Here is a 230,686-nt window from a genome sequence, read left to right on the forward strand (position 1 = left end):
CCTTTACGGTCTTTCGGGCCAAGGCCCCGGCGACTACTACCTGTCCGCCACTATCGACTCCCGGTTGTACGTCGGTACCACTCAGTTCCAGATCGCCGGGTCTGCGGAGTCGGCTGGGTCTGCTGGTTCGGCTGGTAGCTCCGCTTCGGAGTCGTCCTCGGAGGCGGCTGCGAGCCCGAGCTCAGAGCCCACTGCAGCGGAGCCGCCCCATAATCCTGAGCCCACTGAGCCCGCTGAGCCCATAGGGTCTGCTGACTCCGCCGCCCCCACAGAATCCACGAGGACTACTGAGGCTGCGGGCTCTGCTGGGTCTGCTGGTTCGGCTGGTAGCTCCGCTTCGGAGTCGTCCTCGGAGGCGGCTGCGAGCCCGAGCTCAGAGCCCAGCGCGGCGGAGCCGCCCCATGATCCTCAGCCCACTGGGCCTGCTGAGCCCATAGGGTCTGCTGACTCCGCCGCCCCCACAGAATCTCCAGAATCCTCAGAATCTGCAGGGTCCACTGGATCCACGGGGTCCACCGGATCCACGGCAACAGGGCCTGTCACTGTGCCGTCCCCGTCGGCCACGTCGCCCGAGCCCGATCCGAGCGGTTCTCCAGAGGAGCCGAGTTCGGAGCCGACACCGCCGACATCCGGTACGAGTCCCACCGCGACTCCTCGACCTAGAGAGTACAAGCCGGGCGACGACGAGGTTCCGCCGCCCGGACCTGGCGAAGATCCGGCCGACCCGGCCGACCCGGCCGACCCGGCCACCCCAGCCGACCCGACTGAAGCTCCTGCTCCTGAGCCGCCCGCTCCAGATCCTGACATCGTGCCTGAGCCGGATGGGGAAGCGGGGCGGGGACGGCCGGCGATGGAGCCCGCCGTACCGGTCAAAGATGCGAGTGAGCTCGACGCGTCCAATGCCGGCTCGTTGTCAGGAACCCGGCGCGGCAATGTGGTGTCGCTGATCCTTCCGTCTGACAAGGCCAAGAAGGGCGACTGGGTGGCGATCTTCCTCTTCCCCGAAGAATCTACTCCGGGCTGGACGCAGGTCGATGCCGACAACTCCGTGTCGATCGATGTCTCCAACCTCAGCGAGGGCTCCTACCAACTCGCTGTCGGCGATAGGGAGTCCCGCCTGCTCGGTTGGGCGCAGCTGGAGATCACCACAGCCGCTGCGAATACCTCCGAACCCGCTCAAATGACGGTCGAGACAACGACACCTCATGAATCGCGGGCCCCGGAGCGACACGACTGGATGCTCGCATCCGCAGGAGGCCTCCTTCTCGTGGGGGCCGGCTCTCTCCTGATTCTTGCGCGTCCGGCACTGATCGGTCTTAAGCGATGAGAGTGCGCGAGGTAGTGATGACTCGATGATGATCCGATGACGCGTCAGTGAACAGGACGCGTGTACGGCCCCGACCGGTGGACAGGCCTCTCGTCAGGGAGGCCTCAAGCCGTTCGCGGTTCCGCAGGCTTCTAAGACGCGGGGCCGTACTGGTGATCGCCACGGTCGTAACAGCGATAGCCGTCTGCGCACTGGCGCTCGATACGGTGCGGCCGCCGGCATCCGCGGCGGAGGCCGGCGAATCGACCACGGGCACGGCGTCGACCATCAGCCCCTCGACCGTCGCGGTCGGAGGAACCCTGACCTACACCTTGTCCGGATTCCCTCCTGGAGCCACCATCCAGATCTCGGTTGACGATGACACACTCGGCGCTCAGGGCCCAGGGCAGAGCGTCATCGGTACCGCCACTGTCGATGATCACGGCATCACCTCTGGAGCCGTGGAGTTGCCCATCTACCTTGCCAAGGGCTCCCACTGGCTTCGATTCGGCGTCTCCGCCGGTCGCGACATTCCAACCAGTGAAGTCCGGACCATGGACTACACGAACAAAAGCCCTTATTTCACTGTCGGTGACGTGACGATCATCGGCGGCTCCGACAAGCCTTCACCGACGGATGCGCCGACGGATTCTCCGACACAGGCCGCTTCTTCCCCTTCGCCCATCATCGCCTTCCCGACCGCTGCGGAGCCGGAGTCGGCGAGTCCCGCCGCCTCCACCAGCCCCAGCACGACCCAGGTCGATATCAGGCCCGATGGAGGAGGTGCTCAGCCGCCTGCCGTTGAGGTCGAGACACCCGCTTTTCCATTGTTCGGTGCCTCGCTCTTCCTGCTGACGCTTCTGCTGGTTCTGCTTACCACTATCGTCGTGGTCAGCCACCGCAGGCTTACGGCGGGAGAGACAGCGGTTCCTCCGTAGGCGCGCCTTAGGCATGTTGGTCTGATCACCTTGGCAGAAGCCTCGACGAGCGGAGAGCGCACCCGGCATAGGATCGAAGACGGCGTCCGCCCGTCTCGCGGTGCGCCCCGACGGGCACCGGCTCAGTGCCCCACACGGAAGGAACCCAGCACCGTGCTGCGAACCCGCACCGCAGGCTCCCTGCGCGCCTCCGACATCGGCCAGGTCGTCACCCTCACAGGTTGGGTGGACCGCCGCCGCGACCATGGGGGCGTGGCCTTCATCGACCTGCGCGACGCCTCGGGCATCGCCCAGGTGGTGATCCGCGAGGAGGTCGCCCACGACCTGCGCGCCGAGTACGTCCTGGCCGTCACCGGCGAGGTCACGGCCCGGCCCGAGGGCAACGCGAACCCCAATCTGCCCACGGGCGAGATTGAGGTCGTGGTCTCCGACGTCGAGATCCTCAACGTGGCCGCCCCGCTGCCCTTCCAGGTCTCCGACCACGCCGAGGACGCCGGCCAGGTGGGGGAGGAGGCCCGCCTGCGCTACCGCTACCTGGACCTGCGCCGCAGCCCCATGCAGCGCGCCATCCGCCTGCGCTCCAAGGTCAGCCAGGCCGCGCGCCGGGTCCTGGACTCTCACGACTTCGTCGAGATCGAGACCCCGACCCTGACCCGCTCCACGCCCGAGGGGGCGAGGGACTTCCTGGTGCCCGCACGGCTGGCGCCCGGCTCCTGGTACGCCCTGCCCCAGAGCCCCCAGCTCTTCAAGCAGCTGCTCATGGTCGCCGGAATGGAGCGCTACTACCAGATCGCCCGCTGCTACCGCGACGAGGACTTCCGGGCCGACCGCCAGCCCGAGTTCACCCAGCTGGACGTGGAGATGAGCTTCGTCGAGCAGGATGACGTCATCGCCGTCGCCGAGGACGTTCTGCGCGAGGTATGGGCCCTCATCGGCTACGAGCTGCCCACCCCCATCCCGCGGATGACCTACCGCGACGCCATGGAGAAGTACGGCTCGGACAAGCCCGACCTGCGCTTCGGCCTGGAGCTGGTGGATCTGACCGACTACTTCAAGGGAACTTCCTTCCGGGTCTTCCAGAACCCCTACGTCGGCGCCGTGGTCATGCCCGGCGGCGCCTCCCAGTCGCGCCGGACCTTCGACGCCTGGCAGGAGTGGGCCAAGCAGCGCGGCGCCAAGGGCCTGGCCTACGTCACTGTGGGTGAGGACGAGACGCTGGGCGGGCCCGTCGCCAAGAACATCTCCGAGGCCGAGCGCGAAGGCCTGGCCGAGGCCGTAGGCGCTGAGCCCGGAGACTGCATCTTCTTCGCCGCGGGCACCGTGGACGCTTCCCGAGCCCTGCTGGGTGCCGCTCGCCTGGAGGTGGGGCGGCGCTGCGGTCTCATCGACGACGACGCGTGGTCCTTCGTATGGGTGGTGGATGCACCCCTGTTCAAGCCGTCCGCCGAGGCGCGCGCCGAAGGCGACGTGGCCCTGGGCAAGTCGGCCTGGACGGCCGTGCACCACGCCTTCACCTCGCCCAAGCCCGAGTGCCTGGACACCTTCGATGATGACCCGGGCAGCGCCCTGGCCTACGCCTACGACATCGTGTGCAACGGAAACGAGATTGGCGGTGGGTCCATCCGTATCCACCGCAGCGATGTCCAGGAGCGCGTCTTCACAGTCATGGGCATCAGCGAGGCCGAGGCCCAGGAGAAGTTCGGCTTCCTGCTGGACGCCTTCAAGTTCGGCGCCCCGCCGCACGGGGGCATCGCCTTCGGGTGGGACCGCATCGTCTCCCTGCTGACCAAGGCCGAATCGATCCGCGACGTCATCGCCTTCCCCAAGTCCGGGGGCGGCTACGACCCGCTGACCGAGGCGCCGGCTCCGATCACTCCCGAGCAGCGCAAGGAGGCAGGAGTCGACGCCGAGCCCGGGAATTCGGAGTAAACACATAGAGCCTGACTGATCGAGTCGTGGGGGAGCGTCCCTTGAGGATGCTCCCCCACAATGCTGTTAATTGCTAATGATGCGCTGGCAATGTGGTTTTTTAAAAGCTTTATGTTAGACAGTACTAAAAATTTTTACCAGGATGATCAACAATGTGTGTTATATATTCGTAACCTGTGACTGCTGGCACGTGCTGTATTCTTTCGGCCATGCCTGACCACAGTGGGCGGCGAGCGAGTTCTGAAAGCAGGAAGATTATGGACGATCTGGATGTAGATCCGAGCGAATCGAATGAGCCGGTTATGCCCCCTGTTGTGTATGTCCCATGTGCTGTTGACGACCATGATGAACGGCATGCGGTGCTGCGTTATACCAATGATGGGCGTATAGCACTGCCGGTCTACACCGCTTTGGATAGGCTTCACACGTGTGCGGGGGACGTCCCCTGGGCGCTGATGGACTGGGCCGGCTTGGAGCGGATTCAAGAAGAAGAATCATTTGATCTGATTATTCAAGATATTTATATTCCGGAGGATATTCGATGAATGGATCGGTCACTAAAGTTTCTTCGAGTGCATCCGATTCCGCTGTCAGTCGACTGCAGGGCGCTCGTGATGGTATTACGGGGCTCGGGGAAGCGGTGCCCGCATCGGTCGATGCGGGAGAAGTGCAGGAAGACATCTCTGGCGCAGTATATTATATTTTTTCCAAAATGAGCCTCATCTCTACATCGATAGAGCAAGCGTCGACAGGTCTTCAGAACGCGAATTCGAATTTTGAGGCACAGGACTCCGCAACAGCTGAAGCGACTCCGGGGAGGGCTGCGCGATGACGATCGAGACCGATATTCCTGGTGATGCGGCGGGAATTATGTCCCTGGGGTCGTGGCTCACCGCGAATCCGGGTGGCGCGGTGACAGGCGCGGGCGATGCCTTCGCTGATGCGAAGTCGTTGATCGGATCTGAATGGGAGGGCGCCACTGCCGATGCTTTCATCTCCTCAGCCGGCCGATCGGTACAAGACTGTGACGATCTCGGTGAGTTGATTACGTCCACATCCTCAGCTATCACCGATTATGGTTGCGCCTTGAAATCTGTACAGGAAAAAATGTCAGGTATACGGGCGCAGGCAGCGGCTCAAGGTCTAACAGTTTCTGGGACGACGATATCCATGCCGACTGATGTAAATGCCTCTGACCAAAGTAAATTAAATTCCGCGTATGAAGACGCTTCTGTTCAGGCTGCTGACGCTCGTCGGGCTTACACTGAGGCGAAATCTACATTGCAATCACTGCTGCCCCAGGGTCAAGGAGGTGATAAGAGTGGTTTTGGTGCTGAAGATGCCGGTAATATTTATAAATTGTTCAGCATCGCCTTTGAAGGAGGTTCAAAGGCCTTGGTGGGCACCGCTTCAATTATAATCGGACGGTCAGTGTTGCAGCAAGGTGGAAAGCTTATCTCTGATGCGGCAAGACTTTCTGATGCGGTGCTAAAGGATCCAATAGGGTTTGGTGGTGCCAAATTTGCTAACGAGGCGCTCAATCATGCTGGTGCAATGAAAAATGAGGGTAATAATATAGTAGCCAAAATGGCGAAGGAAGGTGCGAAATTCAAAGTAGAAGCACCTTCATTCCTTGCGAAAGCCGGCAAAAGACTCCCGCTCGTCGGGCTGGCTGTTGGAACAGGCGTTGATCTCGCGAATGGTGAAAGCCCGTTGCAGGCAGGTGTTTCCAACACTGCTGCCACGGTAGTTGGAGTCGGGGCGGGAGGGATCGCCGAGGCGGGCTCAACCATTTTAGCATCAGCGGCGTTGGGCGCTGCAGGCGGCTCCGTTGTTCCTGGCGTTGGTACTGCTGTTGGCTTGGCGGCGGGATTTGTTGCCGGTACCGCAGCGGCGATCTTCACCGATAAGACGGTCGATTCCATGATGGAGGATCATCAGGGTGTTGGTCATGCTATGAGGGAGGGTGGCGAGGCTGTTAAGGATACAGCTTGCGATATTGGAAAATCAGTATGGAAAGGAGCAAAATGGCTGGCAGGTGCAGGATGATGGACAATGAATAATCCTGAAGTTACGCCGATCGCGGTTGCTGGAATCGTCTTTCTGGCAGTCTTCGGAGTCTTGATCGCGTATATGGGGGTCAATGAAGATCTGCCAAACTTTACGCTTATGGGAACATCATTGTTCATCTTGTCTGTATCGGGATCTGTCTCCCTATTAATTGACCGCTTTGCTTCGCGAGCCATGCCGAAATCACGCATCGCTAGAATAGAAGATGGTGTGGCTATGCGGCCACATCGAGTATCCACTGTGCGCCTCGCGTTAAATGCATTGGGTGCTTCTTCATCCGTAACATTTCTGGCATCTTTTGTTCCCATCGTGAGGGTCTTCCCGGGTTCGCTCTTCACCATGGTAATCGATGTGCCCATTTTTGTTGGTCTTCTTCTCTTCGTATTTTTTATGCTGCGGAGGCGCTATTCTGTGGGTCCAATATTTTTTGGTTTTCATGGTTTCGCCTGGTCCGTATATGGGTGGTCTTTCTCCGTGGGATGGAATGATCTTCTCTGGATTAATTCGTTTGGAGATTGGCGACAATCTCCCCATTATGTCACGATCGCTACGTATCCCGGAGCCATCGTTGCGAGGCCTAAGGTTCCCCGTTTCGTCTATCACCGCCGTGTACCATGGGAAAATGTGGCTCCTGGAATGCAAGCTCTTGACATTCAGTGTGGACCTCAGTTTTTGGACGTCCCTCCGATGTATGTGGAGAACCTGATCAGGTTCTTCATTGAGCATCCCGAAGACCGCGTCAGGCTCTCCCAACAAGAAGGGTTGGAATTGGTCCAGAGTTTTTTCATGGACGGAGCTCAGGACGACGCCACGCACAACCTGACCGCAAGCAGAGAAGAGGACATGTGGGGAGGTGTGCTGTAATATCTTACGTGCCTGAAAAGCGGAATTATCAGGATCACTCCTATCGTCGGAAAATTGGTAAGGGTGACCGGTTTGGTAGCTGGGCTGCCATCCTCTGCATGCCTGCGGTGTCGGTTTTTATAGTGACAGCATTTTTTTTCTGGGATTCGAGAGCGACGCTTAATAATTTCGCTCTTGCGGCGGGTGCCTTGATCCTGTTCGGTAGTATTTTGCACGCTAATGGTGAGTGGCAAGAATACTTCGTGGTCGAGTCTTATTTAACCTGGTATCCTCTCGTCGAAAAGAATGTTGAAGGGGTTTTCCTAAAAGGGGGGGCAGGGCCGGACAATCTACTCCCGCCATTGCTCAGAAGCGCTGGATTATCAATCGGAGTGCTGGGATTTTCTGTCTTGCTCGAGTCTGGGGAAGAGTATATTCCTGTGGAGATCACCATCGGCTTCTTTCTTGCTGTCGCAGGGCTTACTATCTGGGCCATAAGCCTATGGTCGAAGCGTCGCCAGCGCTCCCTGTATCCAGGTGACATTGTCGTCAATGAAAAGGGGCTGAGCCAACAGTACGGTAGGCGCAAGGCTGCGGCCAGGTGGGAAGACCTTAATGGCAGATTTACGCTGGTCAAGACTCGTCGAAATGAAATAATTTTAAAGCTTGCGTTGCGCCCGGCCCCGGGGTGGAAGTCGTCAATAGATCTGTGGGTCTCACCAGTAACATCCAATGCATCTATTCTGGTCGATCTGGTCCGTTTGTGCTACCGAGATCCATCAATGCGGGATACGGCGGCCCTCTACTCGAGGTTCTCTGGATTCCTGTTGCCCTAGGTGGCGATTTGGATGAACATCCTACGTTCTGAGAGAGCGCACGATTGGAGCCGCCCTGCACGGCTCAATAAAATGGCTGAGGCCATCGCCGACCGGGCGTCCTGCGCCGGTGCTTCTGACGTCCCTTGAGAAGGCTTATCTGCCGTCCAGGTCCCCATCCGTTCGGCTGGGCGGCGGGCATAGAAAAGGCCCAGGACCATTCGGGTCCTGGGCCTTTCCACTGAAGCGCGGCGCCTCTTGAAGCGCGACGCCTCTCAGGCCGCGTGGTGGCAGGTGGCGCAGCTGCAGTCCTCGCAGGTGCAGGAGGAGCAGGAGTCCGAGCAGTGCTCACAGCTGCAGGTGTTGTGGTTGCAGGTGGGGCAGCTGCAGTCCGTGCACTCGCACACGGCGCAGGAGTCCGAGCAGTGCTCACAGGAACAGGTGTCGCACTCGTCGTAGTGGCCGTTGTCCTCGCGGTGGGCGTGGCCGTCGTGGATGTAGTCGACGTGGTCGTTGTGGATGACGGCGAGGTGACCGCAGTCCGGACCGTGCGTGTGGTGGTGGGCCTCAGCGGGGCGGTGCTCAGTGGTGGCAGTCATGATCGTGCTCCTTGGTATGTCTGAGTGCGTCGAGGAAGATCGACGTGACGTGGTCATCGATGAGGGAGTAGCTGTTCCTCCTGCCGTCACGGACGGCCTCCACCAGGTGGGCTTCCCTCAGTACCCGCAAATGATGCGAGACCAGCGGTTGAGAGGCCTCTAGAAGCTCGACGAGCTCGGTAACGTCCGCGGGTGATTCGGTCAGTCGGTAGACGATGCTTGCCCTCATCGGGTGTGCGAGTGCCTTGAACAGGTGAACGACTGGGGAGTCGTTCCTCAGGAGCGCCCCAGATGGCGTCTCGGCATCTCGCATAAGACTATTTTTATATCAAAGAATCTTGATGTCAAGTGGGCGTGCGCTTCCCGACGCCTCCGGTGCTGGGCTCCGGTAGCTGAGGCAGTGTGTGTGGTCGAGTGCTCGGATGGTCGCCTGCCAAGGGTTGAGGTGTCCGGATTCGAGGGCATGAGCCTCTGGCGAGCCTACGTCAAGCTCGCCTTCAGGCTCGACGGGGCCGGTGCCTGCGCCGGAAGCCGATCAGGGCAACGGTCAAAGCAATCGGCCACAGCAGCATGGGGGAGTAGCACAGGGCAAAGATGATGGTCTGCGTGGTGCTCATGCCCTGGGCGGGGGTCCATCCCGGCGGCTGTTGGAGCAGCGCTATTGGGAACAGGGTCGCTACGCTGAAGATGATGATGTATAGAAGTGCATTCCCCAGTGCGCCTGCCATGAGGGGCAGCTTGGGGTTAATGCCCCTGCTGCCCAGGACCGGCACCCACCTCGGCACTTCTTCGCCCCATCGGCGGCACAGTCCGAGGCAGAGCAGAGCTGAGCCGATTTGGACCAGCTCCAGGACCACGACGTAAGCGATCGCCCCTGCGCTCTCGCGGTAGCGGTAGGCCTGGCCGAACCCCACATCCGCTCCTACCATCATCGCCACCCGCCAGGCCGCGGAGGGTAACGCGCTCAGAAAGGCCAGCCAGCAGGCGGCCCTTGCCCAGGGCTGGACCGGTGGCGAGGGGGAAGGGGTAATCAACGGAAATAGACTAGAAATTCTAGAACGCATATTCAAAAATTAACTTGTACCCTCCCCCTATGGCAAGACCCGCGAAGTTCAGCCTTGATGACCTGCTCGACGCTGCCGGTCGCGTCCTCCTGGAGAAGGGGCGCGATATCACCATGGCTCAGATCGCCGATGCCGCGGGCGCCCCGACCGGTTCGGTCTACCACCGCTTCGCATCTCGCGAGGAGCTCCTCATCCGCTTGTGGTTGCGATCCATCAAACGATTCCAAGTCGGCTTCATCCGTGCTGGGGAGCGGGAGGAGGCGCGGCGCGCCGTGATCGAGATGGCGCTGTGCGTGCCGCGGTTCTGCCGCAAGCATCCGGCCGATGCCAAGGCGACGACGCTCTACCGGCAGGAGGACTTGCTCGCCACCACCAGCGGCGACTTGCGCAACGAGGTCGAGTCCCTCAACGAGGACATTGATGCCGTTACCGAAAACCTGGGGGTGCGGCGCTATGGGACGATCAACGAGCGCCGTCGGGCGCTGCTGTACGTTGCGACGCGGATAAGCCCCTACGGCCTCGTGCGTCCCTTCATCGGTGCGGAGATCCCCTCCTGGATCGACGATGCCGTTGCGGCCAGCGCTGGAGCGATCGCCGACTTGGGCGATGAGTCATAGCCGGAGCTGTGTGAGCGCAGTCACCAGAGGTAGGCTGAAGGCATGTCACGTTATATCGAGTTGCACCCGGTCAACCCACAGGCACGTCTGGTCGAGAAGGTGGTGGACAAGCTGCGTGAGGGCGGCTTGATCGCCTATCCCACCGACTCGGGCTACGCCCTGGCCTGTGCTCCTGGGAATAAGGAGGGGCTGGACCGCATCCGCGCTATTCGTCAGCTCGACAGCAAACACAATTTCACGTTCGTGTGTGCCAGCTTCGCCCAAGTCGGTCCGGTGGCGATCGTCGGGAACAACGCCTTCCGCCTCATCAAGCGCCTGACCCCCGGGCCGTGGACCTTCATCCTCAAGGGCACCAAGGACGTGCCCAGGATGACGCTCAATCCGAAGAAGCACACGCTGGGCGTGCGCATCCCGAACCATGCGATCACCCAGGCCCTCGTCGCCGGCTTCGACGCCCCCATCCTGTCGTCGACCCTCATCCGCCCCGGGCAGACCGAGCCGGAGAGCTCGGGGTGGGAGGTTGAAGATGCTCTCGGGCACCTGATCGACATCGTCATCGAGGGCCCTGTGACGTCCACTGAGTCCACCACCGTCGTCGATCTCACCGATGACGCCCCCGAGGTCGTGCGCGAGGGGGCGGGGGACATCTCTCTGCTGTGAGCCGGTACCGGGGCCGGTCGGGAGAACTGACAGCTCCGGATCGGCCCCGGTCAAGACCTCGGTGCCGGAGGGAGGGCCGGGCGCGCCCGTAACTCGGGCTGCTGATTCAGTCGACTCAGTGGACTCGGCGCTGAACCTACTGCTGACTCATTGCCGACTCAGACTGCGGCCGAGGGCCTCGTGCTCATCCCCAGGTCCGCTGCCTCCTCCGCTTCTTCCGTGTAGCGATCGCGCATGTTCTGCAGGAAGCCCGGCGCCCACCAGTTCCAACGTCCGAGCAGGCTCATGATCGCGGGCACCAGGAGCATTCGCACCACGGTGGCGTCCAGCGCCACCATGACCGCAAGGGCCAGGCCGATCTCCTTGACGATGAGCAAGTCGCCCGATACGAAACCGAGGAAGACGATCATCATGATGAGGGCTGCTGAGGTCACGACTCCCCCTGACCGCTGCAGCCCCCTCTCGACCGCAGTGTTGTTGTCGTCTCCGCCGTCCCAGTACTCCTTGATCCTGGCCAGGATGAAGACCTCGTAGTCCATCGCCAGGCCGAAGCCCACGCCGACCGCTGTCACGATCACATACGCCTCGACTCCGCCGATCGGGGTGAAGCCGAGCAGCCCACTGAGGTGGCCGTCTTGGAACACCCACACCAGGACGCCGAGTGACGCCGCCAATGAGATCGTGTTGATCAGCAGCGCCTTGAACGGCACGAGCACGGAGCCGGTCATGAGGAACAGGAGCACGAAGGACGCCGCCACCAGCAGCCCGACCGCCCAGGGCAGCCCATGAATAATGATCTGATGGAAGTCGTACTGGCTGGCGGCCTGGCCCGTGACCCAGGCGTCGGCAGGCGCGTCGAGAGCCAGGATCCCGGCGACGGCGTGCTCGGCGGTGACTGAGGAGGCGTCGCCTTCGAGATCGAGGTACACCACGGTGTAGTCGCCGGCCGTCGCCAATCGGAGCACCTGAACAACACCGTCCGTTGAAGCCACCTGGTCGTTGATGTACGACGTGACCCGTTCTCCGGTCGCGGCCACAATGAGTGTGGCGTCCTCCTCCGCGGCCGTCGAATAATCGGTCTGCAGAGCCGTCAAGTACGTTCGCTGATCGGATTGGGGCGGTAGAAGCTCGGTGGTGGAGGTCAGCATGTGCAGCCCGCGCAACGGTGAGGCCAGCACCACCAGCAGTGCCACGCAGGCGACGAGGACTACCCAGGGCATTCGGTGGACCTGTCGGGCGACCCAGGAGAACATCCCGGATTCGGGGGTGATGCCGCCTGTTGGCCGCCGGCGCGCGGTCGATCTCAGGAGTCGCTGGGGAAGGGATGGGTGCAGGAGCCTTCGCCCCAGAAGCACCAGCAGAGCTGGAACCAGCGTCAGGGCCGCGGCGATGGCGATCAGAACGACGGCCATGCCCGCTACACCGATGGACCACAGGATGTTGGTTCCCATGAGCACCAGGCCCAGCAGCGCCACGGCCACTGTCAGTCCGGAGAACAGCACAGTGCGCCCGGCTGTGGCCAGCGTCGTCGTCATGCACTGGGCGATGAGCGGATCGCGCCGACCGGTGCGTCGTCGACGCAGGCGTCCGTCCCACGTGGATTCGATGTCATCGCGGTTGCGGGCGAGCTCCTCGCGGTAGCGAGAGGTCAATAACAGCCCGTAGTCGATGGACAGCCCCAGGCCGATGACCGAGATGATGATCACGACGAAGGACTGCAGATCGGTGAAGAAACTCAGCGCGTACAGCACGCCCAGGGAGCCGGCGATCGACGCCAGCGCGCCGATCAGGGGCATGCCCGCCACGAGAAAGCCTCCGAAGACCAGCACCATGACCAGCAGCGCCAGGGGCAGGGCGATGATCTCTCCCCGGATCAGGTCCTTCTCGACCTGGTCGTTGACCGTCTGCGACATGAGCGCCTTGTCGGAGACGACGCCGGTCGCATCCGGACTGATGGAGTGCAGCTCATCGGGGATCGCGCGCAGTCGCTCCTCGACCTTGTGCGTCACGGCGGCGACTTCCTCCGCATAGGCCTTGTCGCTGGCAGAGGCGACCTTGTCACCGTTGGGGTTGACGGTCACGATCATGAGGAAGCCGTCCAGCTCTGTGGACGCCAGGGCCTGTGCCGCGGGCTCGGAGAGCATGCCGGGAACGACGAAGGGATCCAGGACATTCTGCTCGCCCACCAGGGCCCGCAGATCCGTGTGCGCTCCAGTCAGGGCGGAAGCGACCTCCTTCTGGACCCCCGTGTCCGAGATGTCGATGCCGGTGACCAGCAGGCTCACGGTTTGCGAGTCGCCGGCCAGAGTACGCAGGATCTGCTCGCCTTGGGCGCTCTGAGTGCCCGAAGCCGACGAGTTGCCCGCCTCGAGCCGTCCGAACAGGCCGGTTCCGCCCGGACCGCCCAGCGAAAGAGCGAGAAGCGTGACAGCGAGCACCGCCCATGTACCGACGACGTACCAGGCGTCCTTGACGACGCGACGGGAGAGCCAGACGAGCATGACTGCATTGTCGCAGACCCATGCCCCCATGTTGTTGAAGGATCGCCCGCTGATCCGAGGCTCGTGTCCGGCTTCCGGCGCCGATGCGGCCCTGAACGCTCTCGATGCTGGGGATGCTGGGGATGCTGGGGGATGTTGTGAATACTGCGACGCTGCGGGCGCTGCGGAGGGTTTAGGGTCTGCGGGTATGGACCTGTTCGAGAGCGCCGGAACAGACGATGCCGGACTTCCGATGGACGCCCGCGCTCCGCTGGCCGTGCGCATGCGTCCGCGCTCCTTGGATGAGGTCGTCGGTCAGGATCATCTGCTCGCACCCGGGTCGCCTCTGCGCCGCCTCGTCGACGTGCCCCAAGGTCAGGAGCGCGGCGCGGGTGTGTCGAGCATTGTCCTGTGGGGGCCTCCGGGTACGGGGAAGACGACCTTGGCCTATCTCGTCGCCAGGGGCAGCGGGCGCCGCTTCGTCGAACTGTCGGCGGTGAGCGCAGGGGTCAAGGACATCCGCCAGGTCGTGACGGATGCCAGGCGCAGGCTCGCCGGCGGCGAGGAGACCGTGCTCTTCGTCGATGAGGTTCACCGCTTCTCGCGCTCCCAGCAGGATGCCCTGTTGCCCAGCGTCGAGAATCGCTGGGTCACCCTCGTCGCCGCCACCACGGAGAACCCGAGTTTCACCGTGGTCTCGCCGCTCCTGTCCCGATCCCTGCTGCTCACTCTTCAGCCGCTGGGCGCCGAGGCGGTCCGCGCATTGGTGGATCGTGCAGTCATCGACGAGCGCGGACTGCGCGGCGAGGTCGTCGTCGATGATGATGCTCGTGAGCAGATCGTGCGCATGGCCGGATCGGATGCGCGCAAGTCGTTGACCATTCTCGAGGCCGCGGCCGGTGCGGTCCTGACGGAGGACGCATCGGCCCAGGAGCCGGCGTCGGTCGCAACGGATCGGGGTGACGATCGGCCCCTGCCCCGTGTCTCCCTGGAGGATGTCGAGCGCGCCGTCGATGTTGCCGCCGTGCGTTATGACCGGCAGGGGGATCAGCACTACGACGTCGTGAGCGCATTCATCAAATCCATGCGCGGTTCTGATCCCGATGCCACCCTTCACTACCTGGCGCGAATGGTGGCGGCCGGCGAGGATCCCCGCTACATCGCGCGGCGCATCACGATCCAAGCGGCCGAGGATGTGGGCCTGGCCGATCCCACCGTGCTGTCCACCGCGGTGGCCGCCCAGCAGGCGGTCGCCCTCATCGGGATGCCCGAGGCGCAACTGGTCCTGGCCGAGGCCGCCCTGGCGGTCGCCACCGCGCCGAAGTCGAATGCGGTCACGGTCGGCATCGGCCAGGCTCTGGCGGATGTGCGCGCGGGCGAGGGCACTCATGTCCCGCTCCACCTCCGTGACGCCCACTACGCGGGTGCCGAGCGCATGGGGCATGGCCAGGGCTACCTGTATCCGCACGACTTCCCGCACGGCGTCGTCGCTCAGCGCTACCTGCCCGATGAGCTGGCCGGACGCCGCTACTACGAGCCGACCGGCAACGGCTTCGAGAAGCAACTCGCCTCCCGGGTCGAGGCTGTGCGCCGCATCCTGGATCAGCGATGAGCGAGGCGGCCGCATCACCCTCCTCCAGGGGCGGCGCCATGCGCAGGACCGGTCTGGTTCTGGCCACGGGAGTGTGCGCCGGGTTCCTGTCCGGCCTGTTCGGCGTGGGCGGGGGATTGGTGATCGTTCCCGCGCTCATGAGCGTGCTCGGCATGAGCCAGCGCAGGGCTGCGGCCACCTCTCTGGCCGCCATCGTGCTGACCGCCGTCACCGGTTCGGCCTCCTACGGCATCCGCGGCGAGGTCTCGCTCCCCGCTGCGGGTCTCCTCGTCGTGGGCGCGCTCGTCGGCGCGCAGGGCGGTGTTCTGGCGCTGCGACGCCTGCCCGAACGCGTGCTGCCCTGGATCTTCATCGGCTTCGCAGTCCTCGTGGCCGTCTCCATGCGACTGCGCGTGCCCGTTCGCGAGGCGGCGCTCACGCTTGACGGGCCGCGCGCCATCGCGCTGATCGCCGTCGGAGCAGTCGCCGGCATCCTGTCGGGACTCGTCGGTGTGGGCGGGGGCAGTGTCATTGTGCCCGGTCTCGAGCTCGTCATCGGTGTGGGCGACCTTCTCGCCCGGGGCACTTCGCTGCTCGTCATGATCCCGACCGCGGTCACTGGAACATGGACCAATCTCAAGCACGGCATCGTGGACCTGACGTCCGGATTGCTCGTCGGAATCGGAGCGGTGATCGCCGCCCCGGTCGGAGTCGCGGTGGCCGCCCGCATCAGTCCGGCAACGGGATCCGTCCTGTTCGACCTCTTCCTCGTGAGCGTCGTCATCAACATGCTGCGCAAGGAGCGTGCTCGTCAGCGCGCCCGAGCCGCAGCGGTGAGCACGAGCTTGAGGCCTCATGACTGAGGATCAGCTCACAACCCGGGATTGTGAGATGCGGTTCGCGGCCAACGGTCGGTAGAGTTCCCGCGCTGCCGCTGTGCGCGGCTGCTGTCCTGGGGTCTCGGCCGAACACGGCTACCACAGCGAATACAGGCTGACCCCGTGCCGCGGGCGCCCGTCCGTGACATGCGATCCATTCCGACAGGAAGAAGAACTCATGAGCTCCTCCCGCTCCCGCCGCCAGGTGCGTCTGTCCCGCGCTCTCGGCATTCCGCTCACCCCCAAGGCCGTGCGCTACTTCGAGAAGCGCCCCTACGGTCCGGGCGAGCACGGTCGCGCCCGTCGTCGCGCCGAATCCGACTACGCCGTCCGTCTGAAGGAGAAGCAGCGCCTGCGCGCTCAGTACGGCATCCGGGAGGCGCAGCTGCAGCGCGTCTTCAAGGAGGCCAGGCGTGAGAAGGGACTGACCGGTGAGTCCCTGGTTGAGCTGCTCGAGATGCGCCTGGACGCCCTGGTGCTTCGCTCGGGCTTCGCCCGGACCATCGCCCAGGCTCGCCAGGTTGTGGTTCACCGTCACATCCTTGTCGACGGAAGGGTTGTCGACCGCCCCTCCTTCCGCGTCAAGCCGGGGCAGACCATCCAGGTGCGCCCGCGCTCCCAGGTGATGACGCCTTTCCAGATCGCCGCCGCCGGCACCCACCGCGACGTCCTTCCCCCCGTGCCCGATTACCTCAAGGTCGAGCTGGAGAAGCTGTCCGCCACGCTCGTGCGCCGGCCCAAGCGCGATGAGGTCCCCGTGACCTGTGACGTCCAGATGGTCGTTGAGTACTACTCTCGCTGATCTCCGCGTCATCAGATGTGATGCCCCGGACCGTTCGCCGGTTCGGGGCATCGCTGCATTTCGCGGTACTCTCACTTCGGCTCTCTCCCGCTCGGCTCTCGACGGCCCCTGGATGCAGTTGCCGCTCATACACGACACACACTGCGAGGAACTCCATGCGCACCTCTGAGATCCGTACTCGCTGGCTCGATTACTTCGCCGCGAACGACCACGAGATCCGTCCCTCCGTGCCCCTGGTCTCCCCGGAGCCCTCGATCCTGTTCACCGTGGCGGGCATGGTTCCGTTCATCCCCTACATCCTGGGCACCGAACCCGCGCCGTGGCCCCGGGCCGCCAGTGTGCAGAAGTGCATCCGCACCAACGACATCGACAATGTCGGCAAGACCACTCGGCACGGAACGTTCTTCCAGATGAACGGCAACTTCTCCTTCGGCGATTACTTCAAGGAGGGGGCGATCGACTACGCCTGGAATCTGCTGACCGGTTCCACGGACGAGGGCGGCTACGGTCTGGACGGCGACCGCCTGTGGATGACGATCTGGGAGAAGGATCAGGTCTCCTTCGATCACTGGACCCGGGTCATCGGGGTCCCGGCCGAACGCGTCCAGAAGCTCCCGTTCGAGGAGATCTCCTGGTCCACGGGGCAGCCGGGACCGGCCGGCTCCTGCTGCGAAATCCACTACGACCGCGGCTCCGCCTACGGCCCGGACGGGGGCCCGGAGGTCGACGTGCAGGGAGACCGCTTCCTGGAGATCTGGAACCTCGTCTTCGACGAGTTCGTGCGCGGCGAGGGCAAGGGGCACGACTTCGAGCTGGTGGGCAAGCTCGACCGGACCGCGATCGATACCGGTGCCGGTCTGGAGCGCCTCGCCTTCCTCCTGCAGGACAAGCCCAACATGTATGAGATCGATGAGGTGTATCCGGTCATCGCTGCCGCTCAGGAGATGTCCGGGAGAACCTACGGTCTCGGCGCGGCCGGCCCTGAGGCGGGCGATGCCTACCATGACGATGTGCGCATGCGGGTGGTTGCCGACCACGTGCGCTCTTCGCTCATGCTCATCGGCGACGGCGTGCGCCCGGGCAATGACGGGCGCGGTTACGTGCTCCGCCGTCTTATCCGCCGCGCGGTGCGCTCGATGCGGCTGCTGGGTGTGGATTCCGCCTCATTGCCAACACTTCTGACCGTGTCGAAGGAGGCGATGAAGGCCTCCTACCCGGAGCTCGACACCAACTGGTCCACTATCTCCGAGGTCGCTTACGCCGAGGAGGACGCCTTCCGCCGGACCCTGACCGCGGGTACGACCATTCTGGACACAGCGGTGGCCGAGGCCAAGAATCGATCCGGCAGGCCCGTACTGGCCGGCGACCGCGCCTTCGCCCTCCACGACACCTATGGTTTCCCCATCGACTTGACTCTGGAGATGGCCGCCGAGCAGGGCGTGGAAGTCGATGAGGACGGATTCCGCGTCCTCATGGAGGAGCAGAGGGAGCGCGCCCGCGCTGACTCCCGCGCCAAGAAGACCGGCTTGAGCGACGTGCGCGTCTTCCACGAGATTCAGAAGTCCATGGGGGGGCCTTCGATTTTCCTGGGTTACACCGAGTCGGCGGCCGACGCCGTCGTCACCGGTCTACTCGTCGATGGCGGGCCCCAGCCCGTCGCCACCGCTCCGGCCGAGGTCGAGGTCGTGCTGGACCGAACCCCGTTCTACGCCGAAATGGGCGGCCAGCTCGCCGATCACGGCACCATCCGCCTGGCCGACGGGGGCGTCATCGAGGTTCTCGACGTCCAGGCGCCAGTCAAGGGGCTGTTCGTCCATCGCGGCACTCTCACCGAGGGCACGGCGGCCGTGGGGGAGCGCGCCTACGCAGAGATCGATGCTGTGCGTCGCCTGGCCATCGCGCGGGCGCACACCTCCACGCACATGGTCTATGCAGGCCTGCGCCACGTGGTCTCCCCGGACGCCCCGCAGGCCGGCTCCGAGAACTCGCCGGCACGACTCCGCTTCGACTTCCGCCACTCCTCGGCAGTCAGCGGCACTCAGATGGACGACATCGAGTCACTGGTCAACGACAAGGTGGCCGAGGACCTCGTGGTGGCCACTGAGGTGATGCCACTGGAGGAGGCCCGCCGGCAGGGCGCCATCGCCCTATTCGGTGAGAAGTACGGCAAGGACGTGCGCGTGGTCACCATCGGTGAGAACTTCGATAAGGAGCTGTGCGGCGGAACCCACGTGCCCTCCACCGGTCATATCGGTCGGATCGCGCTGCTCTCCGAAGGCTCCATCGGCTCGGGCGTGCGGCGCATCGACGCCCTCGTGGCGGACTCGGCCTATCGCTTCCAGCACAAGGAGCACGCGCTGGTCTCCCAGTTGTCCACCCTGGTGGGAGGGCGACCCGAGGAGTTGCCGGGGCGTGTGGAATCCCTCATGAGCCGCCTGAAGGAGGCCGAGAAGAAGCTCGCCGCCGCCCAGCAGGCCGCACTGGCCTCGCGCGCTGCGGAGATCGCGGCCTCGGCCACCCGTGAGGGCGACTTCCTTCTGGTGACCGCAGACGTGGGCGCCGTTGGCTCGGCTGACGCGTTGCGCAGCCTGGCTCTGGACGTGCGCGGGCGCTTGGCCGACTCCGAGCCCGTGGTCGTCGCGGTGGCGGGCACGGCCGGCGACCGGCCCCTCGTGGTGGCCACCACCAACGCCGCCGCCCGCGCCGTCGGGGCCAAGGCGGGAGCGCTCGTGCGCACCGCCGCAGCTGTTCTCGGCGGCGGCGGCGGGGGCAAGGACGATCTCGCGCAGGGAGGCGGACAGGACGTTCGCAAGATCGACGCCGCCCTGGCGGCGATCGCCGGCGAGCTCGTGTGAGCGCGGGGCGACGTGCGCTCTGGGGCTCGGCTGGCTTTCGACGTCGGCAAGGTGCGAATCGGTGTGGCCCGGTGCGATGCGCAGGCCATTCTCTCGGTACCGGTAATGACACTGAAACGTGACCGTTTCGGGGCTGAGCTTGAGGAGGCTGCCGATCTGATCGAGGAGTACGATGCCATTGAGGCGATCGTCGGTCTGCCACGTCGTATGAATGGCGGTTCGTCGGCCTCGACCGAGGACGCCCGGAGGTGGGCACACGAGTTGGCACAGGTCACATCAATGAGCGTGCGTCTGGTAGACGAGCGGTTGTCCACTGTGACGGCCCACCGAGAGCTTCACGAATCCGGTCGAACGGAGGCGAGTTTTCGGAAGGTCGTTGATCAGGCTGCGGCTGTGGTTATCCTCGATCAAGCCCTTGATATAGAGCGAATGACGAACGCCCCGGCGGGCGAGCTCGTCCCCCCGATCCGGAGAGACAGATAGTGAGCCAGGACGACGATTTCTTCACTCAGCTGGGTATTGAGCCGCGTGAACCCAACCAGGCCGCGGGCGGTCGTCTCGATGCGACTCGTACTCAGCGTCGGGAGGAGCGTGTTCGGCGCCGCAAGAAGCGCAGGCGCCGGCTGATCACCGTCCTCATCCTGGTGCTCGTTCTCTCAGTTGCGGGCGGGGTCGGCTTTATGGCCTACTGGAATAGCGGAATCGCCTCCCTTATAACCGGACCCCAGGACTACGAGGGCGCCGGCGAGGGGGAGGTCGTCGTTGAGATCCCCGATGGCTCCTCTGGCAAGGACATTGCCCAGATCCTCGCGGACGCCGGTGTCGTGAAGACCGCCGGCGCCTTCGCGAACGCCTATGCGAAGAACGCCAACTCCGGGAACATCCAGCCGGGCACCTACACGCTGCGCAGTGGCATGTCGGCGGATAACGCCGTGGCCATGCTGCTGGACCCGGCATCGAAGTCCGATCACACCATGAACATCTCCGAGGGGGCGACGAAGGCTCAGGTCAAGGAGCGCCTCAAGAGTGTCGGCCACTACACGGACGCGCAGGTCGAGGAGGCCTTCGGCGCCACCGATGCCATCGGCCTGCCCGAAGCGGCCAACGGCAACGTCGAGGGATGGCTCGCGCCTGGAACCTACGATATTGCCGATGACGCCTCGGCGACCGACATTGTCGCCTCAATGGTCTCCACCACCATCGAAGGCTTGAAGGATCTGGGCGTGGCGAAGGCGGACTATGAGTCCGTGCTGACCAAGGCCTCGATTGTGGAGCGCGAGGCCACCCCTGAGTACTACGGGAAAGTCGCCCGGGTCATCGACAACCGTTTGCGGGACACCGATGGGCCGACCCGCGGTTATCTTCAGATGGATTCCACTGTTCTGTACGGAGTGGGACGTTCGGGTGGAATCCCAACGGCCGATCAGATCGCCGATGCCTCCAACGCCTACAACACCTATGCCCACGAGGGTCTGCCTCCCAGCCCGATCGGCAACCCCGGCAAAGAGACCATCAAGTCGGTGCTCAACCCCGAGGCGGGCGACTGGCTGTACTTCGTCACGGTCGATCTCGACACCGGGGAGACGCTCTTCGCCACCACCCATGAGGAGCAGGAGGAGAACAAGAAGAAATTCGACGCCTACTGCGAGGCGCACAACGACACGTGTTACGGCAGCAGCTCCAGTCCGGGGCCGAAGCCCTCGGCCACGCCCAAGCCTCCGGAGGCCTCGGCCGGGACGGACGGCTGACCGCCGTGACCACTCCAGGGTCCGGCGACTCGGCGCGCCGTGCGGCCGTCATCGGTCTGCCCGTCGCGCACTCTCTGTCTCCGGTGCTGCACCGAGCCGCATACAGAATGCTCGGACTGGAGGGGTGGATGTACGACCTGTGGGAAGTGAACCCGGAGCATCTGCCCGCGATACTGGCTGAGGTCGCTGCTCCGAGCACCACTGAGCCCGCTTGGGCGGGCTTGAGCGTGACTATGCCGCACAAGCAGACAGTGCTTCCCATGCTCGACGCCGTCGACCCGCTGGCCACTGTGGCCGGTGCGGTCAACACCGTCGTCGCCCAGCGTGCGGGAACCGGGAGGGCGCTGCTGACCGGTTTCAATACCGACGTCGCCGGGATCGTCGGTGCTCTGCGGGAAGCGGCGCCGGCGGATGCGGATGACGGCACCGCTGCCGGCGGTGGAGCGCGGGCCCTGGTGCTCGGGTCGGGAGCGACCGCATGCTCGGCACTCGCAGCCCTGGCCGAGATCGGCGCCACGGATCTGGTCGTGGCCGCTCGCCGGCATGCGGGTCCTGGACGTGCCGCGGCAGCAGCGCATCGCATGGGCCTGGATGTCACCCTTCTGACCTGGAATCCCGGAGACGCCAAGTCCGATCAGACTGTCGCCGAGGCCTGCGCACGTGCCGACATCGTCGTGTCGACGCTGCCTGCGGGCGCCGCCGACATGCTCGTCGAGCCGTTGGCGGCGGCCCTCGACCCCAGGGGAGCGGCTCGCGCCATCATGCTCGACGTCGTGTACGCGTCGTGGCCCACACCGCTGGCCGCCACCTGGATGGCCACCGGCAGGCATGCGGTGCCCGGCTGGCTCATGCTGCTCCACCAGGCCGTGCCGCAAGTCGCGCTCATGACCGGGCTCACCCCGCCGATTGCGCCCATGCGAGAGGCCCTCGAGAACGCTGTGGCTGATCGCTGAGTCTCGCCAGGCCTTGCAGAGGCGAATCCTGCGTGATCTGGCGCCCAGCGGTGCCACGATGCACAGCCTCGTCGGCGAGAGCGGCATGGTGTGCGATGATCATCCTCATGCTTCGATGGATGACCGCTGGCGAGTCCCACGGGGAAGCCCTCACTGCGCTTATCGAAGGTGTGCCCGCCGGCGTGGAGATCACGAGCGAGCGGATCGAGCAGGTTCTGGCTCGGCGCAGGCTCGGCCATGGACGGGGCGCTCGCCAGGCCTTCGAACAGGACCGCCTGACGATTCTGGGCGGCATTCGGCATGGACGCTCGATCGGCAGCCCCATTGTTCTGCAGATCGGGAATTCCGAGTGGCCGAAATGGTCCACCGTGATGAGCGCGGATCCCGTCGACCCCGCAGAGCTTCTCCGCGATGCCGGTACCGGGGATGCGCGTGAGATCGCCCGCAACCGGCCTCTGACTAGGCCGCGCCCCGGTCATGCGGATCTGCCCGGGCTGCTCAAGTTCGATTTCGCCGATGCCCGTCCAGTTCTCGAGCGCGCCTCCGCGCGCGAGACCGCTGCTCGCGTTGCGCTCGGCGCGGTGGCGACTGCCATCATCGAGCAGGTGGCCGGCATTCGACTGGTCAGCCACGTTGTGCGCATTGGCGGAGCGGCGCTGCCCGATGAGGCGGCTCGCCCCACGCCGGATGATGAGGAACGGCTGACCGCTGATCCCGTGCGGTGCATCGACCCGGCCGTGTCGGCCGCCATGATCGCCGAGATCGACGCCGCCAAGAAGGCGGGCGACACCCTCGGCGGCGTGGTGGAGGTCATCGCCTCGGGCGTGCCCATAGGGCTGGGGACGCATGTCGAGGCGGACCGGCGCCTCGACGCCCGTCTGGCCGCGGCTGTCATGAGCATTCAGGCGGTCAAAGGAGTCGAGATCGGTGATGGCTTCTCCGAGGCCGCGTGCCGGGGCAGCCGTGCCCACGACGAGATCCTGGATGTCGCAGCCGGCAGCATCGTGCGCGGATCGAATCGGGCCGGCGGCATTGAGGGGGGCATGTCCAATGGCGCCCCGATCCGCGTGCGCGCCGCCTACAAGCCGATCTCCACTGTTCCCAGGGCGCTGCGCACCGTGGACATGAACACGGGCGAAGCGGCCAGCGGGTTGCACCAGCGCTCCGATACCACTGCGGTCGTGCCCGGAGCCGTTATCGCGGAGGCAATGGTCGCGCTCGTCCTGGCGGACGCGCTGCTGGTCAAGACCGGCGGGGACAGCGTGGTCGAGGCCAGACGCAACCTGGAGGGCTATCTCGCTCGCATCGCTGAGCGCACCCGATGGGAGGGAGAAGAGCGATGAGTCGCCGTCCCGTTCCTCATGTCACTCTCGACCCGGAGCATCTCCCGCTGGTCCTGGTGGGGCTGCCCGGTGCCGGCAAGACCACAGTGGCGCGGCTGCTCGCCTCGGCTCTGGGATTGCAGGTCACTGATACCGATGCTGAGATCCGCCGACGCGCCCGCATGACCGTCCCGCAGATCTTCGCCGCTGAGGGAGAAGAGGGCTTCCGGAGGCGAGAGACGCGTGCACTGCATGCGGTTCTCGACTCCCCGGCGTCGGCTCAGGGCGTGGTCGCACTGGGAGGGGGCGCCATCCTGCGGGACGAGAATCGCTCCCTGCTGCGCGGTCGCACAGTGGTGCACCTCATGGCCTCGCCCGAGACGGCTGCCGCACATGTCGGTGACGGGACTGGCCGACCGCTGGTGGCGCCCGAAGCGGATTCCGATACCACCGAGGACGCGCTGCATGTCGCGCGGGGGGCGACGCGTGCGAATCCCGACACGTCCGGTAGGTATTCTGCGGTTCTGGCGCGGATGCAGGCTCTCCACGACCAGCGTGCGCCCCTGTATGCCGATGTCGCCACATTGACGGTTCCCACTGATGGCTTGACCCCCCAGCAGGTGGCGGCGCTCATCCTGGTGGGACTCGGCGCCCAGGCACCCCATACCGCGCGGGCGCTGGCAGGTTTGAAGACCTCTACGTCGCGCGCAGGTGCAGGCTCGGACAAGCCGAGGGCGGCCGGTGCCGGTATGCCTCTTGTACCTCCGTCTCAGCCCCTGCGGGCCGGGACTGACGGGCGTTTGCGTCTGACAGTGCCCACTGCACATCCCTACCGGGTCATCATCGGTCGGGATCTGGCCGATGAAGTGGTCAGGGGGGTCGCCGGGGCGCCTGGAGGGGGAGGCGGGGGTGTCGCTCTTGTGCATGCCCCCGAACTCGCTGCTCGCGTCGGCCGGTACGAGGAGAGTCTGCGCGACGCAGGTCTGACAACTGAGCGGATCACCGTTCCCAGTGGCGAGGCGGCCAAGTCCAGCGCAGTGGTGGACATGCTCTGGGAACGGCTGGGCCGGATGCGCATGGGGCGCGACGGCTGTGTCGTCGCCGTGGGCGGGGGCGCGACCACTGACCTGGCCGGTTTCGCAGCGGCGACCTGGCTTCGAGGCGTGCCGGTCGTCCAGGTCCCCACGACTCTGCTGGCCATGGTCGATGCCGCTGTGGGCGGAAAGACCGGTATCGATACCGCAGCCGGCAAGAATCTAGTGGGCGCCTTCCATTCGCCGTCCGCCGTCGTGTGCGATGTGGCCGCTCTGGAGACACTGCCTGTCGAGGAGCTGCGAGCGGGATTGGGCGAGGTCGTCAAATGCGGGCTCATCGCCGATCCCGTCATCCTCGATCGTGTGATGGCCGATCCCGCCGAAGCCATTCGGTGGGATTCGCCCGTGCTCGCCGAATTGGTCGCCCGTTCGGTGGCCGTCAAGGCAGCCGTCGTCGGCAAGGACCTCGCTGAGACGGGGCTGCGGGAGATCCTCAACTACGGACATACGTATGCTCACGCCGTGGAGACTGCCACCGGCTATCACTGGCGCCATGGTGAGGCGGTTGCGGTCGGCTGTGTCTTCGCCGCCGAGGTCGCCCATCGCATGAAGCGCCTGGGCAGTGACGCTCTGGCCCTGCACCGCCAGGCGTTCACGGCGGCGGGGCTGCCGGTGTCCTTCCCCGAGGGCGCAGGGCATTTCGAGGAGCTTCTGAAGATCATGCGCTCTGACAAGAAGGTACGCGCTGGAGCGATCCGCATGGTTGTCCTCGACGGTATCGGCCTGCCCGCCCGCGGCGTCACCCCCGACCTCGCTGTGCTGCGCGAGGCCCATGAGGCGGTGACCGGAGCGGGGCCGGGGGACGAGGCGTGATCACCGACTCGGGCGGCGCGAGTAGCGGTGCCTCCATGGGGACGGCCGCGGGCTCGACCGTCTTCATCGGTCCGCCGGGCGCCGGATGCAGCGCTGTTGGGCGTACTTTGGCCGCCTCCTGGGGAGTGCCGATGTTGGATCTCGCCGAGGTGGTCGCGCAGGAGCTGGGCACGCGTCCGGAGCTGGCTCTCGTGGCGATCCCCGAGGCCCGGTACCGAGTGGTCGAGTCCACAGCGGCCCTCAGGCTTCTCGCCGAGGCCGAGCACTACCGACGCGTGGTGGCGCTCGGATCGGGATGTGTCACGGATGAACGGGTTCGTCAAGAACTGCGAGCCGCGGAGGGCAGAGGCGATCGGGTCGTGGCTCTGACGGCGACTGTGCGATGCCTGGCCTCGCGAAACGGCCTGAATGCGCCGCGGTCGATGGCGCTGGGCAATGTTCATCATGAGTTCGTCCAGATGCTGCATGCTCGTGAAGCCACATGCCGCGAGCTCGCATCGATGCGGGTGGACACCACGGACATATCACCGCGGCAGGCCGCCGCTGCGATCACAGCGTCCAGTCCGGGACGCTGATCCGCAGTCGCGCTTCGGGCTGTATCAGGTCCCGAATCGCGCCATCTGCGGCTTGAGTCGCGGTCCGCAGGGTGATGGCCGATTCCGAGATCGAGCGCACGTATGACGAGCTCGAAGGTAGGATCAACGCGAGGAGCACCGCCAGGCGACCCTTTCCCTACTGCGTGAGCGGACTTGTGAGGAGACCGTTCGCCGGCCATCACTGTTTCAATGGAGAAAGAATGTCCGATTCTACGACGTCCACGAGCTCCAAGACCTTCACCACTGATAGTGCTGATAGTGCGGATCCTGGCCCCAAGGGATTTCATATACGAGTTCCTTCTGCGTTCACTATTCTTTTCTTCCTGACCATTATCGCAGTCGCGGCGACCTGGCTGGTGCCTGCGGGATCTTATTCGAAGCTCGCTTACGATTCTGGATCGGAAGAATTTCAGATCACCTCGCCTGCCGGGAACGTCGAGACTATGCCGGCCACTCAGGAGAATCTTGACGATCTGGGCGTCAAGATCGAGGTTGAGAAGTTCACATCCGGTTCTATCGATAAACCTGTGTCTATTCCGGGCACATATGAGCGCATGCCGCAGAAGCCGCAGGGGGTCGAGGATATCACTGGCTCGATGGTCAAAGGCACCATTGAGGCGATCGACATCATCGTCTTCATTCTCGTCCTGGGAGGCCTGATCGGTGTGGTCAAGGCCACCGGCGCATTCGAGTCCGGTCTGGTCGCCCTGACGCAGAAGACGAAGGGGCGCGAGTTCCTGCTCGTCCTGGCTGTGTCTGTTCTCATGCTCCTGGGAGGCACCGCATGCGGGCTGGAGGAGGAGGCCGTTGCCTTCTATCCGATTCTGGTACCGATATTCCTCGCAATGGGGTACGACTCGATCATCTGCGTCGGCGCGATCTTCCTCGCCGGTTCGATGGGGACCACGATGTCGACCATCAATCCCTTCTCGGTCGTCATCGCGTCGAACGCTGCGGGTGTCGTGTTCACCGAAGGGCTGTGGTGGCGCGTCGCCGGGTGCATCATCGGCGGCATTGCCGTGTGCGCCTACCTGTACCGCTATGCCAAGATGATCAGGCGCGACCCGTCGAGTTCCTACACCTGGGAGGATCGGGATTCCTTCCGCGAACGCTGGGCAATGGGCTCTCAGAACTCCCAGGGCGAGCAGAACGAATTCTCCTGGCGGAAGAGAATCATCCTCATCCTGTTCGTATCGGCCTTCGTTCTGATGGTTTGGGGGGTAATGACGCAGGGCTGGTGGTTCCCGACCATGGCCTCCTCCTTCCTGGCGATCTGCATTATCATCATGTTCATTGCAATGACGGGGAAGGATCGTCTCGCCGAGAAGCAGCTCGTGGACGCTTTCTCCGAGGGGTCGTCGGCTCTTGTGGCGGTATCACTGATTATCGGTCTTGCCCGAGGAATCAATCTGGTGATGAACGAGGGTCTGATCTCCGATACGCTGCTCAACGCGTCATCGCATGTCGTGGAGGGGACCAGCGGTCCCCTGTTCATTCTGGTCATGCTGCTGATCTTCTTCGTCCTGGGATTCGTGGTTCCATCGTCATCGGGACTCGCCGTCCTGGCGATGCCGATCTTCGCCCCGCTGGCCGACACGGTCGGGATTCCGAGGTTCATCATCGTGTGCGCCTACCAGTGGGGGCAGTACGCGATGCTGTTCCTCGCTCCGACCGGGCTTGTCATGGCCACGCTGCAGATGCTTGACATGAAGTACCAGCATTGGCTGAGGTTCGTGTGGCCGATGGTCGTGTTCGTCCTGGGATTCGGAGGTGCGATGCTCGTCGCGCAGGTGCTCGTCTACTCGTGAACGCCTGGGGGGGGGCGCCTGGTTCTCTGAATTCCTCTCTGATTCGCCGAGGCGATCCTGCTCGAGATCGGTTCGCCTCCATCCGGCCGGTTGTGGCTCGCCCCGGTGAAGTTGCGCTGTTCCACCGCCTCAGTGCGGGCTAGGCTCTGCGCATGTACGTCCCGCGACATTTCTCGCTGCCCGAGGACTACACGCGCAAGCTGTTGGCCCAACCGAGAGTCGGAAACCTCGTGACTGTCCATGCCGCGGGCCCGGAGGCCACGATGGCGCCCTTCTACGTCGATGAGGGGGCGAACGCCCTGGTCACCCATCTCGTCAAGAACAATCCTCAGGTCGCCGAGCCCATCATCGGTCCGGGACTCGTTATTCTGGATGATGTCGATGCCTATGTGTCGCCGCGCTGGTACGCCACCAATGCGGTCAAACCGAATGTGCCCACGTGGGACTACATCACGATCCACGTGCGCGGTGCGGTGCGCATCGATTCCACTTCCGAGGCCGCTTTGACGGCGGCTCGCAGACTCACCGAGGTGATGGAGGACGACGACGTGCTGACGCCTGTCGGCCAGGAGAAGCTCCGCCGCATGGCCCGGGCCATTGTGGCTGTGGAGGTGAGTATGGACGACGTGCGGGGGAAGGCCAAGATGAGCCAGAATCGTCACCCCGAGGACATTCGCGGTCTCGCTGACGAGTTCGAACGGCAGGGGGAGAACCGAATGGCGGAGTTCCTCCGGACGGTGTCTCTGCCATACGCTGAACAGCGCTTCTCCACCTTGGCCCGTTTGCGGGAGGCCAAGGCTCTCGGTGAGGACATGGGCAGTTTCCATTGAGGCATTTGGAACGTTTGAGGCATTGAGGCATTGAGGTACTGAGTGAGGTTTTGAGGCGCGACCATCCGAGGGCGCTCGATCGGCTGCCGTGACCGGCCTCGCAGAAGCGCGCCGGGGAGAGCCCCCGCGTCCGCGGTAGACTCGCGCCGTCTCCGTGTACTCGTGTACTGCGGCACTCGTACTCTCAGTACTCTCGATACTCTCAGTACTCAATGTGCTTCGCACACGTCCCCCAACAGTGAGGAATCCGCCCGTGGCAACGACGAACGACCTGAAGAACGGCCTGGTGCTCAATCTCGAAGGCCAGTTGTGGCAGGTGGTCGAGTTCCAGCACGTCAAGCCGGGTAAGGGGCCCGCCTTCGTGCGCACCAAGATCAAGAACGTCTTGTCCGGCAAAACTGTCGATAAGACCTTCAACGCCGGTCTCAAGGTGGAGACCGCCACCGTTGACCGTCGTGATATGCAGTACTCGTACAAGGACGGCGAGGGCTATGTCTTCATGGACCTCAAGACCTATGAGCAGACCTACGTGACGGCGGAGACCGTTGGCGAGGCGGCTGATCTCATGCTCGAGGGCCAGGACGTCATCGTTGCCTTCCATGAGAACGATGTCCTGTTCATCGAGTTGCCCGCTGCCGTCGTCTTGACGGTTGCGCACACCGAGCCGGGCCTGCAGGGCGACCGCTCCTCGGCCGGGACCAAGCCCGCCACGCTCGAGACCGGTGCCGAGATTCAGGTTCCGCTGTTCCTCAACACCGGTGACAAGGTGAAGGTTGACACCCGGTCGCGCTCCTACATCAACCGCGTCACTGACTGACGTCCATGGCCACCGAGATGGCTGACGACACGGGTGATGTTGAGGGCGACGTCGATCAGGACGAGTCCGTCGATGTCGATGCAGATGCAGTGAACGGGGACAGCCCTTCGAAGAGTGCGAGCAAGCATGCCGTCACTGCTCGCACCAAGGCCCGTCGCCGTGCTGTCGAGATCCTCTTCGAAGCGGACCAGCGCGGCCTGCTGGGCTCCGCCGGCCGCGAGCCCGATGATGGGGAAGAGCTCGACGCCGATTCCAGCGGAGCTGGAGATCGTCTGCGGCGATTCGCGGCCGAGCGGGCTGTGAATTCAGCCAACCACACCGAAGCGCCCATTTACACCCGAGAGATCCTGTCCGGGGTGGCGGACCACCTGGGTGAGGTCGATGAGATCATCGAGACTTATTCCCAGGGATGGGTGCTGGCCCGCATGCCGGCGGTCGATCGTGCGATTGCGCGGGTGGCCACGTGGGAGATCGTGTGGAATGACGACGTCGACGTTCCCGTGGCCGTCGATGAGGCCATGACGCTGGGGCGTATGCTCTCGACTGATGACTCTCCTCGTTTCCTGAACGGATTGCTCGGTCGCATCGGAGATCTCGCCGACACTCTGCGCTGACAGCCGGACGAGGGGCTCTTCGTCGATACGCTCTTCTCTTTTCTTCGCGCCGCCATTTAGCGCCGTGGTCCTGGTGGATATCGTTCTCCTCCGGAAGGGAGACTACGGTCTTGGTGAGTCTTGAGTCGGTCTTGGCCAGTGACGGTCAGTGCTGTCCGCTGTTGGTCTGTGCTGATCACTGCTGGTCACTGCTCCCCATCGACACCGCTGGATCAGCGTCTAGGCTGTACTCGTCTTCCTGCTCTCTCAGGGCGGTCGTCTTGGCGATCGTTCCATGAACGTTCCATGCACCGTGCGGGTGCACCGAAAACCGATCCCCGACCTTCGTGGACCTTCGCTCGGCGCCTGGGACTCCAGGGCCTCAGGCCCCATGCCCCTAGGGGCATGGTGAAGACGGATAAGCACATACCAGTTTCAGGCGGATGCTCGCAGTGGGGCTGTCGCCGTCATGACGCACTTGAAGGAATCGAACATGGGGCAGTATCCACCACCGTACGACTCCGGCCCTTACGCAGTGGATTCTCAAGCTTCTCATGGAAACCCGTATCGTGCTGACGGACCGGTTTACACTCCCCCTGCGACGCCGCCGCACAATGGGCCGTACAGCGGCGGGCCGGTGCCCAACAACGGCATTCAGGTTCCGCCTCACGCCTCCGGTGGGCCGGTTATGCCGGTTTACGGTCCGGCTGCCGGGATGCCAGTCGCATACGTGCCGGCAGTGCCCGCACCCATGGTCATAGTCCCGCCGCCCAATCCCGAAGAAGTTGCGGAGAAGGGCAGGCGGGTTACCCGGGGCCTGGGACTGGGTGCGGCGATCACCGGGCTCATTTCCGTGGCATTCCAGGTCCTGACAGCATTGGGCATCATCTGGGCGATCAGTACCAGCGGCTCCTGGACTGAGGAGGCCACGGTGGCCGCGGTGCGGTTCGTCATGCTGGGCATTTTCGTCTTGCCCTGGCTGGTCGCGCTGGCCTGGGCCACGGCGTTCGGACTGTCCTTGGCAGCATGTATCAGGGCGAACATGCGTGGATCGGGCTCGCAATCCGAGCAGTCGGCCGGTAGTGGAGGCGTCATGGGTGCTCTTCTCACCGCGTCTGTTCTGCAGGGCATTCCATCCGTCATGCTTTTCTTCGCAGCTGTCGCCTCTGCGGATCGATACGATCCCTCCGGCTGGAGTTCTATATTAGTACTGGCGGCGGTTCTCGGGCTGGCACTCCTCTTCGCCCATATCGCTCTCGTCATCAAAATCCGGAATCTGGACAATTCGATCGAGAAGCAGGTTCCCTACGCATGAGCGCCTGCGTAGAACCCGTACCACAAGAGCTGTGAGCTTCGTCCTGCTCCCGGGGGACTGGTTGATGTGCCCAGGTGCGGGAAGAAGCGCTAAGATCAGTCGCGTCAGACATCCTTGAAGCCCGTCCAGTGAGGCGGAGAAGGAGGTCCACTTATCGTGGCCGAAGATCAGTCCACCGGGAAGCGGATACTCGGCGCAGCCGAGGTCAAGCGCTCCCTTGTTCGCATCGCTCACGAGGTCGTTGAGCGCAATCGCGGCGTTGACGATGTCATTCTCCTCGGGATTCCCTCCGGAGGTGTTCCACTGGCTCGCCGACTCGGCGAGGCCCTGAGCATCGCGCTGGCGGAGGACGCCGCCTTGACCGGCTCTCAGCCGGCCAACGCGGCTGTTCCGGTCGGAACATTGGATATCACGATGTTCCGCGATGATCTGGGGCGTCACCCGATCCGTGTTCCGCAACCCACATTCATCCCCGGGGATACCTTGGAGGGGCGCACCGTCATCCTGGTCGATGACGTCCTCTACTCTGGGCGCACCATCCGCGCCGCTCTTGACGCCCTGGGCTCGATCGGGCGCGCGCGAGCCGTCCAGCTCGCCGTCCTGGTGGATCGGGGGCATCGCGAACTACCGATCCGCGCCGACTACGTCGGTAAGAACCTGCCGACCTCCCGTACCGAGAAGGTCGTCGTCTCGCTGACCGAGCTGGGCGCCGCCGAGGACGCCGTCACCATTCACAACGTGGCCTCCGAGGAGAACGCCCGATGAAGCACCTGCTGAGCGCCAAGGACCTGGCTCACGACGAGGCCGTGATGGTTCTCGACACCGCTGAGGCGATGGCCGCCACACAGCGCCATGCCGTCAAGAAGCTGCCCACCCTGCGGGGCAAGACCATTGTCAACCTCTTCTTCGAGGACTCCACCCGCACGCGTCTGTCCTTCGAGGCGGCCGCCAAGCGGCTGAGCGCGGATGTCATCAACTTCTCCGCCAAGGGGTCGTCGGTATCCAAGGGCGAGTCCCTCAAGGACACCGCCCAGACGATCATGGCCATGGGCGCCGATGCGGTCGTCATCCGCCACTCCGCGTGCGGAGCCGCCCATCTGCTGGCACATGCCGGTTGGATCGACGTGCCCGTGCTCAATGCGGGCGACGGCACCCACCAGCACCCTACGCAGGCACTCCTGGATGCGATGACTCTGCGCCGCTGGTACGCGCCCGACGGTACCGCCGCAGACGGCTCTCCAGCCCCGCGGGGACGGGACCTGGGCGGGGCGAAGGTCATTATCGTCGGTGATGTCCTCCACTCCCGGGTGGCCCGCTCCAATGTCGATCTGATGACCGCCCTGGGCGCTCATGTCACCCTCGTGGCCCCTCCCACCCTGCTGCCCGTCGGCATGGACGACTGGACCTGTGATGTCTCCTTCGATCTGGACGAGGCCCTCGAGACTGTCCAGCCGGATGCCGTCATGATGCTGCGCGTTCAGCGTGAGCGCATGAGTGCCGCCGGCGGCGGTTTCTTTCCCAGTCCTGCTGAGTACTCGCAGGCATACGGCCTGAACCTCGCTCGGCGCGCGGTCATGCCCGAGCATGCCATCGTCATGCACCCCGGCCCGATGAACCGGGGCCTCGAGATCACCGCGGAGGCCGCTGACGACCCTCGCTCGCGCGTGATCGAACAAGTCGGCAATGGCGTGTCCGTGCGCATGGCCGCCCTCTATCTCCTCCTCGCCGACGAAGGGAACCAGCTGTGACCTCCCATCTTCTGACCGGTGTCCGCCCCTACGGTGAGGATGCCACCGACATTCTCCTGGCCGATGGAGTCATCGCTGCAATCGGGCCCGACGCCGCCGCTCAGGCTCCAGCCGATGCCGTGCGCCACGACCTGGACGGCCTGGTGACTCTTCCCGGCCTCGTGGATATTCACACTCATCTGCGCGAGCCCGGCGGTGAATCCGCGGAGACCGTCTTCACCGGCACCCGTGCAGCCGCCGTGGGCGGGTACACCTCTGTCTTCGCCATGGCGAATACCACCCCCGTGCAGGACAGCGCCGGCGTCGTCGAGCAGGTATTGCGCCTGGGGCGCGAGGCCGGCTGGGTGGACGTCCATCCTGTTGGCGCCGTGAGCGCGGGACTGGAGGGCAAGCACCTGTCCGAGATGAGTGCCATGGCGCATTCGGCGGCCCGTGTGAGGGTCTTCTCCGATGATGGCAAGTGCGTCGCCGATCCCGTTCTCATGCGCCGTGCGCTCGAGTACGTCAAGTCTTTCGACGGAGTCATCGCCCAGCACGCTCAGGATCCTCGCTTGACGGAGAACTCTCAGATGCACGAGGGCGTCGTCTCCGCCGAGCTGGGCCTGCGCGGTTGGCCGGCCGTGGCCGAGGAGTCGATCATCGCCCGCGATGTCCTGCTCGCACAGCATGTGGGAAGTCGCCTGCACGTGTGCCATCTGTCGACTGCCGGGAGTGTCGATATCATCCGCTGGGCCAAGGCCCGCGGCATCGACGTGACCGCTGAGGTCACTCCTCACCACCTGCTGCTCACCGACGAGATGGCGCGCACGTACTCGCCCCTGTACAAGGTCAATCCGCCGCTGCGCACGGCCGAGGACGTCGAGGCGGTGCGGGAGGCCCTGGCTGACGGCACCATCGACGTGGTCGGCACCGATCACGCCCCCCACCCGCTGGAGGACAAGGACTGTGAATGGCAGGCCGGCGCCTTCGGCATGACGGGGCTGGAGACGGCACTGCCGATCCTGATCGAGACCATGGTGTCTTCCGGACGCATGAGCTGGCGCGACCTGGCTCGGGTGATGTCCAGCGCACCGGCTGCGATCGGGCGGTTGGCCAACCAGGGACAGGGACTCGAAGTGGGTGCGCCCGCGAATGTCACCGTGGTCAACCCGGAGACGCGGCGCATCGTCGATGGCGGAGCGCAGTGGACGCATTCGGCGAACACCCCTTATGCCGGCATGGAACTGCCCGGTCAGGTCCGGGCCACCTTCCTGCACGGGCGGGCGACCGTGCTCGACGGGGCTCCGGTTCCCACGCAAGCAGCCTGAGGGCTGCCCGCAGTGCCCGTCACATCCGCGTCGCCGCGTGCCGGCGTCCGTGAGAACGCCCTGCTCGTCCTGGAGGACGGCTATGTCCTGCGCGGCAGCTCCTATGGGGCCACGGGCAGGACGGTCGGGGAGATCGTCTTCAACACCGGCATGACCGGCTACCAGGAGACGCTCACCGATCCCTCCTATCACCGTCAGATCGTTGTCATGACGGCACCGCACATCGGCAACACCGGTGTCAACGACGAGGATGCGGAGTCTGCGGGAATCCGGGTCGCCGGCTTCGTCGTGCGCGATCCCGCGCGGCGCGCCTCGAGCTGGCGGTGCCGCCGCGAGCTCGAGGACGAGCTGGCGGACGCGGGCGTGGTGGGCATCTGCCGGATCGACACGCGGGCGCTGACCCGGCATCTGCGCGACCGCGGCGCCATGCGGGCGGGCATCTTCTCCTCGGATGCCCTGCCCGCGGGCGCCGCCGACGCGGCTGGCCCGTCCCGGACCGCCGTGGACATCTGCCTGGAGGCCGTGCGCGCTGCGCCTCCCATGGCCGGCAGGGCCCTGGCCGCCGAGGTGAGCGCTCGGCAGCGCTATGTCGTCGAGCCTTCCGGGCGCTTCGAGGGATGCGAGCCGGTCGCCGTCGTCGCCGCTATCGACTTGGGGATCAAGGCCCGTACTCCGTGGCAGCTCGCCGAGCGGGGCGTGCGCGTCCACGTCCTGCCGCAGACGACGACATTCGAGGAGGTACTCGCCCTCCATCCGGATGGTGTTTTCTTCTCCAACGGGCCGGGTGATCCGGGTACTGCGCACAGCGAGGTCGAGCTGCTGCGGGGGGTTCTGGACGCCCGTATTCCCTTCTTCGGCATCTGCCTGGGCAATCAGATATTCGGGCGGGCCCTGGGCTATGGCACGTACAAGCTGAGCTACGGCCACCGGGGCATCAACCAGCCCGTCCTGGACCGCGCCGCCGGACGAGTGGAGATCACCGCCCATAACCACGGCTTCGCGGTTGACGCCCCGATCGGTGAGCCGAGCCTGGCGCCCTACGACGGCGGCCGCTACGGACGCGTTGAAGTCTCCCATGTGGGACTGAACGACCATGTCGTTGAAGGGCTGCGCGCCCTCGACGTGCCGGCCTTCTCCGTCCAGTTCCACCCCGAGGCGGCCGCCGGCCCGCACGATGGGGAGCATCTGTTCGACCGATTCGTGCGTTTGATGGCCGACCACCGTCACCGCCGTGACGGGGCTGCTGCCCGGACGATCCAGGAGGAGCGCTGAGATGCCGCTTCGTTCCGACCTCCGTTCCGTCCTGGTCATCGGCTCCGGGCCGATCGTCATCGGTCAGGCCTGCGAGTTCGACTACTCGGGCACTCAGGCCTGTCGCGTGCTGCGGGATGAGGGCATCCGGGTGATCCTGGTCAATTCCAATCCGGCGACGATCATGACCGATCCGGATATCGCCGACGCCACCTACGTCGAGCCCATCACCACCGAGGTCCTCACCGCCATCATCGACAAGGAGCGTCCCGACGCGCTTCTGCCCACCCTTGGGGGGCAGACCGCGCTCAACGCCGCCATGGGGCTGGTCGAGACCGGCGTTCTGGACGACTACGACGTCGAGCTCATCGGTGCCGATGCGGCGGCCATCAACGCGGGTGAGGATCGCGAGGAGTTCAAGAGGATCGTCGAGCGATGCGGTGCTGAGGTCGCTCGATCCGCCATCGCCCGCACCATGGCCGAGTGCTATGAGGCCGTCGAGGCTCTGGGCGGTTATCCCGTGGTGGTGCGGCCGTCCTTCACCATGGGAGGCCTGGGGTCCGGTATCGCCTACGACGCCGAGGATCTGGGGCGCATCTGCGGGCAGGGGCTGGCGGCCTCTCGGACTGCCGAAGTGCTCCTGGAGGAGTCCATCCTGGGCTGGAAGGAGTACGAGCTGGAGCTCATGCGCGACAAGGCGGACAACGCGGTGGTCGTGTGCTCTATTGAGAACATAGACCCCGTCGGCGTCCACACCGGCGATTCGGTCACTGTCGCACCGGCCCTGACTCTGACCGACCGGGAGATGCAGCGCCTGCGCGACATCGGCATCGCCGTCATCCGCGAGGTCGGCGTGGATACGGGCGGTTGCAATATCCAGTTCGCCGTCGACCCGGCGACCGGGCGCATCATCGTTATCGAGATGAACCCGCGGGTGTCGCGCTCCTCGGCCCTGGCGTCCAAGGCGACCGGTTTCCCGATCGCCAAGATCGCCGCCCGCCTGGCCGTGGGCTACACCCTCGACGAGATCCCCAATGACATCACCGGCTCGACTCCCGCCTCGTTCGAACCGACTCTCGATTATGTCGTCGTCAAGGTGCCGCGCTTCGCCTTCGAGAAGTTCCGCGGAGCCGATCCGAGACTCACCACCACCATGAAGTCGGTCGGAGAGGCCATGGCCATCGGCCGCTCCTTCACCGAGGCCCTCCAGAAGGCCATGCGTTCCATCGACAAGACGGGCATGGTCTTCCACTGGGACGGCCCAGCACCCGACGCCGCGGCCACCACCACCCTGATCGAGTCGGTCCGGGTGCCCACTGAGCACCGTCTTGTCGATCTCCAACAGGCGGTCCGTGGTGGTGCCTCTGTTGAGGAGCTCTTCGCCGCCACGAAGATCGACCCCTGGTTCTTGGACCAGATACTGCTGCTCCAAGAGATCGCCGACGAGGTCGCCGAAGCCCCTGCGCTGACCCCGCAGGTCCTCGCCGAGGCCAAGCGTCACGGCTTCTCGGACTGTCAGCTAGCTGCTCTGCGGGGCGTCGGCGAGGACACGATCCGCGAAATTCGCCACGCCTATGGCCTGCGTCCTGTCTACAAGACCGTTGATACCTGCGCGGCGGAGTTCGCGGCCCGCACTCCCTACCACTACTCCTCCTACGATCTGGAGACCGAGGTCGTGCCGCGCCGGCGCGAGGCCGTCATCATCCTGGGCAGCGGCCCCAATCGCATCGGCCAGGGCATCGAGTTCGACTACTCCTGCGTGCACGCCGCCATAGCGCTCGCCGATCGCTACGAGACCGTCATGGTCAACTGCAATCCCGAGACCGTGTCCACCGACTACGACGTCTCCGACCGCCTCTACTTCGAGCCGCTGACCTATGAGGACGTCATGGAGGTTTACGAGGCGGAGAGAGCGGCCGGTCCTGTGGCCGGAATGATCGTCCAGCTCGGCGGCCAGACCCCGCTGTCCCTGGCTGCTCGGCTCGAGGACGCCGGAGTGCCGATCCTGGGGACGAGCCCGGAGGCCATTGACGCGGCCGAGGATCGGCAGCTCTTCGGCATCGTGCTGGACGAGGCGGGCCTGCCCGCCCCCGCCCACAGCACCGCTCGCTCGGACGAGCAGGCCATGGCCGCGGCCGCGGAGATCGGCTTCCCCGTGCTGGTCCGTCCCAGCTACGTATTGGGCGGACGCGGCATGGAGATCGTCTACCAGCCCGGCGGTCTGGTCGATTATCTGCATCGTGCGGGCGCTGAGTCCGGCGGGGCATATGCGAATGGGCCGTTGCTGATCGACAGATTCCTCGACGATGCCATCGAGATCGATGTCGATGCTCTCTACGACGGCTCCGAGCTCTTCCTGGGCGGCGTCATGGAGCACATCGAGGAAGCCGGCATCCATTCCGGCGACTCCGCCTGCGTGCTTCCTCCGATGACCCTGTCGGACGCCGAGATCGCGCGTGTTCGCCGTTGCACGCAGATGCTTGCCGACGGCGTGGGCGTGCGGGGCCTGATCAATGTGCAGTTCGCCCTCATGAGCGACACCCTCTACGTCATCGAGGCCAATCCTCGCGCGAGCCGCACCGTTCCCTTCGTCTCCAAGGCCACGGGCGTTCAGCTCGCCAAGGCCGCGGCCCTGATCATGGCGGGGGAGTCCATCGCCTCCCTCAAGTCGTCCGGTCATCTGCCGCAAGAAGACGCGGGCGTGACCGATCCTTACGATCCGATCGCGGTCAAGGAGGCTGTTCTTCCGTTCAAGCGCTTCCGCACGCCGGACGGACGCATCGTGGACACCGTGCTGGGGCCGGAGATGCGCTCGACCGGTGAGGTCATGGGCTACGACGTCGACTTTCCGCGTGCCTTCGCCAAGTCGCAGGCGAGCGCCTACGGCGGTCTGCCCGGCGAGGGGACGCTGTTCGTCTCGGTGACCGATCGGGACAAGCGCGCCATCATTCTGCCGGTGGCTCGTCTGGCCGAGCTCGGGTTCACGATCCTGGCCACCACGGGTACGGCCCAGGTCCTGCGACGCAACGGTATTCCCGCTATCCCGGTGCGCAAACTCAGCGAGGGGCGGGGCGAGCACGGCGAGCGGACGATCGTCGAACTCATTGAATCCGATACGATCGACATGGTCGTCAACACTCCGAAGGGTCAGGGCGCGCGTGCCGACGGCTACGCGATACGGGCGGCTGCCACGAGCGCGGGTCGGCCGATCATCACCACCGTCCAGGAACTCCAGGCAGTTGTCCAAGCCCTGGAGGCGCAGCTGCGCGGGCCCTTCCGCGTCCGCAGTCTTCAGGAGCACGGCACCGACAGGATCGCCCGATTGCAGGGCGCAGCGAAACGGGAGGTTCGACTATGAGTGCTTCCACTCCTTCTGCCGGCGGACCTGCGCCCCAGGGCACTGAGGGCGTTCGGGGTCGATCGGCCTTCGGCGCTGCGCTTGCCGAGGCCATGGATGCCCATGGCCCGCTGTGCGTGGGCATCGACCCGCATCAGGCCCTGCTGGCCTCCTGGGATCTTCCGGATACGCCTCGGGGGCTGCGGGACTTCGCTCTGCGCATCGTGGACGCCGTTGGAGGAAGAATCGCCGCGGTCAAGCCGCAATCCGCCTTCTTCGAGAGGCATGGCAGTGCGGGTATCGCTGTTCTGGAGGAGACCCTTGCTGCGCTGCGCGCTGTCGGCACCTTGTCCATCTTGGATGTCAAGCGTGGCGATATCGGCTCGACCATGAGCGGCTATGCCCAGGCCTACCTCGTTGAGGGTGCTCCTCTGGCCGCCGATGCCATGACGCTCTCGCCCTACCTCGGATATGACTCCCTATCACCCGCTCTGGAGCTGGCGAACGCCTCCGGGCGCGGCGTGTTCGTTCTGGCTCTCACCTCGAATCCAGAGGGCGCGAGCGTTCAGCACGCGTCCACGGGACAGGGGTCGCGATCGAGTTCCGTGGCGGCCGATGTCGTCGCGGGTGCGGCCCGGTCTAATGCCGCGGCCCGCGATGCCAACACCCTCGGCAGCGTCGGTCTGGTGGTCGGGGCGACCACCGGCCGGGCCGTGGCCGAGCTGGGGATCGACCTGCTCGGCGCCAATGCGCCGCTGCTGGCCCCGGGGGTGGGGGCTCAGGGTGCGGGTGCCGCCGAGCTGGAGGCCGTTTTCGGGGCTGCGCGTCGCCATGTGCTGGCCTCGACTTCCCGCGGCGTACTCAGCGCAGGGCCCGACCTGGTCGCTTTGCGCGCAGCCGCGCAGGCTGCCGCTGCGGAGGCGCTCTCGGCATTGCGGGCCTGAATCCGGGCGATCTCGTGCGGCATCATAGGCGCATGACGCATTCCTCGCTCTCGTCCGCTCCCGCGCGCCTGACCGTTCTGGCCGGCCCCACCGCGGTGGGCAAGGGGACCATCGTCGCCGAACTGCGCCGGCGTCACCCCGAGTTGTTCGTCTCGGTCTCGGCGACCACTCGGGGGCCGAGACCGGGCGAGATCGACGGCGTGCATTATCTGTTCGTGTCCGACGGCGAGTTCGACAGACTCATTGACAGCGGCCAGATGCTGGAGTGGGCACTGGTTCACGGCGCCCATCGCTATGGGACGCCCCGTGGTCCTGTTCAGGCCGAGCTCGACGCCGGTCGTCCTGCCCTGCTCGAGATCGATCTGGCCGGCGCTCGGCAGGTTCGCGCGTCCATGCCGACCGCACAACTGGTCTTCATCATGCCTCCGAGCTGGGATGAGCTCGTGGCCCGGCTTGCCGGGCGAGGCACCGAGGATGCCCGAGAGCGGGAGCGCCGCCTGGCCACCGCACGCACGGAGATGGAAGCGGCACAGGAGTTCGACCACGTCATTGTCAATGACACCGTGGCGCATGCCACGGACGAGCTCGAAAAACTATTGGGAATCAAGGGCTAAACTGTCCCGGTTACCATCAGGTATTTCCGACGTCCACCACACGGGAAGAAGCTCATGCTCGGAACCTCCGCACAGCCCGAGGGCATCACCAACCCGCCGATCGACGACCTGCTCGAGAAGGTCGACTCCAAGTACGGGCTCGTTGTGGAAGCCGCCAAGCGCGCTCGTCAGATCAATACCTATACCCGGCAGCTCGAGGAGAACCAGCTCGACTACTTCGGTCCTCTCGTTGAGGCCGAGCCTGATGAGAAGCCCCTGACCATCGCTCTGCGCGAGGTGGTCGAGGACAAGCTTCAGGTCATCCCGGGTGATGAGGCTCGGGCGCGGCGTGCTGAGAATGAGAAGGCTCGTCGCGCCGCGGAAGAAGACATGTTCTCCGATATCCCGCTTGATGCTGTATCCGCCCCGGCGGAGGGTGAGGACGCCCCGGCGTCCACCAACCTCGACGAGATCGAGTTCTGAGCGCGCGTCGGTGACGCGGGTGGCTCCGTCCGTTAAGGGCGGTATGTGAGGACATGAGGGTTCGGTCATGATCATGACGCCTGACGTCCCAACCGGTCCGTGGCGTGTTGTCGTCGGGGTGTCCGGTTCCATCGCCGCCTACAAGGCCCCTTTCGTGGTCCGTCGTCTGCGACAGGCGGGGCACGAGGTTCGCGTGGTCGCAACGGATGCAGCATTGCGCTTCATCGGCGCGCCGGCTCTGGCAGCGGTCGCAGGGCGGCCGGTGAGCAGCGGTATTTTCGACGACCCGGCTGCCGTCGAGCATGTCGCGGTGGGAGAGTGGGCGGACCTTGTTGTGGTGGCCCCGGCCTCTGCCGACCTGCTGGCACGGGTCGCGTCCGGTCGTGCCGACGATCTGCTGACCGCCACGATTCTGACGACGACGGCCCCCGTGGTCCTTGCCCCCGCCATGCATACCCAGATGTGGGCCAATCCTGCGACCCGGGAGAACGTGGCCACGCTGCAACGCCGTGGCCTGAGCATCATCCACCCGGATTCCGGACGCTTGACGGGCGCCGACTCGGGGGAGGGGCGGCTGCCCGATCCTGAGCGCATTGTCGCCGAGGCGCTGGCCGTGCTCGCTGATCGACGGGCGCGCAGGGCGGGGGCGTCCGGGAGCGGAGCACTGTCGGGCCGGCATGTGGTCGTTTCGGCCGGTGGCACCCGTGAGCCTATCGATCCGGTGCGGTATGTGGGCAACAGCTCTTCGGGACGCCAGGGGGTCGCTGCGGCGTGCGCCGCCGCAGAGCGCGGTGCGCGAGTGACTCTCGTGGCGGCCAATGTGGCTGACGATGTTCTCGCGGTTCTTGCGACCCTGCCTCGTGAGGTGGAGGTCGTCGCGGTCGGTACTGCCGTGGAGCTGCACGACGCCGTCCGACGGGCCGCTCGGGATGCCGACGCCGTCATTATGGCCGCGGCCGTTGCCGACTACCGTCCTGTTGAGGTGTCCGCATCCAAGATCAAGAAGCATGGCCTGCAACGCGGTTCTGCCGCGGACGGGAGTGCTCGTCTGACCATTGAGCTCGTGGAGAACCCCGATATCCTCGCGAGTCTTGTCGCCGATCCGCCGCGCCGTGATGGCGAGCGGATGCTCACCGTCGGTTTCGCCGCGGAGACCGGTGATGCTGAGGGGGATGTGCTCGCTCACGGTGCTGCCAAGGCGCGTCGCAAGGGTGCGGATCTTCTCGCCGTCAACGCTGTGGGGGAGCGCCTCGGCTTCGGAGACGTCCCCAATTCCATCGTGATCCTTGATAACCGCGGCTATGAAGTCGCCCGAGTCGAGGGCTCCAAGATTGATGTCGCCCGCGTCCTCATTGATCTGGTCGCGTCCAGGCTCTCCGATTGACCGTGAGGCGTGCGGGAGGGGGCAGCAGGATCAGAGGGCCGAGAAGGCCATGAGAGGGCCCTGGCGTGTCCGCTGAATCTGATGAATCTGAATCCCAGGACGTCTGAATAATCACGGAGCAGGCATGATGTCGCCCTTCAGGCATCTTGTTGCGCGGGCCTACGATTGGGGTGTTAGGACAGCGCAGAGCCTCGTCGTCATGAAGCTGCGCATGACAAATACGCACCCATACCTCGCAAGGGACATCACATGCCATTGAGTTCTCTCCGCCTGTTCACCTCGGAGTCAGTGACCGAAGGGCATCCCGATAAGGTCTGCGATCGGATCTCGGACTCCATTCTTGACGCCATTCTGGCCCAGGATCCTGCCGCGCATGTCGCCGTCGAGACAATGGCGACAACAGGACTGGTCCATGTCGCCGGCGAGGTGACCACCAACGCTTATGTTGAGATCCCCGAGATCGTGCGCTCCGAAATCGTATCGATCGGCTACACCTCATCCGAGGTCTGCTTCGACGGCGCCTCCTGCGGTGTGTCGATTTCGATCGGCCAGCAGTCTCCGGATATCGCGGCCGGTGTGCACAAGGCTCTTGAGGTGCGAGGCGATTCCGGGGACCTCGATCCTCTCGACTTCCAGGGCGCGGGGGATCAGGGCCTCATGTTCGGTTACGCCTGTACGGACACGGCTGAGCTCATGCCGCTGCCGATCCACTTGGCGCATCGTCTCGCCGAGCGTCTGACGTTGGTGCGCAAGCAGGGTCTCATGACGGGCCTGCGTCCCGATGGCAAAACCCAGGTCACCATTGGCTACGACGGGGATCGTGCGGTGAGCCTGAGAAGCGTGGTGGTCTCGACACAGCACGACCCCGGTCGCACTCGCGCCTGGCTGACCGACGCCATCACCTCCGAGGTGATCCGGCCGGTGCTTCAGGCCGAAGAGGACAAGGGCCTCCAGCTGGCCACAGCCAATGCCGAGGTCCTGGTCAATCCGTCTGGCCAGTTCGTCATCGGCGGTCCCGCTGGAGACGCCGGCCTGACCGGCCGCAAGATCATCGTGGACACCTATGGCGGGATGGCTCGTCATGGCGGAGGCGCTTTCTCCGGCAAGGATCCGTCCAAGGTCGATCGATCCGGCTCCTACGCCATGCGCTGGGTCGCCAAGAACGTCGTCGCAGCGGGTCTTGCTCGGCGCTGCGAGATTCAGGTTGCCTATGCCATCGGCTCCGCTCATCCCGTGGGCCTGTACATTGAGACCTTCGGTACCGAGACAGTCCCCGTCGCGCGGATCGCCGCCGCCATCGAGGCGGTCTTCGACCTGCGCCCGGCCGCAATCGTGCGCGATCTCGATCTGCTTCGTCCGATCTACCGCGCTACCAGCGCCTACGGACACTTCGGCCGTCCTGGTTTCTCCTGGGAGGAGACCGGCCGCGCCGAGGCCCTGCGCGCCGCGGTCTAAGCCGCATCTGTCTTGCGGGGCGGTGCGATGAGCCGGATGAGCCGTGGGGGAAGACCCGCCCAAGGCGCGTTACTGGCTGCACCGGCGCCGTCTGAGCATGGTGTGGACGGCAATGGTGTTGCCGCGCCCGTGGCCAGAGTGCTGCTCGATTCTCCCTTGCCGCATCTGGACCGCCTTTTCGACTACCTCGTCCCACCGGATCTTGATGCCTCGGCCGCCGTGGGCACGAGCGTGATCGTCCGCTTCGGTGGGCAGGATATGCGCGGATGGGTCTGGGAGCGCGGCGCGACGACGACCCACGCCGGTCGACTGACCCCGATTCGCCGGGTCGTCTCGGACCTGCCGGTGCTCACCGGTGCCACGAAGGCGCTGATCGAGGCGGTCGCGACGAGAAACGCCGGGGTGCGTTCGGACATCATCCGCCTTGCGGTACCGCCGCGTCATGCGTCTACCGAGCATTCTGAGCGTGGTCGTGGCGCACCGTCGCCGTCTCAGTGGCAGGCGCCGTCCGGAGAGGGATGGGACGCATATGGCGGAGCCGGATTCGTGGATGCGCTCGCCGACGGCGGCGCGCCACGTGCCGTGTGGACTGCTCTCCCAGGACGGGCCGGCCTGGTACGCCGGTGGACTGCGCTGCTCGGCGATGCCATCAGGGCCGCCCTGGCGTCGGGCCGAGGCGCTCTCGTCATAGTCGCGACTGCGGCACAGGCCGAGGCCGTGGCGACGGCGCTGAAGGAGGAGCTGCTCCCCGCGCTTGACGAACCGATTGTCGTGCTGACCGCAGAGGGGGGCCCTGCTCGTCGCTACCGAGCCTTCCTGCGTGTGCTGCTCGGAACCGCGCGCATTGTGGTGGGTACACGCGCTGCCGCCTTCGCCCCGGTGCGTGGCCTGGGCCTGGCGGTCATCTGGGATGACGGCGACAACCGCCTCGATGAGCGTCATGCTCCCTACACGCACGCTCGCACTGTTCTGGCGCTGCGCTCCGGCCTGGAAGGGGCGGGTTTGCTGGTGGCCGGCTACGCCCGCAGCATCGAGGCCCAGAGCTTCGTGGAGCAGGGGTGGGCTGAGGAGCTCAGTGCTCCTCGGTCATTGCGGCGTGCCGCCGTTGCGCGGGTGCACGCCCCCAATGCGACTCGATTGGAAGCCGAGGGCTCCTCCGGAATCGCCCGAATTCCGTCACTTGCGCACCGAGCGGTGCGTGATGCCCTGGCCGATGGGCCCGTTCTGGTTCAGGTCTCACGCTCCGGCTATGCCCCGGTGGTGGCGTGCCGGCGATGCGGACAGGCCGCTCGCTGCCCCCATTGCGGGGGCCCGCTGGCCATGGAGACGGCCGGGGTCACCACCTGCCGGTGGTGCGCGCGCGGACTGGCGGGTTGGCTCTGTCCCGCATGCGGTGGTGATCAGGTGCGTATGCGCGGCTCGGGCAGTGCGCGCACCGGCGAGGAACTGGGCCGTGCCTTTCCGGGCACGCCGGTGGCGATCTCCGGTGCGCGCGAGTCGCACGGCGTCATTGAATCCGTGGACGCCTCGCCCCGCCTGGTAGTCGCCACACCCGGTGCCGAGCCGGTCGCCGACGGCGGGTACTGCGCGGTTCTGCTCCTTGATGGCGCCCTTCTGTCAGCCCGCCCTGAACTCGGGGCGGGCGCGGAGGCGCTGCGACGATGGACCAACGCGGTGGTCTTGGCACGTGCAGATGCGCGGGTCATTCTTCTGGGCGGTCCGGATCCGTCAGCCGCGCAGGCGTTAGTGCGGTGGGATCATGCCGGTTACGCTCGTGAGGATCTGCTCGAGCGCGTTGACCTGCACCTCCCCCCAGCCTGGCGCACGGCGCGGTTGGACGGATCATGGGATGGCGTGGAGGCACTGCTTGCTCAGGCGCAGTCGGAGAATTTCGAGACCTTGGGCCCTGCACCGACGCCTGTTGCTGGTACAGCGCAGCAGGACCGGTCCGCCCCGGGCGGTGGCTCCACCGCACGGGCTTTGATCCGGGTGCCTGCCGACCGCGGGCGGGAGCTGGCGATCATGCTGCGGGTGCGCCAGCGCGAGCGCTCGGCGCATCGGGAGGAGACGGTCCGCGTTGAGCTCGATCCGACCGTGCTGTGGTGAGACGGCGGGGAATGTGATGGAGCCTGCCTGACAGGCCGGATGACGGCTCCGCCTAAGATCTCACGGATATGTCGAAGACCCTGAATCTTTGTCAATCTCTGTCATCGGGTGGGCCATCACCCTCAGGACTGTTCTCGTCCTGATCGGGGTCCTGATCGGCCTGCGCCCAGAATGCAGTGATCTTTCCAAGAAGATCAGCAGCAGTGGCGTGCACGTCACGACCCTCGCTCAAAGCGGTCACCGCGGCCCCGTCGACGACTGCGATCACCAGGTCGGGGTCGACGACAGCCCCCAATCGTTCCAGCAGACGACCGACGGCGGCGTTGAGGCGCTGACGACCCTGGTGATAGGCCTGCTCAACGGGCGCGACGGCGCCCGCGGAGATGAGTTGGATATAGTGCCCGAGATACGGGCCCTCCGGCGGGAGCGTTGCCTGAAGCACCAGATCCAGTCGTCCGGATAGAGGAGGGATCTGCTCCAGGGCCTCCACTTTGTCCGCCACGTGCTCCGCCCGCGACGCCCAGATGGCGATATTGATCAGGCCGGCCTGATAAAGCAGGTCGTCCAGGCCCTTGAAGTAGTAGGTCGTCGCTGACAATGAGCAGCCGGCGCGCCTGGCAACGGCGCGATGACTCACCTCGGCCGGCCCCTCCTCGCGAATGATCGCAGCGGCCGCTTCGATGATCGTCTGTCGTCGTCCCTCTCCGCGCGAAGTCGGGCGTACGCCGCTCCGAGCCTGGCGAGACGGTTGAAAGGCGGCAGACAAGGGATCAGCCATGTCTTCGTAGGGTAGCAAAGTGCGGGACGCCGTGCGTCGCGCAGTCGTCCGGCCAGGACGGGACGCCTTATGCCTCAGGGCGTCTCAGAATGATCGAGCTCAGTCAGCTCCGAGTTGCGGATGCCCCGCGACATGAGGATCGCCACCATGGCGATCAATGCCACCACGGTGAGGTAGACGGCTGGAGCCAGTGACGAGCCGGTTGTTTTAATGAGCCATGTCACAATGACGGGCGTTGTCCCGCCTAGGAGCGCATTGGCTCCGTTGAAGGAGAGAGCGAACCCGGAGTAGCGGACGTTGGTCGGGAAGGACTCGGCCAGGAATGTGGCCAGGGTGCCGTCATTGGCGGTCAGAACGATCGCGAAGATGATCTGGCACAGGATCACCACTGAGAGCATTCCAGTCGCTTTGGTCATTGCGATGAACAGCGGGATGGACAGCACGATGAAGGCGATGCATGCGGCAATGAGCATCCGGCGCCTTCCGAAAGAATCGGAGAGGTGGCCCATGGCGAAGATCGAGACGATATAGACCACGAGCATGATGGAGGTCGCCAGGGTGGCAGTCTCCTCCTTGAAGTGAAGCTCTTCCTTGACGTAGGTGGGCATGTAGCTGAGGAGCATGTAGAAGGCCACGGCGTTGAGGCAGGAGACGCCGAAGGTAATGAGCGTCTCGCGCCAGTGGTAGCGGAATAGCAGGATAAGCGGTTCGATCCAGCTCGTTGCTCTGGGATCCTGGGGCATTTCCGCGCGCATCGCCTGGTAGGCGGGAGAGTCTTCCAAATGGACTCGGATGTAGCGGCCGATCAGTCCCAACGGCCCGGCCAGGAGGAACGGGATGCGCCAGCCCCACTGGCTCATTGCGTTGGATTCCTCGCCGCCCAGAACGAAGAGCATGCCCGAGACCATGAGCGACCCAGCAAGGAGACCGCAGGCCGTGGAGGCCGGGACGAGGCAGGTATAGATGCCTCTCCGCGCGGGAGGTGCGTATTCAGCCAGGAAGGTGCCGGCGCCGGCGTACTCGCCGGAGGCCGAGAAGCCCTGGATCATGCGCAGAATAAGTAAACCGATAGCGCTCCACATCCCAATCTGGGCGTAGGGCGGAAGAAAGCCGATGAAACAAGTCGATCCCGACATGATCAGGATAGACCATGACAGTGCCCATCGGCGCCCAAGACGGTCTCCCAATAGGCCCCAGACCACGGCGCCGATGGGCCGCAGAATGAAGGACATGGCGAATACCAGGAAGGAATATAGAAGCTGAGCGTATCTATCGGATTCAGGAAAGAATACGCTGCCGATCACACCTGCAAGATAACCGTAGGAAGCATAATCGAACCACTCGATGAAATTGCCGATGAAACTCGCCGTGGCAGCACGCCTCAGTGCCTGTGTCCGCTCAGGATCCTTATGATGCTCGGTTGTGCTTCCGTAATGGACGGTGTTCATTGCCTTCAACTCCGGACGTGAGTGTTGAGGTTCTGCGAGTGCTTCTGGTTTATGCAGTCGATGGTGCTGCCTGCCTGCGGATGCAGAACGGATCAACCGCAGGCAGGCGGATCGGTCTTCAATCGGGCGGTGAGGGTCCTTGGTTGCGAGTTCCAGGATAGTTGTTGCCAGCCCGCCCCGCCTCCGATCACGAGCATCCCTCCGAGGATCCCAAGCTGAGCGGCTCGTGCTACAGTCGGGTGCGTTGGAACAGCCCGACCATTCGAGTTGCGACCACGATGATGACAAAACCGATCATGGTGACGGACATGCGCCCGAAGACCAGGAAAGCTCCGATAAACCAGCTTGCCGGCTTCGCCAAGCCCGTTGGTGGAATGAGGCATCCTTATCGGAGCCTCGCTACATCGTGAATCTGCCTCGAATGGCATCAGTTATCCCGGACACGATGGAATCGGCGAGTATAGCCCCTTTCTCCGCGCTTGCAGCCTTTGCGGATGAGAGGCAGCCCGACTCTGGAGTGAGGGTCGGGTCCACTGGCAGCAGGTCATAAGGGGGCAGGGCGGCGGCCGGCAGGTCCATGACGCGGTCCATGTGCACCAGGTCTGGGAAGTACTCGAGCATCAGTGAGGTTTCCATGACTCCGCCGTGCTCGACATCCCATCCTGGAAAGCCATCGGGGTAGAGACCGGAGATGACTTCCTCGGTCACGAAGTCCCAGTAGGACAGGAGCATGACGTCGGGGATGCTCTGACCCCTCAAGTCGCGCAGAGCCAGATCCACGCCCTCGTAAATGAATTGGTAGTTCTCATAGTGGCCGTTGATGAACGCGATTCGCTTGAGCCCATGCCGTGCGAACTCCCGCACGAAGGTGCGGCAGATGCCGATGACGGTGGCGGCGTCGAAGCCGAAAGAACCGATGATGTGATTGCCTCCGCCGGAGCGCTGCTGCGACTTGTATCCGGTAGTGATGGTCGGCCCCACCAGAGCATTAATATTCTCGGCGACGAGTTCGGCCATCTTCGTTGACAGCATCATGTCCACGCCCAGGGGCATGTGCGGGCCGTGCTGCTCAATGGCGCCCACCGGAATGAGCATGACCGGATCGTCCTGTATAATCTTGCGGTAGGTGAAGGCGTCCAGGCGGGTGATATTGCGCTCATGAGTCATTGGTGGTGTCCTTCGTTATTGTGTTTCTGCATGCTGCCCGTCTGATTATGATGTAACTATCAGATTCTCTGCCTTCTCCTTTTCCGGATCTGGTTCTCCTTCCTTGGGCGTGTGAACCGGTTTCTCCCTGGTTGAGAAGTACACCTGAGAAACACCGCCGCTGATGATGAGTACGCCACCCAGCATCTGCATGCCGGAGAGGGGCTCGTGGAAGAAGGCGAGACCCAACAGTGAGGCCATGATGGTCTCCTGATAAGAGATAGTCGCCAGTTCCCCAGCAAGGAGGATCTTGCTCGCCAGAGTGAGGAAGTAGAAGGCGCCGAATCCGGTCACCAGGGCCGCGATGATAAGTACCGTCCAGGTTCGGGCGTCCATGCTGAAAAGGTCCCAATCGGCGGTCACCGTGTTTCCGGATTTATCGACCTTCGTAGTCGGCACTCCGTCAACCTTCTCGCGGACCACGTAGGTGAGCTTCGACCAACGGGTGGCGACCATGATCCCGATGGTCATCACGGCGAAGAGGAAGTTGTACCAGGCCCGTACGTTGGAGTCGCAGTCCGTACGGTAGCGTGAAGCGAAGAGATAGAGGCCGTAGGCCACGCCCGAGGCCAGTCCGATCATGTTTCCGAAGGCGTACTTGGGATCGAGATCGAGCTTGAACCCCTCATCCGAGATGATCTGAACGATCAGCAGAGTTCCTACCACGACTGCTGCCAGGGAGCCGATCATGGCCGGCTTGAACGGCTCTTTGAGGAATATTGTGGCCAGGATGGTCGAGTACACCGGGCCGGTGTAGATGAGGAAGGATGCGTTGGCGAGGGTGGTGTACTGGGTGGAGATGACATAGAGGGCCGAGAGAAGCCCCAAGAATAGTCCTGAGAAGAAGATGGAGGGAGTGAACTTAGTGGATTTTACTTTCGCAAACCCTCCGACGAAGAGGAAGAAAAGTGTCATGCCGATCAAGCCGCTGAAGCTGCGGAAGAAGGAGATGAAATCGCCGGGAGCATCGATATAGCGCGCAAAAGCCCCAATCCCGCCCATGAGGCTCGACGATAGAAACATAAGCCCAAATCCTTTGAGCTTCACGCGACCTGATGTATCCAACTTCCGCTCCTTTGCGGTAGGTTCATTTTCTATGTGGGGTGATTCTCATGCGGATCACGAGAATCATGCATGACAGATGTGATAGGCGCGCTCGCACTGAAAGCGAGGCGGCGGCTGTGCGCAGAGAATCAAAAAATGTGAGGGGATGCCGTGCGTCATTCCGGCACCATCCGAGTCGCGTTCGACGCGAAAAAATTTAGTGAGATTGAAACTAGGTGGGGGCGGTGGCCCGGTTATGGAGCCGCCGCCCCCACCAGCTCTCTGAGAATTAGACCTCAGACAAGTGTCGGGTCGTCAACCTGGTTGGGGAAGTAATCCTCACAGGTGCCCTCGCGGAAGACATCTGCGGTGGCGCAGTGCAGGCCTCCGCCGAAGGCATAGGCGTCGCGGAAGGGCACAGGAATGACGTTCATTCCCAGCTTGTCCATCTGCTCCATCTGGTGGACCTCACTGGCCTCGACGCATACGGTCTTGTGGTCGATCACCAGACAGTTCATGGACAGCCACACCGAGGAGTAGCACAGCGGCGGCGGTGTGGTGTGGGCCGGAGGCGCAGCGTCAACGATCTGCCAGTCGTTGGCCTCGAAGATCTTGCGCTGCTCCTCGGGCAGGCGGCGGTGCGGGTTGTTGATGATCAGACCCGGACGCAGCGGCACGAAGGTCGCATCGATGTGGATCGGATAGGGGTCGCCCGGGAAGTTCACGGCGTGGACGCGGAACTCGGGGTAGTACCGCTTGAACCACTCCATGGCCTTCCGGTTGGTGGTCAGACCGTGCTGGATGAACAGGTCCTTGCCGACGCGCATGACGTCGGCGGCATCCCACATGGGCTCAACCTCGGTGGTCACGAAGTCCTTGGCCGCAGTCCGCTCCAGGCGCTCCTCAATGGAGATTCTCTCGTCGTAGTAGTTGTGCTTGTACGACTTGTCGGTCAGGCGCGGGCGCGGGGCCTGCGTCCACTTGAACTCCGGGTCCTCTTCGAAGTACTCGTTCATGAGCGGCCAGTAGGCGAGGTACTCGAAGTAGCGGCAGCGGAAGGAGTTTGCCGATGACATGATCTCGTCACCGATGGTCAGCAGGATGTCTCGCGGAGGCATCTGGGTGAATCCGGACTCCGTGCGGAAGTCAGGGGTCTGGATCGCCTGGTTCCACTGCAGCGGTGTGGGCCGGTCGACCTTGACGCCCAGACCCTCAAGAATCTTGACGTAGTTGTCGAGCTGCTCGTTGGCCGCCTCTACGGTGGCGGTGGGGCGTGGGCCCCACATGCCGCGCATTTCGGAGTCGATCGGCACCTTCTCCGAGGTGGCGGGCTCCTCGGGCGGGATCACCGAGAAGTCTGCGCGTCCTACGATGACGTGCTTGAGCGGGTCGAAGTCGTTCCATGAGTTGACGATCTTCGTCATGTGTGTGTCACTCCCTTGTGCGTTGTGAGTAGCCCGGTATGGGCGATGGATGTGCTGATGAAGCAGTGGAGGCGGCATGACTGCGCCGCCATGACATGGTGTGGTTGAACCACCTCCTAGAACGGGGCCGGCGCAGCCGTTCAGGCGCGCTTGAGTCTGTCGTCCACCGGTTCGGGTGATGATTGGGTGTTGTGAGGGTAGGTGCCGGTGGGGGTGATGATGGTTCCAGTGGTGCCGTTGAGGATGTCGGCGGCGTGGTGGAGGGGGCCGATGGCGGCGGTGTCGCCGGTGAGCTCGACGAAGCGGCAGGCGGCTTCGACTTTGGGGCCCATGGATCCGGAGGGTAGGTTGAGTTTGCGGAGAGTGGTGGGGGTGGCGCGGGAGATGTGTTGTTGTTGGGGGGTGTTGTAGTCGGTGTAGACGCCGTTGGTATCGGTCAGGATGAGCAGGGCGTCGGCTTCGAGGTGTTCGGCGAGGACGGCTGCGGTGAGGTCTTTGTCGATGACTGCTTCGATGCCTTGGAGTTTGCCGGTGTGGTTGCGGATGACGGGGATGCCGCCGCCGCCGGCGCAGATGACGATGGCTCCGGTCTGGAGCAGGGTGCGGATGAGTCGGGTTTCGATGACGCGTTGGGGGGTGGGTGAGCCGATGACGCGGCGGTAGTAGTCGCCGTCGGGTTTGACGGTCCAGCCGTATTGGGCGGCTAGGGTCTGGGCCTGGTCCTTGGAGTAGACCTCGCCGATGAATTTGGTGGGGTCGGTCAGGGCGGGGTCGCCGGCCAGGACCAGGGTTTGGTTGATCATGGAGGCGACGTGGCGTCCGGGGAGCGCGTTCTGCATGGCTTGGAGGAGCCAATAGCCGATCATGCCCTGGGTTTGAGCACCGAGGGTGTCGAAGGGGTAGGGGGTGGTCAGGCGTTCGTCGTTGGCCGATTGCAGGGCGAGGACTCCGATTTGGGGCCCGTTGCCGTGGGTGATGACCAGTTCGTGGTGCTCGGCCAGGGCGGCGAGCTGGATCGCGGCGGAGTGGACGTTGGCGATCTGGGTGGAGGCGTTGGGGGTTTGGTTGCGTTCGAGGAGGGCGTTGCCTCCGAGGGCGACGACGATTCTCATGGCTGGTTCGCCTCCTTGGTTTCGTTGGTGGTGGGGGTGGCGAGGGTGGCGACCATGACGGCTTTGATGGTGTGCATGCGGTTTTCGGCTTGGTCGAAGGCGGCGTTGAGGGGGGATTCGAAGACGTCGTCGGTGACTTCCAGGCCGTCCATGCCGGTTTTGGTGTAGATGTCTTGGCCTACGGTGGTGTTGCGGTCGTGGAAGGCGGGTAGGCAGTGCAGGAATTTCACGTTCGGGTTGCCGGTGGCGTGGACCAGGGCTTGGTTGATCTGGTAGGGGCGCAGCAGGTTGATGCGTTCGTCCCAGACTTCTTTGGGTTCGCCCATGGAGACCCAGACATCGGTGTACAGGAAATCGACGCCGGCCACGCCGGTGGTGGGGTCGTCGGTGATGGTGATGCGCGCTCCGCTGGTGGCGGCCAGGTCGTGGGCGGCGTCGATGATCTCGGTCTCGGGTTGTAGTTGGGTGGGGGCGACCATGCGCACGTCCATGCCCATCAGCGCCGCTGAGATCAGCAGTGAGTTGGCGACGTTGTTGCGGGCGTCTCCCAGGTAGGCGAAGGCGATCTGCTGGATCGGTTTGCCCGAGTGCTCGATCATGGTGAGTTGATCGGCCAGCATCTGGGTGGGGTGCCATTGATCGGTCAGGCCGTTCCATACTGGGACTCCGGACAGCTCGGCCAGGGTCTCGACATGTGCTTGTTCTTTGCCGCGGAACTCGATCCCGTCGTAGAACCGGCCCAGGACCCGGGCGGTGTCGGCTACTGATTCCTTATGGCCCATCTGCGAGCCTGACGGGTCCAGATACGTCACCCGTGCGCCTTGATCGTAGGCCGCGACTTCGAACGAGCACCGCGTGCGCGTGGAGGTCTTCTCAAAGATCAACGCGATGTTCTTGCCTACCAGCCGCTGCTCCTCACGACCAGCCTTCTTCGCCGCTTTCAACTCCGCCGCCAACTCAAGCAACGAACCCCACTCCACAGCAGTGAAATCCAACTCCTTAAGAAAATGACGCCCAAACAACAAAGAACCCATAACAACTCCTAAATAGTGGATCTGGTGCGGTGGATGACAGAGACGAATAGATGAGGTTGACGGTCACATGGTGAACATAGTGATCGCTTCTTGAAGAATGCGGTGATCTCTGAGGCACATGACCCTTCAGCCGCCGCCGAAGAGAATGCTCTCGTTGCGCTCGGGCGCCTCCCGGGTGAGCTTCGAGTGGAAGTCGTTGCTGAACAAAGATCGATCTTCGCCCTGATGTGCAAGTCGAAGAGCGTCGGCGCCAGCGCGGCGCAGGGCGGCCTGCTGGAGTTCCTCGATCGTGAAATCGATGGACATTGCCATGGCTCCCTTTCTGGCACAGCTCTGTGCCGTGAAATATGGAGGACAAGAGCGGTGCTGCGGATCACATCGCGCCTGACTGGTACGAGCGTACTACTTGAAGACAGTGCGGGGAAGCGGCTCTTGCGAACCCGGACAGCTTTGTTGTGATCCTCAGCCCCTGCGTGCAGTGAGGTGGTGAGGCGATCTTTGCTTTCTATTGGAATAATGCTGTTCCGGTGTGGTCGCATGAGGGCGGTGGGTAGTGGGATTATGTTCTATGGTTGTGCGATCTGACGACGCTGGCCCTGCTGGAGATGGTTGAGGTGGTACTGAGCGCTGGTGAGATCGAGCGGCTGTCGGCCGGGCCCCTCAACTAGATCTCCTAGGTCCTGCCGTATACCCGCAATGCACATCACGCGTTCGACATGGACGCCTGGAAGCTTGTTCATGGGCTCTCTTGTGTTTCTGCAAGTTATGTCTGTTGTGCGAGGGGCGGTCTTCAAGAGTCGTAGGGCGGGATACGCGGTTGGGCGCCCCCGGGGGTGCCTCGCAGTGAAGGCTGGAATTGGTGAGGGTTCTGGCCGTCAGCGGGGGCTGCTGCCTTCAAGGCCGGCTTCGTCCCTGATGATGAGGCCCTGACCCTCGTGATCGGTCTCGAACCCGCGTTGGCGGTGCAAGCCCTCGTCCATGACAAGGCCCAGACACCCTCGAGTGCCCCGCCCCAGCCCGGCCCCCCGGATGGCCCTGCTCTGGTGTCGGGACGGCGCATTGAGGGGGCCAGGTGTCCAAAACGGAGGAGATCAGCCCGGGCACCATGCAGCGCGACACCGAAAGCACACCGGAAACACAACGAAAACACCGGGTCATCGCACGGTTTCTTGAAGATACCCCAGGCCACCGAGACTTTAATCCCCTCCGTTTTGGACACATCCGGCCTGACAACCCCATCAACCGATCCCACCAGCACGCCGCCCCACCGAAACAACCGACACCTCACACGTAGAGGCCCACGAATAAGCCTCCTGATGTACGCCTGCTGATGCGGGCGGTAGGGAGGCGGCAATCCGATTGCACCAATGCGCTTTTGACGCGCCGCCGGTCCCAGCTCCGTGTATTTGTGTATTTATCTTGGATGACCGGTCGCCGAGTGCGGTACCGGCGGCCCTCGATCGTGTACATGCTTGTCGCCCTTGACGGACCTCGCTTTCCTCACCGGAACTCGCATCGAGAGAAGCTGAGCGAAGCCGAGAGAAGTATTCCGCAGCCGCGAGGGCTGCGGCCGTGCCCGTAGTCTGCCCGTAGACTGACGTCATGCGCGTTCTCTTCGCCGGCACTCCCGAGGTGGCCCTGCCGACTCTTCAGGCCCTCATGAATCATCCCGAGCACGAGCTCGTCGGCATCCTCACCCGCGCCGACGCCCGCAAGGGGCGCGGCCGCGCTCTCCACGCCTCGCCTGTGGCGGCCCTCGCTCGAGAGGCCGGTCTCGATGTGCATACGCCCGCCACCCTTAGAGATGAAAGCGCTCGTATCTGGGTGCGGACCTTGGATGCCGATGTCGCCGTCGTCGTCGCCTATGGGCGTCTCATTCCTGCCGCACTTCTAGATATTCCCAAGCACGGCTGGCTCAATCTCCATTTCTCGCTCCTGCCCGCATGGCGCGGTGCCGCCCCTGTTCAGCGCGCTCTTATCGCCGGCGATACCACCACGGGTGCCAGCGTTTTCCGCCTTGAGGAGGGAATGGACACCGGCCCGGTCTATGCGCGGCTGACCGAGGCGATCCGTCCCACTGATACGTCGGGCGAGCTTCTGACACGTCTTGCTGAAGCCGGTGCGCCTCTGGTTCTCGACGTTCTACGCACTTTGAATCGCGGCACGGCGGCTCCCGAGCCGCAAGCTGAAGAGGGCGTTACGGTAGCGCCCATGCTCACGTCCGCCGATGGTGAGATCCGCTGGTCTGATCCCGCGCCCGCCATCGACTGCCGTGTGCGCGGGGTGACTCCCGCCCCGGGCGCCCACACCTTCTACGACGGCGCCCGTCTGCGGCTCGGACCGGTCGCAGTTGTTCCCGAGGTCGCTGACCTTCTGCCGGGACGACTCAGGGTGAACAAGCATGACGTGCTCGTCGGTACTGGTGCCTGCGCTGTGCGACTGGGGCAGGTCGCTCCTGCGGGAAAGAAATGGATGGCCGCAGAGGCCTGGGCACGCGGCGCCCGCCTACCGGTCGGGGCTGTCCTGGGCGTGCAGGGGAGGGAACTGTGACGGGGCATGCGGAGCGCCGCGGGAGCGCGCGCCACGGAGGCGATGGGCGCTCCGACGGATCGGGCAACCGTTCCGGGGGTCATCGCGGACGACGAGGAGATGCCCACCGTCGGAATCGGCGGGGCGATGACCGCCGTCGTTTCCGAGAGCCCAAGGTCGATGACGCTCGGCTCATCAGCCTTCAGGTCCTCACAAAGGTGCGCGAGGACGACGCCTATGCCAACCTCGTGCTGCCCGGCCTTCTGGACAGGGCCGACCTGGGTCGGCGCGATGCCGGCTTCGCCACGACTCTGACCTACGGCACCCTGCGGCTGCAGGGTCGCTATGACGCGATCATCGCCCACTGCGTGGACCGGCCGCTGCGTCAGGTCGATGACGTCGTGCTCGACATCCTGAGGCTGGGAGCCCATCAGTTGCTCGGCATGCGTGTGCCGAGTCATGCCGCAGTCTCGTCGACGGTCGATCTGGCCGCCTGTGCTGCTGGGCGGGGCGCCGCAAACTTCGTCAATGCAGTCCTGCGACGCGTATCAGAACGCGACCTCGATGGCTGGCTGGCCATACTTCGGGCTGAGGCTCCCGATGCGACGACGGCGCTGGCCGCCATCGAGTCCCACCCGATATGGGTGGTCAAGGCCATGCGCCAGGCGCTGCTCGCCAACAACCGTTCCGAGGACGAACTGGGCCCACTGCTCCAGGCCGACAATGCTGAGCCCGAGGTCGTGCTGTGCGCCCGCCCCGGGATGGCCAGCCCCGAAGGCCTCGCGAAGGAGGCGGAGGCCGCCACTCGCCGAGAGCCGCGACCCGGGAATCTGAGTCCTTGTGCCGTCGTTCTGACCGGGGGAGACCCCGGTCGGATCCGTGCGGTGAGGGAGGCGCGCGCCGGGGTCGAGGATGAGGGCAGTCAGCTGGTCGCTCTCATGCTCGCCGATGCTCCCATCGAGGGGCGGGACGAGCGCTGGCTCGATCTGTGCGCCGGGCCGGGTGGTAAGGCCGCACTGCTCGGCGCTCGGGCGGTTCAGCGCGGTGCGCGACTGGTGGCCAATGAAGTCGCTCCGCATCGCGCTCGTCTGGTCGAGGCCTCGGTGCACGCCCTGCCCCCGGGGGCGGTTGAGGTCACCTGCAATGACGGTCGGGTCGTCGGCCGGGATGAACCGGGGCGCTATGACCGGATTCTCGTGGACGCCCCTTGCTCGGGACTCGGGTCATTGCGCCGTCGTCCCGAGGCCCGGTGGCGGCGCGAGCCCAAGGACGTCACCGAGCTCGCCGCTTTGCAGCGCGAGTTGCTGGCCAGCGCATTGGCTGCTGTACGTCCCGGAGGGGTAGTGGCGTACACGACCTGCTCGCCGCACGTGCTGGAGACCGAGTACGTTGTGCGCGACGTGATCAAGAGGCTCCAAGGGGACGGCGGACGGATTGAGATTCTTCATGCGGGTGATGTCGCCACCCGCATTGCGCCGCATCCACCCGCTGGGGCCGATCGGGAAATGCTTCAGCTGTGGCCGCACCTGGAATGCGCGGATGCCATGTTCTGCGCGCTGCTGAGACGGATCTCCTGAGTCCTGGGGCATAGCGAATGTCCTGCTAATCATGAGGAGAACAACATGACCAGTCCCGCCATCCACCCCTCCATCCTCAACGCCGATCAGGCGCACTTGGCCGAAGAGCTCGCACGTATCGCGGGGGCGGATGGCCTGCACGTCGATGTCATGGACAATCATTTTGTGCCCAACCAGTTCGGCGGGCCTTCTCTGGTCCAGACCGTTCTGGCGCATACAGAACTTCCAGTGGACGCCCACCTCATGATCGAACAGGCCGACCGCTGGGCGCCTCAATACGCTGAAATGGGGTGCGCGATCGTAACTGCCCATGTGGAGGCGACGGCAGCTCCCTTCCGTCTTGTCAATGAGCTGCACCGGCTCGGGGCCGGGGCCGGCCTTGCTCTGCGCCCGGCCACTCCGCTGTCGACGATCACCTCTGTCCTGGGACAGATCGACTTGCTGCTGCTCATGACCGTCGAGCCCGGCTTCGGCGGCCAGTCCTTCATCGAGGCGATGCTGCCCAAGATCGCCGAGGCGCGGCATCTTGTCAGTTCAGCGGGATTGGAGCTGCGCATCCAGGTCGATGGCGGGGTCACCGCGCAGACCATCGAGCGGGCTGCTGAGGCCGGAGCCGATGTCTTCGTCGCGGGTTCCGCCGTGTACAGGGCCGACGAGGCCCTGACCGCGATCACCGAACTGCGCGCGCGGGCCACTGCGGCCACTGCGCTCTCCTGCTGACCGCTGCCCAGCGCGGCGCGGGTCACGAGCGGTGGGGGTTCCGTGTCGCCCTCGGTCAGCCCCGGTCGGCCTCGGTCACCCGTGAGAGGATGCTGACGGAGACGGCGATGGTGACGGATTCGCTGGGTTCAGAAGCGCCTCGGCCTCGTCGTCGGTGAGGTCATAGCGGTAGAACAAGGTGTAGAAATCCTTGGTCTTGGCAACCATGTCGTAGTCGAAGGTCTCTGGGTAGAGGACGCTGCCGAGCCATTGAACGCCCAATAGCCGGTTGAGCCCCGGCGGGCGTCCGATCCAGTTGTAGGGGTCGCCGGCAACCGTGTAGTAGCGGTTGTTCTTCACAGCATCCAGTGAGGCCCACGAGGAGTCCTCCGCGACCGTCGAGCCGATCGAGTCCGGGCCGAAGATGATGGCATCCGGGTTCTTATCGAGCACGGTCGTCAACGAGACCGTGCCGCCGTCCTTCTGCTTCCTCTCAATGGAGTCCTCGCCCACGACCAGTCTGGCCCCGACCATGTCGAAGGTCTCGGCGTGAATGGAGCCGGCAACGATGGTGCTCAAGCCGTCCTTCTCCTCGCCGTAGTAGACATTCAGCTGCTGGTCCTCGGAGATGGTGGCGGCCTTGGTCTGCACGTCGCTGATCAGGTCGTCGGCGTAGGCGCCCAGTTGTTCGCCCAGGTCGGTCTTGCCGAGAGCCTGGCCGAGAAGGCGGAAGGCGTCGCCGGAGGTGCTCAGTGCGCCATCGATGAGGATGACCGGAATGCCGAGATCCTCCTGGAGAGAATCGAGCTTGCCCTTGTACTCCTCGTCCCATGGGCCGATGTCGACGATCACCTGGGGATTGGACGCCAGTACGGCCTCCTTGTCGAAATCGCCGGAATCCCCGTAGAGATTCCCGTACTCCGGCAGATCGCGGTACCCCGGGTCGATGTACTTGGTGGTGTCGTTGTCGGGCTTGGACGACCAGCCCACCAACTCGTCGGGCGCCATGGCGTACAGCATCATGTTGGCCAGCTGCCCTGCCGAGGCGACGCGGGTGATCTTCCGGGGCAGCTCGACCTGGCGACCGGTGGAGTCGGTGAAACTGACGGGGGCGGACTCAATCGATGTCGCCGTGCCGGTGGCTTCGGGGTCGACGTTTGCGGACTGGGCGCAGCCGGCCAGGGCCATCGCGACCACCGCCATCAGTGCGAGCAGCTTCCCCAACTTCTTCCGCAGCCTTGTGACAGTCGATGCGATCAATGCGGTGGTCGATCGATACGGTCCGGAATGCGGCGAATGCAGCGGCATGCTCACTCCTTCGTGTGTGGACGATGGGGCGCGGTCTCGATGGCCGGTACGGCGCTGGCCCTGTGCGATTGTGTGCGGCATCGGACACCTTCGAAGGCGGTGAGGAGACGAGAACGATCCCTGTGATCGCAGACATGCAGACACGTGATCCGTACCGTAGCAGGAGCTCGACGGTGGAATCGAACCCGGCTCGGGGCGGGCGAAAGAGGTCCTCAACAGTCCTCATCGCTCCCGGATGGTCCTGACGCGGTGGGGCGGTGCGGTCCGAGACCACGAGATGACGAGATGATCCGGGCGGCCCGGGATGACCTCCGTCTCTTCCCTGGAATGCGAGACGCGTGATGTCGGCACTCCTGAGCGTTGATGCTCGTCGTTTCCAATGTAACTGCTTGTCTTTGTGAGATCTTCACAATGCTGCAATGGTGCTTCGGCGTCATAACGTGACTCCGTGGGTTGTTCAGACCGATTCTATTGTAGGAACAGGGTGATCCGCCCCAACGGGAGACCGCTTCTCCCACCCAAGACACATGAGCAAGTCGTCTCAGTACGAGCCCTTGGCGTCCCAGCTGTTCCGCAGGGTCCCGCGTCTCGTGCAGACGGCCGCCTGACGCGAGGAGCACATAGGTGACCATCCGGACACTCAACCGCATCCTTATCGCCAATCGTGGTGAGATCGCCCTGCGCGTGGTGCGCACAGTCCGGGACCTGGGAGGCGCATCCATCCTCCCGTACACCCCCGAGGACCTTATGAGCCCGGCCGCCGAGCTCGCTGACGAGGCCCATGCTCTGCCGGAGGGCTCGTCGTACACCGACGCCGATGCGATCCTGTCCATGGCCCGCGCCACCGGTGCCGATGCGGTGCATCCGGGTTACGGATTCCTGTCCGAGAACGACGCCTTCGCTCAAGCGGTCGCCGACGCCGGTATCGTCTGGGTGGGCCCTTCGCCGTCGGCCATGCGGGCACTGGGCGACAAGATGAGCGCTCGGGCCACTGCCGAGCGCGCTGGAGTCGCCCCTGTTCCCGGAATCACCGAATCGGTCACGGACGCCGAGACGGTCATGGCATTCGCAGCCGCCCACGGTTATCCCGTCGCCCTGAAGCGAACTGACGGCGGTGGGGGACGCGGCATCACCGTGCTGGGCTCGGACGAGGAGGTTCGTGCCACGCCGGCTTTCGACTCTGCGGCCGCCGGAGGCGGCACGCTGATTCTCGAGAAGTTCGTGACGGCCGCACGACACGTGGAGACCCAGTGCGCTCGCGACAGCCACGATGCCTTCGCCGTCGTGTCAACCCGCGACTGCACTCTGCAGCGCCGCAACCAGAAGCTTCTCGAGGAGGCCCCGGCTCCCTGCTTGCCCGCGGGCGTGCATGATCGGCTCGTGGAGGCCTCCCGCCGTCTGCTGGAGACCGTCGATTACGTCGGAGTCGCCACGTGCGAATTCCTGCTCACCCCTGCCGGGGACCTGTGGTTCCTCGAAGTCAATCCTCGCCTGCAGGTCGAGCACTGCGTCTCGGAGGAAGTCACCGGCGTCGATCTGGTGGAACTGCAGCTGCGTATAGCCGCCGGCGGACATGTGGGGCCGATCCCCGAGCCCCGCGGTCACTCCATCGAGCTGCGCATCACCTGTGAGGACCCGGCTCGTGGCCTGGCCCCGTCCACGGGCGCCATCACCCGCCTGCGCTGGCCCGCCGGACCCGGTATCCGCATCGAGTCCGGCGTCGTCGAAGGCGACGTCGTCACCCCCATGTTCGACCCCATGCTCGCCAAGATCGTCGTCACCGGCGCTACCCGCGACCAGGCCATCCGCCGTGCACGGCGCGCCCTGAGCGAGATGATCGTCGAAGGCGTCACCGTGTGCACGGCGCTGCATGAGCACGTTCTGACCCGCCCTGAGCTGACCGAGCCCTCTGCTGACGGTGCTGACGGATCGCTCAGCGTGACCACGCGCTGGCTTGAGAACGATGTCCTGCCTGAGCTCGCCGATCCCGCGTCCGTCGCCACTGGGGCAGAGCCGGCACCGGAGAATCGTCGCACCCGGTCCTCTTACGTCATCGAGCTCAATGGCCAGCGCGTGCAGCTCACAATCCCAGACGGCATTCTGGGCGGACACGGGCCTCGTTTGGGCGTGGGATACCCCGGCGCACCGAGCCAGCGCCTGACACAGCAGCCGCTCCGCGGACGCGCGAGCGCCCGATCGGGAGCGCGTGAGGCAGCGGAGCCGGCCGCCGCCGATCCCTCCGTCATCCCCGCCCCCATGCAGGCGATCGTCACGCGCATCTGCGTCGAGCCGGGCCAACAGGTTCATGCCGGTGAACTTCTCGTCGTTCTGGAGTCGATGAAGATGGAGAACTACGTTCACGCCCCCAACGACGCCACGGTGGAGGAGATCCCCGTCAGCGCCGGACGCACCGTCTCCGCGGGTGAAGTTCTTGTACGCATGAAGAGCGATGCTGAGACCCCATCCGAGTCAACAGCCTCGCCCCAGCAGTCGATACAGCAGGAGGCCTGAGCCGTGACCGATACCTTCCCCAGGAGCAGTACGCCTGCAGCCGGTGCGGCTTCCGATACCGGCTCAGCTGGCTCACAGGCCCGTACTATTGCGGACTCGGAGGCCACAACGGCCTTCCGCGAGCACATCGCACGGGTCAACACCAATGCTGAGGACCGCGCCATCGCGCGTCAGCACGCCAAAGGCAAGCAGACCGCTCGCGAGCGCATTGAAGGGCTGCTGGATGCCGGCACCTTCCTCGAGATCGGCCGCTACACGGGCTCCGGCGCCGGATCGGGGGCCCGGCCCTCGGGCGTCGTCACCGGGTTCGGTCAGATAGACGGGCGCCAGGTGGCCGTCTACTCCCAGGACTTCTCCGTTTCCGGCGGAGCGCTTGGCACGATCGAGGGCGACAAGATCGTCCGTCTGCTCAACGACGCTCTGCGTCTGCGCATCCCCGTGATCGGCTTGATCGACTCCGGTGGCGCCAAGATCCAGGAGGGCGTGGGAGCGCTGCGCCAGTACGGGCGCATCTTCAACCGTACCTGCGCGGCCTCCGGACTGGTGCCCCAGATCAGTGTCATCCTCGGCCCTTGCGCGGGCGGTGCGGTCTACAGTCCCGCTTTGACGGACTTCGTCATCGCCACCCGGGAAGCCTCCCACATGTTCGTCACCGGTCCTGATGTCGTGCGCGCCGTCACGGGGGAGAGCATCAGTGCCGAGGAGCTCGGCGGGGCTCGGATCCACGGCATGGTCTCAGGCGTCGTGCATTACGTCGCCGAGGACGAGACGGATGCCCTGGAGCAGGTTCGCACGTTCCTGGCCTACCTGCCCTCCTCCGCCGATCAGGAGGCCCCGCGCTACGACTACGATGCGAGCGCTCGTACGTCAGATGCCTCCCCGGCCTCCCGGGTGGGTTCTCTCGTGCCCGCCTCATCCCGCCAGGCCTATGACGTCGCCGAGGTGGTCGCGGCTCTGGTGGACCATGGCGAGCTCGTGCAGGTCCAGGAGGTCTTCGCGCCCAATGTCGTCATCGGCTTCGCCTGCTTCGAGGGCCGCCCGGTCGGCATCGTGGCCAATCAACCGCTTCACGACGCCGGCACCCTGGACGTGGACGCCTCGGAGAAACTCGCCCGCTTCGTACGGTTCTGCGACGCCTTCGGGCTGCCGGTCGTCACGTTCGTCGACGTGCCCGGATACCGTCCGGGGGCCGAGCAGGAGCACGCCGGCATCATTCGGCGCGGAGCCAAGGTCATCAACGCCTACGCCACCGCCACTGTCCCCCTGGTGACCATTATCCTGAGGAAGGCCTATGGCGGCGCCTACATCGTCATGGGCTCCAAGGCCATCGGGGCGGATCTCAACTTCTGCTGGCCCGGTGCGGAGATCGCTGTTCTGGGTGCCGCCGGCGCAGTGGGGATCATCCACCGCCGAGACCTGCAGACTGTGCGCGACGAGCGCGGTGAGCAGGCCGAGACGGCCGAACGGGAGCGGCTCGTCGAGGAGTACACCCGGGCGGTCATCAATCCCGACAAGGCCGTGGCCATCGGTGAGATCGACGCGGTGATAGCCCCGGAGGACACTCGTACAGTCATTGTGGACTCCTTGGCCGCTCTGGCCGACAAGCGCGACTCACGCAACACGCCCATCAAGAAGCACGACAACATCCCCCTGTGAGGCCCCGGATGACCGATAGCACCGATAACACCGATAGTTCTGTTAGTTCTGTCTCGCCGGCGCCGCCCCGCACCACTGTTCCAACCATCGACCTGCCCACCACGACTGAGGACCGCATGAGCACCCAGCCCACCACCTCCACCACTGTCGAGGCCGCTGCCCCGACCTCCGCCGAGCGCTTGAGCGGGGACGAGCCCTACGTTCTCGCCTTCGGCGGACAGGCCACGCCCTGGCGCGCCACTCTCGACGAGCTCGTCGGCCTGGACCAGGAGCTGGCGGGCGCGCTCGTCAAGCTGGATGCCGCGGTCGCTGCGCGCCTGGCTCCTGTGGCCACCGATCTGCTGACCATCACTCCTCGCGGTGCGCGTTTCCTGACCGATGACGCCGCACCGGTGACCCCGGCCATTGCCGCTGCGGGCGGTACTGCGGCCGACACCGCCGACATCTCCGTGCCGGGAATCCTGTTCGCTCAGCACGCGGCCATCGCGTCTTTGCCCGCCGCGGGCGTCGACATCACGGGGGCAGCGGCTCCCGCCGCCGCTATTGGCCACTCTCAAGGAGTGCTCGGGGTCGCTCTGCTCCAGGCGCTGACCCGGGCCGACACCATTGATGAGGAGCAGGTCGTCGAGGTTCACGCCATCGCCCGCCTGATCGGTGCCGCCGCCGCCCGCGATACTCGTCGTCTCGACCTGGGCACCGTGGGGGAGTCCACCCCGATGCTCTCAGTGCGCGGTGTGACCCGTCAGGTCTTGGATACCGTGCTCTCCCGGGTTCCCGGGGCGGAGAGTCTCAGCATCGGAGTGACCAACGGCCGTCAGGCCCACATCCTGTCGGGCCGTCCCGCCGAACTGGAGGCCGTGGTCAGCGCCCTGGAGGCTGCTGCTCGTCGAAGTGCCAATGACCGCAAGGAGCGCCGCCGCGGAGGGGCGGTCCTGAATCCGGTCACCGAGTTCCTCGTCACCTCTGTGCCCTTCCACACCCCTCTGCTGGCTCCGGCGGTGGAGGACGTCGTCGCTTGGGCCGAGCGCGCTGGACTGAACACCACCTTGGCCCGCGAGCTCGCCGTCGCCGTTCTCATCGACCCGGTCGACTGGCCTGCGCTGGTCGACCAGGCGCTCGCCTCGACCGGATCCCGTCTCGTCGTCGATCTCGGGCCCGGCACCGTGCTCACGCGTCTGACCGAGGCCATCGTTGCCGGTACCGGTACAACCGTCATCCCGGCCGGTACGGCCCGCAGCATCGACGACCTGGATCGTCCTGGCGCCACGCCTGTTGCCGCAGTGGATCGCGCTCGCTTCGCCCCACGCCTGACCCGCCTGCCTGATGGACGTTTGACCCTCGACACCGCTTTCACCCGCCTTACCGGGCGCTCTGCCGTGCTCCTGTCCGGTATGACCCCCACCACTGTCGATCCCGAGATCGTTGCGGCCGCCGCTAACGCCGGCTACTGGGCCGAGCTCGCCGGTGGTGGCCAGACCACCGCCACGGTCCTGACTGAGAACCTGGCCGGGCTGGAGGCCGCCCTGGAGCCGGGGCGCACGGCCGCCTTCAACGCCATGTTCATGGATCGGTACCTGTGGAACCTCCACCTGGGCACCCAGCGTCTGCTGTCCAAGGCTCGCGGTGCCGGTTCTCCGGTGGACGGCGTCGTCATCTCCGCCGGCATCCCCGAGCTCGATGAGGCGGTCGCTCTGCTGGCCCGTCTGCATGCCGAGGGCTTCCCCTACGTGGCCTTCAAGCCCGGCACCGTGGATCAGATCCGTCAGGTCATCGCCATCGCCAAGGCCGTGCCCGACAGCCCGGTCATCATGCAGATCGAGGACGGGCACGCCGGTGGCCATCACTCGTGGGAGGACCTGGACACCATGCTCCTGGCCACCTACGACGCCATTCGGGCATGTGACAACCTCGTGCTGTGCGTCGGCGGAGGCATCGGCACTCCGGAGCGGGCCGCCGACTACCTCACCGGGCGCTGGGCCGAGACCTATGGCGTTGCGGCGGCTCCTGTGGACGGCGTGATGGTCGGCACCGCCGCCATGACCTGTCTGGAGGCCAAGACCAACGAGGATGTCAAGCAGCTTCTCGTCGATACTCCTGGAATCGATCCCGCGCATGAGGGCGGTTGGGTCGCCTCGGGGGCGTCGGTGGGCGGCATGACCTCCGGCCTGTCTCACCTGCGTGCCGACCTGTACGAGATCGACAACTCCTCGGCGCGCGCCTCCCGCCTCATCCAGGAGATCGCCGGCAACGACGAGGCGATGAATGCTCGACGCGACGAGATGATCGCCGCCTTGTCGAAGACCGCCAAGCCCTATTTCGGCGACGTCGAGGAGATGACCTACTTGGCGTGGGCCACTCGTTATGCCGAGCTGTGCGTCGCTCCCCACGACGGTCGATCCGCTGTGCGTGCGGACTGGGCCGATGAGGGCTGGTACGACCGGTTCCTCGATCTGCTCAACCGCATCGAGGCGCGTCTGAACTCCGCCGACCACGGCGAGATAGAGACTCTGTTCGCCTCCGAGGAGGATGTCCTCGACGCCGATGGCGCCCTGGCGGCGCTCGCCGACCGCTATCCGTCCGCCGCCCAGACTCTCGTCGAGCCGGTCGATGCCGCCTGGTTCGTCGATCTGTGCCGCAAGCACCCCAAGCCGGTGCCCTTCGTGCCGGTCCTGGACGCCGACATCCTGCGCTGGTGGGGCACCGACTCCCTGTGGCAGTCCCAGGACCCGCGCTACACCGCCGACCAGGTGCGCATCATTCCCGGTCCGGTTGCGGTGGCGGGCATCACCACGATCAATGAGCCCGTCGGTCACCTGCTGGGTCGTTTCGAGACTGCGGCCGTTCAGGCCCTTCAGGACGCGGGCGTATCTGAGCAGGTCGCCGCCGGTCGCCTCGGCACTGAGGTGACCGCTAGCACGCTCGGCGCCCCAGTCACTGACGCCACCGAGCTGGTCCGCACCACGCCGCACGTGCTGTGGAACGGGCATCTGACCATCAATCCGGCTCGCGTGCTGCCGCAGGACGCCTACAAGGTCGTCGCTCGTCCGGATGTTGCAGAGGACGCCTACGACCTGGACATCCGCCTCGACACTCATTGGGACTCGACTCCCGGTGGGGAGTCCGTGCACGCCGTGCGCCGTCTCGTGGTTCCCCTGCGCCTGGCCCGCGCCTGGGACGGGGCCGCACCGCTTGTCGATCCCGAGCGCATCAGTGAGACCATGAACGATCTCCTGCGCGCCACCGCAGGAGTCGGGGCCGTCTCCATCACCGGGGATCTCGTCGAGCACTTGCCGCAGGTGATCCCCGCCGTCCAGGGAGCCACCGACGCGCTCGATCGCCCCGTCACTCAGCCTTTCGGCACCGTCCACGCCCGTTTCACGCTGGCGGACACCCTGGGAGCCGACCACGCCGCGGTGACCGCGAACGCCCTGCCGACGTCCTTGTCGGCCGCCCCGCTGGTCCCCGACGCCCTGCTCGGCCCGTGCTGGCCCGTGGTCTATGCGGCTCTGGGCAGCGTCGTCGAGGACGGCATGCCGCTCATTGAGGGACTGCTGGGGGCCGTCCACCTCGACCACACCATCGATCTGCGCCGTTCGCTGGCCGAGCTGCATGCGCAGGCCGGACCCGAGACCGTCATTCAGGTCGACGGGTGGGTCGCCGCCCTGGAGGAGTCCAGCGCGGGACGGGTCGTGGATGTGCGCTTGGAACTGACCGACGCCTCCGACGGCTCGTTGGTCGCCCTCATGCGCGAACGCTTCGCCATCCGCGGGCGGGCCTCGGGCACCGCCGTGCCCTCCAGCCCCGAGCTGGCCGGGGGGACGGGGCGCGACACCGCGCCTGCCGCGCGTCGTCTGCTGCGCCGCGTCACCGTGACGGCCCCGGCCGACATGACCGCCTTCGCTCGTGTGACCGGCGATTTCAACCCCATCCACACCAGTTACCATGCGGCCAAGGTCGCCGGCATGAAAGCGCCGCTGGTCCACGGCATGTGGCTGTCGGCGACCGCTGAGCAGGTGGCGGCCTCCACCGCTGCTGACGGCACCCGCAACGTCCTGGCGGGGTGGACCTATGTCATGCTGGGTACGGTCGAGCTTGGCGATCGCGTGGAGATCAGCGTTGAGCGCACCGGGCTCGTTCGCGGCGGCGGCCTCGTCCTGGAGGTCACCTGCCGCATTGGCGATGAGGTCGTCTCCCGCGGCACTGCCGTGACCGAGCCCGAGCCGACCGCCTACATCTATCCCGGTCAGGGCATCCAGTCCCGCGGTATGGGTCTGGACGAGATGAACAGCTCCAAGGCCGCACGCGAGGTCTGGGAGCGCGCCGACGCCCACACTCGCGCAGAGCTCGGCTTCTCCGTCATCGCCCTGGTGCGCGACAACCCCACCGAGATGACCGCTCGCGGTGTGACCTATCGCCACCCTGAGGGGCTGCTCAATCTCACCCAGTTCACCCAGGTCGCTTTGGCGACCGTTGCCATAGCCACCACCGCGCGCTTGGCCGAGGCCGGTGCTCTGGTTGAGGGCGCCGCCTTCGCCGGGCACTCGCTGGGGGAGTACACCGCCCTGAGCGCCTATGGGCGTGTCATGCCCGTGGAGACGACGATCTCCATCGTCTTCCAGCGCGGCTCCACCATGCACACCCTGGTCGAGCGCGACGAGCACGGCGCCTCGAACTACCGCATGGGGGCTCTGCGCCCCAACCAGGCCGGCATCAAGGCGGCTGAGGTCGAGGACTACGTTGCTCGGATCGCTCAGCAGACCGGCGAGTTCCTTCAGATCGTCAACTACAACCTCGCAGGTGTGCAGTACGCCGTGGCGGGCACCATTAAGGGCTTGGAGGCCCTGGCAGCCGATTCCCGCGCCAAGGCCAAGGCTCACGGCGGCAAGAACCCCTTCATGTTCGTGCCGGGCATTGATGTGCCTTTCCACTCCGAGGTACTCCGCCCCGGCGTTCCCGAGTTCCGCGAGCGCCTCGCAGCCCTCGTGCCGACCGATCTTGATGCGGATCGTCTCGTGGGGCGCTATGTGCCCAACCTCGTGGCGCGCCCCTTCGAACTGACTCCCGAATTCGCCCGGGCGATCCTCGATGTCGTCCCCTCCGAGCCGGTCAAGTCCATCGTCGAGAACTGGGGCGCTTGGGAGAACCGGCCTGTCGAGTTGGCTCGTCAACTGCTCATCGAGCTGCTCGCCTGGCAGTTCGCCTCTCCGGTCCGCTGGATCGAGACCCAGGATGTCCTCCTGTCCTCGCCCAATCAGGGTGGTCTGGGCGTCGAGCACATCATCGAGGTCGGCCTGGCCGCTTCCCCCACACTGGCGAACCTGGCCTCCAGGACGCTGCTGCTGCCTCAGCACCACGGGCTCCACGTGACAGTCCACAATGCCCGGCGTGATGAGGCCCGCGTGCTGGCCACCGACACCGACCCGGCTGTGAGCCTGGAGGAGGAGAGCTTCGAGCTGCCGTCCACCGAACAGACCACTGATCAGGCCGCCGACCAGCCTGCTGCGCAGGCCGAGGCTCCCGCAGCCGGGCCCGCAGAGACGCCTGCCGCAGCTGCTCCGGTAGAGGCTCCGGCCGCGACGCCGGTCTCCTCGGGACCTGTTGACGATCTGCCCTTCACGGCTACGGACGCGCTCACTGTTCTCTTGGCGCACGCCGCGCGCATCCGTCCCGAGCAGATCGGGGCGACCGACACCACCGAGACCCTGACCAACGGTGTGTCCTCACGACGCAACCAGTTGCTCATGGATATGGGCACTGAGCTCCAGCTCGCCAGCATCGATGGTGCCGCGGATGCCGACATGACGGCGCTCGCCGCCACTGTCGCCAAGGGCGCCCCCGGCTACAAGGCTTACGGACCGGTTCTCACCGATGCCATTCGCACTGGCCTGGGCAGGCTCCTGGGCCCCTCAGGCGTGCGCCCCACGCGCGTCGCCGAGCGCGTGACGGGTACGTGGGGCCTGGGAGAGGGGTGGGTCTCCCATGTCACCGCCGAGCTGTTCCTGGGTACTCGCGAGGGCGCTTCCATGCGGGGCGAGGACCTGGCCTCCCTGGGGTCCTCCTCGCCTGTGAGCAGTGCTGGCGCCGTTGACGCCCTGATCGACAAGGCCGTGCAGGATGTGGCCTCGGCTCATGGCGTCGCCGTGGCCAAGCCCAGCGCCGCCGGCGGCGCCGGAGGTGCGGTGGTGGACTCCGCCGCCCTGGATGCTTTCGCCGCCACCGTGACTGGTGAGAATGGCGTGCTGGCCACTACTGCGCGAACCGTCCTGTCCGCTCTGGGCCTGTCGGATCGGGTCACGATTCCCGCTGATGCAGGCGATGAGGCCGCGGCTGCGCGCGCCCTGGTGGAGGCCGTCGATGCCGAGCTGGGCACCGGCTGGCTCCGCTCGGTGACGCCGGCATTCGACGCCGATCGGGCCGTCCTGATCGACGACCGCTGGGCCACGGCACGCGAGGACCTCGCCCGCCTGGGCAACGGCGAGACCTCGTTGGACCAGGCGCGCGCACTTCTCACCCCGGAGAGGTTCACCGGTCTGGGATCTGCTGTTGCCGACCAGGCCGCCTGGTGGGCCCGGAACCTGCGTGAGGCCGACACGCGAGAGGCCGCTGAGCGTGCGGAGATCGCCGAGGCGATCGCGGCCGTGGCTGCCAACCGGCCTGTGGCGGGGGATGAGTCGGTCCGGTGGGCCGACGACGTGGCCGTCGTCACCGGAGTCGCCCCTCGTTCCATCGCCGCAGCGGTCGTCGGCGAGCTGTTGGCCGGCGGCGCCACCGTGGTGGCGACCAGCTCGCGCTTGACCCACGAGCGCTTGGCCTTCGCCGAAGAGCTCTACCGCGAGCACGCCGCTGCTGGCGCCCGTCTGTGGATGGTGCCGGCGAACCTCGCCTCCTACCGGGATGTTGACGCCCTTGCCGACTGGATCGGCCATGACCAGGTCATCACCTCCGGCGGCTCCAGCAAGCTGGTCAAGGAGGCGCTCGTCCCGACCCTCTTGTTCCCCTTCGCCGCGCCGCGCGTATCCGGAACCCTTGCCGACGCCGGTCCGGAGGCGGAATCGCAGACTCGTCTGCTCCTGTGGAGCGTGGAGCGCACCATCGCCGTGCTGAGCGCTATCGGTACCGACACCCATGTCGACCATCGTCTCCATGTCGTGCTGCCCGGTTCTCCCAACCGCGGCACTTTCGGCGGGGACGGAGCCTATGGCGAGGTCAAGTCCGCGCTGGACGCCATCGTCAACCGGTGGCGCGCCGAGCGGACCTGGGCCCAGCGCGTGACGCTCGCCCACCCGCGCATCGGCTGGGTCAGGGGCACTGGTCTCATGGGCGGCAACGACCCGCTCGTAGCTGCCGTTGAGAGCGCCGGTGTACGAACCTGGACGACTCAGGAGATCGCGACCGAGCTAGTTGGTCTGTGCGCTGCCGACGTGCGCGATCGGGCCGTCACCGCTCCGGTCCCGGCGGACCTGACCGGGGGGCTGGACGAGAGCGTCGATCTGGTGGCTCTGCGCGAGCAGGCCATCGCACGGGCGGCCGAGAGCACGGATGCCGCAGCGGGCACCCCGGCTCCCGCCACCATCAAGGCTCTGCCGACCCCGGTGGTGCCGACCCAGCCGTCCGCGCCAAACTGGGGGGCGGTAGACGTCTCCTTGGACGACATGATCGTCGTGGTCTCCTCCGGCGAGGTCTCCACGTGGGGGTCGGGTCGCACACGTCGCGAGGCCGAGTTGGGCATGAGCAGCGGCGACGACGTCGAGTTGACCGCAGCGGGGGTGCTGGAGCTGGCCTGGGGCATGGGGCTGCTGACCTGGCACGACTCCCCGAAGGCCGGCTGGTACGACGCCGACGGCGAACTGGTGGAAGAGACCGATGTTCTCGAGCGCTACCGCGATGAGGTCGTGGCGCGCTGCGGCATCCGCGAGTTCGTCGATGACGGGGTCATCGCTCCTGATGCCGAGGAGGACGTCACCGTCTACCTCGACCAGGACATCACTCTGACTGTGGCGGACGAGGCCACTGCCCGCACCCTGGAGGCCACTGATCCTGAGCACACGCTGGTGGCGCCCGATTCCGAGACGGGGGAGTGGACCGTCACCCGCCTGGCGGGCTCGCTCGCTCGTGTGCCGAGGCGCGCGGCTCTGTCACGCACGGTCGGTGGCCAGTTCCCGCTCGACTTCGACCCGCAGCGGTGGGGCATCCCGGCGGCGATGGCCGAAGGCATGGATCCGATCGCCTCGTGGAATCTCGTCACGGCGGTCGACGCCTTCCTGTCGGCAGGATTCTCCCCGGCCGAGCTCCTCGCGGCCGTCCACCCCAGCGATGTGGCCTCCACTCAGGGCACCGGTTTCGGAGGCATGGAATCCATGCGCAAGATGTTCGTGGGCCGTCTTCTCGGTGAGGAGCGCCCCAGTGACATCCTGCAGGAGGCCCTGCCCAACGTCGTGGCTGCGCATGTCATGCAGTCCTATGTCGGTGGCTATGGTTCCATGGTTCAGCCGGTGAGCGCCTGCGCCACCGCCGCGGTGTCAATCGAGGAGGGCTGGGACAAGATCGCGCTGGGCAAGGCCGATGTTGTCGTCGCGGGTGCTATCGACGACATCTCGGTGGAGTCCGTGGTCGGCTTCGGCAATATGAATGCCACGGCGGAAGCGGCGGCCATGTACGCCAAGGGCATCTCAGCCCGTCACTTTTCCCGGGCGAATGATCGCCGACGCGGTGGCTTCGTGGAGGCCGAGGGCGGTGGCACCGTGATCCTGGCGCGCGCCTCCGTGGCTGCTCGGCTGGGATTGCCGGTCGCCGGCGTGATCGGTTTCGTCTCCTCCTATGCAGACGGCGCCCACACCTCTATTCCGGCACCCGGGCTGGGCGCCCTGGGGGCGGGCCGCGGTGGTGAGAACTCGCGCCTGGCGCGGGCCCTGCGCGCCCTGGGCGTCGAGGCCGATGACATCGCCGTGGTCTCCAAGCACGACACGTCCACGAGTGCCAACGACCCCAATGAGTCCGAGCTGCACACCCGCCTGGCGCGTGCACTGGGCCGTGCGGAGGGAAACCCGTTGGTGGCGGTCTCGCAGAAGACGATCACCGGTCACGCCAAGGGCGGTGCCGCGCTGTTCCAGGTGGCGGGCCTGACCGAGATCCTCGCCAGCGGCGTGGCCCCCGGCAACGCCAGCCTTGACGTGGTTGATGCGCCCCTGGCCAAAGACGCCTTCTGGGTCTGGCCGCGCACGCCCATCCGCATGGCCGGCCGTGGCGGAGAGTCCGGTCGTGTCCCGGGGGCCGGCCCGGTGCGCGCGGGTCTGCTGACCTCTCTCGGCTTCGGGCACGTCAGCGGCCTGATCGCCCTGGTGCACCCCGGCGCCTTCGAGTCCGCCCTGCGTCAGGCCGGCGGCCAGGAGGCCGTGGACGCCTGGCTGGCCAGTGCGAATGCTCGTCTGGCCGCGGGCACGCGCCGTCGCCGGGCCGGCATGATCGGCCGGGCACCGCTGTTCGAGCAGGTCGATGGCCGACGTCTCGGTCAGGAGACCAAGCACCGCGACCCGCATGAGGTTGAGGCCGCCATGCTCCTCGATCCCGAGGCGCGGCTGGGAGCCGACGGTGTCTACCACGCCGGTGAGCAGGCATGACTGTAGAAGACTGACGCGCTCTTCCCGGTCGCCGGCCGTCGCATCGGATCACCCGCCCTCGGAGGTTCGCCTCTGACGGCTGCGGATCTGCTGCGGCGGCCGGCGGTCTGAGGCCGGCTCGGCACGGGGCTGCTCCAATACGTCCAATACAACGATGGATGACTATGGATACTGACGACGCCCGACGGCATCTGGGCGGGTCCGGCAACCTACCGCCCCTCCCCGAGACTCCCGAGGCGCCCGCGGGTTCGCGCGTTCTCGGGGTGGGTCTGGACCTCGTCCACATCCCCGGCCTCGCTCAGCAGCTGACTCAGCCCGGCACCGTCTTCGCAGAACGTGCCTTCACCGTCCGCGAGCGCCGTGAGGCGCGACGTCGCGCCGAGAGCACCCACTCGGCCGAGGTCGAGCATCTGGCCGCCCGCTGGGCCGCCAAGGAGGCATTCATCAAGGCCTGGTCGACGGGTGCCAATGCGCATGCGGGTCATGCTCTACCCCCGGCCCTGGCGCCCGATGACGTCGATTGGCGCGACATCGAGATCGTCACCGACCGCTGGGGGCGGCCCTCGCTGCGCTTCGCCGACGTGATTGCCGGCGCGCTCGGGATGAGTCTGGGGGAGGGGGCTCGACGATCCGGTCTGTGGCCGGTCTCCCTCACTCACGACGCCACCTGGGCGGCTGCCGTCGTTCTGGCCCTCGCCGACTGAGAGTCGTGACCATTCTCTTCATGCCGGAGTGCCGGGGTGCCCGCCAGACCCGCGTGAGGACTCACTGTGATTGAGGAATCATTAAACGTAGCATTGACGCATGAAGAAGCTCATCAATGCCGCTGATGCCGTCGTCACGGAATCCCTGGCCGGCATGGCCGCGGCACATCCGAATGCGCTTCGAGTCAATATCGATCGGCGCATCGTCTACCGCGCTACTCCCAAGGAGGACGGCAAGGTCGCCATCGTCTCCGGAGGCGGCAGCGGGCACGAGCCCCTTCACGGCGGCTTCGTCGGCGCAGGCATGCTGGACGCTGCCTGCGCGGGCGAGATCTTCACCTCGCCCGTTCCCGACCAGATCGCTGCCGCCACCACCGCCGTCGATTGCGGGGCCGGCGTCCTCCACATCGTGAAGAATTACACCGGCGACGTCATGAATTTCGAGATGGCCGCCGAACTCATTGAAATGGACGCCGGTATCCCAGTTGTCGCTGTCGTCGTCGAGGATGACGTGGCTGTTGAGGATTCTCTCTACACCACCGGCCGTCGCGGCGTGGGTGTGACGGTCATCGTGGAGAAGGTGGCCGGGGCCGCCGCCGAGGAGGGAAGAAGCCTTGCCGAGGTCGCCGCCCTCGCCGAACGGGTTTGCCGGAATGGCCGCTCCATGGGGATGGCGCTGAACTCCTGCACTGTTCCCACTCACGGCCGCCCCTCCTTCGATCTGCCGGACGACGAGATGGAGATAGGCATCGGCATCCACGGCGAGCCCGGCCATCACCGTGAGAAGGCGGCTGCAGCTGGTGAGATCGCCGAGCGCCTCGTTGAGCCGATCCTCGCCGAACTGCCGCCCGGTGACGGAAGCGGTGTTATCGCTCTCCTCAACGGCATGGGCGCCAGTCCGCTCATTGAGCTCTATATCATGTACGCGGAAGTAGCCAGACTGCTCGAGTCCGCTGGCGTCGTCGTAGAGCGCAGCCTCGTCGGCAACTATGTGACCAGTCTCGATATGGCGGGCTGCTCCTTGACCCTCGTGCGCACCGACCAGGAGGTCCTGCGCCTGTGGGATGCCCCGGTGCGCACTCCCGGTCTGTGTTGGGGGGACTGAACGCGATGAACGCAGCAAGCGCGACGAACGCGACGAGCATGGCACCGGCTGAGCTGAATGCGGCAGACCTGGCGGCCTGGATCCGCCGCAGTAATGAGCTCGTGGCCGAACACGCCGACGAACTCACCCGGCTGGATTCCGCCATCGGCGACGCCGACCACGGTGTCAATATGAAGCGGGGCCTGGCGTCCGCCGTCGAGGTCCTGGACCCTGTCCCCGACTCCCCGGAGGTCGTCTTGAAGAAGGTCGCGATGACCCTCATTGCGAGGGTCGGCGGTGCGTCGGGTCCCTTGTACGGCACATTCTTCCTGCGCATGGCCGCCGTGTCCGCAGGCCGTCGTGGTCTCGATCTGGACGCCCTGGTGGCCGCGGTCGAGGCCGGCGTCGGCGGCATTGTGCAGCGAGGTCGGGCCGAGGCCGGAGACAAGACGATGCTCGACGCCTGGTTCCCGGCCCTCGATTCCCTGCGCTCGGGTGCTGATCTGCGAGCCGCGCTTCAGGCGGCGGCTGCGGCCGCCGATGCGGGCCGGGCGGCAACCGAATCGATGCGGGCCATGAAAGGGCGCGCCTCCTATCTCGGAGAGCGCTCCATCGGGCACATCGACCCCGGCGCCTCCTCGACCGCTCTTGTTGTTCGCGCTCTGGCCGATGTCGTCGATGGATGCGCCTCGTGACCGGCCTCGTCCTCGTCTCGCACTCTCTGGAGCTCGCGCAGGCGGCGCTCGGACTCGCCACCGGGCTCATCCCTGATCTGGATGTTCGTGTTGAGCTTGCCGCGGGACTGCCCGGGGGCGGACTGGGCACCGACACCACCGAGGTGGGGGCCGCCATTGAAAGGGCCGACGACGGTGAAGGCGTTCTCGTCCTGGCCGATCTCGGCAGCGGGATCATGAGTGCCGAGACGGCACTTGAACTGATTGATCCCAGTCTCGCCTCTCGGGTGCATCTGAGTTCGGCGCCGGTCGTGGAGGGCCTTATCGGCGCCTATGCGGCCGCCGGTGTCGGCAAAGCGCTTGATGCCGTTGTCATCGAGGCCGAAGCCTCCGTGGAGGCCAAGCGCATGCAGATGGCCCGCTAAGCAGGAGTCTCAGGATACTCGCCATCGTTCTCAGTACCGCCGGACGTGCAGGCCGGCCCGTATCCCCTATCCTGTATCCCCTGTGGCGAAGAAAAGCAGAAAGAACCGACCTCGGTTAGCATAGGACGAACGTCCCCTATTAGGAGAATTGACCAGAACCATGTCTCCTGCGACTTTCTCAGCCATCTCGATGATCGTTTATTTCGTCGGAATGGTTGTCATCGGCTGGTGGGCTTACGGCCGCAATGACTCGCTCGACGATTACATGCTGGCCGATCGCGGCTTGGGGCCGGCGGTGACGGCGCTGTCCGCCGGAGCCGCGGACATGTCTGGCTGGCTGCTCATGGGTTTGCCCGGAGCCCTGTACGCCGGCGGCTTGGTCGAGTCATGGATCGCCGTCGGCCTGACCGTGGGAGCCTGGCTCAACTGGCGCTTCGTGGCGCCGCGCCTGCGCACCTACACCGAGGTCGCCTCCAACTCGATCACCATCCCGAGTTTCCTCGACAATCGTCTCCATGATTCGCTGCATCTGCTGCGCTGGGCCAGTGGTGCGATCATCCTGGTGTTCTTCACCTTCTACGTCTCCTCCGGCATGGTCTCGGGCGGTACCTTCTTCGAGTCCTCCTTCGGCATGGACTATCGGCTGGGTCTGACGCTCGTCGCGGGCGTCACCGTCATGTACACGCTTGTGGGCGGATTCCTGGCCGTGTCCTACACGGACCTCGTCCAGGGCCTCATGATGGTGACGGCGCTCATCGCCGTCCCTGTCGTCGGTGTCATCCATCTCGGCGGCATCACTGCGACTGTTGATGCTGTCAGTGCGGTTGACTCGAACTACTGGGCAATGGTCGGATCGACAACCTCGATCATCGGCATTATCAGTTCGCTGGCCTGGGGCCTGGGGTATTTCGGACAGCCGCACATCATTGTGCGCTTCATGGCGATCCGTTCTCCGCGGGAGGCCGTCGCCGGGCGACGCATCGGCATCGGGTGGATGCTCTTCGCGGTCGCCGGAGCCGCTGCGACCGCCATTGTCGGCGTGGCCGTGTATCAGCGTGACAGCGGCCGCCTGGACAATCCCGAAGCCGTATTCATCACTCTGGGACAGCTTCTCTTCCACCCCTTGGTCGCGGGGTTCATGCTGGCCGCGATCCTGGCCGCCATCATGTCGACCGTCTCCAGCCAGCTCCTGGTGACCTCCTCCGCTCTCATTGAGGACCTCTACAAGCAGGTCGGCAACAGGGAGCTCTCGCAGGCCCGTCTGGTCATGTACTCCCGGTTCGCGGTTCTGGGCATCGCTGTCGTGGCAGCCGCCATGGCGTGGAATCCCAGTGACACGATTCTGGCCCTGGTGGCCTTCGCCTGGGCCGGTTTCGGCGCGTCCTTCGGTCCGACCGTCCTGCTGTGCCTCTACTGGCAACGTTTGACGGCCCTGGGCGCAGTCGCCGGTATGGTGACCGGGGCCGTTGTGGTCATGATCTGGGGCAATATAGATGGCGGCCCTGGCGGGCTCTTCGACCTGTACGAGCTCGCCCCGGGCTTCGCCGCCAACCTGCTCGTCGCCTGTGCCGTGTCCTATGCCGGCCGTCCCGACCCCAGGGTCAAGGCCGAGTTCGAGGCCGCGATCACCGCAGCCCGTTGAGTCCGGTGGACCGGACGGCCCCGGTGGACTTGGCGGGCGCACCCGGTGGACGGCCCATTGCCGTGTTTGTCGTGTTTACAGTGTTTGTCGTATATGCGCGTGCTTGTCGTGCATGCGGCAGTCGGCTAAAGTCACTGCCAGCAACGTGCTCCGGGGTCGGTGAAAATCCGAGCCGGCGGTAATAGTCCGCGACCCGGTTGTACCAGCCCGTCGGGTTGGCACAACCGGCTGAGCCGGTGGAATTCCGGCGCCGACGGTGAAAGTCCGGATGGGAGGATGCACGAGGCGCCCGGGCCGGGGGATTACCCGGACGGTTTCGGCTCGCACATGCGAGCTGTTATCGGTCCCCGAGTGCCGCGGCGCGAGCCGCTCGCCGACCGTCACCCCGGAGCCTTGCCCGGGGCGCCCGCTCCGGGCAACCGGAGAGGACCGCAGTGAGCACCGCCATCGCCGAACGCCCCGTGTCTGCGCTGCCCGAAAGCCCTGAAAGCACGGTCGAGAGCCGGAGCGGTGGAGCTGTACTGCTGCGCTCAGAGCGTTCCGCTGTCCGGCCTCCCCGAACTCGTCGGCTCCCTGGCCCCGCACTCTTACTGGGGGCGACGGTTCTGGCCCTCTGGTGGGCTGTGACCCGCGCAGGTCTCATACTCCCCGTCTTCCTGCCCGGTCCCTTTGATGTTGCTCGCCGCTTGTGGTTGGGAGTGAGCCGAGGCGGCCTGCTCGGCTATGCGCAGGTGACTCTGACCGAGGCCGTTCTGGGCTGCCTCGCTGCCGCGGCACTATCCCTTCCCCTGGCATGGGGCTTGTTCCATTGGCGCCCGTTCGCTCGCGCTGTCCTGCCTTACATCGCGGCCTCCCAGGCGGTTCCGGCCATCGCTGTCGCCCCGCTGCTGGTGGTGTGGATCGGCTACGGCACCGTGCCGACCGTCGTGCTGTGCGTCCTCATGGTCTTCTTCCCGATTACGGTGTCCGTCCTGCTCGGCCTGCGCAGCCTGGACACCGACATCATCGATGCCGCTCGGCTGGACGGCGCCCACGGCCCGTCCATGGTGGCGTATATGGAGCTGCCGCTGGCTCTGCCCGCCATCCTGTCCGGGTTGCGCACCGGTTTCACCTTGTCGGTGACCGGTGCGGTCATCGGGGAGATGACCATGGGCGGCAAGGGACTGGGCATGGTCTTGGCCTCTCAGCGCCAGAGCGTCGATACCGCCGGGCTGTTCTCCACCATCGCCGTTCTCTGCATCATGGCGACGAGCATCCACTGGTGCCTGCAGGAGCTCGAGCGCCGCAGTCGCGTCGTCGATTCTCTGCGCGGGCGTCGAGCGACCTGAGGGCGCGTCCCGACTGTCGTCCATCAGCAGTTCTCATCCTCCATCCACCCCTGACCGGAAAGACACATCATGAGCCTCCTGTCACGTCGGCACTTCCTGTCCACCGCTTCCGCCACTGCGCTGGCGGGCATCCTCACCGCATGCGGCTCCGGCACCGGCGCCCAGAAGGCGTCAGCCGACGCCGCTGGCGGCATGGTCATCGGACTGACCTACACGCCCAATATTCAATTCGCCCCCTTCTATCTGGCGCTGTCCAGCGGGCAGTACTCCTCGGGCGTCTCCCTGCGCCATCATGGCGACCAGGAGGGCCTGTTCGATGCCCTGCTGGCCGGTACGGAGCAGGTCGTGGTCGCCGGCGCGGACGAGGCGGTCGTTGCCGCCTCCAACGGGAACGGTCTGGTTGTCATCGGCGGCTTCTACCAGCGCTACCCCGGTTGCATCATTGTGCCCGAGGACTCCGACATCACTGACCTGGCGGCGCTCAAGGGCCGGATCATCGGCACGCCCGGTAAGACGGGGGAGACCTGGTACTCCGTCCTGGTGGCGCTGTCCACGGCCGGGCTCAGTCCGGACGACGTCGATGTCCAGGAGATCGGCTACACCCAGCAGGCCGCTCTCGCATCGGGCAAGGTCGACGCGGTCGCGGGGTTCTCCAACAACGACGCCGTGCAACTCGAGCAGAACGGGACGCCGGTGCGCATTCTGAACATAGGCGAGGACGTGCCGTTGCTGGGAGTCTCCTTGATCACCACGCCTGATGTCCTGGCGGCCCGCCGTGACGAGCTCACCGACGCCGTGACGGCATCGGTCACCGGCATGACAACGTTCGTTGAGGACCCGGACGCCGCCGTCGAGGCCACCAAGGAGTACGTGCCCGATCTGACCGACGCAACTCAGGCTGCGCATGCCCGCGAGGTGGCGGTGGCCACCGGGGAGCTCATCAAGGGGAAGGACGGCCAGGCCATCGGCTCAGTGAGGGTTGACGACTTTCCCCCCATGATCGACTTCCTGAAAGACCATGAGCTCATGGGCGAGCAGGTACCGCAGGCCTCTGACGTGTGCGTTCCCCTAGGGCAGTAGTTTCGACACGTCCATCTCTCAGCTCTCTCGGCCCGTTACAAACGGCAGGCCAGGAGCGAGGACACGAGGATGGCCCGGGCGCCCACCTCGTAGAGCTCGTCCATGATCCGATTCATGTCCGCACGCGGCACCATGGCGCGCACCGCCACCCAGTCGGGATTCTGCAGGGGTGAGACCGTCGGCGACTCGATTCCCGGGGTGAGCGCTGCCGCCTCCTGCAGCTTGTTCATGGGCACGTCGTAGTCCACCAGGACGTAGGAGCGGGCTCGCAGCACACCCTCCAGGCGTCGCACGAGTGTGGCCAGGCCGGGCGCATCCTGGTACTGCTCGGTCGTGATGAGGACGGCCTCGCTGGACAGGATCGGATCGCCGCAGGTCTCCAGTCCCGCGGCGCGCAGTGTCGTGCCGGTCTCGACAACGTCTGCGATCAGATCGGCGACTCCCAGTTGGACCGAGGACTCCACTGCTCCGTCCAAGTGAACGGTCTGCGCCTCCACGCCCTGGCCGGCGAGGTAGTCGCGCACGAGCACGTCGTAGGAAGTGGCCACACGACGACCCGCCACATCAGCCAGGGAGGACATCGTGCCCGCCGGAGCGGCGAAGCGGAAAGTTGAGCGGGCGAACCCCAGGGGCAAATGCTCTATGGCAGCCACACCGGAGTCAAGGAGCAGGTCGCGGCCGGTGATGCCGGCGTGGACGGTGCCCTGGCCCACATAGACGGCGATGTCTCGAGGGCGCAGGAAGAACAGCTCGACTCCGTTGGCCTCGTCGAGGAGAACGAGCTCGCGTCCAGTGCGGCGGGTGCGGTACCCGGCCTCGGTGAGCATGGTGATGGCGGGCTCGGACAGAGACCCCTTGTTGGGCACGGCGATGCGCAGCACGGTAATCCTTAGATCCTTAATCCTTGCAGGCGGTGACGATGTGGAGAGCAATCCGGCTCAGAGATATTAGAGATATCAGGGATATCAGGGATATCAGAGGTGCTTGTAGATGTCGGCGAGCGTGTAGCCCTTGGCGATCATCATGACCTGTGCGTGGTAGAGCAGTTGACTGAGCTCTTCGCAGGCCGCCTCATCGGACTCGTGCTCGCAGGCCATCCAGGACTCGGCGGCCTCCTCGACCAGCTTCTTGCCGATGAAATGGACGCCGCGATCCAGCTCGGCCACGGTCCCGGAGTCCGCGGGGCGAGCGGCCGCCTTGTCCTGAAGTTCGGCGAACAGGTCCTCAAAGGTCTTCATGCCGCCAAGGGTAGCGTCAGAGGCGATGGCGCGAAGTGCGCGTCTCATAGAGATCGTCGGCTACCTGTCCGGGGCGCTGCTCCTGCGCGCCTGCACGAGGCGAGCCGCATGTCGCCCGGCGGCAGCGGCCGCGAGGAAGGCTGCTGCGTCTTCGTGCAGGCCGCGGCCCATGGTGGACAGCCGTACTCCCGTGATCCGTTCGGACATCTCCAGTGCCTCGAGGAGACCGTCGATGCCCACCTCCACGTATTGGTGCCGGGCTCCCAGCGGTCGTGGGCTGCACAGCCGGCGCGCCTGGGCGGCGATCTGCTCGCCCAGGGCTCCCGGTAGTTGGGGGACGACGACATCGGCTGCGGCCAAGGCCACTTTTCCATAGGCCGTCAGTGAGTGGTGCGAGACGCCTTGATGGCGCGGCCGCGCATCGGCCTGCGAGATTCGCAGGCAGGCGACGGCCCTCCCGCCCAGAGCAGCCACCGCATTGACGGCATCACCGCAGGCCACACCGGAGAAGCCCCACGGGGTGTCGGTTCCCAGATTTCCGGGTCCTTGAATGAGAACAATGAGGTCGGCTCCGAGTACATGTCTGGCTGCGAGCAGCGCGTTGTGCACGGAAACGGCCTCGACGTCGCCGCCCCACGCCTGCCCTGCAGTCACCGTGCCGGCCAGCCGACCCGTCTCGCGCAGTGCTGCCGCGGTGCGCGAGTACGGCAGGGGCAGGGCGCCGCCGTCGGTCATGACGTAGACGGCGCGCATGTCCTCAGATGCGTCTGCTGCGCGAGTACCGGCGAGAATGGCCGGCAGGCTCGAGTGCAAGTCCGCGATGATCACCGGGGTCCCCTCGAGCATGAGCTCGCCGACGGGGGAGGAGAGCAGGCCGTGATGAATCGTGCCCTGCTCATCCACTCCGGTGACCATGACCTGGTCGGGCATGTAGCGGGCCTTGACGAGATGCCCCTCGTGGTTGGTGTCTGCGGGCAGGACGTCGAACCGGGCGCACACCATGGCGTGTCCGCCCGTGCCGAGAGTGCGGTCGAGGGCGGAGACCTCCAAACGCACCCGCTCACCGGGATCGGGAACCCCGGTGAGGGTTTCGTAGGCGACGGCGCGCAGCTCCGTGCCGGCCGGCAATGCGAAAGCGCCCGCCGGCGCCCCGGTCACGCGCACGTCCAACTCGGCGCACTGCCTGCCCGTCGGCCCCCACCTGCGCCTTGCTGCCAGAACCTCGCCATCGCGCCACATCATGGACGAACCGTACCGGTTGACGGTATTGCTGGTGGTGCGGACGGCCGTTGGGGTGAGTGACGAGCCCCCTGCGCGCCTACGCTGTGATCGTGACACGCGCACCCAGCCAGACGATTCCCGCCGAAGAGCGGCAGGTCAACCTGCTGCTGGCCCTGCGCAACACCGCCGCGGGCATGACGGCGGCGGAGGTGGTGTCCACCGTGAGCGGTTATGACTGGCGCGGAGGCGAGGCCGCTCGCCGCATGTTCGAAAGGGACAAGGGAGTTCTGCGCGATCTCGGCATTACGATCACTACTGCCGGCCAGGGCGAGGAGAGCCGCTATTCCATCGCCGAAGACGATTACGCCCTGCCCGACGTCACCCTGACCGCCCAGGAGGCGGCGGCCGTCGCCCTGGCGGCCTCCGCCTGGCGCTCGGGGGAGCTGACCGCCACCGCCCGGCACGCCCTGACCAAGATCCGTGCCGTTATCGACGATGACCCCCGTCAGGATGCCCTGGTGGACCTCACGGCCGATCTCGCCGGCGAGGAGATCTCGACTTTGTTGGCCACTGCCGTCGATGAGCGCCGCGTTGTGTCCTTCGACTACGCATCGGCCTCCTCCGGCACGACCCGCGCCCGCATCGTCGAGCCCCACCGGCTGCGGATGTCCGGGGGCGCCTGGTACCTCGACGCTCTGGATCGTAGTGCCGATGCCCTCCGCACATTCCGCTTGGCGCGGGTCGCAGGGGGAGTATCCCTGGTGTCCGGTCCCGACGCCTTCACGCCGCCCGAGTACGGCGAGCCCGATGCGCATGAGGCGGTCCTTGCCGTCGCCCCGGGCAGGGCTCTGCACCTGAGAAACCAGGCGCAGGCGATCACCGCGGGTGATGGCCCTCGCCGGGCTGGGCCCGAGGGATGGGACGTGCTCACTGTTCTCTACACCGACCGTTTCGCCTTCGCGGGCTCGCTGGCCGCGCTGGCCGATGCTGTGAAGGTCTTGGGACCGCAGCAGTTGCGCGGTGATGTCGTGGCTCACCTCACCGGGGCCGCAGCGCTCGATCCTCATGAAACAGAGGGGCGGTGACATGGCTCGACGCAGTTCTGTCGACCGGCTTGTCCGACTCCTGGCACTGCCCGCCTGGGTCGCCGACAACGACGGTGCGACCTTCCAGGAGGCCGCCGCTCACTTCGGCGTCACCCCTGAGGCCATCCGCCGCGATGTGGAGACCCTGTGGGTCTCAGGCCTGCCCGGGGGGATGCCGGGGGATCTTGTCGACTTCTCGGCCACCGCGTTCGAAGCAGAGCGTCTGAGCCTGACCGAGCCCCTGGGGCTGGATCTGCCGGTGCGGTTATCGCGCCAGGAGGCGATCGCTCTGCTCCTGTCCCTGCGCGTGCTTGGTCAGGCCCTCGCGGGAGACCCTGCTTCTTCAGCCGCTCTGCAGGGTGCGCAGGCGGCGCTCACCAGGGCCGTCAGTGGCGATGCATCTGGTACAGCAGCTGCAACGGCTGCCGCAGAGGTCCATGGCGGCACTGCGTCAGCCGCGCGATCGACGGATCCGATGGCTCCGGCAGCCACTAACTCCACCATGAGCTCTGACCCCCTGGTGCTCCGGACTGTGAGATGCGCCCTGGCCGAACAGCGGCGGCTGCGCCTCACCTACGTCTCAGCCACTGATTCCCGGTCGGTGCGGGAGGTTGATCCTCTCGGACTCACCACCGATGGTGCGCACCTGACTTTACGAGCCTGGTGCCTCAAGTCCCGAGGCGAACGTTCCTTCCGACTCGACCGTATTCTGGACATCGCCTGCATGGATGCTCCTGCGACCTCTCACCGCAGGCCGCGCCGACGCGGTGAGCCCGAGGCTCCGCAGCAGACGGCTGTTCTCACCCTGGCCCCCGGCGGTCGGTGGCTGATCGAGCAGTTGCGCTGTGAGCACGTCATCGAGCACCCCGACGGCGCCATGACGGTCACCGTGCGCGGCCGCGACCGCCCGTGGCTCGTCAGTCTGGTGCTGTCCGCGGGCAGGCACCTGGTCGCCGTCGAGCCGGTCGACCTGGCTCAGGAGGCGGCGGCCGCGGCGAAACGGGCACTAGCCCACTACCGGGGAGCGGCTGATCCGCTACCGGGGCCTGCCGCTTCACAGTGACCGCTGCGGAGCGATCGCGGAGCCAACGCCTCAGGCCCTCGTTCGGGGACGGGTCTGCCGGAGGTTAGACTCAGTCTGTATCGACACAAGCCCGCCTACCAGAGGAGTAGCGCCGTGAGAATTCAAGCCTGGCACATTATCGTCCTGGTCATCGTCATCGTGCTCGTCTTCGGCTCCAACCGACTTCCCGACATGGCCAAGAGCGTGGGGCAGTCCATGAAGGTCTTCAAGAAGGAGATCAAGGACCTGCGCGAGGATGATGAGGACAAGCAGTCCCCCGCTCAGATTCAGCAGCCCCAGGAGGGCACGTACTACACCCAGCCCACTCAGCCTGGCCAGAGCGCTGCGCAGAGCTCCGAGGGCTCAGCGCAGAAATGACTTTCACGCGCCCGAATCCGATGCTGCCGTATGAGACATACTCGGTCTATTCGGCCATATTCGGCCCTATTTCGAATAGATGCAAAGGAACGGGCGCGTGATCGAGGTGACGAGGATGACGGAGTGCATCCTCAGTTGTTCCGAGCGGTTCTGAAACCGGTTAAGGAGGCTCCGGTGCCCAAGCTCCCTAAGATCAAACGATCGAGGCGCAGGGACAACCCCGAGGCGCGCATGTCCATCGGGGACCACTTGCGCGAGCTGCGCAACCGGATCTTCATCTCGGCCCTGGGCGTCCTGGTCATGTCGGTCGTGGGATACATGATCTATGACTGGGCTTTCGCCCTCATCACACGCCCTATCGAGGCCGCCAACGCCAAGGGCGCCAATCTGACGCTGAACTTCGACACGATTCTGGCCTCCTTCGACATGAAGCTCACGGTCTCGATCTGGCTCGGCGTCCTGCTCTCCGCGCCCTTATGGATGTATGAGTTCTGGGCCTTCGTGGGGCCGGGAATGACACGCAGGGAGAAGGCATATACCTGGGCCTACGGCCTCGCCGGGCTCATCCTGTTCTCCTCCGGAGTCGCTCTGGGCATGTGGATCATGCCGCATGCGGTAGTTATTCTCACCGGCTTCATTCCCGACGGTCCTACGGCGGGAGTCATTGGGGCCAACCTGTACCTGTCATTCGTCATGCGACTCGTGCTGGTCTTCGGGATCGCCTTCCTCCTGCCCGAGCTGCTCGTGGCCCTCAACATGCTCGGGCTCATGAAGGGCAGAACCATGATCAAGGGCTGGCGCTGGGCCGTGGTGGGCATCTTCACCTTCATGGCCTTCGCCAACCCACTGCCTGATCCGTGGTCCATGATCTTCATGGCCCTGCCCATCACCGGCCTGTATTTCCTGGCCTGTTTCATCTCGATCAAGCATGACGATCGTGTGGAGAAGAGACGCGCCAAGCTCGATGCCGAGCTCGACGCCGCTCTGGCCAGACCCGCGGTCCCGACCTCCCAGTCCGCTGAGATGTCCAAGAGCGCCGACACGGCCTGAGCCGTTCGCCCCCCGGCTCGGTCTCCTCACCCCTAATCTGTCATTTCCGTTATTGCCGCCCCATCACCACTATGCGCATTGCCTTGGTCGCCAATCCGACGTCCGGACGGGGACGCCACGGAGGCGCTGCGCACGCCGCCATCACCGCGCTGCTCACCGCCGGGCATGATGTCATCGTCGTCCAGGGGTCCTCTTATGAGGAGTCACGTGCCAATGCCACGGCGCTTCTGGAGCACGACGGCGGCGTGGACGCTCTGGTTGTGGTCGGCGGGGACGGCACCGTCCACCTCGGCCTTGACGTCGTGGCCACCACGGATGTGCCGTTGGGCATTATCGCGGTGGGGACCGGCAATGACATCGCTCGTCATCTCCGCCTGCCCAGCCGCGACGTGGCCGCCGCCGCCAGGATCATCGACTCCGCTCTGCGCGGTGCAGGACGCATCGCTCGCCTGGACGCCATCCATGCTACCCGTCCCAATGGATCGCCCGTGCCCGATGAGCACACGTGGTCCTTGGCCGTCGTCTCCGCCGGGCTGGACGCCGCTGTCAATGCCCGTGCCAACACGCTGTCCTGGCCCTCGGGAGAGGGACGCTATCTGCGTGCAGTCCTGGGAGAATTGACCGGTCTTGCACCTTATGGCTATCGCCTCACCACCGATTCCGGAACCTGGGAGGGAGCGGCTCTGCTGGTCGCAGCCGCCAATACTCGTTACATCGGCGGCGGTATGGACTTGGCGCCCGATGCGGACGCCGCCGATGGTCTGCTCGACGTACTCCGACTGGAGCCGGTGAGACGAGTCAGACTCCTCGGCCTGCTGACACGGATCTTCTCCGGTTCGCATCTAGATGACCCTGCCGTCCATCTCGAGCGTTCTCGCGTTCTCACGATTGAGGCTTTACCTTCCAGGCCCGGGTTGCGCACGCCTCCGCACCCCATGGCGGACGGCGAAGCCATCGCCGGTCTGCCGCTGCGCCTGGAAGCGGTGCGCAATGTGGTCTCAGTACTGCTCCCGGGCTGAGAATCGAATCGTGAAGAGGTCGTCGGCCGAGCTGAGAGGCTGCGAGGCGCGGTCCCGGAGCCGGGCAGTGGCACCCGTAGGCTGATCTCATGAGCTCGCCCGCCGAACGCTATGCCGCTGCCCGACGCCGACAGGCCTCCTCCCGCAGTGAGCTCACCCGCTTCGCCGATTCCTACGACTTCCCGCTCGACGATTTCCAGGTGCGCGGGTGCGAAGCGCTCGAACGCGGCGAGGGCGTGCTGGTCGCCGCGCCCACGGGCGCGGGCAAGACCGTTGTCGGCGAATTCGCCATCCACCTGGCATTGGCCAAGGGTCTCAAGGCCTTCTACACCACCCCCATCAAGGCCCTGTCCAACCAGAAGTATCTCGATCTGCTGGCGCACTACGGCACGCAACAGGTCGGCCTGCTGACCGGGGACACTTCAGTCAACCCTCATGCGGACATCATCGTCATGACCACCGAGGTCCTGCGCAACATGCTCTACTCGGGTTCTCGTGATCTGGATCGCCTCGGTTTCGTGGTCATGGATGAGGTCCACTACCTCGCGGACCGATTTCGCGGTCCGGTATGGGAGGAGGTCATCATCCACCTGGCGCCGGAGGTGCAGGTGGTGTCCTTGTCAGCGACCGTCTCGAACGCCGAGGAGTTCGGCGACTGGCTCGGACAGGTGCGAGGCCGGACCGCCGTCGTCGTCTCCGAGCACCGGCCGGTGCCCCTGACCCAGCACATGATGGTCGGCCGACGTCTGCTCCGCCTTCACACCATGTCTTCGTCGCCCTTGTCGCCCTCATCGCGGGCAGCCGCCTCCGACGTCTCCGACAGCGGTGAGGCGAGTGAGACGGCGGCAGAACTTCCGCTCAATCCCGACCTGCTCAAGGCCCTGGCCAGGGCTCGTCGTGCGGCAGCCGGTGAGGCGGGCGCCTCCAAGTCCGGCAGGGGCTCGGTCGGTTCGCGAACTCGACCGTGGCGACGAGGCCGGAGTCGGCCCGACTACCCAGCGCGGCGCCGAGGCGATGGCGGTGCTCGCATGGCGCGCTTGCGCCCGCCGTCACGGGTCACCGTCATCACAGCACTCGAGCAGGCCGATCTCCTCCCGGCAATCGTATTCGTCTTCTCCCGTGCCGGCTGCCAGCAGGCTGTCGACCAGGCCGTGGATGCCGGAATCGATCTGACAACCGAGTCCGAAGCGGCTCGGATTTGCGAGGTCATTGAGCGGCACACGGCCGAGATTCCTACGAGAGACCTGGGAGTGCTGGGCTTCCGCAACTGGGTGCACGCCCTGGAGCGAGGCGTGGCCGCCCACCACGCCGGCCTCCTCCCCGTCTTCAAGGAGACCGTTGAGGAGCTGTTCAGCGCCGGACTGGTCAAGGTTGTCTACGCGACTGAGACCCTGGCGCTCGGCATCAACATGCCTGCACGTACTGTCGTCCTGGAATCCCTGCGCAAGTGGAACGGGTCGGCCCATGTGACTCTCAGCCCTGGGGAGTACACCCAGCTGACAGGACGAGCCGGGCGCCGCGGCATCGACATCGAGGGTCATGCCGTCGTCCTGGCAGCTGACGACATCGAACCGGCCTTCGTCTCCTCATTGGCGTCACGACGCACTTACCCGCTCGTCTCGGCCTTCCGCCCCACCTACAACATGGCCGTCAATCTGCTCGGACGCACCTCACGCGCTCGGGCCCGGGAGGTGCTGGAGTCCTCTTTCGCCCAGTACCAGGCCGATCGCAGCGTCGTCGAGCTCGCTGCTCAAGTTCGTAGGAAGCGCCGGAAGCTCTCTTCGCTGGAGGAGCGGATGACCTGTCATCTTGGTGATTTCCGCGAGTACGCGCGTCTGCGTCAGAGCATCGCCGACGCCGAGGCCGACCAGTCGCGACGCGGGCGCGCTGAACAGCGCGACGAGACTGTGCGGGCTATGAGCTCTTTGAACCGGGGCGATATCGTCATCCATCGCAAAGGCCGCCGTCACAAGCACGCCGTCGTCCTGGACCACGGCACAGATCGCACCGGCGCACCCATCCTGACGGTTCTGGGGGAGGACACCCGGGTTCTGACCCTGTCGCCGGACACCTCTCCCGAGGGCGTTGTCAGGGTCGGGTCTCTGAAGATCGCCTCCAGTGCGGACGTGCACAGACCTCGTGACCGCGAGCACTTGGCGGAGCGTCTTCTGGACGCCCTGCGGTCAGGAGATGTGGACCAGGCCCGGATCAAGCGTCGTCGTCGTCAAGGAGCTGACAGCGAGCAGACCGCCATGCATCTGGAGGAGCTGCGTCACCAGATGCGCGCGCATCCCTGCCATGCGTGCCCCGAACGGGAGGAGCATGCCCGTGTGGGACGCAAGTGGATGCGCGCATCCATTGATGTCGACCGTCTCCAGGCTCGAGTGGAGAACCGAACCGGCACCATCGCCCGTCTTTTCGACTCCGTGTGCGAGGTGCTTACCGAGTTGGGGTATCTCGAGCCCGTCGATCGCGGGCATCCCGAGCGTGAACTGCGGGTCACCGATGCCGGCCGGATGCTGGCGCGCATCTATGCCGAACGCGATCTGCTCATCTCCGAGTGCCTGCGGCATGGCCTATGGCAGGGGCTTGATCCTGCCGATCTGGCTGCCGCGGTATCGGCCTGCGTGTACGAGCCGCGACTGGCGACGCAATCGCTCGGATTGCCCATAGCGCCGGGCTCACGCCTAGGAGCGGTGCTGCGTGAGGAGATCCGCCTGTCGCGCTCGATCAACGACCTGGAGGCGCTGGCGCGGATCGAGTTCTCCAGCGGTGCGGAGCCCGCATTGGCGGGAGCAGTGCGGGCATGGGGCGAGGGCGCCGATCTGGCTGAGGTTCTGGAGGCCTGCGAGCTGACGGCGGGCGACTTCGTGCGTTGCTCCAAGCAGCTTCTCGACGTGCTCAGACAACTGGCCTGCCTCGTGCCTTCCGACAAGGCCGCCTCCGATCGACAGCGTGCGCTCGAGGCTCTGTCGGCCAATGCGGCTCGAGCGGGCCTGGATCTCAACAGGGGAGTGGTGGGCTGGTCCGCGATATGACCGGACCGGGCAGTTCTGCCCGTAGGCCGGCTGTTCGCGTGCCGAACGCTGCGGGTAGTCTCATTTCGGCCGGGCTTCCGCCCGGAGCCGCCTCACCACGACAGGACACCCCCGCCCCCATGTCAGGCTTCTTCGCTCTTCTCGATGACATTGCCACTCTCGCCAAGATGACGTTGTCGACCATTGATGACACGGCTTCCATGGCCGTCAAGGCCTCTGCGAAGGTTTCGGCCGCCACCGTGGACGATGTCGCGGCGACACCGCAGTACGTCACCGGCATCACTCCTGACCGAGAACTGCCCATCATCAAGAAGATCGCACTCGGATCCCTGCGCAACAAGCTCCTCATCATTCTGCCCATCGGGCTGCTGCTGACTGCGGTGGCGCCCGCCCTCCTGCCCGTTGCGCTTGTCATCGGCGGGGCATATCTGTGCTTCGAGGGCGGGGAGAAGCTCTTGGAGCGCTTCCTCCACCGCGGTCACGCCTCTGAGGAGGCAGACCCGGCAGACGAGGCCTCCATCATCAAGCGCGCCATCACCACTGATTTCGTCCTGTCTACAGAGATCATGCTGCTCGCCCTCGCCGAGGTGCAGGGGGAGTCGTCCACCAGACGCATCGTCGCCCTGGTCATGGTCGCTCTGCTCATCACCTTCGCCGTCTACGGACTGGTCGGAGTGCTCATCAAACTCGACGACGCGGGTGCGCACCTGGCCGACAAGGGACGTACAGGGATCTTGCAGTCGTTCGGACGCACCGTGGTGTCGATTGCTCCATCGGTCTTCGCAGGCATAGGGGTCATTGGCGTTGTGGCGATGCTGTGGGTGGGCGGGCACATCCTGGCCACTAATCTGGCGAAGGTCGGATTCAGTCCGCTGCACCACGCCATTGAGCGGGCCGAAGAGCTCAGCCACAATCCGGTGCTGTCGTGGATCACCGGCACCGCGATGTCGTGTCTTATCGGGACCGTGGTGGGGACGGTGCTGGCGCTGATGTGGCACGGCATCCAGATCGTGCATCGCCGTCATCGCGCGTGACGATCCGTGATGATCACAGGGCTTCCCCGATCTTCCCGGCACTCGCAGACGTCTCCTAACCTTCCATACGCTCTATGCTTCAGCCCGTGATGTCGCCCAAGCGCGCGAGCGCCAGATCATCGACGGATCGCTCCGTCACGAGTGATACGCCTGACCGCTTCCGGGTACCGCGCGGGTTGGTGCCTGTCATCGCCGTGCTCGCGGGGGGCCTGGCGGTTGCTGCCGCCTTTCCGCCGCTGGGCCTGTGGTGGACGGCCCCGTTAGGTCTCTCCTTGCTCATGGGTACTCTTCAGGGACGCGGCCCGTGGATGAGCGCCGGGTTGGGACTGGTTTTCGGGCTCGCCTTCTTCGCTCCGCTACTGCGCTTCATCGCCGTGGCCATGGGAAATCCGATCGGGTGGGTGGCGCTTGCGCTCTTCGAAGCCCTCTATATGGCGGTGCTGGGAATCTCGTGGAGCCTGGTCAGCCGCATGCCTGTTCTCACCGCCGATGGGCCTGGGGCGGGCCGTGCGGCGGGGCGAGTGGTCTCCTTCGCGGTGCTGTGGTGCGGCGTTGAGGAGCTGCGTTCGAGTTGGCCGTGGGGAGGCTTCCCCTTCGGACGACTTGCTTTCGCCATGGCCGACGCCCCGATGCTCTCCTTCGCCGCCTACGGCGGCTCTATCGGCCTGACGCTTGTCGTGGCGCTCATCGGCGCCTGCGTACTCGAGACCGTCTGTGCTCTGCGCGCCCGAGCGCTCATGCTAGCTCTGGCGACGACCGCCTGTGCGGGTCTCGCTGTAGCCGCGCCGCTCGTCCTGCCTGTCGACAGCGCTGCTGAGGACGGGACGCTGAGAGTGGGCGCCGTCCAGGGCAATGTCGCCAAGGACTTCGAGGACGCCTTCAACCGCGCTTTAGAGGTCACCGACAACCACGCCCAGGCCACCGATCGGCTCGCTGCCGACGTAGGAAGCGGAAACCTTGATGTCGTCATCTGGCCGGAGAATGCTGCAGATCTCGATCCGCGCACGCACCGATCATCCGCCACCCTCATCGATTCGGCCGCGCAGGCCGCAGGAGCCCCCATCATGGTGGGCGCCGTCCTGTTCGAGGGGGACGTGCGCTACAACGACATGGTGGTGTGGACGCCGGGGGAGGGGGCGGGCTCCTACTACCGCAAGCATCGTCCGGCGCCCTTCGCCGAATACGTTCCTCTGCGCAGTCTCATCAGAGGACTGACTACCCAGGTCGACCGTATCGGCACAGACATGGCTCCCGGAACCGGGCCCCAGACGCTCGCCATCCATGCCGCTTCCCAGAACCGTGATGTCACCCTGGCCATGGGCATCTGCTTCGAGGTCGCCTACGACGACACGCTGCGCAATGGCGTGCGGCAGGGAGGCGAGTTGATCGTCATCCCCACCAACAACGCGAGCTTCTTGTCCTCCTCCGAGGCTGCTCAGCAGCTCGCCCAGGGCAGGGTCCAAGCCGTCGTTCACGGCCGTAGCGTCGTGCAGGTCTCCACCGTGGGCATCACCGCGATCATCAACCCGAAGGGTGAGGTGGAACAGGAGACCCGGCCCTACACGCAGGCCAGTCTTGTGGCCGATGCCGGTCTGCGCACCTCCATGACGCCCGCGGACACCATGGGCAGTTGGCCGGGACATGTCCTGTGCGGGTGCGCGGCCATGCTGGTGATAGCCGGTATTGTGTCCAGCAGTGTGCGCCGTCTTGTCCCTGGTGTCGATCACCGCCGGCGCTAAGACCTTGTCCGCCATGATCGGAGAACAACTGTGAAGGCCCTCGTCGTCATTCCCACCTATAACGAGATCGACTCCTTGCCGGGGGCTCTCGACCGCGTGCGTGGTGGTGCGCCAGAGGCTCACATCCTGGTGGTCGATGACAACTCTCCCGATGGCACGGGTGATCTCGCGGATGCGCGGGCACAGACTGATGACCACATCCATGTTCTGCACCGTACGGAGAAGAACGGCCTAGGACCCGCCTACCTCGCGAGCTTCTCCTGGGGGCTCGCTTCCGGCTATGAGCTGATCTGCGAGATGGATGCTGACGGCTCCCACCGCGCTGAGGATCTTGCTCTACTGATTCAGCGCGCGGAGATGGCCGACGAGCCCGATCTCGTCATCGGCTCTCGCTGGGTCTCCGGCGGCGCCACCCAGGGCTGGGATGCCAAACGAGTAGCCCTGTCTCGTGGGGGCAACCTTTACATCAACGCCATGCTGGGGCTGCGGGTCAAAGATGCGACGGCCGGCTTCCGCGTCTATCGAGCCTCGATCCTGCGCCGCCTGGATCTGGGCAAGGTGGAGGCGCTGGGCTACGGCTTCCAGGTCAATATGACCAAACTCGTCTCCGATATCGGAGGGCGCATCGTCGAGATGCCGATCACTTTCCTAGAACGCGAGGCCGGCCAGTCCAAGCTATCCGGCGGGATCTTCACCGAGGAACTGAGCCTGGTGACGAAGTGGGGTCTGGCCAAGAGAGGCGGACAGTTGGCGGCGGCTGCGCAGAAACTGGGCGATCGAATCGGGCAGCCTCAGGCCGGTCGGCGCCGGCAGCGGTCTGCACAACGACGCTGACGCCCCCTGGTCCCACCCGCTGCAATATGGCCGAGGGTCGCGAGACCAGTAACTAGAAGCGTTCGCGGTAGATCTCACCGGAGCGCAGCATCTCGAGTCGCTCATCGAGGAGGACCTTGAGCTCATCGACCTCGCGGCGCTCAAGCAGCATGTCCCAATGGGTGCGAGGAGCTTTCTTCGGTTCCTCATTCTCGGGCTCTTCCTCGCCACGGAGGGCGGCCACCTGACCGCACTCCGGGCACTCCCAGGCCTGGGGAATCTCGGCCTCCAGGGACATGGGGATGATCACGACATGGGCGAGCGGGCACTCATAGCTGATCATCTGCCGTTCGGCGAACTCGACGCCATCCTCGGACTCCATCGATTTCGCTCCGATGGTCATGCCTCGCAGCGCACGATCTGCCATGCTGGTTGCCCCTCTCGTGGCTCAATACTCACTCGACTCACTGGTGCCGGAACACTACAGGCTCCGACGGCGCACCGGGCTCAACACCTACAGGGGTCCCGAACATTCCCGCGATCGGGAGCCGGTTCCGTGTACATCTCGGTGCATCTCGAGTGCACCCCGAGACGGCAGTCTAGCGGTATGCACATGCTGCAGCTCCGCGAACCGCTGCGCCCGTGTGCGGCACAGCGCGTGACGGCAGGGTAGTTCTCATTTCTCATATCGGCCTGTGGGGATTTCAACGCGGCGACACTGCTCGTACCGCTCTCAGGCGGCATACTGGGGCCATGGCTACCAAGCGCATCGGAATCCTGACCGCCGGCGGAGACGCCCCTGGACTCAACGCCGCGATCCGTGGCTTCGGAAAGGCGGCTATCCAAGAGCACGGCTGGAAGCTCATCGGCTTCAGGGACGGCATGCGCGGACTGGCGGAGAACCGATTCATGGAGCTCGATGGAGCATCGCTGTCAGGCATCCTGACCACTGGCGGTACCATGCTCGGCACGAGTCGGGACAAAGTCCACCGAATGGTCGTCGACGGCGAGACCCGCGACATGATTCCGACCATTGTCGAGAACTGCGAGAAAAACAAACTTGATGCGCTCGTATGCCTGGGCGGCGGGGGCACGGCGAAGAACGCCAGGCGGCTCATGGAGGCAGGTCTCAACGTCCTCCACCTGCCCAAGACCATTGACAACGACATCGTCGAGACGGAGACGTCCTTCGGCTTCGCCACCGCCCTGGAGATCGCCACTGAGGCAGTGGATCGACTTCACTCCACGGCGCATTCGCACCATCGCATCATTCTGACTGAGATCATGGGGCATCGAGCCGGCTGGCTAGCCCTGGGCGCTGGTATCGCGGGTGGGGCGGACGTCATTCTGCTGCCCGAGATTCCGTACTCGGTGGACGCGATCGCGGACAAGATCGAACGACGCCGCTCCCACGGGTCGTCCTTCTCAGTGGTGGCCGTGGCCGAGGGGGCACTGTCGGTGACGGATCACGCCGAGCTGGAGCACGCCCGCGCCCTGGTCAAGGACGCCTCCAGTCCTGAGCGCAAGGCGATGGCCAAGCGGGGCGTCAAACGTCTGGAGGCATCCCACCGCGCCAACACCTTCACCTTGGCCGAGCAGCTGGAGAGCCTGACCGGACTGGAGGCGCGTGTCTCCATCCTGGGATACGTCCAGCGCGGTGGTTCACCCTGCGGAGCGGATCGTCTCCTGGGCACGCGTCTGGGCGTGGCCGGTGCCGATGCGATCGCTGAGGGCCATTACGGCGTCATGGTGGCCGACCGCGGTCACGGCACGGAGCTGGTGCCGCTCAAGGATGTGGCCGGTCACACCAAGTTCGTTCCGGCCGACCACGAGTGGATCCAGGCCGCTCGCGCCGTGGGGACGGCGCTGGGGGACTGAGAGCCCAGCCTGAGCGGCGGGCGGCTGTGCGCCTCAGCGGGGGAGGAGTGGCCCCGGAGTCCAGGCGACCTCTCCCGGCTCCACGCCGGCCGGGGCGTCTCCGGAGACGATGACGTCTGCGCGCTGCCAGGGGCGGTCCTTGGCGAAGAAGATGCGCTCGCCGGCCATCCACCAGTGCCAGAAGCGCACCGACTCCTCGGCGTTGCCGTTGACGCCCTCTGCGATGTCGCGGCTGATGCCGCGGCGCTCGGCCACATCGTCTCCGGTCTGGACCCAGACGTGCGCGTCAATGAGGTTGCTGACCGCGCGCAGACCGGCTCCGGTTCCCTCGACGACGACCAGGGGGGAGCCGGCCGGGACGCGGATGGAGCCCTCTCGGCCGTGCTCCCGCCATTTGTCCGGGACGAGGTCGAGGCAGCCGGCCTCACGCAACTGGGTCAAGGTGTCGACGAGCAGCTGGTCCCAGTCGTAGAGCGGCTCGTTCCAGATGAGGTCGTCAAGGTGGAAGGCCTGCGCGCCGGGGACGGCCGCCGTTAGTGCCGTGGTAAGCGTCGTCTTGCCGGATCCGCCTCGTCCGTCGACGGCGATGATCGCCGGCCGTCCCTCTGGGGCTCCGACAAGGCCCAGCAGATGCGCAACGAGCTCATCGGTACCGCTGACCTGCCACTGAGCGACAGCGGGCTCCTCCGGCTGAAGCTGGATGGACTCAGCCCCACTCACGCGCCGGAAACGATTGTCGTCGGTGGGGTTTTGACAATTACTCATGAGATATTTCTCCCTGGATACCAATCAAGTGCTACCATACCATCATGGCTCACTTATTTGTTCTCGATATTATATACACGCAGGGTACTGAAGCCGTCGACCCCCACCTGGAGGCCCATCGCCAGTACCTCACCCGCAACTACAAAAACGGCAGGTTCCTAGCCAGCGGGCGCAAGGATCCCAGAACAGGCGGTATCATCATTGCTGTTGGTGCGCGCAACGAGATTTCAGAAGTTGTGACTGAAGACCCGTTCGTAGTGAACGGTGTCGCAGAGTACACCATTACCGAATTTATTCCAACAATGACGTCACCTCATCTCGAGAATTATCGCGAAAACCTGTAAATAGTGAACATAAGTCTCCAATCAATGTAAAGAACGGCTCATGAGGGTCAGATCGAGGAGCTGTCCGAGCTTCTCGCCTGCCTGCGGGACGGTGCCGACTATGGTGAAACCATAGCGTTCGTGCAGACGTACCGAGGTCACGTTGCCGGCCTCGACGAGAGCGATCATGGTACGGTCCCCAGCCGCCCGGGAGGCTTCGATCAGGGCAGCCAGAAGCCTGGAACCAAGACCATGACCTTGAGCGGCCGGGGACAGGTAGATCGAGTCCTCGACGGTACGGGCATAGCCCTCATAGGAGTGCCATGCACCGGCGACCGCGAAGCCGACGATCTTCTGAGGCCTACCGTCCACGTGGGCAACGAGAGCCGTTCCGCGCTGCACCATGGGCGCCAGCCAGGCCTCAGCCTGGACAGGGTCCTGCTCAACGCTCGTCCAGATCGCCAGAGACTCCCGCACGGCCGCATTGCGGAGACGCCGGATACCGGGGGAGTCCTTCATGGTCGCTGGACGGATCCGATAGAGCCCTGCCGTCGTCATGAGCCGCCTTTCTCAACGTACCGGGCCAGGTATCGGCCCGTCAGAGTCCTCCGGTCCGCCACCATCTGCGCCGGCGTTCCGGTGAACACGACGCGACCGCCGTCATGGCCTGCGCCGGGGCCCATGTCGATGACCCAGTCTGCGTGCGCCATGACCGCCTGATGGTGCTCGATGACGACGACGGTGCGACCGGAGTCCACAATCCTGTCCAGCAGCGCGAGCATGGCCTCAATATCGGCCGGGTGGAGCCCAACGGTCGGCTCGTCAAGGACGACGACGCGCCCTTCCTGGCCCAGGTGGACGGCAAGCTTGAGCCGCTGGCGCTCGCCTCCGGACAGGGTGGTCAGCGCCTGACCGAGTCTGAGATAACCGAGGCCAACGTCCGTCAACCTCGCCAGGATTCTGGATGCGGCCAGTAGACGCGTCTCACCCCGGGAGAAGAACTCCAGTGCCTCGGTGACGCTCATGTCCAGGACGTCTGCGATACTTCGTCCGCGGAGCCGGTAGGCCAGTACCTCATCGTTGAAACGGCGCCCCTGGCATGCCTCACAGCAGGACTCCACGGTCTCCATGAAGCCCAGCTGTGTCTCAATGACACCGGAGCCACCGCACACGGGACAGGCTCCTTCTGAGTTGGCCGAGAAGTACGCCGGCTTGGCGCCCTTGTCCTTATTGGCTTTGGCGAAGGCCTTGCGAATATGATCGAGCAGGCCGGTATAGGTCGCCGGATTCGAGCGCCGAGACCCCTTGATCGGGCTCTGGTCGATCGTCACCACGTCATCCATGGGGGAGAGGTGGCCGTGGATGAGACTCGATTTACCGGAACCGGCAACGCCCGTGACAACAGTGAGAACGCCTGTGGGTATATCGACATCGACGTGGCGAAGATTGTTCGTGCTGGCGCCACGAATCTGGATTCTTCCCGCGGGGGAGCGAGGGGTGTTCTTGATCTGCAGATGGTCGGTCAGGTGGCGCCCGGTGAGAGTATCGGAGTCACGCAGCTGCTCAACGGTTCCTTCGAAGCAGATCCGACCGCCCTGATCGCCGGCTCCCGGTCCCAGGTCCACCACGTGATCGGCGATCTCGATCGTCTCAGGCTTGTGCTCGATGACGAGCACTGTGTTTCCCTTGTCCCGCAAGGACAGCAGGAGCTCATTCAGAAGGTGGAGGTCGTGCGGGTGCAGACCGATACTGGGCTCATCGAAGACGTAAGTGACATCGGTGAGGGCAGAACCCAGGTGACGTACGAGCTTGGTGCGCTGGGCCTCACCACCTGAAAGTGTCGCAGCGGGGCGATCCAGTGAGAGGTATCCCAGTCCGATGGATACGAAGGCATCCAGCATTTCCTTCACGTTGGCAAGCAGGGGAGCAGCGTCGGCAAGAACACTCTGAAGATGAGTGATCCACTGCGCCAGATCGGAGATCTGCATGGCGCAGGCGTCGGCAATCGACTTCTCATCGATCAGACAGGTGCGGGCCGGCTCGGACAGGCGGGTCCCGTCGCACTGCGGGCAGGTCCCGAAGACGACAGCCTGTTGCACAAAGGCGCGAACATGGGGTTGCAGCGTCTCTGGCTCCTTGGAGAGCATTGACCTGCGAATTCTGGAGACGAGTCCCTCGTAGGTGACGTTGATTCCGCCGACCTTGATCTTGGTCGGATCCTTGTAAAGCAGGTCGTTTCGCTGCCTAGGCGTGAAGGTGGACACCGGCTTGTCCGCCGGAAAGAGGCCGGACTCGGTGAAACTGCGCACCTGCCAACCGCCCACTGCGTAACCGGGGACGGTGATCGCACCGTCTTTCAGGGAGAGCGTCTCATCGAGCACCTGCGTCAGATCGATGTCGGAGACCTTGCCCATACCTTCACAGGTCGGGCACATCCCGCCCTGAACGCTGAATCTCTTGCGCTCAACGACCTTGCGGCCGCCGCGCTGCGTGGTGACCGCGCCGCCACCGGTAACGGACGGAACGTTGAAGGCGAAGGCCTGGGATGAGCCGATGTACGGCTCGCCCATGGTGGAGAACAGAACCCTCAGCAAAGCCCCGACGTCGCTGACGGTTCCGAGCGTGGAGCGCGGATTGGATCCCATACGCTCCTGGTCCACGACGATCGCCGGTGTCAGCCCTTCCAGGTGGTCGACGTCGGGACGCGCGCTGGCGTCCATGAATCCCTGGACGAAGGCCGGGTAGGTCTCGTTGATGAGACGGCGCGACTCGGCTGCGATCGTGGCGAAGACCAGCGAGCTCTTGCCGGAGCCCGACACTCCGGTGAACACAGTGAGCCTGCGCTTGGGGATGACGACGTCGACGCCTCGCAGGTTGTTCTCACGAGCTCCGACGACGCGGATGACATCGTGCTTGTCAGCAGCGGTCTGTGCAGCAGCCCTTCCACCAGTCACAGGAGCAATTGTGCCGGATGTCGCCGCATGCCGGCGATACCGCCCAGTCCCAGTCAATGCCGATAATGTACATTATGTCATTCTGGGTTCTTGACGTCCTCCGGCAGAGATTCAGAGATTCCTCCCGACCGATCGCCGATCGGCCTATGGTCGAAGCGTGTTCTCCGTACCGCGCCCGCAGTCCTTCCCCACCGCCGTCTTTCTGGGCGACTCCGTCACTACCGGATGGCGGGCTGTCACTCATCCGCGCAATCGGTGGACCTCCCTGGTCTGCGAGCGCCTGAGATGGCGCGAGGTGAACCTCGCTGCGGACGGCATGGGCTTCTTCTCCTGTCGTGGCGGACATCTGCCCGGCGGCGGTCGCTCGCCATCCTGCCGTGACACCACATGGCTCGAAACGGTTCTGCGTGCGGAGCCCGATGTCGTCACCGTCTGCCTGGGCCTGAACGATGCCGCATTCCTGCCCTCCCAGCTCGATCTCGTGAGGCAGGCCGTCGATCACGACCTGTCATTCCTCGCTGCGCGTCTGCGAAGCACGCCCATCACCATCGCCCCTTACTTCCCAGCGCTCGGCGTCGGACCGCGCTTCGGCGTTGTCAGGCGCCTGGTGCATGAGCGGGCCACGGAACTCGGACTGACCTCAACCGACATCATGAGCACGACGATCGACGGCGACGAGAGCAAGCTCTCTGCGGACGGCATCCACCCCGATGACGCCGGGCATGCCGTGATCGCACGCGCCATGATCGGCTACTATGAATGCTTTGTACCCGCATTGTACCATACGCAGTCCGGTGATCTTCGCTGATCTCGCCGTTGCTCTGCCAGGCGGCACCAGGTGCTGCGGCACTGGCATAGGCTTGTGCCGTAGTTGTCTGATGACTCGAGGAGATGATGAATGAGCGCACGCCGAGAGCCGACTCTCGCTGATGTCGCACAGGTCGCAGGCGTGTCCCTGACGACGGTTTCACGCGTGCTCAATAATCGCGGTTACCTCAGCCAGGAGACGAAGGACCGCGTTGCCAAGGCGATCGCTGAACTCAACTACAGGCCCAACCAGGTCGCGCGGGCGCTTCACGGTAAATCGACCCATACGATCGGCGTCATCGTTCCTACGGTGGCTCTGCCCTTCTTCGGCGAGCTGGCGGCCGAGATCGAGAACGCCCTTGCGGACCACGGCTATCGGATCCTTGTATGCAATTCCATGGGCCGGGCGGACCGTGAGCGCGACTACCTCGATCTGCTCGTCTCCCATCGTGTCGACGGCATCATCTCTGGAGGCCACAATGAGAGCCTGCCCGAGTACCACACGGTGCGCATGCCGCTGGTGACCATCGATCGCCTCCTGTCCCCCACGATCCCCAATATAACCTGCGACAACGAGGCGGGCGGACGTACGGCGACCGAGCATCTACTGGCGCGCGGAGCGCGCCGGCCCGCACTGCTGACCTCGCGGTCGGGGCCCCATAATCGTCGTGAAGCCGGCTATCGTGCCGTGCTGCGCAGAGCTGGAATTGAGCCGGTGGTGCGCACGGTCGATTTCCATACTCCGGATTCCGAACGGGCTGAGCTCACCGAGGCCGCATTGGACTCCATGCCCGTCAATGTCGATGCCGTCTTCGCCACCGATGATCTGACAGCGGCCGCGGTGCTGGAGTGGGCCCGGAAACGGGGACGCAAGGTGCCCGAAGAGTTCAAAGTCGTCGGTTTCGATGCCACGGCGGCAGTGCGACGGGCGTTGCCGGGACTCACCACAATTGCGCAACCGATCGCCGACCTGGCTGTGCACGCCGTTGATGTCCTGCTTGATCAGGTGCATGCTCGCGCGGAAGGTATAGAGCCGCATTCCTCTGAGAGCCCCTCCCCCGCTCTCCTGCCGATTCGCCTCCTGAATGGAATCACAAGCTAGGGGGCAACCATCCCCATCGGGGACTGCAGTGGGGTGGGGCGCTGCTCAGATAGCGGATCAGTTCACGAGGAACGGGCTCTCGCGGTGATCGCTATTGGAGCCTCTTCAGCTGACGATTCCACGCTGTAGAGAGCGTCGCCACGTTCGACGTCACCGGTAAGCATTTCCGAGACGCTGATGAAAGCGGCGGCATTGGATACGACAATCGGCGTCATCGTCTCATAACCGGCTTTCGCGACTTCGATCCAGTCGACATCAACTAGGACTTGACCGCGCCTGATCGTCTCGCCGGCTTTGACCCTGGGTCTGAAGTACTTGCCGCCCAGCTCGATGGTGTCCATGCCGACATGGATGAGCAGCTCAACCCCGCTTGCCGATCGCAGCCCGTATGCATGGCCGGTCGGGAAGGCGACAAGCACTTCACCGTCGATCGGCGAGACCACGGGGCCTTCAGTCGGAGCGATGGCGCCGCCCGGGCCGAGCATTCCCGAGGAGAAGGTCTGGTCCTTGACCTCGGATAACGTCACAGCGCGACCCTGGACCGGGGAGGTGATGACGAAATCCTCATTGGCCCCTTTCGGCAGCTCGACGGCGACCCGTCCCGCCGGAACCTCGGTTTCAAGGGTGGATTCGTTCTCGCCATCGGCAGCGCTGGCCAATGATGCTCTACCGCGAGTGGAACCGTAGGCGAAGGTGGCGGAGAAGGCCAGGACGAAGACCGTCGCCTCAAGAAAGAGGTACTTGGGAATGTCCTGGGGAACGATGGAGGCGAAGCCCATGAAGCCGGCGGCCCCTAGCGCCTGGGAGTGGATGTGGAGCAGAGCGACTGCGGCGCCGCCCAGAGAAGCGACGCCGATGCCGATGAAGAAGGGCCAGCGCAGGCGAAGGTTGACGCCGAAGATGGCGGGCTCGGTGATGCCCACGACTGCCGAGGCTCCCCCGGCGCCCGCCAGGGCCTTCATCTTGGCATCCCGAGTTTTGAAGGATACAGCGAGTGCGGCAGCGCCCTGCGCGACATTCGCCATGGAGGCTATGGGGAATATGAAGGATCCGGGTCCGCCATTGTTCATTTCTGCGATCAGTGGAAGCTCTACGGCCGGAAAAGACTGATGGAGGCCGGTCACCACGATCGGTGAGTAAGTCATGCCGAGGAATGCTCCGCCGATCGCGCCCAGGGTGTTGTAAGTCCAGGCCAGGCCGTCGGTGATCCAATTCGACATTTCGCGGGTGATGGGACCGATGACAACAAAAGCGAGGAACCCCGTCAGAAGCAATGTGGTGAGCGGAGTCAGAAGAAAATCTGTGGTTCCGGATAGTCTCTTGTGAAGCCACTTCTCAATGACCGACAGGATCCAGGTCACGCAGAGGACAGGGATGACCATGGACTGGTAGCCGATTTTGTCGATGTGCATGCCGAAAAGAGTCCAGTGGTCCGCCGAATTGGAGATCGTTGCCTGGTAGTTCCAGAAATTCACGCGTGCCGTTTCGTCGCTCATGGAGGAGGCTGGAAGCAGTGACGTAGATACCATGGCGGCTCCCATGGCGGCTCCCAGGTAGACATTGCCGCCGAAACGCTTGGCGGAAGAGTAGCCGACTAATATGGGCAAGAACGCAAATGCGCCCGACGAGATCATATTGATCAAATTGGCGTAGTCGCCCAAGCGGGGCCAGCGCTGGACCAAGGATTGGCTTCCGAACAGGCCCTCCGCCGTCAAGACGTTATTGAGGGCCATCATCATCCCGCCGGCAATCAGTGCCGGTAGGATCGGGACGAAGATGTCTGCGATCGTCTTGATGAGTATGGATGCTGGATTCCCCTTCTTGGCGCCCGCCTCTCTCGCTTCATCCTTTGAGACCTCTTTGACGTCGCCTTTAGCGACCATCTCAGAGAAAACGAAATCCACATCGCCGGGGCCGACAATGATCTGAAACATGCCACCCGCGGTGAAAGTCCCTTTGAGATCGGGATCCTTGTCAAGAGCCTTCTGGTCAACCCTTCTCACGTCGTTCAGGACGAGGCGCAGCCTGGTGGCGCAGTGCGCTGCGGCATCGATGTTCCCCGGCCCACCGACATATGTCAGGATATCTTTCGCCACTCGGGAGTGATCCATGACCACCCGGACGTCCTTTCTCCGGGGCCTGGGCGCTCGACGATGAGCTCAGAGGAGGCGACACGCGTGGGAGACAATCGTGAGTTCCGGGCGGCCAGACCTTGCGTCAGACGGTTTGCACGCTACCGCCGGCGAGATCGTCCCGCAACCGCGAGCTGAGGTACCCAAGTTTCAGTCAACTACGCGTACTCCGACTTGTCGCTGCCTCTGCAGACCGTGCGGATCGGGGAAGCGCACTCTCCCTCGGAGCGCCATGACATGCCATGACATTCCAAGACATCCTCCACCGTGAGCGGCAGAGGCCGGAGTGTCGGGCTCTGAGGGCGGTGGTCGATCCTCAGTGGTAGGGGATCATGAGCCACAGGCCGAACAGCATGATTCCCAGGGCCAGCGCCAGGAAGAAACCGGCTGCTGCCTCGGCGGCGTGCAGGCCCTTGACCTCTCCGGCAAGCCGCTTGAGATGAGCTTCGTCGAGCATGCGAGCCGCCGAGGAGACGATGGCCAGGATGAAGCTGGTTCCGAGTACGGTCACGACCGTGACCAGCGCGAGGGAGGCCCAGTCAATGCTCATCAGATGCTCTCCTTCTGCGGCGAGGCCTGGGCGGCCGCAGTCGTGCCAACGACAAGCTCGTTCTTGACCTCGCTCAGGGTCTTGGGGGCGCGTCCGAGTTCGGGGTCGGCCTGCTTGGCCACGACGACTGAGTCCGCATCGTTGACGTTGGAGAAGTCGACTCGGTTATGGCCGGCCTGTCGAATGATGAGCCAGGCTCCGACCAGGAGAAGGACGATGACGGCGATCGTGCCGAGCACGCCGCCCTTGACGGCGATCAGAGAGGTCACTGCGCCCACCACCGCGGCGCAGGGCAGCGTGACGAGCCAGGCGATGCCCATCCTTCCAAACGTCCCCCAGGACACCTTCGTTCCTCGTCCGACTCCGGTGCCGAGGATTGAACCGGTGCAGATATGCGTGGTCGACAGGGCGAAGCCAAGATGAGAAGAGGCGAGGATGGCTACTGTCGAGGTCGTTTCAGAGGCAAAGCCCTGCGGCGGGTCGATGTGGACCAGTCCTTTGCCCATCGTCCGCATGATTCGCCAGCCTCCGGAGTAGGTTCCCAGACCGATGGCCAGCCCCGCCGCGCCGATCACCCACCAGTGGGGGCCGGTTCCCGCTTCCTGGTATCCGGCGGCGATCAGGACCAGAGTGATGACGCCCATGGTTTTCTGACCGTCCGATGTGCCATGGGCCAGAGCCACCATTGATGCGGAGATCCGCTGACCATTGCGGAAAATCTTTTGACTGAAGCGATCCGTGGGGCGTGCGATGCGATAGGCGATCCAGGTGGCAAGAGCAGATGCCGTTCCGGCCACGCACGGGGCGATGAGTGCGGGCAGGATGATCTTCGAAATCACCGTGCCCCAATGGACGCCCTGGATGCCGGCGGCCATGATGACGGCGCCGATCAGTCCGCCGAAAAGCGCGTGCGATGAGGACGACGGCAGTCCGAAGAGCCATGTTGCCAGATTCCACAGGATTGCTCCGGCGAGGCCGGCGAAGACCATCGCGGGCGCGGCCTCGATGAGTGCATCGTTGAACATGCCATGAGAAATCGTCTTGGCGACCTCTGTGGAGAGCAGGGCGCCGATGACGTTCAGGACGGCCGCGACCAGAACAGCGCGCTTGGGGGTGAAGGCCCCGGTGGCGACGGAGGTCGCCATGGCGTTGGAGGAGTCGTGGAATCCGTTGGTGAAGTCGAAGACCAGCGCCGTAATGACGACGACCACCACGACGAAGAGGGTTGTACTCATATCATTTCTCGGCCAGGTAGCGGATCGGGGTCCCGGGGCGGCTGATGCCGCCGATCGAGTTGCGAGATCCGGGCCGCATGAATGCGGCCCGCCCACATTGTTACCAGCGGCCGACCGCGCCTGACAGCGAGATTCTGACTGTTCACCAACTGTTCACCTGCTGCCCCGCAGAGCCGTGCAGTACCCGCTCGCCATCGGCGAAGCAACATGAGGCCGATCCTCAGCGTGCCCTGAGTGTTATATCGAGGCAGCAACGATATGGTCGGTCCATGGCAGCCCGAAGTGGAAGCAAGCGTTCTTCCAAGCCCCGGAAAGGCCGTACTACGCGTACTACGGCCCCTTCTCACCTGGACCTCGGCATCGACCTGGGCACGACCAGAACGGTCGTCGCCCGCGCCGACCGAGGTAACTATCCTGTCCTGTCCTTCACCGACACGAACGGTGACTCCCATGACTACTACCCGTCTTTGACCGCGCTGACCGAGGATGGTCTGGTGCACGGTTTCCGCGCGCGTCAGGCCGCTCGGCAGGGTGCACCGCTTCTGCGCAGCCTCAAACGCGCTCTGGCGGCGCCATCGGTGAGCGCGTCGAGCACGGTGGTGCTCGGTGATCGTACGCTGAGCATCGGCGACGTGCTCATCTCCTTTCTCACCGATCTGCGTGAGCAGTTGGCCAATTCCGGAGTGCTGGACGGCGCCGACCCGGGTAGCGAGGATGCAAATGTCGTGGTCGCGGTGCCCGCGCACGCGTACGGAGCGCAGCGCCTGCTCACGCTCGACGCCTTCCGGGCTGCGGGTTTCCACGTGACCGCTATGCTCAATGAGCCCAGCGCCGCCGGTTTCGAATACACGCACCGCAAGGCGTCCACCGTGTCGTCTCGGCGCACGCGCGTCTTGGTTTATGACCTGGGGGGCGGGACTTTCGACACCTCTCTGGTGGATGTCAACGGCGCTGCGCACGAGGTGCTGGCCTCGCGCGGGCTGGGCGATCTCGGAGGCGACGACGTCGATCTCCTTCTGGCTCAGCTGGCACTGTCGCACGCGTCTGTGGACGAAACCGCTTTGAGCGCGACCCAGCTCGGCGATCTGCTCGATCAGTGCCGTGGAGTCAAGGAGGCATTGGCGCCGCAGTCGCGACGCATGGTCATCCCTGTGCTCGATCATGATGTTGTACTGCCCGTAGCCGACCTCTATGAAGCAACGACGCCTTTGATCCAGCGCAGTGTGGACGTGATGGCGCCCTTGGTCGGCAGACTTGAGGACGGCGGCCCGGATCTCACCGAGATCGCCGGCATCTATCTCGTGGGGGGTGCCTCAGGCCTGCCGCTGGTGCCGAGGATGCTGCGCGAGCAATTCGGTCGCCGTGTTCACCGCTCCCCCTATCCGGGGGCCTCTACCGCGATCGGTCTGGCTATCGCCGCCGACCGTGATGCCGATGTCCGGCTGACGGATCGGCTCTCGCGCGGCTTCGGGGTTTTCCGAGAGGCTGATGGCGGTACCCGCACTTCCTTCGACGCGATCCTGACCGAGGATTCTGTACAGAAAGGCGGCGGAGTCAGCGCCACTGTGGCGACGCGCCGGTATCAAGCGGTCCACAACATCGGTCGCTACCGTTTCGTGGAGTGCGCAGGCGTTGATGACGACGGCGAGCCACGCGGTGAGCTCGCGCCCTATGAGGATGTCCTGTTCCCCTTCGATGCCTCCTTGCGCGATATCGAGGACCTTTCCTCAGTACCCGTGAGACGTACGGGCGGCGGTCCGCAGATGGAGGAGCGCTACGAGGCGGACGAATCCGGCTTAGTGCGAGTGACGCTCACTGATCTCAGCGATGGTCACAGCCGCACCTACGTTCTCGGGCATCGAACCGCCTGAATCGTCCTGGCGCTGCATGTCGGCGCATGTGGGTGCGGGTGGTGCAGACGTCGTCAGTACGTCTGCACCACCCGCACCCACATGCGCCGAGCTATGTTCTATGTATGCATGCTGCTGCAGACCCGCAGTCACCCGAGCCGGCGCTTGGCGGCACGTCGCTTGGCCAGCTCGTCCTCAACCATGGGATTCTCATTCGCGTGATCGACCGGCAGTTCGGCAAGAGAGCCTTCGACCTCATGCCAGACACGGCCGACAGCGATGCCGAAAACGCCTTGGCCTCCCTGAACGAGGTCGATGACCTCGTCGGTGCTGGTGCACTCGTATACGGATGCCCCATCGCTCATCAGCGTCATTGATGTCAGGTCTTCCACTCCGCGTTGATGAAGCGCATTGACGGCGGTGCGGATCTGCTGCAGGGAGACGCCAGTGTCGAGCAACCGCTTCACGATCTTGAGCAGCAGAATGTCGCGAAAAGCGTACAGACGCTGGGATCCGGAACCCTTGGCGCCCCGGATGGAGGGCTCGACCAATCCGGTGCGGGCCCAGTAGTCCAACTGACGGTAGGTGATGCCGGCGGCTCGGCAGGCGATCGGCCCTCGGTATCCGGCATTGATGTCGAGCTCGGGGAGCGGGTCGCCGAAGAGCATCCCTTGACCACGTTGGGGTACCGGGGCGTGAAGACTGGCTTCGTTGGCGCTCAACTGACCTGCTCCTGTCGGAATGGGGGCGTACGTAGTGACACATACACCCCGTGCTGCTGGGATTCGGGCGGGTCCGCCCGACCAGGAACCACGATAAGGCCGGTGCCCCCGGGGCTCAATGAAGGGCACGCCGCATCTGCCTGTCGACGATGTCTCAATCTCAAGATGAGGTCAAGATTCCCCTGGACTCGACGGTGGTTTGCGGCCCGATGCCAAGGAAACCTCATGGCAGGTCGAGAATCAAATAGTGTGGCACGTCACATAGAACTGCGCGCATGACTCTCTTCCCGTGCATCGCGGGCTCAGGTGGAGGGTGCCGCCTCATCGGCCGCCATCGTGGCCAATTCCTCCCTCCACCGCGCGAATCGCAGGCTGAGCTCCTGCGCATCCAGCGCCAGCCCGCGCAGCTGCAGGAGTTTGTCACTTGCTGCGATGGGGCGCTCGAGGCACTGTGCAATAACCAGTGCCTCTGCAGGGGCACACGGTACCTGGTGCGCCGTTCCGCCCTGAGAGAGCAGCACACGAGCGCACAGCGCGGCATCGGCATCAACATCGAGCTCAACAGCGTCGATCTCACCCCCCAGGGTTCGACAGACCTGGTCCACTAGAGCGGTCCAGGTAGGAGTACGGGCCGATTCGCCGGCACTGAGCAGCAGGCCCTCACGGGGGTTGACCGGAACGGCGACCACCGCGGGGCCGCCATCCTCCACGAGGATGGCGACCAAACCCTTCTGAGATGTTGTGGAGCGGACGCTCATCAGTGTCATGGTGCTCACGGACCCAAATCTACGGGGACGCAGACGCCGTGTCCGGGAAACGAAAGCCGAACCTCGAGCAGCTCAATTCCGCACCCTGGCGCAGGCGTCAGCCCAGCGCCGAGACCGCCTGATGCAGCAGCGCCCCGTGCAACTCGGCAAGTACGCCGGCAAGCTCAGAGGCGGCATCCTCCGCGGCCGTGCTTGAACGCACTCGCTTGTATCGAACAGCCGAGTCGACAACGTCGGCCTCGCGCTCAGCCGCGGTCCGCACCGCACGAAGGTTGCGCAACGGGATGCCGAGCCGGTGCGCGCGCAGTGCGAGCGATACCGTGCCCAGGGCCCGTGCATCGAAACGACCGTGGGCGTCGGGCGCCACGACGCCGATGACCACCAGCTCCTCGAGCTGGGCCATGGATGCGCCGGCATGGTGGGCGAGTGATTCAGCATCCAGACTGGTGCCTATCACCGCATGACCGCCTGCCGCCACCACGCGCGGGATTGGAGCGGGCTCAGGAGCTTGGGGCGAGGCATCCAGTTCGGCCAGTCGCTGCCGAATGACCGACAACGGTAGGTATTCGTCGCGCTGAGCCGTGAGCGCATAGCGCAGACGCTCCACATCGGCCTTGGAATAACGACGATAACCGTTGCCCACCCGGTAAGGGGAGATGAGCCCCTCCCCCTCGAGGTAGCGCACCTTCGACAGGGACAAGGCAGGGAACTCCGTCTTGAGCCGGTCAACGACCTCGGAGATCTTCATCTCCGGCTCACGGGAGACATCCCGAGGCCAGGGACCGACCTCGGCGTCGTCGGCCTCTTCGCGCTTAGCGGGACGACGGCGTGCAGGGACAGCGCTCACTGCGCCGCCGCACCTGCAACAGGACCTGGGTGGTAGGTCATACGGTATTTACCGATCTGGACCTCGTCACCGCGACGCAGAGCAGCCTGCTCGACGCGCTGCCGATTGACGTAAGTGCCGTTGAGAGAGCCCGAATCGCGCACGGCGAAGCCGCCCTCCGGCAGCGCGAGGAAGATCGCGTGCTTGCGCGAGACCGTGACATCGTCCAGGAAGATATCCGCGCGCGGATGGCGTCCCACGGTCGTCTCGGAGGCATCGAGCAGAAAACGAGCACCGGTGGTCGGGCCCTGCTGTACTAACAGCAAGGCCGTTCCAGCAGGCAGGGCTGAAATCGCAGAACGATCCTGCTGGGACAGCCCCATAAGCGGTGCGGCCGGATCAGCACTGAAATCCATGGCACCGAAGGACTGGGTCGTGCTGGGATCCGGCTCGATCGGCGTGCTCGGCATCTGTTCCCCTCGGGTCGGGCGGCGCGGGTCGCGCCGGTGTGGTCACACCATACCGGTGTGACGCCTACTAATGGCAACGGAAACGCGCTTTCGTACGCTCAGGGCGCGTATCAGGTCATCACGACACATCATAGCGCTGACGGCCGGCAATGAGTGAGTTGGCATGACCGGCCAACCATGAGAGGCATGGCAGAACTACCTGTGTCTGACCCAGTGCATGATAATTCATTGAGTGATGGGACGCCGCTGCAAGTCTGCATACGGCCCTCGAAACCGCCTTGCAGGGTCTGCTGCAGACGAAGCCATATAAGCATATAAGAGAGCCGTATAGTCATATAGCCGTGTAGACGTATAGCCGTATATCTGCTCAGCCGGAATTGCTTGTGGTCTCCACACGAGCTCGTGCGTGGAGACCACAAGCAATTCCCGCGCTGAGTCGAAGCGTCAGTTCCACTTCTCCTCGGTGCGCTCGGGCGCGGCCCACAATGTGTGGTAGATGCCCTCGGGATCGTCGACCCGGTGATACGTGTGGGAGCCGAAGAAGTCCCGCTGGCCCTGGATGAGCGCTGCGGGCAGTCGGTCGGCCCGCAGTTGATCGACGTAGGCCAGCGAGGAGGCGAAGGCCGGGGCGGGCACGCCGGTCAGGGCCGAGATGGCCACGACCTGGCGCCAGGCGGGCAGGGCCTGGACCAGCGCGGAGGCGAAGACCGGCGCGGTCAGCAGGCTGGCCAGATGCGCGTCCTCGTTGTCAGCATTGCTGGCATTATCAGCGCTGCCAGTGCTGTTGTAGGCGCGAGTGATGTCGTCCAGGAAGCGGGCGCGGATGATGCAACCGCCTCGCCAGATCCGGGCCATGGCACCCAGGTCGATGTTCCAGCCGAACTGCGCCGAGGCGGTGGCGATCTCGTCGAAGCCCTGGGCGTAGGCGGCGATCTTGGAGCCGTAGAGGGCCTGTTTGACGGCGTCGATGAACGCTTCCCGGTCCTGGCCGGACAGGGTGGATTCGGAGGTGCCGGGAGCGAGGTCGGCGGCGCGAACAGCCGCGCGCGCGGCCGCGGCGGAGGAGACCGCCCGGGCGAAGGTGGCCTCGGCGATGGCGGGGACCGCGACCCCGAGCTCGAGGGCGGTCTGCGTGGTCCACACGCCGGTACCCTTCTGCCCGGCGGCGTCGACCACGACATCCACGAAGGGCCGGCCGGTGACCGGATCGGTGCGGGAGAGCACCTCGGTGGTGATGTCGATGAGGTAGGAGTCGAGCTCGGAGTCCTTCCATGACCGGAAGACCTCCGCGATCTCGGGCACGCTGAGCCCGGCGACGTACCGCAGCAGGGAGTATGCCTCGGCGATGAGCTGCATGTCGGCGTACTCGATGCCGTTGTGCACCATCTTGACGAAATGGCCGGCGCCGTCGGGGCCCACATGAGTGCAGCAGGGCTCGCCGTCGACGTGGGCGGAGATGGACTCCAGCATGGGACCCAGACGGTTGTAGGACTCGGCGGTCCCCCCGGGCATGATCGAGGGGCCGAGCAGGGCGCCCTCCTCTCCCCCGGAGACGCCCATGCCCACGAAGTGCAGGCCGCGCTCGCGCAGGGCCTCCTCCCGGCGGCGGGTGTCGGTGTAGAGGGTGTTGCCGGCATCGACGATGATGTCGCCCGGCTCCATGAGGGCGGAGAGCTCCTCGATCACGGCCTCAGTGGCGGCTCCGGCCTGCACCATGATGATGGCCACGCGTGGGGTGCGCAGGGAGGCGACGAAGTCCTTCAGGTCGCTGGCGGGTACGAAGTCGCCCTCGGAGCCGTAGCGCTCCATGAGCCGCTCGGTACGGGCCAGGGTGCGGTTGAACACCGCCACCGAGTGCCCGTGGCGGGCGAGGTTGCGCGCCAGGTTGGCCCCCATCACCCCCAATCCGAACACGCCGAGGTCTGCCGAGGCCGGTGCGGGGGTGAAGTCGCTCATATGCTGCCTTTCCTGCTCGCCAAGACCGGCGGGCGACATGGGTGTGCGCAAATGCGCCTTGTAGAAAACCTTACCGCGACTGCCATTCGTCGTGCGGCACGCGTGTTGGGGCCGCGCTGTTCGATAACTGGTCGATAGCAGCTCGCCCACACGCGTCGCCTCAGAGCCTTCATTCCGAGTCCCGGGTCCTCGGGTGTTCTCGAAGCCTTCGCACTACAGTGGTACTAGTACTCGCCAAGTTCGCGTCCTGCTCAGGATGTGAAGCCCTGCACGCCGCTTCAGAAAGGTACTCGTGGACGATTCCACTCCGACATCCGAACGCTCTTCGCCGGCCCTCGGCTCCAATCCCCTGCTGGATTCCCGCGATCTGCGCATGCCCCGGATCGCGGATCCGTGCGTACTCGTCATGTTCGGCATCACCGGCGACCTGGCGCGTCACAAACTGCTGCCGGCCATCTACGACTTGGCCAACCGCGGCCTGCTCTCTCCGAGTTTCTCCCTGGTGGGAGTGGGGCGCCGTTCTTGGAGCGACGACGAGTTGCGGGCCTATGTCGAGCAGGCGGTGCGTGCGGGCGCCCGCACCTCGTGGCACCAGGCCATCTGGGATCAGCTGGCCGCCGGCATGCGCTTCGTGGAATTCTCCTCCTTCGAGGATGACGATGCCTACTCCCGCCTGACCGACGTCGTGGTCGGCCTTGATGCCACGCGCGGCACCAGCGGCAATCGGGCTTTTTACCTATCGATTCCGCCGGGCTGGTTCCCGGCGGTCACCCAGCGCATTGCCGCCTCGGGCCTCGTGGACGAATCGCCGGGCTCATGGCGGCGGGTGATCATTGAGAAGCCTTTCGGCCACGATCGAGCCAGCGCAGCCAGACTCGATACCCTGGTCTCACGGATCGTGCGCCCTGATGATGTCTTCCGCGTCGATCATTACCTGGGTAAGGAAACCGTCCAGAACATCTTGGCGCTGCGCTTCGCCAACACCATGTTCGAGCCGTTATGGAATCAACGTTACGTGGACCATATCCAGATCACCATGGCCGAGGACATCGGTATCGGCACACGCGCGGGCTACTACGACACCATCGGCTCGGCTCGCGATGTCATCCAGAATCACCTCCTCCAGCTCTTGGCGCTGACGGCCATGGAGGAGCCGACCGCCATGACCGCTCCGGCGGTGCGTGCGGAGAAGGAGAAGGTTCTGGCCTCCGTGCGCCTGGAGCGCCATGGCGTTCTCGACTTGGACACCACGACCGCCCGCGGCCGCTACGACGCCGGGTTCCAGGGAGGCGTACCCGTCAAGGGTTATCTCGAAGAGGACGGCGTTGCTGCCGACTCGCGCACCGAGACATTCGCTGCGATTCGTCTGGAGATCGCCAACCGTCGTTGGGCGGGCGTGCCCTTCTACCTGCGAGCGGGAAAGCGTCTGACTCGTCGCGTGACCGAAGTCGCCGTCGTTTTCAAACGACCGCCTTTCCTGCCATTCGACGACGCCGCTACCGCCGGTGTAGGCGCCAATACGATCGTCCTGCGGATTCAGCCCGATGAGGGCATCACTCTGCGTCTGGCCTCCAAGGTTCCTGGCTCCCATATCGAGTTGCGTGATGTGTCCATGGACTTCGGCTACGGCGGGACCTTCAACGAGGAGTCCCCCGAGGCATATGAACGGCTGATCCTGGATGCGCTGCTCGGCGATGCGCCGCTCTTTCCCCACCAGCGCGAGGTCGATCTGTCCTGGCGCATCCTGGACCCCGTTATCGAACGCTGGGCCGCCTCCGGAGCCCCTGACGGCTACCGACCCGGTTCCTGGGGACCCGAGTCTGCTCACCAGCTCCTTGCCCGTGACGGCCGTACATGGAGGCGCTCATGATCACCACCCTGACAGCCACGACTACCGAGCGCATTGTCTCTGCGCTGGTCGAGGAGGAAGGCGTCTCCGGCGGTTCACATGTGCTGACTCTCATCATCGACACTAATACCGCTGGGCTGGAGGACGCTCTGGCCGCGGCGCACGGCGCGAGCCGGGACCATCCGTGCCGCATTATCGCAGTGGTCCGGCCCGATACTGAGAATGATGATGTGAATGATGCCGCGACAGGGCCCCGGTCGCGTGACGGGCATGTCCCATCCGACCTGCCGGGACATCTCGACGCCGAGATCCGGGTCGGTCATGATGCCGGGGCCGGCGAGACGCTGGTTCTACGGCCTTGGGGCGAGGCCGCTGAGCATGTCGACACGCTCGTCGTTCCCCTCCTGCTGCCCGACGTCCCGGTGGTGACATGGTGGCCGACTGCGCCGCCCGATCGGCCCTCCACGGACCCCTTGGGGAAACTGGCCTCTACTCGGATCACCAACACTCCTGCGCTGTCGGATCCAGTGATGGCCCTTAAAGCGCTTGCGCCGTCCTTCACCCGTGGCGATATCGACCTGGCCTGGACCCGGATCACGCTGTGGCGGGCCATGGTCGCCTCGACCCTCGATCCGGTGCTGCGCGACGGAACGGCCCGAGGCATTGTCGTCGCCGGAGAGCCGGGGAACGCCTCCATCGCGCTCATGATCCGATGGCTGGCACTGCGCACCGGAGTGGCCATTGAGCAGATCGATGTCCCCGGTTTCAGCGGCATTGCCTCAATCACTGTGAGCACGCTGACGGGCGATATCGTGATAGCCCGTATGGACCAGGAGCGCGCCACCATCACCCGTCCCGGGGGCGAGGCTCCGCAGGTCGTCACCATGCCTCGACGCGAACCGATCACGACCATGAACGAGGAATTGCGCAGGCTGACTCCCGACCTCGTTTTCGAAGAGGTTCTAGCCTCTTTCGCCGCCGAATGCTGCACTTCTCATGCTCCCGACAGGACAGGTTCGTGAGCGCCGCCGACCTGATTGAGAAGAGGACCGCGTCCCTGCCCACGGCGAAGCTCGTGCGCCGCCCCTCCTTCGACGAGGTCTGCACCCTGGCTGCTGAACGGACTGCAGAGCTGCTCGTCGAGGCGGTGGCTTCTCGTGGTTCCGGGCACCTCGCCCTGACCGGTGGCTCGGCCGGCATTGCGCTGGCCCGCTCTCTGCCTGCGACCTTCGCCGCAGCAGGGATCAGCGGCTCGCTTCTGGAGAATGTTCACCTGTGGTTCGGCGACGAGCGCTTCGTTGCCGCAGGCGACCCCGACCGCAATGACCTGCTCGTGGCGGGATTGGTTGATGCGGGCTTACCGGACGCCAACGTTCATCGGGTGCGCGGTCCAGAGCTGGTTGCCGGGGTCGATGCCGCCGCCGCGCACCTGGCCGAGGAGCTTTCTGCAACCGGTCCTGCTGAAGGGCGCTTCGACGTCGTCCACCTGGGAGTCGGGCCGGACGCTCACGTCTGCTCCCTCTTCCCGGGGCATCCGGCGGCGCTGCTGACCGGGGGCGACGTCGTCGCGGTGCACTCCTCCCCCAAGCCTCCGCCCGAGCGGGTCTCACTGACCTTCGATGCGCTGCACCGCTCCCGGTGCGTCATGGCGGTAGCCGGCGGTGCGGGAAAGGCGGAGGCGGTTCGTGCCGGCCTGGGAGCGCCTGACGTGGTGCGAGCTCCCGCATCATGCGCGCGTGGGCGTGCCACCACCTGGTACCTCGATGACGCGGCCGCCAGTGGGCTGACCGGCTGATCGATTGCACGCTCGGAGCGGTGCCTGACTCTGCTCCAGCTGGTCCGTGCTCCGTGCACAGGCTTGGGACCCGCCTGGCACGAAGCCGCAGTCTGTGGACAGGCGCATGGGGCGCGGCGTAAGCCGCGTAGCCTGGGAACATGCGATTTCTGCGGTTCCGCGATCCCGGCCCGACTATCCTCGTCAGATGAGCCGACTAGTCGGCTCTGGGCCAGTCTGAGGCATCGATATGCTTGTTTTCACGCCGTATGTGCTGCATGCCGGCGCTGTTGCTCTTGCGACGGTGCTGGCGGCTTCCGGTTCCGTTCCACCCGGTCAGTGGGACTCTCGCGGAGATCAGGTTCTGAGTGCTGCGGGCGCGTTAGAGGCCCTGGATTCGCTTCCGGCGGATGCGCCGGCCGCAGTTTCCTGGGGTGAAGGCGGATCTCGCACGGGCTGGTTCGGTCAGGCCTGGGAGGACGTGGACGGTGATGGCTGTGACACTCGGAACGAGATTCTGTCCCGGGACCTGACCGATGCGGACTACTCCCGCGCCAATGGCATCCAAAGTCGTGATGAGGGGGTCGGGCAGGGTGCAGCCGTGTGCCCTGATGCCACCGTGTGGTCTGGCACGCTTCACGACCCCTATACCGGTTCCACCATCGCCTTCCAGCGTGGCCAGGGCACCTCGGAGGCGGTTCAGATCGACCATGTGGTGCCTCTGAACTATCTCTATGCGCATGGCGCCTGGGCGTGGGACGAACGCACCCGACTCCTGGTGGCCAATGATCCCCTCAACCTTTTGGCGGTCGATGGGGAGGCGAATCAGGCCAAGTCCGCCTGCGGGCCGGCGACCTGCCCGGTGGGCTCGACCGAGACCGCTTCCTGGCAAACCGAGTCGGATCGCGGATGGTGGCCTTCGGATGACTCTTACAGGTGCGCCTACGCCGCTCGTTTCGTCTCCGTGGCGGCCGCCTACAGCCTGGGGCTTCCCCAGGCCGATGTCGATGCGCTGCGCACGACACTGACGGACTGCGCCGCGGGCGGTGACGGCGCTCCTTCAGCCCTGGAGCGCGTCACCGGTACCGCTCAGGGCACGGCGGATGTTCTACGTTCCAGTCCGATCTACCGTCTGGTGTCGATCATCGGTATCGCCCTGGTTGGCGCGGGCCTGGTGGCACGCTCCAAGCGCGCCCTGGATGCAGGTCGCCGAACTGGGCGGCGCCGCAGAAACTGATACCGTCGTCGCTAGGATCGGGCATATGAGCACCAGGCAGGCCCGAAGTAAGCGGATGCCCAACGATGCCGGAGCTGCCGGTGGTGACGGTCCTGCCTCGGCCAGGATCGACGTATGGCTGTGGAGCGTGCGTCAGATCAAGTCGCGGTCCGCTGCGACGGCGGCCTGTCGGGCCGGGCACGTGCGCATCAATGGAGAACCCGCCAAACCCGCCCAGCACGTGCGGATTGGCGATGAGGTCCGCTACCGGGTCGACGGGTTCGACCGGCACCTGATTATCAAGCGCATCCTGCTCAAGCGTGTTGGGGCCCCGGTAGCGCGAACCGCTTACACCGATATCTCCGCGCCGCGCCCCTCCCCCATGGATGCGCCGGCCGGGATCATCCGCGACCGCGGTGCGGGCCGTCCCACGAAGAAGGAGCGGCGCCAGCTCGATGCTCTGCGCGGTGCGCCGAGCGAGATCGACATCGAGCACATCCTCGACGGCGAGCGCCGGTGAGGTCGGTGGTTTCTAGAAGGCGGAATACGCGCTCATCGTGGCGGCAGGCGGTCGAGAAGAGCCTCGATCATGCGCAGCACCCCGTCATCGGTATTAGCCGGAGCGATATAGCGGGCTCGGGAGAGGATCCCAGGATGGGCGTTGGCCATTGCGAAGGACAGTTCGGCATGGTCATATAGCTCGGCGTCGTTGAGGTAATCGCCGAACACGGCTGTTTGAGCTGGTTCGATACCCAGCCGCTCCTGTACTGCCGCGAGCGCCCGTCCTTTTGAGGCGGTGCGGGCCATCATGTCGACCCAGTGCGCACCCGACACCACAGTCTGCACGCCGGGCACGGCTGCCGATAGAGGCCTGTAGCACTCGGACTCGGCGTCGCCGAAGGCGTAGACGGCGATCTTGAGGACATTGTCCAAAGCAAGATCCAGGACGTCCTCCACAGGCTCGAGAGCCGCGTAGTAGAAGGCGCATTGACGCACGAAACGCTCATCAATGCGATCAACATAGGCGCGGTCCCTGGTGGCGATTACCGGGCCGACGTCGAGTCCCTGCTCGCACAGGGCACGAGTCGTGTGCACCACGGTAACCGCGTCTGAGCGGGTGATCGTCTCGCGGTGGATCTCGTCATCGCCCTGAACGACTATCGTGCCGTTCTCCGCGATGATCGGGCTCTGCGTGATCGTAGCTCCCAGGGTGGCCCGCAGGTTGGCGAGTTGGCGCCCCGAAGCCGGCACGAAGACGACGCCGTGCTCATGCATGCGGGCCACGACGGTGTCGAGACGACGTGGGACGCGGCCCTGGCCATCGAGCAGGGTGCCATCCATGTCTGCGACCACTAGCCGCAGGTCGACTTCGTCCGGAAAGTCGGCTGTCAAGTTGCTGAGTTCTGAGGTCTCAGTCGGGCCGGATACGGAATGACTCATGACGGGATCCTTTCAGATTCGCGGCGCTGAGGGTCGAGGAAGACATCGACGGCGAGCTCGGCCAAGGAGCGGAGTGAGATCAAGGAGATTCCAGCGAAATGTTGCTATCGTCAGGTGCGGCCGCATCGACCACCAAGCAGTCCGGCGCAAGAACGTTGTGCGGTCTGAGGGTGTGCTGTTCGCTGGGGACTGTGGCACCTCAGGATTGGCGGGATTACGGGGTGGGTTGCTGTGTCGTCTGTACGGGGTGGGGTTGTTGCGGTGATGGGCCGTTACTGCTGGCCAGTAGTGTGGTGGCGAATGCAATCGTCGTCACCAGGGTTAGTGCCGCGATCACGACAGCCGTCCATGCCAGGGGTTTGCCTTGGCGGCTGGTGCGCAGGCGCACGATACCTGCAATAGGAGCGATAAGGGCCAGTGGCGCGCCGGAACTGCAACGGGCTCGACGCCAACTCCGGCGGCGTCAGTCGCAACGATGCGCGCTCGGCAGCGTCTGCGATGAGCCCGGTGATCGCCTCACGATCTTGGAGGCTGGCGAACCGCCAGCCCATCAACTGCCTGCTGGCTTCGGAGTGCAGATTCCAGCGAGTCCAGGTCGTGCGCTTCTCCGCAACCATCTCCATCACGGCCTGCCCGACTTCGTGCACCACGTCCAGCGGCACGTCGTCGGCGCGCAGCAACCGTCGCGGCGCCTCACCGCGGAGCAAGGCGCGCGCCCAGCCGGTCGCATCCGTGCCGAGCAGCCGGGTTGCGCGCTCGCGCCAGTCGCGGGTGAGGCCCGCCAGCGACTTGATCTGCTTTTCCGGTCGGGTGGCGAGTGTCGCTTGGGCGCGTAGTTTCAGCACCATTCGCGCCGAGGGCTGCCGGCCATGCTTGGCGATCTACTCGGCGATCAGCGATTGCGTGCCCGCATCTGCAACCGCCCAGATTGCGGAGATGGACTTGGGGACGCTGAACGTGAAGTCGTAACCGGCCACCGCGCGGCGGGTGCCGCGCTCGGCTTCCTCGGCCTCGATCGTGGCGACCTCTCGTGCTCGCGCTGCCGGCCCCAGCTCCGGGTCGAGTGCGTTCACGCGCTGCTCGATCCGCTCGGCGATACTGGCGAACTGCTGGTAAGGACGACTCAGAGCCTCCCCGGTGATGGGGTTGTGTCCCATGCCGATGAAGAGCTGTAGCTGCGCCTCAGACACCTGCGGCCCCTCGGCCAGCTCACCGTGCCCCAGCGACGCAAGGCCCTGGCCGAGCCAGAAGCCTGGCGGGTTCGCCGCCTCGGCGTAGTACCTCGTAAGCGAGGCCGAAAGGGAGCGGTCGCCGTCGCCGGCCGCGATGGATTTCAGGAGGTACTTGTAGCAACCGCCCGCACTCATCACGCGCATCGAAACCGTCACGACCGGGCCTCCCTCCTGGCCGGGAGGTGAGCGTCTAAACCCGCCTACGGCGCCGCTCGGCGGGCGGCGCCTCGTCTGAAAGACGTGTGGCAAGATCGGGTCTTGACTTTAGTTTTGACTCATTTTAGCGTGCGCTAAATCAAGTACCGACTGAACAAAGGAGTCATCATGGGATCGAGGCTGTCGTACTTCGAGGTCACGTCAACGGACATGGAGCGGGCGCAGTCGTTCTACCGCGAGATGTTCGGCTGGCAGGTCATGGCACTGCCGGAGATGGGTGGCTACGCCGTCGTGGACACCCAGTCGGGCGAGGGCGGTGCTAGCGGTGGCATCGGCCCGGTGATGGACGGCGGGGCCGGTGGCATCCGGGTCTACTTCCACGAACCCGACCTGACAGCGGGTCTGACACGGGCGGTCGAGCTTGGCGGCACGGTCGTGCAGGAGCCGACCGAGATTCCCGGCTTCGGCACCATCGCGGTGTTCGCCGACCCGGACGGGCACCAGGTCGGTCTGTGGGATCGTGACGGTTTCGGTGCGGCATGACCCTGAACCGGGAACAGGCGCTGCAAGCATTCGCTGAGCCGCGCCGACGCGCGATCCTCGAACTGGTCGCGGAGAACGAGCTGCCCGCCGGTCAGATCAGCTCTCAGTTCTCAGATGTGTCGGCCTCCGCCGTCTCTCAGCACCTCCGCATCCTCAAAAATGTGGGCCTGTTGGTTGAGCGGCGCGACGGCGCGCGTCGCCTGTACCGGGCCGACACCGACGCACTCGAAGAACTGCGCAGCTACCTAAATGACCTGTGGGCGTCGAGCCTCAAAGTTGCGCAGTCCATCACAGAGGCCGAGCACCGCGGCGACACGGACGAGCAGCGAGAGGTTGGCTGATCGTGACCGCTGAGCAGAACCGGAACCGGCACCTCTCCGCGGTGCCTCGCGACGAGTCGGAGTCGAACCCGCTGGACGATGCGGTGATGGCCGAGGTCACAGTACGCTGCCCGGCCCCGGAAACTTTCGCGCTGTTCCTCGACACGCTCGCGGACTGGTGGCCGCTCAAGGACTACTCGATGGCCCCCGGCGAGGTCGTCGATGTCGAGGTCGACCGTCGCCCCGGTGGGGCGATCACCGAGATACGCCGCGATGGGAGCCGCGCCCGCTGGGGAACCCTGCTGACCTGGGAGCCGCCCCACCGCTTCGCGATGGACTGGCACGTTACCCCCGGCCTGGAACAGACCGTCATCACCGTGACGTTCAAGGCCGTCTCGCCGCAGGTCACCAAGGTCTCACTCGTGCATAGCGGTTGGCAGGGCATCGACCCGGCCCGCCTCGGTATGCAGCTCGGCTACACCCAGGGCTGGACAGCGATCCTGCGCTGCTTCACCCGCAGCCTCGAATCCGAAGACTGAACACTCACGGGTAAGGAGTCATCATGTCCACCACATCCACGGCCAAGGCGACCCGCGTCGCAACCTTGTTGGCCTGCTCGCTCGCCTCGTTCATGGTCGGCCTTGACGCCCTCGTGGTGACCACTGTGCTCCCCAACATCCGCCACGACTTCAGTGCAGGCATCGATAACCTCTCCTGGGTCGTGAACGCCTACGCTCTCGCATTCGCCGTCTCGATCCTGGCTGGGTCGATGCTGGGCGACCGCTTCGGGCGACGCCGGATGCTCACGGTCGGCGTCGCCCTGTTCGCCATCGCCTCGGCTTTGTGTGCGCTCGCCCCGACGCTCGGCGTCCTGGTGGCTGCGCGCGCGGTGCAGGGCGCGGCCGGCGGCGTATGCGTGCCGCTCGCCCTCGCCATCGTCACCGCCACTACACCTGCCGAGCGGCGCGGCAAGGTCATCGGTATCTGGGGTGCGATCACCGGCATCGCCGTCGCCATCGGCCCCCTCATCGGCGGCCTCGTCGCTCAGGGCCTCGCCTGGCAATGGGTGTTCTGGCTCAACCTCTCCGTCGCCGCCCTCATCCTCGTGCTTGCCTGCCGCATCCCGGCAGACGCCCCTCAGTCCGGGCTGGCAGACCTGATCGGACTGGCGCTGGTGACCCTCGGCATCGCGCTCGTCACCCACGCGCTCGTCCGGGTCACCCCGGCCTCCCTCAGCGACGCCTCACTGTGGGCGGAACTCGCAGGGGGCCTGGTGCTGCTGGTCGGCTTCGCCCGCTGGGAACGCCGTGCTATAGCGCCCTTGGTGCCGCCCGCCCTGTTCCGTCATGGTGGGTTCCTCGCCTCCTGCATCGCAATGGCCGCACTCGGGGCAGGCCTGTTCGGAACCGCGTACCTGCTCGCCCAATACATTCAGGCCGCGATAACGCCCGACCCGCTCGGCGTCGGACTCGCGCTCCTGCCGTGGACAGGACTAGCCGTGCCCGTCGCACCCGTCGTCGGACGGCTCTCGGACAAGACCGGCGAAGCTCCACTGCTGGCCCTCGGCCTTGCCCTCCAAGCCCTTGGTGCCATTCTGCTCGCCGTCACCGCGTCCACCAACTACACCGCGATCCTCGTGCCGCTGATCGTCTCCGGCCTCGGCGTCGGCAACGCATTCCGCCAAGTCGGAGCCGCGCTCGGCATCGCCGTCGCCGTGGCCGTATTCACCCTCAGCGGCGGCAGCCTCGCCCGCCCCGACACCACGATCACCGGCTTCCAGCCCGCAATGCTCGCCCTCGCAGGATTCGGTCTCATCGGCACCATTGCCGCCGTCCGACTCATCAGCCAAACGCCGGGTCGGCTATCACACCGCTGCACGCAGTGAATCAGCCCAAGGGGCTCTGACCGCGCCCTTGATCTGAAGTCCACAGAAGTCGTTCTGCGACTGCTGATGGACTGGACAGCTCTTGCGAGTAGTCGGTAGACAGTGCAAGGCATGTCATGCGCGACTTCCAACCGCTGGTTGCTCGTACCCGGACGGTACACCGTGCAGTGGGGCCGGTGGCGTATGACTGCGTGAAGGTCGTCGTAATACGGAGCGGAACCGCGGTCCTATTCTCCGAGTTCGGGCAGAAGCCCATCCGGCCCGGCGATGTGCTGCTACTGGCTCCGAACACGCTGTAGCTCCTCTGAACCGGAGGGACACATCACGGTCACCTCGGTGTCGCTGGACTCGGACTACGTGCTCGATCAGGTGCGCTGGCGGTACGCTGGCATCGTCCAGGACAGGCTCGACGCGCAGGGCTTCGCCGACACCATCTATAGCGAGCCAGCGCAGGTCCTCTCTTCACTGACGCCTATGGCAAGACGCCGCAGGCGTTCTTGACGATGCTGCGGTGTGAGCAGTTGGCCCGGCTGCTGCGTGAGACCGATCTGCCGATCGAGGCGGCGATGCGCAAGCTCGGTTGGTCGAGTCGTGGCCATGCGGCTCGGTTATCATGCCATTCTCCGCGATGATCGGGCTCTGCGTGATCGTGGTTCCCAGGGTGGCCCGCAGGTTGGCGAGTTGGCGTCCCGAGGCCGGCGCGAAGACGACGCCGTGCTCATGCATGCGGGCCACGACGGTGTCGAGACGACGTGGGATGCGTCCCACGCCCTGCTCCCCCGACTCAGGATCGTCGGCACCCACCTGCTCGGCTCCCACCGCCGCGGCTCATCAGGAGTGCGGGGCTGAGGGGCGGGGAAGGCTGCGGCGCGCCACGGCCTCGGCGACCTCGAAGGCCTCCTCCAGGCTCGAGGCGTGGCCGAGGTAGTTGAGGCGGTAGGCGACGGCGCCGATCATCAAGTCGACGCTCATGGCCGGATCGGGGCCCGGCCACTGGCCGGCGGCACGGGCCCTTGTCACGGCGTCGATGGCGCTGTTGCGCAGTGGGGCGATGATGCGGTCGCGATAAGCGGCCTGAGCCTCGGGGCGCCCGATGAGCTCCAGGGCGATCTGGGGCAGGACATCGGCCAGCGGCGAGGCGGCGATGTAGGAGTGCGCTTGAACGATGAGGGCGCTCAGATCCGCAAGCGGGTCCTGGCTCGGCTCGCGCTCGCGCGGTCCCAGAGCCGCATCGACCGCATCGACCGCAAGGTCGACCAGGGACGGCCACCGGCGGTAGATCGTCGACTTGGGCACTCCCGCGCGGCGTGCGACCTCATCAATGCGCAGGCCGCGGAAGCCCTTCTCGGCGAGCAGGCCGAAAGTCTCCCGCAGCACCCTGACGTCCACCGAGGCGTCCCGGGGCCGCCCGCTGCGCGGTCTGCCGGTCGTGGACACCGTCGCCTCCTCACTCACTCGGGCGTGCTCGCCGCGGATTCTTCCAAAGCGGCCGGCAACTCGCTACTATCAGTTATGCAACTATTGGTATCGTAAATATGAGGAGGACCCATGGTCCCCAACAGTGCGGAACCGCGGGACGGCGCCGTGACGATGCGGTTTCGCTGGTCGACGATCCCGGCATTCCCCCTCGCCGGCCACAACGAAGGGGGCCTATGAGATGTGGGCCGTTCAGTACCGCAGCAGCGGAGGACCGAAGGTCCTGCGGCTCGAGAAGGCGCCGCGCCCCGTCCTCCGTCCCGGGCAGGTCCTCGTGCGCACACTCGCGAGTGGAGTGAGCCGGGTCGATGTGCTTTACCGGCGCGCGGTCGTCTGCCGCACGGAGTCTCGTTCCCCAAGCGGACGGGATTCGACGCTGTCGGTCAGGTCGTGGCCGGCAGCAGCGGTCCGATCAAGGTCGGGGACTGGGTCGCCGTGGTGCTGGGTCTCGAACCGCTGCGAGGCCGGGGCACGACGGTCGAGCTGCTCGCGGTCGAGCCATCGCGCTGCGGCCGGTTCCCCGCCGGATACGTGCCGTCCGTCGAGGACTGCGCACTCGTGCTGGGAGGGCTCACCGCCCTGCGCGCTGTGCGCAACGGCCTGCGGGTCCGGCGCGGCGACCGTCTGCTGGTCGTGGGTGCGGGCGGGCCGGTGGGGATGGCGGCGATTCAGATCGCACGCGGTTGCGGGGCGTCGGTCGATGCCATCGCGGGCCGGACGGCGCTCGAGCGCTGCCGGGGCCTGGGCGCCGAGCACGTGCGCGACTACCGCAGCCCGGAGGCCGAGGCGATGCGGGGCTCGCGCTCCTACGACGGCGTGGTCGTGGCGGCCGGGAGCCCCGCGGCGTGGTTCGGGGCGGCTTGCCGCGGGGCGACGGCGGCGCTCACCGACGGCGGCTCCTGGCTCCCGTCGGTGCCCGCCGCGATGCGCGCCGGGGTGCACAGCGTGCCCATCGCCGCGGGTCACGACTGCGACGACCTCACCTGGTTGGCGCGCAGGATCGCGGCCGGAGAGCTCGTACCCGTCGTCGGGCGGCGCTACGGAGCGGCCGAGGTCGGGCGCGCGCACGCCGAGCTCGGCTCGGGCGGGACGTGCGGCGCCCGGATCATCGATCACCGGGATGCGCCGGCGCTCTGAGCGACGTGCAGGCGTGCGGGGCCGAGGGCCCGAGTGCCGAGCCGGATGCGGTCAGACCACCAGCGGCGCTAGAAGGAACCCGAGTATGACGCATATGACGATCGAAACTGTTCCCGGCAGGACGAAGGGGTGGGCGAAGACGTTCCCGCCCACGCGCGTGGAGCCGGTGTCGTCCATCTCCATGGCCGCGACCGTCGTCGGGTAGTTCGGCAGGAGGTAGTAGTTGGCGACGGCGGGGTAACTGGCCAGTAGTGCCACAGCGGGCAGGCCGAGGCTCACCATGAGGGGCATGAATGCCTTGGTGGTGGCGGCGTGGGAGAACATGAGCGGCGCGGCGAAGTAGAAGAACACCGCGGCCAACCAGGGCAGTGCCTGGAGCGGTCCGGAGAGCGCGACCGAGATGGCCCCCTCGTAGTGCTCGACGAAGGCGTTGCCGAGCCAGGCCAGGCCCATGACGCAGATGGTCGCCGTCATACCGGCCCGGAAGGTGTCCTGGCTCGCGATCGACGCCGTGGGCTTGCGCGCCACGAGGCAGATGACGGCGGCAGTAGTCAGCATGATGGTCATGATGGCCAGTGTCGAGCTCATCGGCGGGTTGGAGATGATCCCGACCTCCTGGGAGGTCACCGTCGCGTAGGCGACGACCAGGACGAGGGCGGCGAGGAAGATGAGCAGACTCGGCACCGCACTGCGAGTGGGCCGGTAATCGTCCGTGACCGCGGCGCTCGGCCTGACCAGGCCCTTGTCCAGGCGCTCCCGGTAGACCGGGTCGTCCTTGAGATCGGATCCCTGGCGCGCGGCGACGACGGCGCCGACCGCCAGGCCGATGAAGGTCGTGGGAATGACGACGGCCAGGCAGATCAGGTAGCCGATCCCCAGCGGCTCGAGAGCGATGACGAGGGCGACCATGGCCGCCGAGATGGGCGAGGCGGCGACTCCCACCTGCGAGGCGACGACCGCGATGGACAGCGGACGGGAAGGGCGGATCCTGTGCTCCTTCGACACGTCGACGATGACGGGGATGACCGAGTAGGCGGTGTGTCCGGTACCGCACATGACGGACATGAGGAAGGTGACGAAGGGCGCCAGGAAGACGATCTGCCGGGGGTGCTTGCGCAGCAGGAGCTCAGTGAGGTGAACGAGGTGGTCCATGGAGCCGGCCACCTGGAGCGCGGCGACGGTGCAGATGACGGACATGATGATGCCGATGACATCCCAGGGCACGTGCTCACTCGCGGTGGGCACGCCGGTGACAGCCAGGACGATGACGCCGGCCGCTCCCGCCAGGCCGATGCCGATGCCGCCGAGCCTGGCGCCGACGATAATGAACAGTAGGACGATGAGTAGGTGGAACCAGATCATGGATGGTCTTCCTCCACTCAGGGGGACAGCGATTGCCCGCTGATCGGGCGCCACCCAGTGCCAGCGCATCCGGTGCCGCTGCGCCAGCGGCACCACGACTGGAAAGTGGTGACGCAAGACTCATTTTATAAGGCATTCTGTCATCTCGCTGGCTTTTGGCACGGGAATCGAATGGAAATGGGCTGAGAAGGCCTCACGGACTTGCGCGCACTTCTCCGAGCATCTCCTAGCACCCCATCCTCGTCCCCTCACGGTCAAAGAGTGTCAAAGAGCTCGACCCGGGCAGTGGCGGTCCAGCATTGAAAGGACGTGCAGACGTGCACAAGTGGACCCGTCTCAGCACGGAACCCGGGCCTCTGGCGGCGAATCGTGGAAGGAAAAGTTCTGATCTGAAGGTGCGCTCGGCGGGAGTCGCCGCTCTGCGACTCCCTAGAAACAACGAAAACCGCTGAGATTCAGCGGTTTTCAGTCGGGCTGGCGGGATTTGAACCCACGACCCCTTGACCCCCAGTCAAGTGCGCTACCAAACTGCGCCACAGCCCGTCCTTGCGGCTCAGCACCGCTGGGAACGAGTAGAACCATAGCCCATGAGGCCCTTACTCCCGAAATCTGCCGACGGTGACACCACTCACCGCTTGCTTCGACAGGTTGGCCGAGGAAGCCTCCGGCTCAGGTGCTTTCGGTCCAGGCCTTCATGCCACCGGCGAGGTTGGTGAGCTCCCCCGTGTAGCCGGCGGCCGTCAGCGCCTCGATAGCACGCGCCGAGCGCATTCCGGCAGCACAGTGGACGATCGTCTCCCGGCTCGGATCCAACTCCTCCATGCGCTCCACGACCTCCCCCAGCGGAATCCGCAGAGAGCCCTCAATGGCATCGATCGCCACCTCGTTCGGCTCACGCACATCCAGCAGCGTATAGGTGCTTCCGGGCGCCCGGCCCGCGGCGATCCGGGCACGCAACTCGGTGGCGGTGATCTCGTTCATAGTATGTCCCCTCGGAGTGTCGATCTTTCCGTCAGGAGTATCCCCCTGCGATCTGACACCGCAGAAGGCCTCGTAGTCAATGAGCCCGGTGATCGTGGGCTCGGTTCCGCACACAGGGCAGGTCGGATTCTTGACGACCGGCAGCTCGCTCCCCCTCCCCGTCCAGACGTTGAGCAGCACCATGCGACCGATGAGCGGCTGGGCTCCCCCAACAATGAGCTTGAGCGCCTCAGCGGCCTGAATGGTCCCGACGATTCCCGGCATGACACCCAGCACTCCGCCCTCGGCACATGAAGGAACCGCCCCCGGATCGGGCGGCATCGGGTGCACACAGCGGTAGCACGGGCCGTTCGGAGCGTCGAACACCGTCACCTGCCCGTGTGAGCGGAACACGGCTCCGTGCACAAGCGGAGTACCGAGCATGACGCAGGCATCGTTGAGCAGGTAGCGCGTCGGGAAGTTGTCGGTCCCGTCAATGACGACGTCCCACCCGGCGAGCAGCTCCATCGCGTTCGCGCTTGTCAGAGCCGTGTGGTGCGTGATGACCTTGACGTCGGGATTGAGGGCCTCCACGGCATGACGGGCCGATTCGGTCTTCGGCTGCCCCATTCCCGGCGTCGTGTGGATGACCTGGCGCTGCAGGTTGGAGACGTCCACAACGTCGTCATCGATGATGCCGAGGCACCCCACCCCGGCGGCTGCCAGGTAAAGAGCAGCCGGAGAACCGAGCGCGCCTGCGCCCACCAGCAGGACCCGAGCGGCGCGGATGCGCTGCTGCCCAGCGATGCTCACCTCGGGGACCAGCATGTTGCGGGAGTAGCGGCGCTTGTCCGCTGCGGACAGCGGCCGCAGGCGCTGCGAGTCGATGACTGATGCTTCTAGACCAGAGCGTTGCACGGGAAACTGTTCCCACGCCTTCCGTCAGTGGCGCAGCCCCCGGTAGCGGGTGATGAGGGCCCGGGTGGAGGCGTCCTGCGAGGCCAGGGCAGCATCGTCGCCCTGGACGGCGGGTGCGATCTGGAGCGCGAGCTTCTTGCCGAGCTCCACCCCCCACTGGTCGAAGGAGTCGATGCCCCACACGATGCCCTGGGTGAAGGTGATGTGCTCGTACAGCGCGATGAGCTGGCCCACCACCGCGGGCGTCAGGGCCGGGGCCAGGATCGACGTCGTCGGCCTGTTACCGGCGAAGACGCGCGCCGGGACGATCTCCTCGGGCGTGCCCTCGGCACGCACCTCATCGGCGGTCTTGCCGAAGGCGAGCGCAGCGGTCTGGGCCAGGTAGTTGGACAGGAACAGCTCGTGAACATCCACTCCCCCGTCCTTGGTGGGGTGAGCGGGGTTGGCCACGGCGATGAAGTCGGCGGGGATGAGCTGGGTGCCCTGGTGGATGAGCTGGTAGAAGGCGTGCTGGCCGTTGGTGCCCGGCTCGCCCCAGAAGACCTCGCCCGTCTCGGTGGTCACCGGGCTGCCGTCCCAGCGCACCGACTTGCCGTTGGACTCCATGGTGAGCTGCTGGAGATAAGCGGCGAAGCGGTGCAGGTACTGGGCGTAGGGCAGGATGGCGTGGGAGCCGGCCTTGAAGAAGTTGACGTACCAGACGTTGAGCAGCCCCATGAGCATGGGGACGTTGTCGCGCGGCTCCTTGGTGGCGAAGTGCTCGTCCACGGTGCGGAAGCCGCCCAGGAAGTCGGCGAAGTTCTCCGGGCCGATGGCCACGGCCAGGACCGTGCCGACGGCGGAGTCCACCGAGTAGCGCCCGCCCACCCAGTTCCAGAAGCCGAAGGCGTTCTCGGGATCGATGCCGAACTCGGCCACCTTGTCCAGGGCCGTGGAGACGGCCACGAAGTGCTTGGCGATGGCGCCGTTGGTGGGCAGTCCCCGCTGCTCCAGCGCACCCAGGAACCAGTCCCGGGCCATGCGTGCGTTGGTGAGCGTCTCCAGGGTGGTGAAGGTCTTGGAGGCGATGATGAACAGGGTGGTTTCGGGGTCGAGCCCGGCAACCTTCTCGGCGCAGTCGGCGGGATCGATGTTGGAGATGAAACGGCACTCCAGGCCCTCCTGGACGTAGGGCTTGAGTGCTTCGTAGACCATGACCGGCCCCAGGTCGGATCCGCCGATGCCGATGTTGACGACCGTCTTGATGGGCTTGCCGGTGATGCCGGTCCACTGACCCGAGCGCACGCGCCGGGCGAAGGCGTAGATCTTCTCCAGGACCTCGTGGACGTCGGCGACGACATCCTGCCCGTCAACGCTCAGGGAGTCCCCCGCCGCGCGGCGCAGGGCGGTGTGGAGGACGGCGCGGTCCTCGGTGATGTTGATGTGCTCCCCGGCGTACATGGCGTCGCGGCGGCCTGGGACATCGACTTCGCGCGCCAGTTGGGCGAGGGCGTCGCGGACGTCGTCGGTCAGGAGGTTCTTGGACAGGTCGACGTAGAGGTCCCCCAGCTCGTAGGAGAACCGCTCGGCGCGCTCGGGATCGTCGGCGAACCAGGCGCGCAGGTCCGGAGTCATGGAGTCGTGGAGCTCGATCAGGCGCTTCCAGGCGGGCGTCGTGGTGGGGTCAACCGGATTCAGCATGGCTACAGTCTATGGGTGTCGCAGCCATGCGCCACTCTCCGGCGCCAACCGTTCTCAGGATTGCGGGGTCCTCATAATGGCTCCTGAAGCACCGACAAGAATTCATGCGGTTCTCACCTCTGCCGATGCCGTGCGCGCCGCCCTGGTCGAGCTGTCCGACGAGTCCAAGGCGGCACAGGTCGCCCGCTACCTGCGCGCCGTTCCCGGCGGCTACGGAGAGGGCGACCGCTTCCGCGGCGTGCCCGTCCCGCAGGTTCGCGCCATTGCGAAGCGCGCAGTTCTCGACGACGACGAGCTGGAGCGTCTGGTGGCCGGCCCCTGGCACGAGGAGCGGATGGCCGCGCTGTGCGTCGCCGTCGCTCAGGCCAAGCGAATCAGCCGTCTGCTGGGCTCGAAACGGGCGCAGCGAGATCCCGATTCGCAGGCTGTCCAGGAGGCACTGGCCAGGCGCGAGGAGCTGGGGCGGCGGTATCTGGACTGGGTCGGCCGGGACCTGGTCAACAACTGGGACCTGGTGGACACCTCGGCCGAGCACCTCGTGGGGGCCTGGCTCCTCGTTCCTCTCGCGGGAGCGCAAGGGCTGCCCTCCCGAATCACCGATCTCATCGCGAGCAGCAACGTGTGGGAGCGGCGCGTAGCGGTCATGTCCACCTTCGCCAGCACCCGAGCCGGCACCGACTGGCCGACCTACGCCGCCGCCCGGCAACTGCTCGATGATCCTCACGATCTCATCCACAAGGCGGTCGGCTGGATGCTGCGGGAGGCGGGGAAGCGCGTCGATGAGGCCTCGCTCATCGCCTTCCTCGACCAGTACGCCGCGCGCATGCCGCGAACGATGCTGCGCTACGCGATTGAGAGGTTCTCCCCCGAGGTCCGAGCCCACTACCGGTCACTGAGGGTCTGACGTTCGCTGATGGTCTGCTGCCGGTACAGGCTCGGTGAGAGGCCCAGGACTTGTCGGAAGTCGGCGGTCAGGGGGGCGTGGTCCGCGTAGTCGAGCTCGGCGGCCACATGCGCAACGGTGAGAGACGGATCCTCCCGGAGCCGTTGCGCCGCTTCCTGGAGCCGGTAGCGTCCGATCACGGCCAGTTGGGGGCAGACCGATGTAGTTCTCGGAGAACCGCTGTAGGCTCCGACCGGAGATGCCAAGGCGCTCGGCGAGCTGTTGAACGCGCAGAATGCCTCTGCCGGAGGCGACGACGTCCTCCATCTTGTTGGCCATGAGCGCCATCGCTTGTGTCGGCCCGGTCGTCAGGCCAGGATGGGGAAGAGCCTGGCCGTGGTGGATGAGATATGACCGACGTCGGGGGAAGGGTGCGGAGGAGCCGATCTCGAAGACCATGGAGCGCAATTGAGTCAGCGGTTCCACGTCGGCGCCGAGGAGCATCTCGGCGAACATCGCAACGCGATCGATGACGGACGGGATCGCCGCGCCGTTGTGGAGCACTCAGCGCCGTTTGCGCTTCTCCCGCACACGCACTCCGATCTGAACGGGCGTGCCGACGAAACCGAACTCCTCGCGCAGGCGCCGCTCGATGAAGCGGCGATATCCGGCATCCAGGAAACCGGTTGAGAACACGACAATACGTGGCGGCGCCGTCTGCACCTGGGTGGCGAAGAGGATGCGGGGCTGCTTGCCGCCGCGCAGCGGGTGCGGCGTCGCGGATTGCAGCTCACCGAGAAAGGCGTTGAGCCGACCGGTCGGGATGCGGGTGGTCCAGCCCTCAAGGGCGGTGTCCAGGGCACGCACAAGCCGGTTGGTGTGCCAGCCGGTGCGCGCCGCCAGGTTGATGTGCGGCGCCCAGGCCACATGCGCCAAGTCGTGCTCGGTCTCCCAGGCCAGCATCTTCTGGCGCTCCTCGTCGACCAGGTCCCACTTGTTGTTGACCAGCACGAGGGCCCGTCCGGCATCCACCGCCTGCTGGATGACACGCACATCCTGTTCGGTGATCGGCTCGGAGGCATCCAGGAGAATGACGGCCACCTCGGCCTTCTCAATGGCGCCCTGGGTACGCAGGACTGCGTAGTAATCGGCGCCGCGGGCCTGTTTCACACGACGGCGAATGCCGGCGGTGTCTACGAAGACCCATCTGCGCCCGTCGAGTTCGAGGACCTCATCGACCGGGTCGCGGGTCGTACCGGCGACCTCGTTGACCACCACCCGAGCAGCCCTGGCGATGGAGTTCAGCAGAGAAGACTTCCCGACGTTCGGTCGGCCCACCAGGGCGATGCGGTGCAGGTCGTCATCGCGAACCGGCCCGGCGACGGCGGACACCTCGGGAAGAATCGCCATGGCGGCGTCCAGGACATCGCCGCTGCCGCGCCCGTGCAGCGCGGAAACCGGGTAGGGCTCGCCGAGCCCCAAGTTCCACAGGGCGGCCGCATCACCCTCCTGAGCCGGCGAGTCCACCTTGTTGGCGGCCAGCACGACGGGCTTGCCCGACTTGCGCAGCATCTGCACGATGCGCGCATCGGTCTCGGTGATGCCGACCTGAGCATCGACGACGAGCATGACGGCGTCGGACATGTTGACAGCGATCTCGGCCTGGGTGGCGACGGCGGCATCCAGACCGGCGACGTCCACCTCCCAACCGCCGGTGTCCACGATGGTGAAGCGCCGGCCGGCCCATTCCGCCGGATAGGAGACGCGGTCGCGAGTCACGCCCGGCGTGTCCTGAACCACGGCTGCGCGACGCCCCAGGACCCGGTTGACGAGGGTGGACTTGCCGACATTCGGTCGGCCTATGACCGCGAGAACAGGCAGGCCTGCTTCCAGGCCGGAGTCTGTCGCCGGGATGTCCTGGCCGTCCAGTAGAGCGAGATCCTCCTCCTCGAGCTCGTAGTCGGCCAACCCCTCACGCAGGGCCTCGGCCCGCAAGAGGTCTTGGCGATCGCGCTCAGCGGCCTGATCGAGCTCGCTCTCGATAAGAGCGATGACATGCTCGACCGTCTCGGGAAGATCCATGTCGGAGGTGTCCACGAGGGTCACGCCCTCCGGAGCCGTGAGGAACTGGGAGACTGCGGAGTCATCCTGATCCCGACGAACCACCTGATCGCGCAGGGCAGCGGCGTCGATGTGCTTGCCGGCGGCCTCCAAATCGGCGGCGCGACGGGCGAGGCGAGCCTCCTCGCTGGCGGTGATGAGCAGGCGCACGTCTGCGTCGGGTGCGATGACGGTGGTGATGTCCCGGCCCTCGGCCACGACTCCGGCACCCGCGGAGAAGGCGCGATGCAGCCCGGCAGCCTCACTATGGATGATCTCGCGCTGGAGGCGGGCCAGCTCGGCGCGGACATCGAGGTTGGTGGCCACCTTGGAGACGATGGCGGCGATATGAGGATCGCGGATGGCGCTGGCGATGTCTTCACTGCCGCAGACAACACCCGGCGCCTCGGGATTGACCCCCATCGTCAAAGGCATGGTCTCGACCGCGCGCGTCACGGCCTCCGAGTCTTCAAGATCGACGCCCTCGTGCTCGCACCACCAGGCCGCTGCCCGGTACATGGCGCCGGTGTCGAGATAGGCCAAACCGAGTCTGGAGGCGACTTGCTTGGAAACGGTCGACTTGCCTGATCCGCTCGGCCCGTCGATCGCGACAACGATTCCCATGTGCTTTCCTCCAGACCTCGGTGAACCCGTCCAAGGGTCCCATACGCAACACGTGTCCTTGACACACTGCGTTCATGAGATCGCGCACGACTGACAGGCCGCTCACAATAAAGATCCTTCAAGAATGGGATCGAAAAGAGACGCTGGAAAACCGGAGCGGAGTCCTAGCCGATAACTACCCGCCAGCCTTGTGCACCCAGCGCCTCCTGAAGCCCCTGGGCCGCTGCGGGAAGTACGGAGAGCATGGCGAGTCCTGCACGCTGACCGGGGGAATGCTCCAAGGAGAAGTCCTCGATATTCACGCCGGCGGCGCCCACGTCGGAGAAGAGCCTTCCGAGCTCGCCGGCGGAGTCCGGCACGAGGACCTGGACCTCGGCGTAGCGGCGCGGCGCGCCACCGTGCTTGCCGGGAATGCGGGCCCGCCCGGTATTACCGCGACTCATGACGTCGGTGATGGCGCCCACCGCTCCCGGAATGATGGCATCTGCGCCCTCGGGGAACGAGCGCTCAGAAGGGGTACTCGGGAGCAATGCGGGAGCGATACCCTCGATGAGGAGGTCGAGATCGGTGCGTACAGCCCGCAGCAGCTCTGCCACCGGCTCGGCATTGCCGACGATGATCGCCGACCACAAACGCGGGTCGGAGGCGGCGATACGGGTGGTGTCGCGCAGTCCTTGACCGGCGAGAGCCAGGGCGGACTCGGGCAGCTCCTCTAAACGAGCAGCCAGCAGGGAGCTGAGGAGCTGGGGAACATGCGAAACGGCCGCTACTGCGGCATCGTGCTCGGCGGCGGTCATGAGCACCGGAGTGGCACCCACGTCAACGGCGAGATTTCGGATCCGAAGCACCGAGTCCGGGTCTGCCCACTCCCCCACGATCACCCAGGGGCGGCCCACGAACAGGTCGGAGTCTGCAGCGACCGCCCCGGAGCGTTCGCGCCCGGCCATGGGGTGGGAGCCGACATAACGACGGGCGCTGTCGCCCCCATGAGCCCGCACCTCCGCGGCGACGCTGTCCTTGACGGATGCGACATCGGTGACGACAGCGCCGGGATGAGCATCCAGTTCGCGTAGAACAACGCCGGCGGTGACATCGGGGGGTGTCGCCACCACCACGATGCGCGGTTCGGCGTCGCCACTGGTGCGCACTCGCCCGGCTCCCATATCGCGGGCCAGGGCCAGCGACGTGGGCGAGGTGTCCGCCAGTTGCACCTCGATGCGGGCGGCGCTCAGAGCCAGGGCGAGCGAGGTACCCAGTAGACCGGTGCCCACGATGAGCACCGGCCCTCGAGTCGAAAGGGCGGGTGCGACCGGCATGTTCACCGGCATATTCATAGGCCGACCTCGTTCTGCAGAGCCGCGACCTCGTCACCGGTGAGCCGCCGCATCTGGCCGGGGCGCAGGGAGCCGAGTGTCAATGGCCCGAGCCTGGTGCGGGCCAACCTCGACACCGGGTGCCCGACTGCCGCCAGCATGCGGCGCACAATGCGATTCCTACCGGAGTGCAGCGTGATCTCAACGATTGATCCCGCTGGTCCGGAGTCCTTGATGATGACCCGATCTGCTCGGGCATTCCCATCATCCAGCTCGATACCGCGCTTGAGCTTGCGCGGGACCCAGTGCTCCGCCTGTCCTTCGACGATGGCGACGTAGGTCTTGGCGATCTCGTAGCGAGGGTGAATGAGGCGATGCGCGAGCTCGCCGTCATTGGACAGCAGCAGCAGTCCCTCAGTCTGGGTGTCCAGGCGCCCCACGTGCACGAGCCTGACGGATTCGGGATGCTCGAGCTCGTCGGCGTGCTCGGCCACCCACCGGGCTCCCAGTTCGGCAACAGTGGGACGGCTCTCTGGATCCTCCATGGTGGTCACCACACCGGCCGGTTTGTGCAACATGACAGTGACGACATCGGGATCAGTCAACACGCGGGCATTGTCGACCCGGATCTCCTGCGTCGCAGGATCGACCCGTACTCCGGCCTCGGTGACGATCACGCCGTCCACACTGACCCGTCCCGAGGAGATGAGCACTTCGCATGCGCGCCGGGAGGCGACTCCGGCATGGGCCAGGACCTTCTGGAGGCGCTCACCGCCGACCACGTGCGGATCATCGCTTCCGCCGCGAGCGGCGCGGCGCCGAGCGGCGAGACGTTCAGCCTCCTCTTGCTCGCTCAGGGCCTCAGCGTCGAAAGCGGTCAACTCGGCGGGGGCGGCGGCATCCTCGTCCAGCTCTTCGAGGTCATCCTCGTCGTAGAACTCCTGGCCGGTCAGGTCGACTACGTCGCCGCTCATTGATGGTTCCTCTCGCTCATCTCGTTCTCAATGTCGTCCAGGACCGCGGTGTCGGGCAGGTACGGGGCCAGAGGCGGCAGGTCCTCCAAAGAGTTCAGACCCAGGTACTCCAGGAACTCCGCGGTCGTGCGATACAGGATCGCGCCATTGGGCTCGGTGCCGGTCTCCTCGATGAGCCCGCGTGCGTGCAGGGTGCGCACGACGCCGTCTACGTTGACGCCCCGGATCGCTGCGACGCGCCCACGAGTCACGGGCTGGCGATAAGCGATGACGGCAAGGGTTTCCAGAGCCGCCTGTGATAAACGGGCCGTGGCGCCGCCAATGACGAAGCGCTCGACGATGTCTGAGAATTCCGGTGCTGAGGCGAGTCGCCATCCTCCGGCGACACGGCGCAGTATGAAGCCGCGAGGACGACCCTGTCCCTCATGCCCGGCGTACTCCGCGGCCAAGGATTCCAGGAGCTTTTCAGTGGCATTCTCATCCAGCCCGAGTGATTCCGACAGGGACGCCGCAGTAATGGGTTCGTCGGCGACGACGAGAACCGCCTCGGCGGCGGACCGCAGTCGGTCGCTGGGCACCGCATTCAGCTCTCCCTGCCGGGCGGCCGGGATCTGGCTCATCCGAACTCCTCCTCGATATCCGGGCTCATGATGCCCGCCAGGTCGTCGTAACCGCTGCACCACGCCACCGTGATCTCCCCCATCGGCTCGTTCTGATCGAGGTTCACACTGCCCTGACGGTGCAGGATGAGCAGGGCCAGGAAGCGGGCGACGACGACGGCCGCACGCTCAGCATCGGCGATGAGGCGACTGAAGGTCGCTGTGCCGTGTCTCCGCAAGCGCAATGCGATCAGATTCAGCTGCTCGCCCACAGGCACCCGCTCATGAAGGTGAACAGTTTGGACACCGGGATCTGCCGGTCGGGTGAACGCCCGTACTGCCAACTGAGCGAGATCGGTGGCGTCGATGGTCGCCACGAGCTGGGGCAGCAGCGAGCTGAACTCAGCGGGCAGACCAACAACACGGGGGTGGCTGCGCGAGGCCGTGGAGGCCATATCGGATAGCCATTGCGCAGCCTGCTTGTAAGCCCGGTACTGCAGGAGCCTGGCGAACAGGAGATCTCGGGCCTCAAGGAGCTCAAGATCCTCGTCCTCGTCATCCGGATCGTGCGGCAGAAGCCGTTGGGCCTTGAGCGCCAGGAGAGTAGAGGCCACGACGAGGAATTCGCTGGCTCGGCCCAGATCCCAGTCGGCGCGCATATGAGCGATGAACTCGTCTGTGACCTCGGCCAAGGCCAACTCGGTCACATCCAGCCGTCTGCGCGCGATGAGCGCGAGAAGCAGGTCGAAGGGACCCTCGAACTGGGGCAGACTCACGGAGAATCCGGGAACCCGAGCTGTTGCGCCCGCCTCCGTGCCAGCAGCTCCGCTGCTGGTCATTCCGAGAGGAGTCGTGGTCTCGGCGGAATCCGCCTCAGGCGACATTGCCGCGGGCGATGACCTCCCGGGCGAGCCGGCGATAGGCCTCGGCACCGGGATGGGACGGGGCATAGCTCGTGATCGGCTCACTGGCCACAGTGGCGTCGGGGAACTTGATGGTCCGCCGAATCTGCGTGTCGTAGAGCTGATCCCCGAAGGCATCCTCAAGGCGATCGAGGACCTCTCGGGCGTGCAGAGTCCGGTGATCGACCATGGTGGCCAGGATTCCATCGATCTGCAGCCGGGGATTGAGACGATCACGGACCCGGTCCACGGTCTCCACCAGGAGAGCAACGCCGCGCAAGGCGAAGAACTCGGTCTCCAGCGGGATGATGACGCCGTGGGAGGCGGTCAGAGCGTTGATGGTCAGCAAGCCCAAGGAGGGCTGGCAATCAACCAGGATGGCGTCGTAGTCGTCCAGGACCGGGCGGATCACCCGAGTCAGGGCCTGCTCGCGAGCGACCTCGTTGACGAGCTGAACCTCGGCGGCGGACAGGTCGATGTTGGCCGGGACGATATCGAGCCCCTCGGCAGTGGTCGGGTAGATGACGGACCGCACGTCAGGACTGGCGGAGACCAGCAAGTTGTAGATGGTCGAATCCAGCTCATGGGCGTTGACGCCCAAGCCCGCGCTGGCAGCGCCCTGCGGATCGAAGTCGACGATGAGGACCCGGCGCCCGCACTCGGCCAGAGCCGCCCCGAGATTGATGGTGGTGGTCGTCTTGCCGACCCCGCCCTTCTGATTGCACATGGAGATGACGCGTGCGGGGCCATGTGACTCCAGTGGCGCGGGTACAGGGAAGACCTTCTCCTCGGGCTCATCCGTGGAGGAGTGCTGGTCGATCATGCCGGACTGGTTGGACTCACTCACATTGGCAGCCTAGCCGATAACCGCTCGTAGTCCGCGGCGGGCGTGTCTATAGCCAGGCCGTGTCTGCATTTCGGGACTCCGGAGAACTGTCTGCTCATCAACCTCAGCCATGGGCGCGCGGATGGCTGGTGGCGTAGACCTCCCGGAGGTGGTCGACGGTGACCTTCGTGTAGATCTGAGTGGTTGTCACCGAGGCGTGGCCGAGCATCTCCTGGACCACGCGGACATCGGCGCCTCCAGCGAGCAGATGAGTGGCGAAGGAGTGACGCAGAGTGTGGGGCGAGATGTGCCGCCCTTCCATCTTTCCTGTCTCTTCAGCTCCTCCACCGGTCAGACCGGCGCGCTCGGCGGCATGCTGAAGAACGCCCCAGGCGGATTGACGAGACAGCGGACGCCCCAGAGTGTTGAGAAAAACCTGCGGCACTCCCCTGCCTCGAGCGGCCAGCTCAGGTCTGCTCCGAACCAGATACGCCTCCAGGGCGTCCCAGGCGTACTGGCCCATGGGAACGACTCGCTCCTTGCGCCCTTTGCCGAGCAGGCGCAGACACCCCGTGCTCGAGTCGAGATCATCCACCACCAGGCCGACAGCTTCCGAGATCCGCGCACCCGTGGCGTACAGGACCTCCAGGAGCGCTCGATCCCGCATGCTGACCGGATCGTCCCCGGCCGAGGCGGCTTCGAGCAGACGGCTGACCTCGTCGATGCTCAGAGCCTTGGGCAATCGCCGCCCCACTTGCGGAGGGCGCACCTGTGTCGCCGGGTCGGTTTCGGTCACGCCCTCATCCAGAAGGAAGCGGTGCAGACCGCGTACGGCAGTGACGGTGCGTGCCGCGGAGGAAGCGGCCAGGGGCCGTCCGCCATCTGATCCGGTCCGCAGCGCCTCGAGAAAAGCCATGACGTCCGCCTCTTGCACATCGGCGAGTACGGTGGCGCTGCGCCCGCGCAGGAAGTCGGCATAGCGACTCAGATCCCGCTCATAGGCGGCCAGGGTATTCGGGCTCAGACCGCGCTCGATGCGCAGGTGCGCCAGATACCCGCGCAGGGAACGCTGGAGGGCGTCCTCACGCGGGCCTGCTTCAGTTCCGGTGCTCGCAGCGGAGGTCGTGGTCGTGTTCCGAAGGCGGTTATGCGAACCGTGTGACGAGCCCAAGGCCCACGATCGTGACAGTCCACAGCAGAGCGACGCCGACCGTGATGCGGTTGAGGTTGCGCTCGGCAACGCCAGAGGAGCCGGCGGACGAGGAGATCCCTCCGCCGAACATGTCGGATAAACCGCCTCCCTTGCCCTTGTGCAGCAGGATCGACATGATCAGGAAGAAGCTCGATAGTACGAGGAGTACCTGGAGAACTATTCTCAGCACAGTCACGCTGTGGTTTTCCCTTCGTTATCGCGCCTCCGTGAGCCGGCGGGCGCTCTTGCGGGGCAGTGTCTGTCGTGTCTGCCCGATCCGTGCCGGACTCTACCCGATCCATACCGGATCCATAATGTCGGGCTCGTCCGCCTCGAGTTGCGAGGCGGACGAGCCCGGGCAGCCGCCCATTGGCCTGTTCTATCGGACGACCTTCAGCGTCGTGGGCTTCTCAGGCGTAGAAGTTCGACATGGCGGCGAAGGAGTCCGCCTTGAGCGAAGCGCCTCCCACGAGAGCGCCGTCAACATCCGGCTGAGCCATGAGCTCCTTGATGTTGCCGGGCTTGGCGCTTCCGCCGTAAAGGATGCGCGTGGCGTCGGCGGTCGCATCGCCGTAGTCGGTGCGCAGGGCCTCGCGAATGGCGTTGCAGACCTCCTGCGCGTCATCTGCGGTGGCGGTCTCGCCGGTGCCGATGGCCCAGATCGGCTCGTAGGCGATGACGATCTGGGCGACGTCTTCAGGGCTCCAGCCCTTCAGAGCGGCGCGGATCTGGTCGAGAACGAACGTCACGTGGGTGCCGGCCTTGCGGATCTCCAGGGCCTCCCCGCAGCACAGGATCGGAGTCATGCCTGCGTCCAGTACCTTGCGCGCCTTGGCGCCCACGAGCTCATCCGACTCGCCGTGGTACTCACGGCGCTCGGAGTGACCCATCACCGCGTATGTACAGCCGAGCTTGGTGAGCATCGCCGTGGAGACCTCACCGGTGTAGGCGCCATTGTCGTGCACCGAGACGTCCTGGGCGCCGTACTTGATCTCGAGCCCATCGGCATCGACGATCGTCTGAACCGTGCGGAGATCGGTGAAGGGCGGGATGACCAGAACCTCGCACTTGTTGTAGTCGTGGTCGTCGTCCTTCAGAGCCATGGACAGGCCCTGGATCAGGTGGTTGGCCTCGAGGTGGTCGAGGTTCATCTTCCAGTTGCCCGCCATCAGCGGGATGCGATTCGTCATAATGATCAGCCTTCCAGAACAGCGATGCCGGGCAGGGTCTTGCCCTCGAGGAGCTCGAGGGAGGCGCCGCCACCGGTGGAGATGTGGGAGAAGGTCGCCTCGTCGAAGCCGAGCGTGCGCACGGCCGCGGCGGAGTCGCCGCCGCCGATCACGGAGAAGGCGTCGGACTCGGAGATCGCCTTGGCCACGGCCTTGGTGCCCTCGGCGAATGCCGGGAACTCGAAGACGCCCATGGGGCCGTTCCAGACCACCGTCTTGGAGGTGGTGATGGCGTCGGCGAAGAGCTTGCGAGTCTCGGGGCCGATGTCCAGGCCCATCTGGTCCGCGGGCAGCGAGTCGGAGGGGAAGACGGTGGCCGGGGCGTCGGCGGCGAAGGTCGGGGCCACGACGGTGTCCACGGGCAGCAGGAGCTCGACGCCGTTGGCCTTGGCGGTCTCCAGGTAGCCCTTGACGGTCTCGATCTGGTCCTTCTCCAGCAGAGAGGTGCCCACCTCGTAGCCCTGGGCGGCCAGGAAGGTGTAGGCCATGCCGCCGCCGATCAGCAGGCGGTCGGCCTTGCCCAGGAGGTTCGAGATGACGCCGAGCTTGTCGGAGACCTTGGAGCCGCCCAGCACCACGGTGTAGGGGCGCTCGGGGTTGTTGACGGCGCGGCCCAGGGACTCGATCTCCTTGAGCACCAGGAGGCCCGCCGCCGAGGGCAGGAGCTTGGCGACGTCGTAGACGGAGGCCTGCTTGCGGTGGACGACGCCGAATCCGTCGGAGACGAAGACGTCGGCCAGGGCGGCGAGCTGCGCGGCGAAGGCCTCGCGCTCGGCGTCGTCCTTGGAGGTCTCGGCGGCGTTGAAGCGCACGTTCTCCAGCAGGACGATCTCACCGTCGCCCACGGCGGCGACGGCCGCCTTGGCGGACTCGCCCACGGTGTCCTCGGCAAGAGTCACCTTGGCGCCAGTGACCTCGGCGAGGCGCTTGGCGACGGGCGCGAGGGAGTAGTCGGGGTTGACCTGGCCCTTGGGGCGGCCGAGGTGGGCGGTGATGATGACCTTGGCGCCGGCGTCAAGAAGGGTCTTGAGGGTCGGCAGAGCGGCCTGGATGCGGCCGTCGTCGGTGATGTTCTTGTCGGCGTCGAGTGGGACGTTGAAGTCGGAGCGGACCAGGACTTTCTTGCCCTTGAGGTCGCCCAGGGACTCGATGGTCTTCATGAAACCTCTCATCGGTGGTGGTGGGTGATGCAGTCGGTGGGGCCGGGCCCGCTATCGGGACCGGCTGACAGCGGCGTACCCGCTCGGGCGCGCCCGCTGACGGACGGCGCCCGCGCAACACTCTGGTATTGCGCGGGCGCCGACTCTTCTAGAGCGTCATGCTCTCAGTGGTGTCTCGTGGCTCAGGCGAGCTTGGAGCCGACCAGGGAGGTCAGGCGGACCAGGGCGTTGGAGTAGCCCCACTCGTTGTCGTACCAGGAGAGGACCTTGACGAGGTTGCCGATGACCTTGGTCTCGGTGGCGTCGAAGATCGAGGTGTGCGGGTTGCCCACGATGTCGGTCGAGACGATCGGGTCCTCGGTGTACTCGAGAACGCCCTTGAGCTCACCCTCGGCGGCGGCCTTGACGGCGGCCTTGACGGCGTCGACGGAGACCTCCTTCTCGGCCACGAAGGTGAGGTCGGTCAGCGAGCCGGTCGGGGTGGGCACGCGGACGGCCAGGCCGTCGAACTTGCCCTTGAGCTCGGGCAGGACGAGGGCCACGGCCTGGGCGGCACCGGTCTTGGTGGGGATCATGTTGAGCGCAGCGGCGCGGGCGCGGCGCAGGTCCTTGTGCGGGGCGTCGAGGACGCGCTGGTCACCCGTGTAGGAGTGGATGGTGGTCATGATGCCGCGCTCGATGCCGAAGTTCTCGTGGAGGACCTTGGCCAGGGGGGCGAGGCAGTTGGTGGTGCAGGAGGCGTTGGACACGATGTTCATCGCGGCGTTGTCGTAGTCGCCCTCGTTGACGCCCATGACGAAGGTGCCATCGACGTTCTTGGCGGGAGCGGAGATGACGACCTTCTTGGCGCCGCCGTCAAGGTGGGCCTTGGCCTTCTCGCCGTCGGTGAAGAAGCCGGTGGACTCCACGACGACCTCGACGCCCAGGTCGCCCCAGGGCAGGTCGGCGGGGTTGCGCTGGGCCAACACCTTGATGTGCTTGCCGTTGACGGTGATGCCATCGTCATCGTAGGAGACCTCACCACTGAAACGGCCGAGGATCGAGTCGTACTTGAGCAGGTGTGCAAGAGTCTTGTTGTCCGTCAGGTCGTTGACCGCTACGACCTCGAGGTCCGCCTTCTGCTCGAGGGCAGCGCGGAAGAAGTTGCGGCCGATACGACCGAAGCCGTTGATACCAACGCGGGTGGTCACTTTGGGTCCTCCTAGTACGCCGGTACGGCGCACGCTGTTCGTGTCTTCGCACACCGGAGTGTGCCCCGGACCGCGGCGGCTGAGCCTCTGCGCTCCGGCACTGTGGAGTGTAGCGGTCACGACTCACCTCATGTGAGCATCGGCCACGCCATGGGCGAACAGATAACCGGCGGGAATCACCACATATGTGAGATGACATACGTTTGACAGTCAGAAGCGGGACCGATGTCCCAGTGGGCCGGGAGATCTGAGGGCGGCGTCATTCGCCAATGCCGGTGTCGGCCGTTCCTGTCACGGACCGTCAACCGGATCTCCCAGTCCCGAGCCTCACATATCGAGCATGTCCTGGGTGAGCACGGATTCCGTGTCGGGCACGCCCAGCTCTCGAGCGCGCTTGTCCGCCATGGCGAGCAGACGTCGTATGCGGCCCGCGACGGCATCCTTGGTCAGCTGGGGATCGGAGAGCTGCCCCAGCTCCTCCAGGCTCGCCTGCTTGTGCTCCATCCGCAGTCGTCCGGCCTGAACCAGGTGCTCGGGAACCTCCTCGCCCAAAATCTCGAAGGCCCGCTCCACCCGGGCGCCTGAGGCGACGGCAGCGCGGGCGGAGCGCCGCAGGTTGGCATCGTCGAAGTTGGCCAGTCGATTGGCGGTCCCACGAGTCTCCCGGCGGGAGCGGCGCTCTCCCCAGGATGCGAAGGCCTCCACGGCTCCCATGCGCTGCAGCAGGACGCCGATGGCCTCGCCGTCGCGTACGACGACCCTGTCGGCTCCGCGCACCTCGCGGGCCTTGGCGGCGATGTCGAAGCGGCGGGCCGCACCGACCAGCGCCAGCGCGGCCTCGCTTCCGGGACAGGTGACCTCCAAGGACGAGGAGCGTCCGGGCTCCGTCAATGAGCCGCGGGCCAGGAAGGCCCCTCGCCAGGCTGCGGCCGAGGCGTTGCGTCCGCCTTGAACGACGGCGACCGGCATCCCGCGCACCGGCCGTCCTCGGCCATCGACGAGTCCGGTCAGACGAGCCAGGTCCTTGCCGCGATCGGTCACGCGCAGCACGTAGTGGTTGCCCCGGTGCAGCGAGCCGGATTGAACCACGATGACCTCCGGCTCCATGGAGAACAGGTCGCGCAACTCGCGGTGGAGCCGTCGCACCGCTCCCCCGTGATCGAGCTCGGCCTCGACAACGATCTTGCCCGAGACGATGTGCAGTCCGCCGGAGAAGCGGAGCATGGAGGCGACCTCCGCGCGCCGCTGGGCGGCGTTCTGAGCGTCGACGTGCGCGAGCTCATCCTTGACGGCCACTGTCAGTGACATGGCGGGAACCTCCTCAGTCAGTGAAGACGGACAGTCAGTCCGTCGTGGTCCAGGCAACGTCACCCATCACGCCGTCGAAAGCGTCGCGGAAGGCAGCGGCCAAGCGCAAAGGGTCATGGTTGCACAGGGTCTCACCCGTGCGCACCTGACGCAGGACGACAGTGGCGCCGAGTCGTGCTGCAACGGACTCCAAGTCATCGGTGTCCTCCACAACGCTTGGATCGGCGATGACGACGTTCAGTCGCAGGTCCGGCGCGTACTCATTCAGAACGCGCAGGTGGTCCGCGCACGTCATGCCGTCTGTCTCCCCGTGCTGCGCAGACAGATTGAGCACGACGGCCTTCAGGGCCGTCGTGCTCTCCAGTGCCCGCCGCATGGAGGGGAGAATCAGGTGGGGCAGGACCGAGGTGTACCAGGAGCCGGGCCCCAGGACCACCCAGTCGGCCTCGCCAATGGCTCGCAGCGCCTCAGGGTGGGCGTCCGCATCAGTGGGGACGATGCCCACATTCGTCATCTGACCGCGCTCAGTGGCTACTGCCACCTGACCGCGGACCCGCTTCCGATGGGCGCCATCGACGAGGTCCGCCTCGATCACCAGTGGTGAGGCGCTCATGGGAATCACGCGACCGTGTATGGCCAGGAGCCGCCCCACCCAGTCCAGGCCCTCGACCTCGTCTCCAAGCAGCTGCCATAGCGCGAGGATGAGCAGGTTGCCCAGAGCGTGATTGTCGAGTTCCCCCTCGCCCGCGAAGCGATGCTGGAGCACGTCGCGCCACGTCAGGCCCCACTCGGAGTCATCGGTCAGCGCGGCCAGGGCCATGCGCAGGTCCCCGGGCGGCAGGCAGTCGAACTCCCGCCGCAGGCGTCCGGAGGACCCGCCGTCGTCGGCCACGGTGACCACGGCAGTGAGCTGATGGGTGACATGGCGCAGCGCCCGCAGGGTGGCGGATAGGCCGTGCCCCCCACCGAGCGCCACAACCGCCGGTCCGTCCTCACCGCGACGAGGCCAACCGGTGGAGTCGAGCGTTGAGTGCGCATTCATGGATCCTCACTCCCTTCCCAGATCACGGTGCTGGGTGGAGACCTTGAAACCATTGGCGCGCAGGCGGGCCGAGATCCGTTCGGCCGAGGCCACCGAGCGGTGCTTGCCGCCGGTGCATCCCACCGCGATGGTCACGTTCGGCTTGAGCTCTTCGATGTAGGCGGGCAGGGCGGGGGCCAGCAGAGCGGCATAGCCGTCGACGAACTCGGCCGCGCCATCCTGGCGGAAAACATATTCAGCCACGGGCTCGTCGCGTCCGGTGAGGTGGCGAAGCTCTGTGACCCAGTAGGGGTTGGGTATGAAACGCACGTCCAAGACATGATCGGCGTCCAAGGGCAAGCCGTATTTGAAGCCGAAGGACATCACCGTCACCTGCAGAGCCAGCTCGGATTCGGTGGCGACCAGTTCGCGCACCCGCCGCGCCAGATCATGGACTGAGTAGTCGGTGGTGTCGATGACATTGTCGGCCTGGGCCTTCAAACCGGCCAGGAGGGTGCGCTCGTGCTCGATGCCGTCCAGGATCGAGCCCGTGCCCTGCAGCGGGTGCGGCCGCCGGGAGGACTCGAAGCGCCGTATGAGAGCCGAGTCGGAGGCGTCCAGGAAGATCAGGCGCAGCGTCACCCCGGACTCGCGCAACTCGCCGAGGTACTGCATGAATGAGGCGAAGAACTCGCGGCTGCGCACGTCGACCACTGCTGCGAGGCGGTGCACGCCCGCCCCGACCGTCGTCATCATTCCCGCCATGGCGGGCAGTAACTGGGGAGGAAGGTTATCAATGACGTACCAGTCCAGGTCTTCCAGCGCGTTAGCGGCACGGGAGCGTCCCGCCCCCGACAGGCCCGTCACAATGAGGACCTCGGGGCGCTGCGCCGGAGGGATCGGCGGAGCCGCGTCATCGATCGCGGGAATGAAGGGTGGGACGGTATCGCGCAGGGGGTCGCGGCCTTTCGCCGGGTCACGAGCTGACTTCGCGGCGGGTTTCGAGCGGCGGGTGTTCATGTGCCAAGCATGGCATGCCTCAGGGGGACGATCGCGGCGCCTCGTGGGTAGCGTTATCGATGACCTGTTGCCGCCGCCCGCCTCCGGAGGTGCTGATGACCACCGCTTATGACCCCGCCCCGCCTGTCATCGGGACGCCCTGGACCTCGAGCGCCACCAAGGTGGCACTGCTGGGGTCCGGGGAGATCGGCAAGGAGGTGGCGATCGCCCTGACCCGCCTGGGCGTGGAGGTCACGGCGATCGACCGCTATGAGGGCGCCCCGGCCCAGCAGGTGGCTCACAACGCCCTCACGGTCGACATGGGCGATCCGCAGGCGCTCACCGCGGCGATCATCTCCAGCGGGGCGGACATCGTGGTCCCCGAGATCGAGGCGCTGGCGACCGACGCCCTGGTTGCCCTCGAGGGGGAGGGCCGGGTCCGCGTGGTCCCCACCGCCAGGGCCGCCCAGCTCACGATGAACCGGGAGGGGATCAGGCGCCTGGCCGCCGAGGAGCTGGGGCTGGCCACCAGCCCCTACGCCTTCGCATCCAGCCTGGATGAGCTCACGCGGGCGGCGGGGGAAGTGGGCTTCCCCTGCGTGGTCAAACCGGTCATGTCCTCCTCCGGCCATGGCCAGTCCGTGGCGCGCGGCCCGCAGGACCTTGCCGAGGCCTGGCGCCATGCGGCCGACGACGGCCGGGTGGACCGCGGACGGGTCATCGTCGAGGGCTTCGTCGACTTCGACACGGAGATCACCCTGCTCACCGTGCGCTCGCAAGATCCGCGCGGCGGTGGGACGGTGACGAGTTTCTGCGAGCCGATCGGGCACAGGCAGGTGGACGGGGACTACGTTGAGTCCTGGCAGCCCCAGGCGCTGCCGCCCGCAGCGCTGGAGCGCGCACGCGAGGTGGCGCAGCGGGTCACGGCCGCCCTGGGCGGCTGGGGCCTGTTCGGGGTGGAGCTGTTCATCTGCGGCGAGGAGGTCCTCTTCTCCGAGGTCTCCCCCAGACCGCACGACACCGGCCTGGTGACGCTGGCCAGCCAGCGCCTGAGCGAGTTCGAGCTGCACGCCCGCGCCCTGCTGGGCCTGCCCGTGGACACCTCCCTGCGCTGCCCGGGGGCCTCGGCCACGATCAAGGCCGGCGCTGATTCCGCTCCCGGCCAAGGAGTGCGCTTCACCGGCGTGGAGGCCGCCCTCGCCATCGAGGGCGCCGACCTCCGGCTGTTCGGCAAGCCCGAGGCGCACCCGGGCCGCCGCCTGGGCGTGGCGGTGGCGGGCGCCGACGACGTCGAGAGCGCCCGCCGGCGCGCCCGGGCGGCCGCAGGAGCAGTGGCACCCTCCGCCTGAGGCACCTTGAGTTCAGCAACATCGCCCGCTGGACGCGGTCAGTCCCGGCGGTCGACCAAGCTGCGACCGTTGGAGGCGATGAGATCGCGGTACCAGCCGAAGGACTTCTTGCGGTAGCGCTCCAGGGTTCCTGCACCGTCGTCGTCCCGGTCGACGTAGATGAAGCCGTAGCGCTTGGACATCTGCGCCGTGGAAGCCGAGACCAGGTCGATGCAGCCCCAGGAGGTGTAGCCCAGCACCTGGACGCCGTCGGCGATGGCTTCGCGGACCTGGACCAGGTGGTCGTTCATGTAATCGATGCGGTAGTCGTCCTCGACCGTGGGGCCTTCGGTGCCCTGGACGAGGATGTCCTTCGCGCCCAGGCCGTTCTCCACGATGAACAGCGGCTTGTTCCAGCGGTCCCAGTAGTCGTTCAGAATCGTGCGCAGACCCAGCGGGTCGATCTGCCAGCCCCACTGGGATGCCTCGAGGGTCGGGTTCACCACCCCTCCCAGGATGTTGCCCCCGCCGGAGAGGGCCGATCGGGTGGCGGTCTCGCAGATGGACATGTAGTAGGAGAAGGAGACGAAATCGACCGTGTGCTGGCGCAGCAATCGGCGGTCCTCCTCGGTGATGTCCAGCTCGATGCCCTTGTCCCGGAGCATGCGCAACAGGTAGCCGGGATACTCCCCGCGCACGTGGATGTCGCCGAAGGCGTAGTTGGCGCGCTCGGCCTGCTTGGCGGCCCACACGTCGCGGGGGTCGGGGGTGAGCGGATAGGTGGGCATCGCCAGGATCATGCAGCCCACCCGGATATCCGGGTTGATCCCGTGGGCGATCCTGGTGGCGGCCGCGGAGGCCACGAGCTCGTGGTGGACGGCCTGGTAGAGGTCCTGCTCGCGCAGGTGTTCCTTGGGGGTTGCGATGCCCCCGGACATGAAGGGCTCGTGGAGCACGGAGTTGATCTCATTGAAGGTCAGCCAGTACCTCACCCGCTTGCCGTAGCGCTCCAGGAGAGTGCGGGCGTAGCGCTCGTAGAAGCCGATGAGGCGGCGGTCGGTCCAGCCGTTGTAATGCCGGGCCAGGTGCAGCGGGGTCTCGTAGTGGCTGATGGTGACCAGAGGCTCGATGCCGTGCTTGTCCAGTTCATCCAGGACCCGGTCGTAGAAGGCCAGGCCCTCCTGGTTCGGCTCGTTCTCATCGCCGAGTGGGAAGATCCGCGACCAGGCGATGGAGAACCGGAACACCTTGAAGCCCATCTCCGCGAAGAGTGCGATGTCCCGGGCATAGCGGTGGTAGAAGTCGATGCCCTCGAGCTTGAGGTTGTCCGGTGTGGGCGCCTGTGCGGGCGGTGCGGTGATGCCGCGGGGCATGACGTCCTGCACGCTCAGTCCCTTGCCGCCCACGTCGTAGGCGCCCTCCAGCTGGTTGGCCGCGGTGGCCCCTCCCCACAGGAAGCCGTCGGGGAAGCCCTGGGCGCCGTCCATGGCTGCCTGAATCCTGTTCGGACTTGTTCAGTCCTCGACCCCGACCATGACGGAGGAGGCCTTGACGATGGCCACCGCCTTGGTGCCCTCGACGAGGCCGAGTTCCTCAATGGCGGCGTTGGTGATGGAGGAGGTGATGACGACGCCGGGTGCGACCTCGATGGTCACGACGCCGTTGACGGCGCCCTTCTCCACGGAGAGCACGGTGCCGGCGAGCTGGTTGCGGGCAGAGATCTTCATGGGTGTGTCCTTTCGTCAAGGGGATCGGTGCCGAGCGGTCATGGCCGTGCGGTGGCGGGTTGGACCGCATCGCCACTACCGCTGTCCTCAGCGGGGCCGTTGGATGGGCTCGCCGAGTCGTTGAGATGAGCCAGGATCGTACCTGCCAGGGCTGGGCCGATACCCTTGACGCGGGTGATCTCGTCCACATCGGCACCGCGCAGGCGCTTGACGCTGCCGAACTCCTTGAGCAGCGCGGCCTGGCGCGCGGGCCCCAGCCCGGGAACGCCGTCGAGGATCGAGCGGGTCATGCCCGCCGAGCGCTTCTTCCGGTGGTGGGTGATGGCGAAGCGGTGGGACTCGTCGCGCAGGTGCTGGAGCAGGTAAAGAGCCGGCGAGGTGCGAGGCAGGATGATGGGGAACTCCTCGCCGGGCACCCACACCTCCTCCAGGCGCTTGGCCAACCCGATGATCGGAACCTCGATCCCGAGCTCGTCGAAGACCGCCTTGGCTGCGCCCACCTGCGGCAGACCGCCGTCGACGACGACGAGCCCGGGTGCGTAGGAGAAGCGGCGGGCCCGGCCGGTGCCCGGATCGATGGGGCCGGAGGCGATCGGGATCCCGTCATCGTCGATGGGCGTGCCGTCGATGGTCTCGGCGCCGTCGGAGACGCGGCCCGCCGCCGCCTCGCGCTCGGCGACGAGCCGCTTGAAGCGACGGGTGAGGACCTCGCGCATGGCGGCGGTGTCGTCGGTTGCGCCGTCCCCGCCCTCGCCCCGGATGGTGAAGCGGCGGTAGTCGGACTTGCGCGGCGCCCCGTCCTCGAAGACCACCATGGAGCCGACCTGATAGGTGCCCTGGGTGTGGGAGATGTCGTAGCACTCCACGCGCAGGGGCGCCTCGGGCAGGTCGAGGGCCTCTGCCAGCTCGTCCAGGGCGAGGGAGCGCTGGGTGAGGTCGCCTGCACGGCGGGTCTTGTGCAGGCGCAGGGCCTCCTCGGCGTTCTTGCGCACCGTCTCCATGAGGGCCGCCTTGTCGCCCCGGCGGGGCACGCGCAGGTCCACCCGGGCGCCGCGCAAACCGGTCAGCCAGGCCCGCACGGTGGCGGCGTTACTGGGCAGCTCGGGCACCAGGATCTCGCGGGGCACCGCGGTGGTGGCTGTGTGGGCGACGTCGTCGACGCTGGTGGCGGCCGATTCACCGGTCTTGGCGGCGGGCGCGCCCTGGGGCCCGCTGCGCGGCAGGGGGCTGGAGGGGGCGCGGGAGCCGATGCCGGCGGAGGTGGTGGTCCCCGAGCCCGTCGGCGCGGTTCCCTGGACGGCACCGTCGTCGGCGGGGTCCAGGAGGGAGGAGTAGACCTGCTCCAGGAGCCGCTCGATGAGCTCGGCGTCCCCGGCTCCGTCCGGCAGATCCACCACCCAGCCGCGCTGGCCCCGCACCCGGCCGCCACGCACGTGAAAGACCTGGACGGCAGCCTCCAGCTCATCGCGGATCAGGGCGAAGACGTCGGCGTCGGTGGCATCGGGCAGGACGACGGCGTTGCCCTCTATGACCTTGCGCAGTGCGGCGGCGTCGTCGCGCAGGCGGGCCGCCTTCTCGAAGTCCAGTGCTGCGGAGGCCGCCCTCATCTCAGTCTCGATCTGCCGCAGGTAGGGTCCGGTGCGCCCGGCCATGAAGGCGCAGAAGTCCTCGGCCAGGGCGCGGTGGTCCTCAGCGCTGATCCTGCCTACGCATGGGGCCGAGCACTTGTCGATGTAGCCCAGCAGGCAGGGGCGCCCCGCCGCCTGGGCGCGCCGGAGCACGCCTGCCGAGCAGGAGCGCATGGGGAAGACCCGCAGCAGCTGGTCGACGGTCTCGCGGATGGACCAGGCCTGGACGAAGGGGCCGAAGTAACGGGTCCCGGGTTTGCGCGCCCCGCGGACCACCTGTGCACGCGGGTAGGTCTCCCCCATGGTGACGGCCAAGTACGGGTAGGACTTGTCGTCCTTGTACATGACGTTGAAGCGGGGGTTGAACTCCTTGATCCAGGAGTACTCCAGAGCCAGGGATTCGACCTCGGTGGACACCACCGTCCATTCCACGGCGCAGGCGGTGGTGACCATTTTCTGGGTGCGAGGGTGGAGGGCGGACAGGTCTTGGAAGTAGTTCGACAGCCGCTGCCTGAGGTTCTTGGCCTTGCCGACGTAGATGACGCGGCCCTCGGCATCGAGAAACCGGTAGACGCCGGGCGAGGTGGGGATCTCTCCCGGCGCGGGGCGGTACGTCGTAGGGTCGGCCATGGCCGCAAGGGTAGACGCCTCAACAGGGAGGATCGTTCATGCCCGTCGCCAGCTGCGGCGGTTCGGTGCTGGTGGGCGATACTGGGATCGAACCAGTGACCTCTTCCGTGTCAGGGAAGCGCGCTCCCGCTGCGCCAATCGCCCGAGGTGGGTACCGGATTCGAACCGGTGTAAACGGCTTTGCAGGCCGGTGCCTAACCTCTCGGCCAACCCACCAGTGAGAGGCCGGGGGCTGGGAGGCTCCCTGCTCCTCGGAGCGGATGACGGGACTCGAACCCGCGACCCTCACCTTGGCAAGGTGATGCTCTACCAACTGAGCCACATCCGCACGCTCCACACGGCGTACTCGAACCGCTCGGCGCTGGAAAACCATAACACCCGGACAGCCGTCGATCGCAAATGACATTGCGGTGATCCACCTCACCGGGCCCTCATTTGCCCGGCGGCGGCGGTGATGGATAGCCTATCCCCCGCGCCGGGCGATTGGCTCAGGGGTTAGAGCGCCTCGTTCACACCGAGGAGGTCACTGGTTCGATTCCAGTATCGCCCACCATGATGCTCTGATATGAGCATGCGCCGTGAGCAGCGCGGGTGGTGTCGGGGTCGAGGCCGTGTCAGCCGGCGGGCGTCCACCAGGTAGCCCTTGAGGGGATGCGTGGCCACGCTCAGCCGCGAGTCAGCCGGTCCCGCTCGAACCTGGAGCAGGTCCGGCGGCATCGCTCCGGCGTAGTGAGCCTGACGCAGGCCGCGCCGTCGTCCCTCGCCCGGACGACCGGTTCCGATGCGGTCGATCCGGCGTGCCGAGAACAGGCGCTGCCGCCCGTCGTGGCCTGACGAGCGCCCAAGGGCGGGTCTGGAACCGCCGCGCCTTCAACCACCTGGGGCACCACTGCGGCCTCGCCACACGCAGCACCCTGCCCGCCTCCCGCTACCAGGCCACCGCGCATCGCGGGCAGCAGCCCCAGCCGCCGACCCGACCGACTTTCGCATCAGACCCCGACCTGTACGCACGACAGCGCCGTCCCGTCCATCGACGGCATGCAGGCTCTGCGTGGCGCTCCGGTCGCCGTACTATGAAGACTCCATCGTTGACAATTGAGCGGATCATGCTCTCGTCTCATGTCAACGAAAGCGAACAAAAAATGTCATCTCCGGTTGGTTGTCTCCGGCGTGAAGCCTCACTACGCTACAATCATGAGTAATACTCAGGAGCAGCCGTCCGCTCACGCCCTCCGGTTGAATAAGAATCTGATCTTTCTGCGAAGAAGCCGTGGCTTGTCCCTTGAAGCGGTGGCGGAAAGAATCGGCGTGTCTCGCCAGGCAGTTTCCCGATGGGAAGCCGGCAGCGCGACGCCAGATATTATCCATTGCGACGCGCTGGCGACACTCTACGATGTGACAATTGACAATCTCTTACATTTTGGCAGGGCTCAATCCGAAGTGCCCATACCGCCCGCGGGAAAGCACGCCCTCGGTGTAGTACGGCTCGATGACGGGGGTCGGGTGGAGATTCCACATCGAGCGAGAGAGATTCTTCAATGGACAAGCAGAACGGAGCTGGTCGTGCTTGTTGACGAGAATCCGCAGACAGCCGGTGTCGCACTGGCGCCGGCCGATCAGTTCTTCGCCGTAGCGCGAAGGCTGATGGATCAATTCTACCCGCAGGAAGGCGCAGACGCATGAAGCGGCCCCATGCAGTTGCACAGAAGGAGAGAAGAATCATGACCGCCCTAGGCCGAATCTGCATCAGCTTCATTGTCATTGCGGCGCTGGTCGGAATCTACGCCTATCGCAACATGAACTATGACAGACGGGCGCTGCAACAGATTCAGAAGGCGAGGGTCGCAGAGAAGCAGGCAGCGCTACCAGACGGTTCGGTACTTAATTTCGGCGAGGGGCCGGACGAGACGGAGAAGCCGCCGCTCTTATTGTTGCACGGCCAAAATGTGTCATGGGAGGACTACGCACCGGTTCTGCCGGCGCTGGTCAAGGAGTACCACGTGTACGCTGTTGATTGTTACGGGCACGGCGGCTCCAGTAAAAACCCAGACAAATACTCGGCGGAGGCTATCGGCACGGACCTCATCTGGTTCCTAAAAAATGTCATCGGTCAACCAGCGGTCGTGTCGGGGCACTCCTCAGGCGGATTACTCGCAGCATGGCTGGCGGCCAACGCGCCCGACCAGGTCCGCGGCGCGGTCATCGAAGACGCGCCCTTCTTCTCGACGGAACCCGGACGGGCCGAAAGCACCTTTGCCGGAAAAACATTCAAAATCGTTCACGATTTCCTGAACCAGACAGATGAGTCCAACTACACCGCATACAACCTGGAGCACAATTACATGCAGACGTTCTTCAACAAAGACGGCACCGACAACTGGGCCAAAATCGTGAAGAATCCTGCGCTTCACTACATGCAGAAGCATCCCGGAGAGCTCCCCCGCATCTGGTACTACCCCCAGTCGCTCGGAGTGAACAACATCTACGACTTGACCGCAAATATGCAAGACGGTACCGGCGACTACGATTTGAGGTTCGGCGAAACCTTCTACAATTATTCATGGTTCAAGAACTTCAACCAGTCCGAAACCCTGGCACGCGTCACAGTGCCAACCACAATTCTGCATGTAGCGGCCCCAAGAACTACCGCACCGAGCTACTACGACAGCAACGGGGTGCTACTGGCAGCAATGGACGAAGAAGACGCAGCCAAAGCCACGAGCCTCATCAGAGGCGCCGAGCTTGTTGACGGCTTCGAATCTCAGCACGACATTCATCAGGACCAGCCGGAGGCGTTCATAAAAGCTCTGATCGATTTTAAAGAGCGGGTCGGGTCGTAGCGTGTGCACGTGCAGCCGACGACGTCGACCCCGCCGCGGAGCCGATCATCACGATCAGCATCCCGCGTCCCGAGGCGATCCCACCCGCAGCACCGCGCCTCCTCGGCCGGGCGGGCGAGGAGGCGGCGTATCGACTGCGGGAGACGCGGCGAGTTCGGACGTTGGTGTAGAAGAGATCATAGGAGCGCTCGGCCTCGGTGCGATGGCCCCATGGGCCTGACCGACTCCGAGATCGCCGTCGTCGACGGCCGTGATGAGACCGGCCTCCGCGCGGGCTGCGCCCTCACCGGCCCGCACGGCGAGCCGCTCCATCCCGGTCGCAACGGCCTCGTCCGCGCCGCTGACGCCGCAACGCACGCCTTGTTGCCCGGTTGCCGAGCAGCTCGACTGAGGACGAGGTGCTCCGGGGCGCGGTAGAAGACGGCGGGGACTGGAACGTCGGGATTCCGGCCTCCACCTCGGCGCTCGTGCCGGGAAACCGAAGAGCCTGAGCAGGGTGGGAAGACAGCGGGCGCGTGCTAAACTGGACCAGTGAAGCACAATACAGTTTTTCGTATATTCTTCGGATTGTCAATCGTCGTCATCGGCGCTATCGTCCTGCTGCAAAATCTCAAGATTATCGACTTCCAGCACTGGTCAGAGCTGTGGGGCAGTCTGTGGGCGCTGTTGCTCGTCGTGGCGGGAGCGACGGTCATGGCCGGGCGGCAAAAGGTATGGGGCGCGCTGCTGATGGCGGCCGGTCTTGCGACAGCGCTATGGACATTTCACGTGGTCGATGTTGACCTGTGGGATGTCTTCTGGCCGATCCTGCTGGTCGTCGGCGGCATCCTGGTGCTGTTCCCGTCTCTCAAGAGGGGCCGGCCGAGGCGATCCGGCCCCGCCGAGCCGGTGACCACGGTGTTCAGCGGCCATGAGCAGAAGATCAGTGGCGATTACGAGGGCAGCTCCATCACAGCGGTCTTCGGCGGCGCTGAGCTCGATCTTCGTCAGGCTCAGATCAAGGACGGCGCGGTGATTGAAGTATTCGCCCTGTTCGGCGGCGTCAACATTATCGTGCCGAGCGATGTCGTGGTGGAGAACCAGATCACCAGCATCTTGGGCGGCGTCGACGACAAGACGAGCCCGGTGGCGGCCGAGAAGACACTGTATCTGCGCGGCCAGTGCATGCTCGGCGGCGTTGACGTGAAATAACCTCGGCGGTGATCGTCATCGGCCCGGCGAGCCGGAGGCGTTCGATCGCGCACGGACGGGGGCCCGGACCACGCTGGTCCGGGCCCCCGTCCGTGCGCGAGCCGATCAGAGCCGGGCACCGGAGGCCACGTTCCCCGGCGAGCCGGTCTCGGCAACATGAGCGTCCCCGGTGGCGACGACGTCGGCCCCGAAGGTCCAGTCACCCTCCACCGTGAAGCGCTCGGCGTCCCGCAGCGACGGCGCCCCGGACGGGAAACGTGCGTCGAAGTCCTTGATCTTCTTGTAGTAGCGCGGATCGAGGCTCACGGTGCAGGCCCGCTCGGGAACCATCCGGAGCAGACCGTTCTCATCGACCTCGTAGACGTCCGAGCGCAGCAGAAGCAGGTCATTGGTCGTCTTGACCGGCAGGAAGCGGTTGCGCGGCACCTCGACGGCGGTGGCGCCCTCGAAGGCCTCGACGGCCGCGCCCATCGCGGTCTCGAGCTGGATGACCGGCGTCGAGGAGGAGTCCGCCGGGTCGACCGTCTTGGCGTTCTTGATCAGCGGCAGACCGAGGATCCCCCTGCGCTCGGTGAGCGTGTCGCGCAGGACCCTCAGGTCGAACCAGAGGTTGTTGGTGTGGAAGAAGGGATGGCGGTACTGGTCGGTGAAGAAACGCATCTCATCGGCCGGCGTCTGCGCGGTGTCGCGCAGGATGATACGGCCATCGCTCTTGCGCACCGCCAGGTGCCCGCCCTTGACGTCGGCGGGCGTGCGCCGGCACATCTCGGGGGCGTACGGCGCGCCGGAGGCGGCGAACCAGCCGGCGATGCGGGCGCTCGGCGCGGCGCCCAGATTGTCCGAGTTGGAGGTCATGGCGTACCTGTAACCGTGCTCCAGCAGCGCGTCGAGGACGCCGGAGGCGACCAGGGCGGTGTAGATGTCGCCGTGCCCGGGCGGGCACCACTCGAGGCCGGGATCCGCCTCCCACGTCACGGGGGTGAGGTCGTCGGCGCGAAGCTTGGGCTCCCGGTTCTGCAGGAAGTCCAGGGGAAGCCCGTCGACCGCGATGCCGGGGTGCTCGGCGAGGGCCGCGAGCGTGTCGTCCCGGGTGCGGAAGGAGTCCATGAAGATCAGCGGCAGGGAGACGCCGTAGGTCCGGCGCGCCGCCATCACCTGGTCGACCAGGAGGTCGAGGAAGGACTTGCCGTCGCGCACGGGCAGCAGCGACTTGGCCCTGTCCATGCCCATGGACGTGCCCAGTCCCCCGTTGAGCTTGATCATCACGGTGCGCGACAGCGCCTCGCGGGCGTCGGCCTCGCTGATCTCGACATCGTCGATGGAGTCGATATCCGTCAAGGGCTCGATGGTCTCCTCGGGGATGAGGCCCGTGGCCCCGGCCTCCAGGGACTGGTAGTAGTGGGTGAAGACAGTGATGGCCTGCTCGGCGACACCGGCGTCGCGCATCTTGTGCTGGGCGGCAGTGAGTCCGTTCTCGATCATGGCGCGAGCCTAGTGGGTTCTCTGAGCGGTGTCCGTCACCGCGGCCCTCTGCCTAGTCTTACGGAGTACTCGCCGGGAAGTTCTCCACAGGGCGTACTTCCCCTTTCTCCGAGGCGCCCCCTCTATCTACTCTCAGCGAGTTCTAACCATTCATCTGGAGGCCAGCATGTCAGCCCCCTATTATCCCGGCGCCCGCCCTCCGTTCGGCGGCGAGCTTCAGGAGATTCTGCGTCGACTCGATCTCATGGAGCGCAAGATCGACTGGATCGCACAACGCGTGGTCAAGCCCGCCCAGTCCCCAGCGCCGGCGACGGTGCCCGATTCCCGATCGCGCCCCGAGTCGGATTCGGCCGAATCATCGAAGACGGTCGAGCAGGATACTGCGATGGCGGTCGATGAGCACACGGAGCGAGCGCCCGCGCAACAGGCGGCCGCCAAGAACTCCGAGCAGCCGGAGGCCGTCCGCCGACCACCCGCCATTCCCCCACCGGCCGCCGTTCCGCCAGCACTGCAGCGTCCGGTCCCCGCGCCTCAGGCTCAGCCCCAGAACGTTCATTCCGGAACTCCGACGCCCGGGGCCTACAGCATGTACGGAGCATATGGGCATCCCGACAGTGCTCAGCAGCCGCATCCCCCAGTCGGCGCCTCCGGCGCCTCCGAGACCTCCGGCGCCTGGAACCGTATCCGTTCCGAGGGCAATGTTGGTCGTTATCTGCTGTCGGGCGCCGCAGCGCTCCTGGTCGTCCTGGCGGCTGTCAGTCTCATCGCACTGGTCTGGGATCGCATCCCCGACCTGGTCAAGATCGGCCTCCTCGGCCTCATCGCCGCCGGGCTGCTCACCTCGGGAACGCTTTTGTCCAAGCGAGCCACGCGCCAGCGGGTCGCTGCTGCGACCTTGACCGGAACCGGTGGGGCGCTCGGCTTCGTGGCGATCATCGGTTCCGTCCTGCTGAACACGGGAGTGCCGGTTCTCCTCGCCTTCGCACTCATGGCGGCCTGGGCCATTGTTCTGCTGGTCACCGCCAGAACGACGAGCCAGATCTTCACGGCAGTCGTCTCCGGTCTGGGCACGCTGATCACCATCGGCTTCGCCTCGTGGCACACGACTGAGCATCCCGAGACGGTTGCTTTCACCTGGACACTCGTATGTCTGGACGTCCTCGCCCTGGCGGCCATCACCGCCTACCTCGCGCGCTCCTCGACCTCAATGCGCCTGGCCCCCTGGTTCCCAGTGACCGCAGTCCCCGCCACCATTATGACAGCGGCCTTCACTCCGGTCGGCGCACTGGCCCCCGCGTACGAGCCACTGTGCGTCATCCTCGTCTTCCTTCCCGCTGTTCTCATAGGAATCCAGGTGATGGATGCCGGTCCTCGACTCTATCGATCAGGATGGCGATGGGCGGCAGGACTCGACTGGTCCCTGGTCGGTCTCGTGGTGCTGATCGCTCAGTGCCGACTCGTAGGGGCCAGAGCGGGGGGAGAGAGTGTCGCAGTGCTGGTCAACGCCGGCGCGGCGGGTGCGCCCCTGCTGATCGGCGTGATCGGCGCGGTACTTCTGGTGAAGCCGTTGTCCCATGCCTGGCGCGGGCAAGTGGCGCCGGTGCACCTGGCCGTCGGCATTCTTGTCGGTCTTCTCTCGTCGTGGTCCGAGATACGCATGTTCCCGCTGGTCGTGATTGGCCTCATAGCAGCGGCGGCGCCCTGCGCACGTCTACTCCACTCGGCAGCGGTACCGGTGGTCTCAGGCTTCGGAGTCGTGGTGCTCCTCGGTCTGGTTCATCAGGCGGACGTGATGAGCCAGGCCTGCGCGCTCGCCGGTCTGGTGCTGACTCCAGTCGGGGCAGTTGTACTCGAACAACTGTTGGAGCGAGCCCCCCTCCCCCAGGAGGATGCTGGAATTCCCTGGAAGAACCACGACCAGGAGCTCGCCGCAAGGCGCGTGAGCCTGAGCTGGGCCTCATGGATCCTCGCCGCCGACCTCGTTGTCCTCGCTCCCGTTCTTATCTCCCGTATATGGCCTCACCTGCATATCGGCATGCTGGCCGCAGGCGTGATCGCCATCGTGCTCGCGCGTCTGGGACTGGCCTCGCCCACTCCCACGCCCAGAACGCTGTTCACCGGAGCCCTGGTGGGACAGCGCGCCGGTGCCCGAGGGGCGACACCTGTGACGACCGAGCCTCCGCCGGCCATCTGGAGCGGATACGCATCGCTGTTCCTGGTCGCCCTGGCCGGACTCGCCGTCGCGACGCCACTGAGCAGCATGCTGTGGCAGACCCTGCTCGTCATTGTCGCGCTCAGCGTGATGACAACTGCGATATGGCTGCTGTGGCCGTGGCTGTGCCGCCCCCTCGAGACGATCGTCGCTGCCGCTCCCATGTCGGTTGTGCTGTGGTGGTCGATCTGGATTCTCCTGGGCGCGCGGATGACCGGTGCGCTCGTGAGCGTCATGGTGCTGGCCACCGGGGCGATGTGCATCGCGGTCGGCTTCAGTCTGCGAGTCACGGCACTGCGGCACTATGGCCTGGTGCTGGTGCTCGCATCGGTAATCAAATTGGCCGTGATGGATATCGGCAGCCAAAACTCGGTGACTCGCATTATCGCTCTGGGAATCGCCGGTCTGATCTGCTTCGGCCTGTCACTGGCCTACAACCGAATTGCGGCTGATGACAACAAAGACGCCAACGCGTCACCACCTTCGCAGTCCGAACCCTCCGCAGCGCCTTCTTCCTATGGCAGGCCCGCGCCCCAGGCGGTGCCGTCGTCCGGCGGCTACACATACGGGTATCAGGGCAGCGACCCTGCAGACGACCGCAGGTTCCAACCGCCGCAGCAAGGGTAGACGCCCTGGGGATCAGCAGGGCAGTGCAGCCCCGGACCGCTCTGCGATCCGGGGCTGCACTGACGACGCTAGACGACGCTAGCGGGCTCGGGCGAGCAGAAGCCGGTGCAAAGTCGCGTCTCCCGTCAACTCGGGATGGTAAGAGACGGCCATGATGGAACCCTGCTCCACTCCAACGACGCGTGGCAGTCCCCCGAGCTGGGCGGGATCGACGTAGGTCGAACACACGCTCACTCCCGCCCCTGTACGCGTCACTGCCGGAGCCCGGATGAAGGCCGCCGTCAGCCCGATGCCCTTCCACTCCACACGGGCGCTCGCAGAATCGACCTGGGGCCCGAAGGCATTGCGTTCAACATCGACATCGAGTACCCCGAGGGCGGCCAGGACGATGAGTCCCGCGCAGGTCCCCAGCGTGGGCAGACCCGACGCGGCTTCGGTCAAAGACTCGCGCAGCCCGGTCAGATTCAGCAGCTTCAGCAGGGTGGTCGATTCACCGCCTGGCAGTATGAGGGCGTCCAGACCGCGCATGTGCTCGGGGCGGCGTATGAGGACGGGGTCGTGGCCCAGATCCTTCACAAGGCCAGCGTGCTCGACGACTCCTCCCTGAAGCCCGAGGATACCGATCCTCACCAGCCGCGCTCCGCCAAGCGGTGAGGTGCGGGCAAATCCGCCACATTGATGCCGACCATCGCCTCGCCCAGACTGCGCGAGGCCTCCAGAACGGCGGCGGGATCGTCGTACCAGGCCGTCGCACGCACGATCGCGGCGGCCCGACGGGCCGGGTTCCCTGACTTGAAGATGCCCGAACCCACGAAAACGCCGTCGGCGCCCAGCTGCATCATCATGGCCGCATCGGCGGGTGTGGCAACGCCGCCGGCCGTGAACAGGACGACGGGCAGCGCACCGGCCTCGGCGACTTCGCTCACCAGCTCGTAGGGGGCGGCGAGCTCCTTGGCCGCGACATAGAGCTCGTCCGCGCTCAAGTTCCTCAAGGCTGCGATTTCCTTGGTGATCGTGCGGATGTGGCGGGTGGCCTCGGAGACGTCGCCGGTGCCGGCCTCGCCCTTGGAGCGGATCATGGCCGCGCCCTCGCTGATCCGTCGCAGCGCTTCGCCGAGGTTGGTGGCTCCGCATACGAACGGGACGGTGAAGCGGTGCTTATTGATGTGGTGGGCGTAGTCGGCCGGCGAAAGCACCTCGGATTCGTCGATGAAATCGACCTTCAGCTCCTGAAGGACCTGAGCCTCGACGAAGTGCCCAATACGGGCCTTGGCCATGACCGGGATGGACACCGCCTCAATGATCTCAGAGATGAGATCGGGATCGCTCATACGGGCGACTCCGCCCTGCGCCCGGATATCAGCGGGCACGCGTTCAAGCGCCATGACGGCGACGGCGCCGGCGTCCTCTGCGATGCGGGCCTGCTCGGGCGTCACGACATCCATGATGACGCCGCCCTTGAGCATGTCGGCCAGTCCGCGTTTAACGAGTGGGGTTCCGGTGGACGGGGCCTGCGGGGATTCAGAGCTCTCAGAGCTCTCAGCGCTCTCAGGGGCCTCAGGGCTCTCAGCGGTCTTAACACTATCGGTCATGAGCACGATGCTGCCCCTGGAAGTGGACTACCCTGAAGTCCACTTCCTGCCCATTCTTATGGACCACCTGACGCAGGAGTACGGACGTATGTTCGATTAGTAACGGGTACTCGGCTATTGGCAGGGGCGATGGACGTGCAGATCGACCGGAACCGATCCATTCCCACTCAGATCGTTGAGGACCTGCGCAGCCGCATCACAGATTCCCGTCTCGCACCGGGAGACCCTCTGCCCTCCACGCGCATTCTGGCGCGTGAGCTCGGGGTATCGCGCGGCAGCGTCGTCAGCGCCTATGAACAGCTCGCCGGCGAGGGTTTCCTTGTGGCCGGCCCTGGCGGCACCCGAGTGGACCCTTCGCTTCAGGTGCCCACTCCGCCATCCGTACGCCGTCGTCCCAGCCCCGGCGGCATCCCCGTGCAGGGCGATCTGAGACCGGGTGCTCCGGCTACGGGGCCGTTGACAACCGCATCGTGGCGCAGCGCATGGCGCATGGCGGCCGCCCACCCCACGGCGCACCCGTCTACGGGGTCGGAGCGTCTGCGCACTCTCATTGCCGAGCATGTACGGCTGACCCGATCCATACGCGTTGATCTCCACGATGTCGTCGTCACTTCCGGCGCCCGTGACGGACTGAGACTCGTCCTGGCCGCCCAGGATCGCACCGGTCGCCTGGCCGTGGAGGATCCCGGATATCCCTCCCTGCGCCATGTGCCCCGCGTCATGGGGTGGACACTCCAGCCGGTCGGCACCGATGCCGCCGGTATGAGTGCCAGTACCAGTGGGGAAACAGCCGACATCCTTCTAGTGACGCCCAACCATCAGTTCCCCACCGGAACCCAGATGCCGGCCGCGCGACGTTTCGCGCTGCTGGAAGCGGCCCGCCGCACCGGTGCGCTCCTCATCGAGGACGACTACGACTCTGAGCTGCGCTCGACTCATCCGCCTCTGCGGGCACTGGACACCGAGGGCCGGGTCGCCATGCTCGGTTCTTTCGCCAAGACCCTGACGCCTGCACTGTCCTTGGGGTACCTCATTGTGCCGCCATCGCTGCGCGAACGAGTCGCCGGCCTGTGTCTGCCGGTCTCCGGGGTCGTGCAGGATGCCATGGCCCACTACATGGAGGCCGGCGGGCTGCGCCGACACACAGCGCGCATGCGCAGGGAGTACCGATCGAGACGCGAGGCCTTCGTCAGGCTCTTCCCTGAAGGGGTTCCCATGGAGGGCGGACTCCACGCCATTGTGCCCCTGCGCGCGGGCAGCGACGAGCAGTCAGTCGTCGCCCGTTGCCGCGCACGAGGCTTGGCGGTGGAGGGCATGGCCGGCTACTGGTCGGCCCGTCGTCCGCACGCCTCTGGAATCGTCTTGGGCCTGGGAACCGGGTCGTTGGAGCGCCTGCGGGAGAGACTCGCCGTCCTGCGGAGCACTGTCGACGAGAGCTGAATATGGCTGAGAACAGCCGAGAGCCCGGCAAGCTTCCACCCGCCCCTCAGGCGTGGGCGCGCTTCAACATGGGGGCCAGGAAGCGACCGGTATAGGACTCCTCGGTCTGAGCGATCTTCTCGGGCGTGCCCGTGGCGACCACCGTGCCGCCTCCTCTGCCGCCTTCCGGCCCCATGTCGATGACCCAGTCGGCGTTGGCGATGACATCAAGGTTGTGCTCGATGACGATCACGGAATTTCCCTTGGCGACCAGTCCCTGGAGTACCCCGAGCAGCTTGCGGATGTCTTCGAAGTGCAGGCCGGTTGTCGGCTCGTCGAGTACATAGATGGTCCTTCCGGTGGACCGTCGCTGGAGCTCGGTGGCGAGCTTGACGCGTTGTGCCTCCCCGCCCGACAGGGTGGTGGCGGCCTGGCCGAGGCGCACATAGCCCAGACCGACCTCCACCAGCGTGTTGAGGTGACGGGCGATGATCGGGGTGGCGGCGAAGAAGTCGGCGGCCTGGCGGATCGTCATGTCCAGGACATCCGCGACCGTCTTGTCCTTGTAGCGGATCTCGAGGGTCTCCCGGTTGTAGCGCGCGCCGTTGCAGATCTCGCAGGGGACGTAGACGTCGGGCAGGAAGTTCATCTCGATTTTGAGCGTGCCGTCGCCCTTGCAGGCTTCGCAGCGTCCGCCCTTGACATTGAAGGAGAAGCGCCCGGGAGTGTATCCACGAACCTTGGACTCGGGTACCGCGGCGAAGATCTTGCGAATGTGGTCCCACACGCCTGTGTAGGTCGCGGGGTTGGAACGCGGTGTACGTCCGATCGGCGATTGGTCGACGTGGACGACTTTGTCGAGATTGTCCAAGCCGCGCACGGTTTTATGGCGCCCCGGTACGCCACGGGCGCCATTGAGCCGATTGGCCAGGACCTGGTAGAGGATCGCATTGACCAGAGAGGATTTTCCCGAGCCGGAGACTCCGGTGACCGCGGTGAACACTCCGAGCGGGAAGGTGGCGGTGATGTCCTTGAGGTTGTTCTCACGCGCTCCGACGACGGTCAGTTCGCGGCCCTTGGACGGCTTGCGGCGGGTGGCTGGAATCTCGATGACACGGCGCCCGGCCAGGTAGTCGCCGGTGACCGAGCCGGAGGCGTCGGACAGGCCCTCCACCGCTCCGGAGTAGACGATCTCCCCGCCCCGCTCCCCCGCGCCCGGACCGATGTCCACAATCCAGTCGGCGGAGCGGATGGTGTCCTCATCATGCTCGACGACGATAAGGGTGTTGCCCAGGTCGCGCAGACGCTCCAAGGTCTCGATGAGGCGGGCGTTGTCGCGCTGGTGCAGTCCGATACTCGGCTCGTCCAGAACGTAGAGCACACCGACAAGACCGGAGCCGATCTGAGTGGCCAGACGGATGCGCTGCGCCTCTCCTCCCGACAGCGTGGCGGCCCCTCGGGACAGACTGAGGTAGTCAAGGCCGACGTCCACTAGGAACCCGAGGCGGGCGTTGATCTCCGCCAGCACGCTGCCGGCGATCTTCGCCGCCTGGCCGGTCAGTTTCAGATCTCGCAGAGTCTCGCGCGCCTCGCCGACGGGCAGATCGCACAATTGCGCGATCGAGCGGTCCCCCACGCGTACGGCCAGTACCTCGGGCTTGAGTCTGGCACCGTGGCAGGCCGGGCAGGGCACCTCGCGCATGTATCCCTGATAGCGCTCTTTGGACCATTCGGATTCGGTTTCGTCGTGCTTGCGCATGACGTAGTCGAGCACGCCCTCGAATCCGGTGGAGTAGATGCGCTCGCGTCCCCATCGGTTGCGGTACCTGACCTGAACCTCGTAGTCCTTGCCGCGCAGGATCGCGTCCTTGGCGCGTTGGGGCAGCGCCCGCCAGGGAGTGTTGACGTCGAAGGACAGCTCCTCGCCCAGGGCCTTGAGCTGGCGGGTGAAGTACTTCTGGTGGCCGGTCCACGGGGCGATGGCGCCCTCGGCGAGGGTGAGCTCCTCGTCGGGGACGACGAGCTCGGGATCGACCTCCAGCCGGGAGCCGATTCCCGTGCACACGGGGCAGGCGCCGTAGGGGGCGTTGAAGGAGAAGGTGCGGGGCTCCATCTCGTCGAGTTGCAGGGGGTGCTCATTGGGGCAGGCGCGCTTCTCGGAGAAGCGCCGCATCCGCGCCGGATCGCCCGCGTCGAGGTCGACCAGGTCGATGAGGACCAGCCCGTCGGCCAGCTTCAGGGCGGTCTCGACTGAGTCGGTCAAACGCTGACGCATGCCCTCACGCACCACGAGACGGTCGACGACCACCTCGATGTCGTGCTTGAGCTTCTTGTTGAGCTCGGGGACTTCACCCAGACGATGGGTTTCGCCGTCTACGCGCACGCGGGAGAAACCGCGGCCCTGGAGTTCAGTGAGCAGCTCGGAGTACTCGCCCTTGCGTCCCCGCACCACCGGTGCCAGGACCTGGAAGCGGGTGCCCTCGTCCATGGAGCGGACCTGGTCGACGATCTGCTGGGGTGTCTGGGAGGCGACGACGGCATCGCACGTCGGACAGTGCTGAACCCCGGCACGGGAATAGAGCAGACGCAGGTAGTCGTAGACCTCGGTGACGGTCCCCACTGTTGAGCGGGGATTTCGGGAGGTGGACTTCTGGTCGATGGAGACCGCCGGAGACAGGCCCTCGATGAAATCGACGTCGGGCTTGTCCATCTGGCCGAGGAATTGACGGGCGTAGGAGGACAGGGATTCGACGTAGCGGCGCTGCCCCTCGGCGAAGATCGTGTCGAAGGCCAGCGATGACTTCCCGGAGCCGGACAGGCCGGTGAAGACAATCATCTGATTGCGCGGGAGGTCGAGACTGACCCCTTTGAGATTATGCTCGCGGGCGCCACGGATGATGAGAGAGTCGTTCACGAGGCTCGAGTCTAGGAGCGACGAAGGTCGCATCAAACATCTGTTCGATGCGCGGTGGCGAGGGATTGCCCACTTGTCGGGCGCCCATGATCCGGTTGAGGTCGCTAGGCTCGACGCATGAGCAAGATCTATGCCGTCGAGTATCACTACGTCACCGATCGTGATGAGGAGATGGCCGAGCTCCGTCCCTCGCACCGCGCCTTCAACGGCGCTCTGGCTGACAGAGGCCTGCTACTCGCTGCGGGCCCCTATGTGGGCACGCACGACGCGCTCATCGTGGTGCGCGCCGATGATGAGGCGGGCGCGCTGAGCCTGCTTGAGGATGACCCGTTCCACAAGGCGGGCTTCATCGCCGAGCGCGTCCCCCGCGAATGGAACCCTGTGATCGGCCTCCTGGCCTGAGCGGGCGCCAGGGCCAATCGCGCTCGAGAACGGTGCCTGCGTCCCTCAACGCGGCTCTATCCCCGATGACGAGGCCCCGACCCTCGTGATCCGCCCCGAAGCCGCGTTGGCGGTGCAAGCCCTCGTCCATGACGATGCTCACGCACCTTCGAGTGTCCCGCCCCAGCCCGGTGCTCCGGAGACAGCCCGGCTCTGGCGTCGACACGGCGCATTGAGCGCGCCAGGTGTCCAAAACGGAGGAGATCAGCCCGGGCACCATGCAGCGCGACACTGAAGCACACCGAAATCACACCGAAAACACCAGGTCATCGCACGGTTTCCTGGAGACACCCACGTCATCGAGGCTTTAATCCCCTCCGTTTTGGACACACCCGGCCCAACAAGCCCCGCCAATCGCTTCCCCTCGAGAACGACGCCTAGAGGCCCACGTAGAGGCCCATGAGTAAGCCTCAGAGTCACTCGGAGCGCATGGCCGGGGGTACGTAGGAGTTCTCCATGGGGATCTCGCGGCCGGTCGGCGTGTCGAAAATATGAATGCCCTGTTCGTCACGGACTATTTGCAGATCAGACCCGAGGCATATCCCAGATGCCGATAAGGGCGGGTTCAATGGCGCATAGGTCATTGAAGTCCACGATCTGCCAATTCGAAGAGTCGTTGAGGTAGTCCGAGGTGTCGATGTGACTCATGATCTGCCAGCCGTTGTCCGCAGGAACCTGCGACTCGCCCCGCACCATCCAACGCACCAGCCCCTTCTGCTCGATGACATTGCGAGTGGCCAGGCAGGCCCCGGCCTTGGGGATGAATTCAATGTGCTCCATGGAACCTACGCCTTTCTCCGCTTTCTCTGTTAAACGCCTTGAGAATTTCTCTTATTGCACCCGAATCTCGAATCTCGGGCCACCCATGATCCCATGGATGGCCCGAGACGCGCGCGGCTATGGTCAGAACTGACCGTCGATGTCCGTCACGGCGATGACTTTCTCGTTGACGAACTCCTTGAGTCCGAGGTCGATGAGCTCACGACCGTACCCGGATCGCTTCACGCCGCCGAAGGGGATGTCTGCGGCCACGCCGGTGGGCTGATTGATGTACACCATGCCGGTGTCCAACCGGCGCGCCACGGACTGCGCACGGTGGATATCGGTCGAGAAGACCGAGCCGCCCAGGCCGAAGGGAGAGGAGTTGGCGATGCGAATGGCGTCATCCTCGTCCTCAGCCCGGAAGATCGAAGAGACTGGGCCGAAGAATTCCGTGTTGGCCGTCGAGGAGCCAACCGGGATATCCGTCATGATCGTCGGCGGGAAGAAGGCGCCCCGACCGGGAACTGCGCCCACTTCCTCGACGGTGACCCCCGCCTCGCGGGCCGATTGGACAAGACCGGTCAGCTCATCGACCGCCGACTGCGAGGACAGCGGCGCGAGAGTGGTGCCGGGATCCATCGGATCGCCGGCGACGAGCTTCGCGACCTCAGTGCGATACTTCTCGACGAATTCCTCGTAGAGAGGCGCAACAACAATGATCCGCTTGGACGAGCAGCAGACCTGGCCGCAGTTCCAGTGACGGCCGAAAACCGCCCACGACACGGCCTTGTCCACGTCGGCGTCCTCCAGGACGATGAATGCGTCCGCTCCGCCCAGCTCCAGAGTGGACTTCTTGAGGTTCTTCGCGGCGACCGTCGCGACCGCTGCTCCAGCGCCCTCGGAGCCGGTGAACGCCGCTCCCCGGACGCGGGCGTCGCCGAGAATCCGCTCCGAGGCCTCATAGGAGGCGAAGACGTTGACGATCAGGCCCTCAGTGCCACTGGCCTGGGCGAAGAGCCGCTCCATCAGCAGGGCCGACTGCGGCACGTTGGAGGCATGCTTCAGGATCAGGGTGTTACCGGCCGCCAGCTGGGGAGCTCCGATGCGAACCACCTGATAGAAGGGGAAGTTCCAGGGCTCGACGGCGTACAGGACGCCCTGGGGCTCGGCGATGAGTTGGACGTCGGTATCGCCGTATCCCGTCGCGGACAAGAACCGGGGCGTCAGCTGCTCGGCCGCATTGCGCACGTAGTAGCGCAGAATATCGACGCACAGGGCCACCTCGGCTTCGGCCTCCCCGATGAGCTTGCCCATCTCGAGGGTGAGTGTTTCGGCGTACTCGCGGCTTGAGGCCTCCAGCAGATCCGCGGCCTTGGCGAGGATCTTGAGACGCTCGGGCACGGGCTCCTTCCTCCAGGTGCGGAACGCGGAGTCGGCTTTGGCGATAGCGGCATCGACCTCGGCCTCGGTCGCAGTCGCGAAGGTCTTGACGACCTCTCCGGTATACGGGTTCGTAGTCTGATAGGCCATGGATCTTCTCCTTCGAGGATCTATGAGGTGGGGTCCTCCCCCAACCTATGCCGCTGATCCCGCCTCTGTCCGGAAAATGACGTCCTCAACTCGACTTCTGTGGTCCTGAGGATCGGTGCCGTCAATCGCGAGGCTCGGCACCCACCAGGCGTCGGCGCACGAGATGCACGATTTCGATCCCGAGCACAGCCGCACTACCGGCCACCACAATGGTCAGCCAGGTACCCGGATCCGGCCATGCCAGGACGAAGAACTCCCGCACTCCTGGTATGAGCACTCCCAGCACCGCCGCCCCTGCCATGAGGAGGACGAGGCCGAGTCGCCACCCCAGCAGGGGTCTGGCGGTCAGGGTGAGAAGCGACAAGCCCGAGACGACCAGCACCAGGGTGGCGGCGGTGGTGACCTGGGCCTGTTCGGCTCCCTCCAGGGCGAGCCACTGGCGCGCTGCAAGGGTCATGATTCCGGCGACCAGACCGGCCGGAACGGCGAGGGCGAGTACTCGGCGCAGAAAACCGGATCGGTAGCGCCGATCGTTGGGCGCCAGAGCCAGTGCGAATGCGGGAATACCGATCGTCAGGGAGGACACGATGGTGAGCTGTCGCGGCAGGAACGGGTAGCCGATCGCAGTGATGGCCACGACGAAGGCGATGAGCGAGGCGTAGATCGTCTTGGCCAGGAACAAAGAGGCGATCCGTTCGGTATTGGCCATGACCCGGCGTCCTTCGGCGACCACGCCGGGAAGCGCGGAGAACTCGCCGGACAGCAGGACCATGCGGGCAACGGCCTTGGTCGCGGGGGCGCCGTTGCCCATGGCGATACCCAGGTCGGCGTCCTTGAGGGCGAGGGAGTCGTTGACGCCGTCACCGGTCATGGCCACGGTGTGTCCTCGGCTTTGCAGCGCTTGGACGAGGGCGCGCTTCTGCTCCGGGACCACGCGTCCGAGTACCTGCGCGCCTTCGACGGCCTCGGCGAGCGCGTCCAGCGCGGTGGAATCGGTGGCCTCGGTGGGCAGTTCGCGCGCGTCGAGAGCCGTCGGCGCGCCTCCGCTCGGGGAGACCACTCCGGCATCGGCGGCGACTGCGGCCACAGTGGTCGGGTTGTCGCCGCTGATGATCTTGACATCAACTCCCTGGGCTCGGAAATAGGCCAGGGTCTGTGCGGCGTCCGGGCGGATCTGCTCGGAGAGCACCACCAGCCCGACTGCATGTCTGCCCTCCGGCAACTGCGCTTCGCCGTCGTCGTCCCGGCGGCAGGACTGCTGCGCACGGGCGATGGCGACGACGCGAACGCCGCCGGTGCTCAATCTCTGGGCGTGGGCCAGAAGCTCCGGGCCGCCATCGGCGCCGGCGAAGAGGATCTCGGGCGCGCCCATGAGCCAGGTCTCCTCATCCAGCACGGCGGCTGACCACTTGCGTCGTGAGGAGAAGGCGATGGTGTCGTGGACACGGGGCTCGACGGACTCTGGGCCGGGCAGAGCGGTCCCATCGGTGGATGGACCTACGAGCCCTTCACGCACCGCCTTGGCGGTCGCATTGGGATCGGCGCCGCCTGTCAGGGCCAGCAGAGGCTCGCGCAGCGCCGTCGTGGCATCCACCAGCCCGCCCGCTCCGTCATCGGCCAACACATCGGTCAGGGCGATTCGACCGGTGGTGAGCGTGCCGGTCTTATCGAGGCAAAGGGTGTCGACCCGCGCGAGGACCTCGACGGCGGGCAGCTCCTGGACGAGCACCCGGCGGCGGGCCAGGGTCAGCGAGGCGGTGGCGAAATTGACGCTCGTGAGAAGGACGAGCCCCTGAGGAACCATGCCGACCACACCGGCGACGGAGGCCACCAGAGCGGTGCGCCACTGCCCCATGGCCGCGCCGGCGGAATCGGCTGCACTGGCAGCATTGGCAGCGCTGGAAGCACTGATGGCCGTGCCGTGCATCTGCGACCAGAGCAGCAGCAGCGCCACGGGCACGATCACCCAGGAGATCCATCGGAGTACCCGATTGGTGCCGACCTGAAGCTCGGAGGTCACGACCGAGTAGCGACGGGCCTCTCGGGCCAACCGGTTCGCGTAGGAAGCGGCCCCCACGGCGGTGGCCCTCGCCAGGGCGGTGCCCGCAGTCACCGTGGTTCCGGACAGGACGCGGTCGCCGGTGCGCGGGCGCACGGGATCGGATTCGCCGGTGAGGATGGACTCGTCGACCTCGAGCCCTTCCGCGTCGAGAACGGTGGCATCGGCCGGCACCTGTTCGCCGCTGCGCAGTCGCAGCACGTCGTCCAGGACGACATCGGCCACGGCGAGATCGATCTCGCGCCCATCGCGCACGACGCATGCGGTCGGAGCATCCAGGAAAGCGAGGCGATCGAGCGCGCGCTTGGCGCGCACCTCCGCGATGGTACCCGTGGCGGTATTGAGGATCAGGACGAAGCCGAACAGGGCGTCGGCCCAATGGCCCACCGTGAGCACGATGATGAGGGCCGTGGCGAGGATGGCGTTGAAGATCGTGAAGATATTGGCGCGCAGGATGGCGGTCGTGGAACGGGAGGTGCGCACCCTGTAGGCGTTGGTGAGGCCGTCGCGCACGCGTGCGGCGACTTCGACGGCCGAGAGCCCCGTGTATTCCTGGAGGGCTTTTGTCTGGGTGCTCGTCTGACTCACCGGGCCAGCATGCCCGGCCTGCTCGCCGGATCCCAATGGGCGCCTCATCCGGGCCGCCGCGTATGGATGAGGCTCGTCACAGCCACGAGGAGAAGCGTGACGACGATCAGTCCCAATGAAAACTCAGTGGACGGCTCCGGGACGAACGTGATGGACCTGCCATCGGCGATGAACGGCAGTGTGTTCTCGTGCAGGGCGTGGTTGATGAGCTTGAGCCCGATGAAACCCAGGATGACGGCCAAACCGTATGGCAGATACACCAGCCGGGACAGCAGGCCGTCGATGAGGAAGAAGAGCTGGCGCAGCCCGAGCAGCGAGAAGGCCGTGGCGCTGAAAACGAGGAAGGGTTCGGAGGTCAGGCCGAAGATGGCCGGAATCGAGTCGAAGGCGAACATGAGGTCGGCAGTGCCCAGGGCGATCACGACGATGAGCAGGGGTGTGATCATCGTGCGCCCGGCATGGCGATGGACGAGCTTGTTGCCGACGAAGCCGTCGGTCGTGGGCAGCAGGCGCCGTACGAAGCGAGTCACTGAATTGTCGACGTAGGCGGTGGGATCCTCTTCGGATTCCTCTCCCCCACGCGCGTCGAGGACCTGCTTGATGGCCGTGTAGACGAGGAACGCTCCGAAAATGTAGAAGACCCAGCTGAAGTGCTGGACGAGAGTCGCTCCCAGCAGGATGAAGAACAAGCGCAGGATCAATGCGGTGGCGATACCCAGCAGCAGCGCCTTCTGCTGGAATTCCCGCGGCACGCGGAAGGCGGACAGAATGAGGATGAAGACGAAGAGATTGTCAACGCTCAAGGACCACTCGGTGAGCCAGCCCGCATAGAACTGCCCCGCATAGGTCGTGCCGGCGCTTGCCCACACTGCCAGCCCGTAGACGACGGCCAGAGAGATGTAGCCGAGGGTCCAGCCGGTGGCCTCGCGCATGGATGGCGGATGCGGTTTACGAGCATGACCGATGAAATCGATCATCAGCAGAGTGACGACGATGACCGCCAGGGCGTACCAGGCCAGAGGGCTGACACTCATGCGCTGATGCTCCTCACAGGTATCACGCCGCGCTCAGACATCAATGGGTTCCGAGAGCCGGGCCGCATTCGGTTTGCTCCGGGATCGTCGGGAAGCCAGTACGGAGGCGATGACGGTGATGAGAATGGTGACGACGATGAAGCCCAACGATGCGCTGATGGAGGGCTCGGCGATGACATCCCAATGCCGTCCCCCGTTGATGAAGGGCACCTCATTGGTGTGCAGGGCGTGGTTGATGAGTTTGAGTCCGATGAAGCCGAGGATCGCGGCCAGGCCGTAGTGCAGGTAGACGAGGCGGTCCAGCAGGCCGTCGATGAGGAAGTAGAGCTGGCGCAGCCCGAGCAGCGAGAAGGCATTGGCCGCGAAGACGAGGTAGGGCTCAGCGGTCAGCGAGTAGATCGCCGGAATGGAATCGACGGCGAACATGACGTCGGCGGTGCCGATGGCGATGACGCACAGAAGCAGGGGCGTGATCATCGTGCGCCCGGCATGGCGATGGACGAGCTTCCCGCCCACGAAGCCGTCGGTCATGGGGATCATGCGGGAGACCAGGGTGACGAACCCCGAGGGCGTGTAGCCGTCGTCATGCTCCTCGGGCTTCTCGACGCCTTCCCGCGCCTGGGCGATGGCGGTCCACAGCAGCCAGGCGCCGAAGAGGTAGAACACCCAGGAGAAGTTCTCGATGAGGGCGGCACCCGCCAGAATGAAGAGCAGGCGCAGCACCAGCGCAATGACGATGCCGGCGAGCAGGACCTCCTGCTGATACTTCCGCGGCACCCGGAAGCTGGAGATCATGATGACGAAGACGAAGAGGTTGTCGATACTCAAGGACTTCTCGGTGATGTACCCCGCGAAGTACTCCTCGCCGTACTCGCCTCCCCACACGCCTGTGACGATGAGGCCGAAGACCACGGCCACGGCCACATATCCCACCGACCACCAGGCGGCCTCCCTCATGGTGGGCTCGTGGGGAGTCTTGACGTGACCGACGATATCCACCGCGATCATGGTCAGGATAATGGCGGCCAGAGCCAGCCATCCGAGGGCGTGGACGTCCACTAGTAGTACCTCCGGTACGACTCGAGTACCGGAGGTCTCCTCCCGCCATGGACTCAGGCCGCTGGGGCGGCCGTTGTGCTGGCCTGCGACGCCGGGGGCCGAGATCTCGTCCGGACGAGAGCCGGTCCGCCGTGATGACGACGTCGCTGTTGGTGGGAGTACTCCCCTCCGTATGCAGGTGCGTGCTGCGAGTCTAACGTTCCGAATGCCTCTTGGGTCCCACTCGGGACCTCCGGCACTGTGTCATCGGCTACGTCCTCAGTGGGCTGACAATTTGCTGGCAAGTGGCCGAAAAGCGTCAGACAGGGGTCCTCAGGCTGTGGCCCGCATGTCTCGCAGTTCTTTCTTCAGGTCTTGGATCTCGTCGCGCAGACGTGCGGCCAGTTCGAATTGGAGCTCCTCGGCCGCGGCATGCATCTGCTGGGTGAGCTCGTTGATGAGTTCTGCCAGATCGTTCTCCGCCGCCCCAGCGAGCTTCTCGCGCACTGTCGCCTCGGCGGCCTTCTTGCGGCGTCCGGCAACAGCCCGCTCTTCATGTCCCCGGTAACCGCCGGCCAGCAGCTCAGCGGTGTCGACGTCCTCGCGGGCCAGCATGTCGGTGACATCGGCGATCCTCTTGCGCAAGGGCTGCGGGTCGATCCCGTGGGCGTCGTTGTAGGCCAGCTGCTTGGTGCGTCGCCGCTCGGTCTCCTCAATGGCCTCCGCCATGGCGGGGGTGACCTGGTCCGCATACATGTGCACCTCACCCGAGACGTTGCGGGCGGCGCGGCCGACAGTCTGGATGAGGGAGCGGGTCGAGCGCAGGAAGCCCTCCTTGTCCGCGTCCAGGATGGATACCAGCGAGACCTCCGGCAGGTCCAGGCCCTCGCGCAGCAGGTTGATGCCCACCAGGACATCGAAGCGCCCCATGCGCAACTCGCGCAGGAGTTCCACGCGCCGCAGGGTGTCGACATCGGAGTGGAGGTACTCCACGCGCACTCCGCGCTCGGCCAGGTAGGTGGTCAGGTCCTCGGCCATGCGCTTGGTCAGGGTGGTCACCAGGATCCGCTCCTCGCGCTCAACCCGGGCGCGCACCTCCTCCAGCAGGTCGTCGATCTGCCCCTGTGTGGGTTTGACGACGATCTTGGGGTCGACCAGACCGGTGGGGCGGATGATCTGCTCGACGACGCCGTCGCCCCGCTGCGTCTCGTAGTCGCCGGGCGTGGCGGACAGGTAGACGGTCTGCCCGATGCGGTCCTCGAACTCGGCGAAGGTCAGTGGGCGGTTGTCCAGGGCACTGGGCAGACGGAAGCCGTGATCGACCAGTGTGCGCTTCCGGGAGGCGTCGCCCTCGTGCATCGCGCCGATCTGCGGAACGGTGACGTGGGACTCGTCAATAACCAGAAGGAAGTCCTCCGGGAAGTAGTCGAGCAGCGTGTTGGGCGGCGTGCCCGGGGAGCGGCCATCAATGTGCATGGAGTAGTTCTCCACGCCCGCGCACGTACCAATCTGACCGAGCATCTCGAGGTCGTACGTGGTCCGCATGCGCAGGCGCTGAGCCTCCAGGAGCTTGCCGTCGCGCTCCAGGACGGCCAGGCGCTCGGCCAGTTCGGTCTCAATGCCCTCAATGGCTCGCTGAAGGCGTTCGGGCCCGGCGACGTAATGGGAGGCGGGGAAGACAAAGACCTGGTCGGTGGAGGCGATGACGTCCCCGGTCACGGGATGGAGGGTTGCCAGAGACTCGATCTCATCTCCGAAGAACTCGATGCGGATGGCGAGCTCCTCGTACATGGGGATGATCTCCACGGTGTCCCCCCGTACCCGGAAGGTTCCGCGGGTGAAATCGACATCATTGCGCGTGTACTGCATGGTGACGAAGCTGCGCAGAAGCTCGTCGCGGTCGATCTGGTCCCCCACGGCGAGTGGCGTCATGCGGTCGACATACTCCTGGGGCGTGCCCAGGCCGTAGATGCAGGAGACCGAGGAGACGACGACGACGTCGCGGCGGGTCAGCAGGGAGTTGGTGGCGCTGTGGCGTAAGCGTTCCACCTCGTCGTTGATGGAGGAGTCCTTCTCGATGAAGGTGTCCGTCTGAGGGACGTAGGCCTCGGGCTGGTAGTAGTCGTAATAGGAGACGAAGTACTCTACGGCGTTGTTGGGCAACAGCTCGCGGAATTCGGCGGCCATCTGCGCGGCCAGGGTCTTGTTGGGCTCCAGGATGAGGGTGGGCCGCTGAACCTGTTCGACCAGCCAGGCGGTGGTGGCGGACTTGCCGGTCCCGGTGGCGCCCAGCAGAACGATGTCCTTCTCCCCCGCGCTCAGCCGCTCGGTGAGCTCGGCGATGGCGGTGGGCTGGTCGCCGCTGGGCGAGTAGGGACTGATGACCTCGAAGGGCTTGGCGGCGCGCTGGAGCTCGGTGACGGGACGCATGGGACCAGGCTACGCGGCCGTGGCGGCCTCACCGCCGATGCGCTATGCCTTCACTCTGCTACTTGTGCTACTTCTCGCTCCCGCCCCATTCGACAGCGGTGAAGCCGGTACGGGCAGGCGCAGGTGTCAGGACTTGCTCGGGGACGGCGACAGTGCTTGCGGGTGCATCTCCAATGACGATGTAGACGCGGATGAACGTGGTCGGGATGATCTCTTGGCCCCCGGATGTGAAGCGATAGCGCGCGACGTCTGTGTATTGGCTTCCCAGGAATGTCACCAGTGCCGTGCCCCGCTCGGCGATCTTCGGCCCCCAGAACGTGATGAACTCAGCCGCCTCACGATCATTGAGCCCCAGGACAGCCAGCTTGTCCTCCAGGAATCCCGACTCCTGGCCGGCCTCGACGACGAAACCCTCATCCTGGGAAAACGCCTTGGAAGCGTTCCCCTCCCAGAACAACGACGGATAGTGCCGCCCGGCCGCGTCGACCAGGTCCCCATCAGGGTGTGCAGTCACGCTCCACGTGGCAGACCCATCCGCCCCCTGCTCCGGCTGCGGGTAGGTGTACGTGAGCCGCCCATCGAAGCTCAACTCCACTGTCACATCAGTGCTCGCCTCCGGGTACAGATACAACACCGGCTTATAGGCTTTCTCCTCATCACGCTTATAGACTTTCTCCTCACGAAGGCCGCAGGCCGACAGCGTTATGAGCGCACCGACCTGACCGGCCAGAGCAAGCGCACCACGCCGACTCACCACATCAACCGAGATCTCTCGCAAGCCAGCCATGAGTATATGGATCCTTTCATACTGCTGGAAAGACAATCCAACGCTAGAACCGGTACCCGCTCACGACCATAGTAAGAACTGCCCATTCAAAGGCAAGAGAACCGCCTGCAAAAGGACGATGCGACTCGCCTAGTTAACAGCGATTCGATTCGCCCACAACCATTCGACCCCGTCTGCGAGGTCCTCCCGAGTACCGTTGTTGAGAAGCACGATATCGGCCACTTGGCGGCGCTCTTCATCCCCAGCTTGGCTGGCTATGCGGCTCTCGGCATCCTCACGTGTCAGACCTCGCCGCTGCAGCCGCGCCAGCCTCAGCGCGTGAGGTGTTTCAACAACCATGACGCAGTCGAAGAGGTCTTCCATTCCCTCCTCGACCAGCAGGGGCACATCGTAGACAGCCACGCCTCCCGGTGCTGCCGCCTCCATGCGCTGGGCCGCTGTCTGAGCAACTTGCGGCAGCATGATCGCTTCAAGCGTGCCACGAGCATCTGGATCATTGAAGACGCGCTCGGCTAGAAGCGCCCGGTCCAGAGCGCCGTCCGCGGTGAGAAGCTCCGCCCCGAATGCCGCGACGATCGCATCGAACCCGGGGGTGCCGGGCTCCACCACTTCGCGGGCGATGACATCGGCATCTACGATGTGCGCGTCGCGCGCAGCGAGCAGGCCTGCCACCGTCGATTTGCCCGAACCGATGCCGCCGGTCAGTCCTACACGCAGTGCTCGGTTGCCGCGCGGCACGCTGAGTCTTCCAAGGCCTGCCACCGCCGCACGACGGCGACGGACCACATCGGCGAGCTCAACAATGAAAGCGCGCAGCACTTCGGCAACCGTCGGTGACGACATGACCTCCTGGTCCGGCACGTGCATCAGTCCAACCACGGGCCGCGAGCCCTCGGCCATGTCGGAAGCGGCTTCGAGTGTGGCTGTGGCATAGTTCGCAGCCACCTCGGCGTATTGCCCGACGCCAGCGGTGTAGGTCACCGGCAGGCCCGCCGCTCTGAGTCGTCCCGCCAGAGCAGCTGGCGTCCATGCAGCGCGATACTGCGGCGCCCCATCGGAAGCAGAGCCCTCGCCACTCGCCTGAGATCCGATGTCGCCCGATATGCACACCGCAGCGTCATTCCGTGCTGTGCGTTCCGGGGCCATCGTTTGGGTCTGAAGCCCGACATGCACGACCACATCGGGTCGTAGGCGCTCGATAGTGCTGCCACCGGCTGCTGATGCTCCGTTAGAAGCTGCGGGAAGAAGCTCCCGAGTCAGGATCGCACTGCTTCCCACCAGTTCGATCATCTCCGGCAGGAGTCGGACGGCGTCCCACGGAGTAATGGAACTAGCCCTATCGAAGTGTTCAAAACCGGTGACATGGACTGTCACCGGGGCCTCAGCCACGTCTGAGCCCGCCGTAGCGCAGCTCTGAGGGCTGGTGGCGTCCTGCGTCTGCGTCATGCTGCGAGATTAGCGGTAAGAACGGCAACGGGTCACCCAAATGGTGCATGGACAAAGAGGGCCGACCTGTCAGGATAAACACAAGTGAGCCTGAGCACTGCAATCAGAACATTCAATTTATCCGTTGATACTCTTGCTCCGCCAGTCCCGCTAACTTGACCTAATAAAATTTTCCTGGGACTTTTCACCGCCACCGATGTGATGCCGTCCGGATCGGCCTCGGCCATAAGGGGCGATGAGCTGTTCGACCGCGGCGATCCGTTCAGTGACGCCACTGGGAACAGCCTTGCATTTATCGATTTCGGCACGTGCTCGCCTGCACGTCTCTCTCGCGATGGAAGCACGAGCGGGCGCCAGCTCGACTCCCTTGGCGGTGGCCTCGGCCAGCAGTGTCAAGGCGACACAACTCGTCTCCGGATTGCCGATGGCATCGGTCAGGACGGTGAGCCGTTCTTTCATGCGCGAGGTGCCCCAGTCCGCCATCTGCTCACGCACCTGGAGCCAATGACCCCGTGCGGCCTCGGTGTCGTTGTGGGCGCCGGCCGCTCGGGCGGCGGTGGCCAGGCTCGCGCAAGCCAGCTCGATCCATCCCTGCGACAGGCACAGTTCGCTGGTATCGAGAGACTCCCGTTCGGCACGCTCGGTAGCGCCCAGGGCCAGCAACAGTCTGGCGAAGGAGATCCGAAGGTCGACAATGATCTCGAGCTGGCTGTCATCGGTGACAAGCTCCAACGACCGGCTGATCGTCTCCGCCGTTTTCATAGCGCGTTCACGGACCGATCCCAGACCATACCCCCGCGCCAGAACCAGCAGCTCATTGACCTCCTTGAGCAGAACATCCCGGCGCTGCAGGCGATGCTCGTCAACAGCGGTGCCGGTCACCGTGCCGTAGGAGCGTGATGCCAATCCGGAGGCCTCCCCGGCCATACGCGACTCCACCCGGTAGGACACTCCGTTATTGCCATTGCGCTCATCGAAACGCACGCCAATGGCGCGTGCGAAAGTCGTCAGCGCGTCGTAGGCGCGCACCACGGTGTCCCAGCCGGTCACTTTCAGGGAGACGCCCCAAGAGGTCGTCCAGTTGATCGACGAGCCCAGAGCGTTTGCGCCGTAACCGGCCCGGTTGGCCTCACGCAGAACGAGACTGGCTCCCACTGCCGCATTGAGAAGGCCCCATGCAGTGGTGTCGTCCGCGTTGGTGAGATCGGTGTGCCGAAGGAGAGCCAGCCCTCGCTCCCATTGGCCGGACAGCCCCAGATACTCCAACTCGTCGCCCAGGAGCGGTATGCGCAGCGAGGAGGGCACGTCGATGTGCCGCAGGGACATCAGAGCATCCTCGGCCTCGACCTTGCGCTTCTGGGCGAGGTACGACAACAGGGAGGCCGCCAACCTGCGGGAGGTGCCCGCCGGATCGGCCTCGGGGCGGTTGGGCACCCCGGAGGTGGTCCGGATGACACCGGAGAAGTCGTCGTGCATGCGAGCGGTCGCCAGCGTCGCACCGGTATCAGCATCATCGAAGGAGAACAGCCGGGCGACGCGCAGCTGCTCGAGTGCATCGGCCCGCTCCCCGAAGAAGGTGCACAGTTCCACTCGTGCGTATCGCAGGGGCAGGGCGGAGCGGCCTCCCGCGGCGCGCAGTCGGCTGCACCGTTCAACGGCACGATCGATCTCCTCGCGGGAGCGCGTAGGGTCCTCTCCCAGCGCGGCGAGCCAGTCCCGGTCGAATTCCGCAAGAGCAGCGGCCAGGCGCTTGGCGCTCTCCCCTGTCGGGAGCTGTTCGGGAGAGGCGTGCAGAAGCGCGTCGTAGAGACCCGCCTGCACGACGGGTGAGCGAACATCTACGGGATCGGCAAGCAGACCCGTGAGTTCGTCCCAGGTAGTCATCGTCTCCCCTTGTTCTTGTTCTTGGATCGAATCCGCACGTCGGTACGGAAACCAGTTCGAATGACAGCCTCACACACCAGTTGCGATATCGCGATGGGGAGCCGAGCCCGTCAAGGGCAAAGGCCCGCCCACCGGCAAGTGGACGGGCCCTCCCTACAGGGATTGTATCTTCCAAGAACTATCGGTTCAGTTCCCGGTCAGCTTCTCGCGCAAAGCGGCGAGCGCCTCGTCGGAGGCCAGGGTGCCGGTTGTCTCGGATGCGGTTGAGGAGTACGAAGTGGCGCCGGCCGGGACCGCCGCCCCACTGGTCTCGGTGTCCTCCTCCAGGGCCTTGGCGACCTGAGCCTTGTGGGACTCCCACCTGGCGTGAGCGGCTGCATACTCGGCCTCCCAGGCCTCGCGCTGGGCATCGAAGCCCTCGAGCCACTCGTTGGTCTCCGGGTCGAAACCCTCGGGGTACTTGTAGTTGCCGTTCTCGTCATACTCCGCAGCCATGCCGTACAGCGAAGGATCGAAGTCCTCCGAGTGGGGGTCCACTCCCTCGTTGGCCTGCTTGAGCGACAGCGAGATGCGACGGCGCTCGAGGTCGATGTCAATGACCTTGACGAAGACCTCGTCGCCGACCTTGGCGACCTGCTCGGGCACCTCCACGTGGCGCTGAGCCAGCTCGGAGATGTGGACGAGGCCCTCGATGCCGTCCTCGACGCGGACGAAGGCGCCGAAGGGAACCAGCTTGGTGACCTTGCCGGGGACGACCTGGCCGATGGCATGCGTGCGGGCGAATGCCTGCCACGGGTCCTCCTGGGTCGCCTTGAGCGACAGGGAGACGCGCTCGCGGTCGAAATCGACATCGAGAACCTCGACGGTGACCTCGGTACCGACCTCGACGACCTCGGAGGGGTGATCGATGTGCTTCCAGGACAGCTCGGACACGTGGACGAGACCGTCCACACCGCCCAAGTCCACGAAAGCGCCGAAATTGACGATGGAGGACACCACACCAGTGCGGACCTGACCCTTCTGAAGGGTCTGGAGGAAATTGGTGCGGACCTCGGACTGAGTCTGCTCGAGATAGGCGCGACGGGACAGCACCACGTTGTTGCGGTTCTTGTCCAGCTCGATGATCTTGGCCTCGAGCTCACGGCCCACATAGGGCTGAAGATCGCGGACACGACGCATCTCGACCAGAGAGGCGGGCAGGAAACCGCGCAGGCCGATGTCGAGGATGAGACCGCCCTTGACGACCTCGATGACGGAGCCGGTGACGACGCCGTCCTCCTCCTTGACCCGCTCGATGGTGCCCCATGCGCGCTCGTACTGGGCTCGCTTCTTGCTCAGGAGCAGACGGCCCTCTTTGTCCTCCTTCTGAAGCACCAGGGCTTCGATCTCGTCGCCGATCGAGACGATCTCGTCAGGATCGACGTCGTGCTTGATGGACAGCTCACGAGCGAGAATGACGCCCTCGGTCTTGTAGCCGATGTCCAGGAGGACCTCGTCGCGGTCGACCTTGACGACGGTGCCCTCGACGATGTCGCCGTCATCGAAGTACTTGATGGTCTCGTCGACGGCGGCGAGGATCTCCTCGGTCGAGCCGATGTCGTTGACGGCGACCGGGGCGGGGCTGGGCGTGGTGGTGGTCATTGAGTGGTTGCTCCGAATGCGGACAGATAGGTCGGGCTAGTAGGAACCATGAGCCCTCCGATCCCCCGAGCCAGCCCGGACTGATCTCGCGGAACGGCGGTGTGTCTTAATGACACCCAGGGGCCCACAACTCGGACTCTATCAGGACATACCCAGCGCGTAACCTGTTTGAGATCACCAAAGGGGGTCATAGGATCCGTGCAATCCCTCACGCCTGCTCGGATCGATGCGCCCCAGCGCATCTCCTGTCCCCCAAGGCCCTGGCGCCTCCCACTTTTCTGTGCTGCTATGTGCCGGCTCGCTGTCAGCTCGCTGCCGGTTGAGTGCCGGCTCAGTGCCGGCTCAGTGCCGGCTCAATGCGCAGCCTCCCGCCAGGTGGCGCCCCGACCGACCGACACGTCCAGAGGGACGGCCAAGTCGGCGGCGGCGCCCATCCGCTCACGCAGAATGCTCTCGACAGCGCTTGATTCCCCCGGGGCGACCTCGACGAGCAACTCGTCGTGGATCTGCAGGAGCAGTCGTGATGCCAGTCCCTGCTCCCCCAGGGACTGGGCTACGTCGATCATCGCCTTCTTGACGATGTCGGCCGCACTGCCCTGAATCGGAGCGTTGAGCGCAGCGCGCTCCGCCATCTCCCGACGCTGACGATTGTCGCTGGTCAGATCGGGCAGGTACCGGCGCCGACCGAACATGGTGTGGGTGTAGCCGTCGCGCCGGGCCTGCTCAACAACGCCCTCAAGGTAGTCATGAACCCGACCGAAGCGGGCGAAATAGGCGTTCTTCAGAGCGGCCGCCTCTGCGTTGTCGATTCCCAACTGCTTGGCCAGGCCGTAAGTGGACAGTCCGTAGGCGAGCCCGTAGCTCATGGCCTTGACGCGACTGCGCTGCTCAATAGTGACATCTGACACGTCGATGTCGTGAACCAGGGCCGCCGCATAGCGGTGCAGATCCTCACCGCTGCGGAAAGCCTCGATGAGCGCCTCGTCTCCGGACAAATGAGCCATGATGCGCATCTCGATCTGGGAGTAGTCGGCCGTCATCAGGCACTCGTAATCAGATCCCATGGTAAAGGCCTCGCGGATGCGCATGCCTTCACCGTGGGCCGGGATGTTCTGCAGGTTGGGGTCCGTCGATGACAGCCGGCCGGTGGCGGTGATCGTCTGCTGGAAGGTGGTGCGAATGCGCCCATCAGGGTGGATGGCCTTGCGCAGACCCTCGACCGTCTGACGCAGCTTGATGGCGTCACGGTGCTCCAAGAGGTTCTCCAGGAAAGGATGCCCCGTCTTGGCGTACAGATCAGCGAGAGCCCCGGCGTCGGTGGTGTAGCCGGTCTTGGTCCTGCGGGTCCTGGGCATGTCGAGTTCATCGAACAGGACTGTCTGAAGCTGCTTGGGGCTCGAGAGGTTGAGTTCATGGCCCGCAGCGGTGTAAGCGGCCTCGGCGGCATGAGTCACGCGAGCATCGAGCTCGGTCTCCCGTGCGATCAGCACGGCCTCATCAACAGCAATGCCCGCGTCCTCCATCTCGGCCAGAGTCGCGGCCACGGGCATCTCCAGTTCGGCGAAGAGCACCTCGGACTGCCGGCGACGGAGCTCTCGCTCCAGAACCTCAGCCAGTTCACCCTGAACAGCAGCGCGACGGGCGATGGCCATGGCCTGGGCCGGGATAGCGCCCATGTCCTCCGAGCCGGTCAGGGCATCCAGATCGAAAGCGGTCTGCGCCTCACCGCCCTGGTCGCCTTCGCCCACCGTGTCCAGGTCTACTCCTAGCCAGCGCTGCGCCAGAGAGTCGACGTCGTATCTGCGCTGCTCGGGACGACACAGGTAACCGGCCAGAGCGGGATCGAAAATGACGCCGTCAAGGCTCAGACCACGGGCGCGCAGAGCGTGCCAGGCACCCTTGGCATCGGTGACGATCAAGGGCACGTCGATGTCGCTGAGCAGGCCGGCCAGAGCCGCTTCATCCTCCGGAGCGACCAGAGCAGTGTCCACGACGACCGCTGTGCGGCCATTTGAGAGTGCAATCGCCGTGGCATCGGCTTGACCGGGATGGACAGTGCCGACGACCTCGAGGCCAAGGGGGCAAGTTTCCTCCCCGGTCTCGTCGTCGATCATCAGGCGGTCTCCAAGCCACTGCCCCAGCGAGCCGAGAGTGATGTCGCGACCGAGCACGGCGACGTCAAGAGACTCAAGGCGGGCAGCAGGCGACTCCTGGCCGGTCCCATCCGCATTGTTGTCAGGGCCTTCGGCGTCTTCGGAGAATGTCAGGATTCGTTGAGCCCGCTGGTAAAGCGTGCGGAACTCCAGGGCATCCATGACACGTGCCAGTTCGGCGCGGTCGGCGGCCCGCAGGATCAGGTCTGCAGTGGGCGCCACATCCAGGTCGAGGTTGGTCACCAAGCGGTTCAGGCGACGGTTGCGCACAACGTCGCCCACATGATCGCGCAGCGACTGACCAGCCTTGCCCTTGATCCGGTCGGCATGAGCGATCACACCGTCCAGGCCGTCGTAGAGATTGATCCACTTCGCCGCGGTCTTGGGACCGACTCCGGGCACGCCCGGCAGGTTGTCGCTGGGCTCGCCCACCAGAGCAGCCAGCTGGGGGTAGCGCTGGGGCGGGACTCCGTACCGATCCTCGACCTCCCCGGGCGTCATGCGCCGCAGAGTGGACACCCCCTTGATCGGGTAGAGCACGGTGCAGCGGTCCGTCACCGTCTGGAAGGAGTCACGGTCCCCGGAGCATACGAGGACCTCCATGCCCTCGGCCTGGGCCGAGGCCGCCAGAGTGGCGAGAATGTCATCCGCCTCGTAGCCCGAAGCCGTTAAGGCGCGAACGTTCATCGCTTTCAGCACGTCCTCAATGAGCTCTACCTGTCCGATGAACGGCGCCGGGGTCTCATCGCGGGTGCCCTTGTACTCGGCGTACTCCTGGGTGCGGAAGGTGCCCCCCGGCAGGTCGAATGCGACAGCGACGTGAGTCGGCTCCTCCTGCTCGATCAGGGACAGGAACATGGAGACGAAACCGTGAACTGCATTGGTGGTCTGCCCGGTGGATGTTGTGAAGCTATCCACAGGCAGGGCGTAAAAGGCCCGAAAAGCCATGGAGTGGCCGTCGATGAGGAGAAGACGGCCGGTGGACTCGGGGGCGGGACTGGTCGCGGTGGTGCTCACCGTGCCAGCCTACGGGCATGAGCAGTGACCAGTTCCCGTCCTCCCGCTCCGCCGACGTGCCTGTGGCCTTTCCCGCTAAGGCCGTGCGCCCCTTCCCCGATCCGCGTCCCGCCGGTTCTGCCGTCAGCGCCGTCAGCGCCGTCGGGGCATCAGGGCTGGCGGACTCCGAGCGCGGGACTCTCATGACGACCCTGCGCATGGAGGTGCTGGAGCGCTCTGCAGAACGGACAGTCGTGCGCATGCCCGTCGACGGCGCCCGCCAGGTCCTGGGGATCCTGCACGGTGGTGCGAGCGCGGCCCTCATCGAGACGGCGGCCTCGGTAGCGGCGCGTGAGGCGGCTCCAGACGAGACGGTACCAGTGGGAACCGAACTCCAGATCAGCCACCTGCACCCCGCCCAGCGCGGCTGGGTGACGGCAGTGGCGACACCCGTCCACCACGGCAAGCGCACTGCTGTGTACGAGGTCAGGATCAGTGATGAGGATGGACGCGCGGTTGCCCGCGGCACTCTGCGCAGTCTCTACATCACCGCCCAGGAGAACTGAGAAGCGTCAGTCTCCGTTCTTCTTGGCGCCGACTTGCTCAATGACGGCATCGGCGACCTCGCGCATGGTCAGACGACGGTTCATGGAGGTCTTCTGCAGCCAGCGGAAGGCCTCGGGCTCACTTAGGCCCATTTTCTCCATAAGCAGGCCTTTGGCGCGGTCAACGCGTTTGCGAGTCTCGAAACGCTCCTGCAGGTCGGAGACCTCGCTCTCCAGGGACTGGATCTCCTCGTGGCGCGACAGGGCGATCTCCAGGGCCGGGATCAGATCGGCCGGGGTGAAGGGCTTGACGACATAGGCCATGGCGCCGGCCGCCGAAGCACGTTCGATGAGCTCGGTCTGCGAGAAGGCTGTGAGCATGACTACAGCGCAGTTGTGCTTGTCCAAGATACGCTCCGCCGCAGTGATGCCGTCCAGGACCGGCATTTTGACATCCATAACGCATAGATCGAGCTCGTGCTCGTCGGCCAGGCGAACAGCCTCCTCGCCGTCGGCGGCCTCGGCGACGACCGTATAGCCGGCCTCGGTGAGGGTCTCGACAATGTCCAGACGGATCAAGGTCTCGTCCTCGGCGACGAGGACCCTGCGGGTTCGGGAGGTGCTTGACTCGTTGCTCACGGGCTGATCCTAGTATGGTGTACTCCGTTGCCGCGCGAGCAGGGCCCCGCCCTGTGAGCGTGACCACGCCTCCATAGCCCAATTGGCAGAGGCATCCGACTCAAAATCGGAGTGTTGTGGGTTCGAATCCCACTGGAGGTACCGAAGCAGCATGGGTATCGATGGATCTCAATGGATGCTGATGGATACCGATGGATACTGGCCGTGGTGGGCCCGCACCTGAAAGGCGCGGGCCCACCACAGTTCAGCCAGTAGAACCAGTAGAAACGGCCGGCCCGGCATCCGCCGGCTCCGGCCGTGACGTCAGTCGAACTCGCCCACCGTGTGAACACGAATCGAGTTCGTTGAACCGGCGGTGCCCGGAGGCATGCCCGCCACGATGATGACAGTGTCGCCGGCCTGGGCGAAGTGCTTGCGCTGAAGCAGGTCATCCACCTGGGCCACCATCTCATCGGTGTGCCTGACTTCGGGGACCTCGTAGCATTGCACGCCCCATGACACTGCCAGCTGGTTGCGAGTGGAGCGCAGAGGGGTGAATGCCAGCAATGGGAGGGGCGAGCGCAATCGCGACAACCGTCGAGCCGTGTCCCCGGACTGTGTGAAGGTCACCAGGTAGGTGACGTCGAGCTGCTCCCCCATTTCGGCAGCCGCGCGAGTCAGGGCGCCGGCGCGAGTCTGGGGGTAGGAGCCCAGCGGCGCAATGCGCTCACCGCCATGCGCTTCGACGTTCTCAATGATGTTGGCCATGGTGCGCACGGCCTCGATCGGATACGCACCAACGCTGGTCTCACCGGAGAGCATGACAGCGTCAGCGCCGTCGAGGATCGCATTGGCGCAGTCGGAGGCCTCGGCGCGGGTGGGACGCGGGTTCTGGATCATGGACTCGAGCACCTGCGTGGCCACGATAACCGGCTTGGCCTGTCGACGAGCCAGCTCAATGGCCCGCTTCTGAACCAGCGGCACGGCTTCCAGCGGCATCTCGACGCCCAGATCGCCGCGGGCGACCATAATGCCGTCGAAGGCGGAGACGATGTCGAAGAGGTTGTCCACCGCCTGAGGCTTCTCGATCTTCGCGATGACGGGGATGCGCACCCCGGTCTCGTCCATGATGTCGTGGACGTCCTTGATGTCGTCGGCATTGCGCACGAAGGACAGGGCGATGAGATCCGCGCCGATCTTGAGGGCCCAGCGCAGATCGTCCCGGTCCTTCTCGCTCAGGGCGGGAACGGACACGGCAACCCCGGGAAGATTGAGGCCCTTGTGGTTGGAGACGTAGCCGGGCACCTCGACCTTGGTGATGACATCGGTGTCGGTGACCGCCGTGACGCGCACCGCGACATTGCCGTCGTCGATGAGGAGGCGGTCCCCGGGACGGCAGTCTCCCGGCAGTCCCTTGAAAGTCGTCGAGACGCGCTTGACGGTGCCCAGGATGTCGTCCGTGGTGATGGTGAACTCATCACCCTTGTTGAGCATGACCTTCTGGTCGTTCACAAAGGTGCCCAGGCGGATCTTGGGGCCCTGCAGGTCGACGAGGATCGCCACGGGATTCCCAGAGGTTGCGGCGGCGTCCCGCACGCGAGCAATAACGTCCTCCTGGTCCTCAGCGCGTCCATGGGACCGGTTGATGCGGGCGACATTCATGCCGGCGTCCACCAGCGCCTGCACATTCTCAGGAGAATCGGTGGCCGGCCCCAGGGTGCATACGATCTTTGCTCTGCGCATGAGTCAAGCCTACACGTCCCGCGCCGTGGCCTCGGGCCGGCCCCGGCAGAATTCGGCTCGCGACCTTCGATGACGGATGATCCCAGCCCCGCGGCAACGATCCACACAGTGTTGGATTAAGTTGGAATGAAGTTGGACTGAAGTTAGATTCAAGTTGGGCTGAAAGCGGATAGGTAGCGGATCGTTGGCGTTCGTAGAACCGCCTCGCCGCTCTCCTCGGCGATCTCAGTCGCCCGCGTCGGGCTTCATCTCTGACTTCGTATGCGCCTCCTGAGGCTCCGGGCCCGCCGAAACTGATGTCTCAGCCATCTCGTTCGGCCTGTCCGCCGCCTCAGACTCAGCCCTGGGCCCATCGCCTTCTTCGGTGCCCTCGCTGATCGCATCACTGAGATGGCGGCGCGAGGTCATGACATAGCCGGCCAGCCCGATGAGGAAGACGAGGATCGAGGTCCACACGTTGAGGCGCAGCCCGAGGATGCGATGAGCCTCATCCACGCGCAGGAGCTCGATCCACACGCGCCCGGAGGTGTAGACCATGAGATAGGCCCACATGAGCCGACCGCCCACCGCCCCCTCACGGCGGGCCAGGAAGTGCCCGAGCCACACGAGGAAGACGGCGCCCGCTGCATTCCACAGCGCCTCGTAGAGGAAAGTGGGGTGGAACAAAGTGCCCGGGGCATACCCGACCGGCATGTGAGCCTTGTCGATCTCCAGACCCCAGGGCAGGGTGGTGGGCCCGCCGAACAGCTCCTGATTGAAATAGTTGCCGAAGCGCCCCAGCGCCTGGGCGACCAGGATCGTGGGAGCCGCGGCATCGTAGAAGGGGCCCAGTCGCAGTCCACGCCGCCGCAACATCCAGATGCCCGCCATGGCCCCGAAGGCGACGCCGCCCCAGATGCCCAACCCGCCGTGCCAGATCTGCGGAATGAGCGCCGGATCCCCGCCCGGTCCGAAATAGGCGTCCGGGGAGGTCACCACGTGGTAGAGCCGCGCACCGACAATGCCGACCGGTACCGCGACCAGGGCGACGTCCAGAGCCATTTCCTGCGGTCCGCCCAGCGCCCGATAGCGACGGTCGGACCACCACACCGCCACGAAAACGCCTGCAAGAATGCACAGGGCGTAGGCGCGCAGCGGGAATGGGCCGATGTGCCACACCCCCTGGGAGGGACTCGGAATCGAAGCGGTGAGCACTCAGAGGACCTCTCGATGGGCGGAGGGGATAAGCGCGGGATGGCTGCCCGCAGCGACCAGTTCGGCGACAAACTGCTGGGGATCGGCCGAACGGATGACGGCTTCCCCGACAACGACGATATCGGCTCCCGCACGCGCATAACTCATGACATCATGCGGTCCTGACACCCCGCCGGTCGCCATGCGGGTCACCGCCTCAGGCAGTACCTCGGCGACCTGTTCGAAACGGGAGTGGTCAATGGCCCGAGTATCGGGATCCCGTGCATCGACCGATACGTAGCGCGCGCCCGCCGCCACTGCGGTCAATGCCTCGCGCCGCGAGTGGGCCTCGACGACAGCCGCCATGCCCAGAGAATGAGTGCGCTCGACGAGGGACTCCAGGACCAGCGGCTCGAGGCGCGCGTCCAGAACGAGCATGTCGGCCCCATGAGCACGCGCCTCGTGGACCTGGTAGGGGGTGACGATGACATCGTTTGCCAGCACCGGGACATTCACGGCTTCGCGTACCGCGTTCAGATCAGTCAACCGCCCATGAGATCGGACCGGCTCGGTGACGACGGACACACAAGCGGCCCCTCCAGCTTCATAGAAGCGGGCGAGGACGGCCGCGTCCCCCACCCCCGACAGATCGGCGAATGTCGCAGTGGCGCGCTTGACCTCGGCGATGACGGACACAACCCGGCCGGGGGCCCGCAACACCGACGCGACATCACGCGCAGCGGGAGCAGAACGGGTCTTCTCACGCAGTTCCTTCAACGGGGTCAACCGCTGACGGGAGGCGACAGCGGACCGCGCAGCTGCGACCAGGTCATCGAATGCCATCACGGGACGCCACCTCCTGCATACGCGATACCGGGATCGTCGGGGGCGCGCTCAGCAGAAGTGCCGGCGGCGCCCATGAGGCCAATCGTCCTCGGGTGTGGGCGGCTGAGGCAAATCCGTTCAGTCGCCGGGACGCTCCCCTACAACCGCGCCGAGATCGCCGCCCGCCTGGAAACAGGTGCGCTCGCCTGTATGGCAAGCGGCCCCGACCTGATCCACTTCGATCAGCAGGGCGTCACCATCGCAGTCGAGGCGGACGGCCTTGACGTACTGGTGGTGGCCCGAGGTGTCCCCCTTGCGCCAGTACTCTCGGCGAGAGCGGGACCAGAACGTCACGCGGCCCTCGGTCAGCGTGCGATGCAGGGCCTCGTCATCCATCCATCCGACCATGAGCACCTCAAGAGTGTCGTACTGCTGAACGACAGCGGCGACGAGTCCTGATGCATCGCGCTTGAGACGAGAGGAGATCGCGTGAGGTAGAACCACGAGAGCAATTCTCTCACGAGGCGCCTCCCGAACAGCCGACCCGGCACGTACTCGTATTCTCGTTCTCGGCTGCATCGGCGCGCCGAGAACTACGAAGCCCTGAACCAGGCACCTGACAGCAATGAATCAACGAATACTGAACGAATACTGACTGTAATAACTGCGCTCATAACCTCGGTTCAGCCTGATGGCCCCAGGAGCGGACCCAGATAGACCCACATGCCCGGCATATTGCGCACAACGGCGAACACGCCGGCAAGGGCGAAGAGCGTCACCGCCTCATACGCGGACATGAAAGGACGAGTGCTCCCAGAATGCCGATTGGTCAGCCATCGCAGCACGAGAAGAACTGCAAGCGCCTCAACCACCAGGGCAAAAGGGTTGTAGCCGATCGCCTCCGTCAGGTTCCCGTGCAAGAGCGCCCGAGTGGCGCGCGTGCCCCCGCACAAAGGACACCACATGCCAGTGGCGCGGTGCACCAGACACAGGTCGGAACTCGTCGCGGACGAGCGCAGACCATTGAGAACAAGCAGCATACCGGGTGCACAGGCCACGGCCACCAGCGCGCCTACGCGGAGGCGGCGATGACCGCGGCTGCGCCCATCAACGTCCATCAACATGTTTTACAGAGCATCAAGGGCGCCGAAGCCGGCAGGCTCCGGTCGCTCGGACTCACAGATTACTGAAAATAAAGTCCGTAATGTCGGTAGTCCAAACGATAACAGTCCAGACGATCGACAGCACTCCCATGATGAGACCAGCGATAGCCATGCCCTTGTTGGAGGCTCGTCCCTCGTTGGCAGCCTGTATACCGAGGAAGCCCAGCACCATTGCGGGAATACCGGTGAGCAGGCCGCAGCACGCCAGACTGGCGATGCCCAGCCCCAGCGCCCATCCGCCCAGGGCGTTCTTCTCCGTTGATGGACCGTAAGGACTCATTCCCGGGGCATATGCCCCGGGCTGCGGCTGGTTCGGGTACTGCGGATACCCGGGGTCGCTCGGATAGGAGCCCGGACCAGGCTGGCCGTTGTAAGGATCTTGATTCGGGTCGTAGCTCGTCATGAAAAAGACGCACTCTTTCACTTGGGGAACAATGCTCCGGCACTTCTCATGCTCGGCTGCTGCTGGCAGCACGCATACGCCAAGGGCGAGGTTACACGCTCCGGCTGAGCAGCGCCGCTACTCGCCAGTGGGAGCTGACAATCCCCTCACAGGGTGTCCTGCCCCTCGCAAGGCGTCTTTCGCCGCGCCGATCGTCAGCGTGCCGTAATGAAAGACGCTCGCCGCCAGCACCGCATCCGCGCCATGATCCGCCGCCGCGGCGAAATCCTCGGCTCGGCCCGCACCACCGGAGGCGATCAGCGGAACACGGACCTCACGCCGGACATCATCGAGCATCTGCAGGTCGAAACCGCCGGTCACGCCATCGGCGTCCATGGAGTTCAACAGGATCTCGCCCGCACCCAGATCAGCGGCCCGCGCCGCCCACCGAACAGCATCGAGGCCGGTCGAACGGCGTCCGCCGTGAGTCGTGACCTCATATCCCGACGGGGTGGTCACGCCTTCTGGGCAGCGTCGTGCGTCCACCGATAGAACCACCACCTGATTGCCGAAGCGCTCAGCGACCTCGTACAGCAGTTCCGGCCTTTCAATAGCTGCGGTATTGACGCCCACCTTGTCCGCTCCTGCCCGCAGGAGGCGGTCGACATCCTCAACGCTGCGCACTCCCCCGCCCACGGTCAGTGGGACGAAGACCTGCTCCGCAGTCGCCGAGACGATGTCCAGCATGGTCGAACGGCCCTCGGCAGAGGCGGAGACGTCGAGAAAGGTGATCTCGTCGGCACCCTGGGCGTCGTAGCGCTTGGCGAGCTCCACCGGATCGCCGGCGTCCCGCAGACCCGTGAAGTTCACGCCCTTGACGACGCGCCCGTCTTTGACGTCGAGGCATGGGATGACACGGACGGCGACGCTCATGGTGACTCCTGAACGGATCGGCAGTGAGGGAACCGAGCCAGAGTAGCGTGAGCTCACTGCTCACCGGGCTACTGGCAGACTCTCGACTGGCCGCCGGCCGGCCGCTTGCCTACTGACTGGTGCCGGGACTGGCGCCCGGTGTCACATGCACGGTTCCGGGACCGTCATCGGGATTCGGAGTCGCGGGCACAGCGGCGTCGGTAAGCCCATCATCGGCGATCGCCAGGACATCTATCACCACGGCGACTGCGCCCTCGCCGGCGGCCTGATCGGCTGGGATGGAGATGACTAGCCTGCTGCCCACCTGGGCGTCGACCAATTGCTCCCTCACGCCTGCAAGTGCGTTGTTCATGTCAATGGTGCCGGGCAGTGTAGTCGTGCCGTATGTGGTGGCCTGCTGCTGACCATCGGACCAATTCACAGTGGCGTACCGGGCCAGAACGACGCTGTCCGCCTGAACCTGAGGGCCGTCTCCCTGCACGAGCACGGCCGCGGTCGAATGCGTGGGTACCGGGAGCCCCTGCACAGACAGGCCCACCGTGCCATCGGCGTTCGTCGTCACCGTCGGCATGCCCTCAACGGGCTGCTGGGATGTCCCCGCCGCGGTGGTGGGCAGAATGTCGATCACCGTGATCTCAGTGGTCTTGGTCTGATCCTCCTTGGTCCGCGGAGCACGGACGACGATTCGCGACCCCTCGGTGACTCCGGTGACCGCATTGGCGAGACTCTCACCGATCTTGTTGGGATCGAGTAGGCCTCGATATAGACGCGTGCCTGTTTTATTGCCGGTGACATTCGTGCCGTCGCCGCCGTCGAAAACCGCCACGGACAGCACGACGGCATCGCCTGCACCCAAGGCGCGTCCGTCGCCCGTGACGACCTGATCAGTGCTTATCGCAGAGGCCGGTGAGAGGTTTCCCTTGAGCGAGACGACGGGAACGGCGCCGACACGGCCGGCGACTTCCAGCACTGTGTCGAGCGGCCCGTCCGCATTGATGGAACCGCCCGGGGCCGCACCCGCTGAGCTGGCCGATCCGGCGCCGCCTCCCCACATGCGGGAGACCGCCAGGGGCGCTGCGACGATAGCCACTGCCGCCATGATCGCCAGAACAGCAGCAATATATCCTCGCGGTCTGGGGCGCCCCAAAGCGGCCCCTATCGCTCGTTGGGCACCCGTGGTGGTGGGAGGCTCATCGGAGGAGGGCGATGACTGCGCTGCCGGCGATAAGGCCTCAGCCGGTTCGGACACCGGAGCGGAGGCTGCGCTGCGCGGCGCCTCGGGAACCGGTTCTTCTGCGGGCGCTGTCGGGATCGGCTGCATCCAGGGCGGAGACAGCTCAGACGTCTCAGACGTCTCAGTGGGCTGCGCGTGGCTCGGTGAGAAAGGCGAGGAATACGAAGGGTTCGAGGGAAGTGAGAGATCCGAGAGATCCGGCGACGGAGCGGGCTGAGTCCAGTTCGGGGCAGCCGATTCACCCGACTCAACCGAACCTGCCGAATCAACCGAACCAGTCGGACCCGCCGAATCACTGCCTCGGGAACCGGCGAGCTCATTGGCCCGCTCCAGCTCACGCCTCTGACGACGCGTCAACGGCTGACCGTCCTGCCCCACTTGTGGCAGGCGCGTTGTGTTGCGGGAGGAGGGCGAGAAGGTAGTCATCGGTCCTTCCAGTCTGCCAGATGTCATCGTACGGCGTCTCAGACGCCGGTGGTCATGCCCGTGGCAAGCGTCTCGTCGGGAGCGTCCATGGCCGCCATGAGGACATCGACACGCTCGTCAACGGCATTGAAGGGGTCGCGCAGTGCAACGAGCCGGGTACGGCCATCGTCCAGGCGCAGGTTCACCCAATCGGCCGACAGGTCCCGGCGCAGGTCCTGCGCCCGTCCGATCGCCGTACCGCGCAGATGCGCACGGGTGGTTGCCGGCGGGGTGTCGACAGCGGTACCGCAGGCCTGTTCATCAATGAGACGCCGCAGCAATCCGGCTCGCTCCAGCTTCAGACGGAGCCCGTCGCTACGGCTCACATCGTGATAGGCCAGGGCCAGCCGGGCCATGCGCGGCTCGCCCAGCTCGGCGCCGGTGCGCTCGGCATAACGGGCCAGAAGCTGGTGCTTGGCCGCCCAATCCAGATCGGTGGCCACGTCCTGGGGCCTGCCCGAGCGAACGGCCTCCAGGCCTCGTTCCCACAGGTCGAGAACATGGTGCTGGAGATCGCTCAAGTCCAGATTCCTGACGTGCTCGCGCACCCTGACCAGGTGCTCGGCCTGCAGATCCACCGGCGTGATGGTGCGGCCGTCTGCGAGCTCCAGCGCAACCGTGCCGGTCAGGTCGTGGCAGGTATCGCGGATGGCCCTCATGGGGAAGGCGAGCTGAAGATCCGCGAGACTGCCGCCCTCCTCGAGGTAATCCAGCAGCAGGTCCATGGCGCCCACTTTGAGAAGGGTGGATCCCTGAGCGATATTGGAATCGCCGACGATCACATGCATGCGCCTGTAGAGTTCGGCATCTGCATGAGGCTCATCGCGGGTATTGATCAGGGGGCGCGAACGGGTGGTCGCCGAGGAAACGGCATCCTCCATCTGATCGGCGCGCTGGGAGAAGACGTATCGGGCCGGGGCCCCATGATCGCTGGGATCGTTGGGATCATTGGGATCGCCGAGCAGAATATGGCCGGCGCCGACGAGGATCTGGCGCGTGACCAGGTGGGGCACAAGGGTACGGGCGTCATTCCAGAAGTCGCCACGGCGACGCACGAGGTAGTTCTCATGACAGCCGAAACCCGTGCCCTCGGCATCGAGATTGTTCTTCAGCAGGTGAATGCGGCCGGGCACCCCCCGTTGTTCCAGGCGAGTATTGGCCTGCTCGGCGAGATCGGCCATGGTGATCTCTCCAGCCCGGTCCTGAGCCAGGAGATCGGCCAGCTCATCGCACTCCGCGGTGGCGAACTCGGGGTGGCTGCCCACGTCGAGGTACAGGCGCGCCCCGCCACGGGTGAAGACATTGGAGGACCGGCCGAGGCGCACGACGGGCTCGAACAGTTCACGTGCGGCATGGTCAGCGTCCAGAGGCGGTATGCCGCCAGTTGTTGAGGCGCAGGTGATGCCGTACTCGGTCTCCACGCCGATGATTCGCCGCGCGGGCCTGCGCGAGGGCGGCGCCGTCACTCTCCGCCCTTCTGGACGAAACCCTGCACGAAAGCCGCCGCATTCGTCTCCAGGACGGAGTCGATCTCGTCGAGAATGTCGTCAACACCGGCAACCTGAGCCTGGCCGGCCGCATCGGAGGCCTCGGAGGCATCGTCGCCGTGGCCCCCGGTGGGCTGAATCTGCTCGTGGGTGCTCATGGTGCCTCCTGCCTGTCCGTCGGAGCGCGGCCCGCACTCCCGATGGGATCAGTCTGCCCCCAAGCCCCGGCGTGGCCCAATCGTTATCTGAACCTGATCGAGCACATCGGCCACCCGCTGCGGGTCGGTCTGCACGTCCTCAGGCAGCGAAAGGCGCAGCAGGTGCTCGCATTCGGGCAGGTCCAGCACCAGACTCGTCCAGGAGGCGGCGACGACCTCGCTGTGACGGGCCACAGCCGATCCACGGATGGCGGCGCGCGTTCCGAAAGGCGCAGTGTCGGCAGCCGCCTCGATCTCGGCATCGGTGGTCATCCGGCGAGTGCGCCCCGCCGCGATGAGCCTGTCCGCGATGCCGCGACCGGTGCGAAGATCGGCCCACTGGATGTCGAGGGCGGCCAGTCGAGGATCATCCCAATCCGCACCGGTCCTGACGCGCATGGCATCGCACAGTTGTTTCTTGGCGACCCACTCCACGAGCGCGGCGGCACGCGCGGTGGCCTCGGGCTCCCGAGCAGTGCCCTGAGCGGAGGCGTATCCCTCCAGCGCCGTGAGCGTCTCATCCCACAGGGCCACGGCGGCGGCAGTCTCCTCACCGACGCACTCAGGAACCGCACCGCCGTAGTCCTCCTCCAGGGCGTCCACGATCGCACGCAAGTGCGCCCGCTGGATCTCCAAAGCCGTCATCGGGCCGGAGACCGTGACCAGAGGATGGGTCAAGTCGGTGTCATGGGAGACCGCCCAGTGGTCCTCCACCGGGTCGTGGACCAGGCGCAGAGGAGCCAGAGCGCCCAACCGATTCTGTCGGTCCGATGCGCGCTCGAGGTACCACAGAAGAAGATCGGTCGTGGCGACCTTGAGGTAGATGGGGACGTCGAAGCGATTGGCATCCCCGTTGATGATGTGAAGGCGGCGGAAGCGCGACGCATCCGCATGCGGCTCGTCGCGGGTGTTGACGATCGGCCGGTTGAACGTGGTTTGCAGGCCGACGTCGCTCTCCACGTAGTCGGCGCGCTGGCTGATCTGAAAACCGGGGCGCTGGGAGCGTTGACCAATGCCGACGCGCCCGGCTCCGGCGACGACGGGACGGGTGACCAGGAACGGGATGAGTGCCGGAGCGAGGTCGCTGAAGGCGAGGTCTCGGCGCACGAGGTAGTTCTCGTGGGAGCCGTAGGTCGCGCCCTTGCCGTCGACGTTGTTCTTGTACAGGACGACCTTGCCGGGAGAGATCCCCTCGGCGCCCTCTGCCAGGGCCGTCATGGCCCGGCGTGCGATCAGCTCGCCGGCGAGGTCCCACACGACGGCGTCGTGCGGCGTGAGAACTTCTGGTGAGGAGTACTCGGGATGCGCATGATCGACGTACAACCGCGCGCCGTTGGTCAGGACGACGGCCGAGGCGCGCGGGAGGGCGGCCTCACCTGCATCGGGACGCAGGCGGGTCCCCCAGGGAGCGGGCGGCGGCTCCGTCCTCTGCTCTCCGCCGCCGCCGTTGTGCTCAGGACGCCGGGACGTCGACTGCGTCATGGCACCTGCAGAGACTGCCGGTGAACTGTTCGCCGAGTTGGAATCGGCATAGGCGTCGGGCTGATCAGCGGGAGCGTCTCCGGAGGGAGCAGGATGGGCGGGATCGTCTGTGAGCAGACTGGGATGGGCTGCGGCACGGTCGAGGTGCCCGCCCCGCAGATCGGCAAGAGGATCCTCCGCCTCATAGTCCCAGCGCACTGCCCGCGCCCGGGAACCATCCGGTCCCATGACTCCAGGACGCGAGACCGCGCCGTAGGCCTCCACTACTCGGCTGGCCATAGCGACGGCGTTGGCGTAGGGGTCGCCCGGCTGGAGCACCCCGAACTCGGTCTCGATGCCGACCGGCCGAATGACAGGGGAGAAAATCGGTGCCGACTGACTCATAGTCCTTCCCTCGATTCCTCTGCCGGTACCGCATCTACGAGACCTATACGACCTATGCGACCTATGCGGCGCACTGAACGGATCTGCTCACCGCGCCGGCCGATGAGCCGAGCCCAGTCGTCCGGACCAGTGGCGCCGGTGATCTCCTCGTTCTGGCGGGCTTCGGCGGCGACGGCCTCCAGGAGCCGTTGGCTGGACATGCCGCCGCTTCCGCCGCTCAGTTCATCTTTGATGGCGGAGGTCTTGGCCCGCGCGACAACAGCGGCGAGCATCGCACCGCTGACAAGGTCGGCGAGGTGAAGAGTCTCCTGCGCTCCAGAGGCATAGGTGATCTCGATGACCTCGTTGGCAGAACCACGGTCGTACAGGGCGTGGATGGTATTCCGACGCATGGACAGGGCAGCGGCCTCCCGATCGCCATCGGCAGCGGCGAGCTCGACCGGGTCAAGCGGCAGACCGGCAGTGAGGTGCTTGGCCAGGATCTCCAGAGCACTAGTGGCATCGGGGCGGCCGATCCGGATCTTCATGTCGAGTCGCCCAGGTCGCAGGATGGCGGGGTCGATCATGTCCTCCCGGTTGGATGCTCCGATGATGACAACGTTGCGCAAGGACTCCACGCCGTCGATCTCTGCCAGGACTTGCGGGACGATCATGGTTTCAACATCCGACGACACCCCGGTGCCACGAGTGCGGAAAAGAGCCTCCATCTCATCGAAGAAGATGACGACGGGCCGGTCCTCGGCCGCGACCTTGCGAGCCTGATCGAAGATGGCACGTATCTGGCGCTCGGTTTCCCCGACGAACTTGCTGAGCAGCTCAGGGCCCTTGATGTTCAAGAATGCGGCGGAGGTCCTGCGCCCATCCGGGCTGCTGTCCGGGGCGAATGAACTGGCCAGGGATGTGGCCACGGCTTTGGCGATCAGCGTCTTGCCGCAACCGGGCGGACCGTACAGGAGCAGTCCCTTGGGAGCGCGCAGACCGTAGGCCCGGTACAGATCGGGGTGGGTGAACGGCAGTTCGAGGGCGTCTCGGATCTGGTCGATCTGGGTGCCAAGACCTCCGATGTCGTTCCAGGAGACATCAGGGGTCTCGGCGACGACGAGCTGCTCGACACTGGTGCGCTCGACCAGGGCGGTGGCGATGCCGGCACGCGGATCCGCGGCCAGGGTGTCACCGGGCGTGAGGGCTTCGGGGTCCAGATGGCCCGCCAGGTGGACAACACGGCTTGCCCCTCCCCCGGTCGTGACCAGGGCGCGGGAGGCGCCGGAGATCGAGGGGGGCAGGACCTCCTCCAGAGTCACGGCCTCGCCGGTGTCAGGGGCCGATAGGGCGTCGACGACGAGCATCTGGTCGCTCACGGCCACCAACTGGCCGATGACTAGGGAGTCGGCCTCCAGACTCGCATGCAGACCCAGACGCATGGGGCGTCCGCCGAGCATGACGTCGACTTCGTAGGGCCGTTCGGCAGCAGCATCGCCGCTCCCGGCCTCCGGCGCCTGGGGGCGGGCGGGAAGCCCGGTGAGCAGTCCGAGGGTGACCGGCGGCAGGGTAACGGCGTCGAGCTGGACGCCCAGCTCGGTGATGCGCTCGCGGGCGGCGGTGAGCGCTGCAACGAGACGCTCATTCTTCGCGGCCAGACTCACCGACTCGGAGCGCGCCTCGCGCAGCTGATGGCTGATGAAATCGGGCGATGGCATGCCCAGGGGCTGGGGATCAGGCATGAGCGGGCGCTTCATCATCGGTGCCATTAGTGCCATCAGCAGCATCTCTAGTCGCGCGGCCGGGCAGGACGGGGGTGGCGTCCTGGGGCTGCTTGGCGAGGCAATCGCGCAGGACGCGACGAACCTTGCGGTCGCTGCTGACGCGCTCCCCTACGTCCTGCGGCGCCCAGTAGCCGCCGTCGTCATAGGCGCCGCGGGCGGGCGGACGCTTGCGGGTCAGCGGCCTCGAGCCGACGGCGAGGCGCCGAGCTGTGATCAGGAAGCCGGTGTGGGCGACCATCCGGTGGTCGGGGCGCACGGACAGGCCGTCGACGTTCCAGGTGCGCACCATCGATTCCCACGATTCGGGCTCGGTGAACAGGCCGCAGTGTCTCAGCGCCTCGACCGTGCGCGAGAGCTGGGTGGTGGTGGCGGCGTAGGCCAGGAAGAGGCCACCGGGGACGAGCGCGCGGGCGGAAGCGGCGATGTTCTCCCAGGGGGCCAGCATGTCCAGCACGATCCGGTCGACGGAGGAGGCTTCGACGCAGTGGGCGGTCACCTCGGCGAAGTCGCCTGTGCGCAACTCCCAGGCGGGATGGTGACGGCCGAACCAGGAGTCGACATTGGAAGCGGCGATCCGGGCGAAGTCCTCACGCCGCTCAATGGACAGCAGATACCCGCTCTCACCGATGGCGGACAGCAGGTTCATGGTCAGAGCCCCCGAGCCGACGCCAGCCTCCAGGACGCGCGCACCGGGGAAGATATCGCCCATGGCAACGACTTGTCCGGAATCCTTGGGGTAGACGACCTGGGCGCCGCGGGGCATGGACAGCACGTAGTCGGCGAGCAGAGGGCGCAGGAGGAGGAGCTCGTGGCCGGCCTCGGTGATCAGCACGGTGCCCTCGTCGAGGCCGACGGCATCGCGGTGATGGAAACTGCCGCGCCGGGACTGGAAGTAGCCGCGGGGGTCGAGCTGGAAGGTGTTCTTGGCGCCCTTGGAGTCGGTGACCTGGATGCGCTCGCCGTAGCGGAAGGGACCGCGGCGCCCGGCCTGACCGAGTGACTCCTGGGCAATGGACCGTGTGGGGTGCTCGGGTTTCGGTCGTACGGCCGGGCGGGGCTCCCGTACGTTATCGGAACCGCCCGTCTCGCCCGCACCACCCTGCCCGCCGGCGCAGGAGACGACGGCGTCCTCGCTCAGCCCATGGTCCTCGGAGTTCTGCTCGCTCATCGAGAATGAGTCTAATGAGTGAAGCGCTTCGACTACCTCATGGCTCGCAAGACGATATACGACAGCAGCGTAAGGCGTAAGCAGCGTAGCGACCCGTGAATTCCGTGAATTCAACGAGCCTCCGCCTGGAGCGCGTCACCGGCCCGCGGGGCCGGCCAACTGGACAGACAGATCCACCGGCATCCCGAGATCGTTCTCACGAGCCGATCTCCGAGCCCTCCATCAGCCGGCTGGCGGTCACGAAGGTCATGCCCTGGCCCTGCAGCGCGGAGATCGACTCCCCCACGGCGCGCAGCAGCTCCTCATTGGGCTGTGTACGACCGTCGTGACACAGAATCACCGAGCCCGCATGAGCCGTATCGGCCACGTCCCTCGCCAGCCGCGCAGTCGGCGTGTGCTCGCTCCACAGCAGGATGTCCAGATCGCGCTCAGCCGCCACCATGAGAGCGGGAGCGTCCACGCGCCCATAGGGCGGGCGCCACAGTGCGGGCTGCGGCGCTCCGGCATCCTGGATCGCGGTGATCGTGCGGTCCACCGAATCCCGCAGCGCATCGACCTCCACACCGTAGACGTCGGTATGGACCCAGTTGTGCACGCCCACCTCGTGTCCGGTCTCCGCCTGGCGGGCGACCAGGTCGGGATGGGCTGCGACCGCCTCGCCCAGCACGAAGAAAGTCGCGGATGCGCCCAGCTCTGCGAGCATATCGAGAACCATCGGTGTCCAGCGCGGGTCGGGGCCGTCATCGAAGGTGAGGCAGACCTCGTCACGATCGGGTGAGCCCTGGAAGAGCACGCGGGTCGCGTATCGGCCGGGCTCCGTAGGACGCGGCGCCACACGAGCCGTGGGCGACAGGTGCGTGTCGGCATAGCGGACAGCGCTCGCCCCGGCTCCGCCGCCGACCGCAAGCGTCGCAGCTCCTGCGAGTCCCGCCCGCAGAACACGACGTCGACCGGCATGATCCGGTGAGTCGGAAAGGGGGACGGGGTCGGGCACCTGTCCAGCATAGATCGGCACAGCCGATGAGCACTGCGCCGACTCTCGTCACCCAGGCAGATGCCGGGTGTAGGACACGCGCCCGACGAGCAGATAGGCGCACCACGCCCCCACGACGCCAATGCCCATGACGACCACCATGGGCACGGCGCTGCGGCCGCCTCCCGAACTCGCCAGTGGAGCCGCACTCGCGTTGGCCAGCGCCTGAGCCACGCCCAGCAACGCGCTCGCGGTTCCGGCGACATGACGCACCTCTCCTAGCGCAAGCGCACTGGAGTTGCCGAAGACGCAGGCCTGAGCGGCCATGACGAGAACGAAACCGGTGCACAGGGGGATCAGGGCCACCCCGAGGAGAAGAACGCTCACGGCCACGATCGCTGCACCCGTCGCCGAGATTGTCAGGCCCAGGGCGATCAGGCGTCGAGGTCCGGTGTAATGCACCAGGCGAGCGTTGAGGAGGCTCAGGAGCATCTGACTTCCGGCCGTGCAGGCGAAGAAGATGGAGAAGGCTATGGGGCTGAGTCCCTTGATCTCCTGAAGCACGAAGGACGAGGAGGAGATGTAGGCGAACATGGCGAAACTGGAGAAGGAGGAGGTCAGCATGTATCCCACGTACCGGCGGTGCCCCAGAAGTTCCCGGCATCCCGCCAGGAAACGCCTCCAGCCCCCTTTCGATCGCCGTTCGGGCGGCAGGGACTCGGGGACGAACACGACCGCCATGGCAGTCATGAACAGGCCGAAGCCGACCAAGCACCAGAACACCATCCGCCAGGTCGCCATGGACAGAACCGCGCCTCCCGCCACGGGTGCGATCATGGGCGCCAGGGCGCTGACGGCCATGAGGATCGACATCATGGAGGCCAGTCGGTCACCATGGGCGAGGTCGACGAGGACCGCGCGCCCCACCACGGCTGCGACGCCACCGCCGAAGCCCTGCAGAAGTCGCCCGGCCACGAGCACCCCGATGTTGGGAGCGAAGACGCAGACGAGCGCTCCCAAGGAGCACAGCACGCCACCGACGATCACAGGAACCCGGCGTCCCTGCTGATCGGAGATGGTGCCGCCCGCGACCTGCCCCAGTCCCATGCCGATGAAGAAGGCCGTGAGCGTCAAACCCACTGCGGTCGCGCTGGTGGCGAGATCGGCAGTCACCTGGGGGAAGGCCGGGCTGTACATGTCGGTGGCGAAGGGCGGTACCGCGTTCTGCACGGCGAGTGCGGCGATGAGTCCAGCCGTGACAGCGGCCTCGGGGTGTCTCCCACGGGATCGTAGGGCGTTCATCAGCGAGCTCCTGTGGGCACGGCGCCGACCATGCGCCCGTCCTCGACGACAACCAGCCAGCGCGATAGGGTACGTGCCCGTTTAAGAGCCTCTGCTGCGGCCTGCCCGGTGAGGTCATTGCTCACGGCGGTCGCCGGGAGCACAGTGCAGATCTCGCCCGCAGTCACGACGGATTCCTCGGGCAGGTCCAATGCAGCCAGCCCGACATCGTCAATGATGCCCAGCAGTGCCGAGCCGTCCCCGACCAGGACAACGGAGGCTCCTCCGGCGAACTCGGAGCGGACTCTGGAAACCGTGGCGGTCGCCGGGAGCGTCGCGATCGGGTGCATGAGGGAACGCAGGTCGAGTCGTGCTGCGGCCCGCTCTCCGCCGCCGAGTCCCAGGACCCGCCACGACGTGGAGCCGATCGGCCAGGCGACCATGACGCACAGGATCAGGGAGAAGGGATCGGGACGCGAACCGCCCAGCAGCGGCTCCAGGATCCAGCGCCAGGCGATGCCGGTGACGACGAGCAGTCCTCCGATGGCGGCGACTCGTTGTCCCGCCCGTGGTCGTCCGGTCAGCTGGGTGACCAGGGAGGCCAGCGCGTGTCCGCCATCCAGCGGTAGGCCGGGCAGGGCGTTGAAGATCGCCAGGGCGAGATTCACCCAGGTGAGCGCCCACACGACCACGCCGACCGGGATCGACGTGATGACGTTGCTTCTGAGCAGCGCGCCGCCCACCGCCCACAGCGCGAGATTCGCCGCAGGGCCCGACAGCGAGGTGATGACGTCCTTCCACGGCGCCCAGGCATGTGCAGGGCCGAAACTCGTGCGCCCGCCCCACAGGTAGAGCTCGTAGCGCACAGGCCGTCTTCCCAGCACGGTGCCCGCTGATCCGTGGGCGAGTTCATGGAGGAGAACGCTTGCGCCCACGCCCACTACGGTGCCGGCTACGGTCGCCAGGACTACGAGGGAACTCGAGGCGGCCAAGGTGGAGGACACCAGCGGATACCAGGAGCCGGCGATGAGCAGGCCGAGGAGGAGGGAGGTCGGGGAGACGACGACAGGTGCTGCGCCGATTCGTCCGATCACCCAGCCCTGAGGCGTGGAAGCAGGTGACATGGGGCGAGCCTAGCCGTCCCGAGACGGCCGCCAGAACCGTCATACTGCCGATGAGCACGATTGAAGCGCGTGGTCCGATTTTTGAACGCGACGCCTGCCAGCGGCTCCGAATCCTGCGGATGTGCACAGGTCCAGGAGCTCCACCCGATCCGACGGATACCTGTGGACAATCACAGAGCATGCTGATGCGGCGCGATAGGTTCTTCTCGTGAGCGAGCACGCCGTGTCATTAAATCCGACGACGCCCTTGACGCCTGCCGCCTCCACATCAGTGGAGCCGGTCGCGCCGGGCACGGGCAGGATCACCAGTGCCACTTCCAACTCCAATGCGAGTTCCGATACCAGCCGCCCCCGACGAGGAGGCCGGGCGGCATTGTCGCCATCGCGCGCCAAGGACTTCATGCAGTGCCCGCTCATGTTCCGCCTGCGCACAATCGACCGGATCCCCGATCCGGGTTCGCTGGCCACGCATAAGGGCACTCTTGTCCACAGCGTCTTGGAGCGCCTGTACGACCTGCCCGCGCACGAGCGCACTCGGGAGGCGGCTCATGCCATCCTGCCTCCCCGGTGGGAAGCCCATCGGGATAAGAACCCCGCTGTCATGGACCTGTTCGAGAGTCTCGACCAGGTGGCCCCGTGGCTGAGCGAGGCCGAGGCGCTCATCGACACCTACTTCCAGATGGAGAATCCCGCACGCCTGGAGCCGGCCGAACGGGAGCTCTTCGTCCAGACCGAGACCAAGGACGGCCTGATGCTGCGCGGCTTCGTGGATCGTCTCGATATCGCCCCCGACGGAGCCATGCGCGTCGTGGATTACAAGACGGGCCGTTCCCCAGGACCGCGCTTCCAGGCCGAGGCGCTGTTCCAGATGCGCTTCTACGCCCTGGTGCTGTGGCGTCTGCGCGGCCAGCCGCCACGGCGCCTGCAACTGCTCTTCCTCAAGGATGGCCGCACCCTCACCCACGATCCGAATATGGCCGAGCTGGAGACGGCCGAGACCAAGATCTCCCGTATCTGGGATGACATCGAGGATTGCGCCACCACTGGCGAGTTCGGCCCGAAGCGCTCCCGACTATGCGATTGGTGCGTCTTTCAGGCGCAGTGCCCCCTCTTCGGCGGGACTACGCCGCCCCTTCCCCAGGAGGCAGTGGCGCGGTTGCTCACTGCCCGCCGCTGAAGAGCGGCCTGAGATCCTGATAGCCGCTGGTCGGGTCTGCCACCTCATTCCCATTCCGCACGCCGCCCCTAGTTCTGGTCGTCTCATCAAGCGGAAACATCTGGCCAACACGAGACTGGGAGTTCTAGCCTGCTGCTCGGATACTTTCACGTGGTTGAATCCCACGCTGGAAAGAACCACTCTGAACCGCCCTGATCATGTGGAGAACCTCATGAGCTCTAAGCCGCGCACCACGTTCCTTCGCGCCTCCCGCGGAGCTGCGTGTTGTATGCGCCGCTTAATCCAGAGGCAGTCTCAGAAGCACTGAGGCCGAAAGGCATCCGCACACCCTCTGCCTCCTGGCGACCGGCGCAATGGTGCGCATTCGGTCACGCATCTCAACCAACCGCTCCATGCTCGTCCACGGGCGAGGCGGTGCATGTGCTCTTACGCCACATGGTGTCGCCCAGCCCTGCCCAAAGACATGAGACATGCCATGAGACATGCCCGGCGTCAGCCGAGTGCTCAGTCGTTCGGGCCCACATGGACGTGAATGGACGTGAATGGGCGTGGCCAGCTATAGGCCATCACGACTTCGAACAGGACCATTCATGCTCATCACCGGACTCATCATCGGGGCTGTTCTCGGCCTCGTTCTTCAGCGCGGGCGCTTCTGCATCACAGGGGCTTTCCGGGACCTATGGGTCTCGCATTCTTCGCGTTGGTTCACCGCTTTCCTGCTCGCGATCACGATTCAGGCTCTAGGCGTCTCTCTCCTGACATTCCTGGGCGTCATCGCGCCCGAAGCCCCGAAACTATCAGTCATCGCCACAGTGCTCGGCTCGTTCTTGTTCGGGGTCGGAATCGTGCTGGCGGGCGGGTGCGCGACCGGCACTTACTACCGCGCAGGCGAAGGACTCGTCGGCTCCTGGTTCGCCCTAGTCGCCTACGCCTTGTTCGCAGCCGCAGCGAAGACCGGCTTCCTGTCCCCCGCGACCGCCCGGGTCAAAGGCCTGTGGACTACCGGGATGACGACGATTTCCGCCACCATCGGGCTGCCCAATTGGGTCGGAGTCGCCGCCCTCTGCATCGTATCGGCCTTTGCGGTGCACCGGCAGATACGCCGCGAGTCGGCCCGGCGACCCGCAGTCCAATTGCCCGCGCAGCGCACAGGGCTGAATCACCTGCTGTTCGAATACGCATGGAACCCCCTGGCCACAGGGGCCATCGTCGGTGTTATTGCGATCATCGCCTGGCCCCTGTCCTGGGCGAGCGGACGACCCGACGGACTGGGTATCACCACTCCCTCGGCCAACCTCGTCAGTGTTCTCGTCACCGGCGACTGGTCGCGCCTGGACTGGGGCGTCCTGCTGGTCGTGGGAATCATGCTCGGCTCGTATGCGGCGGCCAGAGCCTCTGGCGAGTTCCGCGTGCGGGTGCCCTCCGCCTTGGTGATCCAACGCGCCATCGTCGGCGGCGCCCTCATGGGCGTCGGAGCGGCGTGGGCGGGAGGCTGCTCGATCGGCAACGCCTTGGTCCAGACCTCCCTGTTGTCCTGGCAGGGCTGGATCGCACTCGTCTTCCAGATTCTCGGCGTCGGAGCGGCCGCCTGGGCGACCCTCATCCGACCTCGTGAGCAGCGCCGCCGGGCCAGAGCCGCTCAGGCCACTGCGGAAACTGCGGAATACGAGCCCGCAGCCCCGTCCGTCTCCGAAGGAGCGGCGCCCGAGATGGCCGTGCAGCACGCGCCGACGCCATCCCCTGCGCGCTGACCATTCCGCCGTCATCCCGACACCTATCCGCCCGAATCCGTGCGAATCCTTGCGAATCCCCACAAAGGAGCCATCATGCGAACCGTTTTGCAGACTGAAGGGCTTGTCTGCCCGTTCCCCGTCGTCGAGGCCGAGGAGGCGATGGCCGACCTGTCCGACGGCGATGAACTCGTCATCGGCTTCGACTGCACCCAAGGCACCCAGTCACTGCCGGCCTGGGCCGCCGACAACGGCTACACGGTTACCGAGTTCATCAAGACCGGCGACGCCAGTTGGTCCATCACCGTGCAGAAATAACGCAACCAGTCGCGCAACCGCATACGGTTATCCCTATGGAACACAGGAGGCTCGGCCGTAGCGGGCTGCGGGTGTCATCAGTGGGACTCGGCACGATGACCTGGGGGCGGGACACCGACGAGCTCGAGGCGAAGGAGCAGCTGGACGTCTTCCTCGACGCAGGCGGCACTCTTCTCGACACCGCCGCCTCGTACTGCGAGGGAGCCTCCGAGGAGGTGATCGGCGGGCTGTTGGCCGAACACGTCGACCGGCGCGATCTGGTCCTCGTCTCGAAGGCCGGGGTACGCACCTGGCGGACCGGAGCTCGCGGTACGGTCGCGGACGCCTCGCGCGGCACATTGCTGGATACTCTCGACGACTCCCTGATACGCCTGGGCACCGATCATCTCGACCTGTGGCTCGTCCAGATCCCCGATCCCACCACTCCGCTGGAGGAGACCGTCGATGCGCTGAGCATCGCGGTGTCCACCGGTCGCGCTCGTTACGTGGGACTGTCGAACCATCCGACCTGGGCATCGGTGCACGCCGCGGACCTGCTGGTTCCGGGCGCAGCCGGACCGGGGCTGGCCGCCGTTGAGGTGGAGCACTCCCTGTTGTGCCGCGGCATCGAGCGCGAGCTCATCCCTGCGGCCCACGCACTCGGCTTCGGCGTGCTCGGTTACGCCCCGCTGGGGCGCGGAGTCCTCACAGGCCGTTATCGGGCCACGACTCCCCCGGACTCGCGCGGCGCGTCACCGCACTTGAGGTCATATGTCGCGCCTTATCTGGGTGAGCCCCATGTCGGCGTGGTGGAGGCGGTGGCCACAGCCGCGGCAGGACTGGACCGCAAGCCCGTGGAGGTGGCCCTGGCGTGGGCGCGGGACGCCCCGGGCATCGCAGCAGCGATCGTGGGCGCGCGCACGCCCTCTCAGCTGCGCGGCGCCCTGGCGAGCGAGGACCTCGTGCTGCCCGTGCAGATTCGTCATGCTCTGGATGAGATTACGGCGGTCAAAATGGGCTATCCCGAGCGCTTCTGAGTCTGAGTACGCCGATTCAGGATTCAGGCAGTCAGCCCCACACCATGGCAACGCGCCGACCCTCCAGATCATGGACGGGAACCTCCATGCCGAAGACCCTGCTGAGGCACTCCTTGGTCATCGTCTCCTCAGGGGTTCCCTGAACGACCACCGCGCCATCGCGCAGAGCGACGATGCGGTCCGCCCAGGCGGCGGCCATGTTGATGTCATGCATGACGACGACCACCGTGCGACCCAGCTCGTGGGCGGCGGCCCGCAGGCGTCGCATCATCGTCACCGAGTGAACCATGTCCAGATTGTTGAGGGGCTCATCCAGCAGCATATAAGGCGTCTCCTGGGCGAGCACCATGGCAACGAACGCCCGTTGGCGCTGGCCCCCGGACATCTGGTCGAGATAACGGCCGGCCAGGTCGTTCAGGTCCATCCATGCCAAGGTCTTCTCGACGACGGCGTCATCATGCTCGGTAGGGCGTCCATGGTTGTGGGGGTAACGGCCGAAGGAGACCAGGTCGCGCACTGTCAGGCGCACCAGCATGTGATTGTCCTGCTTGAGGACGCACAGGACCTTGGCGAGCTCGTCGCTCGGTGTCGTGGCGACATTCAGCCCACCGACTTCCACTGTGCCCGCATCCGCTCCCAGCAGGCGCGCCATGACTGACAGGAGTGTGGACTTGCCCGCGCCGTTGGCCCCCACGAGCCCGATGAGCTCACCATCGGGGAGGTCGAGGTCGACATCGCTCAGGACGGGCCATTGCCCATAAGACTTGGTGAGTCCGCTGACATGGATCATGAGCGCCTCCCGGAGCTGATGAGCAGAACAATGAGGGTGAGCCCGCCGAGGAATTCCACAACGACAGACAGGACGGCGTTATTGCCCAGCAGCTGGGTCAAAATCGTCTGACCGGCCACAAGCACGAACATGGCCACGAGCGCCGCCATGGGAACGGTCACGACATGACGATTAGTACCGGAGATCCAATAAGCCAGGTGGGCGACGAGCAGCCCCAGAAACATGATGGGTCCTACCAGAGCCGTGGAGACCGAGACCAGGACGGCCACCATCGCCACCACTCGTCTCGATAAACGGCGGTGATCCACTCCTAGAGCGGTGGCGACGTCCGGGCCCAGGCTCACGACATCGAGCACCCTCAATTCGCGTATTGCCAGGAGCGAGATGATCGCGGTCACGACAAGGGAGATCACTAGAAGTCTGGGATTGACTGTATTGAAGGAGGCGAAGAGTCGATCCTGAAGCACCAGATAGGAGTTGGGATCGAGCAGGCGCTGGATGAAAGTTGTTCCTGAGCGCAGGAAGGTGCCCAGCACAATGCCCAGGAGCACAAGCGTGGTCACTGAGCGCCGTCCGCGCAGCACCAGCCCCATGAGCGCCAGAGCCACACCGATCATGACCGCCATTGTCAGGCCGAAAACGGTGAGGTCCGACAGAGCGACCATCCCGGATGCTCTGAATAGGATGAGAAGCACTGCTTGTATCAGGGAATACAGGGAGTCGAGGCCGAGAACCGACGGGGTCAGGATCCGGTTGCCGGCGATCGTCTGGAATATGACAGTGGATACTCCGCTCGCCCAGCCCACGCACAGGAGAGCGCCGAGCTTGGGCAGGCGGAAAGGAAGCACCCGGATGGGATGACGCGCGCCTATCACCATGAAGACCGCGCAGGCGAGAACCAGGAGGAGCGCGACCAGCAGGAGACGCATGAGGGCGCCCCGATTCTCAATGCGGCGACGGCGTGAAAGGCGGGACTTATCATCCGCCTGCGCTTCCCCGTGGGAATCCGCGATGGTGAGAGCACCGGAGCCCTTGAAGGAGTCAGCCACGGTCCACTCCCCGCAGGATGAGAACGATGAAGATGCCTGAACCGATGAGCCCTATGACAACCGCAAGCGGAACCTCATAGGGGTACCGCACTAGGCGTCCGATGATGTCGCAGCCCAGCGTCAGCCCAGCGCCGCCGACGGCGATGACCGGCAGGCTTCGGCGCAGGTTGTCCCCCGCCAGTCGGGAGACGACATTGGGCACGACCAACCCGAGGAAGGGCAGGACTCCGACCACGACAACGCTGACAGCGGTCATGATGGCGGCGGTCATGATGGCCAGGTTGACGGTGCCGCGGTAGTTGAGGCCGAGGCTGGTGGCGGCGTCCTCGCCCAGACTCGCCACCGTGAGGCGATCCGCGGCCAGATACAGCAGAAGAGCGAGAAAGGCGACCACCCAGAGCAGCTCATAGCGCCCCGCCAGAATATGGGACAGGTCCCCTGCGGTCCATGAGCCGAGGGATTGCAGCAGGTCGTAGCGCCAGGCGACGAATGTGGTTCCCGCCTCGACGACGCCTCCGAGCATGAGGCCGATGAGCGGTACCGTGACATCGGTGGACGTGCGTTGGGAGGGCAGAAGATGCAGCAGCCACAAGAAGATCCCGGAACCGGCAAGGGCGCAGACGGAGGCCACGATCATCTTGCCCATGACGCTCATGCCCGGAGCCGCCAGACCGACTAGCAGCAGCCCGGCGAGAGCGAACTGGCTGGTGCCTGCGGTGGTTGGAGAGACGAAGCGATTCCGTACGCTCATCTGCATGACGGCTCCGGCCACCGCAATTCCGGTTCCCGATAGTACTGCGGCCAGAGTTCGTGGCAGGCGCGAGATCATGAAGAGGTGCAGGGACTCCCCTCCTGACCCACCGCTCAGAAGATCACCGAGGTGGAAATCAGCCACGCCCACGCATATCGACACCAGGCAGAGGACAAGTAGAAGCCCAATCCCGAGCAGCACAAGAAACCGCGGCTTTGAACTGCGTCTGGAGATCGAAACGACGGTCTCGCGATTCTCCTCACCAGTGCTGGCGGAATGATCCGAGTCTTGTGCGGCCCGTGTCAGGCCGTGAGTCATGACGAGAGGTCGTTCTTGATCTCCTCGGCCATCCGAGGACTGGCGGTGAAGCCTTCACCGATAATGTACCAGTCGACGCCGTTGACATAGAAGACCTTATTGTTCTTCCAGGCCTTTGTGGCAGTCACAATATCGTTGTTGAGAACCTCTTTGGCCGGCGTGCCCTCCTGACCGATAGCAGCGCTGCGGTCCAGAACGAAGAGCAGATCGGGATCCGCGTCTCCGATGAACTCGAAGTCGATGGCCTCACCATGGGTAGCGGCCTCGACATCCTCGACGGCGGGCGTGACACCGAATTCGTCGAAGACGACGTCGAAGCGGGAGCCGGTGCCGAATGCCGTGACCTTGTCACCATTGGTCATAAGGAAAAGGCCCTTGCCCGCGTCCTTGGCCACCTTCGCGACCTCATCGGCCGCTGTGGTGAACTCAGAAAGCTTGGCTTGAGCATCATCTTTCTTGTTGAAGATATTTCCGAGGATATCGGCGTAGCTCGTCAGAGTGGCCGTTGCGGTTGCGGACTTCTGCTGGCCCTCACCACCGCCTCCACCGCCTCCACCGCCGCCCTGCGCCGCGCCGTCGGTGGCGTCGTCGGCCTTGACCGTCATATCGATCGTCGGGAAATTCGCCGACAATGTCTCGTATGCTTTGGAGGTTCTCTTGGCGACGATGACAAGATCGGGATCGATATCCGCAATCGCCTCCTCGTCCGGTTCTTTCACGGTACCCACATCTTTGTAGGTATCGCTCTGGAACTCGGAAAGGGAGTCTGGGTAGGTGGTCGAGGTCTTGGGAACACCCGCGACGGCACTCGACAGATCGAGAGAGGCGATGGAATCAAGGACACCGAGGTCGAGAACGACGACGCGCTCGGGCGCCTTGTCCAGGGTGAGCTCGCCCTGCGCGTGCTTGATGGTCACGGGGTACCCGACCGAGGATCCAGATGCCGAATCGTCGTTTCCGCCTCCATCACCGCCACCGGCGCCGTTATTGGACGTGTTGGCGGAGCCGCAGGCGGCCAGAACAGCCACCCCGGCGGCTGAGGCAGTGGTGGCAAGGATCTGCCGGCGTGAGAGGGAGAGGGACATGAAGACACCTATCGCAAATCGAGTCATGAGCATGAGGTAAGCCTCGCCTAACTCGACTGACCGTAACATAAAAGGGTTCGGCCAGATAAGCGCCTGAGATGAAGGGCACACTGCGCGCGGAGTTGACAGCCAGTAATAAAAACGGACGGTCGGATATCGTCAGAAGCCCATTCCGACTTGTACGTGGAGTAAGTGGGCTTCAGTCCTCGAAATCATCCTCGTATTCGTCATCGTCGAACTCGCCCTCATCGTCGTATTCGTCATCCTCGTCATAGTCGTCCTCATCGTCACCCAGATCATCATCCTCATCCCCTTCGGAATCGACGATGTCGAAAGGGAGCTCAATGCCGTAGGCGGTGAACAGGGCGTCGTCATAAGTGAAGAAAGCATCCTGGAGGGCGTTCTCGGCGGCAACCACAGCCGGCGACTCCTCATCACCGGTGGCGGCCGCGTCCAGGTGCGCCTCGAAGGCGGCAATGAGTCGGTTGAGCGCGGACCGCGGGTCGTTCGTCATGGAATCAGACTACCGGCTCGCGGACCGAATGCGCACCGATCAGGATTTCACTCCCAGGGCCTTGGCGATGTAGCCGAGGAGAAGATCCTCGCCCTTCATGCGAGCGGTCTCCTCAGGGCCGACGACAACACGCACACCGTCCCGCAGTACTTGGGAGGCACCGCCGTCGGGACCCAACGGCAGAACGACATGCTCGGGCTGGGGGGTGTAGACGGCCGTGGCGGCCCGCCCCTCGATGAGTGAGCGGATATTGGTGGCGACGACCTCCGCGTGAGCCCGGGCGGCATCAGCCCGTTTGGTCTCGCGCACGTCGGTGATGTCGCCGATCGCCCACACCCCGGGGTGATCGACTACGCGCAGGTGGTCGTCAACGCGGATGGTCCCGTCGTAGTGGCGAATCTCGTCATAGTTCTCGCCGAGGAAGCCGGTGGCGGCCGCCGAGCCGTAAGCGCGGAACCACATATCGGCCTCAAGCCGCCGGCCGCCCTTCGTCGTCACGCGGAATGGGGACAGGACTCCGGGGTCGACCGGCGGCAGGGCGACGAGCTGGTCCTCGGTGATGATCTCGACATCGCGCTGCTCGAGCTGGAAGCGGATCGCCTCGCGCAGCTCCGGCTTGTAGTCGCGATTGTGCAGGATGTCCGGCCCGGCCTCGAGCATGACAACCTCCGTTGCGGGAAAAGCCGAGGTGATCTCCCCGGCCAGCTCGATGCCGACTTCGCCGGCGCCGGCGATCAGGACGCGCCCGGCCTGCTCGAGGTTGGTGTGAGCGCGCTCGATGCGGGCCTTGGCGATGATCGAGGAGGACTCCAGGTGCTTAGCGGGGAACGGATAGGCGGTGCCGGTGGCCAGGACCAGGTGGTCCGCCTCGATATCCCCCATTCCGGCCACCGACACGGTGGTGCCCCTGACGCCCAGGGCGGTGCCGTGAACAACCCGCCCACGGGCCAAGAGGTTGTCGTAGGGCAAGAAGATCCTCTCAGCCCACTCACGATCGACAGCGGCCCGCAGCGCGGCGGTGTGGTTGACGAAGGTGTCCTTCTGCTCGACGAGGGTCACCTCTGCGACATCGTCGAGGGCCTTGGCGATGGCGATACCGCCGTATCCGCCTCCGATAACGGTCACGCGCGTCATATTCGTCCTTCCGGTTCGCGGGATGTCAGTGCTGTCAGTGCTATCGATGCTGTCAGTGCTGTCAGTGCTGTCGCTCTTGGACAGCGCGGCCGTCACGGCACCGGCGGGCTCGGTCATGGGACCATCGTGCCACGAACCCGCACCTTTCTTTTTCACGGTTCCCCGACGATCCCCAACATTTCATGCAGACCACGCCCCTCCCTACTCGAGTCGCCCGCCAGAGACGAGAGAGATGATGAATCCGCGCGTCTCGGCGTCCATCGCGTCGTCGTGATTCTTCCCGAAGGCGAGTTCAGTCCACCACCCATTGATGGCGAGCAGTCCGACGCGCTGGGCATGAGTGAGGGTGAGAGGATCGCCGGTCCATTCATGCAGGAAGTCGTCCCACGCGCGGTTCAGGCCGACGGCTTCGGGGCGGCCCGAGATGAGGAATGCGAACTCGCCCGGCAGAAGGGCGCCATCGAGGACGGATGTGGTCAGAGCGATCATGCGTTCAGTACGCGTGGCCTCTTCGACGGGTCTGCCCAGGGCCGCCAGAGCCTCGTTCTTCCAGCGCATCAGCAGGTCGGAGGCGATGCCGGCCATGAGGTCGTCGCGCGTACGGAAGTGGTAGACGATTCCGCCCCTGGTCAGCCCGACCTCCTCGGCCAGGGCTTCGAAATTCAGCGCGTCGATTCCCTCGCGCGCGATTATCTCCAGTGCCCCTGCAACGATGCGCTCACGGTTGGAGGGACGCACAGTATCAGCGCTCCTCGTTCGGATCTGCCGAGTCCTCGCCCCCGGCGGGCACATGTCGCCAGGCCATGACGGCCGCGAGAAGAAGAATCAGCGCCGCGATGACAGCCGTGGTCTGCATGGCCTGGGCGAATGCCTGCTGAGCCCGGCCGTAGAAGGCGGCCTGCGCGGCATCCCCGCGATCGACGACGCCGGCCAAGGTGGCCAGAGATTGGCGGGCGGCTTCGATCACGGATCCGGGCAAGGCGGAAGCGGCATCGTCATCGAGCCCTCCCAGATGCGCACGGTAACCGACGTCTTGAACCGAGCCGAGGACTGCAATGCCCAAGGCCGCACCGAGTTCGAAGCCGGTCTCGGAGATGGCCGAGGCCGCCCCGGCGCGGCCGGCGGGAACGGCGTCGAGAACGGCGGCAGTGGCAACGGCGCTGGCTATACCAATGCCCGCGCCGATCAGGATCAGCGCAATGGCGAGTGGTGGGTATCCCGGGAAGAATCCCGCAGCCACCAGAGTCAGGAGTCCGAGAGCCATGACCACCAGGCCGCCGGCACACGCTCTGCCTCGGCCGAAGCGGGATACGAGCCGTCCGACGAGAACAACAACGGCAACTGCGGCTATAGGATTCGGCAGCTCTGCCAGGCCGGCCCGAAGAGCCGAGTATTCGCGCACGAGCTGGAGGTACTGGCTGAAGAAGTACCACAGCCCGGCCAGTGCGAAGATAGCCATGACGGAGGTCAGTACCGCCCAGGCGAATGCAGGACGCGCGAAGAGTCCGACATCGATAAGCGGTGTTGACAGAACGCGCTGACGACGAACGAAGACCCATCCGAGTGCGAGCCCGACAGCCAGCCCCACCAGGCCGAGAACCGTGAACCCATCATGGGCGAAGGTTTTCACAGCATAGATGAGCGGGATGATGGCACCCACCGACAGAACTGCGGACAGGAAGTCGATAGGGGCGCCGCGGTCGTTGCGGGACTCGGGCAGAAGCCATGCCCCGGTGACGACGATCAGGATCATAACGGGGACATTGATGAGAAAGACGCTCCCCCACCAGAAATGCCCCAGGAGGAAGCCGCCGACGAGCGGCCCCAGCGCCGTGCCCCCGGAGGCGCCCGCGGACCAGATCGCGATGGCGGTATCGCGGTGGCGGGCATCTGGGAAGATGTTTCTGACCAGAGAGAGTGTCGAAGGCATGATGGTGGCTCCGCTGAGCCCCAAGAGTGCACGCGCGATGATGAGGGCGGTAGCGCTGGGCGCGAAGGCCGCCAGCACACTGGACATCCCGAAGCCGGCGGTGCCGATGAGCAGAAGACGGCGGCGACCGATGCGGTCGGCGACGTTGCCCATGGTGACGAGCAGACCGGCCAGGGTGAAGGAGTAGATGTCACCGATCCACAGCAGTTGGCTGGCACTGGGGGCCAAGTGGGTGCTCAATGAGGGAATGGCCAACGATAGGACCGTGGTGTCGACGCCGAGAAGAGTCACCGCCAGGGTGAGGACCGCTAGAGCGCCCCAATCACGGGGGCGCGGTGCGGGCGGCGATGCGGCATCGAGAGTACCGAGAGCGCTGGGTGTCATCATTCTCTTAACTTTACTGTACGTACAGTAAAGTTAAGAGAATGATGACGCTCACGCTGATTCGACGGTTCTGAAGCGAAGCCGTTCGGCTGGTCAGTCAGCCTGCGAGGGAGCCGGACCGCTCTCGGGATCGATTCCAAGCACTCCGCCGACATCAGGAGGGAAATAGCCGGGGCCTTTGAGGACCTTGCCGTCCTCGCGGTAGACCGGCCGCCCGTCGCTGCCCAGCTTGGACATGTTGGAGCGCTGGACCTCGGCCAGCACGGCCGCCAGGTCGATGCCCGTCTCCAGGGCCATGCCGTAGACGACGTAGATGAGATCCGCCAATGCGTCGGCGGTCTCGACAGTGTCTCGGGAACCGTCGTCGGCGGCCACGGCCCGACTGTAGGCCTCCTCCACTGTGCCGCGAGCAGCCGCACCGTAGACGGCTCCAGTCAGTTCGGCGAACTCTTCAGCGATCAGACTCATGCGCATGTGGAGACTCTTGCGGTCCAGAGAAGGACCATCGGTACGGATCGGCAAGCCGTAAACATGATGGAACCGGCGCACGAGCGACTCGGGGTCATCTCCCTCACGCTCACCGACACCATCAGCGGCCACGAGCGGCGTGGCCGCGCCATGCGCGTGGGAGGAGCCCGCCCCCTGCTCACCGACAGCGACGGGACCGTCCCAGGGCGCCAGCGGTCGGCGAGGATCATCGGGCAGGAGCGTGCCGATCCAGCCGTCATGGAGAGTGCCGTCGTTGGCGAGGAATGAGCGCACCCGTCCCTCCCGCCGGAATCCCAGTCCCCAGGCCACCCGCCATGACGCCCAGTTCGGGACGCCGTCGTGGATCTCGCAACGCCACCGCAGGGTGACGGCGCGCAACGGGCCGCCGGGGTCGAAAGCCGTCTCGATAAGGGCGCGGGCGGCCCGAGTGACGGTTCCCCGTCCACGCGCCTCAGAATCGAGCCAGTACCCGATCTCCCAGATGCCGTCGATCTGCCCGGTGAGACTCATCATGCCGACGAGGCGGGGGGTGTCACCCTCCCGATCCTCGCGTACGGCCCATGTGAGAACGTTGTCGCTCTCCCAGCCCTCAACGACTATCCGAGTCACGAAACTCTCGGCATCAGCACGGGAGTAGCCACGGGAGATCGAAGTCCATTCCTGGATATCCGGGGCCTGACAGATCTCGGCGATTCGGTCGATGTCAGCCTCAGTGGGCGTGGACAGCAGGAGCGCGGGCAGAGAAACACCATCTCGTTCAACGGCGGGCACACGAATCTCGAAGGGGTTCATGCCCGGCGATCATAGCCTTCTCGTCTGTTTCACGACCGATGACGGCACGACCCGCCTACTATGACGGAGTACCGATTGATCTGCTCCGTTCGACAGCGAACCAGTGAAGGAGCCGCCCATGTCGTACCCGAGCTCCCCTAAGCCCCTTGCTACCGGACTCGAGAGTTCTGATGCCACGGGCGGGCGGCTCCCCGCGTATCCCGCCATGCCCCGATGGCTGCACCCGTCCATTCGAGTACGTCAGCAATCAGGAGTGGTGTGCGTCGAGCAGCATGTTCCCGCACGAGTCGCTCAGGCCCGAACTGTGAGGAGGGATATCGACGGGCACGCGGGCGGGCCGAAATTCATACGCACCATCCGACGCTATGAATCCGGATTGAGCGGTGATCCGAGCGGACTTCCACTTGTTCGTGAGCGCCTGACCGTCCCACTGCCGGCTGCCGGAACTTCCGACGCCGTGAATCGGGAGGTCACGAGAAGGCTAGCGTCCTTCCGACCCTCTCGAGGCGCCTCGCCGATCACCTCACTGCCTCCAGCGAGGTTCTTCATCCGCCTCGTGTTCACGATCATGCTGATCTGTTTCATCATCGGCGCCTGCGCACTCACCGTCGGGGCAGCACGGGACCTGCTGGGCGCCCCGGGAGCGAACACCGCAATCGCATTGATGCTCATCACCGTCATGTCGTTGGCGACAGTAGGACTGACGGTGCTGGGGATCGTCATCGCACGGCACACCTGGCTGATGCGCACACCCCAGTGGCTGGCAGAAGACCAATGGCAGCTCCTGCGCAGGACACTCATGGAAATCGCTCGCCAGGAGCCAGGATCCTCCCGGCCACTCGACGTCGAGCTGGGGCGCAGGCGAGACCTCATCACTCATCCGGGAGGGGACCGGGCCGTGCCCGGCCTGACTCGTGCCGGCTTGCCCGGACCGGTGTGGCCCGACCAGGAAGAGGTGAATAGAGCCGTCCGTCGAGCCAGACGAGGCACGGCGGGCCGCGCCGTCATCCTGGTCCTGGCCCTCGCCCTAGCCGCTCTCATCCTCGCGCTTCCGGTGTCCATGGGCCTGTTCTCCCCCGCACCTCTGCCGCTCCTCGCTTACGGGGTTCTCGGCCTGTTCATCTGCATTCGCCTCAAGCGCTCCGACTCGATGATCCTGAGTCGTCCACGCACGGTGCCGGGAGACCATCGGCCAATCGACATCAGCCCGGACCGCGTCGACGTGCCCTCCCTGCCCGCGTGGTGCCAAGCTCGCAAGCGTGAGGATCGTTGGAACGCCCTGGCTCTTCTGCACGGCCTGCTTGCGGCAGTGGTGCTGATCTCTCAGGTTCTCGTCGCCATCGTCCTGAATGACAGATCGCTGATCGCCGGCGGATCGGGCATCGGGCCGGCGGCAGTAGTGATTCCCCTCGCGGCCTTCGCACTGACAGGTGGGCTGGGCGCATGGTGGGGTGCGCGCTGGGTGCGGAGCAGAGACATGCAGCGGCTCACCGCGGCTGGAATGCCTTAAGTAGGCAGGAGAAGCAGGAGAACATGACGAGGGCCCCGATCCTCCGACCGGGGCCCTCGTGCCTGGTGTCCGAGGGGGGACTTGAACCCCCACGCCCGTTTAATAAGGCACTAGCACCTCAAGCTAGCGCGTCTACCTATTCCGCCACTCGGACACTGTTGTCATCGCCATCGGAAGGCGCACCTGCCGCAGCAACGCAGAGAAATCTAGCATGCCTTCTACGAAGCGGACCAACCCCGGTTCTGGTGCGCTCGGTCACAGGGATTCAGTGCTGATGGTGGCACTCATCGCCCATGACGAGCCGGGCTCGATGACAGGCGCGTCCTGGCGCGCCGCCGCGGTCTCGACGCACACGAAGGAAGCGAACTCGTCATCGGCAAGATCGGTGATCCGACAGGCTCCCTGCGACCAGGGATTCCACACGATCGTCGTCGGAGAACCCGTTCCGCTCACCGTGATGGCCCGGTCGTGACCGGGATCCGTCACGCGCACCGGCGACTCGGAACGATAGATGCGGTCGACGGCTCCGGCGATCCGGAGCGGCCCGGACTGCACGTGTCCGCAGCCGCCCTCCTCGCTGTACTCAGCGCCTTCCAGCCCCGTCAGGACGCAAGCCGTGACGTCATGTACAGACAGATAGGTGTGCAGCGCGGCCTCGACCAGGCGCGGTCCGTTCCCCGCATTCCGCAATGACAGGCTCATAGTCAAAGACTTCCCCACTGTCACGTCGTAGAGCGCCGACACGGCGTCGTGGTCCAGGCTCAGCAGCGCACGCACCCCGCCCTCAGACGTGGCCTCGACCGATCGCAGTGTCCAGTTCATGATCCGCGCCCAGCCGTGCTTGGGCCGGGAGGTGCCCTGCGGCCCCACGCTGAACCAGGGCAGGCACAGGGGGACCCCACCGCGGATAGCGGTCTCGCCATCGAAACGAGCCCGCTTGGAGGTGAACAGGACCGGATTGCCGCCCTGCGGCGTCCACGCCGTCACGTGCGCCCCGAAGAGGTAGATCTCCGCGCTGGCCGCGGGTGCGTCCACCAGCAGCCGGGGCTGTCCCCCTCGGCCGGCGCTCAGGGCTGCAGTACGCGGAAGACGAGGGAGGATGGCGTCGGCACTCATAGGGCCACGCTAGTAGGCTTGCCGGGTCCTGTCCGATTTTTCCGGTTATCCGGCTTTTCCGGCCTAAAGTGAGCGTCTTGAGCACAAGACCACCCTTCCGTTCCACACGAGGCTCAGCGGGCGAGTTCTCTGCCGTACTGCTGGACTTGGACGGCACCATTACAGACTCGGCTCCCGTCATCCTGTCGTCCTTCTGCGCGGCCTTCGAGGAGCTGGGAATCGCCGTGCCCGATCATGCGACCCTCATGCGCTTCGTGGGGCCGCCGCTAGCGGAGACCTTCGCCCGGTATGCCGGGCTCACCGGTGATGCCAACGCCCGCGCCGTAGCAACGTACCGGTCGCACTATCGCACCCGCATGCACCAGGCTCCGACCTACGAGGGAATGCCCGAGCTGGTGCGCTCGCTGAACGACGCCGGAGTGCCCCTGGCCGTGGCGACCTCCAAACGGGAATCCCTGGCTCGGGAGATCATCGAGCACAGCGGCCTTGGCCGGTGCTTCGCCACCGTGTCGGGAGCCACGGACGATGACCAGGGCGGAGCGAAGTCCGAGGTCATCACACGCGCGCTGACGCTGCTGTCGACGGCCGGTGCGGATACGAGGCGAGTAGTGCATGTCGGAGACCGCAGCTACGACGTCGACGGCGCCCGGCAGGCGGGTGTGGACTGCATCGGTGCGCTGTGGGGTTATGGTGATGCGGCTGAGCTGATGGGCGCGCGATGGCTGGCCGCCGATGTTCTTGAGCTGGCATCGTTGCTGGGAACGGAGATCTGAGACATGACGCAGGAGAATCCGGAGCATAAGAATCCGACTCCGGATGGAGCCGACCCGGTGGGCACGGCTGACACGGCGGATACGTTGGACACGTTGAGAACAGAGCACGCAGCCGACCCCGCCGGCGCCCGTGGACGACCTGCCGCCGGCACCTCGTCGGTGTCGCACTCGGGAAAAGGCAGTAATGGCAGGACGACGAATCTTCACCGGGCCCACCTGCGAGGGCTCGGAGCCCGCCTGCGCGATGGCCGCAATGCCCTGTCCCGGGCCATCGATCGCGCGGAGGCGGCCAGGCGGATCGCGCGAGCAGAGCAGCTGAGTTACGCAGGCATCAGGACGCCGACCTCGGAGGCGGCCCCCGTTGATGCCCCTGACTCCTCTGACTCCTCTGCCTCCGCTGGCTCCTCCCCCGCCCCGACCGCACGCGTCGCCCCCCTCGACGCGCTGCCCTCCTGGCTGGTGCGAGGAGGGATCGGAGCCTGGCTGCTGCTGGGCCTCTTCATCGTCATCGCCCTGATCTTCTACATCACCTCCTGGATCATCCCGGTGTTCATCGGGGTGTTCATGGCCCTGGTCTTCACCTCGATCCTCCAGCCCCTGGTCAATCTGTTCGCCCGGGTCATGCCGCGCTACCCAGCAACATTCCTAGGACTGCTGACCGCAGTGGGCGCGGTGGCCGGACTCGTCTTCTACGTGGTCACGTCAGTCACCAGCCAATGGAGCACCCTGGCGACGCAGTTCTCCGACGGTGTGAACACGATCATGGACTTCCTGGAATACGGCCCCCTTCCCATGCACCTGACCGAGGCAGAGGTCATGGGACAGATTCAGCGCCTGGTCGAGCAGGGGCAGGACTACGTCCAGTCCAATGCCCCGACGTTGGCCACCGAAGTGCTCTCGAACGCGAGCACTGTTGTCGACGTCTTCGCAGTACTGGCGCTGGCGATCTTCTCCACGATCTTCTTCCTCGCCTCGGGTGGACGCATGTGGCGCTGGTTCCTCAACGAGCTCCCGGCGGCCATGCGCGAGTCCGTGCATCGTGCGGCCAGCGCGGGCTGGTACACCTTCGCCGGCTACGCGCGCGGCACGGTCATCGTGGCGCTGACCGATGCCGTCATGGCGGGCATCTTCCTGCAGATCGTGGGCGTGCCCCTCGCAGCACCGTTGGCCGTCCTGGTATTCATCGGTGCTTTCATCCCCATCATCGGCGCACCGATCGCCATGATCATCGCAATGGTGGTGGCCTTGGCCTCAAAGGGCTTCATCACGATGATCGTGGTGGGTCTGGGCGTCGCCGGGATCGGGCAGATCGAGGGACACATTCTGCAACCGCTCATCATGGGGCGTCAGGTCTCCCTGCACCCGGTGGTCGTCATCATCGCCGTGGCCGTGGGCACCTATTCCGCGGGGCTGCTGGGCGCCATCGTCGCCGTCCCGCTGATCAGCGTGCTGTGGTCGGTCTACTCCGAACTGCACATCAAAGACGCCCCAGTGGTAGGAGAGCTACCCGCATACTCCAGCGGCAAGAGCGCCTGAGCATCCTCAGAGCGAAGGCGATCAGCACCAGTCGCGGCTGCCCACTGAGCTGATGCCCTCCAGAGCCTCGAGCTGATCCGCGATCAGGGAGACGGCGCCGTCGGCCGACTCGACCAGGCCGCGCACGATCAGTGCACTCGCACGTCGGCCGACACGACGATAGCGCTTCCACATCCCCATCGAGCAGACGACGTTGAGCAGACCGGTCTCATCCTCGATGTTGAGGAAAATGGTGCCGACGGCCGTGCAGGGCCGTTGGCGATGGGTGACGACTCCAGCAACCCGCACGCGCTCGCCCGCAGGACGACGAACGACATCGGCGATCCTCAGGATCCCTGCCCTCACCAGCTCAGGACGTACGAAGATGGTCGGGCAGCCCTGCACGGATGTGCCCGTCAGGCGCAGATCGGCTGTCTGCCGCTCACGGGCGGTCATGGGGGTCAGATGCGGAGCGCGAGCGCCAATGGCGGTCCCGGGCAAGGGCGGCTGATACCAGTGGCCGGTTTCTCCCATCTTTCCCGATTCATCGACGACTCGACCGTATCCTCTGGATTCTCCGGATTCTCCGGCAAGCGCCCCGGCGGACCACAGGGCCTGTCGCCTGTCCACCCCCAGGGACCCCAAAGCACCGGAAGCGGCAAGGATCTCCAGATGCCGGCGGCTCAGGCGCACGCGTCGGGCGAGATCGGCGACATCGGTATAGGGCCCGCGCTCCAGCCGCTCGGAGACTATGGCCGAGGCGACCCCTTTACCCACGCCTTTGATGCGGGCCACACCGAGGCGAATCGCAAGATCGGGGTGCACGTCCAAGGGGCTCAGCGCGTTCGGCGATGGACGCAGCGGTTCCCAGCCTGAGTCCAGTCGGAGTCCTTGTCGAAGGCTCTGCTCGATCTCCTGCTTATGCGTGCGGACGCAGGCCTCCTCCTGCGATGCGTTGACATCGGCAGGCAGGACGCGCACACCATGACGTTGAGCATCGGCGACAAGAGATTGCGAGGACCAGAATCCCATGGGCTGAGCCGCCAGCAGTCCCGCATAGAAGTCCTCGGGGCGCCGAGTCTTGAGCCAGGCCGAGGCGTAGACCAAGTAGGCGAAGGAGAAGGCATGGGACTCGGGGAAGCCGAAGTCGGCGAAGGCCCGCAGCTTGTCGAAAACAGCCTCGGCGGTGCTGGTGGCGATTCCCCTCGCGATCATCCCCTCCACCAGGCGCGAGCGGAGGGCATCCATGCGTTCCGCCGAGCGTTTGGATCCCATGGCCTGGCGCAACACGTCGGCCTCGGCAGGACTGAAGCCGGCAGCGTCAATGGCTATCTGCATGAGCTGCTCCTGGAAGAGGGGGACCCCGAGGGTCTTGGCCAGCGCGGGTTTGAGGGATTCATGGAGATAGTCCACCTGTTCCCGGCCCAAACGGCGGCGGATATAGGGATTGACGGCGTCACCCTGGATGGGGCCGGGACGGATCAGAGCCACCTCGACAACGATGTCGTAGAAGACCTGCGGGCGCAGGCGCGGCAGGGTGGCCATCTGAGCGCGGGACTCGACCTGGAAGACGCCGACTGTATCCGCGGCGCTCAGTAGCCGATAAACCGCCGGATCCTCCTCGGGAAGCGTGTGCAATCCCCAGGCCCTGCCCACCTGCGCGCGGCGCAGGACACCCGCATCACTGCTGTTGGCGCCGTCAGTGCAGACGTTCGTCTCAGGCACCCGCTCGCCGCGCTCGGTGAGTCCCGCGAAGGCCAAGCGCAGTGCCGTGAGCACGCCCAGGCCCAGCAGGTCGAACTTGACCAGACCTGCGCTCGCGCAATCGTCCTTATCCCATTGCAGAACTGTGCGCCCTTCCATGGCGGCCCATCGCACCGGGCAGACCTCAGTGACGGGGCGGTCGGCCAGAACCATGCCGCCGGAGTGGATGCCGAGATGACGCGGCAGCTTCAGCAGGCGCTCGGCAATGTCGATGACCGGCTCCGGCGGCCCCTCGGTCATGGGATGGGGCGAGCGGTCGGCCGCCGCGGAGCTCGCGCCATCGGTGCGAACGCTCCCCCAGCGATCCATCTGGCCGGCCCATGCGTCTTGCAGGCCGGGAGGATGACCGAAGGCCCGGGCGGCGTCACGAATCGCGGAGCGGGGACGATAGGAGATGACATTGGCGACCTGGGCGGCGCACTCGCGGCCGTAGCGGGTGTAGACGTGCTGGATGACCTCCTCTCGACGGCAGGCCTCGATGTCGAGGTCGATATCGGGGTAGCCGGCTCGATCCGGGGATAAGAAGCGCTCGAAGAGCATCTTGTGGCGCACGGCGTCGACGGCGGTGATTCCCAGTGCATAGCAGACGGCCGAATTGGCGGCGCTCCCCCGCCCCTGGCACAGGATTCCCGAGGTCTCGCAGAAGTCGACGATGGAGCGGACGATGAGAAAGTAGCCGGGGAACCCGAGAGTCTCGATGACCTCGAGTTCGTGGGCGAGGATCTTCCAAGCCTCCCTGTCCTCCTCGGGCGAGCCGTAGCGCTCCAGTGCCCCACGATGCGTGAGCTCTCGAAGCCAGGTGGCGGGAGTGTGCCCGGAAGGCACCTCGGGGGCGGGCAGGTCCGGGACGACCAACGACAGGTCGAAGGCGAGGTCCTGCGCGATCTCGGCCGTGGCGTCGACGGCGTGCGGTGCGCGCCGGTGAAGGCGAGCCATGTCCGCGGGACTGCGCAGCCAGTGCCCGAGGGCGGGCAGATGGCCGCGGGCGCCCTCCAGGTCGGTGCGCAGCCGAGTGGCGGTCAGGACATCGGCCAGATGGGAGTCGGCAGGACGCGCGCAGCGGACCGCACCGGTGGCGAGCAGCGGGAGCCGGTGAGCGGCTGCCAGAGCGCTGAGGGTATCGGTGATGGCTGCATCTGTGGGACCGCCGTCCACAGTGAGCTCGACGGCGAGAGAATCGTGACCGACAAGATCGACGAGTTCGCCTAGAACGGCCTCGGCAGCACGGTGGTTCCAGGTGGCCGGGCGACGCGGGTCGCCGAGAGCCCGCCGCAGGGGCCCGTTGATCGTCCCGGTCAGGACCAAGCAGGAACAGCCAGTACTCGCACCATCAGCACCGCGCAGTGCGGCAGCCAGCTCGGGGAGCCGGTGCGCAGGCTCGGCACGATGGCCGGCGCTGAGGTTGTGCTGCGAGACGGCAGCGCTCAGGCGGCGGTAGCCGAGCGGATCGCGAGCCAGGATGGGCAGGCGGGCACCGTCGTCCACAGTGAGCTCGGTGCCATGGATGGTGGGCAGGCCGTACGCGCGTCCGGCTTCGGCGTGCTTGACGATACCGGGCAGGCCGTTGTGATCGGTCAGGGCGAGTGCCTCCAGACCCAGCTCGACGGCGGCGGCGACAAGGTCCTCCGGCTCGTTGGCGCCATCGAGGAAGGAATAGGCGGAATGAGCGTGAAGCTCGGCGTAGCGATGAGCAGAGCCCGTCAGGCTTCGGGTCGTCTCGCCACGCCTCGCATTGTCGAACATATGTACACACTACAGGTATGTTCAACGCCCGCCCCGTCACCCATCCCCACTCTGCTCGCTTTGCGATAAGCAATGACCTTGCTAAGCCTTCGAGCCTTTGGGGCCCCTTACCCCGCTCACAGGCATCGCTCACCGCTTGGACCTCCGTATCGTTCCGTCGCCGATCACGACTAAGGTGAGGCCGCTTCGGGCACGAGTCGTGATCGCACGACCGGCCCTCGACCTCGATCCCGGGACGCATCATGACCACATCCAACGATCAGACGGACCAGCTCATGGCTCAGGGCCCCGCCTCCGACGAGGGCCTGCGCCGCTCATTGCGCAGTCGCCATCTGACGATGATCTCCATCGGCGGGGCGATCGGCACCGGCCTCTTCGTGGCCTCGGGCGCAACAATCTCCCAGGCCGGTCCCGGCGGCGCTCTAGTGGCTTACGCGGTCATCGGCCTCATGGTGTGGCTCATTATGCAGTCGCTGGGCGAGATGGCAGCCTACCTGCCGGTGGCCGGGTCTTTCGGCGAGTACGGCACGCGCTTCGTCTCGCCGTCCTTCGGGTTCGCCATCGGCTGGAACTACTGGTTCAACTGGGCGATCACAGTGGCGGCCGAGCTGGTGGCGGCCGCACTGGTGATGAAGTACTGGCTGCCGGACGTGCCCTCGATCGTGTGGTCCGGCCTGTTCCTGCTCATCTTGTTCGGCATCAACGCCCTGTCCACGCGGGCCTACGGTGAGAGCGAGTTCTGGTTCGCGGCCATCAAGGTCATGGCCGTGGTCGTCTTCCTCATACTCGGTGTGGTCATGATCGTTGGAATCCTGGGCGAGTCTCCGGGCACCAGCAACTGGACGGTCGATGAGGCCCCCTTCGTGCACGGCGGCAAGGGGATCCTGCTGGTGCTCCTGGTAGCCGGCTACTCCTTCCAGGGCACCGAGCTCATCGGCACCGCCGCCGGCGAGGCCGAGCACCCCGAGACGACAATTCCCCGGGCGATCCGCACGATCTTCTGGCGAATCCTGTTGTTCTACATCGGGGCGATCGCCGTCATCGGCTTCCTCATCCCCTACACCGACCCCAACCTGCTCAACACCTCGGAGGAGAACGTCTCGATCAGTCCCTTCACGCTGATCTTCGATCGTGCCGGTGTACTGGGGGCGGCCAGCCTCATGAACGCCGTCATTCTCACCTCGGTGCTCTCGGCGGGGACATCCGGCCTGTACTCCTCCACCCGCATGCTCTTCGCCCTGGCCGAGCGCGGTCACGCCCCGCACTTCCTCACGCGGTTGAGCCGCCACCAGGTGCCGCTCAACGCTCTGATGGCCACCACGCTCGTAGGGCTGGCCGGCTTCCTGACCTCCCTGGTGGGCGACGGGCGCGCCTACGAGCTGCTGTTGACGGTTTCGGCCCTGGCGGGGTTCATCACCTGGGCGGGGATCTCCTGGTGCCACTGGAAGTTCCGCATGGCCATGCGGGCGCAGGGGCGAGGACTGGAGGAATTGCCCTACCGTGCACGCTTCTTCCCTGCCGGAGCGGTTGTCGCCCTAGTCGCCTGTGCCGCGATCATCGTGGGACAGGCTTACGAGCCGGCCACCTCTGGGGAGCCGCTGGGCGATATTCTCATGTCCTACGCGGGTGTCCCGGTCTTCTTCGCCCTGTGGTGGGGCCACAAGCTGGTGACGCGGGCCCCGAAGGTGGACCCGGCGGCAGCTGAGCTCGGACGGAACTGAGGGGTGCCGGAGGAGAACGAGGCTCGCAGCGGCGGCCACACGACCATCACGTGACCACCGGCGGGACCTCAGCAGGATCACGGGACCTCAGCAGGATCACGGGACCTCAGCAGGATCACGGGACCTCAGCAGGATCAGCGGGATAGGAGCACAGCGACCAGAGCCGCGAGGGTCCATGAGGCGAGAGAGCCGATCAGGAACTCCTCGGCCTTGTCACCACCCTCATCCTTGCTGATCTCGGGGAAGCGAATAACCCCCTTGGCGGCGACCACTGCGGCAATGGCGGCGTGCATACCCGTGGAGGCGAACAGAAGCAGAAGGAGCCGCTCCAGAGGACCGATCCAACGACCACCGCGCAGGTGCGTCTCGCTGTCGGCCCCCGAAGCTCTGTTTGTCCGTATCCGCCCGCGGGCGACATCCAGTAAGTCGGTGATGACATGGTTGGCCGGTGTCGTCAGCAGAAGGAGGCAGCCCACACCCCGGCACAACTCGGCGGCACGATGCGCTGCGGCTTGAGGCTCATCATGCAGTGCCGTGCACACAGCGACAACGGCGATCGCCGCGCCCCAGCGCCCAAGGGTTGCGCGAGGAGCGCTCAGCTGCGTCGCGGCGGCCCACAGACCGGCCGGCAGTACCGCCAGGGCGGTCTGCCACCAGGGAAGGTCGAGAACGAGAACGCCGAGTAAAGCTCCGAGTACCAGGGAAATGATCTGCGCGATCACCAGACGCACCCTGACATCTCGCCGGCCGGCTGGGATGCCGATTGCAGAGGGGCTGAGCACGGCCGTGACGCCGAGCAGGAGGAGCAGCACGGAGATCACCGGAAGCCCTCCTTCCTCCGTCTGTCGTCCGCCATCGCGACGAGCAGGGCCTGCGCCTCGAGCAGCCCCGCGCCCGTTCCCCGCACCAACGCCGAAACGGCTGATTGAGTAACCCCTTCCGCAACGGCCGCCTCGACCTGGGTGGCCCCCATGAGCAGATGCCCCATCAGTCGGCGCGGCCGTTCACGCATCCGTTGAACGGTCTGGTCCCTGAGCACAAGCATCGCATTGGTGACCTGGTCGCACCCCTGCTGGACGTGTCGATCCGCATGCTGCGCCTGAGCGTCGGCCGCAGTCTCATTCAGGCGCACCCGGGTGCGAACGAAGTCGAGTCCCGCATCCTGGGCGGCGTGCGCGGCGTCAATAGCCTCCCGCGCCAACCACCAGGCGGAGCCGTCCTGGACAGAGGCGCCGGCCACCGTGCCCACCTCGCGGATCTCCCCCGCCCCCACGCCGAAGCGCAGGGACAGGGGGTCGGGAAGGAGGAGCTGAGTGCGCAGCGTGAGTGTGAGGGCCGAGCAGAGACTGCCGGCGACCGCCTGAAACTCATCGCCGACGGTCGCGTACGGGCTTCGGGGCAGACCAAGCCCCTCACCGGCGCGAGTGAGGACGTCGATGAAGGTCTGTTGGGCCCGAGCACGATCGGATAGAGCACGAGAGCCCACAATGTCAGCGATGATGGCGTACTGGATGAGCACACTCAAGGATATTCTTGATATTCAGAAGAATACAAGTGTTTAGCTGAAGTATCGTTGTGTCGATCTTGAGCGATCCGCTTGTTCTTCGACGAATACAAGTTCGAAGCGCCGGATTCTTGAACCCATGCCCCTTTCTAGTCATAGACGGCGTCGAGCCACCAGCGTCCCGCACGCACGAGAAGCAGCGGCGGCCCGGAATCTGCAAGCACCTGAAGGTAAGCCCTGCGCGACGCCCCCTCAGGGCGCCACCAGCCCTCATCCACGGGCCAGGGACCCGCCCAGGACATGACCCGTCTCCTCCCCTCCCTCCCGCCGCTGCTCCAGGTCTCATCTCGCAGCCGCTCGACCTCCAGCCACACGGGTACGCCATCGAGTTGCCCCTGTCGGTCTACAACGACGTCTCCGCCCTCGGCGTCCACCAGCACAGCGGGCGCGGGACGCACCAGCACGACCGAAGGAGAGGGAGCAGGTAGTGCCCCCGTCCATGGAGCACCGGCGCCGGCAGTCCCGGCCGTCCCTTCCAGCGGCTCCCACCAGGGAACCAGTCGCGCACGTGAGCGCGGATCCCGGCCGTCTCCGAGAAGGGGCATCTGGACCGAGCCGCTTCCAAGGAGCGACTCGACGCGCTCAGCCGCTCTATGAGCGCGTCGTTCGCTTTCCTCTCCGGAGGCTGCCCACAGGCCGGCCTGGACCGAACCCGCGGAGGTCAGTTCGAGGGCGCTCAAACGCACATGCGCCAGTGGAGCGGCGGGCGGACATCCCGAGTGCCCCGACAGCCATCCCTCCATCTGCCAACGCACGCGATCGGTGAGCTCAGCAGGTGTGGGGACACCCTGAAGCAGCCAGGATCGGGCAAGGCGGGCGCCGTCCTCGCAGCGAGCCTCCACGAGCAGGCGTCCCGCAGCCAGGCCGCACGCCATGAGCCGGGCCGAGAGCTCCTCCGCCGCCGCACGCGCCGCGAAGGCGGCGGCATCCGTCCGCGACACAGGAGGATCCAGAGACTTTTCCACAGCGAGATCGATCTTCGGCCGTTTCATGCGCAATACTTGCGGGGATGCGCCGGATGCGAGCTCGTGCAACAGCGCCCCTGTCGAACCGAAGCGCGCAACAACATCACGAGCC

General features: G+C 65.5%; 190 protein-coding genes, 7 tRNA genes and 1 riboswitch (1 of these 198 running past the window's edge). Of the genes, 93 read left to right on the forward strand and 104 right to left on the reverse strand.

Features of this window, described 5'->3' with window-relative positions:
• Positions 1–808 precede the first annotated feature (808 nt).
• The 7 genes from W5W_RS0109375 to W5W_RS16155 all read left to right on the forward strand — a co-directional run bounded on the left by W5W_RS0109375 (position 809) and on the right by W5W_RS16155 (position 7,922).
• On the forward strand, positions 809–1,327 hold the full coding sequence (locus W5W_RS0109375) for a hypothetical protein (RefSeq protein WP_154650317.1): 519 nt from the start codon (positions 809–811) through the stop codon (positions 1,325–1,327).
• Positions 1,328–1,479: 152 nt separating this feature from the next.
• Positions 1,480–2,244 (forward strand): hypothetical protein, encoded by a 765-nt coding sequence (locus W5W_RS0109380; RefSeq protein ID WP_017195216.1) that lies wholly within the window; start codon positions 1,480–1,482, stop codon positions 2,242–2,244.
• 153 nt (positions 2,245–2,397) lie between these two features.
• Positions 2,398–4,173 (forward strand): aspartate--tRNA ligase, encoded by a 1,776-nt coding sequence (gene aspS, locus W5W_RS0109385; RefSeq protein ID WP_017195217.1) that lies wholly within the window; start codon positions 2,398–2,400, stop codon positions 4,171–4,173.
• A gap of 209 nt (positions 4,174–4,382) precedes the next feature.
• Positions 4,383–4,718, forward strand: coding sequence for an SAV_915 family protein (locus W5W_RS15745; RefSeq protein ID WP_198430137.1), 336 nt, complete (start codon positions 4,383–4,385; stop codon positions 4,716–4,718).
• 283 nt (positions 4,719–5,001) lie between these two features.
• Positions 5,002–6,222, forward strand: coding sequence for a hypothetical protein (locus W5W_RS16145; RefSeq protein WP_154650318.1), 1,221 nt, complete (start codon positions 5,002–5,004; stop codon positions 6,220–6,222).
• A 6-nt stretch (positions 6,223–6,228) separates the two neighbouring features.
• Positions 6,229–7,107 (forward strand): hypothetical protein, encoded by an 879-nt coding sequence (locus tag W5W_RS16150; protein ID WP_008730031.1) that lies wholly within the window; start codon positions 6,229–6,231, stop codon positions 7,105–7,107.
• Between the two features lie 8 nt (positions 7,108–7,115).
• Positions 7,116–7,922, forward strand: a complete 807-nt coding sequence (locus W5W_RS16155; RefSeq protein ID WP_154650319.1) for a hypothetical protein — start codon at positions 7,116–7,118, stop codon at positions 7,920–7,922.
• A 254-nt stretch (positions 7,923–8,176) separates the two neighbouring features.
• Here the strand turns inward: W5W_RS16155 and W5W_RS15750 are convergent, their stop codons facing one another.
• The 3 genes from W5W_RS15750 to W5W_RS0109405 all read right to left on the reverse strand — a co-directional run bounded on the left by W5W_RS15750 (position 8,177) and on the right by W5W_RS0109405 (position 9,414).
• Positions 8,177–8,500, reverse strand: a complete 324-nt coding sequence (locus W5W_RS15750) for a hypothetical protein (protein ID WP_081486238.1) — start codon at positions 8,498–8,500, stop codon at positions 8,177–8,179.
• Positions 8,484–8,813, reverse strand: a complete 330-nt coding sequence (locus W5W_RS0109400) for an ArsR/SmtB family transcription factor (RefSeq protein WP_017195219.1) — start codon at positions 8,811–8,813, stop codon at positions 8,484–8,486. Before W5W_RS0109400 ends, W5W_RS15750 begins: the two co-directional genes overlap by 17 nt.
• A gap of 184 nt (positions 8,814–8,997) precedes the next feature.
• Positions 8,998–9,414: a hypothetical protein gene (locus W5W_RS0109405; protein ID WP_008730002.1), complete on the reverse strand. Its 417-nt coding sequence runs from the start codon at positions 9,412–9,414 to the stop codon at positions 8,998–9,000.
• A gap of 179 nt (positions 9,415–9,593) precedes the next feature.
• Between W5W_RS0109405 and W5W_RS0109410 the strand changes: the two genes are divergently transcribed.
• Positions 9,594–10,181, forward strand: coding sequence for a TetR/AcrR family transcriptional regulator (locus W5W_RS0109410; RefSeq protein ID WP_017195220.1), 588 nt, complete (start codon positions 9,594–9,596; stop codon positions 10,179–10,181).
• A gap of 42 nt (positions 10,182–10,223) precedes the next feature.
• Positions 10,224–10,841 (forward strand): L-threonylcarbamoyladenylate synthase, encoded by a 618-nt coding sequence (locus tag W5W_RS0109415; RefSeq protein ID WP_017195221.1) that lies wholly within the window; start codon positions 10,224–10,226, stop codon positions 10,839–10,841.
• Between the two features lie 158 nt (positions 10,842–10,999).
• On the opposite strand, the gene W5W_RS0109420 is transcribed toward W5W_RS0109415, so the two are convergent.
• Positions 11,000–13,342, reverse strand: coding sequence for an MMPL family transporter (locus W5W_RS0109420; protein ID WP_008730057.1), 2,343 nt, complete (start codon positions 13,340–13,342; stop codon positions 11,000–11,002).
• A 187-nt stretch (positions 13,343–13,529) separates the two neighbouring features.
• On the opposite strand from W5W_RS0109420, the gene W5W_RS0109425 reads away from it, so the two are divergent.
• The 26 genes from W5W_RS0109425 (at position 13,530) to W5W_RS0109550 (ending at position 45,944) form a co-directional block, all read left to right on the forward strand.
• Positions 13,530–14,933 carry a replication-associated recombination protein A gene (locus W5W_RS0109425; protein WP_017195223.1) on the forward strand — a complete coding sequence of 468 codons (1,404 nt, stop codon included), beginning with the start codon at positions 13,530–13,532 and terminating at the stop codon, positions 14,931–14,933.
• The gene (locus tag W5W_RS0109430; protein WP_017195224.1) at positions 14,930–15,775 is read left to right on the forward strand and encodes a sulfite exporter TauE/SafE family protein; all 846 of its coding nucleotides are present in this window, start codon (positions 14,930–14,932) and stop codon (positions 15,773–15,775) included. Before W5W_RS0109425 ends, W5W_RS0109430 begins: the two co-directional genes overlap by 4 nt.
• A 193-nt stretch (positions 15,776–15,968) precedes the next feature.
• Positions 15,969–16,592, forward strand: a complete 624-nt coding sequence (gene rpsD / locus W5W_RS0109435; protein ID WP_017195225.1) for a 30S ribosomal protein S4 — start codon at positions 15,969–15,971, stop codon at positions 16,590–16,592.
• 155 nt (positions 16,593–16,747) lie between these two features.
• Complete coding sequence (alaS, locus tag W5W_RS0109440) at positions 16,748–19,447, forward strand: alanine--tRNA ligase (RefSeq protein ID WP_017195226.1); 2,700 nt, start codon at positions 16,748–16,750, stop codon at positions 19,445–19,447.
• 12 nt (positions 19,448–19,459) lie between these two features.
• Positions 19,460–19,930, forward strand: coding sequence for a Holliday junction resolvase RuvX (gene ruvX, locus W5W_RS0109445; RefSeq protein ID WP_017195227.1), 471 nt, complete (start codon positions 19,460–19,462; stop codon positions 19,928–19,930).
• Positions 19,930–21,195 (forward strand): endolytic transglycosylase MltG, encoded by a 1,266-nt coding sequence (gene mltG / locus W5W_RS0109450; RefSeq protein ID WP_008730025.1) that lies wholly within the window; start codon positions 19,930–19,932, stop codon positions 21,193–21,195. Before ruvX ends, mltG begins: the two co-directional genes overlap by 1 nt.
• Before the next feature lie 5 nt (positions 21,196–21,200).
• The gene (locus W5W_RS0109455) at positions 21,201–22,148 is read left to right on the forward strand and encodes a shikimate dehydrogenase (RefSeq protein ID WP_029574222.1); all 948 of its coding nucleotides are present in this window, start codon (positions 21,201–21,203) and stop codon (positions 22,146–22,148) included.
• Between the two features lie 95 nt (positions 22,149–22,243).
• Positions 22,244–23,491: a chorismate synthase gene (aroC, locus tag W5W_RS0109460; RefSeq protein ID WP_017195229.1), complete on the forward strand. Its 1,248-nt coding sequence runs from the start codon at positions 22,244–22,246 to the stop codon at positions 23,489–23,491.
• Positions 23,488–25,377 (forward strand): 3-dehydroquinate synthase, encoded by a 1,890-nt coding sequence (aroB, locus tag W5W_RS0109465; protein ID WP_017195230.1) that lies wholly within the window; start codon positions 23,488–23,490, stop codon positions 25,375–25,377. The genes aroC and aroB overlap by 4 nt, the downstream gene beginning before the upstream one ends.
• Entirely contained in the window at positions 25,374–25,952 is a 579-nt protein-coding gene (locus W5W_RS0109470) for a shikimate kinase (protein ID WP_017195231.1), read from the forward strand. Before aroB ends, W5W_RS0109470 begins: the two co-directional genes overlap by 4 nt.
• A 221-nt stretch (positions 25,953–26,173) precedes the next feature.
• Positions 26,174–27,781 carry a YfcC family protein gene (locus W5W_RS0109475; RefSeq protein ID WP_029574225.1) on the forward strand — a complete coding sequence of 536 codons (1,608 nt, stop codon included), beginning with the start codon at positions 26,174–26,176 and terminating at the stop codon, positions 27,779–27,781.
• 152 nt (positions 27,782–27,933) lie between these two features.
• Positions 27,934–28,611: an FMN-binding negative transcriptional regulator gene (locus W5W_RS0109480; RefSeq protein ID WP_017195233.1), complete on the forward strand. Its 678-nt coding sequence runs from the start codon at positions 27,934–27,936 to the stop codon at positions 28,609–28,611.
• Positions 28,612–28,864: 253 nt separating this feature from the next.
• Positions 28,865–29,428, forward strand: coding sequence for an elongation factor P (gene efp, locus W5W_RS0109485; protein WP_008731289.1), 564 nt, complete (start codon positions 28,865–28,867; stop codon positions 29,426–29,428).
• A 5-nt stretch (positions 29,429–29,433) separates the two neighbouring features.
• Positions 29,434–30,042 carry a transcription antitermination factor NusB gene (nusB, locus tag W5W_RS0109490; RefSeq protein ID WP_008731279.1) on the forward strand — a complete coding sequence of 203 codons (609 nt, stop codon included), beginning with the start codon at positions 29,434–29,436 and terminating at the stop codon, positions 30,040–30,042.
• Between the two features lie 694 nt (positions 30,043–30,736).
• On the forward strand, positions 30,737–31,336 hold the full coding sequence (locus W5W_RS0109495; RefSeq protein ID WP_154650320.1) for a hypothetical protein: 600 nt from the start codon (positions 30,737–30,739) through the stop codon (positions 31,334–31,336).
• Between the two features lie 156 nt (positions 31,337–31,492).
• Positions 31,493–32,101, forward strand: coding sequence for a bifunctional pyr operon transcriptional regulator/uracil phosphoribosyltransferase PyrR (pyrR, locus tag W5W_RS0109500; protein ID WP_008731281.1), 609 nt, complete (start codon positions 31,493–31,495; stop codon positions 32,099–32,101).
• Positions 32,098–33,084, forward strand: coding sequence for an aspartate carbamoyltransferase catalytic subunit (locus W5W_RS0109505; RefSeq protein ID WP_008731271.1), 987 nt, complete (start codon positions 32,098–32,100; stop codon positions 33,082–33,084). The genes pyrR and W5W_RS0109505 overlap by 4 nt, the downstream gene beginning before the upstream one ends.
• Positions 33,081–34,391, forward strand: coding sequence for a dihydroorotase (locus W5W_RS0109510; protein WP_017195235.1), 1,311 nt, complete (start codon positions 33,081–33,083; stop codon positions 34,389–34,391). Before W5W_RS0109505 ends, W5W_RS0109510 begins: the two co-directional genes overlap by 4 nt.
• Positions 34,392–34,403: 12 nt before the next feature.
• On the forward strand, positions 34,404–35,663 hold the full coding sequence (carA, locus tag W5W_RS0109515) for a glutamine-hydrolyzing carbamoyl-phosphate synthase small subunit (RefSeq protein WP_008731288.1): 1,260 nt from the start codon (positions 34,404–34,406) through the stop codon (positions 35,661–35,663).
• A 1-nt stretch (position 35,664) separates the two neighbouring features.
• Positions 35,665–39,000: a carbamoyl-phosphate synthase large subunit gene (gene carB / locus W5W_RS0109520; protein ID WP_008731270.1), complete on the forward strand. Its 3,336-nt coding sequence runs from the start codon at positions 35,665–35,667 to the stop codon at positions 38,998–39,000.
• Positions 38,997–39,923, forward strand: a complete 927-nt coding sequence (gene pyrF / locus W5W_RS0109525) for an orotidine-5'-phosphate decarboxylase (protein WP_029574227.1) — start codon at positions 38,997–38,999, stop codon at positions 39,921–39,923. The genes carB and pyrF overlap by 4 nt, the downstream gene beginning before the upstream one ends.
• 32 nt (positions 39,924–39,955) lie before the next feature.
• Positions 39,956–40,537 (forward strand): guanylate kinase, encoded by a 582-nt coding sequence (gene gmk, locus W5W_RS0109530; protein WP_008731277.1) that lies wholly within the window; start codon positions 39,956–39,958, stop codon positions 40,535–40,537.
• Between the two features lie 54 nt (positions 40,538–40,591).
• A complete protein-coding gene (gene rpoZ / locus W5W_RS0109535) occupies positions 40,592–40,999 on the forward strand; it encodes a DNA-directed RNA polymerase subunit omega (RefSeq protein ID WP_008731278.1) in 408 nt (135 codons plus the stop codon).
• Between the two features lie 67 nt (positions 41,000–41,066).
• The gene (gene coaBC / locus W5W_RS0109540; RefSeq protein ID WP_017195237.1) at positions 41,067–42,383 is read left to right on the forward strand and encodes a bifunctional phosphopantothenoylcysteine decarboxylase/phosphopantothenate--cysteine ligase CoaBC; all 1,317 of its coding nucleotides are present in this window, start codon (positions 41,067–41,069) and stop codon (positions 42,381–42,383) included.
• 249 nt (positions 42,384–42,632) lie between these two features.
• A complete protein-coding gene (metK, locus tag W5W_RS0109545) occupies positions 42,633–43,838 on the forward strand; it encodes a methionine adenosyltransferase (protein ID WP_008731269.1) in 1,206 nt (401 codons plus the stop codon).
• Between the two features lie 102 nt (positions 43,839–43,940).
• Positions 43,941–45,944 carry a primosomal protein N' family DNA-binding protein gene (locus W5W_RS0109550; protein WP_017195238.1) on the forward strand — a complete coding sequence of 668 codons (2,004 nt, stop codon included), beginning with the start codon at positions 43,941–43,943 and terminating at the stop codon, positions 45,942–45,944.
• A gap of 91 nt (positions 45,945–46,035) precedes the next feature.
• Here W5W_RS0109550 and W5W_RS0109555 read toward each other — a convergent pair whose 3' ends face one another.
• The 8 genes from W5W_RS0109555 to W5W_RS0109595 all read right to left on the reverse strand — a co-directional run bounded on the left by W5W_RS0109555 (position 46,036) and on the right by W5W_RS0109595 (position 54,302).
• Positions 46,036–46,710 carry a TetR/AcrR family transcriptional regulator gene (locus tag W5W_RS0109555; protein ID WP_274517144.1) on the reverse strand — a complete coding sequence of 225 codons (675 nt, stop codon included), beginning with the start codon at positions 46,708–46,710 and terminating at the stop codon, positions 46,036–46,038.
• An 86-nt stretch (positions 46,711–46,796) separates the two neighbouring features.
• Complete coding sequence (locus W5W_RS0109560; protein ID WP_017195240.1) at positions 46,797–48,170, reverse strand: MFS transporter; 1,374 nt, start codon at positions 48,168–48,170, stop codon at positions 46,797–46,799.
• 399 nt (positions 48,171–48,569) lie between these two features.
• Positions 48,570–49,337 carry a creatininase gene (locus tag W5W_RS0109570; protein WP_008731285.1) on the reverse strand — a complete coding sequence of 256 codons (768 nt, stop codon included), beginning with the start codon at positions 49,335–49,337 and terminating at the stop codon, positions 48,570–48,572.
• Between the two features lie 45 nt (positions 49,338–49,382).
• Positions 49,383–50,441: a DMT family transporter gene (locus W5W_RS0109575; RefSeq protein ID WP_029574228.1), complete on the reverse strand. Its 1,059-nt coding sequence runs from the start codon at positions 50,439–50,441 to the stop codon at positions 49,383–49,385.
• Between the two features lie 275 nt (positions 50,442–50,716).
• A complete protein-coding gene (locus W5W_RS0109580; RefSeq protein WP_008731290.1) occupies positions 50,717–51,844 on the reverse strand; it encodes a serine/threonine protein kinase in 1,128 nt (375 codons plus the stop codon).
• Positions 51,845–51,984: 140 nt separating this feature from the next.
• A complete protein-coding gene (locus tag W5W_RS0109585; protein ID WP_017195243.1) occupies positions 51,985–52,956 on the reverse strand; it encodes a carbamate kinase in 972 nt (323 codons plus the stop codon).
• Entirely contained in the window at positions 52,953–53,990 is a 1,038-nt protein-coding gene (gene argF / locus W5W_RS14890) for an ornithine carbamoyltransferase (RefSeq protein ID WP_050980388.1), read from the reverse strand. The genes W5W_RS0109585 and argF overlap by 4 nt, the downstream gene beginning before the upstream one ends.
• 126 nt (positions 53,991–54,116) lie before the next feature.
• Positions 54,117–54,302 (reverse strand): hypothetical protein, encoded by a 186-nt coding sequence (locus W5W_RS0109595; RefSeq protein WP_232611812.1) that lies wholly within the window; start codon positions 54,300–54,302, stop codon positions 54,117–54,119.
• Between the two features lie 1,290 nt (positions 54,303–55,592).
• On the opposite strand from W5W_RS0109595, the gene fmt reads away from it, so the two are divergent.
• Genes fmt through rpe form a run of 3 tightly spaced genes read left to right on the forward strand, consistent with a single transcriptional unit; the run spans position 55,593 to position 58,816 of the window.
• A complete protein-coding gene (gene fmt / locus W5W_RS0109610) occupies positions 55,593–56,540 on the forward strand; it encodes a methionyl-tRNA formyltransferase (RefSeq protein ID WP_017195247.1) in 948 nt (315 codons plus the stop codon).
• On the forward strand, positions 56,537–58,096 hold the full coding sequence (locus W5W_RS0109615; RefSeq protein ID WP_017195248.1) for an RsmB/NOP family class I SAM-dependent RNA methyltransferase: 1,560 nt from the start codon (positions 56,537–56,539) through the stop codon (positions 58,094–58,096). The genes fmt and W5W_RS0109615 overlap by 4 nt, the downstream gene beginning before the upstream one ends.
• A gap of 45 nt (positions 58,097–58,141) precedes the next feature.
• Positions 58,142–58,816, forward strand: coding sequence for a ribulose-phosphate 3-epimerase (gene rpe, locus W5W_RS0109620; protein ID WP_008732927.1), 675 nt, complete (start codon positions 58,142–58,144; stop codon positions 58,814–58,816).
• A 75-nt stretch (positions 58,817–58,891) separates the two neighbouring features.
• On the opposite strand, the gene W5W_RS0109625 is transcribed toward rpe, so the two are convergent.
• The gene (locus tag W5W_RS0109625; RefSeq protein WP_017195249.1) at positions 58,892–60,103 is read right to left on the reverse strand and encodes an ABC transporter substrate-binding protein; all 1,212 of its coding nucleotides are present in this window, start codon (positions 60,101–60,103) and stop codon (positions 58,892–58,894) included.
• Between the two features lie 624 nt (positions 60,104–60,727).
• Between W5W_RS0109625 and W5W_RS0109630 the strand changes: the two genes are divergently transcribed.
• The 10 genes from W5W_RS0109630 to W5W_RS0109675 all read left to right on the forward strand — a co-directional run bounded on the left by W5W_RS0109630 (position 60,728) and on the right by W5W_RS0109675 (position 80,824).
• The gene (locus W5W_RS0109630) at positions 60,728–62,614 is read left to right on the forward strand and encodes an acetyl/propionyl/methylcrotonyl-CoA carboxylase subunit alpha (protein WP_017195250.1); all 1,887 of its coding nucleotides are present in this window, start codon (positions 60,728–60,730) and stop codon (positions 62,612–62,614) included.
• An 87-nt stretch (positions 62,615–62,701) separates the two neighbouring features.
• Entirely contained in the window at positions 62,702–64,270 is a 1,569-nt protein-coding gene (locus tag W5W_RS0109635) for an acyl-CoA carboxylase subunit beta (protein ID WP_029574230.1), read from the forward strand.
• Positions 64,271–64,386: 116 nt separating this feature from the next.
• On the forward strand, positions 64,387–73,887 hold the full coding sequence (locus W5W_RS0109640) for a type I polyketide synthase (protein ID WP_017195252.1): 9,501 nt from the start codon (positions 64,387–64,389) through the stop codon (positions 73,885–73,887).
• Positions 73,888–74,051: 164 nt separating this feature from the next.
• The gene (gene acpS / locus W5W_RS0109645; protein WP_017195253.1) at positions 74,052–74,591 is read left to right on the forward strand and encodes a holo-ACP synthase AcpS; all 540 of its coding nucleotides are present in this window, start codon (positions 74,052–74,054) and stop codon (positions 74,589–74,591) included.
• A 100-nt stretch (positions 74,592–74,691) separates the two neighbouring features.
• Positions 74,692–75,696, forward strand: a complete 1,005-nt coding sequence (gene dhaK, locus W5W_RS0109650; RefSeq protein WP_017195254.1) for a dihydroxyacetone kinase subunit DhaK — start codon at positions 74,692–74,694, stop codon at positions 75,694–75,696.
• A 38-nt stretch (positions 75,697–75,734) separates the two neighbouring features.
• The gene (dhaL, locus tag W5W_RS0109655; RefSeq protein ID WP_017195255.1) at positions 75,735–76,370 is read left to right on the forward strand and encodes a dihydroxyacetone kinase subunit DhaL; all 636 of its coding nucleotides are present in this window, start codon (positions 75,735–75,737) and stop codon (positions 76,368–76,370) included.
• Positions 76,358–76,774 (forward strand): dihydroxyacetone kinase phosphoryl donor subunit DhaM, encoded by a 417-nt coding sequence (gene dhaM, locus W5W_RS0109660; RefSeq protein WP_017195256.1) that lies wholly within the window; start codon positions 76,358–76,360, stop codon positions 76,772–76,774. Before dhaL ends, dhaM begins: the two co-directional genes overlap by 13 nt.
• A gap of 160 nt (positions 76,775–76,934) precedes the next feature.
• Complete coding sequence (gene putP / locus W5W_RS0109665; RefSeq protein ID WP_017195257.1) at positions 76,935–78,416, forward strand: sodium/proline symporter PutP; 1,482 nt, start codon at positions 76,935–76,937, stop codon at positions 78,414–78,416.
• 142 nt (positions 78,417–78,558) lie between these two features.
• A riboswitch (FMN riboswitch) is annotated at positions 78,559–78,701 on the forward strand.
• A 338-nt stretch (positions 78,702–79,039) separates the two neighbouring features.
• Positions 79,040–79,744 (forward strand): ABC transporter permease, encoded by a 705-nt coding sequence (locus tag W5W_RS0109670; protein ID WP_338009604.1) that lies wholly within the window; start codon positions 79,040–79,042, stop codon positions 79,742–79,744.
• A 69-nt stretch (positions 79,745–79,813) separates the two neighbouring features.
• Complete coding sequence (locus W5W_RS0109675; protein ID WP_017195259.1) at positions 79,814–80,824, forward strand: ABC transporter substrate-binding protein; 1,011 nt, start codon at positions 79,814–79,816, stop codon at positions 80,822–80,824.
• 35 nt (positions 80,825–80,859) lie between these two features.
• On the opposite strand, the gene hisG is transcribed toward W5W_RS0109675, so the two are convergent.
• The 3 genes from hisG to W5W_RS0109690 all read right to left on the reverse strand — a co-directional run bounded on the left by hisG (position 80,860) and on the right by W5W_RS0109690 (position 83,304).
• Positions 80,860–81,705 carry an ATP phosphoribosyltransferase gene (hisG, locus tag W5W_RS0109680; protein ID WP_017195260.1) on the reverse strand — a complete coding sequence of 282 codons (846 nt, stop codon included), beginning with the start codon at positions 81,703–81,705 and terminating at the stop codon, positions 80,860–80,862.
• Positions 81,706–81,798: 93 nt separating this feature from the next.
• Complete coding sequence (locus tag W5W_RS0109685; protein WP_008732916.1) at positions 81,799–82,062, reverse strand: phosphoribosyl-ATP diphosphatase; 264 nt, start codon at positions 82,060–82,062, stop codon at positions 81,799–81,801.
• Between the two features lie 60 nt (positions 82,063–82,122).
• On the reverse strand, positions 82,123–83,304 hold the full coding sequence (locus tag W5W_RS0109690; RefSeq protein ID WP_029574233.1) for a DUF3866 family protein: 1,182 nt from the start codon (positions 83,302–83,304) through the stop codon (positions 82,123–82,125).
• Between the two features lie 83 nt (positions 83,305–83,387).
• Here W5W_RS0109690 and W5W_RS0109695 point away from each other — a divergent pair, with 83 nt between their 5' ends.
• The 9 genes from W5W_RS0109695 (at position 83,388) to W5W_RS14895 (ending at position 94,523) form a co-directional block, all read left to right on the forward strand.
• Positions 83,388–84,368: a helix-turn-helix transcriptional regulator gene (locus W5W_RS0109695; protein WP_017195263.1), complete on the forward strand. Its 981-nt coding sequence runs from the start codon at positions 83,388–83,390 to the stop codon at positions 84,366–84,368.
• Position 84,369: 1 nt separating this feature from the next.
• Complete coding sequence (locus W5W_RS0109700) at positions 84,370–85,431, forward strand: helix-turn-helix transcriptional regulator (protein WP_017195264.1); 1,062 nt, start codon at positions 84,370–84,372, stop codon at positions 85,429–85,431.
• A gap of 114 nt (positions 85,432–85,545) precedes the next feature.
• Entirely contained in the window at positions 85,546–85,809 is a 264-nt protein-coding gene (gene tatA / locus W5W_RS0109705) for a Sec-independent protein translocase subunit TatA (RefSeq protein WP_017195265.1), read from the forward strand.
• A 174-nt stretch (positions 85,810–85,983) separates the two neighbouring features.
• Positions 85,984–86,859, forward strand: coding sequence for a twin-arginine translocase subunit TatC (gene tatC / locus W5W_RS0109710; protein WP_017195266.1), 876 nt, complete (start codon positions 85,984–85,986; stop codon positions 86,857–86,859).
• Positions 86,860–86,930: 71 nt separating this feature from the next.
• Positions 86,931–87,878, forward strand: a complete 948-nt coding sequence (locus W5W_RS0109715; RefSeq protein ID WP_017195267.1) for a diacylglycerol/lipid kinase family protein — start codon at positions 86,931–86,933, stop codon at positions 87,876–87,878.
• Between the two features lie 89 nt (positions 87,879–87,967).
• Complete coding sequence (locus W5W_RS0109720) at positions 87,968–90,916, forward strand: DEAD/DEAH box helicase (protein ID WP_017195268.1); 2,949 nt, start codon at positions 87,968–87,970, stop codon at positions 90,914–90,916.
• 119 nt (positions 90,917–91,035) lie between these two features.
• Entirely contained in the window at positions 91,036–91,950 is a 915-nt protein-coding gene (locus tag W5W_RS0109725) for a DUF808 domain-containing protein (protein ID WP_017195269.1), read from the forward strand.
• Between the two features lie 179 nt (positions 91,951–92,129).
• The gene (lnt, locus tag W5W_RS0109730) at positions 92,130–93,689 is read left to right on the forward strand and encodes an apolipoprotein N-acyltransferase (protein ID WP_029574236.1); all 1,560 of its coding nucleotides are present in this window, start codon (positions 92,130–92,132) and stop codon (positions 93,687–93,689) included.
• Between the two features lie 30 nt (positions 93,690–93,719).
• Positions 93,720–94,523 carry a polyprenol monophosphomannose synthase gene (locus W5W_RS14895; protein WP_017195271.1) on the forward strand — a complete coding sequence of 268 codons (804 nt, stop codon included), beginning with the start codon at positions 93,720–93,722 and terminating at the stop codon, positions 94,521–94,523.
• Positions 94,524–94,575: 52 nt separating this feature from the next.
• Here the strand turns inward: W5W_RS14895 and W5W_RS0109740 are convergent, their stop codons facing one another.
• On the reverse strand, positions 94,576–94,929 hold the full coding sequence (locus tag W5W_RS0109740; protein WP_017195272.1) for an RNA polymerase-binding protein RbpA: 354 nt from the start codon (positions 94,927–94,929) through the stop codon (positions 94,576–94,578).
• Between the two features lie 326 nt (positions 94,930–95,255).
• Here W5W_RS0109740 and W5W_RS0109745 point away from each other — a divergent pair, with 326 nt between their 5' ends.
• Complete coding sequence (locus W5W_RS0109745) at positions 95,256–96,380, forward strand: 6-phosphofructokinase (protein ID WP_017195273.1); 1,125 nt, start codon at positions 95,256–95,258, stop codon at positions 96,378–96,380.
• Positions 96,381–96,413: 33 nt separating this feature from the next.
• Here the strand turns inward: W5W_RS0109745 and W5W_RS0109750 are convergent, their stop codons facing one another.
• Positions 96,414–97,145 carry a nucleoside/nucleotide kinase family protein gene (locus tag W5W_RS0109750; protein ID WP_003784870.1) on the reverse strand — a complete coding sequence of 244 codons (732 nt, stop codon included), beginning with the start codon at positions 97,143–97,145 and terminating at the stop codon, positions 96,414–96,416.
• 44 nt (positions 97,146–97,189) lie between these two features.
• Here W5W_RS0109750 and W5W_RS15755 point away from each other — a divergent pair, with 44 nt between their 5' ends.
• Entirely contained in the window at positions 97,190–97,489 is a 300-nt protein-coding gene (locus tag W5W_RS15755; protein ID WP_003784895.1) for a YciI family protein, read from the forward strand.
• A gap of 21 nt (positions 97,490–97,510) precedes the next feature.
• Here the strand turns inward: W5W_RS15755 and W5W_RS0109755 are convergent, their stop codons facing one another.
• Positions 97,511–98,026, reverse strand: a complete 516-nt coding sequence (locus W5W_RS0109755; RefSeq protein WP_003784890.1) for a GNAT family N-acetyltransferase — start codon at positions 98,024–98,026, stop codon at positions 97,511–97,513.
• Positions 98,023–100,422: an ATP-binding cassette domain-containing protein gene (locus W5W_RS0109760; RefSeq protein WP_003784902.1), complete on the reverse strand. Its 2,400-nt coding sequence runs from the start codon at positions 100,420–100,422 to the stop codon at positions 98,023–98,025. The genes W5W_RS0109755 and W5W_RS0109760 overlap by 4 nt, the downstream gene beginning before the upstream one ends.
• Positions 100,423–100,579: 157 nt before the next feature.
• On the opposite strand from W5W_RS0109760, the gene W5W_RS0109765 reads away from it, so the two are divergent.
• The gene (locus W5W_RS0109765) at positions 100,580–101,230 is read left to right on the forward strand and encodes an SGNH/GDSL hydrolase family protein (protein WP_008732919.1); all 651 of its coding nucleotides are present in this window, start codon (positions 100,580–100,582) and stop codon (positions 101,228–101,230) included.
• Between the two features lie 90 nt (positions 101,231–101,320).
• Complete coding sequence (locus W5W_RS0109770; RefSeq protein ID WP_008732908.1) at positions 101,321–102,331, forward strand: LacI family DNA-binding transcriptional regulator; 1,011 nt, start codon at positions 101,321–101,323, stop codon at positions 102,329–102,331.
• A gap of 62 nt (positions 102,332–102,393) precedes the next feature.
• On the opposite strand, the gene W5W_RS0109775 is transcribed toward W5W_RS0109770, so the two are convergent.
• From W5W_RS0109775 to W5W_RS0109785, 3 genes are all read right to left on the reverse strand, one after another.
• A complete protein-coding gene (locus W5W_RS0109775) occupies positions 102,394–104,442 on the reverse strand; it encodes a PTS sucrose transporter subunit IIABC (RefSeq protein WP_238533322.1) in 2,049 nt (682 codons plus the stop codon).
• Positions 104,443–104,779: 337 nt separating this feature from the next.
• On the reverse strand, positions 104,780–105,013 hold the full coding sequence (locus W5W_RS0109780; RefSeq protein WP_008732933.1) for a hypothetical protein: 234 nt from the start codon (positions 105,011–105,013) through the stop codon (positions 104,780–104,782).
• Entirely contained in the window at positions 105,013–106,248 is a 1,236-nt protein-coding gene (locus W5W_RS0109785; protein WP_008732898.1) for an inorganic phosphate transporter, read from the reverse strand. Before W5W_RS0109785 ends, W5W_RS0109780 begins: the two co-directional genes overlap by 1 nt.
• 269 nt (positions 106,249–106,517) lie before the next feature.
• On the opposite strand from W5W_RS0109785, the gene W5W_RS0109790 reads away from it, so the two are divergent.
• Entirely contained in the window at positions 106,518–108,119 is a 1,602-nt protein-coding gene (locus W5W_RS0109790; RefSeq protein WP_017195277.1) for an Hsp70 family protein, read from the forward strand.
• A 128-nt stretch (positions 108,120–108,247) separates the two neighbouring features.
• Here the strand turns inward: W5W_RS0109790 and W5W_RS0109795 are convergent, their stop codons facing one another.
• The 5 genes from W5W_RS0109795 to gndA form a co-directional block, all read right to left on the reverse strand.
• Positions 108,248–108,766, reverse strand: a complete 519-nt coding sequence (locus tag W5W_RS0109795) for a MerR family transcriptional regulator (protein ID WP_008731844.1) — start codon at positions 108,764–108,766, stop codon at positions 108,248–108,250.
• Positions 108,767–109,122: 356 nt separating this feature from the next.
• Positions 109,123–109,587, reverse strand: coding sequence for a bifunctional nuclease domain-containing protein (locus tag W5W_RS0109800; RefSeq protein WP_029574238.1), 465 nt, complete (start codon positions 109,585–109,587; stop codon positions 109,123–109,125).
• Positions 109,588–109,684: 97 nt separating this feature from the next.
• Positions 109,685–110,434 (reverse strand): transcriptional regulator FtsR, encoded by a 750-nt coding sequence (ftsR, locus tag W5W_RS0109805; RefSeq protein WP_008731824.1) that lies wholly within the window; start codon positions 110,432–110,434, stop codon positions 109,685–109,687.
• A complete protein-coding gene (locus W5W_RS0109810; protein WP_008731820.1) occupies positions 110,431–110,883 on the reverse strand; it encodes an FHA domain-containing protein in 453 nt (150 codons plus the stop codon). Before W5W_RS0109810 ends, ftsR begins: the two co-directional genes overlap by 4 nt.
• Before the next feature lie 444 nt (positions 110,884–111,327).
• Complete coding sequence (gene gndA, locus W5W_RS0109815; protein ID WP_017195280.1) at positions 111,328–112,839, reverse strand: NADP-dependent phosphogluconate dehydrogenase; 1,512 nt, start codon at positions 112,837–112,839, stop codon at positions 111,328–111,330.
• 373 nt (positions 112,840–113,212) lie between these two features.
• On the opposite strand from gndA, the gene zwf reads away from it, so the two are divergent.
• From zwf to W5W_RS0109840, 5 genes are all read left to right on the forward strand, one after another.
• Complete coding sequence (gene zwf / locus W5W_RS0109820; protein WP_232611683.1) at positions 113,213–114,709, forward strand: glucose-6-phosphate dehydrogenase; 1,497 nt, start codon at positions 113,213–113,215, stop codon at positions 114,707–114,709.
• On the forward strand, positions 114,706–115,710 hold the full coding sequence (locus W5W_RS0109825) for a glucose-6-phosphate dehydrogenase assembly protein OpcA (protein ID WP_008731835.1): 1,005 nt from the start codon (positions 114,706–114,708) through the stop codon (positions 115,708–115,710). Before zwf ends, W5W_RS0109825 begins: the two co-directional genes overlap by 4 nt.
• Positions 115,707–116,483 (forward strand): 6-phosphogluconolactonase, encoded by a 777-nt coding sequence (gene pgl / locus W5W_RS0109830; protein ID WP_008731825.1) that lies wholly within the window; start codon positions 115,707–115,709, stop codon positions 116,481–116,483. The genes W5W_RS0109825 and pgl overlap by 4 nt, the downstream gene beginning before the upstream one ends.
• 229 nt (positions 116,484–116,712) lie before the next feature.
• Positions 116,713–117,699, forward strand: a complete 987-nt coding sequence (locus W5W_RS0109835) for an HNH endonuclease family protein (RefSeq protein ID WP_017195281.1) — start codon at positions 116,713–116,715, stop codon at positions 117,697–117,699.
• A 55-nt stretch (positions 117,700–117,754) separates the two neighbouring features.
• A complete protein-coding gene (locus tag W5W_RS0109840) occupies positions 117,755–118,198 on the forward strand; it encodes an RNA-binding S4 domain-containing protein (protein WP_017195282.1) in 444 nt (147 codons plus the stop codon).
• A 32-nt stretch (positions 118,199–118,230) separates the two neighbouring features.
• On the opposite strand, the gene W5W_RS0109845 is transcribed toward W5W_RS0109840, so the two are convergent.
• From W5W_RS0109845 to W5W_RS0109855, 3 genes are all read right to left on the reverse strand, one after another.
• Positions 118,231–119,118, reverse strand: coding sequence for an HAD family hydrolase (locus tag W5W_RS0109845; protein WP_017195283.1), 888 nt, complete (start codon positions 119,116–119,118; stop codon positions 118,231–118,233).
• A 272-nt stretch (positions 119,119–119,390) separates the two neighbouring features.
• Positions 119,391–119,966: a hypothetical protein gene (locus tag W5W_RS0109850; protein WP_008731833.1), complete on the reverse strand. Its 576-nt coding sequence runs from the start codon at positions 119,964–119,966 to the stop codon at positions 119,391–119,393.
• A 33-nt stretch (positions 119,967–119,999) separates the two neighbouring features.
• A complete protein-coding gene (locus W5W_RS0109855; protein ID WP_154650321.1) occupies positions 120,000–120,506 on the reverse strand; it encodes a relaxase domain-containing protein in 507 nt (168 codons plus the stop codon).
• A 168-nt stretch (positions 120,507–120,674) separates the two neighbouring features.
• On the opposite strand from W5W_RS0109855, the gene W5W_RS0109860 reads away from it, so the two are divergent.
• The 6 genes from W5W_RS0109860 (at position 120,675) to W5W_RS16160 (ending at position 124,103) form a co-directional block, all read left to right on the forward strand.
• Positions 120,675–121,049, forward strand: a complete 375-nt coding sequence (locus tag W5W_RS0109860; RefSeq protein ID WP_008731834.1) for a VOC family protein — start codon at positions 120,675–120,677, stop codon at positions 121,047–121,049.
• Entirely contained in the window at positions 121,046–121,390 is a 345-nt protein-coding gene (locus W5W_RS0109865; RefSeq protein WP_017195285.1) for an ArsR/SmtB family transcription factor, read from the forward strand. Before W5W_RS0109860 ends, W5W_RS0109865 begins: the two co-directional genes overlap by 4 nt.
• 2 nt (positions 121,391–121,392) lie before the next feature.
• Entirely contained in the window at positions 121,393–121,908 is a 516-nt protein-coding gene (locus W5W_RS0109870) for an SRPBCC domain-containing protein (protein WP_017195286.1), read from the forward strand.
• A 23-nt stretch (positions 121,909–121,931) separates the two neighbouring features.
• On the forward strand, positions 121,932–123,254 hold the full coding sequence (locus W5W_RS0109875; protein WP_017195287.1) for an MFS transporter: 1,323 nt from the start codon (positions 121,932–121,934) through the stop codon (positions 123,252–123,254).
• Between the two features lie 503 nt (positions 123,255–123,757).
• Positions 123,758–123,886: a hypothetical protein gene (locus tag W5W_RS16945; RefSeq protein WP_369423550.1), complete on the forward strand. Its 129-nt coding sequence runs from the start codon at positions 123,758–123,760 to the stop codon at positions 123,884–123,886.
• Positions 123,887–123,935: 49 nt separating this feature from the next.
• Complete coding sequence (locus W5W_RS16160) at positions 123,936–124,103, forward strand: hypothetical protein (protein ID WP_154650322.1); 168 nt, start codon at positions 123,936–123,938, stop codon at positions 124,101–124,103.
• Here W5W_RS16160 and W5W_RS0109890 read toward each other — a convergent pair.
• On the reverse strand, positions 124,086–124,691 hold the full coding sequence (locus W5W_RS0109890) for a TetR/AcrR family transcriptional regulator (RefSeq protein ID WP_008731832.1): 606 nt from the start codon (positions 124,689–124,691) through the stop codon (positions 124,086–124,088). The genes W5W_RS16160 and W5W_RS0109890 overlap by 18 nt on opposite strands.
• Positions 124,692–125,120: 429 nt before the next feature.
• Here W5W_RS0109890 and W5W_RS0109895 point away from each other — a divergent pair, with 429 nt between their 5' ends.
• On the forward strand, positions 125,121–125,867 hold the full coding sequence (locus tag W5W_RS0109895; protein WP_017195289.1) for a zinc-binding dehydrogenase: 747 nt from the start codon (positions 125,121–125,123) through the stop codon (positions 125,865–125,867).
• 51 nt (positions 125,868–125,918) lie between these two features.
• Here the strand turns inward: W5W_RS0109895 and W5W_RS0109900 are convergent, their stop codons facing one another.
• From W5W_RS0109900 to pgi, 4 genes are all read right to left on the reverse strand, one after another.
• On the reverse strand, positions 125,919–127,229 hold the full coding sequence (locus W5W_RS0109900) for an anaerobic C4-dicarboxylate transporter family protein (protein WP_008731302.1): 1,311 nt from the start codon (positions 127,227–127,229) through the stop codon (positions 125,919–125,921).
• Positions 127,230–127,698: 469 nt separating this feature from the next.
• Positions 127,699–127,772, reverse strand: a tRNA-Pro gene (locus tag W5W_RS0109905).
• Positions 127,773–127,898: 126 nt separating this feature from the next.
• Positions 127,899–129,107, reverse strand: coding sequence for a molybdopterin-synthase adenylyltransferase MoeB (moeB, locus tag W5W_RS0109910; RefSeq protein ID WP_017195290.1), 1,209 nt, complete (start codon positions 129,105–129,107; stop codon positions 127,899–127,901).
• Between the two features lie 24 nt (positions 129,108–129,131).
• On the reverse strand, positions 129,132–130,787 hold the full coding sequence (gene pgi / locus W5W_RS0109915) for a glucose-6-phosphate isomerase (protein WP_008731303.1): 1,656 nt from the start codon (positions 130,785–130,787) through the stop codon (positions 129,132–129,134).
• Between the two features lie 76 nt (positions 130,788–130,863).
• Between pgi and W5W_RS0109920 the strand changes: the two genes are divergently transcribed.
• Positions 130,864–131,691, forward strand: coding sequence for a DNA alkylation repair protein (locus W5W_RS0109920; protein ID WP_008731305.1), 828 nt, complete (start codon positions 130,864–130,866; stop codon positions 131,689–131,691).
• Here the strand turns inward: W5W_RS0109920 and W5W_RS0109925 are convergent.
• The 15 genes from W5W_RS0109925 to rapZ all read right to left on the reverse strand — a co-directional run bounded on the left by W5W_RS0109925 (position 131,670) and on the right by rapZ (position 147,128).
• The gene (locus W5W_RS0109925; RefSeq protein WP_008731307.1) at positions 131,670–131,870 is read right to left on the reverse strand and encodes a helix-turn-helix domain-containing protein; all 201 of its coding nucleotides are present in this window, start codon (positions 131,868–131,870) and stop codon (positions 131,670–131,672) included. The two genes, W5W_RS0109920 and W5W_RS0109925, sit on opposite strands and share 22 nt — an antisense overlap.
• Before the next feature lie 364 nt (positions 131,871–132,234).
• Positions 132,235–134,394, reverse strand: coding sequence for a bifunctional cytidylate kinase/GTPase Der (gene der / locus W5W_RS0109930; RefSeq protein ID WP_017195291.1), 2,160 nt, complete (start codon positions 134,392–134,394; stop codon positions 132,235–132,237).
• 164 nt (positions 134,395–134,558) lie between these two features.
• Positions 134,559–135,710 (reverse strand): prephenate dehydrogenase, encoded by a 1,152-nt coding sequence (locus W5W_RS0109935; RefSeq protein ID WP_154650323.1) that lies wholly within the window; start codon positions 135,708–135,710, stop codon positions 134,559–134,561.
• Positions 135,711–135,724: 14 nt separating this feature from the next.
• Positions 135,725–136,681: a pseudouridine synthase gene (locus W5W_RS0109940; protein WP_008731304.1), complete on the reverse strand. Its 957-nt coding sequence runs from the start codon at positions 136,679–136,681 to the stop codon at positions 135,725–135,727.
• Positions 136,678–137,301: an SMC-Scp complex subunit ScpB gene (scpB, locus tag W5W_RS0109945; RefSeq protein WP_008731300.1), complete on the reverse strand. Its 624-nt coding sequence runs from the start codon at positions 137,299–137,301 to the stop codon at positions 136,678–136,680. Before scpB ends, W5W_RS0109940 begins: the two co-directional genes overlap by 4 nt.
• Positions 137,298–138,119 (reverse strand): segregation and condensation protein A, encoded by an 822-nt coding sequence (locus tag W5W_RS0109950; RefSeq protein ID WP_193760085.1) that lies wholly within the window; start codon positions 138,117–138,119, stop codon positions 137,298–137,300. Before W5W_RS0109950 ends, scpB begins: the two co-directional genes overlap by 4 nt.
• A gap of 34 nt (positions 138,120–138,153) precedes the next feature.
• A complete protein-coding gene (locus W5W_RS0109955; protein WP_390882528.1) occupies positions 138,154–139,005 on the reverse strand; it encodes a ParA family protein in 852 nt (283 codons plus the stop codon).
• A gap of 127 nt (positions 139,006–139,132) precedes the next feature.
• A complete protein-coding gene (xerD, locus tag W5W_RS0109960; RefSeq protein ID WP_008731309.1) occupies positions 139,133–140,179 on the reverse strand; it encodes a site-specific tyrosine recombinase XerD in 1,047 nt (348 codons plus the stop codon).
• A complete protein-coding gene (gene secG / locus W5W_RS0109965; RefSeq protein ID WP_008731313.1) occupies positions 140,154–140,396 on the reverse strand; it encodes a preprotein translocase subunit SecG in 243 nt (80 codons plus the stop codon). Before secG ends, xerD begins: the two co-directional genes overlap by 26 nt.
• 214 nt (positions 140,397–140,610) lie before the next feature.
• The gene (gene tpiA / locus W5W_RS0109970; RefSeq protein ID WP_008731679.1) at positions 140,611–141,390 is read right to left on the reverse strand and encodes a triose-phosphate isomerase; all 780 of its coding nucleotides are present in this window, start codon (positions 141,388–141,390) and stop codon (positions 140,611–140,613) included.
• Positions 141,391–141,395: 5 nt separating this feature from the next.
• Positions 141,396–142,589: a phosphoglycerate kinase gene (locus W5W_RS0109975; protein WP_017195294.1), complete on the reverse strand. Its 1,194-nt coding sequence runs from the start codon at positions 142,587–142,589 to the stop codon at positions 141,396–141,398.
• A gap of 182 nt (positions 142,590–142,771) precedes the next feature.
• Complete coding sequence (gene gap / locus W5W_RS0109980; protein ID WP_008731688.1) at positions 142,772–143,779, reverse strand: type I glyceraldehyde-3-phosphate dehydrogenase; 1,008 nt, start codon at positions 143,777–143,779, stop codon at positions 142,772–142,774.
• A 327-nt stretch (positions 143,780–144,106) separates the two neighbouring features.
• Entirely contained in the window at positions 144,107–145,087 is a 981-nt protein-coding gene (gene whiA, locus W5W_RS0109985) for a DNA-binding protein WhiA (RefSeq protein ID WP_008731716.1), read from the reverse strand.
• Positions 145,088–145,121: 34 nt separating this feature from the next.
• The gene (locus W5W_RS0109990; RefSeq protein ID WP_017195295.1) at positions 145,122–146,129 is read right to left on the reverse strand and encodes a gluconeogenesis factor YvcK family protein; all 1,008 of its coding nucleotides are present in this window, start codon (positions 146,127–146,129) and stop codon (positions 145,122–145,124) included.
• A 6-nt stretch (positions 146,130–146,135) separates the two neighbouring features.
• A complete protein-coding gene (rapZ, locus tag W5W_RS0109995; protein ID WP_017195296.1) occupies positions 146,136–147,128 on the reverse strand; it encodes an RNase adapter RapZ in 993 nt (330 codons plus the stop codon).
• Between the two features lie 95 nt (positions 147,129–147,223).
• Here rapZ and purT point away from each other — a divergent pair, with 95 nt between their 5' ends.
• On the forward strand, positions 147,224–148,456 hold the full coding sequence (gene purT, locus W5W_RS0110000; RefSeq protein ID WP_017195297.1) for a formate-dependent phosphoribosylglycinamide formyltransferase: 1,233 nt from the start codon (positions 147,224–147,226) through the stop codon (positions 148,454–148,456).
• A gap of 38 nt (positions 148,457–148,494) precedes the next feature.
• Here the strand turns inward: purT and W5W_RS0110005 are convergent, their stop codons facing one another.
• From W5W_RS0110005 to W5W_RS0110030, 6 genes are all read right to left on the reverse strand, one after another.
• Entirely contained in the window at positions 148,495–149,922 is a 1,428-nt protein-coding gene (locus tag W5W_RS0110005; RefSeq protein ID WP_017195298.1) for a glycoside hydrolase family 1 protein, read from the reverse strand.
• A 27-nt stretch (positions 149,923–149,949) separates the two neighbouring features.
• Positions 149,950–150,162: a TOBE domain-containing protein gene (locus W5W_RS0110010; RefSeq protein WP_017195299.1), complete on the reverse strand. Its 213-nt coding sequence runs from the start codon at positions 150,160–150,162 to the stop codon at positions 149,950–149,952.
• Positions 150,163–150,200: 38 nt separating this feature from the next.
• Positions 150,201–152,420 (reverse strand): excinuclease ABC subunit UvrC, encoded by a 2,220-nt coding sequence (gene uvrC, locus W5W_RS0110015; RefSeq protein ID WP_017195300.1) that lies wholly within the window; start codon positions 152,418–152,420, stop codon positions 150,201–150,203.
• Between the two features lie 69 nt (positions 152,421–152,489).
• Positions 152,490–152,564 (reverse strand) — tRNA-Val (locus tag W5W_RS0110020).
• Position 152,565: 1 nt separating this feature from the next.
• Positions 152,566–152,636: transfer RNA gene (locus W5W_RS0110025), tRNA-Cys, on the reverse strand.
• Between the two features lie 39 nt (positions 152,637–152,675).
• Positions 152,676–152,748 (reverse strand) — tRNA-Gly (locus W5W_RS0110030).
• 149 nt (positions 152,749–152,897) lie between these two features.
• Here W5W_RS0110030 and W5W_RS0110035 point away from each other — a divergent pair.
• The 4 genes from W5W_RS0110035 to W5W_RS15275 all read left to right on the forward strand — a co-directional run bounded on the left by W5W_RS0110035 (position 152,898) and on the right by W5W_RS15275 (position 156,451).
• A tRNA-Val gene (locus W5W_RS0110035) sits at positions 152,898–152,973 on the forward strand.
• 641 nt (positions 152,974–153,614) lie between these two features.
• Positions 153,615–154,103 carry a helix-turn-helix transcriptional regulator gene (locus tag W5W_RS15765; protein WP_029574244.1) on the forward strand — a complete coding sequence of 163 codons (489 nt, stop codon included), beginning with the start codon at positions 153,615–153,617 and terminating at the stop codon, positions 154,101–154,103.
• A 38-nt stretch (positions 154,104–154,141) separates the two neighbouring features.
• A complete protein-coding gene (locus W5W_RS0110045) occupies positions 154,142–155,260 on the forward strand; it encodes an alpha/beta fold hydrolase (RefSeq protein ID WP_017195301.1) in 1,119 nt (372 codons plus the stop codon).
• 531 nt (positions 155,261–155,791) lie between these two features.
• Positions 155,792–156,451 (forward strand): LiaF transmembrane domain-containing protein, encoded by a 660-nt coding sequence (locus W5W_RS15275; protein WP_154650324.1) that lies wholly within the window; start codon positions 155,792–155,794, stop codon positions 156,449–156,451.
• A gap of 105 nt (positions 156,452–156,556) precedes the next feature.
• Here W5W_RS15275 and W5W_RS0110060 read toward each other — a convergent pair whose 3' ends face one another.
• Positions 156,557–157,933 carry a UTP--glucose-1-phosphate uridylyltransferase gene (locus tag W5W_RS0110060; protein ID WP_017195304.1) on the reverse strand — a complete coding sequence of 459 codons (1,377 nt, stop codon included), beginning with the start codon at positions 157,931–157,933 and terminating at the stop codon, positions 156,557–156,559.
• A gap of 166 nt (positions 157,934–158,099) precedes the next feature.
• On the opposite strand from W5W_RS0110060, the gene W5W_RS0110065 reads away from it, so the two are divergent.
• Positions 158,100–160,772: a DUF2339 domain-containing protein gene (locus W5W_RS0110065; RefSeq protein WP_017195305.1), complete on the forward strand. Its 2,673-nt coding sequence runs from the start codon at positions 158,100–158,102 to the stop codon at positions 160,770–160,772.
• Positions 160,773–160,850: 78 nt separating this feature from the next.
• Here W5W_RS0110065 and pdxT read toward each other — a convergent pair whose 3' ends face one another.
• Both pdxT and pdxS read right to left on the reverse strand, forming a co-directional pair.
• Complete coding sequence (gene pdxT / locus W5W_RS0110070; RefSeq protein WP_017195306.1) at positions 160,851–161,402, reverse strand: pyridoxal 5'-phosphate synthase glutaminase subunit PdxT; 552 nt, start codon at positions 161,400–161,402, stop codon at positions 160,851–160,853.
• Positions 161,399–162,364: a pyridoxal 5'-phosphate synthase lyase subunit PdxS gene (gene pdxS / locus W5W_RS0110075; RefSeq protein WP_029574245.1), complete on the reverse strand. Its 966-nt coding sequence runs from the start codon at positions 162,362–162,364 to the stop codon at positions 161,399–161,401. Before pdxS ends, pdxT begins: the two co-directional genes overlap by 4 nt.
• 129 nt (positions 162,365–162,493) lie before the next feature.
• On the opposite strand from pdxS, the gene pdxR reads away from it, so the two are divergent.
• Complete coding sequence (gene pdxR / locus W5W_RS0110085; RefSeq protein ID WP_017195308.1) at positions 162,494–163,804, forward strand: MocR-like pyridoxine biosynthesis transcription factor PdxR; 1,311 nt, start codon at positions 162,494–162,496, stop codon at positions 163,802–163,804.
• Positions 163,805–163,850: 46 nt separating this feature from the next.
• On the opposite strand, the gene uvrA is transcribed toward pdxR, so the two are convergent.
• Entirely contained in the window at positions 163,851–166,697 is a 2,847-nt protein-coding gene (gene uvrA, locus W5W_RS0110090; RefSeq protein ID WP_008731712.1) for an excinuclease ABC subunit UvrA, read from the reverse strand.
• A gap of 117 nt (positions 166,698–166,814) precedes the next feature.
• On the opposite strand from uvrA, the gene W5W_RS0110095 reads away from it, so the two are divergent.
• Entirely contained in the window at positions 166,815–167,099 is a 285-nt protein-coding gene (locus W5W_RS0110095; protein ID WP_008731671.1) for a YciI family protein, read from the forward strand.
• A gap of 564 nt (positions 167,100–167,663) precedes the next feature.
• Here W5W_RS0110095 and W5W_RS14910 read toward each other — a convergent pair.
• From W5W_RS14910 to polA, 11 genes are all read right to left on the reverse strand, one after another.
• The gene (locus tag W5W_RS14910; protein ID WP_008731722.1) at positions 167,664–167,918 is read right to left on the reverse strand and encodes a DUF2185 domain-containing protein; all 255 of its coding nucleotides are present in this window, start codon (positions 167,916–167,918) and stop codon (positions 167,664–167,666) included.
• Between the two features lie 123 nt (positions 167,919–168,041).
• Entirely contained in the window at positions 168,042–169,430 is a 1,389-nt protein-coding gene (locus W5W_RS0110105; RefSeq protein WP_008731665.1) for an NAD-dependent succinate-semialdehyde dehydrogenase, read from the reverse strand.
• A 121-nt stretch (positions 169,431–169,551) separates the two neighbouring features.
• Positions 169,552–172,125 carry a cation-translocating P-type ATPase gene (locus tag W5W_RS0110110; protein ID WP_232611662.1) on the reverse strand — a complete coding sequence of 858 codons (2,574 nt, stop codon included), beginning with the start codon at positions 172,123–172,125 and terminating at the stop codon, positions 169,552–169,554.
• Positions 172,122–173,111, reverse strand: coding sequence for a TerC/Alx family metal homeostasis membrane protein (locus W5W_RS0110115; protein ID WP_017195309.1), 990 nt, complete (start codon positions 173,109–173,111; stop codon positions 172,122–172,124). Before W5W_RS0110115 ends, W5W_RS0110110 begins: the two co-directional genes overlap by 4 nt.
• Positions 173,112–173,144: 33 nt before the next feature.
• Complete coding sequence (locus tag W5W_RS0110120) at positions 173,145–174,170, reverse strand: TerC family protein (protein WP_008731694.1); 1,026 nt, start codon at positions 174,168–174,170, stop codon at positions 173,145–173,147.
• A 312-nt stretch (positions 174,171–174,482) separates the two neighbouring features.
• Complete coding sequence (gene uvrB / locus W5W_RS0110125; RefSeq protein WP_008731675.1) at positions 174,483–176,579, reverse strand: excinuclease ABC subunit UvrB; 2,097 nt, start codon at positions 176,577–176,579, stop codon at positions 174,483–174,485.
• A 67-nt stretch (positions 176,580–176,646) separates the two neighbouring features.
• Positions 176,647–177,366 carry a hypothetical protein gene (locus tag W5W_RS0110130; RefSeq protein WP_017195310.1) on the reverse strand — a complete coding sequence of 240 codons (720 nt, stop codon included), beginning with the start codon at positions 177,364–177,366 and terminating at the stop codon, positions 176,647–176,649.
• Between the two features lie 129 nt (positions 177,367–177,495).
• Positions 177,496–178,755, reverse strand: a complete 1,260-nt coding sequence (coaE, locus tag W5W_RS15280; RefSeq protein WP_238533324.1) for a dephospho-CoA kinase — start codon at positions 178,753–178,755, stop codon at positions 177,496–177,498.
• Between the two features lie 207 nt (positions 178,756–178,962).
• Positions 178,963–180,696: a serine/threonine-protein kinase gene (locus W5W_RS0110140; RefSeq protein ID WP_017195312.1), complete on the reverse strand. Its 1,734-nt coding sequence runs from the start codon at positions 180,694–180,696 to the stop codon at positions 178,963–178,965.
• A 186-nt stretch (positions 180,697–180,882) separates the two neighbouring features.
• The gene (rpsA, locus tag W5W_RS0110145) at positions 180,883–182,337 is read right to left on the reverse strand and encodes a 30S ribosomal protein S1 (RefSeq protein ID WP_017195313.1); all 1,455 of its coding nucleotides are present in this window, start codon (positions 182,335–182,337) and stop codon (positions 180,883–180,885) included.
• A gap of 353 nt (positions 182,338–182,690) precedes the next feature.
• Positions 182,691–185,507 (reverse strand): DNA polymerase I, encoded by a 2,817-nt coding sequence (gene polA, locus W5W_RS0110150; RefSeq protein WP_017195314.1) that lies wholly within the window; start codon positions 185,505–185,507, stop codon positions 182,691–182,693.
• 17 nt (positions 185,508–185,524) lie between these two features.
• Between polA and W5W_RS0110155 the strand changes: the two genes are divergently transcribed.
• Positions 185,525–186,052, forward strand: a complete 528-nt coding sequence (locus W5W_RS0110155) for a PaaI family thioesterase (protein ID WP_008731678.1) — start codon at positions 185,525–185,527, stop codon at positions 186,050–186,052.
• A gap of 6 nt (positions 186,053–186,058) precedes the next feature.
• Here W5W_RS0110155 and W5W_RS0110160 read toward each other — a convergent pair whose 3' ends face one another.
• Positions 186,059–186,670, reverse strand: a complete 612-nt coding sequence (locus tag W5W_RS0110160) for an ANTAR domain-containing response regulator (RefSeq protein ID WP_017195315.1) — start codon at positions 186,668–186,670, stop codon at positions 186,059–186,061.
• A 67-nt stretch (positions 186,671–186,737) separates the two neighbouring features.
• On the opposite strand from W5W_RS0110160, the gene W5W_RS0110165 reads away from it, so the two are divergent.
• Positions 186,738–186,811: transfer RNA gene (locus W5W_RS0110165), tRNA-Leu, on the forward strand.
• 162 nt (positions 186,812–186,973) lie between these two features.
• Here W5W_RS0110165 and pyk read toward each other — a convergent pair.
• The 16 genes from pyk to W5W_RS0110245 form a co-directional block, all read right to left on the reverse strand.
• Complete coding sequence (pyk, locus tag W5W_RS0110170; protein WP_008730349.1) at positions 186,974–188,392, reverse strand: pyruvate kinase; 1,419 nt, start codon at positions 188,390–188,392, stop codon at positions 186,974–186,976.
• A gap of 225 nt (positions 188,393–188,617) precedes the next feature.
• Positions 188,618–189,586 (reverse strand): prolipoprotein diacylglyceryl transferase, encoded by a 969-nt coding sequence (gene lgt, locus W5W_RS0110175; RefSeq protein WP_008730337.1) that lies wholly within the window; start codon positions 189,584–189,586, stop codon positions 188,618–188,620.
• Positions 189,587–190,411, reverse strand: a complete 825-nt coding sequence (locus tag W5W_RS0110180; RefSeq protein ID WP_008730365.1) for an indole-3-glycerol phosphate synthase TrpC — start codon at positions 190,409–190,411, stop codon at positions 189,587–189,589.
• A gap of 117 nt (positions 190,412–190,528) precedes the next feature.
• A complete protein-coding gene (gene hisI / locus W5W_RS0110185; protein ID WP_008730332.1) occupies positions 190,529–190,894 on the reverse strand; it encodes a phosphoribosyl-AMP cyclohydrolase in 366 nt (121 codons plus the stop codon).
• Positions 190,895–191,073: 179 nt separating this feature from the next.
• Positions 191,074–191,514, reverse strand: coding sequence for a DUF2752 domain-containing protein (locus tag W5W_RS0110190; protein ID WP_017195318.1), 441 nt, complete (start codon positions 191,512–191,514; stop codon positions 191,074–191,076).
• A 52-nt stretch (positions 191,515–191,566) separates the two neighbouring features.
• Positions 191,567–191,956 carry a DUF4190 domain-containing protein gene (locus W5W_RS0110195; RefSeq protein ID WP_008730298.1) on the reverse strand — a complete coding sequence of 130 codons (390 nt, stop codon included), beginning with the start codon at positions 191,954–191,956 and terminating at the stop codon, positions 191,567–191,569.
• 117 nt (positions 191,957–192,073) lie between these two features.
• A complete protein-coding gene (hisF, locus tag W5W_RS0110200) occupies positions 192,074–192,868 on the reverse strand; it encodes an imidazole glycerol phosphate synthase subunit HisF (RefSeq protein ID WP_017195320.1) in 795 nt (264 codons plus the stop codon).
• A gap of 109 nt (positions 192,869–192,977) precedes the next feature.
• Positions 192,978–193,958, reverse strand: a complete 981-nt coding sequence (locus W5W_RS14920; protein WP_154650325.1) for an FKBP-type peptidyl-prolyl cis-trans isomerase — start codon at positions 193,956–193,958, stop codon at positions 192,978–192,980.
• Positions 193,959–194,566: 608 nt separating this feature from the next.
• Positions 194,567–196,033, reverse strand: coding sequence for a Pup--protein ligase (gene pafA / locus W5W_RS0110210; protein WP_017195323.1), 1,467 nt, complete (start codon positions 196,031–196,033; stop codon positions 194,567–194,569).
• Entirely contained in the window at positions 196,030–196,212 is a 183-nt protein-coding gene (locus W5W_RS0110215) for a ubiquitin-like protein Pup (protein ID WP_008730367.1), read from the reverse strand. The genes pafA and W5W_RS0110215 overlap by 4 nt, the downstream gene beginning before the upstream one ends.
• A 48-nt stretch (positions 196,213–196,260) precedes the next feature.
• On the reverse strand, positions 196,261–198,117 hold the full coding sequence (locus tag W5W_RS0110220; RefSeq protein WP_008730319.1) for a proteasome accessory factor PafA2 family protein: 1,857 nt from the start codon (positions 198,115–198,117) through the stop codon (positions 196,261–196,263).
• A complete protein-coding gene (gene arc, locus W5W_RS0110225; protein WP_017195324.1) occupies positions 198,114–199,838 on the reverse strand; it encodes a proteasome ATPase in 1,725 nt (574 codons plus the stop codon). The genes W5W_RS0110220 and arc overlap by 4 nt, the downstream gene beginning before the upstream one ends.
• Positions 199,831–201,048, reverse strand: a complete 1,218-nt coding sequence (locus tag W5W_RS0110230; protein ID WP_017195325.1) for a tRNA (adenine-N1)-methyltransferase — start codon at positions 201,046–201,048, stop codon at positions 199,831–199,833. Before W5W_RS0110230 ends, arc begins: the two co-directional genes overlap by 8 nt.
• 196 nt (positions 201,049–201,244) lie before the next feature.
• Positions 201,245–202,042: a polysaccharide deacetylase family protein gene (locus tag W5W_RS14925; RefSeq protein ID WP_238533325.1), complete on the reverse strand. Its 798-nt coding sequence runs from the start codon at positions 202,040–202,042 to the stop codon at positions 201,245–201,247.
• Between the two features lie 48 nt (positions 202,043–202,090).
• The gene (locus tag W5W_RS0110240) at positions 202,091–203,323 is read right to left on the reverse strand and encodes a multidrug effflux MFS transporter (protein ID WP_017195327.1); all 1,233 of its coding nucleotides are present in this window, start codon (positions 203,321–203,323) and stop codon (positions 202,091–202,093) included.
• Complete coding sequence (locus W5W_RS0110245) at positions 203,323–204,426, reverse strand: site-2 protease family protein (RefSeq protein WP_008730295.1); 1,104 nt, start codon at positions 204,424–204,426, stop codon at positions 203,323–203,325. Before W5W_RS0110245 ends, W5W_RS0110240 begins: the two co-directional genes overlap by 1 nt.
• Before the next feature lie 208 nt (positions 204,427–204,634).
• Between W5W_RS0110245 and W5W_RS0110250 the strand changes: the two genes are divergently transcribed.
• The 4 genes from W5W_RS0110250 (at position 204,635) to W5W_RS0110265 (ending at position 208,667) form a co-directional block, all read left to right on the forward strand.
• Complete coding sequence (locus tag W5W_RS0110250; protein WP_390882553.1) at positions 204,635–205,603, forward strand: RecB family exonuclease; 969 nt, start codon at positions 204,635–204,637, stop codon at positions 205,601–205,603.
• Between the two features lie 590 nt (positions 205,604–206,193).
• On the forward strand, positions 206,194–207,354 hold the full coding sequence (locus W5W_RS0110255) for a YeeE/YedE family protein (RefSeq protein ID WP_017195329.1): 1,161 nt from the start codon (positions 206,194–206,196) through the stop codon (positions 207,352–207,354).
• A gap of 75 nt (positions 207,355–207,429) precedes the next feature.
• Positions 207,430–207,651, forward strand: coding sequence for a sulfurtransferase TusA family protein (locus W5W_RS0110260; RefSeq protein ID WP_008730292.1), 222 nt, complete (start codon positions 207,430–207,432; stop codon positions 207,649–207,651).
• Positions 207,652–207,686: 35 nt separating this feature from the next.
• Entirely contained in the window at positions 207,687–208,667 is a 981-nt protein-coding gene (locus W5W_RS0110265) for an aldo/keto reductase (RefSeq protein ID WP_029574248.1), read from the forward strand.
• A gap of 31 nt (positions 208,668–208,698) precedes the next feature.
• Here W5W_RS0110265 and W5W_RS0110270 read toward each other — a convergent pair whose 3' ends face one another.
• The 9 genes from W5W_RS0110270 to W5W_RS0110310 all read right to left on the reverse strand — a co-directional run bounded on the left by W5W_RS0110270 (position 208,699) and on the right by W5W_RS0110310 (position 217,903).
• On the reverse strand, positions 208,699–209,457 hold the full coding sequence (locus tag W5W_RS0110270; RefSeq protein ID WP_008730300.1) for an iron ABC transporter ATP-binding protein: 759 nt from the start codon (positions 209,455–209,457) through the stop codon (positions 208,699–208,701).
• Positions 209,454–210,506, reverse strand: coding sequence for an iron chelate uptake ABC transporter family permease subunit (locus tag W5W_RS0110275; RefSeq protein WP_008730376.1), 1,053 nt, complete (start codon positions 210,504–210,506; stop codon positions 209,454–209,456). The genes W5W_RS0110270 and W5W_RS0110275 overlap by 4 nt, the downstream gene beginning before the upstream one ends.
• A complete protein-coding gene (locus W5W_RS0110280) occupies positions 210,499–211,575 on the reverse strand; it encodes an ABC transporter permease (protein ID WP_008730306.1) in 1,077 nt (358 codons plus the stop codon). Before W5W_RS0110280 ends, W5W_RS0110275 begins: the two co-directional genes overlap by 8 nt.
• A complete protein-coding gene (locus tag W5W_RS0110285) occupies positions 211,572–212,660 on the reverse strand; it encodes a siderophore ABC transporter substrate-binding protein (RefSeq protein ID WP_017195332.1) in 1,089 nt (362 codons plus the stop codon). Before W5W_RS0110285 ends, W5W_RS0110280 begins: the two co-directional genes overlap by 4 nt.
• A 199-nt stretch (positions 212,661–212,859) precedes the next feature.
• Complete coding sequence (locus tag W5W_RS0110290) at positions 212,860–213,174, reverse strand: hypothetical protein (protein WP_008730293.1); 315 nt, start codon at positions 213,172–213,174, stop codon at positions 212,860–212,862.
• 39 nt (positions 213,175–213,213) lie between these two features.
• Positions 213,214–214,308 carry an FAD-dependent oxidoreductase gene (locus tag W5W_RS0110295; RefSeq protein WP_029574251.1) on the reverse strand — a complete coding sequence of 365 codons (1,095 nt, stop codon included), beginning with the start codon at positions 214,306–214,308 and terminating at the stop codon, positions 213,214–213,216.
• 201 nt (positions 214,309–214,509) lie between these two features.
• The gene (locus W5W_RS0110300) at positions 214,510–215,046 is read right to left on the reverse strand and encodes a TetR/AcrR family transcriptional regulator (RefSeq protein WP_008730380.1); all 537 of its coding nucleotides are present in this window, start codon (positions 215,044–215,046) and stop codon (positions 214,510–214,512) included.
• Between the two features lie 4 nt (positions 215,047–215,050).
• Entirely contained in the window at positions 215,051–216,625 is a 1,575-nt protein-coding gene (locus tag W5W_RS0110305; protein WP_008730362.1) for an MFS transporter, read from the reverse strand.
• 90 nt (positions 216,626–216,715) lie between these two features.
• Positions 216,716–217,903 (reverse strand): bifunctional GNAT family N-acetyltransferase/nucleoside triphosphate pyrophosphohydrolase family protein, encoded by a 1,188-nt coding sequence (locus tag W5W_RS0110310; protein WP_017195335.1) that lies wholly within the window; start codon positions 217,901–217,903, stop codon positions 216,716–216,718.
• A gap of 568 nt (positions 217,904–218,471) precedes the next feature.
• Here W5W_RS0110310 and W5W_RS14930 point away from each other — a divergent pair.
• Complete coding sequence (locus W5W_RS14930) at positions 218,472–219,413, forward strand: hypothetical protein (RefSeq protein WP_161603444.1); 942 nt, start codon at positions 218,472–218,474, stop codon at positions 219,411–219,413.
• 63 nt (positions 219,414–219,476) lie between these two features.
• On the opposite strand, the gene W5W_RS0110320 is transcribed toward W5W_RS14930, so the two are convergent.
• Both W5W_RS0110320 and W5W_RS0110325 read right to left on the reverse strand, forming a co-directional pair.
• Positions 219,477–219,567 (reverse strand) — tRNA-Leu (locus W5W_RS0110320).
• Positions 219,568–219,668: 101 nt separating this feature from the next.
• On the reverse strand, positions 219,669–220,529 hold the full coding sequence (locus tag W5W_RS0110325) for a D-hexose-6-phosphate mutarotase (protein WP_017195337.1): 861 nt from the start codon (positions 220,527–220,529) through the stop codon (positions 219,669–219,671).
• A 77-nt stretch (positions 220,530–220,606) separates the two neighbouring features.
• Here W5W_RS0110325 and W5W_RS0110330 point away from each other — a divergent pair, with 77 nt between their 5' ends.
• The gene (locus W5W_RS0110330; protein ID WP_238533326.1) at positions 220,607–221,302 is read left to right on the forward strand and encodes an HAD hydrolase-like protein; all 696 of its coding nucleotides are present in this window, start codon (positions 220,607–220,609) and stop codon (positions 221,300–221,302) included.
• A 3-nt stretch (positions 221,303–221,305) separates the two neighbouring features.
• A complete protein-coding gene (locus tag W5W_RS0110335) occupies positions 221,306–222,838 on the forward strand; it encodes an AI-2E family transporter (RefSeq protein WP_008730321.1) in 1,533 nt (510 codons plus the stop codon).
• 21 nt (positions 222,839–222,859) lie between these two features.
• Here W5W_RS0110335 and W5W_RS0110340 read toward each other — a convergent pair whose 3' ends face one another.
• The gene (locus W5W_RS0110340) at positions 222,860–226,324 is read right to left on the reverse strand and encodes an error-prone DNA polymerase (RefSeq protein ID WP_008730384.1); all 3,465 of its coding nucleotides are present in this window, start codon (positions 226,322–226,324) and stop codon (positions 222,860–222,862) included.
• A gap of 242 nt (positions 226,325–226,566) precedes the next feature.
• Between W5W_RS0110340 and W5W_RS0110345 the strand changes: the two genes are divergently transcribed.
• The gene (locus W5W_RS0110345; protein ID WP_008730340.1) at positions 226,567–228,045 is read left to right on the forward strand and encodes an amino acid permease; all 1,479 of its coding nucleotides are present in this window, start codon (positions 226,567–226,569) and stop codon (positions 228,043–228,045) included.
• 134 nt (positions 228,046–228,179) lie between these two features.
• On the opposite strand, the gene W5W_RS0110350 is transcribed toward W5W_RS0110345, so the two are convergent.
• The 3 genes from W5W_RS0110350 to W5W_RS0110360 all read right to left on the reverse strand — a co-directional run.
• On the reverse strand, positions 228,180–228,866 hold the full coding sequence (locus W5W_RS0110350; RefSeq protein WP_008730363.1) for a hypothetical protein: 687 nt from the start codon (positions 228,864–228,866) through the stop codon (positions 228,180–228,182).
• Entirely contained in the window at positions 228,863–229,564 is a 702-nt protein-coding gene (locus W5W_RS0110355; protein WP_017195339.1) for a SatD family protein, read from the reverse strand. The genes W5W_RS0110350 and W5W_RS0110355 overlap by 4 nt, the downstream gene beginning before the upstream one ends.
• A 134-nt stretch (positions 229,565–229,698) precedes the next feature.
• Positions 229,699–230,686: the 3' portion of a DNA polymerase Y family protein gene (locus tag W5W_RS0110360; RefSeq protein WP_017195340.1), read on the reverse strand. 674 nt of this gene lie beyond the right edge of the window; 988 of the gene's 1,662 nt are visible here — the last part of the coding sequence; its start codon lies beyond the right edge, outside the window; it ends in the stop codon at positions 229,699–229,701.

It is taken from the genome of Actinomyces massiliensis 4401292 (genome assembly GCF_000269805.1).
In the GTDB taxonomy this organism is placed as follows: domain Bacteria; phylum Actinomycetota; class Actinomycetes; order Actinomycetales; family Actinomycetaceae; genus Actinomyces; species Actinomyces massiliensis.

Bases quoted from the DNA above. Each gene is read 5' to 3' on its own strand.
- W5W_RS0110340 (WP_008730384.1), bottom strand. From the start codon at position 226,324: ATGTTCGACAATGCGAGGCGTGGCGAGACGACCCGAAGCCTGACGGGC.
- W5W_RS0110045 (WP_017195301.1), top strand. From the start codon at position 154,142: ATGACCGCCCTAGGCCGAATCTGCATCAGCTTCATTGTCATTGCGGCG.
- der (WP_017195291.1), bottom strand. From the start codon at position 134,394: ATGGGAATCGTTGTCGCGATCGACGGGCCGAGCGGATCAGGCAAGTCG.
- zwf (WP_232611683.1), top strand. From the start codon at position 113,213: ATGCCCCGGATCGCGGATCCGTGCGTACTCGTCATGTTCGGCATCACC.
- rpoZ (WP_008731278.1), top strand. From the start codon at position 40,592: ATGCTCGGAACCTCCGCACAGCCCGAGGGCATCACCAACCCGCCGATC.
- pyk (WP_008730349.1), bottom strand. From the start codon at position 188,392: ATGCGCAGAGCAAAGATCGTATGCACCCTGGGGCCGGCCACCGATTCT.
- W5W_RS15750 (WP_081486238.1), bottom strand. From the start codon at position 8,500: ATGACTGCCACCACTGAGCACCGCCCCGCTGAGGCCCACCACCACACG.
- W5W_RS15755 (WP_003784895.1), top strand. From the start codon at position 97,190: ATGGCTCACTTATTTGTTCTCGATATTATATACACGCAGGGTACTGAA.
- uvrB (WP_008731675.1), bottom strand. From the start codon at position 176,579: ATGCGTCCCGTCACCGAGCTCCAGCGCGCCGCCAAGCCCTTCGAGGTC.
- aroC (WP_017195229.1), top strand. From the start codon at position 22,244: ATGATCATCCTCATGCTTCGATGGATGACCGCTGGCGAGTCCCACGGG.
- W5W_RS0110245 (WP_008730295.1), bottom strand. From the start codon at position 204,426: ATGTCACCTGCTTCCACGCCTCAGGGCTGGGTGATCGGACGAATCGGC.
- W5W_RS0109715 (WP_017195267.1), top strand. From the start codon at position 86,931: ATGCGCATTGCCTTGGTCGCCAATCCGACGTCCGGACGGGGACGCCAC.
- rpsD (WP_017195225.1), top strand. From the start codon at position 15,969: ATGAGCTCCTCCCGCTCCCGCCGCCAGGTGCGTCTGTCCCGCGCTCTC.
- W5W_RS0109585 (WP_017195243.1), bottom strand. From the start codon at position 52,956: ATGAGAATCGTCGTCGCCCTCGGAGGCAACGCCCTCCTCGAACGCAAC.
- W5W_RS0109955 (WP_390882528.1), bottom strand. From the start codon at position 139,005: ATGATCGACCAGCACTCCTCCACGGATGAGCCCGAGGAGAAGGTCTTC.
- W5W_RS0110095 (WP_008731671.1), top strand. From the start codon at position 166,815: ATGAGCAAGATCTATGCCGTCGAGTATCACTACGTCACCGATCGTGAT.
- W5W_RS0110310 (WP_017195335.1), bottom strand. From the start codon at position 217,903: ATGAACCCCTTCGAGATTCGTGTGCCCGCCGTTGAACGAGATGGTGTT.
- W5W_RS0110265 (WP_029574248.1), top strand. From the start codon at position 207,687: ATGGAACACAGGAGGCTCGGCCGTAGCGGGCTGCGGGTGTCATCAGTG.
- purT (WP_017195297.1), top strand. From the start codon at position 147,224: ATGACCACCGCTTATGACCCCGCCCCGCCTGTCATCGGGACGCCCTGG.
- pdxS (WP_029574245.1), bottom strand. From the start codon at position 162,364: ATGACCGATAGTGTTAAGACCGCTGAGAGCCCTGAGGCCCCTGAGAGC.
- acpS (WP_017195253.1), top strand. From the start codon at position 74,052: ATGGATACTGACGACGCCCGACGGCATCTGGGCGGGTCCGGCAACCTA.
- pdxR (WP_017195308.1), top strand. From the start codon at position 162,494: ATGGACGTGCAGATCGACCGGAACCGATCCATTCCCACTCAGATCGTT.
- argF (WP_050980388.1), bottom strand. From the start codon at position 53,990: ATGGGTTCTTTGTTGTTTGGGCGTCATTTTCTTAAGGAGTTGGATTTC.
- rapZ (WP_017195296.1), bottom strand. From the start codon at position 147,128: ATGAACACCCGCCGCTCGAAACCCGCCGCGAAGTCAGCTCGTGACCCG.
- W5W_RS0110220 (WP_008730319.1), bottom strand. From the start codon at position 198,117: ATGAGTCAGTCGGCACCGATTTTCTCCCCTGTCATTCGGCCGGTCGGC.
- W5W_RS0110105 (WP_008731665.1), bottom strand. From the start codon at position 169,430: ATGGCCTATCAGACTACGAACCCGTATACCGGAGAGGTCGTCAAGACC.
- W5W_RS0110240 (WP_017195327.1), bottom strand. From the start codon at position 203,323: ATGAACGCCCTACGATCCCGTGGGAGACACCCCGAGGCCGCTGTCACG.
- W5W_RS0109920 (WP_008731305.1), top strand. From the start codon at position 130,864: ATGGCTCCTGAAGCACCGACAAGAATTCATGCGGTTCTCACCTCTGCC.
- W5W_RS0110255 (WP_017195329.1), top strand. From the start codon at position 206,194: ATGCTCATCACCGGACTCATCATCGGGGCTGTTCTCGGCCTCGTTCTT.
- W5W_RS0109865 (WP_017195285.1), top strand. From the start codon at position 121,046: ATGACCCTGAACCGGGAACAGGCGCTGCAAGCATTCGCTGAGCCGCGC.
- W5W_RS0110190 (WP_017195318.1), bottom strand. From the start codon at position 191,514: ATGTTGATGGACGTTGATGGGCGCAGCCGCGGTCATCGCCGCCTCCGC.
- W5W_RS0110130 (WP_017195310.1), bottom strand. From the start codon at position 177,366: ATGGCTGGCTTGCGAGAGATCTCGGTTGATGTGGTGAGTCGGCGTGGT.
- W5W_RS15745 (WP_198430137.1), top strand. From the start codon at position 4,383: ATGCCTGACCACAGTGGGCGGCGAGCGAGTTCTGAAAGCAGGAAGATT.
- W5W_RS0110005 (WP_017195298.1), bottom strand. From the start codon at position 149,922: ATGGACGGCGCCCAGGGCTTCCCCGACGGCTTCCTGTGGGGAGGGGCC.
- W5W_RS0110305 (WP_008730362.1), bottom strand. From the start codon at position 216,625: ATGATGACACCCAGCGCTCTCGGTACTCTCGATGCCGCATCGCCGCCC.
- W5W_RS0110335 (WP_008730321.1), top strand. From the start codon at position 221,306: ATGACGCAGGAGAATCCGGAGCATAAGAATCCGACTCCGGATGGAGCC.
- rpsA (WP_017195313.1), bottom strand. From the start codon at position 182,337: ATGACCACCACCACGCCCAGCCCCGCCCCGGTCGCCGTCAACGACATC.
- W5W_RS0109690 (WP_029574233.1), bottom strand. From the start codon at position 83,304: ATGATGTGGCGCGATGGCGAGGTTCTGGCAGCAAGGCGCAGGTGGGGG.
- carB (WP_008731270.1), top strand. From the start codon at position 35,665: ATGCCGCTTCGTTCCGACCTCCGTTCCGTCCTGGTCATCGGCTCCGGG.
- W5W_RS0109595 (WP_232611812.1), bottom strand. From the start codon at position 54,302: ATGGCAATGTCCATCGATTTCACGATCGAGGAACTCCAGCAGGCCGCC.
- W5W_RS0109720 (WP_017195268.1), top strand. From the start codon at position 87,968: ATGAGCTCGCCCGCCGAACGCTATGCCGCTGCCCGACGCCGACAGGCC.
- W5W_RS0109775 (WP_238533322.1), bottom strand. From the start codon at position 104,442: ATGGATCACTCCCGAGTGGCGAAAGATATCCTGACATATGTCGGTGGG.
- W5W_RS14910 (WP_008731722.1), bottom strand. From the start codon at position 167,918: ATGGAGCACATTGAATTCATCCCCAAGGCCGGGGCCTGCCTGGCCACT.
- W5W_RS0110325 (WP_017195337.1), bottom strand. From the start codon at position 220,529: ATGAGTGCCGACGCCATCCTCCCTCGTCTTCCGCGTACTGCAGCCCTG.
- W5W_RS0110280 (WP_008730306.1), bottom strand. From the start codon at position 211,575: ATGACTCACGGCCTGACACGGGCCGCACAAGACTCGGATCATTCCGCC.
- W5W_RS0109495 (WP_154650320.1), top strand. From the start codon at position 30,737: ATGCCAGTCGCATACGTGCCGGCAGTGCCCGCACCCATGGTCATAGTC.
- W5W_RS0109570 (WP_008731285.1), bottom strand. From the start codon at position 49,337: ATGACTCATGAGCGCAATATCACCCGCCTGGACGCCTTCACCTACCGC.
- W5W_RS0109475 (WP_029574225.1), top strand. From the start codon at position 26,174: ATGTCCGATTCTACGACGTCCACGAGCTCCAAGACCTTCACCACTGAT.
- gndA (WP_017195280.1), bottom strand. From the start codon at position 112,839: ATGAGCGACTTCACCCCCGCACCGGCCTCGGCAGACCTCGGCGTGTTC.
- nusB (WP_008731279.1), top strand. From the start codon at position 29,434: ATGGCCACCGAGATGGCTGACGACACGGGTGATGTTGAGGGCGACGTC.
- aroB (WP_017195230.1), top strand. From the start codon at position 23,488: ATGAGTCGCCGTCCCGTTCCTCATGTCACTCTCGACCCGGAGCATCTC.
- W5W_RS0109425 (WP_017195223.1), top strand. From the start codon at position 13,530: ATGGACCTGTTCGAGAGCGCCGGAACAGACGATGCCGGACTTCCGATG.
- coaBC (WP_017195237.1), top strand. From the start codon at position 41,067: ATGATCATGACGCCTGACGTCCCAACCGGTCCGTGGCGTGTTGTCGTC.
- W5W_RS0109755 (WP_003784890.1), bottom strand. From the start codon at position 98,026: ATGACGACGGCAGGGCTCTATCGGATCCGTCCAGCGACCATGAAGGAC.
- W5W_RS0109850 (WP_008731833.1), bottom strand. From the start codon at position 119,966: ATGGTGCTGAAACTACGCGCCCAAGCGACACTCGCCACCCGACCGGAA.
- W5W_RS0109990 (WP_017195295.1), bottom strand. From the start codon at position 146,129: ATGAATGCGCACTCAACGCTCGACTCCACCGGTTGGCCTCGTCGCGGT.
- W5W_RS0109785 (WP_008732898.1), bottom strand. From the start codon at position 106,248: ATGAGTACAACCCTCTTCGTCGTGGTGGTCGTCGTCATTACGGCGCTG.
- pgi (WP_008731303.1), bottom strand. From the start codon at position 130,787: ATGCTGAATCCGGTTGACCCCACCACGACGCCCGCCTGGAAGCGCCTG.
- W5W_RS0110270 (WP_008730300.1), bottom strand. From the start codon at position 209,457: ATGATCCATGTCAGCGGACTCACCAAGTCTTATGGGCAATGGCCCGTC.
- scpB (WP_008731300.1), bottom strand. From the start codon at position 137,301: ATGAGCCAGATCCCGGCCGCCCGGCAGGGAGAGCTGAATGCGGTGCCC.
- tpiA (WP_008731679.1), bottom strand. From the start codon at position 141,390: ATGACGAATCGCATCCCGCTGATGGCGGGCAACTGGAAGATGAACCTC.
- rpe (WP_008732927.1), top strand. From the start codon at position 58,142: ATGACCAGTCCCGCCATCCACCCCTCCATCCTCAACGCCGATCAGGCG.
- W5W_RS16150 (WP_008730031.1), top strand. From the start codon at position 6,229: ATGAATAATCCTGAAGTTACGCCGATCGCGGTTGCTGGAATCGTCTTT.
- W5W_RS0110115 (WP_017195309.1), bottom strand. From the start codon at position 173,111: ATGAGTGTCAGCCCTCTGGCCTGGTACGCCCTGGCGGTCATCGTCGTC.
- W5W_RS0109750 (WP_003784870.1), bottom strand. From the start codon at position 97,145: ATGAGTAATTGTCAAAACCCCACCGACGACAATCGTTTCCGGCGCGTG.
- W5W_RS0109700 (WP_017195264.1), top strand. From the start codon at position 84,370: ATGGCTCGACGCAGTTCTGTCGACCGGCTTGTCCGACTCCTGGCACTG.
- W5W_RS0109675 (WP_017195259.1), top strand. From the start codon at position 79,814: ATGAGCCTCCTGTCACGTCGGCACTTCCTGTCCACCGCTTCCGCCACT.
- W5W_RS0110195 (WP_008730298.1), bottom strand. From the start codon at position 191,956: ATGACGAGCTACGACCCGAATCAAGATCCTTACAACGGCCAGCCTGGT.
- pyrF (WP_029574227.1), top strand. From the start codon at position 38,997: ATGAGTGCTTCCACTCCTTCTGCCGGCGGACCTGCGCCCCAGGGCACT.
- W5W_RS0110140 (WP_017195312.1), bottom strand. From the start codon at position 180,696: ATGACTACCTGGGACGAACTCACGGGTCTGCTTGCCGATCCCGTAGAT.
- W5W_RS0109810 (WP_008731820.1), bottom strand. From the start codon at position 110,883: ATGCCGAGCACGCCGATCGAGCCGGATCCCAGCACGACCCAGTCCTTC.
- W5W_RS0109740 (WP_017195272.1), bottom strand. From the start codon at position 94,929: ATGGCAGATCGTGCGCTGCGAGGCATGACCATCGGAGCGAAATCGATG.
- W5W_RS0109410 (WP_017195220.1), top strand. From the start codon at position 9,594: ATGGCAAGACCCGCGAAGTTCAGCCTTGATGACCTGCTCGACGCTGCC.
- W5W_RS0110215 (WP_008730367.1), bottom strand. From the start codon at position 196,212: ATGAGCACCCACGAGCAGATTCAGCCCACCGGGGGCCACGGCGACGAT.
- W5W_RS0109685 (WP_008732916.1), bottom strand. From the start codon at position 82,062: ATGAAGACCTTTGAGGACCTGTTCGCCGAACTTCAGGACAAGGCGGCC.
- dhaL (WP_017195255.1), top strand. From the start codon at position 75,735: ATGGCACCGGCTGAGCTGAATGCGGCAGACCTGGCGGCCTGGATCCGC.
- hisF (WP_017195320.1), bottom strand. From the start codon at position 192,868: ATGAGCGTCGCCGTCCGTGTCATCCCATGCCTCGACGTCAAAGACGGG.
- W5W_RS0109800 (WP_029574238.1), bottom strand. From the start codon at position 109,587: ATGACACTGATGAGCGTCCGCTCCACAACATCTCAGAAGGGTTTGGTC.
- W5W_RS0109845 (WP_017195283.1), bottom strand. From the start codon at position 119,118: ATGAGTCATTCCGTATCCGGCCCGACTGAGACCTCAGAACTCAGCAAC.
- W5W_RS0109505 (WP_008731271.1), top strand. From the start codon at position 32,098: ATGAAGCACCTGCTGAGCGCCAAGGACCTGGCTCACGACGAGGCCGTG.
- putP (WP_017195257.1), top strand. From the start codon at position 76,935: ATGTCTCCTGCGACTTTCTCAGCCATCTCGATGATCGTTTATTTCGTC.
- W5W_RS0110295 (WP_029574251.1), bottom strand. From the start codon at position 214,308: ATGACGCGCGTGACCGTTATCGGAGGCGGATACGGCGGTATCGCCATC.
- W5W_RS0110285 (WP_017195332.1), bottom strand. From the start codon at position 212,660: ATGTCCCTCTCCCTCTCACGCCGGCAGATCCTTGCCACCACTGCCTCA.
- gmk (WP_008731277.1), top strand. From the start codon at position 39,956: ATGACGCATTCCTCGCTCTCGTCCGCTCCCGCGCGCCTGACCGTTCTG.
- W5W_RS0109840 (WP_017195282.1), top strand. From the start codon at position 117,755: ATGCCCAACGATGCCGGAGCTGCCGGTGGTGACGGTCCTGCCTCGGCC.
- W5W_RS0109975 (WP_017195294.1), bottom strand. From the start codon at position 142,589: ATGAAGACCATCGAGTCCCTGGGCGACCTCAAGGGCAAGAAAGTCCTG.
- W5W_RS0110230 (WP_017195325.1), bottom strand. From the start codon at position 201,048: ATGAGCGAGCAGAACTCCGAGGACCATGGGCTGAGCGAGGACGCCGTC.
- W5W_RS0110010 (WP_017195299.1), bottom strand. From the start codon at position 150,162: ATGAAGATCTCTGCCCGCAACCAGCTCGCCGGCACCGTGCTCTCCGTG.
- W5W_RS0109480 (WP_017195233.1), top strand. From the start codon at position 27,934: ATGTACGTCCCGCGACATTTCTCGCTGCCCGAGGACTACACGCGCAAG.
- W5W_RS0109875 (WP_017195287.1), top strand. From the start codon at position 121,932: ATGTCCACCACATCCACGGCCAAGGCGACCCGCGTCGCAACCTTGTTG.
- W5W_RS0109580 (WP_008731290.1), bottom strand. From the start codon at position 51,844: ATGACGAAGATCGTCAACTCATGGAACGACTTCGACCCGCTCAAGCAC.
- W5W_RS0109560 (WP_017195240.1), bottom strand. From the start codon at position 48,170: ATGAACACCGTCCATTACGGAAGCACAACCGAGCATCATAAGGATCCT.
- W5W_RS0109795 (WP_008731844.1), bottom strand. From the start codon at position 108,766: ATGCTCTTCGGCGACCCGCTCCCCGAGCTCGACATCAATGCCGGATAC.
- W5W_RS0109770 (WP_008732908.1), top strand. From the start codon at position 101,321: ATGAGCGCACGCCGAGAGCCGACTCTCGCTGATGTCGCACAGGTCGCA.
- W5W_RS0109900 (WP_008731302.1), bottom strand. From the start codon at position 127,229: ATGATCTGGTTCCACCTACTCATCGTCCTACTGTTCATTATCGTCGGC.
- W5W_RS0109790 (WP_017195277.1), top strand. From the start codon at position 106,518: ATGGCAGCCCGAAGTGGAAGCAAGCGTTCTTCCAAGCCCCGGAAAGGC.
- arc (WP_017195324.1), bottom strand. From the start codon at position 199,838: ATGCCTGATCCCCAGCCCCTGGGCATGCCATCGCCCGATTTCATCAGC.
- W5W_RS0109940 (WP_008731304.1), bottom strand. From the start codon at position 136,681: ATGAGCGGCGACGTAGTCGACCTGACCGGCCAGGAGTTCTACGACGAG.
- metK (WP_008731269.1), top strand. From the start codon at position 42,633: ATGCCATTGAGTTCTCTCCGCCTGTTCACCTCGGAGTCAGTGACCGAA.
- fmt (WP_017195247.1), top strand. From the start codon at position 55,593: ATGCGCGTTCTCTTCGCCGGCACTCCCGAGGTGGCCCTGCCGACTCTT.
- W5W_RS0110345 (WP_008730340.1), top strand. From the start codon at position 226,567: ATGACCACATCCAACGATCAGACGGACCAGCTCATGGCTCAGGGCCCC.
- W5W_RS0110155 (WP_008731678.1), top strand. From the start codon at position 185,525: ATGAGCAGTGACCAGTTCCCGTCCTCCCGCTCCGCCGACGTGCCTGTG.
- W5W_RS0110290 (WP_008730293.1), bottom strand. From the start codon at position 213,174: ATGACGAACGACCCGCGGTCCGCGCTCAACCGACTCATTGCCGCCTTC.
- W5W_RS0109860 (WP_008731834.1), top strand. From the start codon at position 120,675: ATGGGATCGAGGCTGTCGTACTTCGAGGTCACGTCAACGGACATGGAG.
- W5W_RS14930 (WP_161603444.1), top strand. From the start codon at position 218,472: ATGCTGATCTGTTTCATCATCGGCGCCTGCGCACTCACCGTCGGGGCA.
- dhaM (WP_017195256.1), top strand. From the start codon at position 76,358: ATGCGCCTCGTGACCGGCCTCGTCCTCGTCTCGCACTCTCTGGAGCTC.
- W5W_RS0109640 (WP_017195252.1), top strand. From the start codon at position 64,387: ATGAGCACCCAGCCCACCACCTCCACCACTGTCGAGGCCGCTGCCCCG.
- W5W_RS0109625 (WP_017195249.1), bottom strand. From the start codon at position 60,103: ATGCCGCTGCATTCGCCGCATTCCGGACCGTATCGATCGACCACCGCA.
- W5W_RS0110110 (WP_232611662.1), bottom strand. From the start codon at position 172,125: ATGAGGCGCCCATTGGGATCCGGCGAGCAGGCCGGGCATGCTGGCCCG.
- W5W_RS16945 (WP_369423550.1), top strand. From the start codon at position 123,758: ATGCTGCGGTGTGAGCAGTTGGCCCGGCTGCTGCGTGAGACCGATCTG.
- dhaK (WP_017195254.1), top strand. From the start codon at position 74,692: ATGAAGAAGCTCATCAATGCCGCTGATGCCGTCGTCACGGAATCCCTG.
- W5W_RS0109835 (WP_017195281.1), top strand. From the start codon at position 116,713: ATGCTTGTTTTCACGCCGTATGTGCTGCATGCCGGCGCTGTTGCTCTT.
- W5W_RS0109935 (WP_154650323.1), bottom strand. From the start codon at position 135,710: ATGCCGGTCGCACCCGCCCTTTCGACTCGAGGGCCGGTGCTCATCGTG.
- whiA (WP_008731716.1), bottom strand. From the start codon at position 145,087: ATGTCACTGACAGTGGCCGTCAAGGATGAGCTCGCGCACGTCGACGCT.
- alaS (WP_017195226.1), top strand. From the start codon at position 16,748: ATGCGCACCTCTGAGATCCGTACTCGCTGGCTCGATTACTTCGCCGCG.
- W5W_RS0110060 (WP_017195304.1), bottom strand. From the start codon at position 157,933: ATGATCGAGAACGGACTCACTGCCGCCCAGCACAAGATGCGCGACGCC.
- W5W_RS0109825 (WP_008731835.1), top strand. From the start codon at position 114,706: ATGATCACCACCCTGACAGCCACGACTACCGAGCGCATTGTCTCTGCG.
- W5W_RS15765 (WP_029574244.1), top strand. From the start codon at position 153,615: ATGAGTAATACTCAGGAGCAGCCGTCCGCTCACGCCCTCCGGTTGAAT.
- W5W_RS0110065 (WP_017195305.1), top strand. From the start codon at position 158,100: ATGTCAGCCCCCTATTATCCCGGCGCCCGCCCTCCGTTCGGCGGCGAG.
- W5W_RS0109430 (WP_017195224.1), top strand. From the start codon at position 14,930: ATGAGCGAGGCGGCCGCATCACCCTCCTCCAGGGGCGGCGCCATGCGC.
- W5W_RS0109400 (WP_017195219.1), bottom strand. From the start codon at position 8,813: ATGCGAGATGCCGAGACGCCATCTGGGGCGCTCCTGAGGAACGACTCC.
- W5W_RS0110260 (WP_008730292.1), top strand. From the start codon at position 207,430: ATGCGAACCGTTTTGCAGACTGAAGGGCTTGTCTGCCCGTTCCCCGTC.
- W5W_RS0109950 (WP_193760085.1), bottom strand. From the start codon at position 138,119: ATGACCAGCAGCGGAGCTGCTGGCACGGAGGCGGGCGCAACAGCTCGG.
- W5W_RS0109420 (WP_008730057.1), bottom strand. From the start codon at position 13,342: ATGCTCGTCTGGCTCTCCCGTCGCGTCGTCAAGGACGCCTGGTACGTC.
- W5W_RS0109415 (WP_017195221.1), top strand. From the start codon at position 10,224: ATGTCACGTTATATCGAGTTGCACCCGGTCAACCCACAGGCACGTCTG.
- W5W_RS0109725 (WP_017195269.1), top strand. From the start codon at position 91,036: ATGTCAGGCTTCTTCGCTCTTCTCGATGACATTGCCACTCTCGCCAAG.
- W5W_RS16145 (WP_154650318.1), top strand. From the start codon at position 5,002: ATGACGATCGAGACCGATATTCCTGGTGATGCGGCGGGAATTATGTCC.
- uvrC (WP_017195300.1), bottom strand. From the start codon at position 152,420: ATGGCCGACCCTACGACGTACCGCCCCGCGCCGGGAGAGATCCCCACC.
- W5W_RS0109745 (WP_017195273.1), top strand. From the start codon at position 95,256: ATGGCTACCAAGCGCATCGGAATCCTGACCGCCGGCGGAGACGCCCCT.
- W5W_RS0109780 (WP_008732933.1), bottom strand. From the start codon at position 105,013: ATGAGCATTGACTGGGCCTCCCTCGCGCTGGTCACGGTCGTGACCGTA.